Consider the following 226870-nt stretch of genomic DNA (forward strand, 5'->3'; position numbering starts at 1 on the left):
GCCATATCGCACCGGAAGCGACGGACGGTGGTCCGATCGCCCTGGTCCGCGACGGCGACCTGATTCGGGTCGACATCGTCGCACAGACGCTCGACCTGCTGGTAGAACCCGCTGAGCTCGAGGCCCGCAGAGACACCTGGGCCCCGCTACCCCCGCGGTACACACGTGGCGTTCTCGCGAAGTACGCGAAGCTCGTCCGGTCCGCCTCCGAGGGTGCCGTCACCGGCTGATCCTCGCCCGACCGACGAGCGGTTCTCCCGTGCGTCCGCACGCCCGAAGCGAACCGATACCCCCATCGAGCCAAAGAAAGCAAGCAATGACCTCGGAATCGAGTGCAAACCCCTTGAAGAATCCGCCCCAAGGCGAACGGATCACCGGCGCGCAGGCCGTCGTCCGCAGCCTTGAAGCGCTGGGAGTGACCGATGTCTTCGGTCTTCCCGGCGGCGCGGTGCTTCCGCTCTACGACACCCTCATGGGCGATGAGCACCTCCGTCATGTGCTCGTGCGCCACGAGCAGGGCGCCGGCCACGCCGCCGAGGGCTACGCCTCGGCCAGCGGCCGCGTCGGCGTGTGCATCGCCACCTCCGGTCCGGGCGCGACGAACCTCGTCACCGCCATCGCCGACGCCTACATGGACTCGGTGCCGCTGCTCGCGATCACCGGCCAGGTCTTCTCGCACCTCATGGGCACCGATGCCTTCCAGGAGGCAGACATCGTGGGCATCACGATGCCGGTGACGAAGCACTCCTTCCTCGTCAAGCGGCCCGAGGAGATTCCCGGCGCCATCGCGGCCGCCTACCACCTGGCATCGACCGGCCGTCCCGGCCCCGTGCTCGTCGACATCACGAAGGACGCGCAGGAGGGCGAACTCGACTTCGCCTGGGACCCGCGCGTCGAGCTCGTGGGCTACCGTCCGATCACGAAGGCCAACAGCAAGCAGATCCAGGCCGCCGCCGAACTGATCGCCGAAGCGAAGAAGCCCGTCTTCTACGTGGGCGGCGGCGTGATCCGCGCCCGCGCTTCGGAGGAGCTGCTGCAGCTCGCCGAGCTCGTCGGCGCTCCCGTCGTGACCACGCTCATGGGCCGCGGCGCATTCCCCGACTCGCACGAGCAGCACCTCGGCATGCCCGGCATGCACGGCACGGTCCCGGCCGTGCTCGCGCTGCAGGAATCCGACCTGCTCATCACCCTCGGCGCCCGCTTCGACGACCGCGTCACGGGCCGTGCGGCGCTCTTCGCGCCCGAGGCGAAGATCATCCATGCCGATATCGACCCGGCCGAGATCGGCAAGATCCGCGCCGCGGATGTGCCAATCGTGGGCGACGCCGCCGAGGTGATCGCCGACCTGATCGCGGCGGTCTCGACCGCCAAGCTCGCGCGCGACTTCGCCGACCTGACGCCGTGGTGGGAGCGCCTGAGCCAGTTGCGCGAGACCTACCCGCTCGGCTACCAGCCCACGAGCGACGGGCTGCTGTCGCCGCAGCACATCATCCAGCGCATCGGCGAGCTCACCGGCCCCGAAGCCGTCTACGCCGCCGGCGTGGGCCAGCACCAGATGTGGGCCGCGCAGTTCATCAAGTACGACCGGCCGAACTCGTGGCTGAACTCGGGCGGCGCCGGCACCATGGGCTACGGCGTTCCGGCCGCCATGGGCGCCAAGGTCGCCGAGCCCGACCGCGTGGTCTGGGCGATCGACGGCGACGGCTGCTTCCAGATGACGAACCAGGAGCTCGCCACCTGCGTGGTGAACAACATCCCGATCAAGGTCGCGGTCATCAACAACTCCTCGCTCGGCATGGTGCGCCAGTGGCAGACCCTCATCTACGACGGCCGCTACTCGAACACCGACCTGAACACGGGGCACGGCTCGCAGCGCATCCCCGATTTCGTGAAGCTCGGCGACGCGTACGGGTGCCTCGCGATCCGCGTCGAGCGCGAGGAGGAGATCGACGATGCGATCAAGCTCGCGCTCGAGACGAACGATCGCCCCGTCGTCATCGACTTCGTGGTGAGCGCCGACGCCATGGTGTGGCCGATGGTGCGCCAGGGCACGTCGAACAGCGATATCCAGTACGCCCTCGAGAACAGCCCCGAGTGGGGAGAGGAGTAATCATGAGCCGCCACGTACTCAGCCTCCTCGTCGAGGACAAGCCGGGTCTGCTGACCCGAGTCGCCGGGCTCTTCGCCCGCCGTGGATTCAACATCGAGTCGCTCGCCGTCGGCCCGACCGAGATGCGCGGACTCTCGCGCATCACCGTCGTCGTCGACGAGGACGAGGTGCTGCTCGAGCAGGTCACCAAGCAGCTGAACAAGCTCGTCAACGTCATCAAGGTCGTCGAGCTCGACGATTCGAGCTCGGTGCAGCGCGAGCACGTGCTCATCAAGGTGCGCGCCGACAATCAGACCCGTTCGCACGTGCTCGAGGCGGTCACACTGTTCCGCGCTCGGGTCGTCGACGTCGTCCCGGATGCCCTCACGATCGAGGTCACCGGCGACACCGGCAAGATCGACGCCTTCCTCAGGGTGCTCGAGCCGTACGGCATCAAGGAGATCGCGCAGTCCGGACTCATCGCTCTCGGCCGCGGCGCGAAATCGATCAGCGAGCGGGTCTTCAAGAACTGACGCCCGGCCGCGCCGAACGGCCTCTCGGCCCCGGATCGGACCGAGAGCTCCATATTCCACCAGCACCAGCGGGCACTGCGGATTCCCGCAGCATCGCCCGAGAAACCAACACAACACAAGGAGAAACCCAAGTGGCAGAGATGTACTACGACGCTGACGCCGACCTCTCGATCGTCCAGGGCAAGAAGGTAGCCGTCGTCGGCTACGGCTCGCAGGGCCACGCGCACGCGATGAACCTGCGCGATTCGGGCGTCGAGGTCGTCATCGCGCTCAAGGAGGGCTCGAAGTCGATCCAGAAGGCCGAAGAAGCGGGCTTCGAGGTCAAGAACGTCGCCGACGCATCCGAGTGGGCCGACCTCATCATGATCCTGGCGCCCGACCAGCACCAGCGCTCGATCTACAACGATCAGATCAAGGACAAGCTGACCGCGGGCAAGACCCTCGCCTTCGCGCACGGCTTCAACATCCGCTTCGGCTACATCGAGACCCCCGAGGGCGTCGACGTGATCCTTGTCGCCCCGAAGGCTCCCGGCCACACCGTGCGCCGCGAGTTCGAGGCCGGCCGCGGCATCCCCGACATCATCGCCGTCGAGGTTGACGCTTCGGGCACCGCATGGGAGACCGCGAAGTCGTACGCCAAGGCGATCGGCGGCACCCGCGCCGGCGTCATCAAGACGACCTTCACCGAAGAGACCGAGACCGACCTCTTCGGCGAGCAGGCCGTGCTCTGCGGCGGCACCAGCCACCTGGTGCAGGCCGGCTTCGAGGTGCTGACCGAGGCGGGCTACCAGCCCGAGATCGCCTACTTCGAGGTGCTGCACGAGCTGAAGCTCATCGTCGACCTCATGTGGGAGGGCGGCATCGCGAAGCAGCGCTGGTCGATCTCGGACACCGCCGAGTTCGGCGACTACGTGTCGGGCCCGCGCGTCATCGACGCCGGCGTCAAGGAGCGCATGCAGGGCGTGCTCGCCGACATCCAGTCGGGTGCGTTCGCGAAGCGCTTCATCGACGATCAGGATGCTGGTGCGCCCGAGTTCACCGCGCTGCGCGCGCAGGAGGAGCAGCACCCGATCGAGAAGACCGGTGTCGAACTGCGCAAGCTGTTCGCCTGGCAGCAGAGCGATTCGGACTATGTCGACGGCAGCGCCGCGCGCTGACGCGACGGAGTCGCAGACCAGCACTGCTTCGCGCAGGCCGCGTGCGGTATGCGCTCGTCGACGGCAGCGCCGCGCGCTGAGCTGCTGAGTTCGAGCGGAGGGTCCGGGAGCGAATCGCTCCCGGACCCTTTGCGTTCACCGGGCGCTTGCTCTCAGCACTCCGTTTCTCGCTACACTGTGACTCAATCACTGCGAGGAACGAGGATGATCTCATGGGACTGCTGAAGGCTGCGACTGGTGCGATCGGCGGTACTCTCGCCGATCAGTGGAAAGACTTCTATACGGTGCCGACGGGACTCGCGCCGACCGCCGCGCTGTTCGCCGCGGTGCCCCAGGGCACGAATGCCGGCCGCGGTTCGAACACCAGCGGCTCCGACGGCGTCATCACGAACGGCAGCCGGATCGTCGTGCCCGAGGGCTACGGCCTCATCCTGATGCAGGAGGGCGCGATCACCGGCTTCACTTCCGAGGCCGGCGGCTACGAGTGGAACTCGGAGGCGCAGGATTCGCAGTCGATCTTCACCGGCGGCGGCTTCGTGAGCGCGCTCATCAAGACCTCGTGGGAGCGCTTCAAGTTCGGCGGGCGGCCCGGGGCGCAGCAGCGCGCCTACTTCGTCGCGCTCAAGGAGCTGCCGAACAACCGCTTCGGCACGCAGTCCGAGATCTACTGGGATGACGCCTACATGAACGCCCAGGTCGGCGCGATCACTCGGGGCACCTACACGCTCAAGATCTCCGACCCGATCCTCTTCGTCAAGAATTGGCTGCCGGCGAAGTACCTCGAGCCGGGTCAGGTGTTCGACTTCACCGATATCGACAACGATGCGGCGTCGCAGCTCTTCAACGAGGTCGTCGGTTCGCTCGCGCCCGCGTTCTCGATGTATACGAACGACCCGGCCAAGGGCAACCGCATCACCAAGATCCAGCAGGATTCGGTGGGCTTCGCGCAGAGCCTCTCGGCCGCCGTCGAGGCCAACTACCAGTGGAGCACCGGCCGCGGCCTCGAGATCGCGAGTACCGCGATCGTCGCGATCGAGTACGACGAGAACACCCGCGAACTGCTGAAGAACGTGCAGCGCGCGGATGCCCTCGCGGGCGCGCGCGGCAACTCGAATCTGCAGGCATCGGTCGCCGCCGGGTTCGAGTCGGCGGGCGAGAACGCCGGCGCGGGCGGCATCTTCGGTATGGGCATGGCCGCGGGCCAGGCCGGTCTTGGCGGGCTGCAGCAGCCGGTGCCGGGAGTGGGGGCGCAGTCGGCACCGGCACCGGCGCAGGCGCCGGCCGCGGCGGAGCCTGCCGCCGACGACCCGATGGCCAAGCTCACCCAGCTGAAGAGCATGCTCGACGCCGGGCTCATCACCGAGGACGATTACAACGCTGCGAAGGCGAAGGCGCTCGGCCTCTAGCCGCGGCCCCGACCCTCGACTGTTCGGATCAGGTATGAACGAGATTCCCGATCCGGCGCGGGGCGGCGCTGTTCCGGCGCCGGGTGCTCCAGACCCGGTGCCGGCGGCGTCGACCGCGCCGGTCACACCGTCGCCGGCCGATGCGTCCGCTCCATCCGCGCCGCACCCGGCGCCCGATGCGGCGCTGCCCGATGCGCTCGCCCCGCAGGGGCCGACGACCATCGACACCCGGAACGACCGTCTCGGCGACGGCGTGAACCGGTGCCCGCGCTGCGGCTCGACCGAGATCCAGCTGCGCCCGGCCACGGGCATGCTGATCTGCCTCTTCTGCCGCTACGAGTGGACGGAGGCGCAGATCGCCGAGGCGCTCCCGGAGGAGGTGCCGCTGAGCGAGCTCTCGGGCACGACCATCGCGTCGGGCGCCGCCGACATCGACCCCGCGGTCGCGGGGGTGCTGACGCTCAAGTGCGGCGGCTGCGGCGCCGAGGTCGTCGTGAACACGGCAGAGGCCATGTCGTCGCGCTGCCACTGGTGCCGCCATGTGCTGACGGTCAACGAGCAGGTGCCGAACGGCGCGGTGCCCGACGCGGTGCTCCCGTTCCAGCTCACCCACCAGGAGGCGGTCGAGCGCATCCGCGCGTTCGCCGGCAAGCGCCGCACCTTCGCCCATGCGCGCTTCAAGCGCGAGTTCACCCCTGAGAACGTCGTGGGCGTCTACATGCCCTACATGGTCGTCGACGGCAACGCTTCGGCCGATGTCGCGGGCTACGGCGAAGTGCTGACGCGCCGTTACACCCGCGGCAGCGGCGATGACGAGGAGACCTATTACGACGCCGACATCTACCAGGTGCAGCGCCATGTCGACTTCACTGTCGACGACCTCACGATCGAGTCGTCGGCCGAGCGGGCGAACATGGACGCGCTCGTGAACACGAACAACATCATCAACACGATCCTGCCGTTCGACACCAAGAACGCGGTGCAGTGGAACGCGAGCTATCTGACGGGCTTCACCTCGGAGCGCCGTGATCAGGACGTCTCGCAGATCGAGCCGGTGCTCGAGGGCCAGCTGCTCTCGATCGCGCGCTCGGAGGTCTCGCCCACGCTCGCCGGCTACAACCGGGGCGTGCGCTGGGAGACGGAGCGGCTCGACGTGCATGGCACGCGGTGGGTGTCGATGTACTTGCCGGTGTGGCTGTACTCGTACTACCAGGAGAAGGGCGGTCGCGGCATGGTGCACTATATCGCCGTTAACGGCCGCACTGGCGAGACCATGGGTAGCGTGCCGGTCTCGCAGGGGCGTCTGCTCACCGCCGCCATCACCGCGGGTACCGTGGTCGAGGGCCTGGCCATCGCGATTCTGGTGGCGACGGCATGAGCGCGCTCCTCCTCGACCTGGTCGACGCGCTCGGCGCCGTCTCCCCGCAGTCCGCAGCGCTGGTCGCGCTCCTCGCACCGTTCGCCGATGCGGTTCCTGCGGTCGCGGCCGTGCTGGTCGATGCGGGCGTCTCGGTCGGCAACGTGCTCGCCTCCTCTGACGAGGGCAGCCCGGCCTGGCTGCTCGCGGCGGGCCCGGCAGCCGGCGGCGGCATCTACTGGACCCTGTTCCGCTACTACCGCAACACCGACAAGTCGCACCAGTTCGAGCGCGAGACGATCATCGAATCGCAGCCGGTGCAGGGCTCGGATGTGAAGGTCGACGAGGTGCGCGGTACGAAGCGCAGCCGCATCGACGGCGACAACGGCAGCAACTACCGGCAGCGGGTGCAGCGGGTGAGGTAGCCCGCGTCGCGGGTCAGGCCCGTCCGCCGCCCGCGCGAGTGGTGCGGGCGGTGGCCTGCGCCGTCCACGGGTCTTCGGGCCACGGATGCTTCGGATATCTGCCGCGCATCTCCTTGCGCACCTCCTGGTAGGGGCCGTTCCAGAACGATGACAGGTCGCCGGTGACGGCGAGGGGACGCCGCGCCGGCGAGAGCAGGTGGAAGAGCACGGGCACCCGGCCGTCGGCGAGGCGCGGCGTTTCCGCGAGCCCGAACGCCTCCTGCAGCTTCACGGCGACGACCGGCAGCGCTTCGGGGTCGTCGGCCGTCGGGTAGTCGATGCGCACCCGCGATCCCGACGGCACGGCGAGGCGCTCCGGGGCCAGCTCGTCGAAGCGTGCAGCCTCCGGCCACGGCAGCAGGCGTCTGAGCGCGGCCGCGGTGTCGAGCTGCTGCAGCGAAGCCGCAGGGTGCAGCCGTGCGAGGTCGGGGCCGAGCCAGTCGGCGAGGCGCGCGAGCAACGACTCGTCGTCGACTTCGGGCCAGGGATCGCCGAGCGTGCGGCGCAGCAGCGCGAGGCGGCCCCGCAGCGTCTGCGCTTCGGCGGGCCAGGCGAGGGCGCTGAGCCCCGCTTCGCGCAGGTGCCGTGCGAACGCGGGCTCCGTGTCGGCGCTGGTCGGGCTGACGGGGGCCGAGGCGAGCCCGATCGCGCCGAGCCTGCGCTCTTCGCGCACCCGGACGCGTCCGTCGTCGATGCGGGCGATGCGTTCGGCGACGAGGAGGGACCGGCCGATGCGCAGAGCGGCATGCTCGTCGAGCGGTGCGGCGAGGCGGATCACGGCGCCGGTGCCGTCGGCCGCGCGTCCGGCGGCGCGCTGCACCTCGTGGACGGCGAGCCAGTCGACGCCCGCGAGCCCGCTGCCCTCCGGGAGCGCGGCGCGGGTGCCGCTCGCGAGCAGGTAGCCGCGGCCCCGCCGGTCTTCCCCCGGCACGCGGCGCGCGATCCACTCGGGGCGGGCGAGCGCGACGATGGTGCCGGGGCCGTGCTCCCGGTCGGCGATGCCGACCTCCGCTCCGGTTCGGGCTCCGGAGCCGGTCTGCTCCCGGCGCGCGAGATCGAGCAGCCGTCGCGCCTCTCGTCGCCAGCGGTCCGCCCCGGGAGCGCGGCCGGTGCGCAGCTCGCGCATGAGCCGGGTGAGGTCGGCGCCCGCCTCGCGATGGTCATCGCTGATCGCGGCGACGATCTCGGCCGCGACTCGCGCATCACCGAGTTCGTCCGCGCCGGCGATGAGCGCTCGGGCAGTGCGAGCGCCGATCGGGAGCCGGGCGATGCGTGCGCCGGCCGCGGTGACCCGGCCCGACGCATCGACGAGGTCGAGCGACCGCAGCACCGATTCCGCCTGAGCGATCGCTGCCGGCGGGGGAGCGGTCGGCAGCCGCAGGCCCTCGCCCCGCGGGGTGCCCCAAGCGGCGAGCAGCAGCGCCGAGTCGACGAGGTCGGCCGAGGCGATCTCGGGAGCGGAGGCCTGCGGCATGCGGGCGAAGTCGGTCTCGGCGTACGCGCGCACGGCTCGGCCCGGCCCCTGGCGCCCGGCGCGGCCGGCCCGCTGCTCGGCGCTCGCGCGCGAAGCGCTGACGGTCACGAGCCCGGTCATATCCCGTGCGCGGTCGCGCCGGACCTCGCGGGAGAGCCCGGCGTCGACGACCACGCGCACTCCGGGCACCGTGAGCGAGCTCTCGGCGAGAGCGGTGCTCACCACGATGCGCGGCGCGTCCTCCGGGCCGCGGCCCGATACGGCGCGATCCTGATCGCGCGCGGGCAGGCGGCCGTGCAGGGGGAGCACCTCGACCTCGCCGGCCCGCCCGGCGTTCGGCGCCTCGCGCAGGAGCCGCACGACCTCGTCGACCTCGCGCGCTCCGGGTACGAACACGAGGGCGTCGCACGCGTCGGGGTGCTCCGTCGCCGCTCGGGCCTGCGCCTGCCGCGCGGTTCGGGCCACATGGGCGAGGTACCCCCGGGTCACCCCGCGCTCGTCGAGGCGCGCCTCGACGGCGGGCGCGTAGTCGATGCGCAACGGGTGCAGCGGCGATGGCACGTCGATGACAGTCGCTGGTCGCGATCCCTGGCCAGACCCCAGTACCTCGGCGATGCGCCCGGCGTCGAGCGTCGCCGACATCGCGATCACCAGCAGATCGTCGCGCAGCTCGCGCACCTCGGCGAGCATGCCGAGCAGCAGATCGCCGTCGACCGAGCGCTCGTGCACCTCGTCGAGGATGACGGCGCCGACGCCATCGAGCCCGGGGTCGGCGAGGAGCCGGCGCAGCAGCACGCCGGGGGTGAGGGCCTCGATGCGCGAGCGCTCGCCGATCTTGCGTTCGCCGCGCACGGTGAAGCCCACCGGCCCGCCGACCGGGCTGCCGTCGAGCGCGGCGATGCGGTGCGCCGCTGCACGGACCGCAACGCGACGGGGCTGGGTGAGCAGTACGCGGCCGCCGGCCCGCTCCGCGAGGAGGTTCGCGAGGAGCGGCGGCACGAACGTCGTCTTGCCGGTGCCCGGGGGAGCGGTGATGACGAGTGCGCCCGTCGCGGCGGCCTCGATCTCGCTCCGGGCGGAGGCGACCGGCAGCTCCGCGCCGATGCGATCGAGGTCGAAGAGATGCGGCGTCACCCGTCCAGCCTACGGCGCGCCGCGCCGATCAACCGCCCTGCGGTCGCGCTCGCGGATGGCGTCGTGGAGGGGCAGGGCGGCCCGAATCGGCTCGGCAGGCACCGTCGGTGCCGCCTCGACCGGTTCTTGCGCCGGTATCGAAGCCCGGGCCGGACCGGGCCGGGCCCTCCCGAACCGGCCGCCTCCTCTGCGACCCGCTCGCAATCGCAGACATGCTTAGGTATGCTTCATTAACATCAGATGAAGTGCGTTGAAGGGACACCCCTTGGCAGTGAGCAATATCGCGGTCGATCATGCCGATACCGGATTGATGACCGCAGCAGTCGAACGGGCGGAACGCATCTCACCGCATTTCGTGCGCGTCACACTCGGCGGCGAAGCTCTGGAGCACTGGCGCCACCTCGGCTTCGACCAGTGGTTCAGACTGGCGCTGCCGGTTTCGAGCGCCACGACCCTCGATGGCCTCGGCGACCGCTTCGACATGCGCGGCTACCTGCGGTATCTCGCTCTTCCCAAGGCCACGAAGCCGGTGATCCGCAACTACACCGTGCGCGAGTTCCGCCCCGAGGCGCTCGAGCTCGACATCGACTTCGTCGTGCACGGCACCGCCGGCGTCGCAGGCCCCTGGGCCGCGTCCATGCCGGTCGGGGCGACGGTCGGGCTCATCGACCAGGGCTGCGGCTACCGCCCGGTGCCCGGAGCCGGCGAGGTCGTGCTCGCGGGCGACGAGAGCGCGATGCCCGCCTTGCTCGGTATCCTCAGGGATCTCCCGGCCCGCACCACCGGCAGCGCCATCATCGAGATCCCGGACGCCGCCGACCGGCAGCCGACGATCGCCCCCGACGGCGTCGACGTGCACTGGATCGTGCGCAGCGGCAGCCGGCGCCCGGGCGCCGAGGCGCTCGACGCCCTGCGATCCCTGCAGAAGCCCGCGGGCCCCGTGTCGGCCTTCATCGCCGGCGAGCAGCAGCTCGCGACCGGCGGGCGCCGCCACCTCGTGAACGAGCTCGGCGTCGACAAGAGCGCGATCGACTTCTCGGGGTACTGGCGCCAGAAGTAGCGGCGCGAAGCGCCCACAGCGATTCGGGAGCGCGCTGCCGATACGCTGGGGGAATGCGCAAGAAGAGACCCGAGGAGCCGCGGGAGAGCCTGATCGCGAGCGGGTGGACGGTCGAAGCCGAGCCCGTGCAGGAGCCCGCCGCAGCACCGGTCGACGCGCCCCTCGCGGCTTCGGACGACGCCGAGGCGCTCGCCGCAGACCCGCGCCCCCAGTACTCGAACGCCGCGCTCGTCGTGCTCGGTCTGTGCGGCGGTCTCTACCTGCTGTACGCCTGGATCTGGCTGAGCTGGGCCCAGTACTACGCGCCCGTGAACGCGAATCTCGCGGCATCGGCCGGTGCGCTCGGCGGCACCGCCCAGAACATCGTCTACTGGATCGCACCGCTCGCTCCGATCCTCTGGTTCCTCGCCGCGCTGCTCATGAATCGCGGCCGGCTGCGCGCGCTCCTGCTCTGGATCGGTATCGGCGCTGTCGTGCTGGTCCCGCTGCCCGTGTTCGACGGATGGAGCTTCTGATGGGGTCGAAGATCACCGCCTGGGTGCTCGGGGCCCTCATCACCCTGCTCTACGCAGCCACCGTCGCGGCCGCGGTGGGCAATCTCGTGCTGCTGCCGCGCATGGGCGCCGAGATCGGTTACGCGATCAGCGCCTTCGGCTGGTTCTGGCTGTGGTTCGGCATCCTCGTGCCCGTCGTCGTGTTCGGCCTCGCTCTCGTCATCGCGCGTGGGCGGCGCGCGGCCATGCGGCTGCTCGTGCTCGTCGCGGGTCTCGCCATCGTCGGCATGATCCAGCTCGAGGTCATGCACCTCGTGCCCCAGTCGCTGTTCTTCACCGCCTGACGGGTGCGCACGGGGCGTACGCCGCACCCGTCGGCCGCGCTCGATCCCGGCGCCCGGTCCCGGCGCCCTCGGGTCGCACCGCGACACATTCGGGGCTGCGCACGACCGGGAGTCTAGACTGGGACCCGGCCCTTGCGGCCGAATCCCGCAGATCGCCCATTCCCGGAGGAACCATCTGATGCCTGCGCCGGTCGTATTGATCGCCGAACAACTCTCGCCCGCCACGATGGCCGCCCTCGGCCCCGACTTCGAGGTGGTGCACGCCGACGGCACCGACCGCGATGCGCTGCGCGACGCACTCGCGAAGGCCGACGCCGTGCTCGTGCGATCCGCGACCCAGCTCGATGCCGAAGCGATCTCGTGGGCCCCGAACCTCAAGGTCATCGCCCGCGCCGGCGTCGGCCTCGACAACGTCGACATCAAGGCGGCGACCCAGGCCGGCGTGATGGTGGTCAACGCCCCGACCTCGAACATCATCAGCGCCGCGGAGCTCACGGTCACCCACATCCTGAGCCTCGCACGCCACGTGCCCCGTGCGCACGCCTCGCTGTCGGCGGGGGAGTGGAAGCGCTCCGCCTTCACCGGCATCGAGCTCTACGAGAAGACGATCGGCATCATCGGCCTCGGTCGCATCGGCGGCCTCGTCGCCGAGCGCCTGCGCGGCTTCGGCGTCGAGCTCATCGCATTCGACCCCTACGTCACCGCCGCCCGAGCGCAGCAGCTCGGCGTGCAGCTCGTCACGCTCGAAGAGCTCGTCGAGCGCTCCGACTTCCTGACCATCCACATGCCCCGCACCCCCGACACGCTCGGCATGATCGGCGCCGAGCAGCTCGCCGCGATGAAGCCGACCGCCTACGTCGTCAACGTCGCCCGTGGCGGACTCATCGACGAGGCGGCGCTCGCCGAGGCGCTCGCCGACGGGCAGATCGCCGGTGCCGCCCTCGACGTGTTCGTGCAGGAGCCGCCGGCCGACGGCGCGCTCACCTCGCTGCCGAACGTGAACGTCACCCCGCACCTCGGCGCATCGACCGCTGAAGCCCAGGAGAAGGCGGGCGTGGCCGTCGCCAAGTCGGTGCGGCTCGCCCTCGCCGGCGACCTCGTGCCCGACGCCGTGAACCTCGCCGGCGCCAGCATCGACGAGTACGTGCGCCCCGGCCTGCCCCTCACCGAGAAGCTCGGCCAGGTGTTCGCCGGCCTCGCGAACGGCCCCATCGCCTCGCTCGACATCGAGGTGCACGGCGACCTCTCCGAGCACCGCGTCGGCGCACTGCGACTCGCAGCGCTCAAGGGCCTCTTCTCGAAGATCGTCAGCGACCCCGTGTCGTACGTCAACGCTCCGCTCATCGCCGAGCAGCGCGACCTCGAGGTGCGCTTCACGGTCGACGCGGTGTCCGAGAGCTACCGCAACGTCATCACGCTGCGAGGAGCGCTCACTGACGGCCGTCAGATCTCGGTCTCGGGCACGCTGACCGGCCCGAAGCAGATCGAGAAGATCGTCGAGGTCAACGGCTTCGAAGTCGAGCTGCCCGTGCCCGCGCACCTGCTCGTGCTCAGCTACAACGACCGCCCGGGCGTCGTCGCGGCCTACGGCGGGCTGCTCGGCGAGGCCGGTGTGAACATCGCGGGCCTGCAGATCGCGCGCGACGAGAAGGCCGGCACGGCGCTCTCGGTGCTCTCGGTCGACGCTCCGGTCTCGGAAGGCCTCGTCGAGGGGCTGCACGGCGCCGTCGACGCGGAGTACCTCTGCGTCATCGATATCGACGCGTAGTCCTCGATTCCGAGATTTCTCTCGACGCTTTCGGCCGGGTCCGCATCGCGCGAGCCCGGCCGTTGCTCGTCGCGCGTCGCGCTTTGCTCGTCGCGCGCTGGTTGCTGGTTGCTGGTTGCTGGTTGAGTGTTGAGTGTTGAGTGTTGAGCGCCGCCGCTCGCGCTTCGCCGTGTGGAGCCGGATGCACCACCGAGGCCCCTCGAACGGTGCATCCGGCTCCACACCTCGCAGCATGAGCGACAGGGATCGCCTTCCTCCCCAAGGCCGTTCCCGGCCCTTTTCGCGGTGACCTCTCCACAATCGGCGAAACGCACTGGCCCATCGCTGCCGAACCGGCGACGATGCATGCATGTCGCCCGCCCGTTCACCGATTCCCCGAGGTCTTCGAGGGAGCGCGTTCACCGCCGCCGGCGCTGCGAGATTCGGCGTCGGGAGAGCGAAGCTGCGCGGTCAGCAGTATCGACGGCTGCATCGCGGCGTGTATCGCGTCGCGGAAGAGATCGAGACGCCATCCCGTTTCGTGGAGGCGCGCGTGCTCCAGGCCGCGCGAGACTATGCACCGCTGCTGAGGAGCGGTGAGGCGTTCAGCCACACCACGGCGCTGCTGCTCTACGGCGCTCCCATCGACGCGACCGATGCACTGCATACGACGACGCACTGGTCGCAGTCGCCGGCGAGGGGAGCCGCGGTTCGGGGGCACCGTACCCGTATCCCGTTCGGGCCCGGAGCCGCACCGCACGGGCTCATCTGCGTGCCTCCCGAACTCGCCCTGGTGCAATGCGCGAGGCTGCTGCCGTTCAGAGAACTCGTGGTCGCGATCGACGCGCTGATCCTGCCGCAGCGCGGCCCGCGCGGTCGAGCGATCGTCAGTCGGGAAGACCTCGCGATACGGCTGCGCGAGATCTCGGCACTCGGTATCGATCGGGTTCGTGCAGCCCTCGAGGTATCGCGCGTAGGCGCTGAATCCCGGTACGAGACCCTCATGAGGTTCGAAGCGGCTCGTGCCGGCATCGATCACCTCGAGCTCCAAGGCGACCTCTTCGACGAACAGGGCATGTGGATCGGCCGGTTCGATCTCGTGGATCGCGTCACACGCAAGATCGCCGAGTTCGACGGTGAGCAGCACCGACTCGACCGACGCCAGTACCTGAAAGATCTCCGACGGCTGGAGCTCGTTCGCACGGTCGACTTCGACGTGCTGCGCCTGCACGCCGAGAACTTCGCCCCGGGCGAGCTCGCCGCGACGCGGTTGCGACTCTGCTCGTTCTTCGAAGTGCACCCCCGATCCCCGGCACCGCATCTCGCACGGTACTTCGCCGAATCCACCGATCTCCGGTGAGTCGTGGAGCTGAACGAACCATCAAGGCCCCTCGGGCGGTGCATTCGGCTCCACGCTTCGCACGGCAACGGACCGGGGCGAGTCGGAGCGTGCCGGAGCGGGCGTCAGTGGGCGGAAATGCGCGGGAGGTGCGCGGGGGAGGGAGGGAGGGAGGGAGGGAGGGAGGGAGGGGCGAGAGGGAGGGGCGAGAGGGAGAGGGATTCGGGGCGTCGGGCGGTCAGAGCATCTCGGGGTCGGGCAGCGTGATGGGCCCCGTCAGCGGCTGTTCGAAGCGGCCGACGCTGATCGCGAGGCGCCGCAGCAGCGTCGCGAGGCGATCGCGCTCGGAGCGCGGCATGCTGCCGAGCAGACGCTCCTCGGCATCGCTGAGTCGGGTCATCGCGGCGTCGACGAGGGTCTGACCGAGAGGCAGCATCTCGACGAGCACGCCTCGACCGTCGTTCGGGTCGGTGAGCCTGCGCACGAGGCCGCGCTCCGCGAGACGGTCGATGCGGTTCGTCATCGTGCCGCTCGACACCATCGTCTGCTGCACCAGCACCTTCGGGCTCTGCCGATATGGGGCGCCGCCGCGTCGCAGCACCGCCAGCACGTCGAACTCCCACGACATGAGCCCCGAACGCTCGAACGCGTGCGAGCGGGCCCGGTCGAGATGCTTCGCGATGCGCGAGAGCCGCGAGAACACGGCGAGCGGAGCGAGATCGAGGTCAGGCCGAGCGGCTTGCCATTCGGCCAGAATGCGGTCGACCTCGTCCTCGTGCTTCATAGGCTCATCTTATTCGAGCGCCGTGCGCGGCACCTGACACACGGGTGCCGGCGGGCGCCCGCTTCGTCCGACGCGTACGGCGACGGCTCCGAGATCTGGCAGACTATTATGCGTGCCCACGGGCATGTTCCGCCTTGGTGTAATGGCAGCACGACAGCCTTTGGAGCTGTGAGGTCCAGGTTCGAGCCCTGGGGGCGGAGCGGGTGAGCAAGGCGCAGCCTTGATCACTTGCTCCGAAAGCGGCGCCCACAGGCGCCGTGCATTGGGGGAGGCGTAGCCTCTTCGGTGTGTCGGGAGCGGCGCCAATGAAAGGGAAAAGCACATGGCAGAACGTTCACTCGCCGTCGTGATCCTCGCAGCAGGGCAGGGCACGCGCATGAAGTCCCACCTGCCGAAGGTCCTGCACCCGATCGGCGGTCGATCCCTGATCTCGCACGTGCTCGACACCGCATCGGCGCTGTCGCCCGAGATCGTCGTCTCGGTCGTGCGCCACGACCGCGATCGTGTCGCGGCGGCGATCCTCGAGCATGCACCCGATACCCTCATCGTCGACCAGGATGCGGTGCCGGGCACGGGCCGCGCCGTGGAACAGGCGCTCTCGGCCCTCCCCGACTCTTTCGCCGGCTCGGTCGTGGTGCTCTCGGGCGATGTTCCGCTGATCGACTCCGCGACGCTCGAGCGCCTGATCGGCGGGCATCTCGAGCAGAACCGCAGCATGACGATGCTCTCGGCGATCTACGAGAATCCCACGGGGCTCGGCCGTATTCTGCGCGGCGGCGACGGCGCTGTCACGGGCATCGTCGAGGAGAAGGATGCGACCGAGTCGCAGCGCCGCATCACCGAGATCAACGGCGGCATCTACGTGTTCGCGCGCCGCGCGCTCGAGGAGGCCCTTTCGGGCATCGATACGAACAATGCGCAGGGCGAGAAGTATCTGACGGATGCTGCGACGCGCATCCTCTCGACCGGTGGCATCGTCGAGGCGATCGCGACCGACGACCCATGGCTGATCGCCGGCGTCAACGACCGCGCCCAGCTCGCCGAAGCGGGGCGCGAGATGAACGCCCGCATCGTGCGTGCGCACCAGCGCGCGGGCGTGTCGATCCAGGATCCGGCGACGACGTGGATCGAGGCGGACGTCTCGATCGGCATGGACGCCGAGATCCTGCCCGGCACCCATCTGAAGGGCGCGACCTCGATCGCGAGCGGCGCCATCGTCGGCCCCGACACGACGCTCGTCGACTGCGAGGTGGGCGAGGGCGCCCGCATCCGCCGCAGCGAGGCCACTCTCGCGGTGATCGCCGCGGGCTCGGAGGTCGGACCGTTCGCGTACCTGCGCCCGGGCACCGAGCTCGGCGAGAACGGCAAGATCGGTGCGTACGTCGAGACGAAGAATGCGAAGATCGGCGACGGCAGCAAGGTGCCGCACCTCAGCTATGTCGGCGACGCCGAGATCGGCACCGGTTCGAACATCGGCGCCGGCACGATCTTCGCGAACTACGACGGGGTGAACAAGCATCGGGCGGTCGTCGGCGATGCCGTGCGCATCGGCTCGAAGAACGTGCTCATCGCACCGGTTACTATTGAAGACGGAACCTACACGGCGGCGGGAACGCTGGTGCGCAAGAACGTGCCGGCGGGTTCGCTGGCGGTCGGTGTGATGCCGCAGCGCAACATCGAGGGCTGGGTCGCCGAGAACCGGCCCGGCACGTCGACGGACGCGGCGGCGCGAGCGGCCAAGCCCGAGGCGACGCAGACCGATTCCGAATGAACAGCTGAACAACGACAGATTGAGGAACCAGCGTCGATGAGCCAGATCGAGATGGCGGGACAGAAGAAGCTCGTCTTGATTACGGGCCGGGCCTACCCGGAGCTCGCAGAGCAGGTCGCGGAGGAACTCGGCGCGGAACTCGTTCCCACTGATGCGCGCACCTTCGCGAACGGCGAGCTCTACGCCCGCTTCGATGAGAGCGTGCGCGGCTCCGACGCGTTCGTGATCCAGTCGCACACGAACCCGATCAACGAGTGGCTCATGGAGCAGCTCATCATGGTCGACGCGCTCAAGCGCGCTTCGGCGAAGCGCATCACCGTGGTCGCTCCGTTCTACCCGTACTCGCGCCAGGACAAGAAGGGGCGCGGCCGCGAGCCCATCTCGGCGCGGCTCGTCGCCGACCTCTTCAAGGCCGCCGGTGCCGACCGCATCATGTCGGTCGACCTGCACGCCCCGCAGATCCAGGGCTTCTTCGACGGCCCCGTAGACCATCTGTTCGCGATGCCGGTGCTGCTCGAGCACTTCAAGAAGACCATCGGCCGCGACGACATCACCGTCGTCTCGCCCGACATGGGGCGCGTGCGCGTCGCCGACGTGTGGAGCGACAAGCTCGGTGCGCCGCTCGCGATCATCCACAAGCGCCGCGACCCGAAGGTCGCGAACCAGGCTTCGGTGCACGGCATCGTCGGCGACGTCAAGGATCGCTGGTGCATCATGGTCGATGACATGATCGATACCGGCGGCACCATCTCGAAGGCCGCGCAGGCGCTCAAGGACAACGGTGCGAAGGGCGTCACCATCGCCTGCACTCACGCGATCTTCTCGGGCAGCGCGATCGAGCACCTGTCGCAGGAGTTCATCGACCAGGTCGTCGTCACCGACACGCTGCCGCTGCCTCCCGAGAAGCGCTTCGAGAAGCTCACCGTGCTGTCGATCGCTCCGCTGCTCGCGAAAGCGATCCACGAGGTATTCGAAGACGGTTCGGTCACCAGCATGTTCGAGGGTGCGGCGTAGCCGAAATCGCGGACCAGCGATTCTTGCTACGCCGCGCGACGCCACAGCGTCGCCGGAGAACAGCGTCAGCGTTTCGCCAGGCTGCGGTGCCGCACACGGCGGCAGCCCAGTGCGCACGGAGCGCTAGCGACGTACTGGATGGCAGCATAGAGGTGTGACCTCGCACATCGAGCCCCGACCGCTGCTCGCGGCGGGGCTCGTCGTGCTCTCGGCCCCCGCGTTCTTCGTGTTCGGGTGGACGCTCGCGGGGGTCGCGCTGCTCCTCGCCGGCCTCGCCATGGCCTGGTGGGCGGAGCGGCGGCGATCCCTGGCGGGCGATGCGCCTGCGCGTGCCGAACCGTCGCTGCTGCGGGACCTGTCACTCATCGCGGTCGGGCTGGCCATCGTGCGCAGCATCCCGCTCGCGGCGGAGCTCGACGACTGGGCGATGGGGCGCTTCACGCTCGCGCTCGGCGGGGCCGTGCTCGTGCCCTATCTCGTCTCCCGAGCGATCTACAGGGATCGCGCCATCCGTTTTCCGTGGCGCACCGGCCACGACGGGCGGCCGAATCCGCGCTGGGGCTGGCTGCACTGGGGGTGGCTCGCGGCCGTGCTCGTGCTCGGCTGGCTGATCCTGCCGTGGTACTTCATCGGCTCGGGCGTGTATCGGAACTGGCCGGTCGTCGAGACGCCCGACCTCGTCGCGCGTCTGTTCGTCGGGGTCGGTGCCGTCGGCATCTGGGACGAGCTCTTCTTCATCTGCACCGTGTTCGCCGTGCTGCTGCGGCACTTCCCGGCCTGGACCGCGAACGCGCTGCAAGCCGTAGTCTTCGTGTCGTTCCTCTGGGAGCTCGGCTATCGGGCCTGGGGGCCGCTGCTCACCATCCCGTTCGCGCTGGTGCAGGGATTCATCTTCCTGCGCACGCGGTCTCTGTCGTACGTCGTGGCAGTGCATCTGCTCTTCGACGCGGTCGTGTTCGCAGTGCTGGTGCACGCGCACCACCCCGAGCTCTTCGACATCTTCCCGACCGCGCCGTAGCCGGCGGGCGGTTATCCCGCGATGAGCGCGGCGAGACGGCGTACCGCGAACTCGTAGCCCTGCAGGCCGCAGCCGACGATCGCGCAGGAGGCGATGCCCGAGATGTACGAGTGGTGTCGGAACTCCTCGCGTGCATGCACGTTCGAGATGTGCACCTCGGCGACGGGCAGTGCGACCCCGGAGAGCGCGTCGCGCAGCGCGATCGAGGTATGCGTGAGGGCTCCCGGGTTGATGATGATGGCATTGCAGGTGCCGCGCGCCGCATGGATGGCGTCGATGAGCACGCCCTCGTGGTTCGACTGCACCGCGTGCACGCCGAGCCCGAAATCGCCGGCGACCCGCTCGACGAGCGCCTCGACGTCGGCGAGCGTCTCGTTCCCGTAGATCTCGGGTTCGCGAGTGCCCAAGAGATTCAGGTTGGGCCCGTTCACCAGTAGGATCTTCCCGGTCATGATCGTTCTCCTCCGATGGATAGCCGTCCACTCATCGTAGCGTTGCCGGCCATTCGTGCCCGGAGGCGGTGCGCGGGGCGAGTCGGGGTTTTCGCGCCGCATCGGTTACCGTAGACGGGTGACCGAGCAGACCTCCCCCTCGCGCAAGAGCTTCGACCCCACCACCTTTCGGGACAAGCCCGTCTCGTTCGTACGCCGCGGCGGTCGCATGACGGCCTCGCAGGAGTACGCGTGGGAGCACCTGCGCCCCCACTACGTGCTCGACATCGAACACGGGCCGGCCTCGACGAGCGTCGCCGACGGCGCGCACGGCGACCCGGCCGAGATCTTCGGCCGGGAGGCTCCGCTCGTCGTCGAGATCGGTTCGGGGCAGGGCCACGCCATTCTCCACGCCGCCGAGCAGCATCCCGGCACGAACTTCCTCGCCGTCGAGGTGTTCCGCGCAGGTCTCGCCCGTACCATGCTGCGCGCCGAGAGCGCGGAGATCGACAACCTGCGCCTGGCCGAGGTGAACGCCCCCGAGCTGCTCGAGAAGTATCTGCCCGCCGGATCGATCGACGAGCTGTGGGTGTTCTTCCCGGACCCGTGGAAGAAGACGCGACACATCAAGCGCCGCCTCGTGAACGACGACTTCACGCGCATCGTACGCGGTGCCCTGCGCCCCGGGGGCGTGCTGCGCCTGGCGACTGACTGGGAGGACTACGCCGAGCAGATGCGCCGGGTGCTCGACGAGGCCGAAGGGTTCGAGCGGGAGTTCGCGGGGGAGTGGGCCGAGCGCTTCGACGGCCGCGTGCTGACCGCGTTCGAGCGCAAGGGCGCGGAGAAGGGCCGCGAGATCCGCGATCTCGCCTACCGCCGCATCTGATGTCATAATCCGGCGGCGCTCCTCGCCGGAGGAGTACTTTGGGTGGTATGACCGACCATGCCACGCACCGCGTCATCGACCCGAGCGTGCTCTATCTGGGCACGCCCGCATACCTCGTCGCAACGCTGAACCCCGACGGCACCCCGAATCTGGCGCCGGCATCGAGCCATTTCGCGCTCGGCCGCACCATCGTGCTCGGGCTCGAGGAGGGCGGGCAGTCGCTCGACAATGCGCGCCGGCACCCGCAGCTGACGGTGAACTTCCCGTCGGCCGGGCAGTGGCAGCACGTCGAACGGCTCGCGGGCGTGACCGGCAGGGATCCGGTGCCCGACGAGAAGCGTGCGGGCTACGTCTTCGAGCCACGCAAGTTCGAGCGGGCGGGGCTGACCCCGGCGCCGTCCGACCTCGTGGCCCCGCCGCGGGTGGAGGAGGCGCCGATCCAGCTCGAGGCCGAGGTGCGGCGCATCACGCCGAGTCTCGACGGGGCCTTCGGCATCGTCGAGGCCGAGGTCGTGCGCGTGCATGCGGCGAGCGAGGTGGCCGTCGACGGCACGGATCATATCGACCCCGAGGCCTGGCATCCGCTCATCTACGCCTATCGGCACTTCTACGATCGCGGCGCCGAGGTCGGGTGGACGCGCAAGAGCCCCATCGCGCAGCTGCCCGCCGCGGTCGACCGCTGGGATCTCGCCGGCGGCACCTGGCGCGTCGTATCTGCGGACGACGAGTCGGCGGTCGTGGACCTGATGCGCTGCGACGGCGGAGAGGTCATCGAGCAGGTGAGGCTCGACGACCCCCGGGAGGTGCGCTGGGCGCAGGTGCAGCAGGCGGCCGCCGCGCCGACGGCCTCCGCCGAGCCGGGAGCCTCGGCGACTGTGCGGCCTGGCGCTCCGACCTCTACGATGAACTCATGACCTCAACGACGTCGCAGCGGCAGAACTCGATCGCGGAGCGGCTCGATGGGCTCCCGTTCACGCGCAAGCACGGCAAGGTGCTCACCGGCTCGGGCATCGGCTGGGCGCTCGACGCCATGGATGTCGGGCTCATCTCGTTCATCATCGCGGCGCTCGTCGAGCACTGGGGCATCACGAAGGGCGAGAGCGGGCTCATCGCGTCGATCGGCTTCGTCGGCATGGCGATCGGTGCGAGCTTCGGCGGGTTGCTCGCCGACCGCATCGGCCGCCGCCAGGTGTTCGCGCTGACGCTGCTCGTCTACGGCATCGCCACGGGCGCGAGCGCGCTCGTCGGCGGCATCGGCATGCTGCTCGTGCTGCGCTTCTTCGTGGGGCTCGGTCTCGGCGCCGAACTGCCGGTCGCCTCGACCTACGTCAGCGAGCTGGCGCCCGCCCGCATCCGCGGCCGCCTCATCGTCATCCTCGAAGCCTTCTGGGCCGTCGGCTGGACCGCCGCGGCGCTCATCGGCTACTTCGTCGTGCCGAACAGCGCCGCGGGTTGGCGCTGGGCTTTCGCCCTCGGCGCGATTCCCGCGGTCTACGCGCTCATCGTGCGCTGGGGCCTGCCCGAGTCGGCGCGCTGGCTCGCGAGCCGTGGGCGCACGGCCGAAGCCGAGGCCGTGGTCGCCGATTTCGAACGTTCTGCAGGGATCGCGGCCCTGAGCGGCACGGCCGACCCGGAGGCGGCCGATGCCTCGGCTGCATCGGCGAGCGCCTCCGCGGCCGCGGCCGAGACTGCCGTGCCTGCCGCGCCGCAGCGGGCCCGGCCGGGCAACCGCATCGCGGCGCTCTGGGCGCCGGAGTTCCGCACTCGCACCGTGTCGATCTGGCTGACCTGGTTCTGCGTGAACTTCGCCTACTACGGCGCATTCATCTGGATCCCGAGCATCCTCGTCGACGCCGGCTTCAGCCTGGTGCGCTCGTTCGGGTTCACCCTGCTCATCACGCTCGCCCAGCTGCCCGGCTACGCGGTCGCCGCCTGGCTGATCGAGGTGTGGGGCCGCCGGCTCACTCTGTCCGTGTTCCTCATCGGTTCGGCGGCCTCGGCGATCGTGTTCGGCACGGTGCACACGGCGCCGGCGATCATCGCCTCGGGCATGGCGCTGTCGTTCTTCAACCTGGGCGCCTGGGGCGCGCTCTACGCCGTGACGCCCGAGCTGTACCCGACGTCGTTGCGGGGCACGGGTTCGGGCTGGGCGGCCGGCGTCGGCCGCATCGCGTCGATCATCGCGCCGCTCGCGGTGCCCGCGATGCTCGTCGCGGGCGGTGCGGGCCTCACCTTCACCGTGTTCGCGGTGTTCTTCGTGGTCGCGGCCGGGGCGGCGTGGGGGCTCGTCGAGCACAAGGGGCGGCCGCTCGACGACCGCTAGGATCCCTGGCGGCGCGGCGCGGCGTTGGTCTGCCGGCTTGGGGCTTGCCCTGCCCCGTGAGCCCACTCGGAGCTGCGAGCTCGTTCGGACGTTTTTCGCCAGAATCGGTCCGAGCGAGCTCCAGGATCCGAACGAACGCACGCCCGCCGGATCGCATCAGTCAGTCGTCGTCGACGGTGTCCGAGAGGAAGCCGCGCAAGAGCGCCGCAGACCCCTCGATGTGCTCGGCCATCGCCTCTGCGGCGGCCTCGGGGCGCCCCGCCAGAATCGCCGTCACGATCGCCGTGTGCTGCTCGGTCGAGTGCACGATGTTGGGTTCGAGCACCGGGATGGCCTCGAGCAGCGCGTTGACGCGGGTGCGGATGTTCGCGGCGAGCGGCACGAGGCTCGGCGACCCCGAGAGCTCGGCGATGAGCAGGTGCAGGCGCGAGTCGAGCCGGCGGTGGTCGTCGGGCGGGCACGACGTGCAGGCCTCGAGCGCCTGCGTCAGCGAGGAACGCTCGACCGAGGTGAGATCGCGGGCGGCCGCCTCGCGGGCCGCCCCGATCTCGAGCACGCGGCGCAGCACCGACACGTCTTCCACCTCTTCGGCGGTGACGACCGCTGCGGTGCCGGTCAGCGGCCCGTGCGGCAGCTCGTCGACGACGAAGGTGCCCCCGTACCGGCCCCTGCGCGAGATCACGTACCCCGCATCGGCCAGCGTCGAGAGCGCTTCGCGCACCGTGTCGCGGCTGACCTTGAGCATTCCGGCGAGGTCGCGCTCGGCCGGCAGCCGCTGCCCGGGTGGGATCACTCCGAGCCTGATCGACTGCAGCAGGCGCTGCATCGACTCCTCGTACGCATTGGTGGGCCGCACCGCCCTGATGAGCAGTTCGGCTTCATCGCCCGTGCGCTCCATCGGTTCCTCCTTGAAACGAGCACGGGGTTCGCAGGGAGACCTGCGAACCCCGTGAGTACGAGTCTATCCGGGCGCCTGTTCGCGACCGGACGGCTCGGCTCAGAGCGGCGTCGTGTACGCGCTCGACAGGCCGCCGTCGACGAGGAACGTCGACGCGGTGATGAACGAGGCGTCATCGCTCGCGAGGAACGCGACCGAGGCCGCGAGCTCCTCGGGCTTCGCGAAACGGCCGACCGGCACGTGCACGAGACGGCGTGCGGCGCGCTCCGGATCCTTCGCGAACAGCTCCTGCAGCAGCGGGGTGTTCACCGGCCCGGGGCAGAGCGCGTTCACGCGGATGCCCTGGCGGGCGAACTGCACGCCGAGCTCGCGGGTCATGGCCAGCACGCCGCCCTTCGACGCGGTGTACGAGATCTGCGAGGTGGCGGAGCCCATCACTGCGACGAACGAAGCGGTGTTGATGATCGAGCCCGACCCCTGCTGCGTCATGTGGCGCAGCGCGGCGCGCGAGCACAGGTACACGCTCTTGAGGTTGACGTCCTGCACCTTCTGCCACGCGGGCAGCTCGGTAGTCTCGATCGAGTCGTCGTCGTCGGGCGAGATGCCGGCGTTGTTGAAGGCGATGTCGACCGAACCGTACTCGCGGGCGGCCGTGTCGAAGAGATTGTTGACCTGATCCTCGTCGGTGACGTTGACCTGCACGAAGAGGCCGTCGACCTCGGCGGCCGCGGCCTCGCCCGACTCGGGGTTCATGTCGCCGATGACGATCTGGGCGCCCTCGGCGCGCATGCGCTTCGCGGTGGCCAGGCCGATGCCGCTCGCGCCGCCGGTGATGACGGCGACCTTGCCGGCAAGCCGCTGGGTGAGGTCGATGGGGGTGATATCGCTCATAGTCGTTTCCTTGAGTGTGAGGTGGTTCTGGAGAAGAGGGGAAGTGGTTATTCGGAGGCGAAGAAGACGTTCTTCGTCTCGGTGAAGTGCTCGGCGGCATCGGGGCCGAGCTCGCGGCCGAGCCCCGACTGCTTGAAGCCGCCGAAGGGGGTCGAGTAGCGCACCGAGGAGTGCGAGTTGACCGAGAGGTTGCCGCCCTCGACGCCGCGCGCCATGCGGATGCCGCGGGCGAGGTCGTTCGTCCAGATCGAGCCGCTGAGGCCGTACTCGGTGTCGTTGGCGATGCGCAGCGCATCGGCCTCGTCATCGAAAGGGATGACCGAGACGACCGGGCCGAAGATCTCCTCGGTCGACAGGCGGTCGCCGTGGCTACCCTCGACGACGGTCGGCGCGAACCAGGCGCCCGGGCCCTCGGGGGCCGAACCGCGGAAGGCGACCTTCACGTCATCGGTGATGAACGAGGCGACGCTGTCGCGGTGCGCGAGGGTGACGAGCGGGCCGACCTCGGTGTCTTCGAGCGAGGGATCGCCCACCTTGACGCCCTTGACCGCCTGTTCGAAGTGTTCCATGAAGCGGTCGTAGGCGCTGCGCTGCACGAGCAGGCGGCTGCGTGCGCAGCAATCCTGCCCGGCATTGTCGAAGACCGAGTAGGGGGCGGTGGCCGCCGCCTTCTCGATGTCTGCGTCGTCGAACACGATGTTCGCGCTCTTGCCGCCGAGTTCGAGGGTGACGCGCTTGACCTGCTCGGCCGCGCCCGACATGATGCGCTTGCCGACCGCGGTCGAGCCGGTGAAGACGAGCTTGCGCACCGAGGGGTTGGTGACGAAGCGTTCGCCGACGACCGAGCCGCGGCCCGCGAGCACCTGGAAGAGGCCCTCGGGGAGCCCGGCCTCGAGCGCGAGCTCGCCGAGACGGAGGCTCGTGAGCGGGGTCCATTCGGCGGGCTTCAGCACGACCGCGTTGCCGGCCGCGAGGGCGGGGGCGAAGCCCCAGGCCGCGATCGTCATCGGGAAGTTCCACGGGGTGATGACGCCGACGACGCCCAGCGGTTCGTGGAAGGTGACGTCCATGCCGCCGGCGACGGGGATCTGCTGGCCGATGAGGCGCTCGGGCGATGCCGAGTAGTACTCGAGCACGTCGCGCACGTGGCCGGCCTCCCAGCGCGATTGCGAGATCGGGTGGCCCGAGTTCGTCGTCTCGAGCGAGGCGAGGTGCTCGATGTCGGCGTCGACCGAGGCGGCGAAGCGGCGCAGCGCCTTCGCGCGGTCGGCCGGGGCGACCCTGGCCCATTCCCGCTGCGCGGCGACGGCCGCGGCGATGGCGCGATCGGTGCCCTCGATGTCGAGGTGCTCGACCTCGGCGACGACGGATTCGTTCGCCGGGTTGATGACGGTGTAGCTCATGCGTTCTCCTTGCGGACTGCGCCCGATGCTCGGGCGGTGCGGGAAGTGCTGGTGGCGCGGTATTCGCGCGCGGCATCGACGAGGCCCTGGAACAGGCGGCGGTCTTCGACGTTCTCTTCGGGGTGCCACTGGACGGCGACTCCGAAGGGGATCGAGGTGAGCTCGATCGACTCGATGATGCCGTCTTCGGTGCGGCTCGTCACGGTGAGGCCGTCGCCGACCTCGCCGATGGCCTGATGGTGGTAGAGGTGCGCGCCGGCGGTGCGGTCGTCGCCGTAGATCTCGGCGATGCGGGTGCCCGCGTCGACCTCGACCTCGACCTCGTTGAAGACGCCGGCGCCGATCTGGTAGCGGTCGTCGCCGACGACGTCAGGAAGGTGCTGCAGCAGAGTGCCGCCCATCTCGACGTTCAGCATCTGGGCGCCGCGGCAGATGCCGAGCAGGGGCAGCTCGGCCTCGATCGCGGCTTCGATGAGCGCGGCCTCGAACTCGTCGCGGTCGACGCGCGGCGCCCCGGTGCGGTCGTGCGGGGTCTCGCCGTAGCGCGCGGGGTCGACATCGGCGCCGCCCGACAGGATGAGCCCGTCGAGGGTGCCGACGATGGCGCGCGCGGCATCGGCGGTGATCGGTTGGGGCGGCAGCACGAGTACGGTGCCGCCGACGTCGGTGACCGCGTTCATGTAGACCTGGGGCAGGAAGGACGCCTTGACATCCCACACCCCGGTCTGGGCCTGTTCGAGATAGCTGGTGATGCCGATGATCGGCGCGGGCGAGCCGGCGCCGATCGACTCGGCGTCGGTCGACTCAGAGACGCTCAAAGCCGCGGATCCTCTCCCAATCGGTGATGGCGGCGTCGAAGGCCTGGACCTCGACGCGGGCCGCGTGGACGTAGTGGTCGACGACCTCGTCGCCGAAGATCTCGCGCGCGATCGTCGACCGGTCGAAGAGATCGGCTGCCTCGCGAAGCGTCGTCGGTACTCGGTCGACGTCGCTCGTGTAGGCGTTGCCGGTCAGCGCATCCTCGAGCTCGAGCTCGTGCTCGATGCCGTAGAGGCCCGAGGCGAGCAGGCCCGACACGGCGAGGTACTGGTTGACGTCGGCACCGGGCACGCGGTTCTCGACGCGCATGCTGCCTCCTCGGCCGACGACGCGCAGCGCGCAGCTGCGGTTGTCGAAGCCCCATGCGATGGCGGTCGGGGCGAAGCTGCCGTCGACGAAGCGCTTGTACGAGTTGATGTTCGGCGCGTAGAGCAGCGTGAACTCGCGCATCAGCTTGAGCTGGCCGGCGATGAAGTGGCGGAAGGTGTCGGACATGCCGTTCTCGGCCGATTCGTCGGCGAACACCGGGTTGCCGGCGCCGTCGCGCAGACTCGCGTGGATGTGGCAGCTCGATCCCTCGCGCTCGTTGAACTTCGCCATGAAGGTGATCGACTTGCCGTGGGTGTCGGCGATCTCCTTCGACCCGCTCTTGTAGATGGAGTGGTTGTCGCAGGTGGCGAGGGCGTGGGCGTAGCGGAAGGCGATCTCCTGCTGGCCGAGGTTGCACTCGCCCTTGACGCCCTCGTTGTACATGCCCGCGCCGTCCATCGAGTTGCGGATGTCGCGCAGCAGCGGCTCCATGCGGGTCGATGCGTGCAGGGCGTAGTCGATGTTGTAGTCGCTCGAGGTGGCGAGGTCGTTGTAGCGCTTCTTCCACGCGGTGCGGTAGTCGTCGTCGAAGACGATGAACTCGAGCTCGGTGGCGACGTTGGTGTGGAGGTCGCGCTCGGCGAGGCGGTCGATCTGGCGCTGCAGCACCGAACGGGGAGCGACAGGGATCGGCTCGTGCCCGTTGGCGCTGACGAGGTCGGCCATGACGAGCGCCGTACCGGGGATCCACGGGGTGCGGCGGAGGGTGCCGAGGTCGGGGACCATCGCCATGTCGCCGTAGCCGCTCTCCCAACTGGTGAGGGCGTAGCCGTCGACGGTGTTGAGATCGACGTCGACCGCGAGGAGGTAGTTGCAGCACTCGGCGTGGCCGTTCATCGTGTCCTCGAGGAAGAGCCTCGCGGAGATGCGCTTGCCGACGAGACGGCCCTGCATATCGGTGAATGCGACGATCACCGTATCGATCTCGCCCGACGCGACGGCCTCGCGCAGTTCCTGCGGGTTCAGATTTCCGCTCACGGGATTCATGGAATCTCCTTCAAATGTCTCTTCGTTGAGTGCCCGATTGTGCGCCTGATCTGGAGCCGAGCTCGGGCTTTCGGGGAGCTGCTCGCCGGGCGAACCGGAAAGCGTGCCGGGTTTATGGTCTGCTCGTCGACCATTAAAGCATGAAAACTTCCGGTGAGGGGAGACCTGTTCCCGGAATCCTCATTGGATCGCTGGGAATCCATTGCACTGAGGCGGGTCCGCACCGCAGGGGTCGAGCGAAAATTGGCTAAAGGTGGATTAGTAGACCAATAGACACTATAGTTTCGAGTTGCAACCGCAGACACCCTCGGCTCCAGTGCAATGCAGTACCGGCCGGGGTGCCGTCACAGTGAAGTGAAATACAGAGGAAGCAATGACAAAAGACACGCTGAAAGTCTCAGGTGTGACCTACACCACGGCTGATACGGGCTACTTCGAGAAGCGGAGCCTGAAGCGCTCGGCCGGCATCTGGGGCCTCTGGGGGCTCGCCGTCGGCGCCGTCATCTCGGGCAACTTCTCGGGCTGGAACTTCGGCATCGAGGCCGCCGGCTTCGGCGGCATGCTCATCGCCTTCGCCATTCTGGTCGTGATGTACTACGGTCTGGTCTTCGCGATCGGCGAGATGGCCGCGGCGATGCCGCACACGGGCGGCGCCTACTCCTTCGGCCGCGCGGCGATGGGCCCCTGGGGCGGCTTCGTCACGGGCCTCGCCGAGTCGATCGAGTACGTCGCGACGACCGCCGTGATCGTGTTCTTCTCGGCCAACTACGCCAACGGCGTCACCGAGGGCCTCATGGGCTTCACGCTGCCGACCTGGCTGTGGTGGATCATCCTCTACACGATCTTCGTGGGCCTCAATACCGCGGGCACCTCGATCTCCCTGAAGTTCGCCGTCATCGTATCGTTCGTCTCGATCGGCGTCATCGCGCTGTTCGGCGTCATGGCGTTCGTGAGCGGCGCGGTCAACTGGAGCAGCCTCTTCGACATCGTCCCCGACCCCGGTCAGTCGGCGTTCCTGCCCCACGGCGTGCTTCCCATCCTCTTCGCGCTGCCATTCGCGATGTGGCTCTTCCTCGGTATCGAGGAGCTCCCGCTCGCGGCCGAGGAGTCGCACAACCCGGTGCGCGACATCCCCCGCGCGGGCCTCTGGGCGCGCGGCACGCTGATCGCCACCGGCCTCGTCGTGCTGTTCCTCAACACCGCGGTGCTCGGGGCTTCGAAGACCGGTGCCGCCGGCGAGCCGCTGCTCGACGGCTTCCGCGCCATCCTCGGCGACGACCTCGCCTGGGTCGCAGGTCTGCTCGCTCTGTTCGCCCTGTTCGGCCTGCTCGCCTCGCTGCAGGGCATCATGTTCGCGTACGGCCGCAACCTGTACTCGCTCTCGCGCGCGGGCTACTACCCGCGGTTCCTCTCGCTCACCGGCAAGCGCCAGACCCCCTGGGTCGCGCTCATCGCGGGTGCGCTCATCGGCCTCACCGCGCTCATCGTGGTCGAGATCACCGGTGGCGAAGGCGGCGTCGGCGGCGCCGTCGTGCTGAACATCGCCGTGTGGGGCGCGGTGCTCGCGTACTTCATGCAGATGCTCTCCTTCATCATCCTGCGCAAGAAGTACCCGAACGCGAACCGCCCGTACAAGAGCCCGTGGGGCAAGTTCGGCGCGTACGCCGCGGCGTTCATTTCCGCGCTCATCTTCCTCGGCTTCCTGCTGAATGAGTCGTTCCGCCCTGCGATCGTCGCGATCGTGATCGTCTACGTGATCGGCCTCGTCATCTTCGGCGTCTACACGCGCCACCGCCTCATCCTCTCGCCCGAGGAGGAGTACGCGGTCTCGGGCGGCCTGCACGGCGACCCGCAGAAGGAGGGCTACGGCGGCGCCGTCGAGGAGGAGCTCCTCGCGCTGGACGGCGTCGACGAACCCGAAGCGAAGTAGCGTTCTCGGCAGGGATCACCGATCGTTCGACTTGGTGACCCGAGGCCAATAAATAGGCGGGCTGCGCCCGCTCCTTCCGGCATCGCCGGGGGAGCGGCGCAGCCCGCTTTCGCATGCCGCGCGCGGCCGAGAAAGCGGTTGCGAGGGAACGCCGGGATGGTGTTACTATGAGCAGACTTCTGAATATCGGCTATCAAGCCGCAGCGGGAGAGTCCGGGTGAGACCCGGCGCCGTAGGAGCAATATCCCTCCCCGGGAATCTCTCAGGCCCCCGTACCGCTGCAGCATGGCAACTCTGGAAAAAACGACGATCCCTGTCGTTTACCGAAGGTGCAACGGAGCACGGCGCACGCCTCCGCTCCCGAATCTCTCAGGTCCCATAACAGAGCGGGGAGGATCCCATACTCATTCGCGCCCTCAGCGGGCCATACGACGGAGATCCTCTTGAGCATCAGCCCTGAAGTACGCAACTTCTCGGATCGCCACATCGGCGTGACCACACCGGCCGACATCGCAGCCATGCTCGCGCGCACCGGCTACGACAGCATCGACGCGCTCGTCGACACCGCGGTCCCGTCCGTGATTCGCAAGGGCGAGCCCCTCGACCTCCCCGCCGCGCGCAGCGAAGAGGAGATCCTCGCCGACCTCCGCGAGTTCGCGGGCAAGAACACCCTCAAGACCCAGATGATCGGTCAGGGCTTCTACGACACGCACACGCCGCCGGTGATCCGCCGCAACGTGCTCGAGAGCCCCGCCTGGTACACCGCCTACACGCCGTACCAGCCCGAGATCTCGCAGGGCCGCCTCGAGGCGCTCCTCAACTTCCAGACCATGGTCTCGGACCTCACCGGCCTCGAGGTCGCCAACGCCTCCATGCTCGACGAATCCTCGGCCGCCGCCGAGGCCGTGCTGCTCATGCGCCGCGCGAGCAAGGCGAAGCCGACCGCGAAGGCCGTCGTCGACGCGAACGTCTTCCCCCAGACCCTCGCCGTGATCCAGGGCCGCGCCTCGGCGCTCGACTTCGAGGTCGAGGTCGCCGACCTCTCGCAGGGCCTGCCCGAGGGCGACATCTTCGGCATCGTCGTGCAGCAGCCCGCGAGCGACGGCTCGATCGTCGACCAGTCGGCGCTCATCGCCCAGGCGAAGGAGCGCGGCGCGATGGCCACCGTCATCGCCGACCTCCTCGCGCTGACTCTCATCACCTCGCCCGGCGAGCAGGGCGCCGACGTCGCCGTCGGCAACACCCAGCGCTTCGGCGTGCCCCTCTTCTTCGGCGGGCCGCACGCCGCGTTCCTGTCGATCCGCGCGGGCCTCGAGCGCTCGCTCCCGGGCCGCCTGGTCGGCGTCTCGAAGGATGCGAACGGCCGCCAGGCGTACCGCCTCGCGCTGCAGACCCGCGAGCAGCACATCCGCCGCGAGAAGGCCACCAGCAACATCTGCACCGCGCAGGCGCTGCTCGCCATCACCGCATCGATGTACGCCGTGTACCACGGCCCCGCGGGTCTCAAGGCCATCGCCGAACGCACCCACGCGCACGCCCGCACCATCGCCGCCTCGCTCCGCGCCGTCGGCATCGAGCTCGCCTCCACCGCGTTCTTCGACACCGTGGTCGCCACTGTTCCGGGCCGCGCCGACGAGATCATCGCCGCCGCCTCGGACACGGGCATCAACCTGCGCCGCATCGACGAGAACACCGTCGGCGTCTCGACCGACGAGACCACGACGGCAGCGCACGTCGCCGCGGTCGCCGCCGCATTCGGCGCCGAGCCCGCCGAGGCCGTCGCCGCAGGCGACTACGGATTCGACGCCGCATCGGTGCGCACGAGCGACTACCTCACGCACCCGATCTTCAACTCGATGCGATCCGAGACCCAGATGCTGCGCTACCTGCGCCGCCTCGCCGATCGCGACCTCGCGCTCGACCGCACCATGATCCCGCTCGGCTCGTGCACCATGAAGCTCAACTCGACCGCCGAGATGGAGTCCATCTCATGGCCCGAGTTCGCAGGCATCCACCCCTACGTGCCCGAGGAGCAGAGCCGCGGCTGGCGCGAGCTCATCGCCGACCTCGAGGGCCGTCTCGTCGAGATCACCGGCTATGCGGGCGTCTCGATGCAGCCGAACTCGGGCGCCCAGGGCGAGTACGCGGGCCTCAACGCGATCAGCCTCTACCACCGCGCGAACGGTCAGGAGCAGCGCGACGTCTGCCTCATCCCGGCATCGGCGCACGGCACCAACGCCGCATCGGCCGTGCTCGCGGGCATGAAGGTCGTCGTGGTCAAGAACACCGAGGCCGGCACCATCGACATGGACGACCTGCGCGCGAAGGTCGAGGCGAACCGCGAGGTGCTCGCCGCCATCATGATCACCTACCCGTCGACCTACGGCCTCTACGACGCCGATGTGCGCGAGGTCTGCGACCTCGTCCACGAGGCCGGCGGCCAGGTCTACATCGACGGCGCGAACATGAACGCCCTCGTCGGCCTCGCCCAGCCGGGCAAGTTCGGCGGCGACGTCTCGCACCTGAACCTGCACAAGACCTTCGCCATCCCGCACGGCGGCGGCGGCCCCGGCATCGGCCCGATCGGCGTCGCGGAGCACCTGCTCCCGTACCTGCCGAACGACCCGACCGGCACCTACTCGGTCAGCCAGGGCATCCCCGTCGTGGCGACGCTCTTCGGCTCGGCCGGCGTGCTCCCAATTTCGTACGCCTACATCGCGATGATGGGCGCCGATGGCCTCACCCGGGCGACGAAGACCGCGCTGCTCGGCGCGAACTACATCGCCGCGCGCCTCGACGAGTACTTCCCGGTGCTCTTCCGCGGCAACGAGGGCCTCGTCGCCCACGAGTGCATCCTCGACCTGCGCGAGCTCACCGCCCGGTCGGGCGTCACCGCCGAAGACGTCGCGAAGCGCCTCATCGACTACGGCTTCCACGCGCCGACCCTCGCTTTCCCGGTCGCGGGAACGCTGATGGTCGAGCCGACGGAGTCGGAGGACCTCGGCGAGATCGAGCGCTTCATCGAGGCGATGATCACCATCCGCGCCGAAATCGAAGAGGTCATCACGGGAGCGCGCGAACTCGCCGAGTCGCCGCTGCGCCTCGCACCGCACTCGGCGGAGACCGTCATCGCGGGCGAGTGGGATCGCTCCTACTCGCGCGAGCAGGCCGTCTTCCCGGTCGCGCGCCTGCGCAGCGACAAGTACTTCCCGCCCGTGGACCGCATCGACGGCGCCTTCGGCGACCGCAACCTCGTCTGCTCGTGCCCGGCGCCCGAGGCGTTCGAGACGCCCGCCGACTGAGTTCCGCCGCCGATCCGTTCGGCGGCCCCAGGCCCGCCCCCGGTCCGCCGGACCAGGGGCGGGCGCCCAGCGGGCGCAGAGACTCCCGGCACCTCCCACCGGCCCGGCGCACGGGCCCACCCAGCACCTGAAGGACAATGATGACTGACACGAAGCACACCGCCCTGCACGCCGAGCACGAGAAGCTCGGCGCCTCGTTCACCGACTTCGGCGGCTGGGACATGCCGCTGAAGTACGGTTCGGAACTCGCCGAGCACCGCGCCGTACGCGAGGCCGCCGGCCTGTTCGATCTGTCGCACATGGGCGAGATCCGCGTGCAGGGCCCCGACGCCGCCGCCTTCCTCAACACCGCCCTCGCGGGCAACCTCGGCGTCATCGCCGTCGGCCGCGCCAAGTACTCGCTCATCCTGAACGAGGCGGGCGGCATCGTCGACGACCTCATCAGCTACCGCCTCGGCGAGAACGAGTACCTCGTCGTGCCGAACGCCGGCAACGCCCCCGTCGTCGCAGGGCTCTTCGCCGAGCGCGCCGCCGGCTTCGACGTCACGGTCACCGACGAGTCGGGCGAGACCGGCCTCGTCGCCGTGCAGGGCCCCCGGTCCGTCGAGATCCTGCACCGCATCGTGCCCGCCGAGCAGCACGCGATCGTCGAGGATATGAAGTACTACTCGGCCGCCGAGGTCACTGCGGCCGGCATCACGGTGCTGCTCGCACGCACCGGCTACACCGGCGAGGACGGCTTCGAGCTGTACGTGCCGAACGGGCAGGCCGCCGAGCTGTGGAGCGCGCTGCTCGCGGCGGGGGAGCCCTCCGGGCTGATCCCTGCAGGTCTCGCCTCGCGCGACTCGCTGCGCCTCGAAGCCGGCATGCCGCTCTACGGCAACGAGCTGAGCCTCGACGTGAACCCCTTCGAAGCGGGCCTCGGCCCGGTCGTCTCGTTCAAGAAGGAAGAGCGCTTCATCGGCCGCGACGCACTCGAGGCGCTGCGCGAGACCCGGCCCGAGCGCGTGCTCGTCGGCCTCAAGGGCGCGGGGCGCCGTGCGGGCCGCGGCGGCTACGCCGTCGTCGCGGACGGCGAGACGGTCGGCACCGTCACGAGCGGCCAGCCCAGCCCGACCCTCGGCTACCCGGTGGCGCTCGCCTACGTGAAGCCCGAGTTCGCCGAGGTCGGCACGCAGCTCGCGGTCGATCTGCGCGGCAAGGCCGAGCCCTTCGAGGTCGTCGCCCTCCCGTTCTACAAGCGGGCGCAGTAGGTTATTCCGAACACCCGGTTCTTCACGAACACCGCATTCATCACGAACATCAACACCCACACTCCCCGAAAAGGAAGCACATCATGAGCAAGGTACAGTCCGGTCTGCGTTACTCGGCCGAGCACGAGTGGATCAACGACGAGACCCCCGCCGTCATCGGCGTCAGCGAGGTCGCCGCCGACGCGCTCGGCGAGATCGTCTACGTCGAGCTCCCCGAGGTCGGCGCGAGCGTCACCGCCGGCGAGACCATGGGCGAGATCGAGTCGACCAAGTCGGTCTCCGACCTCTACAGCCCCGTCACGGGCGAGGTCGTCGAGGTCAACGAGGCCGTCGTCGACGACCCCACCCTCGTCAACTCCGACACCTACGGCGCCGGCTGGCTGATCAAGGTCGCCGTCTCCGAAGAAGGCCCGCTGCTCTCGGCCGAGCAGTACGCCGCCGACAACGGGGCAGAGCTGTGACCCGTTTCGAGCAGATCGTCGCTCCGTCGCTGAACGAGCCGATCGCCACCCTCGACCCCGAGGTCGCCCAGCGCATCGACGCCGAGCTCGCGCGCCAGCGCCGCGGGCTCGAGATGATCGCCTCCGAGAACCACACCGCCGTCGGCGTGATGCAGGCTCAGGGGTCGGTGCTCACCAACAAGTACGCCGAGGGCTACCCGGGCCGCCGCTACTACGGCGGCTGCGAGGAGGTCGACGTCATCGAGCAGCTCGCGATCGACCGCATCAAGGAGCTCTTCGGCGCCGGTTTCGCCAACGTGCAGCCCCACTCGGGCGCGCAGGCGAATGCGGCGGTCATGCACGCGCTGATCCGCCCCGGCGACACCATCCTCGGCCTGAACCTCGCGCACGGCGGCCACCTCACCCACGGCATGAAGATCAACTTCTCGGGCCGTCTCTACAACGTCGCCGCGTACAGCGTCGACGAGGAGACCCTGACGATCGACATGGACGAGGTCGAGCGCCTCGCCCGCGAGCACGAGCCGAAGCTCATCGTGGCCGGCTGGTCGGCGTACCCGCGGCAGCTCGACTTCGAGCGCTTCCGCGCGATCGCCGACGAGGTGGGCGCCTACCTCATGGTCGACATGGCGCACTTCGCCGGTCTCGTGGCCGCGGGTCTCCACCCCAACCCGGTGCCGCACGCGCACGTGACCACGTCGACGACGCACAAAACCCTCGCCGGCCCGCGCGGCGGCATCATCCTGTCGAACGACGCCGACATCGCGAAGAAGATCAACTCGGCCGTCTTCCCCGGCCAGCAGGGCGGCCCGCTCGAGCACGTCATCGCCGGCAAGGCGGTCGCGTTCAAGGTCGCCGCGAGCGAGGAGTTCAAGGAGCGCCAGCAGCGCACCCTGCGCGGCGCGTCGATCCTCGCCGAGCGCCTCACGCGCGCCGATGTCGCCGAGCGCGGCATCAGCGTGCTCACCGGCGGCACCGACGTGCACCTCGTGCTCGTCGACCTGCGCGAATCGGTGCTCGACGGCCAGGTCGCCGAAGATCTGCTGGCCGCGGTCGAGATCACGGTGAACCGCAACGCGGTGCCGTTCGACCCGCGCCCGCCGATGGTCACCTCGGGTCTGCGCATCGGCACGCCGGCGCTCGCGACCCGCGGCTTCGGCGACGAGGCGTTCGCCGAGGTCGCCGACGTGATCGCGCTGGCGCTCATCGCGGGCACCGCCGAGGGCGGCGCCGACGAGGCGACCCTCGCAGCACTGCGCGACCGCGTCACGGCCCTCGCCGAGGCGCACCCCCTCTACCCGAATCTCGCTCAGCTCTCCTGAGCGACGACCGGAATCCCTGAAGGGCACACCCATGGCAATCAGCGTCTTCGACCTGTTCAAGGTCGGCATCGGCCCGTCGAGTTCTCACACCGTCGGCCCGATGCGCGCCGCGCACCTCTTCGCCGCGCATCTCGAGCGCGCGGGGCAGCTGGATGCCGTCCGGGGGCTGCGAGTGGACCTCTACGGTTCGCTCGCAGCCACCGGCAAGGGCCACGGCACCTTCACCGCCGTGCTCCTCGGTCTCGAGGGCTACGACCCCGAGACCGTGCTCCCCGATGAAGTCGACAGCGCGATCGCGCGCATCGAGGAGAGCGGCATCGTGCGCCTCGGCGAGCAGCTGGGCCGGGAGCCCGTGCTCGTCGAATTCGGCGTGCCCGACATGGTGCTGCACCCGCTCACCGTGCTGCCCCGCCACGCCAACGGCATGCGCCTGGGCGCGGTCGGCGAGGGCGGCGAACTCCTCGACGAGCAGACCTATTTCTCCGTGGGCGGCGGCTTCATCATCCGCGAGGGCGCGGAAGAGGACGTGCAGGATCGTCTCGAGACCATCGTCTCCGAACTGCCCTACCCGTTCACCACGGCGGCCGAACTGCTCGCGCATACCCGGAGCACCGGCCTCACGATCGCCGAGATCATGCTCGAGAACGAGCGGGCGCGCCGAGACGAGTCCGAAGTGCGCGCGGGTCTCGCCCACATCTGGAACGTCATGGAGGCCTGCAAGAACTCGGCGCTCGAGCGCACCGGGCTGCTGCCGGGCGGGCTCAATGTGCGCAGGCGGGCCCCCGAATGGCATCGCCGGCTCTCGGAGCAGGACCCGAACCGCGACGCGCAGTACTGGCAGGAATGGACGAACCTCGTCGCCCTCGCAGTCAATGAGGAGAACGCCTCGGGCGGTCGCGTGGTGACCGCGCCCACGAACGGTGCTGCAGGGATCATCCCGGCCGTGCTCTTCTACGCCACCCATTACGCGCCCGGCGCAGGCGATTGGAGCGACGAGGAGCGCGCACGGCGCATCGTCGACTTCCTGCTCGCCGCCGCCGCCGTCGGCGTGCTCTACAAGGAGCAGGCTTCGATCTCGGGCGCCGAAGTCGGCTGCCAGGGCGAGGTCGGTTCGGCGTCGTCGATGGCCGCGGCCGGCCTCGCTCAGGTGCTCGGCGGCACTCCGGAGCAGGTGGAGAACGCGGCCGAGATCGCGATGGAGCACAACCTCGGACTCACCTGCGATCCCATCGGCGGCCTGGTGCAGATCCCGTGCATCGAACGCAATGCGATCGGCGCCTCGAAGGCCGTGAACGCGGCGAAGATGGCGCTCATGGGCGACGGCCGACATCACGTGAGCCTCGACGAGGTCATCATCACGATGCGCGAGACGGGCCGCGACATGAGCGACAAGTACAAGGAGACCTCGATGGGCGGCCTCGCCGTCAACGTCGTGGAGTGCTGAGCGTACGCGGGCCCCTGCAAGGGCCCGCACCGGACCCGTTCGTCGAAGCTCTGGGCAGCACCGCGACGAAGGTGTATCGTCGGCAGCAGACGCTGAGGGGAGCGCGCCATGCCGCTGGTACGGGCACACAACATCGCCGTCTCGCTCGACGGCTTCGCGACGGGGGAGGGGCAGTCCCTCCGGACGCCGTTCGGCCACGCGGGCGTGCGCCTCATGGAGTGGTTCTTTCCGACCGCCACGTTCCAGAGTCTCTCGGGCGACCGGGAGCGGCGGCCCGTCGATACGTCGGCCGAGCCCGATGACGTCTTCGCGCGTCGTTCGTTCGAGGGCATCGGCGCCGAGATCATGGGGGCGAACAAGTTCGGCCCGCCCGGCTGGCAGGCCGACCCCGACTGGCGGGGCTGGTGGGGCGACGAGCCGCCGTTCCACTCGCCCGTGTTCGTGATGACCCGCGCGACGCGCCCGCCGATCGAAGTCGGCGAGACGACGTTCCGCTTCACCGATGCCGTGCCCGATGCCGTGCTCGCACAGGCGTTCGAGGCCGCCGGCGGGCTCGATGTGCGCATCGGCGGCGGGCCGACCACCGTCCGGGCCTTCATGGCCGCCGGGCTCATCGACCTGCTGCATGTCGTGCAGGTGCCGATTCTGCTGGGCCGGGGCGTTTCGCTCTGGGCCGGCCTCGAAGGCTGGGAGCAGGGCTACGACGTCGAGTCGACGAGCACTCCGAGCGGCGTGACGCACCTCGTATTCGCGCGCCGCTGACCGGGTGGCGGGAGGCGCCCCGCAAGTGCGCTAGGCTGGTCGGGTTGCAATAGCCCGCCTCCGTAGCTCAGGGGATAGAGCATCAGTTTCCGGTACTGAGGGTCGGGGGTTCGAATCCCTCCGGGGGCACCGCAACACGCCCCTCCGGCCGCATGGATATGCGGCGGGAGGGGCTTTTCCATGCGGCCCTACGGGGCGCTCCTATAGCAGCGGACCGGTGTCGCGCGCAAGGCTCTTGCCGGGGCGATCGCGCCGTCGGTACCGTGGCGCCATGACCGAGCAGCAGAACCGCGAACCCGAGACCGACCGAAGCGACGAAGAGACGATCGACGAACCCGTCATGGACGGCGCGACGGATCACAGCGATGACGATGTCGACCCGCGCAAGGGCCAGACCGACCCGGCGCTGATCCGCGACATCGAATCGGGCAAGAAGACCGCGAACCCCTACGGCTGATCGGCAGCGCGAGCACCGGGGCGCCTCTGCGGGCGGGTAGGATTGACCTTCGTGACGCCTCAAGAACTCGCTGCCGCCCTCGCCCGCATCCTCACCGACATCATCGCCGCACGCGGCGCCGAGATCGTCGTCACCGAGCAGGATACGCAGGTGGAGCGTCCGAAGAACCGCGAGCACGGTGATTGGGCCTCGAACGCCGCGATGAAGTTCGCGAAGCGCATCGGAACGAATCCGCGCGAGCTCGCGCAGGAGATCGTCGACCGTGTCGCCGGGATCGACGGCATCGCCCGTGCCGAGATCGCCGGCCCCGGCTTCATCAACATCACGCTCGACGCTGCGAGCGCCGGCGAGACCGCCCGCCGCGTCGTCGAGCAGGGCGAGGCGTACGGCCGCAGCGACGTGCTCGCCGGCCAGAACATCAACATGGAGTTCGTGAGCGCGAACCCGACGGGACCTCTGCACATGGGTCACACCCGCTGGGCGGCGCTCGGCGATTCCATCTCACGGGTGCTCCGCGCAGCCGGGGCGACCGTCACCAACGAGTACTACATCAACGATGCGGGCTCGCAGATGAACAAGTTCGGCCGATCGGTGCTCGCCGCGGCGCTCGGCGAAGACGCCCCCGAGGACGCCTACCCGGGGGAGTACATCCAGGAGCTCGGCCGCACGGTGCTCGCTCAGCACCCGGGGCTCGTCGAGCTGGCCGCGCGCGACCGCGACGCCGCGCTCGCCGTGGTGCAGGAGGCCGCCTACCAGCAGCAGCTCGCCGAGATCAAGGACTCCCTCGAACGCTTCAACGTGCGGTTCGACGTCTACTTTTCGGAGCGCACGCTGCACGCCGCCGGTGAGAACGGGGAGCCCAGCGCCATCGAGGCGGCCGTCGATCGCCTGCGCGAGCAGGGCCACGTCTTCGAGGACGACGGCGCGATCTGGGTGCGCACCACCGATTTCGGCGATGACAAGGATCGCGTCTTCACCCGCGGCAACGGCGTGTACACCTACTTCGCCGCCGACGCCGCCTACTACCTGTCGAAGATGGATCGCGGCTTCGGCGAGAAGATCTACCTGCTCGGCGCCGACCACCACGGCTACATCGGCCGCCTGACCGCGATCGCGGGCGCGGCGGGCGATGACATCGAGACCGACATCACGGTGCTCATCGGCCAGCTCGTCAACCTCAACGGCGCCAAGCTCTCGAAGCGCGCCGGCAACATCATCGAGCTCGACGACCTGCTCGAATGGCTCGGCAGCGATGCTCTGCGCTACTCGCTGGCACGCTTCCCGGCCGACTCGCCGCTCTCGCTCGACGGCGAGCAGGTGCGCAGCCGCACCAACGACAACCCGGTCTTCTACGTGCAGTACGCGCACGCGCGCACCTGCGCGGTCGACCGCAACGCTGCCGCCGCGGGCATCGACCGCAGCGCGTTCGCCCCCGAACTCCTGACGCACGAGACCGAGACCGAACTGCTCGGCAAACTGCAGCAGTACCCCGGTATCGTCGCGGGCGCCGCCGAACTGCGCGAGCCCCACCGCATCGCGCGCTTCCTCGAAGAACTCGCGGCCGCGTACCACCGCTGGTACGACAACTGCCGCGTGATCCCTCTCGGGGAGGAGCCGGTGACCGACCTGCACCGCACCCGCCTCTGGTTGAACGATGCGGCGGGCCAGGTACTGCGCAACGGCCTCGACCTGCTCGGCGTCTCGGCGCCCGAACGGCTGTAGCCCGACGATGCCGAAGTGGGGGAAACGGCTGCTCGCGGTCGTCATCGCCGTCGCGGTGCTCGCCGGCCTCGGCGAGGTCGCGCTGCGATTGATCGTGCCCAGCACGATCGCGACCGCCGTGCGCACGCAGCTGCAGCTCACCCCGGACCACCCCGTCGACGTCTCGCTCGGCGGCTCCGCGCTGCTCCACGCCCTCGGCGGCAGCGTCGGCGATCTGACGGTGTCGGTGCCCGACGCCCCGCTCATCGAGGGCCTCGTGGCCGACGCGCGGCTCGAAGCCGGCTCCGTGCCGTTCAACCCGCTCTCGGGCGAGATACGCGATGGTTCGGTGCAGCTGACCGTCTCGCAGGAACGCCTCGGACCGATGATCGCGACGCTCACCAACGGCGTCGCCGACTCCGGCTCGGTGCGAGACGGCGCCATCACGGTCGGGCGCACCATGGAGATCTTCGGGCAGCAGGTGCCGCTCAGCGCGACCCTGCGGCTCGCCATCGTCGACGGCGGCGATGTCGAGGTGCAGCCTGAGGGGTTGAGCGCCGCCGGGCTCGACCTGAGCGCTGAGCAGCTCGTGCAGATCACGGGCTCGGCCCTCGAACCGCTGCTGCAGCCCCGCACGGTGTGCGTGAAGGATCAGCTGCCGAGGGGCCTCACCCTCACCGATATCACGCTGTCGAGCACCGGATCGGCGATCGTCTCGGCCGATCTCTCGCCGCGCATCCTCTCGGACCCGGGCGAACAGGAGATGGGCGTCTGCGCAGCGGAATGAGCCCTCGATCCGTATAGACTGGTCGGGTTCGACCTGGGGCGCCGGCCCCCGTTCGCGCGGCTTCAGGGGCCAATCCGGGTCCGCTCGCCATCGGCTGCCATGAGCGGCGGACGCGTGCGCGAACACCGACCCGAGACCCGCAGGAGCATACGATGGCCGAAGACGACCCCACAGGAGCTCTCGACGCGATCGACGCCCGGGTCTTCCCCTCGACGGCGCGCCGCGGCAGCAGCTGCGGCCAGCTGAAGTTCGGCGACCTGCGCGCCACCGACCTCACCGCCGAGTACGGTTCGCCGCTGTACGTGGTCGATGAGGACGCCGCCCGGGCGCGGGCGCGCGAGGTGCGCGAGGCGCTGCAGGGGGAGGCCGCGCGCATCGGCACCGAGGCGACCGTCTACTACGCCGGCAAGGCGTTCCTGTGCGTCGAGGTGGCGCGCTGGATGGCGGAGGAGGGGCTCGCGATCGACGTCGCGAGCGGCGGCGAACTCGCCGTGGCGCTCGCTGCCGGCGTCGACCCCGCCCGCATCGGATTCCACGGCAACAACAAGTCCGTATCGGAGATCGAGCGCGCGGTCGCCGCCGGCGTCGGCACCGTCATCATCGACAGCGCGATCGAGATCGATCGGGTCGCCGCCGCGGCCGCCGCGGCCGGGACGCGCCAGCGCGTGCGCCTGCGCGTGAACAGCGGCGTGCACGCCTCCACGCACGACTTCCTCGCCACATCGCACGAGGATCAGAAGTTCGGCCAGCCGCTCTCCGCGGCGCCCGAGATGGTGCGGGCGATCGTCTCGCACGACGCCCTCGACTTCGTCGGGCTCCACTGCCACATCGGTTCGCAGATCTTCGCGACCGACGGCTTCCGCGAATCGGCACGGCGCCTGCTCGGCGTCTACGCCGAACTCGCGGAGATCACGGGCGGGCCGGTCGCCGAGCTGAACCTCGGCGGCGGCTTCGGCATCGCATACACCTCGGCGCAGGCCGAGGAGGCCCCCGACGTCGCGGATGTCGCGCGGCAGCTCGCCGACATCGTCGCCGAGAGCGTCGCCGAGTACGGCATCGACATGCCGAAGCTGGCGTTCGAACCCGGCCGCAGCATCATCGGGCAGTCGGGCGTCACGCTCTACACCGTCGGCACCACCAAAGCCGTCGAGCTCGCCGGCTCCGATGCCGGCGGCGACCCCGCCGACCTCGGATACACCGAACGCCTCTACGTGAGCGTCGACGGCGGCATGAGCGATAACGCGCGCCCCGCGCTCTACGGCGCCGACTACCAGGTGCGGCTCGCGAACCGGCGTTCGACGGCCGCTCCGGCTCTGGTGCGCGTCGTCGGCAAGCACTGCGAGTCGGGCGACATCGTCGTGCAGCGCGATCTGCTGCCGTCGGACGTGCGGCCGGGCGACACGCTCGCGGTGGCCGTGACCGGCGCGTACTGCTGGTCGCTGTCGAGCAACTACAACTACGTGCCCAGGCCGCCGGTGGTGGCGGTCTCGGGCGGCCGGTCGCGACTGATCGTTCGCGGCGAGACCGAAGAAGAACTGCTGGCCAAGAGCGTCTTCTGACGTCGACCGGCCGGTGTAGCACTCACACAATCAAGGAGAACAATTGAACGGGTACCGTGACCTTCGCGTAGCCCTGCTGGGCTCGGGCTCAGTCGGATCGCAGGTGGCCAGGCTCATGCTCGAGAACGGCGACGAGCTCGCCGCTCGAGTGGGCGCGCGCCTGACTCTGGCAGGGATCGCCGTGCGCGATATCGATGCGAAGCGCGATGCGGAGCTGCCGCAGGAGCTCTTCACGACCGACGCCGAGCGTCTCGTGCAGGGGGCCGACATCGTCATCGAGCTCATGGGCGGCATCGAGCCGGCCCGCGAGCTGATCCTGCAGTCGCTCAAGGGCGGCGCCGACGTCGTCACCGCGAACAAGGCGCTGATCGCCGCGCACGGTCCCGAGCTCGCGGAGGCCGCGGAGCAGGTCGGTGCGCAGCTCTCGTACGAGGCCGCCGTCGCCGGCGCGATCCCCATCATCCGCCCCCTCGTGTGGAGCCTCGCGGGCGACCACGTCACCCGCGTCATGGGCATCGTCAACGGATCCACCAACTACATCCTCGACCGCATGGACCGCTTCGGCGACAGCGCGGAGGATGCGATGCGCGTCGCGAGCGAGCTCGGCTTCCTCGAAGCCGACCCGACCCTCGACGTCGAGGGCTACGACGCGGCCCAGAAGGCCACCATCATCGCGAGCATCGCGTTCCACACGAACGTGCCGGTCGAGTCGGTGCATCGCGAGGGCATCACGACGGTCACCGCCGAGCAGATCGAGGCCGCCAAGCAGGCCGGCTACGTCATCAAGCTGCTCGCGATCGCGGAGCGCCTCACCGCCGCGGACGGCACCGAGGGCGTCTCCGCCCGCGTCTACCCGGCGCTGATCAGCCGAGAGCACCCGCTTGCCGCCGTCTACGGCGGCAAGAACGCCATCTTCGTCGAGGCGGAGTCGGCTGGCGAGCTCATGTTCTACGGCGCAGGCGCCGGCGGCGTCGAGACGGCCTCGGCCGTGCTCGGCGACGTCGTCTCGGCCGCCCGCCGCCACGTCGTCGGCGGCCCCGGCATCCCGGGCTCGAAGCACGCCGAACTGCCGATCCTGCCCGTCGGCGAGATCACGACCGCCTACCAGATCATGCTCGAGGTGCGCGACCGGCCCGGCGTGCTCGCGACCATCGCCGGTCTGCTCGCCGATCGCGGCGTCTCGGCCTCGAGTGTGGAGCAGTCGATCTCGCAGCAGGCCGACGGCCACGCGCGTCTCGTCATCGGCACGCACCGCGCTCGTGAGGCGGATCTCGCCGCGGTGGTCGATGCGCTGCGCGGCAGCGAGGTCGTGCAGCAGGTCACCAGCGTACTGCGCCTCGAGGGCGACGCATGAGCGGGTTCGTCCCGCGCGCGTTGCACGTGCATGTTCCGGCGACGAGCGCGAACCTCGGCCCCGGTTTCGACACGCTCGGCATCGCGCTCTCGCACGGCGACGACCTCACCGTGACGACGCGCGAGGCGCCGGGAGCGACCGTGGCCGTGACCGGCGTCGGTGCGGGCGAGGTGCCCACCGATGAGACGAACCTCGTCGTGCGTTCGGCCGCCCACGTGTTCGCTCGGCTCGGCCGCACGATGCCGGGCATCGAAGTCGTCGCAGTGAACCGGATTCCCCACGGCCGCGGAATGGGCTCGTCGGGCTCCGCCATCGTCGCGGGAGTCATGATCGCCGCAGGCCTGCTCGCGAGCGACCCCGTCGACCCGCTGGAGCTCGACGAGGAAGAGCTGCTCTCGTTCGCGACCGAGCTCGAAGGGCACCCCGATAACGTCGCGCCGGCGCTCTTCGGCGGGCTCACCATCGCCTGGACCAACGGCACCGGGCCGCGATCCAAGCGCCTCATGGTGCATCGCGGAGTGTCGCCGCTCGTGCTCGTGCCCTCGTTCACGATGTCGACCGAGCTGGCGCGCAGCCTGCAGCCGAAGAGCGTGCCGCACGAGGACGCCGTGTTCAACGTCTCGCGCTCGACACTGCTCATCGCGGCGCTCACGCAGAGCCCCGAGCTGCTGCTCGAAGCGACCGAGGATCGCCTGCACCAGAGCTACCGCGGAGACGCCATGCCGGCGACGCGCGACCTCGTGGGGGAGCTGCGGGGCGCCGGGTTCCCGGCCGTCGTCTCGGGCGCCGGGCCGTCCGTGCTCGTGCTCGCGAACGGACCGGCCGAGCGCCTCGCGGCGGCCGATTACGTGGCCGAGCATCATGCGGATTGGCAGCGATTGCTGCTCGCGGTCGACACCAGGGGTGCTACAGTGGAGGAGATCCCCGTGTAGTCTTCACGGCTGCGGCACCGATCGGAACGGCAAGCGGTTCTTGTCTCGCTCCGAATCGCGTCGAGTGGATCGTTTCCTCACCGGGCGAGTTCTCCGGTGTTCCCCAACGCACGTGAAGTGCACGACCGCGAGAGGCCGCAGCCGTTCGGGCGCGATCCTCCAACGGTCTTCACAGAGAGAGATTGTGAAGTTGAACGTAGAAGAGATGAATTCGAACGCCGAAGTCCAGGCGGAGTCCGTCGCCGCAGAGAAGCCCGTGCGCCGTCGCGCGCCGCGCCGCGCTTCCGCGGCAGCCGGTGCGCCGGCCGAGGCTGCGGTTCCCGCTGCCGAGGCTCCTGCGGCCGAGGCTCCTGCGGCCGAGGCCGCCGAGGCTCCGGCCGAGGCGCCGAAGAAGCGCGTGTCGCGCAGCCGCAAGAAGGTCGTCGATGAGGCTGCCGAGGCGCCCGCCGCCGATGCCGCCGCTGCTGAGGCCCCCGCTGCTGAGATCGCTGCCGAGGCTCCGGCCGAGGCGCCGAAGAAGCGCGTGTCGCGCAGCCGCAAGAAGGTCGCCGGCGAGGCCGCCGAGGCGCCCGCCGCCGAAACTCCCGAGGCGGCGACCGCGGCTCCCGCGGCCGAAGCTCCGGCGGAGACCGTCGCCGAAGCACCGGCTCCCGCGACGCGCAGCCGCCGCGCCTCGTCGCCCGTGCGCGACGCCTCCGAAGCCGCGAAGGCCGAGCCCGCTGCGGTCGAGAACACCGATGCGCCGGCCGCTGAGAACGGCGGAGCGGTAGCGGACAAGCCCGCCAAGGGCGAGCAGGCCGAGGCCGGCGCGAAGAACGATGGCGCCAAGAACGACGGCGCGAAGAACGATGGCGCCAAGAGCGACGGTGCGAAGAACGACGGCGCAGATGGCGAGCGAGGCGGCCGCACGCGCGGGCGCCGCACGCGCTCGCAGAAGGCCGAGTCGGGCGACGCAGTCGAGAACACCGACGGCCAGGACGCCGCGAAGTCGCAGAGCGACGACGCGGCGAACCAGCAGGATCGCGGTTCGCGCGGCAACGGCGGCGGCGCCGCGGCCGAGAGCCCCCGCTCCAGCCGTACCCGCCAGCGCGACCGCAAGCGCCGCGGCCAGAACGACGACGTCGACCCCGAGATCACCGAGGACGACGTGCTGCTGCCGATCGCGGGCATCCTCGACGTGCTCGACAACTACGCCTTCGTGCGCACGAGCGGCTACCTGCCGGGCACGAGCGACGTCTACGTCTCGCTCGGCCAGGTCAAGAAGTACGGCATGCGCCGCGGCGACGCCGTCGTCGGCGCGATCCGCCAGCCCCGCGAGGGAGAGGGATCCGGCCGTCAGAAGTACAACGCGATCGTGCGCGTCGAGTCGGTCAACGGCCGTGCCATCGATGAGAACGAGAAGCGCGCAGACATCGCCGAGCTCACCCCGATCCACCCGCAGGATCGTCTGAGCCTCGGCCAGGGCAAGGCCGACCTCGGCAGCGACATCGACCGGGTCGCGCCCGTGGCACTCGGCCAGCGCGCCGTGCTGTCGGTGCCCGCGACCATCCCGGCAGAACGCATCCTTGCCGGCCTCGCCGACGCCGTCAGCGCCGCGAAGCCCGACGCGCACTTGATGCTCGTGCTCACCGAGACTCGCCCCGAGGACGTCACCGAGCTCGAGCGCACCGTGCGCGGCGAAGTCATCACCGCGACCTTCGAGCGCACCGCCGAAGATCAGAGCACCATCGCAGAGCTCGCGGTCGACCGTGCGCGCCGTCTCGTCGAGCTCGGCCACGACGTCGTCGTGCTGCTCGACTCGTTGAACGACTTCGCCCACGCGACCGTGCAGGCGCAGCAGGGCGGTCGCACGTCGACCGAGACCGCGCAGGCCCACGCCATCGCCCAGGTGAAGCGACTGGTCGGCGCGGCGCGCAACATCGAGAACGGCGGCTCGCTCACGCTCGTCGCCACCGCCCGCACCAAGACCGGCGATGCCTTCGACAAGGCCCTGCTGAAGGCCGTCGCGCCCGTCGCGAACACCTTCGTGAAGGTCGCCGGCAGCCGTTTCGCGCCCGAGATCGTCGAGGACGCTTCGTACACGCTCGGCTCGCTGAAGTAGATCGTGCAGGCTCGTGCGGGCGGCCGACGGCCCCCGCACGAGCACCCCAGCCGACCCGCGGTACGGCGGGCGATCGAAGACTCACGGAGAGAAGATGTTCGAACAGGTCGCAGGTCTGCTGCGCGAGCACGGCGAGCTGCAGGAGCAGCTCGCGGATCCCGCGCTCCACGCCGATGCCGCGCGCGCGAAGAAGGTCAACCGGCGCTATGCGGAGCTGAGCAAGATCAAAGCCGCGCACGAGCACTGGATGCAGCTCGGCGACGATCTCGAGGCCGCTCGTGAGCTCGCGAAGGAGGACGAGGCGTTCGCCGAGGAGGTCCCGGGCCTCGAGGCCTCGCTGGCGGAGGCGCAGGAGAAGGTGCGGCGTCTGCTGATCCCGCGCGACCCCGACGACGCCCGTGACGTCATCCTCGAGATCAAAGGCGGTGAGGGCGGTGCTGAGTCGGCCCTGTTCGGCGCTGACCTGCTGCGCATGTATATGCACTATGCGGAATCCAAGGGCTGGAAGACCGAGATGCTCGAGAAAGACGAGAGCGACCTCGGCGGTTACAAGAACGTGCAGATCGCGATCAAGTCGAACGCCGCCGACCCGTCGCAGGGCGTCTGGGCGCATCTCAAGTACGAGGGCGGCGTGCACCGCGTGCAGCGCGTCCCCGTCACCGAGTCGCAGGGCCGCATCCACACCTCCACGACCGGCGTGCTCGTCTACCCCGAGGTCGACGAGCCCGAAGAGGTCGAGATCAGCCAGAACGACCTCAAGATCGACGTCTACCGTTCGAGCGGCCCCGGCGGGCAGTCGGTGAACACGACCGACTCGGCCGTGCGCATCACCCACGTGCCGACGGGCATCGTGGTCGCGATGCAGAACGAGAAGTCCCAGCTGCAGAATCGCGAGGCCGGCATGCGCGTGCTGCGCGCGCGCCTGCTCGCACGTCAGCAGGAAGAGGCGGCCGCCGAGGCGAGCGCGCACCGCTCCAGCCAGATCCGCACCATGGATCGTTCGGAGCGCATCCGCACCTACAACTTCCCGGAGAACCGCATCGCCGACCACCGCACGGGGTACAAGGCCTACAACCTCGACCACGTGATGAACGGAGCGCTCGACCCGGTCATCGAGTCGTGCATCCGCATGGACGAAGAGGACCGTCTGAAATCGCTCGGCCAGTAGCCGACGAACCTCCCGGCCGCATCCCGCGCGGCCGGCGGTTCCGGCAGACAATGGGGCGCAGATCGGGGTCCTCGTGCGCGTGAACGCCCAGATCGCGACCCTTTGTCGTTGGAATGCGCGTCTCGCTAGCATGGAGCCATGCGCTCCGTGAAACCGTTCCTCCCCTGGATGGTATGGGGCGTCGCGACGTTCTCCTACGGCATCGCCGTCGTGAACCGCGCATCGCTCGCAGCCCTCGGGCCCGCGGCGCAGGAGCACTTCGGCATCGATGCGACGACGCTGTCGATCTTCGTCATGATCCAGCTCGCCGTATACGCGGGGATGCAGATCCCGGTGGGCATGCTGCTCGACCGCATCGGCTCGAGCCGCATGATCCTCTCGGGCATGCTGCTCATGGTCGTGGGGCAGACGCTGATGGCGACGGTCTCGGACGTGCGCCTCGCGATTCTCGCCCGCGTGCTCGTCGGAGCCGGCGACGCCTGCACCTTCACGAGTCTCATGCGCATGCTCCCGGACTGGTTCTCGGTACGCCAGCTGCCGGTGGTGAGCCAGCTCACGGGCCTCATCGGGCAGGCGGGCCAGCTCGTCTCGATCACGCCGCTCGCGTTCGTGGTGTCGTCGTTCGGCTGGGCGAGCGGGTTCCTCGGCATCGCGGGCATCGGCCTGCTCGTGGGCATCCTCGGAGCCCTCGTGCTGCGCGACCGTCCCGGCGTCGGCACGGTGGCGGAGACGCTGACCGGGCGTCTGGGCCGCATCAGCCGCGAGGCGCGATCCCTGGGCGCCGATGAGCCCACCGGCGCATTCATGCGCCCGCCCGCCACCGAGATGCTGCCGGTCATCGCGGATTCGCGCGTGCCGGGTCTGAGTATCTGGACCCGCGGGCGACGGCTGCTGTCGATTCCCGGGACGCGGCTCGCGTACTGGATGCACTTCACCTCGCCGTTCGCGCTGACGGTGTTCGTGCTGCTGTGGGGCACTCCGTTCCTCACCGGCGGCATCGGGCTCAGCACCGAGCAGGCGAGCGGCCTGCTCAACCTCGTCATCGTCTCGTCGATGGCGGCCGGTCTGCTGCTCGGCCCGCTGAGCTCGCGGTTCGTGGAGCGGCGCGTCACGCTCTACCTGGTGATCACGTTCACGATCATCGCACTCTGGGTCGCCGTCATCGTCTGGCCGACCACGCCGCCGCTGTGGCTGATCATCGTGCTCGTCGTCGCGATGCCGTTCGGCGGGCCGGCCTCGATGATCGCGTTCGAAGTGGCGAGGTCGCATACGCCGCGCAGCTTCTCGGGCTTCAGCACCGGGCTCGTGAACACCGGCGGCTTCACCTCGGCGCTGTGCGTCGTGCTGCTCATCGGCCTCGTGCTCGATCTGCAGGGCGCCGGGTCGCCCGAGCACTACTCGCTGCGGGCGTTCCAGACCGCGTTCGCCGTGCAGATCCCGTTCTGGGCGCTGGGCGTCACCATGATCCTGATCGAACGGGTGCGCACGAAGCGATGGATGGAGCTGCACGGGCGCCGACTGCGCTGAGCACCGCCCGGCAGGGATCGCCTCAGATCACGTAGAAGTCGGCGGTGTCGGGCTTCTCGGCCACCGGGGCGCCGCGCCGGGGACGTGCCTGCGCCGGAATGCCGGTGAGCGTCGTCCACGGGCCCGCCGAGCGCACCACGACGGCGTTCGAGCCGACCGCGCAGTCGTCTCCGAGCTCGATGTCGCCGAGCAGCTTCGCACCGGCACCGACGACCACGCGGTCGCCGATGGTCGGGTGGCGTTTGCCGCGCCCGTGGCCCGTGCCGCCGAGCGTGACCCCGTGATAGATCAGCACGTCGTCGCCGACGACGGCGGTCTCGCCGATGACGACGCCCATGCCGTGGTCGATGAAGAGGCGCCGGCCGATGGTCGCGCCGGGGTGGATCTCGATGCCTGTGAAGAAGCGGATCGCCTGGGAGATCGCGCGGGGCAGGAAGCGGCGGCCGCGCAGCCACAGGGCGTGCGAGAGATGGTGCCACCACACCGCGTGCAGACCCGAATAGATGAAGAAGATCGAGATCGAGCTGCGCGCCGCCGGGTCGGACGCCTTCGCGGCGCCGATGTCTTCACGGATACGGCTGAAGAGGCTCACGGTGCTCCGATTCTCGGTCGATTCTCTGAGGGGGTATCTGCGCCAACGCGGGGCCCGTCCGGAACATTCCGGACGGGCCCCGCGCAGTACGGCGGTGCGGGCGGATCAGACCTCGAGATCCGCGAAGAGCACGGTCGAGAAGTAGCGTTCGCCCGAGTCGGGCAGCACGACGACGATCTTCTTGCCGGCGTTCTCGGGGCGCTTGGCGACTTCGAGCGCCGCCCAGGCGGCGGCACCGCCCGAGATTCCGGCGAGGATGCCCTCTTCGGTGGCGAGCGAACGCGCGACGCGGATCGAATCCTCGACGGTCGCGGTCAGCACCTCGTCGTACACGCCCTGGTCGAGGATCTCGGGGATGAAGTTCGCGCCGAGTCCCTGGATCTTATGGGGGCCGGCCTTGCCCTCGGTGAGCAGCGGGGCGTCGCGCGGCTCGACGGCGACGACCTTGACCTCGGGGTTCTGCGACTTCAGGTAGCTGCCGGCGCCGGTGATGGTGCCGCCGGTGCCGATGCCGGCGACGAAGATGTCGACCGCGCCGTCGGTGTCGTTCCAGATCTCGGGGCCGGTCGTGGCGCGGTGGATCTCGGCGTTCGCCTCGTTGCCGAACTGGTTCGCGAGGATGGCGCCCGGAGTCTCGGCGACGAGCTCCTGGGCCTTCTCGACCGCGAGCTTCATGCCGCCCGCGGGGTCCGTCAGCACGATCTCGGCGCCGTAGGCCTTCAGGAACTTGCGGCGCTCGATGCTCATGCTCTCGGGCATCGTGAGGATGACCCGGTAGCCGCGAGCGGCGCCGACGAATGCGAGGGCGATGCCGGTGTTGCCGCTGGTGCCCTCGATGATGGTGCCGCCGGGCTTCAGCGCCCCGGACTTCTCGGCGGCATCGATGATCGCGATGCCGATGCGATCCTTCACGCTGCCCGCCGGGTTGAAGCTCTCGATCTTCGCGTAGACCTCGGCGCCGGCGCCTTCCGTCACACGATTCAGGCGCACCAGCGGGGTGCCACCGAACGTCTGGGTGATGTTCTCGTAAGTCCGTGCCATTTCCTTCAATCCTTCAATCCAGTTCAGGGCCACTGAAAACTATACCGTCCGCTTATCCCACAATTCACTGCCGATTATGAAATGAGTCGTTGCATGACAGTGCCGGCAGCGCGGAGCACGACGCGCAGGGTCGGTATGGTGGGTGGGTGAGTGACGACAAGAACGCCGCGACGACGGTCGCGGCCGCCCTGCGCGAACTGGCCGCGCGCCTCGCCGAGGCGGGTATCGAGGACCCGATGGTCGACGCCGAACTGCTCATCGGCCACGTGCTCGGGGAGACCCGCGGCCGGGTGCAGGCCCTCGCATTCATGGGCGGCGCGCTCGACTCCGGGCAGTTCGACGCTCTGGGCGAACTCGCCGACGAACGGGCGCGGCGGGTGCCGTTGCAGCACCTGACCGGGCGCGCGCCGTTCCGTGCGATCGACCTCTCGGTCGGGCCCGGCGTCTTCGTGCCGAGGCCCGAGACCGAGACCGTGGTGCAGATCGCCATCGACGCGCTGCGGGCGGTCCCGACGCCCGAGCTGATCGCGATCGATCTCTGCACCGGCAGCGGCGCCATCGCGCTCTCGCTCGCGCACGAGGTGCCCACGGCGCGCGTGTTCGCCGTGGAGAAGAGCGTCGAGGCCCACGCCTGGGCCGAGCGCAACGTCGCCGAGTGGGGTGACGGCCGCGTCGAACTGCTGCTCGGAGACGTCGCCGAGCTCGACACCTCGGCGCGCGCGGTCGCGGCCCGGGGCGCGGCCGGGCGGGGCGGGCTCGCCGCAGCGCTCGAGGGCCTCGAGGGGCGCGTGCAGGTGCTCGTCTCGAACCCCCCGTACGTGCCGAGCGGCATGGTGCCCCGCGACCCCGAGGTGCGCGATCACGACCCGGAACTCGCGCTCTACAGCGGCGAGGACGGCCTCGAGCTCATCCGGACGATCAGCCGCATCGGGCGCCGTTTCCTCGTGCCGGGGGCGCCGATCGTGCTCGAGCACGCCGAGCACCAGGGGGAAGCGATCCGCGGGATCCTCGCGCGCGACGGCTGGAGCGCTCCGGCGACGCACCCCGACCTCACGGGCAGGGATCGCGCGACGACCGCCATCGCGTAGGGGACTCCTCAGCCGACGGCCGAGTAGACTGGTGCGTCATGGCCGATGTCTACGACTGCTCCGATCCCTCGCAGCTCCTGAGCGGCATGCGCACCGCGCGGCACGCGATCGGGCGGGGAGAGCTCGTCGTGCTGCCGACCGACACCGTCTACGGGGTCGGGGGAGACGCATTCGACCCGACCGCCGTGCAGCGGCTGCTCGACGCGAAGGGGCGCACGCGTCAGTCTCCGCCGCCCGTGCTCATCCCGAACATCGCGACGCTGTCGGCGCTCGCCGCCGACGTCCCGACGCCGGTGCGCGCGCTCGCCGAGGCGTGCTGGCCCGGCGGTCTCACGATCGTCGCGCGCGCGAACCCGTCGCTGAGCTGGGACCTCGGCGAGACCGGCGGCACGGTCGCGCTGCGCATCCCCGACCACGGTATCGCGCTCGAGATACTGCAGGAGACCGGGCCGCTCGCCGTGAGCTCGGCCAACCTCACCGGGCAGCCGGCCGCGCGCACCGCGGCCGAGGCCGAGGCGATGCTCCACGACTCCGTCTCGGTGTACCTCGAGGCCGGCCCGGTCTCGGGCGACGGCACGCCGTCGACCATCGTCGATGTCACCCGGGTGACCGAGGACGGGGGAGAGCTGCGGGTCCTCCGCGCGGGCGCCGTGCCCCGCGAGACCATCGCCGCGCTGATGCCGCAGGTGGCGATCGAGGACTGACGTGATCGGCTACCTGGTGCTCGCGGCGGTCGCCGCGGTGGTGACGGCTGCGGCGTCGTACGGCGTGCTGCGGCTGAGCCGGCGCTACCGTCTCGCCCCCGAGGTGCGTGCGCGCGATGTGCACCGCACGCCGACGCCCCGGCTCGGCGGCGTGGCGATGTTCGTCGGCATACTCGCGGCCTTCGGCGCCGCCATGCTGCGCCCGGAGTTCGCGGCCTTCTTCCGGGAGGGGCCGGAGATGTGGGCGCTCATCGGCGCCTGCGCCATCATCGCCCTGATCGGCGTGCTCGACGACCTGCTCGACCTCGACTGGATGATCAAGCTCGCGGCCCAGCTCGCCGCCGCCGGCCTCCTCGCCTGGAACGGTCTGCAGATCGTCTCGCTGCCGATCGGCAACACCCTCATCATCGGCTCGCCCGCAGTGAACTTCGTGATCACCGTGTTCCTCATGACGCTCGTGATGAACGCCGTGAACTTCGTGGACGGGCTCGACGGCCTCGTCGCCGGCGTCGCGATCATCGCCAACGCCGCCTTCTTCGCCTACACGCGCATCCTGAACGACCGCATCGGCCACGTCGACTCCGTCGAGATCGCGAGCCTCATCGCCATCGTCGTCGTCGGCATCTGCGTCGGCTTCATCCCCTTCAACTGGCATCGCGCGAAAATGTTCATGGGCGACACCGGCGCGCTGCTGGTCGGTCTGCTCATGGCCACCTCCACCGTCTCGGTGACCGGTCAGCTGAACCCCGCGGCGCTCGACCAGAAGCTCGTCCTCGCGAGCTACATCCCCATCATTCTGCCGGTCGCGGTGCTCGCCCTGCCCCTCGCCGACTTCATGCTCGCCGTCGTGCGCCGCATCAGGGCCGGGAAGAGCCCGTTCACGGCCGACCGCCAGCATCTGCACCACCGCCTGCTCGATCGGGGCCATTCGCCGCTGCAGGCCGTGCTGATCTTCTACCTCGGTACCGCCGTGCTCTCGCTCGCCGTGCTGCTCGTCTTCACGCTGCAGAGCTTCGTGCTGCCCTCGGTCGTGCTCGTGATCGGCGGGCTGCTGTGCATCCTGCTGCTGCTGTTCCCGATGAGCCGGCTGCGTGCGGCGGCCGCACAGCGCGGCTTGCTACGGTGGGTGCCGCGGGCCGAGCAGAAGCCCGACCAGACCTCCCTCGCCGATGCCGCGGATCGAACCGGCGGCGCGGCGCACGAAAGGACCCCCGAGTGAGCGACTCCGTCACGCCCGAAGCCGAGGGCGCCGCGAAGCCCCAGATGCCGACGTCCCAGCCCGTGCTGCTGCGCGCGATGAAGTGGGGGATCGTCGTCACCGTCGTGATGGTGCTCGCGTTCGCGCTCATCGGCTGGGCGGTCGCGGGTTCGCCCGGACTCGTCGGCGGCGTGATCGGCAGCGCGTTCGGCGGGTTCTTCCTCCTGCTCACCATCGGCAGCATCGCCTTCGCGAACCGCTTCATCGATTCGCCGAACTACCTCGGCCTCTTCTTCGGCATCGTGCTCGGGGGATGGGTGCTGAAGTTCGTCATCTTCATCGTGGTCTCGCTGCTGCTGCGCGATCAGCCCTGGCTCGACCCGGTGATCCTCTTCATCGGAATCGTGGCTTCCGTGCTGGTGTCTTTGGCGATCGATTCGGTGATCGTCGCGAAATCGCGCATTCCGGTGGTCGGGGGAGTCTGATTTTCGCGCTCCACGGTTTCACCCTGGGCTGAATATTTGTTAGGATGATGGTGTTCCCTGCGTGGCCGCGCTATGCGTGTGTGCCGATAAGTGTCGGGGGCACGACCATCGTTCGCCGCTGGCGAGGCCATTCACGTCTCGCCCCGAATCAGGAGAATGGCGCTGTTCGCTAACGCTGTGCAATTCGTGACCCCCAGTCTGTTCGTCGCAGAAGAGGGCGGTTTCCATCCGCCGTCGATCGCAGACTTCTTCCCGGACGTCGTGCTCTTCGCCGACACCCCGTTCGCCATGAACCGCATCATGATCATCCGCGTGATCATGATGGCCGTCCTCCTGCTCCTCTTTTGGCTCGGGACCCGCAACATGAAGGTCGTACCGACCCGCGGCCAGTCGCTGACCGAGATGGCGCTCGACTTCGTGCGCGTCAACATCGCGGAGGATCTGCTCGGCAAGGTCGACGGACGTCGTTTCCTCCCGATCCTGTGCGGCATCTTCTTCACGATCCTCGCGTTCAACATCACGGGCATCATCCCCGGCTTCAACATCGGCGTATCGGCCGTGATCGGCCTGCCGCTCGTGCTCGCCGTCGTCTCGTACGTCACGTTCATCTACGCCGGCATCAAGAAGAGCCCGAAGAACTTCTTCAAGAACTCGCTCTTCCCGGCCGGCGTACCGCTGCCGCTCTACATCATCGTGACGCCGATCGAGTTCTTCTCGACCTTCGTATTGCGCCCGGTGACGCTGACGCTGCGTCTGCTGATGAACCTCCTCGTCGGCCACCTCCTCCTGGTGCTGTTCTTCAGCGCCACCAACTTCTTCCTCCTCGAGGGCGAGGGGCTGTTCAAGCTCTTCGGCGTCGGCACCTTCGTCGTCGGCTTCGCGTTCACCCTCTTCGAGATCCTGGTCGCGTTCCTCCAGGCCTACATCTTCACCATTCTCACCGGCGTCTACATCCAGCTCGCGCTGGCTGAAGAGCACTAAAACCATTACCGGGTTCGGCAACCGCCGCGCTCACCCCACGGAAGGAAACACATACTGTGTCTGTTCTCGCTGAAATCTCGGGCAGCATCTCGACCGTCGGCTACGGCCTCGCAGCGATCGGCCCGGCCATCGGCCTCGGCATCGTCGTCGGCAAGACCATCGAGGGCGTCGCTCGTCAGCCCGAGCTCGCCGGCCGCCTCCAGGTCCTGATGTGGATCGGTATCGCATTCACCGAGGCGCTCGCCCTCATCGGTATCGCCACGCACTTCATCTTCCAGGCCTAAACCGCTCACCTCTCCTAGTCTCGAAAGGGAGGCTCGATGATTAACGCAGTGATTGCAGCTGCTGAGGAAGGCGCGACGAGGAATCCGCTGATCCCCGAGGTCTACGACATCGTCTGGTCCGGGGTCGTCTTCTTCATCATCCTCGTGGCGTTCTGGAAGGTCTTCCTTCCGAAGCTGCAGGCGATGCTCGACGCGCGCGCCGAGGCGATCGAAGGCAACATCGCCAAGGCCGACGAGGCTCAGGCGAAGGCCGAGGCCGCGCTGCAGGAGTACACCGCGCAGCTCGCGAGCGCTCGCGAGGAAGCCGGGGAGATCCGCGAGTCGGCCCGCCTCGATGCCACCAAGATCGTGGCGAAGGCCAAGGACGATGCGGTCGTCGAGGCGAACCGCGTCACGCAGGCCGCTCAGGCTCAGATCGAGGCGGAGCGCCAGAGCGCCGTCGTCTCGCTGCGCAAGGATGTCGGCTCGCTCGCGATCGACCTCGCTTCGGGCGTCGTCGGCGAATCGCTCAGCGACGACCAGCGCGCTTCGGCCCTGGTCGACCGCTTCCTCGCCGACCTCGAAGCCTCCGAGAAGGCGGCCCAGTAATGGGAAGCGCGTCACGCGAAGCGCTGGCGGAGGTGCGCGGTACCCTGCGCGCCGGCCAGTCGGAAGCCACCGGCCCCGAACTGCTGCAGGCCGCCGACCAGATCGGCACCAACGCCGCTCTGGCGTCGGTGCTCGGCGATGCGACCGCAGAGGCTTCGGGCAAGACCCAGGTCGTCTCGCGCCTCTTCGGCGGACTCACCGATGACGCGCGTGCCGTGCTGACCGCCGCCGCTGCCGCTCGTTGGTCGAACTCGGCCGAGTTCGTCGAGGGCGTCGAAGAGCTCGGCATCCGCGCCGCGGCCCTGAGCGAGCCGTCGCTCGCGGACGAGCTGCTCGCCGTCGCCGATCTGATCGATCGCGACCACGAGCTCGAGCTCGGACTGGGCAGCAAGCTGATCGGGGCCGAGGGCAAGCTCTCCCTCGTGAGCGGCCTGCTCTCGGGCAAGGTCTCGGACGTCGCGCTCGCGGTCGTCCGCCAGCTCGTCGCGAACCCCCAGGGTCGTCGTCTCAACACCGCGCTCCGTAGTTCGGCCCGCATCGCGGCCGACCAGGGCGGATCCGAGCTCGCCACCGTGACCGTTGCTACGCCGTTGAACGCGCAGCAGCAGCAGCGTCTGGCGACCGCGCTCGAGCGCACCGTCGGCCGCCCGGTCAAGGTGACCACCATCGTCGACCCCGAGCTGATCGGCGGCATCCGCGTGCAGATCGCGGATGACGTGATCGACGGCAGCGTCCGCGCCCGCTTGGACGACCTCCGCCAGCAGCTCGCTGCATAGGGCACAACTTTTCATTCCCGGGGGCAGGCGCTTTCCGGAAGAGACAGAGGAAACGAAATGGCAGAACTCTCAATCAGCCCGGACGAGATCCGCGCCGCGCTGAAGGATTTCGCAGCGTCGTACGAGCCGTCGCAGTCGGGCAAGACCGAGGTCGGCACCGTGGTCGACGCGGCTGACGGCATCGCGCACGTCGAGGGCCTCCCCGGCGTCATGGCGAACGAGCTCGTCCGCTTCGCGGACGGCACGCTCGGACTCGCGCAGAACCTCGAAGAGGACGAGATCGGCGTCGTCGTGCTCGGTGAATTCACCGGCATCGAGGAGGGCCAGCAGGTCACCCGCACCGGAGAGGTGCTCTCGGTGCCCGTGGGCGAGGGCTACCTCGGCCGCGTGGTCGACCCGCTCGGCAACCCGATCGACGGCCTCGGCGAGATCGCCGGCATCGAGGGCCGACGCGCCCTCGAGCTGCAGGCTCCCGGCGTGATGGCGCGTAAGTCGGTGCACGAGCCGCTGCAGACCGGCATCAAGGCGATCGACGCCATGATCCCTGTCGGCCGCGGTCAGCGCCAGCTCATCATCGGCGATCGCCAGACCGGCAAGACCGCTCTCGCGATCGACACGATCATCAACCAGAAGGCCAACTGGGCCTCGGGCGACAAGTCGAAGCAGGTGCGCTGCATCTACGTCGCGATCGGCCAGAAGGGCTCGACCATCGCTTCGGTGAAGGGCGCGCTCGAAGAGGCCGGCGCGATGGAGTACACCACCATCGTCGCATCGCCCGCATCGGACCCGGCAGGCTTCAAGTACCTCGCCCCCTACACCGGCTCGGCCATCGGCCAGCACTGGATGTACGACGGCAAGCACGTGCTCATCGTGTTCGACGACCTGTCGAAGCAGGCCGAGGCCTACCGCGCCGTGTCGCTGCTGCTGCGCCGTCCGCCGGGGCGCGAGGCGTACCCCGGCGACGTCTTCTACCTGCACTCGCGTCTGCTCGAGCGCTGCGCGAAGCTCTCGGACGAGCTCGGTGCGGGTTCGATGACCGGTCTGCCGATCATCGAGACCAAGGCCAACGACGTCTCGGCGTACATCCCGACCAACGTGATCTCGATCACCGACGGCCAGATCTTCCTCCAGTCCGACCTCTTCAACGCGAACCAGCGCCCCGCGGTCGACGTGGGCATCTCGGTGTCGCGAGTCGGCGGCGACGCGCAGGTCAAGTCGATCAAGAAGGTCTCGGGCACCTTGAAGCTCGAGCTGGCGCAGTACCGCGCGCTCGAGGCGTTCGCGATGTTCGCGTCCGACCTCGACGCCGCGAGCCGCAAGCAGCTCGAGCGCGGCGCCCGTCTCACCGAGCTCCTCAAGCAGCCGCAGTACACCCCGTACCCGGTCGAGGAGCAGACCGTGTCGATCTGGGCCGGCACTCAGGGCTACCTCGACGAGGTCCCGGTCGAGGACATCCTGCGCTTCGAGCGCGAGTTCCTCGACTACGTCGGCCGCAACTCGGAGGCGCTGAACACGCTCCGCGAGACGAACGTGCTCGACGACGACACCGTCGCGTCGCTCACTTCGCAGGTCGAGAAGTTCAAGCTCGAGTTCCGCACTTCCGCGGGCAAGAGCCTGAGCGAGCAGTTCGAGGCCCTCGATGAGGCAGACATCAAGCAGGAGCAGCTGGTCGTCAAGAAGTAGTCGGATCGTGGGCGGGGGCCCGGTCCCCGCCCGCACCGCCACTTCGACCAACTAGCACCGACCAGTACAGGAGAGACATGGGAGCGCAACTTCGGGTCTACCGGCAGAGGATTAAGTCTGCCCAGACGACCAAGAAGATCACCCGTGCGATGGAGCTGATCGCAGCCTCTCGCATTCAGAAGGCGAAAGCGCGCGTCGAAGCCTCGACGCCCTACGCCGATGCGATCACCCGCGCCGTTTCCGCGGTCGCGACGCACTCGAACACCGATCATCCGCTGACGAGCGAGGCCGAAACGGTCGAGCGCGCGGCAGTGGTGATCTTCACCTCCGATCGCGGTCTCGCGGGCGCCTTCAACTCGCAGGTCCTCCGGGAAGCCGAGGAGCTCGCCGAGCTGCTGCGCAGCGAGGGCAAGGAAGTCGTGTACTTCCTCATCGGCCGCAAGGCGCAGGGGTACTTCTCCTTCCGCCGCCGCGCCTCCGAGCGCGTCTGGACTGGCGACACCGAGAACCCCGCGTTCTCGACCGCAGAAGAGGTCGCGCAGGCTCTGCTCGAGATCTTCGCGCGCCCCGCCGCAGAAGGCGGAGCGCAGGAGATCCACCTCGTCTACAACCGTCTCGTGAGCATGGTCAGCCAGGTGCCGCAGGTGCGCCGTCTGCTGCCGCTGCAGATCGTCGACGGCGTCGCCGAGGCCGATTCCGAGGTCTCGCCCCTCTACGAGTTCGAGCCCGACGCTGAGACGGTCCTCGACCAGCTGCTTCCCGCCTACATCGAGTCGCGCGTGTTCAACGCGATGCTCGAGTCGGCCGCGGCCAAGCACGCTGCCACGCAGAAGGCGATGAAGTCGGCGAGCGATAACGCGGATGCACTGATCCGCGATTACACGCGCCTCGCCAACAATGCGCGCCAGGCCGAGATCACCCAGCAGATTTCCGAGATTGTGGGCGGCGCCGACGCGCTGTCCAGCTAATCCAGCACGAAGAGAGAGAAACATGACCGAAACCGCCGCAGTGGCGACCGAGGCCAAGGTTGCCGGGCGTATCGCTCGCGTCACCGGCCCCGTCGTCGACATCGAGTTCCCTCACGACGGCATCCCCGCCGTCTACAACGCTCTGGAGACGACCGTCAACATGGGCGAGGGCGCTGAGCCCTTCACCCTGGTCCTCGAGGTCGCCCAGCACCTCGGCGACAACCTCGTTCGCGCCATTGCTCTGAAGCCCACCGACGGCCTCGTGCGCGGCCAGGAGGTCTCCGACACCGGCGGCCCCATCTCGGTGCCCGTCGGCGACATCACCAAGGGCAAGGTCTTCGACGTCGCAGGCAACGTGCTGAACCTCCCCGAGGGCGAGACCATCGAGGTCACGGAGCGCTGGGGCATCCACCGCACTCCGCCGGCATTCGACCAGCTCGAGTCGAAGACGCAGCTCTTCGAGACCGGCATCAAGTCGATCGACCTCCTCACCCCCTACGTGCAGGGCGGCAAGATCGGCCTCTTCGGCGGTGCGGGCGTCGGCAAGACCGTCCTCATCCAGGAGATGATCCAGCGCGTGGCTCAGGACCACGGCGGCGTCTCGGTGTTCGCCGGCGTGGGCGAGCGCACCCGTGAGGGCAACGACCTCATCCACGAGATGGAAGAGGCGGGCGTCTTCGACAAGACCGCGCTCGTCTTCGGCCAGATGGACGAGCCGCCGGGGACCCGTCTCCGCGTCGCCCTCTCGGCGCTGACCATGGCGGAGTACTTCCGCGATGTGCAGAAGCAGGACGTGCTGCTCTTCATCGATAACATCTTCCGCTTCACGCAGGCCGGTTCCGAGGTCTCGACGCTGCTCGGCCGTATGCCCTCCGCTGTGGGCTACCAGCCGAACCTCGCCGACGAGATGGGCATCCTCCAGGAGCGCATCACCTCGACCCGCGGTCACTCGATCACCTCGCTGCAGGCGATCTACGTCCCCGCGGACGACTACACCGACCCGGCTCCCGCCACCACGTTCGCGCACCTCGACGCGACCACGGAGCTCTCGCGCGAGATCGCGTCGAAGGGCCTCTACCCGGCCATCGACCCGCTGACCTCGTCGTCGCGCATCCTCGACCCCCGCTACTTGGGCGAGGATCACTACCGCGTCGCCATCACGGTCAAGCAGATCCTCCAGAAGAACAAGGAGCTGCAGGAGATCATCGCGATCCTCGGCGTCGACGAGCTCTCCGAAGAGGACAAGATCACTGTGAACCGCGCACGTCGCATCCAGCAGTTCCTCTCGCAGAACACCTACATGGCGAAGAAGTTCACCGGTGTCGAGGGCTCGACCGTTCCCCTCAAGGAGACCATCGAGTCGTTCGATGCGATCTGCAAGGGCGAGTTCGATCACGTCGCAGAGCAGGCCTTCTTCAACGTCGGCGGCATCTCGGACGTCGAGGAGAACTGGGCCAAGATGCAGAAGGAACTCGGTTAAGCCATGGCTTCGCTGAACGTGAGCGTCGTCTCGGCCGACCGCGAGGTCTGGCAGGGCGAGGCGACCCAGATCATCGCGAAGACCATCGAGGGCGAGATCGGCATCCTCGCCGGTCACGAACCGCTGCTCGCGCTGCTGGCGCGCGGCGAGGTCCGCGTGACCGGTGCCGACGGGGCGAAGACCACGGTCGACGCCGAGGGCGGTTTCCTCTCGGTCGACCATGACGTCGTCACCATCGTCGCGAGCAAGGCCGCCATCGCCGCCTGAGTGCTGACATCGCAGAAGCCGGGGTTCATCGAGCCCCGGCTTCTGCTGTCTCTCCAGGGATCGCCGATCTCGTCCGGCTGTCCGCGTGCGGGCCGGGGCTTCCGAATTTCCGACCCGACATTGCGCTCTCTCGATATGCAGAAGTCGCATATCGTTCGATCGCAGAAGGGCCGGAAATTCGGAAGCCCCACCCCGCCCGCTCCTGTATGTCCCGAACGAAAGGAAAGCCGTAGTGCTGGTCTTGCTGCCGCCGTCGGAGACGAAGCGCGTCGGGGGAGCGGGGACGCTCGAGCTCGCGTCGCTGCACGGCCATGACGCGCTCGGCGACGCGCGCGTCCGCGTGCGCGACGCACTCGTCGAGCTCAGCCGCGGCGACGAGGAGGTCGCCGCGAAGGCGCTGAAGCTCGGTGTGAAGAACCGCGGCGAGCTCGCGTACAACCTCGCCCTCGAGTCGGGCGGCGTCATGCCCGCCATCGAGCGCTACACGGGCGTCGTCTACGACGCCCTCGACGTCTCCACGCTCGACGACACCGCACGCGGCTGGATCGATGCGCACGTGCGCGTGCAGTCGGCGCTCTTCGGGCTGGTCTCCGCGCGCGACGCGATCCCTGCATACCGACTGTCGGCCGGGTCGCGACTGCCGGCGCTCGGAGCACCTCTGAAGCGCATCTGGGGCGACGCGCACGCCCGGCTCGAGTGGCCCGAAGACGCCTTCGTGCTCGATCTGCGGTCGAAGGACTACGCCGCGCTCGCACCCGTACCCGCGGAGCTCGGCTGGCACCTGCACGTCGTGCAGCGCAGCGCCGACGGCGCGGTTCGTGCGCTCAACCACTTCAACAAGGCCGCGAAGGGCGATCTCGTGCGACGGCTCGCCGAGAGCTGCGCATCGCCGCGCGACGCCGCGGAGCTCGGTTCGTGGGCAGGACGCGTCGGCCTCGAGATGTCGTTCGCCCCCGGGTCGCGCACCATCACGCTCGTGACCGAGCTCGGCGTCCCGGTGCCCTCCGCCTGAACCCGGCTCTTGCGCGCACGGCGCGGCGCGTGGCTGAATGGGGGCATGGACGCCGATGTCATCATCGTGGGGGCCGGCCTCGCCGGACTCACCGCCGCACGCGAGACCTGCCGAGCAGGCCTGCAGACGCTCATCATCGACCAGGAGGGGCCCCAGGATCTCGGCGGGCAGGCCTGGTGGTCGTTCGGGGGCCTCTTCCTCGTCGACACCCCCGAGCAGCGCCGCTTCGGGGTGCGCGACTCGTTCGAACTCGCCTGGCAGGATTGGCAGGGGAGCGCCGGGTGGGACCGCTTCGCAGGTGACCCGGACGACGATGCGAGCGATAGCGCCGACCCGGGCGGCGAGGATCTGTGGGCGGCGCGCTGGGGCCGCGCCTATGTCGAGTTCGCGGCGGGGGAGAAGCGTGCCTGGATCCGCGAGGCGGGCATCGAACTGACCCCGGTCGTCGGCTGGGCCGAGCGCGGTGACCTCACCGCGGGCGGCCACGGCAATTCGGTGCCGCGGTTCCACGTGCCGTGGGGCACCGGCACCGGCGTTCTCGCGCCCTTCGTCCGCGCCCTTCGCGAAGCGGAGGAGGTCGGCATCGCCCGCGTCCTCCACCGGCACCGCTGCGATGGGATCGTCATGGAGAACGGCCGCGCCGTCGGCGTGCGCGGCGCGACGCTCGCGGACGACGGATCGCCGCGGGGCGCCGCTTCGAACCGCGACGAGATCGGCGCGTTCGAGTTCCGCGCGGGGGCGGTGATCGTGGCGAGTGGCGGAATCGGAGGCGACCACGAGCTGGTCAGACGGTTCTGGCCCGAACGCCTCGGCTCGCCGCCGCGGAGCATGGTGACGGGGGTGCCGGCCTACGTCGACGGGCGCATGCTCGCCGTCGCGGAGCGCGCCGGAGCGCGCCTCGTGAACCGGGACCGGATGTGGCACTACACGGAGGGCGTGCAGAACTGGGACCCCGTGTGGCCCGGGCACGCCATCCGCATACTGCCGGGCCCGTCGCCCCTGTGGCTGGACGCGCTCGGGCGCCGCCTGCCGCCGCCCGGGCTCCCGGGCCACGACACGCTCGGCACGCTGCGCATGCTGCGCACCGACCCCGAGATCGCGGCATACGACCACTCGTGGTTCGTGGTGACCAGCCGCATGGCGGCGAAGGAGTTCGCGTTGTCGGGGTCGGAGCAGAACCCCGATCTCACGAACCGCGATCGGAAGCTGCTGCTCAAGACGCGCCTGGGGCGGGGTGCGCCGGGCCCCGTGCAGGCGTTCATCGACCGCGGCGCGGATTTCGTCGTCGCCGAGACGCTCCCCGAACTCGTCGAACGGATGAACGCGTTGACGGAGCGCCCCCTGCTCGATGCGCGTCGCGTACTCCGAGCGGTCGCCGAGCGCGATGCGGAGGTCGGTAACCCGTTCTCGAAGGACGCGCAGCTCATGAGTATCCGCAACTCCCGGCGCTACCTCGGCGATCGCCTCACCCGCACCACCGCGCCGCATCGCCTGCTCGACCCGGCCGCCGGCCCGCTCATCGGCGTGCAGCTGCACGTGCTCACGCGGAAATCGCTGGGCGGCATCCAGACCGACCTCTCATCGCGGGCGATCGGCCCGGAGGGCGCCCCGGTACCGGGGCTGTACGCGGCGGGCGAGGCCGCCGGCTTCGGCGGAGGCGGCGCCCACGGCTACAACGCCCTCGAAGGCACCTTCCTCGGTGGGTGCCTGTTCAGCGGGCGCGCGGCCGGGCGGGCGGTCGCCGCCGCCTGAACGTGCACGGGCGGGTCAGCGCTGCGGTTCGACGATCGACTTGATGGTGTTCGGATCCGCCGTGGAGTTCAGCGCATCGGCCACCTCTGCGAGCGAGAACGTGCCGGTCACCATCTCGTCGAGCGACACCTGACCCGACGCGGCCAGTGCGATCGCCGCCGGCCAGGTGTTCGCGTACCGGAACACGCCGGTGACGACGAGCTCCTGGTTCTGGATGCGAGTGACCGGCATGACCAGCTCGTTCACGCCCATACCGACGAGCACGGCGTGGCCGCCCGAGCGCAGCGCTTCGAGGCCGCTGAGTATCGCGGGGCCGGCGCCCGAGGCGTCGATGTAGGAGTCGGCCCCGAGCGCCGCGATCTCGGCCGCGTCGCGCACCGGGTCGAGCGTCGCCGTCGCGCCGAATCGGGTGGCGGTCGCCCGGCGCTCCTCGCTGAGATCGGTCACGACGATCTCGCTGGCGCCCGCGGCGCGCGCGACCTGGGAGAGGGCCAGGCCGATCGGGCCGGCGCCGGTGATGAGCACGCGGTCGCCGAGGCCGATGGCGGCCTTGCGGGACGCGGCGATGGCGACGGAGAGCGGTTCGAGGAGCCCTGCGCCCCAATCGCTCAGCGAATCGGGGATGCGGTGGGCGAAGTGGCTCTGGATGGTCGCGTACTGCTGGAAGGCGCCGTCGGTGCCGGGCACGGCGTAGAACTGCATCCCGGGGTCGAGGTGGTAGTCGCCGCGCAGCGTTTCGCGCGAACCGGGGGAGGGATGCTGCGGCTCGATCGAGACCCGCTCGCCGATGCGGGCGGGGTCGACGGCGCTGCCGACCGCGACGATGCGGCCGCCCGACTCGTGACCGAGCACGAGCGGCTCCGTGACGACCCAGTCGCCGAGGCCGCCCTCATGGAAGAAGTGCACATCCGAGCCGCAGACGCCGACGGCGGTGACCTCCACGAGCACCTCGTCGGGCCGCGGCACCGGCACCGGCCGATCCTGCATCTCGAGCCTGCCGGCGGACATGAGCACATTGGCGCGCATGCGCTCCGGAATGTTCGTTGTCATATCGTTATTCCTTCCCTGTGGGCTCCGAAACGGCGGCGTTCCCGGAGTTTTCATTCGACCTGGGGCGCGGGGCGAAGTGATCGCGTCCGCGTCGTGTTGACAAGCAGATGTTACGTTCTTATGATCAAAATCACGTAATCAAACGACAAGATCACGGTAAAGATAACATAACGTCTGCTGGAGCCGGGTGGTGCATTCCGCCGCCCGCCGCCCGGCTGGAAACATGCAATGGAGCTACGAATGCGCGCAGTGGTATTCACCTCTCAGGGCGAGCTGACGCTCGAAGAGCGGCCGACGCCGACGCCCGGGTACAAGGAGATCCTGATCAAGACCGCGGCCGTCGGCATCTGCGGCACGGATACCCATGTGCTCGACGGTGAATTCGAAGGCACCGTGTTCCCGCTCGTGCCCGGCCATGAGGCCACGGGCACCATCGTCGCGCTCGGCGAGGACGTGAACAGCGGCGTGTTCGACTTCAAGGTCGGGGACAAGGTCGCGGTGAACCCCTCGACGACCTGCGGCGAGTGCGAGCTCTGCCTGAACGGCCATCAGAACCTCTGCCCGGCCTGGAACGGTCTCGGCGTCGTCGCCTCCGACGGCGCCTCGCAGGAGTTCTTCGTCGCCCCCTCGCAGAACGTCTACAAGCTCAGCGAGAGCACGGACATCTACGAGGCCGCGCTCATCGAGCCCCTCGCCTGCGCCATCCGCGGTTGGGACGTGCTGCCCCGCCGCATCGGCGACCACGTGCTCGTCTTCGGAGCCGGCACGATGGGCCTGCTCATGGCCCAGCTCGCCACCCGCGCCGGCGCCGCGACCGTCACGATCGTCGACCTCAACGAGACCCGCCTCGCTACCGCAGCCGAGTGCGGCATCGAGCTGCGCTACACCAGCGCCGACGACGCCGACCGCGAGAAGTGGGACGTGGTCATCGACTGCACCGGCAACATCCGCGCGATCGAAGACGCGCTCACCCGTGTGAAGCCCGCCGGCTACTTCCAGGACTTCGGCGTCGCGCCCGCCGACAAGACCGCGCAGTTCTCGCCCTTCCGCGTGTACCGAGACGAGATCTCGATCGTCGGCACGATGGCCGTGCTGAACTCCTTCGGCCGCGCCGTGCAGATGTTCGAGGCGGGAGCGATCAACGCCCGCGCGATGATCAGCCACTCGTTCACGCTCGACGACTACGAGCAGGCGCTCGACATGTTCCGCAAGGGCGAGGGCCGCAAGCTCCAGATCCGCCCGAACGACTCAGAATCGAAGGTACTCCTGTGAACCAGACTTCACCCGAGCCGAAGCGCGCGCCGAAGGGCAAGCGCCTCTCGAAGAACGCGAAGCGCCTCATCGGCATCGCCGTCGCGGTCGTCGTGATCGCCTTCCTGGCGCTCGGCACCAAGGTCGTCTCGAGCGACGACCCGCTCGCGCAGGCGCAGGCCGCCTTCGACCCCGCCACCTTCGGCGCCGAGAAGTTCGACACCGTGAAGGAGGGCGTCGAAGACCGCGCCGTCGACTCCGTCGAGCTCGCGAACGCGATCGCCGCAGACCCGGCCGCTGCCGCCGACGAGTACGCGGTGCAGAGCTCCGGCGGCCCGGTCTTCAGCACGACGTTCACCGGCGTCGTCGGCGAAGGCGCCTCGGGCATCTACAACATCGCCGTCGACGGCATGCCCGCAGACCTCACCCTGCGCGTGCAGTTCGGCCCCGCGATCAACGGCACCGAGCTGCGCGACGCGACCGGCGACATCAAATTCGGCGAGTTCAAGAACCAGATCGAGTTCCAGAACGCCGCCGCCGCGCTGAACGACGAGGTCAAGACCCAGGTCGTCGGCGACGTCGACGTGGCCTCGCTCGCGGGCAAGACCGTCGAGATCACCGGCGCGTTCACCCTGCTGAACCCGAGCGCCTGGCTCGTGACCCCCGTGGCGGTGAATGTCGAATGAGCGCCTCGCAGACCGATGTCGTGCTCGAAGCCCGCGACATCGTGAAGACCTACGGGGGCACCCGTGCGCTGAAGGGCGTGAACTTCGAAGTGCGCAAGGGCGCCGTGACCACCCTCTTCGGCGAGAACGGCGCCGGCAAGTCGACGCTCATGAAGATCCTCTCGGGCGTCGAGCAGCCGACCTCGGGCGAGATCGTGCTCGACGGCGAGCCGGTGCACTTCGCCTCGACGAACGATGCGCGCGACCGCGGCATCTCGATCATCCACCAGGAGCTCAGCCTCGCCCCGAACCTGTCGGTGCGCGACAACATATTCATGGGCCGCGAGATCGCGGGCCCGCTCGGCGTGGACTTCGCCGAGGAGGAGCGGCAGACTCGCGCTCTCCTCGAGGAGATGCAGTTGAAGATCACCCCCGACACGCTCGTCTCCGACCTGCGCGTCGGCCAGCAGCAGATCGTGGAGATCGCGCGCGCCCTCTCGGTGAACTCCCGCATCCTCATCATGGACGAGCCGACATCGGCTCTCGCGGCCGCCGAGGTCGAGGTGCTCTTCGGCATCATCAGGGATCTGCTCGCCCGCGGCGTCGCGATCGTCTACATCTCCCACCACCTCGAAGAGGCGCTCGAGATCACCGACCTCGCCGTGGTGCTGCGCGACGGCAACATGACGGCGCACGGCGACCGCGACGAGATCGATCTCGAGTGGATCGTGAAGAACATGGTCGGTGACAACTTCGACCTCGGCTCGCCCCCCACGGGCTACGAGTTCGGCGAGAGCGTGCTGAGCGTGCAGGGCCTCACGGTGCTCGACCCCGAGAACCCCGAGCGCGCGGTCGTGAACCGGCTCGATCTCGATGTCCGCGAGGGCGAGATTGTCTGCATCTACGGTCTGATGGGCGCCGGCCGCACCGAGCTGCTCGAATCGATCGCGGGCCGCGGTCACGTCGCCGGCGGCGATGTGCTGCTCGGGGGCGCGTCGGTGCTCGGCATGTCGATCGCCGATCGCATCGAAGCCGGCATCGGCCTCGTGCCCGAGGATCGCCAGCGCGACGGTCTCGTGCAGACCTTCGACGTCGGTCGCAACCTCACGCTCGCGAGTCTCGCCGACAGCATGACCCGCGGCATGATCTCGCGCGGTATCGACAAGCTCCGCGCGAAGGACCTGATCAAGGCCGTGACGGTGAAGACCCCGGGGCCCGAACTGCCGATCGGCGCGCTCTCGGGCGGCAACCAGCAGAAGGTCGTCATCGGTAAGATCGTGGCGACCGAGCCGAAGGTGATGCTCCTCGACGAGCCGAGCCGCGGCATCGATGTGGGCGCGAAGGGCGAGGTCTTCCGCCTGCTCGCCGATCGCGCGAAGCAAGGCGTCGCCGTCGTCTACTCCACCTCGGAGGTGGGGGAGTGCCTGAGCATCGCCCACCGCATCATCGTGATGCGACGCGGGGAGATCTCGGCGGAATTCACTCCCGACGCCACCAAGGACATGATCATGGCCGCCTCCGGCGAGGCCGTGGCCGCATAACGCCTCAGAACGGATTGACTCACTATGACGACCACAACAAGCACCGGGATCGTTGAATCCCAGAAGAAGAGCTTCTCCTTCACGAAGCTGCTGATCGAGGGCCGCGCATTCCTCGCGCTGATCCTGATCATCGTCGTGTTCTCGCTGCTCTCGCCGAACTACCTGACGCTCGACAACGTCCTCATCATGGCGTCGCACGTCGCCATCTACGCCATGCTCGGCATGGGCATGCTGCTCGTCATCCTGAACGGCGGCATCGACCTGTCGGTCGGCTCGACGCTCGGGTTCTCGGCGATCATCGCCGGCCACCTGCTGCAGGGCGTGCCGATCAACTTCCTCGGCATCACGCTCTACCCGAACGTGCCCGTCGTGATCGCGCTCTCGTGCGGCATCGGCGCGCTGGTGGGCCTCATCAACGGCGTGCTCGTCGCGCGATTCAAGGTCGCCCCCTTCGTCGCGACGCTGGGCATGCTCTACGTGGTGCGCGGGGCGGCCCTCCTCATGACCAACGGCCTCACCATCAACAACCTCGCGGGTAAGGACGAGCTCGGCAACACGGGCTTCGACTGGGTCGGCTTCAACCGCATCTTCAACATCCCGATCGGCGTCATTATCATGGTCGTCGTCGCGCTCGTGCTCGGCTGGCTGCTCGGCCGTACGCGCTTCGGCCGCTGGCTGTACGCCTCGGGCGGCAACGAACGCGCGGCCGAGCTCTCGGGCGTGCCCGTGCGCAGCGTCAAAGTCTGGGTCTACGTCATCTCGGGCATCTGCGCCGCGGTCGCCGGCCTGATCCTCGCCTCGACCCTCACCAGCGCGAGCCCCACCGCCGGAAACACCTACGAACTGACGGCCATCGCCGCGGTCGTCATCGGCGGCGCCTCGCTGATGGGCGGCAGCGGCAACATCCGCGGCACCCTGCTCGGTGCCCTCGTGATCGGCTTCCTCTCGGACGGCCTCGTCATCGTCGGCGTCTCGGCGTACTGGCAGATGGTCTTCATCGGCGCAGTCATCGTCGTCGCAGTGCTGCTGAACTCGCTCGACTACGGTCGTCGGCGCAAGCCGGCGAAGGCCTCGGCCCCCGCAGCGGCGCCCGCCGCCCCCTGACCCCCACTACCAGTCAGAAGCCCGGCCTCAGCGGGCCGGCTCCAGACTTCCCCGTCGGCGGTCCACCCGCCGCCGACACCCTCAGAAAGGAAACACCACATGAAGAAGAAGGCTATTGCAGCCCTCGCTGCTGCGGGCGCTCTCGTTTTCGGGCTCGGGGCCTGCTCCTCGGGCGGCGCCGATAGCTCGGGCGGCGACGGCGGCGAAGCCGGCGGCCTCATCACGATCATCGTGAACGACCCGGCGAACCCGTACTGGAAGACCGAGGGCGACATCGCCGCGGCCACCGCCAAGGAGCTCGGCTACGAGGCGACCGTCGGCGCCCACAAGGGCGACGCCAATACCGAGAACACGCTGATCGACACCGCGATCTCGAACAAGTCCAAGGCCATCATCCTCGACCCCGCGAACGCCGACGGCTCGGTCGCCGCGGTGAAGAAGGCCGATGCCGCCGGCATCCCCGTCTTCCTCGTGAACGCCGAGATCAACGAGAGCGGCCTCGCGAAGGCGCAGCTCGTCTCGAACAACGCGCAGGGCGCCGCTCTCGGCGCGCAGGAGTGGGTCAAGGCCATGGGCGAGGCCGGCAACTACGTCGAGCTCTTCGGCGCGCCCTCGGACAACAACGCGCAGACCCGTTCGAACGGCTTCACCACCGTCATCAGCCAGTACCCCGAGCTCGTCAAGGTCGGCGAAGAGGTCGCCGATTGGGATCGCACCAAGGGCCACGACAAGATGCAGGCACTGCTGCAGGCGAACCCCGATATCACCGGCGTGATGGCGGGCAACGACGAGATGGCGCTCGGTGCGATCGCCGCACTGAAGGAGGCCGGTCGTCTCGACGGCATGATCGTCGGCGGCTTCGACGGCGCTCCCGACGCGGTCGATGCGATCAAGAACGGCGAGCTCGCGTACACCGTGCTGCAGCCGGTCGCCACGTTCTCGAAGCAGGCCGTCGAGATGGCCGACGACTACATCAAGAACGGCACCGAGCCGGAGACCGAGAAGATCGCCATCGACTGCATCCTCATCACGAAGGACAACGTCGACAAGATGACCGAGCCTTTCGTCTACACCGAATAATCCGGTCGATTCTCGACAGGGATCGACGCCCGGGGCCGAGGCAGCCGCAGCGCTGCCCGTCCCGGGCGTCGGCCCGACCGGCACCACCGAACGACCCCAGGAGAGGGATCATGAGCTACTTGATGAACGACCCCGCGGCATTCGCCGAAGAGTCGGCCGAAGGCTTCGCCGCGGCCCACCCCTCGCTCGTGCGCCTGGTGCCGGGCGGAGCGGCCCGCCGCAGCGCCACCCCCGACGGCCAGGTCGCCGTCGTCATCGGCGGCGGTTCGGGTCATTACCCCGCATTCGCGGGACTCATCGGGCCGGGCCTCGCCCATGCGGCCGCGATGGGCAATATCTTCGCATCGCCGAGCAGCCGTCAGGTCTTCTCGGCGGCGCAGGCCGTCGCGACCCCCGCCGGTGTGCTGCTGAGCTACGGCAACTACGCCGGCGATGCGCTGAACTTCGACCTCGCGCAGGAGCGGCTGCGCGAGAGCGGCATTCCGACGCGCACGGTGCGTGTGACGGACGACATCTTCTCCGCCCCGCAGGGCGAGCAGCACCAGCGTCGCGGCATCGCCGGCGATCTGCCCGTGTTCAAGGTCGCCGCATGGGCGGCGGAGCACGGCCGCGACCTCGACGGAGTCGCCGACCTCGCCGAGCGCGCGAATTCGCGCACCCGGTCGATCGGCGTCGCGTTCTCGGGCTGCACGCTGCCCGGCGCGACCGAACCCCTGTTCACCGTTCCCGCCGGCAAGATGGCCGTGGGCATGGGCATCCACGGCGAGCCCGGCATCGAGATGCGCGACATCCCGACCGCCGATGAGCTCGGCGCCTTCTTCGTCGACTCGTTGCTCGGCGAGCTGCCCGACGGCGTCGGCGAGGCGCGGGGTGCCCGTGTGGCGGCCATCGTCAACGGCCTCGGCTCGATCAAGTCCGAAGAGCTCTTCGTCGTCTGGCGGGCGGTCGCGCAGCAGCTCGAGTCGCACGGCATCGTCGCCGTCGAACCCGAGGTCGGCGAGTACGCCACCAGCTTCGAGATGGCGGGGCTGTCACTGACGCTGATGTGGCTCGATGACGAGCTCGAGCAGGCCTGGCGCGCCCCCGCCTACAGCGCCGCCTACCGCAAGGGCGCCGTCGAGCAGGCCGGCGAGGATGCCGCGGTCGCGCCGGCCGCCGTCTCGGCGGGAGCGGGCTTCGCCGCCGCCGCGACTCCGGAAGCCGAGCGTGCAGGGGAGGTCGCCGCAGCGGCGATCCGCGCCGTGCGCGAGGTCATCGACCGCGAGGTCGACGAGCTCGGGCGCCTCGACGCCATCGCCGGCGACGGCGACCACGGTATCGGCATGCAGCGCGGATCGCACGCGGCCGACGCGGCGGCGGCCGAGGCCTCAGCCGCCGGCGCCGATGCGGGCACCGTGCTCGAGTACGCCGGCGACGAATGGGCCGACAAGGCCGGCGGCACGTCCGGTGCGCTCTGGGGCGCGGGGCTGCGTGCCGCGGGCCGGGTCATCGGCGGGTCGGCGGCCGACGCCGTCACCGTGGCGCGGGCCGTGTCGGCCGCGCGCGACGAAGTGCAGCGCTACGGCAAGGCCGAGGTCGGCGACAAGACGCTCGTCGATGCCCTCGTGCCCTTCGCCGAGGCGCTCGAGAGCGCGGTATCGAACGGGACGTCGCTGCGCCGGAGCTGGCGAGACGCCGTCGAGGCATCGCGATCCGCCGCCGACGCCACCGCAGACCTGCTGCCGCGCATGGGACGTGCGCGGCCGCACATGGAGAAGAGCCTCGGCACGCCCGACCCGGGCGCGGTCTCATTCGTGCACGCCATGCGCGCGATCGCAGAGACGCTCGACAATTCACACACGAAGGAGGAATCATGACCGCCCAGTGGCGCATCGTGATCGGCGCTGATGACGCCGGCTACCAGTACAAGGAAGCGCTCAAGAAGGATCTGGAGAACGATCCGCGCGTGGCATCGGTCACCGATGTCGGAGTCGATTCCGACGGGCACACGCCCTACCCCCGCGTCGCAGTCGCGGCGGCCGAGAAGGTGCGCGACGGCGAAGCCGACCGCGCGCTGCTCGTGTGCGGCACCGGCCTCGGCGTCGCGATCGCTGCGAACAAGGTCACCGGCATCCGCGCGGTCACCGCGCACGACAGCTTCAGCGTCGAGCGCAGCGTGCTGAGCAACAACGCGCAGGTGCTGACCTTCGGCCAGCGCGTGATCGGCCTCGAGCTCGCCCGCCGTCTCGCACGCGAGTGGCTCGGCTACGAGTTCGACGAGACCTCCGCATCGGCCGCGAAGGTCGCCGAGATCGAAGGGTACGAGCAGACGGGGTCCTGTGCCTGAATCCGCTCTGCTCGCCGGCGCGGGGGCCGCACGGCCCCCGGCCCTGCTCGGCGTGAGCTTGAAGCTCTACCTCGATATCGCGCGTACGCGGGCCTGGGCCCGTGACGTCGCCGCGCTCTCGCGGGCCTCCGAGGCCGTGCGCGAGGGGCGGGTGCGCCTCTTCGCGCTGCCCTCCCTTCCCGCGATGACCGCCGTGCAGCAGGAGCTCGCGGGCACCCCGGTCTCGTGGGGGGCGCAGGATCTGCACTGGGAGGATCGCGGGGCGTTCACCGGAGCGGTGAGCGGCAGCGACCTCGCGGATCTCGGCTGCCGGTACGTCGAGGTCGGCCACGCCGAGCGCAAGCGCATCTTCGGAGAGGATGCGGAGACGATCGGGCGCAAGCTCGACGCGGCCTTCCGCAACGGTCTGATCCCGGTCATGTGCGTCGGCGAACCCGAGTCGACGTCGCCCGACGAGGCGGCGGAGGTCTGCATCGCCCAGCTCTCCGATGCGCTCGCGCATGTCACGAGCATCGATGAGCGCAGCGAGGTCGTCGTCGCGTACGAACCGGAATGGGCGATCGGCCGGGCCGAACCGGCGTCGGCCGAGTACGTGCGTTCCGTCGGTACGCGCCTGCGCGCCTGGCTCGATACCGACTTCGCGCACGTGCCGGCCTCGGTCATCTACGGCGGAAGCGCGCAGCGCGGCACGATCGGCGCGCTCGCGGGCGACGTCGACGGGCTCTTCCTCGGCCGATTCGCGCACGATGCCGCGGCCCTCGCCGATATCGTGGATGAGATCGCCGGTTCGCAGAACTGAGCGGCGGCGACGGGAGACGAACGTGAGCAATGAGGAAGCGGGCGGGCAGCGCAACAACCGCCAGGGTCAGCGTCAGCAGGCGATTACCGAGATGGTGGTCGCCGAGGGCGCGGTGCGCATCGAGCAGCTCGCCGAGCGCTTCGAGGTCAGCACGATGACGATCCACCGCGACCTCGACGAGCTCGAACGCCGCGGCCTGCTGCGCAAGAACCGCGGTGTGGCCGCCGCGATGTCGACCTCCCTCGTCGAGTCGAGCGACGTCTTCCGTTCGAGCCGCCAGAACGCCGAGAAGGAGGCCATCGCGCACGCCGCGATGGAGTTCGTCGAACCCGGCCAGGCCATCATGATCGACGATTCGACCACCGTCGTGCGCATGCTGCCGCACCTGCGCACGAAGCGGCCGCTCACGGTCATCACGAACACGCTGACCTCGATGGAGCAGCTGCGCGAGACCAGCGGCATCACGCTGCACGGCGTCGGGGGGCAGTACTACAACTGGTGCAGCTCGTTCATGGGCCGTGTGACGACCTCCGCGATCTCGCGCATGCGGGCCGATGTCTGCTTCCTCTCGACGGCCGCGGTGTGCGACGACATCGCCTTTCATCAGAACCTCGAGACGATCGACGTGAAACAGGCGATGTTCGCCGCCTCGGCGCAGCGCATCCTGCTCGTCGACCACACGAAGTTCGACCGCAGGGCGCTGCACGCGGTCGCTCCGCTCGCCGACTTCGACATCGTCATCGTCGACGCCGCGACCGAGACGCGCCACATCACGCGCATGCGCGAACAGGGCATCACCGTGGTCGTCGCCCGCAAGCCCCACGTGCACGGCGGCTGAACGGCCGCCGTCACCGGGATTACGCAATTGCCCGGTACTCTGGCAGGGTAGGATGTTCTGGTGTATATGGGGTGGAGACTGTGACAGTACGCGGCGCGAACGCAGCACGTAAGCGACTGCGGTATCGCCCCGACAGCGACCTCGAAATCGAACTCTCCTGGTTCGGGCTCACCGATGTCGGCACCCGGCGCGACAACAACCAGGACAGCTACGTGGTGCTGCCGCCGATCTTCGCGGTCGCCGACGGCATGGGCGGTCACTCCGCCGGCGAGGTCGCCTCGGCCGCCGTCGTGCGCCGCCTCGCCGAGCTCGGCGGGCGCGAGAGCGTCGCTCAGGCCGATATCGACGAGATGCTCGGCGACGCCGTCGACGACATCGAGCTCGATGTGGGCGAGACCGAGCTCGGTGCGGGCACGACGGTCACGGGCGTCTGCATCGGCACCGATGAGGAGCCCACGTGGCGGGTCTTCAACATCGGCGACTCGCGCGTTTACCAGTACTTCAAGGGCGCGCTGAGCCAGATCACGGTCGACCACTCGGTCGTGCAGCACCTCATCGACACGGGCTCGATCACGCCCGAAGAGGCCGAGGTGCACCCGCACGCGAACGTCATCACCCGCGCGGTCGGCTTCAACGAGCCGCCGATTCCCGACTACACGTCGCTCGCCCTGATCCCGGGCCAGCGCCTGCTGCTGTGCTCAGACGGGCTCACCAAGGAGCTCACCGAGGTCGGCATCCAGCACTTCCTCGCCTCCGAGCCGACGGCCGAGGCCGCAGCGCGCACGCTCGTGCGCGAGGCCGTCGAGAACATGGGCCGCGACAACGTCACGGTCGTCGTGATCGACGTGCACGCGGTCGGCGACGTCATCGACACCGGCAGCCTCGAGTCAGCTGGCATCACCCTCGACGACGCCTGAGCGCCGGCGCCTCCGCCCTGATCGTCGGCGATCCACGCCCGCAGCTGGCCGATCCTTGGCGACCGCCGAAGCGCAGCGGCGCCGAATGCACGAACTTGTGCGGAATCCGCCCCGAATTCCGCACTTTTTCCCGCACGCCGCGCCAGAGCAGCAGTGCAGCGGTGCGTACGCACGCGGGGACAGCGCAGCAGGCATGAGTGAGCCCGCGACCGAAGACTCGGCCGCGGGCTCATTCGCGAGAGGGATCAGGCGGCGTTGATGGCCTCGTCGATGACGCTCACGACATCCTCGATCAGCGCGTCGGTCATCTTGAGCGACGGCAGGAAGCGGATGGCCTGGTTGTAGACGCCGCTCGAGAGCAGCAGCACGCCGCGCTTGCCCGCGTAATCGATGATGTGCGCGACCATCTCGGTGTCGGGCTCGAGGGTGCCGGGCTTCACGAACTCGGCCGCCAGCATGGCGCCCTTGCCGCGCACCTCGGCGATGCACGCGTGCTTCTCCTGCAGACGGCGCAGCGCCGACCCGAAGGTCATCTCGATGCGCTTGGCCTCGGCGAGCAGGTTCAGCTCTTCGATCTGCTCGAACACGGCGACCGCCGCGGCGCAGGCGACGGGGTTGCCGCCGAAGGTGCCGCCGAGACCGCCGGGCTGCGACTTGTCCATGATCTCGGCGCGGCCGGTGATGCCCGAGAGGGGGAGGCCGCCCGCGATGCCCTTCGCCGAGAGCACGATGTCGGGCTCGACGCCGAACTGCTCGATCGAGAAGACGGTGCCGGTGCGCGCCATGCCGGCCTGCACCTCGTCGGCGATGAAGACGATGCCGTTCTCGCGGCACCAGGCGGCGAGCGCCGGCAGGTAGCCGTCGGCCGGGACGATGAACCCGCCCTCGCCCTGGATGGGCTCGACCACGAGGCAGGCGAGGTCTTCTGCGCCCGCGACTTTCTCGAGGTGGGCGATGGTGCGCTTCGCCGCTTCCTCGCCGGTCAGGCCGTCGTGCAGCGGGTACGAGTTCGGCGCCTTGTAGATGTTGCCGGCGCGCGGGCCGTAGCCGAGCGCGTACGGCGCGGCCTTGTGGTTCATGCTGCTGGTGAGCATGGTGCGGCCGTGGTAGGCGTGCTCGAGCACCGCGACGCCCGGGCGGCCGGTGTGCTTGCGGGCGATCTTGACGCCGTTCTCGACGGCCTCGGCGCCCGAGTTCATCAGCAGCGTCTTGTACGGGTTCTCGGGGGTCGAGCCGGGCACGTGCTTCGCGAGGTGCTCGGCGACCTGCACGTAGGGCTCGTAGGGGGTCATGGTGAACAGCGTGTGGGTGACCTTGCCCAGCTGCTCGCGGGCCGCCGCGACGACCGCGTCGTCGGTGTGGCCGATCGTGGTGACGCCGATGCCGCCGCAGACGTCGATGATGCGGTTGCCATCGACGTCGACGAGGATCGAGTCGTGCGCGCTCTCGATGTAGACCGGCATGACGCTGTGCACTCCCGGGGGGATGACGGCCTGGCGCCTGGCGTGGATCTCTCGTGAGCGCGGCCCGGGGATCTCGGTGACGACGAGACGCTCCTGGGGGATAGTGGATTCGGTAACGGTCGCTTCGCTCATACGCTCGATCTTACTCCCGGCAGGGCGCTTCTGCAGAGCGGCGCCCTGCGCGCCGACGGCGACGGACAGGCTCCGAGCGTCCGGCCGACGCGCAACGAGCGTCCGGCTGGCGCGCAACGAGCGTCCGGCTGACGCGCGGAGCACGGAGGACTACGCTGAAGGGCATGCGCGATGAGCACGTCTTCGAGGCCACCGTCGAGTGGCGGGGCAACCGCGGCACCGGCACGAGCGGGTTCCGCGACTACGGCCGCGAGCTCGAGCTCTCGGGGGCGCTGCGGCAGACGATCGAGGCGTCGGCGGCCCGGGTGTTCCACGGCGACAGGGATCGCTGGAACCCGGAGGAGCTGCTCATCGGCGCGCTCGCGCAGTGCCACATGCTCTCGTACCTGCACATGGCGGTGCGGGCGGGCGTCGTCGTGACCGCGTATACCGACGATGCGGCCGGCACGATCATGCAGGAGGGGCTCGGGGGCCGCTTCACCGAGGTCGTGCTGCGCCCCCGGGTGACCGTGGCCGATCCCTCGATGATCGATGCGGCCCTCTCGGCCCACGATGCCGCGCACCAGCACTGCTTCATCGCGAACTCCGTGAACTTCCCGGTGCGCATCGAAGCCGAGATCACCGCCGCGTAATGCGGTCCCGGCCGCCCGGCGGTTCGCAATAGAATGGAATCCATGGCTTCGGATTCGTTCTTCCTCACGACCCCCATCTTCTACGTGAACGACGCGCCCCACATCGGGCATGCGTACACGGAGGTGGCCGCGGACGTGCTCGCCCGATGGCACCGCCAGGCGGGCGACGACACCTGGTTCCTCACCGGCACCGATGAGCACGGGCAGAAGATCCTGCGGACCGCGACCGCGAACGGCGTGGCGCCGAAGGAGTGGGCCGACCGTCTCGTGGAGAGCGCCTGGAAGCCGCTGCTCGACACGATCGACATCTCGAACGACGACTTCATCCGCACCACGGACGCCCGGCACGAGGAGGGCGTCGCGAAGTTCCTGCAGAAGCTGCACGACGACGGCCACGTGTACGCGGGCGAATTCGAGGCGCTCTACTGCGTCGGCTGCGAGGAGTTCAAGCCGAAGAACGAGATCGTCGACGGCGAGGGCGCGTTCGCGGGCGAGAAGGTCTGCGCGATCCACTCCAAGCCGCTCGAGCTGCTGCAGGAGAAGAACTACTTCTTCAAGATGAGCGCGTTCCAGGAGCGCCTGCTCGCGCTCTACGAGGAGCGCCCCGACTTCGTGCAGCCAGCGAGCGCGCGCAACGAGGTCATCGCCTTCGTGCAGCAGGGGCTCGAGGATCTCTCGATCTCGCGCACCTCGTTCGACTGGGGCATTCCGATCCCGTGGGACGCATCGCACGTCACCTACGTCTGGTTCGACGCCCTGCTGAACTACGTCACCGCGACCGGGTACGGCTCGGACGCCGAGGAGTTCGCGCGCCGCTGGCCCGCGAACCACATCGTCGGCAAGGACATCCTGCGCTTCCACGCCGTGATCTGGCCCGCCATGCTCATGGCCGCGGGGCTCGAAGTGCCGAAGCACGTCTTCGCGCACGGCTGGCTGCTCGTCGGCGGCGAGAAGATGTCGAAGTCGAAGCTCACGGGCATCGCCCCCAACGAGATCACCGACACCTTCGGCTCGGACGCCTTCCGCTACTACTTTATGCGCGCGATCGCCTTCGGGCATGACGGCTCCTTCAGCTGGGAGGATCTGTCGGCCCGCTACCAGGCCGAGCTCGCCAACGGCTTCGGCAACCTCGCCAGCCGCGTGCTCGCGATGAACGCGAAGTACTTCGGCGGCAGCGTGCCCGAGGCCGGCCCCGAGCAGCCGTCCGATGCGGCGATCCGCGAGCTCGCCGCGAGCGTCGCCGGTCGCGCCGACGCGAAGATCGAGGAGTTCGCCATCCACGAGGCGATCGCCGCGATCTGGGAGCTCGTCGACGCGCTCAACGGCTACGTGCAGGAGCAGCAGCCGTGGGCGCTCGCGAAGGACGAGGCGAACGCCGCCCGGCTCGGCACCGTGCTCTACACCGCGACCGAGGGCCTGCGCGTGCTCGCCGAGCTGCTCTCGCCGGTGCTGCCCGTCGCGACCGCGAAGCTCTGGACCGCGCTCGGTGCGGAGGCGACGCTCGGCGCGCTCGCCGACCGGCCGCTGCGCGATTCCGGTACCTGGGGCCGCCTCGCAGCCGGCACGTCGCAGCAGGCGCTCGACGTGCTCTTCCCGCGCATCGACACGGCGACCGAGGGCAAGTGAGCATGGCGACGACCGGGCAGGGCGGAGCCGCCCCGGCCCCGCCCGCGGGCGGGCTGCGCAAGCGGCAGACCGGCTCCGAGAGGAGCGGCGCGCGCGACCTGACGCGGCCGGCGAACCCCGAACCGCTCGCCGTGCCGCTCTACGACAACCACACCCATCTCGAGTTCGAGGACGGACTCGACGTGCTGGACCCCGTCGAATCGCTCGATCGAGCGGCCGCCGTCGGCGTGCGCGGCGTCGTGCAGGTGGGCACCGACCTCGAGACCAGCCGCTGGAGCGCGGCGCTCGCTGCGGCCGACCCGCGCGTGCTCGCCGCGGTCGCGCTGCATCCGAACGAGGCGCCGAAGCTCTTCGACCAGGGGCTGCTCTCGGCGCAGCTCTCGGAGATCGCGAGGCTCGCAGCGCAGCCGCGCGTGCGCGCCGTCGGCGAGACCGGGCTCGACTTCTTCCGCACGGGCGAAGACGGCCGCGAGGCGCAGATCGAATCGTTCGAGGCGCACATCGACATCGCGAAGGCGAACGGCATCGCCATGCAGATCCACGACCGGGACGCCCATGACGAGGTCGTCGCGACGCTGAAGCGCATCGGTTCGCCCGCGCGCACCGTGTTCCACTGCTTCTCGGGCGATGCCGAGCTCGCGCGCATCTGCAACGATCACGGCTGGTACATGTCGTTCGCGGGCACCATGACGTTCAAGAACGCCCCGGCCCTGCGCGAGGCGCTCTCGGTCGCGAAGCCCGAGCTCGTGCTCGTCGAGACCGATGCCCCGTTCCTGACGCCCGAGCCGTTCCGCGGCCGGCCCAATGCGCCCTATCTGCTGCCCCACACGGTGCGCCGCATGGCGGAGACCCTCGATACCGACGTCGACGAGCTCTGCGCGCAGCTCGCGAAGAACACCGAGAAGGTCTACGGCTCGTGGGACGAAGGCCTCGAGGAGTCGGCGGCATGAGCGACGGCGACGGGTCGGGCCTGCTCGGCCCCTCGGAGGTGCGGGAGCTCGCCGAGCGCCTCGACGTCTCGCCGACGAAGAAGCTCGGCCAGAACTTCGTGATCGATCCGAACACCGTGCGCAAGATCGTGCGTCTCGCGGGGGTCGAAGCGGGCTCCGGCGTGATCGAGATCGGCCCCGGGCTCGGATCGCTGACCCTCGGCATCCTCGAAACGGGCGCGGATGTCACCGCGGTCGAGATCGACCACCGCCTCGCCGCCGAACTGCCGGCCACCGTGCGGGCGATGCAGCCCGGGGCCGAAGCGCGATTCCGGGTGATCCGCAGCGACGCGCTCGACGTCTCGAGCACCGATCTCGCCGGGCTGCCGGTGCCGCCGACCGCACTCGTCGCGAACCTGCCCTACAACGTGTCAGTGCCGATCCTCATGCACCTGCTCGAGCTCATCCCCGACCTCGATCGCGGCCTCGTCATGGTGCAGGCCGAGGTCGGCCACCGCATCGCGGCACGGCCCGGGTCGAAGGAGTACGGCGCCCCGAGCGCGAAGGCCGCCTGGTACGGCGACTGGCGCATCGCGGGCAGCGTGAGCCGGCGCATCTTCTGGCCCGTGCCGGGGGTCGACTCGGTGCTCGTGGGCTACGAGCGCGCGCCGCAGCCGCTCGGCACGGAAGCGGAGCGCGTGGTCGTGTTCGAGCTCGTGGGCGCGGCGTTCGCCCAGCGCCGCAAGATGCTGCGGCAGTCGCTGCAGGCGGTGCTCGGGCCCATCGGCGCCGTGGTGGCGACGCTCGAAGCGGCGGGCATCGACCCCACGCTGCGCGCCGAACAGCTCGGCGTGCTCGACTTCCTCGCGATCGCGAGAGCCGCGGCCGCGCGCGCCTGAACGCGCATGTCATCTTCGCGAGTGCCGTTGCGCTAGCGTGGACCCATGGGGACGAAGCAGCGACGATCGGTCACCGTTCGCGCACCTGGGAAGATCAACGTGTTCTTCCGCGTCGGCGCGCTGCAGCGCGACGGGTACCACGATGTCGCGTCGCTCTACCAGGCCGTCTCGCTCTGCGAAGAGGTGACCGCCGAGCCGGCCGACGATTTCTCGTTGCGCTTCGTGGGCCCCATCGATTCGACCGGGCTGCCGACCGACGAGACCAATCTCGCGATGCGCGCCGCGCTGCTGCTCGCCGAACGCACGGGCTATCCGGGCGGCGTATCGCTGACCGTGCTCAAGCGGGTGCCGATCGCCGGCGGCATGGGCGGCGGCTCGGCCGACGCGGCCGCCACTCTGCTCGCCTGCGATGAGCTCTGGGGCACCGGGCTCGGCCGCGCGGGCCTGCTGCCGCTCGCGGCCGAACTGGGGGCCGATGTGCCGTTCGCCTTCGAGGGCGGTACCGCGGTGGGTACCGGCCGGGGCGATGAACTCAGCCCGGCGCTCGCGAAGGGCGCTTTCCACTGGGTGCTGGCGCTCTCGGACGCGGGGCTCAGCACACCCGTCGTCTACAGCGCCCTCGACCAGCACCGCGATGCGAACCGCGGCGCGCTCGGCCCGCAGCCCGAGACCGTGAAGGTGGATACGGCGGTGCTGCAGGCAGTGCGCATCGGCGACGCCGAATCGCTCGCGGATTCCATGCACAACGATCTCCAGGCCGCGGCGCTCAAACTCGCCCCCGGTCTGCTCGAACTCCTCGAACTCGGGGAATCGCTCGGCGCGCTCGCGGGCATCGTCTCGGGGTCGGGCCCGACCGTGGCGTTCCTCGTCGACGACGCGCAGTCCGCCGCCGAGCTCCGCAGCGTGTTCACGCGCCGGGGGGTGCGGGCGCTCACCGCGACCGGCCCGGTGCCCGGTGCGAGGATCATCGAGGCATGATCTCCCGGCGCATGCGCTCGATGCTCTGCGGTTCCGTGCTCGCGGCGGCGCTCGCGCTGAGCGGCTGCGCCACGGTCAACGCCGGCAGCGCCGGGGCCGACGCGTTCCGCGCCGAGTTCGCCTCCGACCCGGCCATCGCAACGATGGATCTCGGCGAGCACAATACGCTGCCCTGGTCGGGATACTTCAGCGGCACCGTCGTGACGGTCGCGGGGCTCGACGAAGCCGAGCTGCGCGATCTCGTCGATCGCATGGGCGCCTACCAGGCCTCCCACTCGGTCGTCTCGTGGCTCGGCATCGAGTCGGACGGCATCGACTTCCCGGTCTCGTCCGATGCCGCGGCCAACGAGCGCATGCTCGGCGTCGTCGGTCGCATGAAGACCGACGATCGCATCGTCGAGGCCGATCTGGCGTGGCTCTGGTTCACCGTCGAGACGGGGCGCGACGTCTTCGCGCTCGCCGCCGAACTCCCCGGTCTCGCCGCAGAACTCGCCTCCGCGGAGACGGGAGCGGAGACGGATGCGAGCGCCTCCGGCCCCACGGCCGATCGCGGCGTCGATTTCGAGATCGTCTCGAAGACCGAAGACGTGCGGTTGAAGGGGGAGTACGGGGCCTGGGTACGCGCGGCGGAGGCCGTCAGCGCTGCCGTCGGCCGCGAAGCAGAGCTGCTCTGGCTCTCGGCGACCCCGGACACCCTGGAACTGCGCGTGCGCGACGAGAGCGCGGTCGCCGACGCCCAGGCCGTCGCCGAACGCCTGGCCGGGGGTGTCGGCATGGAAGTCACGGTGAGCAGCGATGCGCTGCGCATCGACCCCGGCACCGACGGCGAACGGGCCAGGGACCTGCTCGCGAGGCTCGATGACGGGACTGCCGCACGCATCGCACGCACCGAAGCGGTCGCCAGCACGCTGCGCGTCGCGGTGCGCTCGCTCGACGACGCGCTCCCCGTCGCGGAGAAGCTCGACGCGATGCCCGAGGCACAGGTCTTCTCCACCATCGCCGTGCAGGTGCTCGGCCCGGAGGGGCAGGCCGGCCGCACCGCGGGCAGTCTCGAGGTGTTCGCCGCCCCCGGCTCCTTGGGCGATCGTGTGGGATCCGCCGTCGAGCTCAAGCGGGCGAACGGCGTCGACGCCGTCTCCATCGTCGCCGGCCGGGTGGAGATGACCGCGGCCGACGACGTCGCCGGAAGCGACTTCGGTCGCTTCGCGCCGGCGCTCGAGGCCGCGGCGGACGACGAGGACTGGGTCTGCATCTTCTCGTACTCCGCCAGCACGCTCTGCGTCACCGCGGCGTCGCAGCTGCGGCCGGCGGCTGATGACGCCTACGCCGACCATCCGGGGTATCGCGCGTTCGTCGAAGCCTGGAACCGCGCGGCCTGACGCGCGCGGCGGAATGCCGGCTCGGGCCGCGGCGTTGCACCCGCGAACGCCGAGCGCTTCGCGGAGGCTTTCGAAGCGGCGCTCGAGCGCGACTTCGGGGAACCGATGTGCATCCGGATCCCAGCGCACGGGAATAGCGGCGCGCCCCCGTGCGCTGCACCGAGTGTGAATGACAAGATCCGCGTCGATATCTGGTCCGACATCGCCTGCCCCTGGTGCTACATCGGCAAGCACCGCTTCGAGGCCGGCGTCGCCGCCTTCCGAGAGCAGCACCCCGACGTCGAGATCGAGGTCGAGAGCCACAGCTACGAGCTCGCCCCCGACACGCCCCTCGATTTCAGCGGCAGCGAGATCGACTTCCTGGTGCGGCACAAGGGCATGCCCGCCGACCGGGTCGAGCAGATGCTCGGCGAGATGACGCAGATGGCCGCGGCCGAGGGCATCGTGTTCGACTTCGCGCGGGTGAAGCACGCGAACACGCAGCGCGCCCACCGCATGCTGCACCTCGCCAAGCGCGAGGGCGTGCAGGCGGCCGTGCTCGAGCGGCTCTTCCGCGCCTATTTCGCCGAGGGCGAGGACATGTCGAGCGCCGATGCGCTCGCCCGCCTCGGTGCGGAGGCGGGTCTCGACGCCGACGAGGTGCGCAGCGCCCTCGACGACGAGGCCTTCGGCGAGGCCGTGCAGCGGGACATCGCCCGCGCCCGCGGCCTCGGCATCACGGGTGTACCATTCTTCCTACTCGATCAGAAGTACGGCGTTTCGGGCGCGCAGCCGGCCGAAGCCTTCGCCGGAGTGCTCGAGCAGGTGCTCGGCATCGCGCGCGGCGACGTCCCCGACCCGGCCCGGGCCTCCTGAACGCACCGGCCCCGACCGCTCCATTCGAAAGGACACCCCATGAGCGACACCACGAACGCGCCCCGCACCGAGGCGCCGATGGCATCGGCGGCGATGCAGTCCGAACACCACGAGGCCGAGACGCCGTTCTTCTCGGAGGGCGCGGCGTCGTTCGCCGACGCCGAGACCCGCGAGATCCTCAACCTGCTCGGCGAGAGCGATGCGGCGGGCGGTTGCTGCGGCGGCGGCTGCTGCAGCGTCTGAGCGCGGGTCGATAGGCGGCGGGCCGCTCAGTCGGCGACCGAGTTCGGCAGATCGGAGCAGTCGGGCGTCGCGGGCTCGCCGCCCCAGCGGTCGAGCGTCCACTGCACGATCTCGGGCGTCAGCGGCGAATCGGCCGCTACGAGCGTATTGTGGCTGAGCCCCGGGTAGGTGCGGTAGTCGATCTGCTCGCCCGCCGTGCAGCGCGCCTGCACCCAGTCGAGCTGCATCTCGGGCTTGACGAGAGGATCGGCGAGCCCCTGCGCTACCAGCACGGGAGCGGGCCACGGCCCGACCGGCTCCTGCGCCTTGAGCTCGTCGCCGAACGGGCCGTCGAGCAGGCGATCGGGGAACACCTGGTTCGGGATCTGCGTGCCCGAGACGACGGCACCGAGCACGTCGCGCCCGTTGAAGCAGAGGCCCTGGATGCGGTCGACGCCGCCGGCCGAGCCCGGCGTCAGGTGCTGCTCGAGCTCGAGCTCGGGGTAGAGCTTGTTCCAGGTCGACGCGATGTACGCCGACACCGTCTTGCCCGCAGCGTCGTCCTTATCGGCTTCGGCGAGCCCGTACAGGTCGGCTGCCGGGGCGAACGCCGCGACCCCCTTGATCGTGAGCTCGGGCGCGTAGTCGGCGGCGATCTGGCCCGTCCAGAGCGCGCCCTGGCCGCCCTGGGAATGGCCCCACACCACCGTCTCGGTCGTCGTGCTGATTCGATCGAACTGCTGCACGGCGCGCGAGGCGTCGAGCACATTGCGCGCCTCGGCGTCGCCGACGAGGTACGGATGGGGGCCCGAGGTGCCGAGACCGATGTAATCGGAGGTGACCGCGACCCAGCCGTGCTCCGTGACCATCTCGGCGAGGGCGGTGCCCGCGCCGTCGGCGAACGGCGCGGCGCTCAGCGACGGCGCGCACTTCGGCACGACGCCGGTGGTGCCGTGCGCGACGGTGAGCAGCGGCAGCGGCGCTGCGCCGGGGGAGGCGGGAGCGATGACGGTGCCGCTCGACACCGCGGGCGATCCGTCGGGGTGCGTCGTCGTGTAGAGGATGCGCCAGGCCTGCGCCCCCGACGGCACCCCAGTCGTGAGCGGCTCGGAGCGGATGAGCATGCCCGGCTCCTCGGGCACCTCCGCCGGCGCGGTGTAGAACGCGTCGGGTTCGGGGAGGCGGGCGCCTCCGAGCAGCACCGCGCTGCCCGCGGCGAGCAGCAGGGCGGTGGCGAGCGCGACCCCGGCGCCGATCCCGCGGGCCCAGCGGCGGGGTGCCGAGGGAACAGCCCGCCCATCGGCGTTCGAGCCGGCACGGGTACGGGATGATCCCTGTCGAACGAGTAGTTCGAAGAGCAGACGCAGACCGACGAACACGAACCAGGCGCCCACGGCGAAGCGGAACATCGTGAGCGTCAGCACCGGCCAGGTGAACGCCAGTAGGCCGAAGACGATGCCGGCGGCGGCCGTGATGATCTCGGCGGCGCGGTACGGCGAATCGCCGCGCAGCGCGCGCAGGGCCGAGAGCAGTCCGTGCACGACGACGGACGCCGCGATGAGGAACGCCACCCAGGTCGCGCCGAGGGCGGGCACGACCGCGACGACCGCGCCGGCCGCGATCATGACCGCGCCCACGATGCGCGCTGTGAACAGCGCAGCCCGCGTGATCTCGCGGTCTCGGTGCGCGCGCAGCAGCAGCGCGACGCCGACGATCGCGAAGCCGACCCCCGCGATCACCGCAGTCTCGTGCGGCGCGAGCGGTGCGAGGATGAGCGCGGCGCCGGTCGCGACCGCGATGACGGCGAGCACGATGCGCAGGGGGAGGGACGCGGATGCCATAGTCGACACTCTGGCACAGTTCGGGGGCGCATAGGGAGCCCATGACCCGAACTTCCGCGATGCGGCAGCCGCAGCGCTCGGTGAAGCCTCGCCCGAGCCCGGCATAGACTGGAGAGGTTATGGCACATCTTCTGGGGGCCGAGGGCCTGTATCTCGAGGTTCCGACCAAAGTCGTCTTCGATTCCGTGACGCTCGGCGTCGCCGAGGGCGACCGCATCGGCATCGTCGGCCGCAACGGCGACGGCAAGTCGTCGCTGCTCATGATGCTCGCGGGCCGCCGCGAGCCCGACGGCGGGCGCGTGACCAAGCGCTCGGGCACGACGATCGGCGTGCTCGACCAGGCCGACGTGTTCGACGCGGGCGAGACCGTCGGGCACGCGATCGTCGGCGACCGGCCCGAGTACGAGTGGGCGGGCGACGCGCGCACCCGCGACGTGCTCGAGGGGCTCGTCTCGGATCTGCCATGGGACGCACCGGTCGACGCGCTCTCGGGCGGGCAGCGCCGCCGCGTCGCCCTGGCCCGGCTACTCGTCGGCGACTCCGAGATGCTCTTCCTCGACGAGCCGACCAACCACCTCGACGTCGAGGGCATCGCCTGGCTCGCCGCGCACCTGAAGCGCCGCTGGCCCGCGGGGCAGGGCGCGTTGCTCGTCGTGACCCACGACCGCTGGTTCCTCGACGAGGTCTGCACCGCCACCTGGGAGGTGCACGACCGCATCGTCGAGCCCTTCGAGGGCGGATACGCGGCCTACATACTGCAGCGGGTCGAGCGCGACCGCCAGGCCGCCGTCATCGAGCAGAAGCGCCAGAACCTCGCGCGCAAGGAGCTGGCCTGGCTGCGCCGCGGCGCCCCCGCGCGCACCGCGAAGCCCAAGTTCCGCATCGACGCCGCGAACGCGCTCATCGCCGATGTGCCCGAGATCCGAGACGCCGTCTCGCTGCAGTCGATGGCGGTCGCCCGCCTCGGCAAGGAGGTCGTCAACCTCGTCGACGCCGGCGTGGCGTACACCGATGCCGCGACCGGCGCCGAACGCGTCGTGCTCGAAGACGTCGAGTGGCGCCTCGCGCCGGGCGAGCGCACCGGCATCCTCGGCGTCAACGGCGCCGGCAAATCGACGCTGCTCGGCCTCGTCTCGGGCGACGTGCAGCCGACCGCAGGCCGCGTGAAGCACGGCAAGACCGTGAAGATCGCCACGCTCACCCAGCGCCTCGACGAGCTCGAGGAGCACCTGAACGAGCCGGTGCGCGTCGTCATCGGCCGGCTGCGCACGAGCTTCACGGTCGGCAGCGGGTCGAAGGCCCAGGAGCTCACCCCGGGCCAGCTGCTCGAGCGCATGGGGTTCACGAGCGCCCAGCTCTCGACTCCGGTGAAGGACCTGTCGGGAGGGCAGAAGCGGCGCCTGCAGCTGCTGCTCATCCTGCTCGATCAGCCCAACGTGCTCATCCTCGACGAGCCGACGAACGACCTCGACACCGACATGCTCGCCGCGATGGAGGATCTGCTCGACTCGTGGCCCGGCACCCTCATCGTGGTGTCGCACGACCGGTACTTCCTCGAACGCGTCACCGACCAGCAGTACGCGATCCTGGGTCGCCGCCTGCGGCACCTGCCCGGCGGGGTCGATCAGTATCTCGAGCTGCGGGCGGCCGAGGAGCGGGCCGCGGCCGATGCCCCCGCGCGCGCCGGAGCGACCGAGGCCGCCGCATCGTCCCCGTCGGCGTCGGCGACTCGGTCGGGCCCCGCGCTCGGCGGCGCCCAGCTGCGCGCCGCCGAGAAGGAGCTCTCTGCCGTGGAGCGCAAGATGGAGCGCCTGCAGGCCGACATCGCGAAGTCGCGCGACGGCCTCGCTGCCCTGGACCAGACCGACTACCAGCTGCTCAACCTCGAGATGGCCAAGATCACGGCCCTCGAAGACGAGGTCGCGAGCCTCGAGGAGCGCTGGCTCGAACTCTCGGAGACCATCGGCTAGAACGGAGCGACGAGATCCCGCGGCCCGGTGGAGTGCCGCGGTCTGACGCGGGCCGGCCCCAGGATGCGCGGTGCGAACGGGTCGCCGATCCCGCCCGCGCGACCCGTTGCGGGGAAGCAGGCGCGCGGGTACCGTCGAACCCGTCGGGCGATGCCGTACGGCCCCGCCCGGGGAGGGAGGGGCATGGCCGACTCGGATCCCTCTTCCCTGTCATGGATCGGGCTGTGGCTCACCCGCGGTGCGCCGTGGGTGCCGCTCGCAGTGCTCTCGTACGCCGCGACCGTCACGGTCGGCACCTTGAGCATGCGGGGCCGCCGCATTCGGCGCAGCTGGCACGCGCGCCTGTTCATCGTCACCTGCGCGTTGACTGCGGCCGCGGCCGTGTTCTCGTTCCCGCAGGCCTGGGTGCGGGGCATGCTGCTGCTGGCGGCGCTCGTGCCGCTCGCGCTGCTGCCGTTCGTCACCGCCCCTGTGGCGCGGCACCCGCGCCGGCACGTCGCGCTCGGACTGCTCGCAGCCCCCTGCTACATCGCCGCCCTCGCGCTCTGGTCGGCGCGCCCGGGATAGGCCGGCGCCCGCGCAGATCCCCGAATCCCGACCCCTGGAGCCCCGTATGCAATTCCTCGACGTTCTCTTCGGCCGTCGCACCACGAACGGGCCGTTCCTGCCCGAATCCGTGACGCAGGAGCATCAGCGGCTCCTCATCAGGGCCGCCGCTGCGGCACCCTCCCAGTTCAACAGCCAGCCGTGGCGGTTCCTGATCATCGAGGATCGCTCCACTATCGACACGATCGCCCGTATCAGCGGGGAATCGATGACGGCCGTCATCTCCGAGGGGTCGTTCTTCGAGCGGTACAAGCGGCACTTCCGCTTCAGCGCGGAGGAGATGGCGGAGCACCGCTCGGGCATGTACTTCGACAAGCTGCCCTCGGCGCTGCGGCCGTTCACACGCGCGGTATTCACGAAATCGGGGGTCGGGATGATGCGCATGCTGCGCGTGCCGCAGACGCTCGGCGAGGAGAACCGCAGGCTCGTCGCGGGTTCGCCGCTGATCCTCGGTGCGATGCTCGACCGCAGGGAGCGCACGGCGCATCACCTGGCCGACTTCTACTGCCAGTTCAGCCTGGGGGCGGCCATGGAGAACGTCTGGCTCACGACAGTGGAACTCGGCATGGGGATCCAGTTCATCTCGTTCCCGATGGAGGTCCCGGAACAGTGGGCGCGGCTGACCGAGATGCTCGAGATCCCGGACGATCTCGAGCTCATGGCGCTGTACCGCATCGGCTACGTCCCCGATACCTCGCAGCGGCCCGTGATCGACTGGTCGAGCCGCGAGCGCAGGCCGCCGTCGCAGTTCGTGTTCCGCGAGCGGGGCAGCGCGCCGCAACTGGGGTGGGACGAGGACTGAGAGGAGTCGTCTCCGGGAGCCGTCCGCTACCGGCCCTCCTGCCGTTCTTCCGAAGCGCCGCGATGCACGGCGAGCAGCCGGAAGGGGCCCGGGCTCTCCGCACGCCACTCCGCAGGGAGCCGCTGCTCCAGCTCCGGCAGCGTATAGCTGCGCCGAATGCTCCGCAGCCCGTCGACGCGCAGGAAGCTGCCCGGTGCGATCGGGGTGACGGCCGCGGCGAAGGCGAGATACGCCGTGCGACTGCGGGCGATGTCCGAGTGCACGACGAGCCGCGTCGCGAGCACGGCCGAATCGCTCAGCAGCTCCCGGAAGGCGTCGTCGTCCAGATGATGCAGCAGATGATTCGAGATCACGATGTCGAAGCGGGCCCCGTGCTCCACCAGCGTCCGGCTGCGGGTCTCGCGGAACGAGAGCCCCGCCACGGGTCGCCCCGCACGCGCCGCTCCGAGCGCGCGGGGGTCGGGGTCGATCCCGAGCGCCTCGATACGGAAGCCGTCGCGCAGAGCGAGGCGCGAGATGCGGCGCAGGACGTCACCGCCGCCGCTGCCGATGTCGAGCATGCGGGCGGGGCCGTCGAGCGCCGCGAGCACCGGGCGCAGATGCGAGCGGTAGACCGACCCCCAACTGGAGACCGCGCGGTTCACGACCCCGAAGCGCCGTAGGGTGCGACGCAGCCGCTCGGGATCGCAGGCCGGGTCGTCCATCAGCTCAGCGAGCCGGGCGTCGCGCTCGGCCAGGTTCATGCAGCGCCCGCATCGGCGGGTGCGATACGGCGCCCGCCGCCCTCGGCGCGACGCGTGAACAGCGCCGTTTCGATCGTGAGCCCGGGCCCGAAGCAGAGGCCCGCGACGCGGCTGCCGTCCGCGAGAGCATCGTCGTGCAGGAAGCGCCGGAGGATGAAGAGGATCGTGGCGCTCGACATATTGCCGTGATCGCGCAGCACCGCCCGGGAATGGTCCAGTGCGGAGCGGTCGAGGCCGAGCCCCGACTCGACCCGGTCCAGCACGCTGCGGCCGCCGGGGTGCACCGCCCAGCCGTCCACGAGGGCTCCCGCATCCGCTCCGATCATGGCGCCGACCGCCTCCGCGATCTCCCGGCCGATGATGCGCGGCACCTCGGCGGTCAGCCGCATCTCGAAGCCCTGATCCCCGATCGTCCAGTCCATGTCCTGCTCGCCCTCGGAGGTGATCCCTGTCGCGAACGCGCCGACCTCGAGAAGCGGAGCCTCGGCCCTCGGGGCGCCCGATGTCAGCACGGCGGCAGCGGCCCCGTCGCCGAACACGGCGGAGGCGACGATCTGCTCGGGATCCGAGGAAGAACGGATGTGGATCGAGCAGAGCTCGGCGCACACCACCAGCACGACGGCGCCCTCCGCGGCCTCGCAGGCACGAGCGGCGGTCCGCAGAGCGGGGAAGGCGGCGGCGCAGCCCATGAAACCGATGTGGGTGCGCTCGGCCGAGGGAGGGATCCCGAGCTCTCTCACCAGGAGGTAATCCGGGCCGGGGGCGAAGCAGCCGGTGCACGAAGCCGTGATCACATGGGTGATATCGGCGGCTTCGACGCCCGCCTCGGAGACCGCGGCCCGCGCCGCCGCCGCGAACAGGGCAGGCGCTTCGCGGCGATACAGCGCATTGCGCGCGCCGGTGGAGGGCGTGAGCAGCGTGTCGTCGGCGTCGGCGAAGAGGGGCTCCCGCGCGCCGGCGCCGCCGATGACCGAGTATCTGCCGTCGATGGCCGAATGGTCGAACACCGTGCCGATCAACCGCGCCGTCAGACGGTCGACGCCGGGCTGCGAGACGAAGAAGCCGCGCGTCTCAGCCTGGTCGAGCCTCGCCGAGGGTACGGCGGTGCCGATGGAGAGGAGTCGGGTGGGCATACCTCAGGAGTACTCGCGACCGTCGAGGCTGTCAACGGGGTCGCCCACCAGCCTGCCCTTCGGCAGGTCCTTCCCACACGGGCGGCGCCGAGTATCCGGAGCCGCGGGCCGATAGTGTGGAGGGAGTCCAGCGCCGTACGGCGCGAACCGCTTTCGGAAGGAGCCGTGAATGGTCTATCGAGTGCAGGGCGTCGTCGTGCGCGAACAGGGCGCACCCGCGACGATCGAGACGATCGTCGTGCCCGAGCCCGGCCCGGGGGAGGTCGTCGTCGACGTGCTCACCTGCGGCGTCTGCCACACGGACTACCACTATCAGCAGGGCGGCATCGGCGACGAGTTCCCGTATCTGCTCGGCCACGAATCGACCGCGCGGGTCGCGGTCGTCGGCGAGGGGGTGACCGAGGTCGCGGTGGGCGATCGCGTGATCCTGAACTGGCGCGCCGTCTGCGGCCAGTGCCGGGCCTGCCGCAAGGGGCAGCCGCAGTACTGCTTCGCCACTCATAACGCGTCGCAGAAGATGACGCTCGAGGACGGCACGGAGCTCTCGGCGGCGCTCGGCATCGGATCGTTCGCCGAGAAGACGCTCGTCGCTGCGGGGCAGTGCACGAAGATCGACGAGGATTCGGACGCGGCCGCGGTGGGGCTCCTCGGCTGCGGCATCATGGCGGGCATCGGCGCCGCCATCAACACCGGCGAGGTGCAGCGCGGCGAGTCGGTCGCGGTCATCGGGTGCGGCGGTGTCGGTACGGCGGCGATCGCGGGGGCGCAGCTCGCCGGCGCGACGACCATCGTCGCCGTCGATATCGACGATGCCAAGCTCGAGCAGGCGAAGCGCTTCGGCGCGACGCACACGGTGAACTCGCGGGGCGAAGACCCGGTCGCCGCCATCCAGGCGTTCACCGGCGGCTTCGGCGCCGATGTCGTCATCGACGCGGTGGGCCGCCCCGAGACCTACACGCAGGCGTTCACCGCCCGCGACCTCGCGGGCCGCGTGGTGCTCGTCGGTGTGCCGACGCCCGACATGAAGCTCGAACTGCCGCTGCTCGACGTGTTCGGCCGCGGCGGGTCGCTGAAGTCGTCGTGGTACGGCGACTGCCTGCCGAGCCGCGACTTCCAGATGCTCATCGACCAGTACAAGCTCGGCAGACTCGACCTCGGAGGCTTCGTCACCGAGCGCATCGGCCTCGGCGACGTCGAGGAGGCCTTCGGCAAGATGGCCGGCGGCACGGTGCTGCGATCGGTGGTGGTGCTGTAATGGTCGCGCGCATCGAACGGCTGGTCACGAGCGGCACCTTCTCGCTCGACGGCGGCACCTGGGACGTCGACAACAATGTATGGATCGTCGGCGACGACTCCGAGGTCATCGTGATCGACCCGGCGCACGACCCCGCCGCAGTGCAGGCCGCCGTGGGCGATCGCCGGACGGTCGCCATTCTGCTCACCCACGGGCACGACGACCACATCCGCGCCGCCCGCGAGACGGCGGAACTGCTCGGGGCTCCACTCCATCTGAACCCCGCCGACCGCATGCTCTGGGACGCGATCCACCCCGACGCTGCGCCCGATCACGAGATCGTCGACGGCGCGGGCTTCGAGATCGCGGGCGTCGGCCTGCGCGCGCGCCACACGCCGGGGCATTCGCCCGGGTCGACGTGCTTCGTCTCGCCCGAACTCGGCGTAGTGTTCACCGGGGACACGCTGTTCAACGGCGGCCCCGGGGCGACCGGGCGCTCGTACAGCGACTTCCCGACCATCATCGAGTCGATCCGCGACGAACTGCTCACCCTGCCCGATGAGACTGTCGTGCATACCGGCCACGGCGACAGCACGACGATCGGCGCCGAGAAGCCGCACCTGGACGAATGGATTAGCAGGGGCCACTGAACGGAGACGCATCGCGTCGGAGTTCCGTGGCCCGTGGCGCACACTGCGCCAGCCCACGGAGCGAAGCGAGGGGTGGGCCATTGAGCGAAGACGCATCGCGTCGGAGTTCCGTGGCCCGTGGTGCACACTGCGCCGGCCCACGGAGCGAAGCGAGGGGCGGGCCACTGAACGGAGACGCATCGCGTCGGAGCTCCGTGGCCCGCGGCGCACACGGCGCCAGCCCACGGAGCGAAGCGAGGGGTGGGCCATTAGGTCGCTACGGCCGTTGAGGCTCGTCGGCTCGTCAGCAGATGTTCGAGAAACGCCGAGGCGGAGCATCTCCTGACGAGCTGATGCCGTTCTCGGCCGGCTACGCGTCGAGCCTGCGCGCGACGGCGTCGAGCACGGACTCCGGCGACCCCTGCGCCTCGTACACCGCGACGAGCACGCGGCGCTTCGCCGTGTCGGCGCCGGGGGAGAGCCAGCGGTCGTAGAGCGAGATCATGCGCGCGAGGTCGGCCTCGATCGTGCGCGCCGCATCGGGTACGTCGCCGGTGAGCCAGGCGCGCAGCGTCGTGTTGTGCACGGCGACGACGCCCGCGGCGAGCGACGCGGGAACCCATGCCGGTGTTTCCGAGGGGAGCGCTCGCCGGAGGTACGCGGCGAAGACCCGCTCGTAGCGGTGCGTGATGACGAGCTCGCGGTCGCGCAGCGCCGGGGTGTCGCGCATGAGCTCGAAGCGCAGGCGCGCGGCCTCGGGGTCGCGCGCGAGCAGGCGCAGTACTGCCGCGGCCGACTCGGCGAGGGTGCTCGCGATCTCGTCGTCGGCGGTGCCGAGGCGGGACTCGAGCTGCGCGAGCGCGATGTCGTGGTCCGCGAAGACGACGTCGTCCTTGCTCCCGAAACGGCGGAAGAAGGTGCTGCGGCTGACACCGATCGCGTTCGCGAGGTCCTCGGCGGTCGTCGCCTCGTACCCCTGTTCGGCGAGGCAGCGGATCGCAGCCGCGGAGCTGTCGCCGGGGGAGCTCGAGGTGAGGGGGGACATGGCCAGAAAGGTACCACAGAATCAGGGATTGATACTCAGTTCCGTCCGATTCCCTGCCGAGAATAGTGCGTTGGGGTGCTGTAGCGCGCGATTTCATGACTTGACCTGAGACGGAGTGCCAGGCATGCTCGTGGAAGACGGATTCGCAGTCGGACCGACAGATTGGAACTGCCATGTCGAAGATGAACCCCGCGGCGCAGGGCACGCAGGCGCCCGAGTACGAGCTGTGGGAGCCGCTCGACCCGGATGTCGCGGGCGTGTTCCGCGATGTCTCGGCCGACGACCTCGCCTACCGCGATCGCGCCCGCCGCTTCGTGAACGAGGAGGTGCGCCCGGTCATCGCCGGCATCTGGGACCGCGCCGAGTACCCGCTCGATCTCGCGAAGCGCCTCGGCGACCTCGACCTGCTGCGCGACGGCCTCGACGTGCCGGGCTTCCCCGAGCAGAGCCTGCTCGCGGCGAGCCTCACGACGATGGAGCTCGCACGCGGCGACGGCTCGATCGCGACCATCGTCGGCGTGCAGGGCGGCCTCGCCATGCGTTCGATCGCGTACTGCGGCTCGGAGGAGCAGCGGAACCGGTGGCTGGAGCCCCTCGCCCGCGGCACCGAGTTCGGCGCGTTCGCCCTCACCGAGCCCACGCACGGCTCGGACTCCGTGAGCCTCGAGACCCGCGCCGAGAGCGTCGACGGCGGGTACCTCATCAACGGCCACAAGAAGTGGATCGGCTCGGGCAACATCGGCTCGGTCTCGGTCGTGTGGGCGCGCGGCGACGACGGCCAGGTGCAGGGATTCCTCGTACCCCAGGACACCCCGGGGTACCGGGCCTCGACCATCGAGGGGAAGGTGTCGCTGCGCGCCATCTGGCAGACCGACATCGAGTTCGACGATGTGCGGCTGCCCGAGAGCGCGAGGATGCCCGGCGCCCGCTCGTTCAAGGACACCGGCCGCGTGCTGCAGGCGACGCGCCTCGGCGTGGCGTGGGCGGCGCTCGGCCAGGCGACCGCCGTCTACGAGACCGCGGTGCACTACGCGAAGCAGCGCATCCAATTCGGCCGCCCTCTCGCGGCGTCGCAGATCGTGCAGGCCCGTCTCTCGGAGATGCTCTCGCAGCTGACCTCGCTGCAGACACTGCTCATGCAGCTCACGCGCGCGGAGGAGCGGGGCGAGCTCACGGGCCCGGGCGCCTCGCTCGGCAAGTACACGGCGACCCGCACGGCGCGCGACATGGCCCGCAACGCCCGCGATCTGCTCGGCGGCAACGGCATCCTGCTCGAGAACCGGGTCGCCCGCCATTTCGCCGATATCGAGGCGCTGCACACCTACGAGGGCACCGAGACCGTGCAGGCACTCATCATCGGCCGCGAGATCACGGGCATGTCGGCCTTCGTGTGACGCGGTGAACGCGCCGGGAGCTCCGGCGCACGGCGATCCCTGGTCGCAAGAGCAAGGCCGGGGCAGGCGCTCTCCGTTGCGGAAGCGCCCGCCCCGGCCTTGCTCATGCCGGCTCGAGGAGCGCGTCGCCTACTGGTGCAGCGCGTCCTCGCCCGTGCCGGGAAGCTCGATCGCGGCCGTGAGCGGCCGGCCTTCGCGGGTTAGGCGGCGCTTCGTGAACTGCCACATGATCGCGATCACGACGAACCAGATCGGCGTGAAGAGCAGCGGCAGGCGCGTGTCCTCGGCGAGGCCGAGCGTCACGAGGATGAACGCGAAGAAGGCGAGGATCAGCCAGGGGAACACCTTCGGCAGCGGCATCTTGAACTTCGACGCCTCGTGGCGGTCGGGGTGCTTGCGCTGGTACTGGATGTAGCTGATGACGATCATGCTCCAGATGAAGAGGATGAAGGTCGAAGCGACCGAGGTCACGAAGGTGAACGCCTCGATGACGCTGTCGCCGAGCAGCAGGATCGGCACCGCCGAGAACAGGAACACGGCCGAGAAGAAGACCGCGCGCTTCGGCACGCCGCGGCTATCGGTGAGCGCGAAGCCGCCGGGGGCGTGCCCGTCGTGGGCGAGCGCGTGCATCATGCGGGTGCCCGAGTAGAAGCCCGAGTTCGCGCTCGAGGCCGCCGAGGTGAGCACGACGAGGTTGATCGCGAACGCGGCGGCGCCGAAGCCGGCGAGGGCGAGGGTCGTCACGAAGGGGCTGTCGGCCGGGTCGAGATCCTTCCACGGCGTGATCGCCATGATGACCGTGAGCGCGCCGATGTAGAAGATGAGCACGCGCACGACGATCGAGTTGATCGCGCGGGGCAGGTTGCGGTGCGGGTCGGCGGTCTCGGCCGCGGCGGTGCCGACGAGCTCGACGCCGATGAAGGAGAAGATGCCGAGCTGGAAGCCGAGCAGGAAGCCGCTCGCGCCGAACGGGAACATGCCGCCGTCGTCCCAGAGGTGGGCGAGCGAGGCCTGGGTACCGGTGTCGGGGTTCTCGAAGCCGATCACGAGCAGCACGACGCCGGTCGCGATGAGCGCGAGGATCGCGACGATCTTGATGATCGCGAACCAGAACTCGAACTCGCCGAAGAACTTCACCGGCTGCAGGTTCAGGATCGTGAGCACGACCGCCGTGATGAGTGCGGGCAACCACGGCGGGATCGACGCGTTGATGTACGAGACGTAGCTCGTGATCGCGATGATGTCGGCGATGCAGATGACGACCCAGGTGATCCAGTACGTCCAGGAGACGACGTACCCGGCCCACGGGCCGATGAGATCCTTCGCGATGTCGCCGAAGGTCTTGTAGTTGAGGTTCGAGAGCAGCAGCTCGCCGAGCGCCCGCATGAGGAAGAACATCATGCAGCCGATGACCGCGTAGATGAAGAGGACGGACGGGCCGGTCAGGCTGATGACCTTGCCCGAGCCGAGGAAGAGGCCGGTGCCGATCGCGCCGCCGATGGCGATCAGCTGCAGGTGGCGGTTCGAGAGGCCGCGGACGAGGGCCTCGCCCTGACCGGTGCTCGATGCGGTCGTGGTTTCCGACAAGATGCGGACACTCCTTTGTGGGAATAGGAATAGATGCGTCGAGACGGGTGGGCTCGACATGCGCTTCGCGCCACGCGTGAGTGGCGAAGGTTCGGGTTGATTGTAGGTGCTCTTTCGTGATATCGCGAGTCCGGAGCAAGAATTTCCGTAGATAATTCGTGGAAACCGGTCTCTCGCCTGCGACCGGTCGCAGCCGAAGTAGGCTCGGCGCATGAATAGCGAATCGACTTCGGTGCAGCTTCAGACGCCCCTCGAGCAGCTCGAGTTCACCGTGTTCGGCTTCATGGCGAAGCCGCCGGCCGAGGTGTACGAGGCGGTCGCCGCACCCGAGGCGCTGAGCAGCTACTTCACGACGGGCGGTGCGGTCGGCCGCATCGAGGCCGGGGCGACGGTGCAGTGGGACTTCGCGGATTTCCCCGGCGCCTTCCCGGTCGAGGTGCTCGAAGCGCGGGCCCCCGAGCGCGTCCTGCTGCGCTGGGGCGGCGATCCGCAGGCGACGGTCGATGCGCGCGGCACCGAGGTCGAGTTCGTGTTCCGGGCGGTCGACGACGGGGCCCGCACCGAGGTGCGCATCACCGAGCGGGCGTGGCGGCCCACCGTCGAGGGCGCCCAGAGCGCATTCGGCAACTGCATGGGGTGGACCGGCATGCTCGCGGCGATGAAGGCCCGTCTCGAATACGGCATCGACCTGCGCGACGGCTTCTACCGCTAGAGGGTCCGAGAACGCTCGCGGCGGCGGTCCCTCAGCAGATAGGCGATGGCCGCGACTGCGGCGACGGCGAGCATGGATACCGCGAGCGCGCCGTCGCTGAACTCCAAGAACGCCGTCAGCGCGGGGTGCGCGTCTCGTGTCGCGGCGTCGAACGCCCACCAGCCGTCCTGGCTCTTCGCCGTGGTCATCGATTGCCGGCGCTCGCCTCCGAGCCGCTCTGCCAGAGCCGGCCGTACGAGCGCGTTCATGAGGATCGCGATCGACAGCGGGGCCGCGATGCAGAGCACGAACGACAGCGGACGGGTCGAAGGGCTGCGGCTCACACCGGGAGTGTAGTCCTCACCGCGCAGTTCCTGGAAGAAGTCGTCGATCAGCGGCGGGACCGCGCCAATGCTCGGGCGGAAATCGCGGGTGCGGTGGTAGGCTGGCCCTGCGGGCATCTGTCCGCATCAACGATGAACCGAGTACGTCGGTCGGCGGGCTGGTCTTCGGTGGTGGGTTCCTCTTCGCAAGATGGTCGGCGCAGAGTGGCCGAACTACTGAACATCAGCGTCCGGGTCGCACGCAGCACCCTACGGGGCTCGGAGCTGCCGCCGCACGTGCTCACTGCTACCAGAAGGAGATCCCGTGGAGGGTCCTGAGATCAAGTCAGCCGAAGCCGTTCTCGATAACGGCCGTTTCGGCAAGCGCACCGTTCGTTTCGAGACCGGCCGCCTCGCGCAGCAGGCCCAGGGCGCAGTCGCCGCCTACCTCGACGAAGACACCATGCTGCTCTCGGCGACGAGCGCGTCGAAGCATCCGAAGGATCACTTCGACTTCTTCCCGCTGACCGTCGACGTCGAGGAGCGCTCGTACGCCGCCGGCAAGATCCCCGGCTCGTTCTTCCGCCGCGAGGGTCGCCCCTCGACCGAGGCCATCCTCGTGTGCCGCCTGATCGACCGTCCGCTGCGCCCGTCGTTCGTCGACGGCCTCCGCAACGAGGTGCAGATCGTCATCACCGTGCTGTCGATCGCCCCGGGCGAATACTACGACGCCCTCGCGATCAACGCCGCGTCGGCTTCGACCCAGATCTCGGGCCTGCCCTTCTCGGGCCCCATCGCCGGTGTGCGCCTCGCGCTCATCCCGGGCCACGGCGAGCACGCCGACCAGTGGGTCGCGTTCCCGACCGCCGAGCAGGTCTCCGAGGCCGTCTTCGACCTCATGGTCGCCGGTCGCGTCGTGACCCAGGCGGACGGCACGGAGGACGTCGCCATCATGATGGTCGAGGCGGAAGCGACCGAGGGTTCGTGGAACCTCATCAAGGCAGGTGCCGTCAAGCCCGACGAGGCGATCGTCGCGCAGGGTCTCGAGGCCGCGAAGCCGTTCCTCGCGCAGCTCGTGAAGGCGCAGGAGCAGATGGCGTCGCAGTCGGCCAAGGAGGTGCAGGACTACCCCGTATTCCTGCCGTTCACCGACGAGACCTACGCGGCCGTCGCCGCTCTCGCCGAGAGCGAGCTCGCCGGCATCTACCAGATCGCCGACAAGCAGGAGCGTCAGGACGCCGACGATGCGCTGAAGGCGCGCGTCAAGGAGGCCGTCGCCGCCAAGATCGAGGCGGGCGAGCTCGACGCTTCGGCCGAGGGCCAGGTCTCGGCCGCCTACAAGGCCGTCACCAAGAAGATCGTACGCGGCCGTATCCTCTCGGAGGGCGCCCGCATCGACGGCCGCGGCCTGCGCGACGTGCGTGCGCTCGAAGCCGAGGTCGAGGTCATCCCTCGCGTCCACGGCTCCGCCATCTTCCAGCGCGGCGAGACCCAGATCATGGGCGTCTCCACGCTGAACATGCTGAAGATGGAGCAGCAGATCGATTCGCTGTCGCCCACGACGTCGAAGCGCTACATGCACCACTACAACTTCCCGCCGTACTCGACCGGTGAGACCGGTCGCGTGGGCAGCCCGAAGCGCCGCGAGATCGGCCACGGCTTCCTCGCCGAGCGCGCGCTCGTTCCGGTCCTCCCTGCCCGCGACGAGTTCCCCTACGCCATCCGCCAGGTCTCCGAGGCGCTCGGTTCGAACGGCTCGACCTCGATGGGTTCGGTCTGCGCGTCGACGCTGTCCCTGCTCAACGCCGGTGTGCCGCTGCGCGCACCCGTCGCGGGCATCGCGATGGGCCTCGTCTCCGACCAGATCGACGGCGAGACCCGCTACGCGACCCTCACCGACATCCTCGGTGCGGAGGACGCGCTCGGCGACATGGACTTCAAGGTCGCAGGCACCTCGGAGTTCGTGACCGCGCTGCAGCTCGACACCAAGCTCGACGGCATCCCCTCCGACGTGCTCGCGGGCGCGCTCTCGCAGGCGAAGGAGGCGCGCACCATGATCCTCGGCGTCATGAACGACGCCATCGACGCGCCCGACGAGATGGCCGCGACCGCGCCGCGCGTCATCACCGTGCAGATCCCGGTCTCGAAGATCGGCGAGCTCATCGGCCCCAAGGGCAAGACGATCAACGGCATCCAGGACGAGACCGGTGCCGACATCTCGATCGACGACGACGGCACCGTGTACATCGGCGCGGTCGACGGCCCCTCGGCCGAGGCCGCTCGTGCCCAGGTCAACGCGATCGCGAACCCGCAGAACCCCGAGGTCGGCGAGCAGTACCTCGGCACCGTCGTGAAGAACGCCGCCTTCGGCGCCTTCGTGTCGCTGCTGCCGGGCAAGGACGGCCTGCTGCACATCTCCGAGGTGCGCAAGCTCGTCGGCGGCAAGCGCATCGAGTCGGTCGACGAGGTGCTCTCGATCGGCCAGAAGGTTCTCGTGAAGATCACGAAGGTCGACGATCGCGGCAAGCTCTCGCTCGAGCCCGTGCTCGAGGAGCAGGCCGAAGAGGCGGCGGAAGAGGCTCCCGCCGAGGCGGCCGAGTAACCCTCACCCGCTGAGCAGAACGCCCGGCACCCTCCGGTGCGGCGGGCGTTCTGCATTCTCGCCGGCCCGCTGAACGGCGACCTCCCGCGCGGCTCTCCTCGCGTTCGGTGTCGCGTGCCCGATCTGGTGCGTTATCCGCGACTGATACTGCACTATTTCGCGCATTCGCGGCCCCGGGGCGGGGCGGGGCGCGGTGGAGCGGGGCGTGGCGGGGCAGGTGGGGCGCAGGGGGAGGCGCCGTGCGGGCACGAGAAAGGCCCTGTCCCGGAAACGGGGCAGGGCCTTTCTCAGAGTGCGATGGGAGCGGGATCAGCGCTCGCGGTTCGGCAGCCAGTTGAAGGCGAGCCAGAAGCCGATCACGTCGGCGGCGAGGCCGCCCGCGAAGAGCCAGATGCCGGGGCCGTCGCCGTAGCTGAAGGCGGAGCCCATCAGGTAGAAACCGCCGAAGACGAGAATCACCGAGGCCAGCAGGGCGAACACGGTGGAAGCCGCCATGCGCGGGCGGGGGGAGGGAGCGAACACGGCGTCGGGCTGGGCCTGACCGGCGGGTGCGGACTCGGAATTCGACATGCAGATGGCCTCGCAAATCACGAACGGATCAAATACCCCTCCAGTATAGGCGAAAGGGCGGTGCTCGGAGAGAACTCGGGGCGGTCGGAGGATAGGCTGGGACGATGCGCGACCCGATTCTGCTGCCCCTCGACCGCCCCGAGATCTCGGCCGATCTGGGCGGCGGGTGCATGCGCCGCACCGTTCATCCGAGCGGTCTGCGCGTGCTGACCGAGCGGATGCCCTCGGCCCGCAGCGCCTCGATCGGCTTCTGGGTCGGCGTCGGCTCGCGCGACGAGCAGGGCGAGCGGGGAGACGCGCCGGGCAGCCTCGGGTCGACCCACTTCCTCGAGCATCTGCTGTTCAAGGGCACGCCGTCGCGCGACGCCTACAGCATCGCGACCAGCTTCGATCGTCTGGGCGCCGAGCACAACGCGCTCACCGCCAAGGAGTACACCTGCTACTACGCGAAGGTGCGCGACGAAGATCTCGATGTCGCAGTGACCGTGCTCACCGACATGGTGACGAACTCGCTGCTCGACGCCGGCGAGTTCGAGACCGAGCGGGGCGTGATCCTCGAAGAGCTCGCGATGGCGGCCGACGATCTCGCCGACGTCGCGAGCGAGCAGTTCTTCGAGGAGGTGCTGCTGGACCACCCGCTCGGGCGCCCGATCGGCGGCCACCCCGAGACGATCCGCGGGGCGCGGCGCGACGACGTCGAGCGGCACTACCGGGACCGCTACGATCCCTCGACCCTCGTGATCACGGCAGCGGGGGCCGTCGACCACGACCGCCTCGTCGAGCAGGTCGTCGCGGCGCTCGATCTGTCGCCCGAGGAGCGCTGGCACACCGGGCGCGCCGCAGCTCCGGTGCGCCGCGATCAGCTCGGGGCCTCGGCTCTGATCGCGGAACCGGCGATGCGGCCCGCAGACGGCCTCGGCGCGGTCAGGGTCACCGAGCGGCCATCCGAACAGCTCAACCTCCTGATGGGCACCGAGGGGTTCACCTCGACCGATCCGCGCAGATTCGCGTTCGGTCTCATGAACTCGGTGCTCGGCGGCGGCATGTCGAGCCGGCTCTTCCAGGAGATCCGCGAGAAGCGGGGCCTCGCCTACACCGCCTACTCGTTCGGCGCGAGCTACTCGGATGCGGGGGTCTTCGGCATGTATGCGGGCAGCGCGCCCGAGAAGGCGGCCGACGTCATCGAGCTCAGCCGCGCCGAGCTGCAGCGCATCGCCGACGCGGGCATCGAGGAGGAGGAGCGCGAGCGGGCGCTCGGTCAGATCGCCGGCTCTTCGGCGCTCGCGCTCGAGGATTCGGATACGCGCATGGGGCGCCTGGGGCGCGCCGAGCTGGGCAGCGGCGAGCTCTACGACCTCGACGCCACGCTCGAACGCTTCGCCGAGGTGACGATCGAGCAGGTGCGCGCGGTCGCGGCCGAGCTCGTGTCGCGCCCGTTCACGACGGTCGCCGTCGGCGATGTGTCGCGCTCGACGCTGCGAGTATCCTGAAGCCATGACTGCAACCATCGCCGTTTCGGGCGCAACCGGCCGTCTGGGAAGGCTCATCTGCGAGGTGGTCGACTCCCACCCCGAGTTCGAGCTCGCGGCCCGGCTCGACAGCCGCTCCGGGTCAGAGGAGGGCGCGCAGGCCGACGTGCTCATCGATGTCACCCGGCCCGACGTCTCGCCGGCCATCGTCGAGCGCGCGCTGTCGCGCGGCCAGCGCGTCATCGTCGGCACGAGCGGCTACTCCGCCGAACAGCTGGAGGCGCTGCGCGAGCGGATCGGCGCGCTGCCCGGCGCAGCCGCCGTCGTGGTGCCGAACTTCTCGCTCGGGTCGGTGCTCGGCACGGCCCTCGCCCGTATCGCCGCGCCCTATTTCGACGCCGTCGAGATCGTCGAGGCGCATCACCCGCAGAAGATCGATTCGCCGTCGGGCACCGCGGTGCGCACGGCCGAGATCATCGCCGAGGCGCGAGGCGGCCGTGCCGTCGACGCGCCGTTCGCCGAGCAGCCCGCCCGCGGCGAGCTCATCGCCGGCGTGCCCGTGCACAGCCTGCGCCTCGCGGGCGTCGTCGCGAAGCAGGAGGTGCGCTTCGGCGGCCCCGGCGAAGTGCTCACGGTGACGCACGACACGCATTCGAACGAGGCGTACCGCGCCGGCATCGTCGTCGCGCTCGAGGCGATCATGGGGCTGGAGGGGCTGACGGTCGGGCTCGATCGGCTGCTCGGCATCGGCTCGGGCTCCGAGGCCGCCGGAGGCGCCGCTTGACCCCGCGCACCCGCTCCCAGATCGGCGTGCTGATCATGAGCGCCATGCTCGTGCTCTACTTCGCGTTCGCGGGGCTGCGCGGCATCGCGCTGCTCGCCTCGGGGACGCCGGTCGCGGTCGCCATGGGAGCCGCCATGCTCGTGCTGCCCCTCATCGGCGCCTGGGCGCTGCTGCGCGAACTGCGCTTCGGACGCGACGCGACGCGGCTCGCGGATCGGCTCGACGAGCTCGGGCAGCTGCCCGACGACGCGTTCGAGACGCTGCCGTCGGGTCGACCGACGCGCGACGCCGCCGACGCCGTCTTCCCGAAGTACCGCGCAGAGGTCGAGGCCGCGCCGAAGTCGTGGGCGGCCTGGATGCGGCTCGGCATGGTCTACGACGCGGCCGGTGATCGGAAGCGCGCGCGGGAGGCGGTGCGGAAAGCCATCGGTCTCGAACGTGATGGAATCCGTCGTTGAAGCTGCATAAATTGCGGATTTCGTCGCTATCCGCTTAGAATCGTGCGAGATCCCGAAGGCCTACCCGGCCTGTCGGAGTGGAACAGCGGGCGCACGCGCCGCGCGAAGAAGCGAGTGAAGGACGACCCGATGTCCAAGTACGACATGAACGCCGCCGCACCCGAGACGCGAACCCTCGACTCGGTGTCCGGCATCAGCAAGAAGGGGCTCGAATCGGGGACCGTCGGCGTGCTCGGCGCGCTCGTCATCGGCCTCTCGGTGTGCGCCCCGGCCTACACCCTGACCTCGGCTGTCGGCCCCGCCGCGAGCGAGGTCGGCTATCAGACCCCCGCCATCTTCCTCGTGGGCTTCCTGCCCATGCTGCTCGTCGCGATCGGCTACCGCGCCCTGAACAGCGCGATGCCCGACTCGGGCACCTCGTTCACCTGGGCATCGCGCGCCTTCGGCCCCTGGATCGGCTGGATGGCCGGCTGGGGCCTCATCGCGGCCACCGTGCTCGTGCTGTCGAACCTCGCGGGCATCGCGGTCGAGTTCCTGTTCCAGTCGATCGCCATCGTCGCGGACGATCCGTCGATCGCGGATATCGCGGGCAATCGCTTCATCAATATCCTCGTCTGCCTCGGATTCATGGCGATGGCGACGGTCATCTCGTACCGCGGCATGACTTCGACGAAGATCTTCCAGTACATCACCGTCGTCTTCCAGGTGGCCGTGCTCGTCTGGTTCATCATCGCGATGTTCATCGGCGCCGCCGACCCCGCGAACGCCGAGGGCCGTATGCCCGAGCTGTCGTGGTTCAACCCGCTCGAGGTGTCGAGCTTCAGCGCCTTCGCCGCCGGCATCGCCGTGTCGATCTTCGTCTACTGGGGCTGGGACACCGTGCTCACCATGGGCGAGGAGACCAAGAAGTCCAAGGGCCGCATGTCGACCGAGAGCAAGGCCGCGATGATCCTCGTGGTCATCCTCGTCGTCATGTACGTCGGCACCGCCGCCGCCACGGTCGCCTACGCCGGCATCGGCGACGGCCCGACCGGCCTCGGCAACTCCGCGATCGCCGAGAACGTCTTCGCAGCGCTCGCGCACCCCGTCATGGGCCCCGCCGCGATCCTGCTCTCCCTCGCGATCCTGGTCTCGGCGATGGCCTCGATCAACTCGACCGCGATCTCGCCTGCGCGCACTCTGCTCGCGATGTCGCACTACGGCGCCCTGCCGCAGTCGATCAAGCGCATCCATCCGAAGTACAAGTCGCCCTACGTCGCCCTGCTGTGGTCGTCGATCGTCGCGTCCGTGTTCTACGCGATCATGCGCTTCCTCAGCGAGGACGTGCTCTGGGACACCATCACCGCGCTCGGCATGATGGTCTGCTTCTACTACGGCATCACGGCCCTCGCGAGCACCTGGTACTTCCGCAAGTCGGCCGTGCGCGAGGGTGCGGGCGCGCTCTTCTCGAAGGTCGTGCTGCCCGGCCTCGGCGGCGTGCTGCTGCTCGTCGTGTTCGTCCAGACCACCATCGACAGCATGGATCCGGAGTTCGGCTCCGGCAGCAGCATCGCGGGCGTCGGCCTCGTCGGCATCATCGGCGTCGTCGTACTGGGCCTCGGTGTCGTGCTCATGCTCATCCAGGCGCGCGTCGCCCCCGACTTCTTCCAGGGGCGCATCCTCGGCAAGGCCGACGCCACGAGCGACACGTCGGTGATGGACGTCTTCGACGATGGGCTCAGCGGCTAAGGACGAAGCATCGCCGCGCGCCGCTCGACCCGCCGAGCGCGCCCTCGCGCTCGGCGGGTCGGGCATTCGGCCATCAGCGGCCGGGAGCGAACAGCGGATCCGCGTCGCGCCTCCCGCGGTAGTCTGGTACCCATGACTGCTCAGGCGATCCCGACCCCGTACGAAGACCTGCTGCGAGAGATCCACGAGCACGGCACGCCGAAGAGCGACCGCACCGGTACGGGCACCCGCAGCCTGTTCGGCAAGCAGATCCGCTTCGATCTCGCGGAGTCGTTCCCGCTGATCACCACGAAGCGCGTGCACTTCAAGTCGGTCGCGATCGAGCTGCTGTGGTTCCTGCGCGGCGAGAGCAACACGGCGTTCCTGAAGGAGCACGACGTCACTATCTGGGACGAGTGGGCCGATGAGAACGGCGATCTCGGCCCGGTGTACGGCGTGCAGTGGCGGTCGTGGCCGGCTCCGGGCGGCGAGCACATCGATCAGATCGCCCAGGTGATCGAGCAGCTGCGGCAGAACCCCGATTCGCGCCGCATCATCGTCTCCGCCTGGAACGTCGCGGAGCTGGACGAGATGGCGCTCATGCCGTGCCACGCGTTCTTCCAGTTCTACGTCGCCGACGGCAAGCTGTCGTGCCAGCTCTACCAGCGCTCGGCCGATATGTTCCTCGGCGTGCCGTTCAACATCGCGAGCTACGCGCTGCTGACGCTGATGGTCGCGCAGCAGACCGGTCTCGAGCCGGGCGAGTTCATCTGGACCGGCGGCGACTGCCACATCTACGACAACCACGTCGAGCAGGTCGAGAAGCAGCTCGCCAGGGATCCGTACCCCTACCCGCGCATCGCCGTGCGCAAGGCGGATTCGATCTTCGACTACACGCTCGAGGACTTCGAGCTCATCGACTACGTGCACCACCCGGGCATCAAGGCCCCCGTCGCGGTCTGAGAGCGGCCCCGCCTCGGGTAGCGTGGAAGCCGATCGGAGGAATCCATGCGACTGGGAATGATCTGGGCCGAGGCCCGCGACGGCGCGATCGGTCGTGACGGCGATATGCCGTGGCATCTTCCCGAGGACCTCGCGCACTTCAAGCGCGTCACGAACGGCGCGCCCGTGATCATGGGGCGCCGCACCTGGGAATCGCTGCCCGAGCGGTTCCGGCCGCTGCCGGGGCGCGAGAACATCGTCGTCACGCGCGATGCCGGCTACGCTGCCGACGGGGCGAGCATCGCGGCATCGGTGGACGACGCGCTGGCGCTCGCGGCCGATGCGCCGACGGCCTGGATCATGGGCGGCGGGCAGCTGTACCGCGCCGCCGAACCGGTCGCCGACGAGCTCGTGGTGACGCGCATCGACCTCGACGTGCGGGAGGCCGACACGTTCGCGCCCGAGATCGGGCCCGCGTGGCGCCTGGTCGAGCCGGGGGAGCGCCTCGTCGCGCAGAACGGGCTGGGCTACCGGTTCGAACGCTGGCAGCGCCGCGCCTGACCGGTTCCGGGCGCCCGCTTCGCCCGATCGAAGCCTCGAATACGACGGGAAGTCGAGAGACGACGCGCACGTCGATCCGGGGTCGGCGCTCGCTTGCGGGCGCGAACCGGGGGAGATGCGTGTTCGTGAAGCGGGTGCGCGCGGCGACCCCCGGCGTGGGGCTCGGGCCGGTGATCCCCCGCGCGATCGTGCCGGCGCACGGGGGATCCCTGCCGTTCGAGAGCGAGCCGGGGGTCGGAACCGAGTTCGGCGTCGTCGTGCCCGGCGGCGACCCGAATGCCGTCCCCAGCGCACTTCCGGTACCCTAGACGAGTGGCACAGGTAGAGAATCCCTTCGGTCAAGTACTCGTCGCGCTCGTCACGCCTTTCCAGGCGGACGGCGAAGTCGATTGGAATGCCGTCGAGAAGCACGTCGACGATTGCATCGTCAGCGGCGCGGACGGCATTGTGGTCACCGGCACGACCGGTGAGACCTCGACCCTCACCGACCCCGAGAAGCTGAAGCTCGTCGAGGTCGCGAAGTCGGTGTCGTCCGGCCGCGCGAAGATCATCACCGGCGGCGGCTCGAACGAGACCGCGCACGCCATCGAGCTCTACCGGGCGAGCGAGAAGGCGGGCGCCGACGGCGTCATGATCGTCACCCCGTACTACAACAAGCCGACCCAGGCGGGCTTGCTCACGCACTTCCGCATGGTCGCCGACGCGACCGACCTGCCGGTCATCCTGTACGACATCCCCGGCCGCACCGGCGTGCCGATCACGTACGAGACCATCCTGCGCCTCGCCAAGCACCCGAACGTGCTCGCCATCAAGGACGCGAAGGGCGACCTCAGCGAAGTCAGCCGCGTGCTCAACCAGACCGACCTCATGTACTTCTGCGGCGACGACGCCGCGGTGCTCCCGGAGCTCGCCATCGGCGCCACCGGGCTCATCGGCGTCACCGCGAACATCGCGGCCGCCCCGTACCGCGCCATGATCGATGCGGTCAACGCGGGCGACCTCGCCACGGCGCGCGCCGCTCACCAGAACCTCGAGCCGCTCGTGCGCGCCGTGATGACGCACGTGCCCGGCACCGTCTCGACCAAGTACATCCTCCACGGCCTCGGCCGCATCGGCAGCCCGCGCGTGCGCCTGCCGCTCGTCGGCCCCGAGGAGTGGGAGGCCGCCATCATCGAAGACGAGCTCGCTCTCGTCACCGACGTCCCCGGCGTCGACTTCTCGAACTTCAGGCCGGACCGTAACGCGGCTGCCGGCGGTGCACTGCCGAAGATCGCAGGCACCACCCGCTAATCCAGCGGCCCCTGAGCCTGACGCAGGGGAGCCCGAATAACGATCCCCTCGACAGGCCCGGGGCTCGGACAAGGAACACATGACGAACCCCCCATACGCCCCGCCCGCGCTCGAAGCCGGAACGCTTCGCATCACCCCGCTCGGCGGGCTCGGCGAGGTCGGCCGCAACATGACGGTCTACGAGATCGACGGCAAGCTGCTGATCGTCGACTGCGGCGTCCTCTTCCCGGAGGTGCAGCACCCCGGCATCGACCTGATCCTGCCCGATATCTCGAAGATCGAGGATCGCCTGGGCGACATCGTCGCGGTCGTGCTCACGCACGGGCACGAGGACCACATCGGCGGCGTGCCGTACCTCCTGAAGATGCGCGAGGACATCCCGCTCATCGGTTCGAAGCTGACCCTCGCGTTCGTGACGGCCAAGCTCAAGGAGCACCGGATCCGCCCCGTGACCCGCGTGGTGGCCGAGGACGAGCGCGTCCAGTACGGCCCGTTCGACCTCGAGTTCGTCGCCGTCAACCACTCGATCCCCGATGCGCTCGCGGTCGCCATCCGCACCGATGCGGGCATGGTCATCGGCACCGGCGACTTCAAGATGGACCAGCTGCCCCTCGACGGCCGCATCACCGACCTGCGCGCGTTCGCGAGGCTGGGCGAGGAGGGCGTGGACCTCTTCATGACCGACTCGACGAACGCCGACGTGCCGGGCTTCACTCCGCTCGAGAAGAACATCGGGCCGGTCATCGAGCAGGTCATCTCGCGCACGACCGGCAAGGTCGTCGTGGCCAGCTTCTCGAGCCATGTGCACCGTGTGCAGCAGGTGCTCGACGCCGCCCAGAAGAACGGCCGCCGCGTCGTGCTGCTCGGCCGCTCGATGGTGCGCAACATGAAGATCGCCGCCGACCTCGGCTACCTCGACGTGCCCGAGGGCGTGCTCGTGGACCTCAAGAAGAGCGGCGACATCCCCGACCACCGCGTCGTCTACATGTCGACCGGTTCGCAGGGCGAGCCGATGGCCGTGCTCAGCCGCATGGTCAATCGCGAGCACCAGATCGAGGTCGGCGAGAACGACACCGTGATCCTGGCCTCGAGCCTCATCCCGGGCAACGAGACCTCGGTCTACCGCGTCATCGACGGGCTCATCAAGCTCGGCGCGAACGTCGTGCACAAGGGCAATGCGAAGGTGCACGTCTCGGGCCACGCCGCCGCCGGCGAACTGCTCTACTGCTACAACATCGTGCGCCCGAAGAACGTCATGCCGATCCACGGCGAGTACCGCATGCTCGTCGCTAACGCCGCACTCGCGATCGAGACCGGCGTGCCGCAGAACCGCACCGTCATCGCCGAGAACGGCACCGTCGTCGACCTCGTCGACGGCGTCGCGCGCCCGGTCGGCCAGCTCGACACGGAGTTCATCTACGTCGACGGCAAGAGCGTCGGCCGCGTCACGGACGACGACCTGCGCGACCGCCGTACGCTCGCCGAAGAGGGCTTCATCTCGGTCATCACCGTCGTCGAGCCCACGACCGCGCACATCGTGTCGGGCCCCGACATCCACGCCAAGGGCGTCGCCGAAGATCGCCAGGTCTACGAGAAGATCAAGCCGCAGATCGCGGACGCCCTCGAAGCGGCGATGCGCGACGGCGTCACCGATCACAAGCAGCTGCAGCAGATCGTGCGACGCACGATCGGACGCTGGGTGGGCACGAAGCTGCGCCGCAAGGCCATGATCGTCCCCGTCGTGGTGGTGGTGTAGGGCGTGAGCTCCACTCGCCCGCTCGCCAGGTTCGCGACCTCGGACGAGCGCTCCCGCTGGGATGCGCTCGTCGCCGCGAACCCGGGCGGCGGTGAAGTCTGGATGGGCGATGCCTACCTCGGCGTGAAGCGGGAGGAAGGCCGCTACCGCGACCTCCGCGTGATCGTCGAACGGGAGGGAGCGCCACCGGTGGCGGTCGGCGTGCTCGCGAAACGCGTGCCGCTGCTCGGAGAATGGTGGCATCTGCCCGCAGGCCCCGCGGGCCGGGGCGTCGCCGAGGTCATCGAGCACGCTGCCGCGGTCGCGGATCTCGCGCGCTCGCGCGGGGCGTTCCTGCTGAAGATCGAACCCCGCCTCGGCCCCGACAGCCGCGCGGCCTTCTCCGGCGCGGGCTATCTCGACACCGTGCGCATCATCCCGAACCCGTCGACAGTGCTCGTCGACGTCGCGACCGCCGCACCGGCGGGCAGCCCCGAGGCCGCCGCCGAACTGCGCGCGCGCATCGGCAAGAAGGCGCGCAACTCGATCGCGCGCGCGGGCCGCGACGGCATCGTCGTGCGCCGGGTGCCCGCGACCGACGAGAACTGCGCCGAACTCTCGGGCCTGCTGCGCGAAACCGCCGAGGGGCGCTTCGTGCTGCGCTCGGATCGCTACTACCGCGAATTCTGGCAGCGATTCGGCCGTGCCGGGTCGGGCCAGCTGTTCTTCGCGTACCGGCCGGGCGACGACGGCGAGGATGTGCTGCTCGCCGGCGCCTTCGCGATGGCGCTCGGCGCGAAGACCACCTACAAGGACGGCGCGTCGATGCGCGCGAAGATCGCGTACGGCGCCTCGCACGCGCTGCAGTGGGACGTGCTGCTCTGGGCGAACGAGCGCGGAGCGCAGGTGCACGACCTGTGCGGCGCCCCGCCCTCCGATCGCGCCGACGACCGCGAGCACCCCCTCTTCGGCGTCGGGCAGTTCAAGCGCTCCTTCTCGCCCGAGATCACCGACTACGCGGGGGCCTTCGACCTGCCGCTGAAGCGCCGGGCCTACGCGCTCTGGGTGAAGCTCGGGGACCGTCTCGCCCGCCGGGCGTCCCTCGCCCTCAAGAAGGATCCGTACTACTGATGGCCGCTGGAATCATGCGCGCGAGCGCCGTGATGGCGTCGGGCACGATGGTCTCGCGAGTGCTCGGTCTGGTGAAGGCCATGCTGCTCGCGTACGCGATCGGCTCGGTGCAGTCGCCGTCGGCCGATGCCTTCCAGAACGGCAATCTGCTGCCGAACATCATCTACATGATCCTGCTCGGCGGCATGCTCAACGCGGTGCTCGTGCCGCAGATCGTGAAGGCGGCGCACGGCCCCGACGGCGGCGCCGGCTACATCAACAAGATCCTCACGCTCATCTCGACGTCGCTGTTCGCGATCACGGTCGTCGCGATGCTGATCGCGCCCTGGATCGTGTGGGCGACGGCCGTGCACTGGCCCCCGGAGCAGCTCGCGCTCGCGACGGCGTTCGCGTACTGGTGCCTGCCGCAGATCGTGTTCTACGGCCTCTACACGGTGCTCGGCGAGGTGCTCAACGCCCGCAGCGTCTTCGGGCCGTTCACCTGGGCGCCGGTGCTCAACAACGTGATCGCCATCGGCGGCATCGTCGTGTTCATGCTGATGTTCGGCTCCGACCCGCACGGCGCCCGTACCGTGACGGAGTGGACGGGGGCATCGATCGCCGTTCTCGCGGGCAGTGCGACCCTCGGCGTCGTCGCCCAGGCGCTGATCCTCTTCGTATCGTGGCGGAAGGCCGGCATCAGGTATCGGCCCGATTTCCAGTGGCGGGGCGTCGGCCTCGGCCGCACGGCGAAGATCGCGATGTGGAGCCTCGCGACGATCACCGTGATGAACCTCGGCGGCGTGATCACCAACAACATCGTCGCGATCGGTTCGGGCGCGGGCCCGTCGACGAGCGCGATGGGCAATGTCTGGCTGATCTTCATGATGCCGCACTCGGTGATCGCGGTCTCGCTCGCGACCGCATACTTCACCCGGCTCTCCGAGTGGGGGCAGACCGGCCGCATGGCGGAGTTCGTCGAGGACTTCTCGGCATCGGCACGCCAGATCTCCCTGGTCATGGTGCTCGCGGCGGCGGCGCTGTTCGCCGCAGCTCCCTTCGTCTCGCGCGTCGTCAACTTCGGCGCGACGACGGTGCAGGTCGACCAGTTCTCGACCGCCCTGCAGGCATACGTCGTCAGCCTGGCCGCATACAGCTTCCTGTTCGTCACCCAGCGGGCCTTCTACGCGCTCTCCGACACGCGCACGCCCTTCGTCTTCACCACGATCCAGATGCTCATCGTGATCGCGCTGTCGCTGCTGCTGCCGCCCTTCCTCCCCGCGGAGTGGATCGGCTTCGGCTACGCCTGCGTATGGTCGTTCGCGACGATCGTGCAGGCCGTGCTGGCGACGGCGCTCCTGCGGCGCAAGATCGGATCGATCGACGGCCGCCGCATCCTGCAGAGCCTGGTGAAGTTCGTGATCGCGGCCGTTCCGAGCCTGGCCCTGGGGCTCGTCACCACCCGGGTGCTGCGGGCGTTCTCGCCCGACTTCAACGCGGTCGAAGCCGTGCTCTTCGCAGTCATCGTCGGGGCGGTGGTGCTCGTCGTCTACGGCATCGTCCTGCGCCTGCTGCGCTCGCCCGAGGTCGCCGGCATCGCCTCCACCCTGTCCCGCAAACTCGGAAGGAACCGTTCGTGACCTCCCTCACCGTGACCCCGTGCACCGACCGCGCGCTCTGGGATCGGACCGTCCGCGAGGCGGGCGGCCACCCGCTGCAGCTGTGGGGCTGGGGCGATCTGAAATCGGCGCACCGATGGAGCGCCGAGCGCGTGCTGGTGCGCCAGGGATCGGCTCCCGACGCTCCCGTCGTCGGCGCCTGCCAGCTGCTCACCCGCGCCCTGCCCGGGCCGCTCGGCGGCTTCGTCTACGCGCCGCGCGGCCCCGTCGTCATGCGGTCGGCGGCCGACTCCGCGAAGCCCGCCGCCGACCCCTCGCCCGGAGACATCGCGAACGCGGTGGCCGAATTCGTGCGCTCGACCCGCCGTGCGGTCGCCGTCTCGATCGAGCCCGATGAGGATGCGGGGGAGTTCGCCCTCGACGGCTCGTGGCGCGAGGCGAAGACCCCGGTGCTGCCGGCGCGCACGCTGATCCTCGATCTGCGGCGCTCGGAGGACGAGCTCATGGCCGATATGGTCAAGAAGCACCGCCAGTACGTGCGCAAATCGGGCCGCGAGGAGTCGCTGTCGATCAGGCCGGTCGAGACGGTCGCCGAACTCGACCGCTGCCTCGAGGTGTACCGCAAGACGAGCGAACGCGCCGACTTCGGCCTGCACGAGGATTCGTACTACCACGACGCCTTCACCATGCTGGGCGACGATTCGCCGGTATGGGCGGCGTACGTCGACGATCGTCCCGTCGCGTTCCTGTTCATGGCGAAGTCGGACCGCACGGCGTTCGAGCTCTACGGCGGCATGGACGAGACCGGTCAGCGGCTGCGCGCGAACTACGCGCTGAAATGGCACGTGATCCGCCACATGCAGTCGATCGGCATCGAGCGCTACGACTTCGGCGGCCTCATCAACGACGGCGTGACGACGTTCAAGAAGGGCTGGGCCTCGCACGAGAACCTGCTCGCCGGCTCCTGGGACCGCCCCGGCCCGGGGTACAGGATCTGGACCGAGGGCCTGCCCCTCGTGAAGAGCGCCGTGCGCCGGATGCGGCGGCGCTGACGGGCCGGATCTCGGCCCGGGCGGAGCGTCATTCGGCCGTTGTCGGCTGCCCCGCGTACCCTCGGTGATATGGCAAGCAAAGCTTCGACGCGCGGAAAGACCGGGAAGACCCCGGCACGGGGCTCCCGGAGCGCGCAGTCGACCGCGAAAACCCGCGTGCTCGTCGACCCGGAGCCCCGCGAGGGCATCGCCCGGCGCGCCTGGAACGGGCTCGCCCACGGCGTCGGCGGCGCCGCGCGCATGTTCCGCACGGAGCCGCTCGAGCCGGCCGACCGCCGCGACGGCGTGCCGCTGCTGCTCGTGCTGCTCGCGATCATCGGCGCGGTCGTCGAGTGGTTCCTGATCGGCAACCCGATCGCGGTGCAGCTCGACGCCTGGACCTTCGGGGGCCTCTTCGGCCGCGTCGCCTTCGGCTTCCCGATCATCATGGCCGGGTTCGCGATGTGGCTCTTCAACCACCCGTCGAGCGTGAACGACAACCGGCGCATCGCCATCGGACTCTTCCTGGCGATCACCAGCATCGCCGGGCTCAGCCACGTGTTCGGCGGCCAACCGCATCCCAACGCGGGCATGCCGGCCCTCGCCGAAGCGGGCGGACTGCTCGGATGGATGGTCGGCGCACCCCTGCTCGCGCTGACGGTGTGGACCGCGGTGCCGGTGCTCTCGGTGCTGCTCGTCTTCTCGGTGCTGATCATCACGAAGACGCCGCCGGGCCGCATCGTCGACCGGCTGCGTGAGGCCTACGAGTTCCTGTTCGATGTCGCCGACGGCGCACCCGCCCAGGCCGCGGAGCGCCCGGCGCGCCCCGCGAAGCGCGATGATTCGAGCACGGCGCTCTTCGATCTCGAGCAGCAGGAGCCCGAGCCCGGGGCCATGCCCTGGTGGCGGCGCAACGCCTCGGGGCGCGAGGAGGAGGCCGGGTACCGGGTCGACGAGCAGGCCATCGACACCGTGCTCGGCGGTGCCGACGAGCCGGCGCAGAGCGACGGCGCCTTCGAATCGGCGCTCGCCGACGACAGCCGCACCGGTGCGTTCCCCGCCGACCTCTTCGACAGCCTCGACCAGGCCGAGACCGTGGTCCGCGCTGCCGGGGCGACGCCCGCCTCGGGGCTGGGCGACGATTCGTGGACGGGCCCGGCCGCCGCACCGGTGGTCGAGACGCCGATGGTCGACGAAGCCGCCGAGGCGGCCGGCGACGCCGCAGCGGGCGCAGCCTTCGAAGTCGCCCCGCCGCACACGCCGGCGCAGGCGGCCGCCTACCGCCTGCCCGATCAGGCCGCGCTCGCCATGGGCGATGCTCCGAAGACGCACACCGAGGCGAACGACCAGATCATGGCCGCCATCGCCCGGGTCTTCGAGGAGTTCAAGGTCAATGCGCGCGTGACGGGCTTCTCGCGCGGTCCGACCGTGACGCAGTACGAGGTCGAGCTCGGCCCGGGCGTCAAGGTCGAGAAGGTCACCGCGCTCTCGCGCAACCTGTCGTACGCGGTCGCGTCGAACGAGGTGCGCATCCTGTCGCCGATCCCCGGCAAGAGCGCCATCGGCATCGAGATCCCGAACCAGGACCGCGAGAACGTCGCCCTGGGCGATGTGCTGCGCTCGAACAAGGCCCGGGGCAGCAAGCATCCGATGACCATCGGCGTCGGCAAGGACGTGAAGGGCGGATTCGTCGTCGCGAACCTCGCGAAGATGCCCCACCTGCTCGTCGCGGGCGCCACCGGTTCGGGCAAGTCGAGCTTCATCAACTCGATGATCACGAGCCTCCTGATGCGCGCCACGCCGTCAGAGGTGCGCATGGTGCTCGTCGACCCGAAGCGCGTCGAACTCACCGTCTACCAGGGCGTACCCCACCTCATCACCCCCATCATCACGAACCCGAAGAAGGCCGCCGAGGCGCTGCAGTGGGTCGTGAAAGAGATGGACATGCGCTACGACGATCTGGCGAGCTTCGGCTTCCGCCACATCGACGATTTCAACGAGGCCGTGCGCTCGGGCTCGATCGTGCTGCCCGAGGGCAGCCAGCGCGTGCTCAAGCCGTATCCGTACCTGCTCGTCGTCGTCGACGAGCTCGCCGACCTCATGCTCGTCGCGCCCCGCGACGTCGAGGATTCCATCCAGCGCATCACCCAGCTCGCGCGCGCCGCCGGCATCCACCTCGTGCTCGCCACGCAGCGGCCCTCGGTCAACGTCGTCACCGGCGTGATCAAATCGAACGTGCCGAGCCGGTACGCCTTCGCGGTCGCCTCGGGCACGGACTCCCGCGTCATCCTCGACGAGGTCGGCGCCGAGCGCTTGATCGGTCAGGGCGACGGTCTGCTGCTGCTCAACGGCGAATCGTCGCCGATGCGCGTGCAGGGCGCATGGGTCGGCGAATCCGAGATCGCCCAGGTGGTCGCCCACGTGAAGGGCCAGGCCCAGCCCGAGTACCGCGCCGATGTCGCGCAGGTCGCCGAGAAGAAGGAGATCGACGAGGACATCGGCGACGACCTCGAAGTGCTGCTCGCCGCCGTCGACCTCGTCGTCACCTCCCAGTTCGGCTCGACCTCGATGCTGCAGCGCAAGCTGCGCGTCGGCTTCGCGAAGGCCGGCAGGCTCATGGACCTGATGGAGTCGCGCGACATCGTCGGGCCCTCGGAAGGGTCGAAGGCGCGCGACGTGCTCGTGTCGCCCGAGCAGCTGCCCGAGGTGATCGCCCGCATCAAGGGCGGGCCCGCGGCCCCGCAGCGGCCCTTCGAACAGGCGCCCGCCACGGCAGCTGCGCCGGCGGCGTCCGCCGCAGCGGCTCAGACCGAGGCCCCGCAGCCGGAACCGCACGCGCCCGAGGGCGCTACCGACGTGATCGAGCCGCTCGCCGATTCGGGGTACGGCGACGACCGCTACGACGATCCCGTCGCGAAGTACCAGGCGACGCTCGAAGAGGTCGACGGCGATGACGGCGACGAAGACGCCTGGCAGTTGACCGGACGGGACTGATCGTGGGAGGCGCGGCCGCATGAGCGAGATACGTATTGAGGCCGGTGCGCAGCCGCCGGCGCCGCAGAGCGCACCGGCCGGCGGTTCGCGCGTGCCGACCCGGGTCTGGTGGCTCACCGCGGTCGTCGCCCTCTGCGTACTCGGCAGCGCCGGGGCGGTCATCTGGGCGAATGCGAGCTCCGAGGACACGGTGCAGGCACGGGCGGTCGCCCAGGAGTACGTCGACGCGATCGCCGCGGGCGATGCCGAGACCGCGAACGCGCATGCCCGCACCGCCGAACGGCAGCCGGAGAGCGAGCTGCTGCACTCGGATGCGCTGAGTAGGGCCGAGCGCATCAACGGCGCGGCGATCGACCGGCTCCGAGTGGACCCGGATCGGGGTACGGCGACGGGCTCGGTCGAGTACGAGCTCGATCACCGTCGTTTCATCGACCGCATCGAGCTCGCGCGCGATGCCGATGGCTGGTACGTGCTCGACGGGCTGACCGTCGAGCTATCGATCGGCTGGTACGGCGATGAGCCGCCGTTCTCGATCGCGGGCTTCGACGGCGTGCTGACCGGGCCGAGTTCGATCGAAGTCTATCCCGCGGTGTACGAGATCGAGGCGCCCAACGAATACTTCGAGGTCGAGGGCGATGGGCGGATGGTCGCCGCAGCGGCTTCGAGGGGTCTGTTCGGCGACGAGGGCCGGAGCAGGTCTTACGTCTGGACCGTGCCGACCGAGGCGTACTGGGACGAACTGCAGCGTCAGGCCGATGCCTGGTACGACGAGTGCGCGAAGCGCGAGACAGTGCCCGAGCTGCAGGAGTGCGGAATCGAGCTCGATGCGCCGGCGCAGCTCGAGGACGCCGAGGTGGAGGTCGAGATCGTGGCCTATCCCGTGGTCATGGAGGATTACGGCTGGAAGTACCCGGATCTCGCGGACGGCGGCGACTTCCGGGTCCGCGCGGCCTCCCGGGCCGCGGAGGAGCCCCGAGCCGAGGGCGCTTCGAACGGTTTCGCGGGCCCGGCCGATGTCCTCGTCGAATTCGATGCGGACGGTGCGCCGCAGCTGCAGATCGTTCCCTACACCTAGAGCGGGCGTGGTGCGCGGGGCGCCCGCGCTAGGCTGGCGGCATGACCGACACGGAGCCGACGCCCGCCCGCCCGAGCAACTGGAACGCGCCGAACATCATCACCGGCGCGCGCATCGTAGCGACGCCGTTCTTCCTGTGGATGCTGCTCGCCGACGCCGGCGCGAACGGCCCGTGGCGGTGGGGCGCCGCGGCGTTCTTCGTGATCGCCATCGCGACCGACGCCTGGGACGGGCACCTGGCGCGTTCGCGCGGTCTGATCACCGATCTCGGCAAACTGCTCGACCCGATCGCCGACAAGGTGCTCACGGGGGCGGCGCTCGTCGGGCTCTCGATCCTCGGCGAACTGCCGTGGTGGGTCACGGTCGTCGTGCTGGTGCGCGAACTCGGCGTCACCGTGCATCGGCTCATGATCGTGAACGCGGTCGTCGTCGCCGCCGACTGGATGGGCAAGCTCAAGACCGTCGCGCAGTCGGTCGCGATCACGCTCGCGCTGCTGCCGCTCGCGAGCGTCATGGGGGCCGCAGCACCCGTCGCGACCTGGCTCAATATCGTGACGATGACGATAGCGGTCGTGCTCACGATCCTGAGCGGCATCGACTACGTGGTCTCGTTCCTGCGCGCGAAGCGTTCGGGCCGGTGAACGGATCGCGCGCTTCGGCGGAGGTCGCCGAGGCCGTCATCGCGCGCGCCGTGTCGCGGGGGCTGCGGCTCGCCGTCGCCGAATCCCTGACCGGCGGGCTGCTGGCGTCGACCCTCGTCTCGGTGCCGGGCGCGTCCCGCGCGCTCTCCGGGGGAGTGGTCGCCTACGACACCGCGCTGAAGCGCTCGCTGCTCGGCGTCGACGGGGCACTGCTCGCCGAGCGCGGGCCGGTCGATCGCGCGGTCGCGGAGCAGATGGCGCGGGGCGCGCGCGAGGCCTGCGCGGTGCCCGGCGTCTCGGGAGCCGTGCACCGCGCCGACATCGGCATCTCGACGACCGGGGTCGCAGGCCCCGACCCCGATCCGCAGACCGGGCAGCCCGCCGGCACGGTGTGGGTCTGCGTGAGCGGCCCCGGCGAGGCGGAGCGCACCCTGCTGCTTCCCGGCCTCGCGGGCCTCGACCGCCGCGGCATCCGCGAGGCCGCGGTGCGGGCGGCGCTCGAGCTCGCGGAGGCGGCGCTCGAGCCGTGACCGCGGAGCGATCCCTGTCGAAACCTGAGGTTCGCCCGTAAGATTCCGAAACTTGAGTCCATTGCGCTCAGGTTCAGAGAAGTTTCAGGAATGAATCGACTAGTCTCGTGGTTGTTGCCAGTGATGCCAGACCGACCGGATCTGGTGGCCCGAACCCGGCGCGAGAGCCGTCGGGGCGGGTATGGTGGATGCACGCGATGTGCAAGTTGGTGAAGGAGGCTCCTATGGTGCTGATGCGTCAGGAGATCGGCGACGTGCTGCGCGACTTCCGTCTGCAGAAGGGGCGCACGCTGCGTCAGGTCGCAGGCGATGCGAGCGTGGCGCTCGGGTACCTCAGCGAGGTCGAACGCGGCCAGAAAGAAGCCTCGAGCGAGATCCTCTCGGCCGTGGCCGATGCCCTCGATACGCCGCTCTCGGTGATCATGGGCGAGGTCAGCGAGCGGCTCGCGGTGATCGAAGGCCTGTCGATGCCGGTGCCCGACACGGTGCCGGCCGATCTGGTCAAGGGTTTCTCGGCCGAGCTGGTGTCCTAGCTGGCGAGGGGTCTGCGCCCATTCAGTCTTCCAGCGGGGCGTTCGAGCTGCGTGCTCGAGCGCCCCGCTTCGCCGTTCATGAGGAGGGGCCGTGCGCCTGAGCGAGTTCCAGCGGGCCTGCGCCGAGGAGTTCGGCGCCGATTACGCGCGCGTGCTGGTCAGGGATCACTGGCTGAACGAGCTCTCGGGCACCCCCCAGGAAGCCCTCGATCGCGGTGTCGCGGCGCGCGACGTGTGGCGCGCGCTCTGCAACGACCTGGACGTGCCGCTCGAGCGCCGGCACGGCCGCGGCCTGCGCGACCCCCGCGAGAGGTAGCGCCCGCCCGGTCGCTGCGGCCGGGCGCGTTGCAGTTTCGCGGCGTGCGGCGGCGTGTCGTTTTCGAACATGTGTTCGAGCGATGTATCTTCGTCCACAGGTGCGATTGACGTGTTTCATCCACAGATTCGCTCTTCCCGGCCCGAATGTCGGTGGTGCGACCTAGTGTGTGAGCCATCAGCCGCCCATGCCTTGTTCGCCCTCGCGGGTCAGAACAGTCGGTAGGCAGCAATCCAGCGGCTCGGCCGCGTGAACGAAGGAGCAGAAGATGGCAATCGCAAAGGATCGCGAGAAGGCGCTCGACGCTGCGCTCGCGCAGATAGACAAGAACTTCGGCAAGGGCGCGATCATGCGCATGGGCAGCCAGGAGCGCGCGCCCGTCGAGGTCATCCCGACCGGTTCGGTCGCACTGGATGTCGCGCTCGGCATCGGCGGCCTGCCCCGTGGCCGCATCATCGAGATCTACGGCCCCGAATCCTCGGGCAAGACCACGCTGACGCTGCACGCGATCGCGAACGCGCAGCGCGCCGGCGGCATCGCGGCCTTCATCGACGCGGAGCACGCGCTCGACCCCGAGTACGCGAAGAAGCTCGGCGTCGACATCGATGCGCTGCTCGTCGCCCAGCCCGATACGGGCGAGCAGGCCCTCGAGATCGCCGACATGCTGATCCGCTCGGGCTCGGTCGACCTCGTCGTCATCGACTCCGTCGCGGCGCTCGTGCCGAAGGCCGAGATCGACGGCGACATGGGCGACAGCCACGTCGGTCTGCAGGCCCGCCTCATGTCGCAGGCGCTGCGCAAGATCACCGGCAGCCTGAACGCGACGAAGACCACCTGCATCTTCATCAACCAGCTGCGCGAGAAGGTCGGCGTCTTCTTCGGCAGCCCCGAGACCACCTCCGGCGGCAAGGCGCTGAAGTTCTACGCCTCGGTGCGCCTCGACATCCGACGCATCCAGACGCTGAAGGACGGCACCGATGCGGTCGGCAACCGCACCCGCGTGAAGGTCGTCAAGAACAAGATGGCCCCGCCCTTCAAGCAGGCCGAGTTCGACATCCTCTACGGCATCGGCATCTCGCGCGAGGGCTCGCTCATCGACTACGGCGTGGAGCACGGCTTCATCAAGAAGAGCGGCGCCTGGTTCACCTACGAAGGCGACCAGCTCGGGCAGGGCATGGAGAACGCCCGCCGCTTCCTGATCAACAACCCCGATATCGCCGCCGAGATCGAGGAGAAGATCCTCACCAAGCTCGGCGTGAACGGCCGCAGCGAGGAGAGCGCTGCCGAGACGCCGGCGCTCGCACCCGCGGGAGCGAACGGCGCGCCGGCCGCGGCCGAGAAACCCGTCGCTGCGACGAAGCGCGCGAGCGCCTAGCGCCATGGCCGTCAGGTTCCTTCCGGGGCCGGAGGAGCGCCGGGCAGCGCACCGTGAGGATCGGACCGATCTCGCGGAGGTGATCGAGCTGCGCTCGCGCCTGCCGCGGCCGGGATGGGGCGATGCGCCGCACCGTTCAGGCGGGGTCGAGACCGCGGCGGCCGATGCACCGGAGCCCGTGGCCGCGGTATTCGGCGCTCCGGATGCGGAGGAGACCGATGGAGCCCCGGCCCCGGCCGTCGATGCCGAGACGGTGTACGCCGATGCCGAGGGAGCGTACGCCGATGCCGTGGAGCGGTGCCGCGAGGACGGCGTGCGGATGCTGGCGCGGCAGGCGCGATCGAGCGGCGAACTGCGCGATGCGCTGCTGCGCGTCGACCACGGCCGGGACGTCGTCGAGGACGTCATCGACGAGTTCGAACGCAGCCTCTACCTCGACGATACGGGCCTCGCCCGCGCGATGACCGAGAAGCTCCGAGAGGCGAAGCGGGCGAGCCGCGGTCAGATCCGCACGAAGCTGCGCGAACGGCAGATCCGCGACGACGTCGCGGAGGCCGTGCTCGGGGAGCTCGACGACGACCAGGAATTCGAGATGCTGCGCGAGGCCGCGGCCGACCGGGCGCGCAAGCTCGGCGGCCTCGATCGCCAGACCGCCGAACGCCGCCTCATGGGCTTCCTCGCCCGGCGCGGCTGGTCGGGCGAACCGGTCTCGCGCGCGGTGCGCGAAGCGCTCGACGACGCCGGGATATCGTACGGGCCGGGCGGCTCCTCCGGCAGCGGACGGGGCGGCCCCGGCAGGCCCCGTACGGGGGCTCGCGCGCGGGAGAGCGGCGTCAGATTCCAGTGACCGCTCGCCGGTAGAATCGAGGCCATGACTCTCCAGGCGAACCCACTGCAGGCCGAGGCACCGACCGAGATCGCACCGTCGCCCGCGTCGATCGGAGCCGACGGCGCGCCCCGCAGCTACACCGTGCGCACGCTCGGCTGCCAGATGAACGTGCACGACTCGGAGCGTCTCGCGGGCTCCCTCGAGGCCGCGGGCTATGTCGCCTCGGAGACTCCGGATGCGGCCGACGTCGTCGTCATCAACACCTGCGCCGTGCGCGAGAACGCCGCCCAGAAGCTCTACGGCCGTCTCGGCGAGCTCGCAGGCGTCAAACGCGGGCGCGAGGGCATGCAGATCGCCGTCGGCGGCTGCCTCGCGCAGAAGGACCAGAGCGAGATCGTCGCGAAGGCGCCCTGGGTCGACGTCGTCTTCGGCACCCACAATCTCGGCTCGCTGCCGACGCTGCTCGAACGCGCACGCCATAATGCCGAAGCCCAGGTCGAGATCCTCGAATCGCTCGAGGTGTTCCCCTCGACGCTGCCCACGAAGCGCGACTCGGCGTCGAGCGGATGGGTCTCCATCTCGGTCGGCTGCAACAATACCTGCACCTTCTGCATCGTCCCGTCGCTGCGCGGCAAGGAGAAGGATCGCCGCCCCGGCGAGATCCTCGCCGAGGTGCAGGCGCTCGTCGACGACGGCGCGATCGAGGTCACCCTGCTCGGTCAGAACGTGAACTCGTACGGCGTCGAGTTCGGCGACCGGCAGGCGTTCGGCAAGCTGCTGCGCGCCATGGGCGACATCGAGGGGCTCGAGCGCGTGCGCTTCACGAGCCCGCACCCCGCCGCGTTCACCGAGGACGTCATCGAGGCGATGGCCGAGACGCCGAACGTCATGCCGTCGCTGCACATGCCGCTGCAATCGGGCTCGGACGCCGTGCTGAAGGCGATGCGCCGCTCGTACCGTTCGCAGAAGTTCCTCGGCATCCTCGACCGGGTGCGCGAACTGATTCCGAACGCCGCCATCACGACCGACATCATCGTCGGCTTCCCCGGCGAGACCGAAGAGGACTTCGAAGACACCATGCGCGTCGTCGAGGCATCGCGATTCTCGAGCGCGTTCACCTTCCAGTACTCCATCAGACCGGGCACCCCGGCCGCCGAGATGGAGGGTCAGCTGCCGAAGGAGGTCGTGCAGCGGCGCTACGAGCGCCTCACCTCGCTGCAGGAGCGCATCTCGTTGGAGGAGAACGAAGCGCAGATCGGCCGCAGCGTCGAGGTGCTCGTCTCCGCCGCAGAGGGGCGCAAGGGCGCCGAGACGCGGCGCCTATCGGGCCGCACCGCAGACAACCGCCTGGTCCACTTCGCGGTGCCCCTGCATGCGGACGAACCCCGCCCCGGCGACGTCGTCACCGTCCGGGTGACGGCGGCGGCGCCGCACTTCGTGATCGCCGATGAGACCGGTGTCTACGCCGTGCGCCGCACCCGCGCGGGCGATGCCTGGGACCGTCGTCAGGCCGAGAGCTGCGGCGTGCCGACGCTGACGAGCGGCGGCGCGCGCGCCGTGAACCTCGGGCTGCCGACGCTGCGCATCGGCAGCTGATGCCCCGGCTGTGGGCGATCGTCGGCGCCACCGGCACCGGCAAATCGGCGCTGTCGCTCGACCTCGCCGAACATCTCGCAGCGAACGGTCCGGGCGCCGAGGTCGTGAACGCCGACGCCATGCAGCTCTACCGCGGCATGGACATCGGCACGGCGAAGCTGCCGGTCGCCGAACGGCGGGGCATCGACCATCATCTCTTCGATGTGCTCGCCCCGGACGAAGAGGCGGCGGTGGCCGGCTACCAGCCGGCGGCGCGCACCGCGATCCAGGCGATCTTCGCCCGCGGGCGCGACGCGATCATCGTCGGCGGGTCCGGTCTCTATGTGTCGAGCGTCGTCTTCGACTTCCGCTTCCCGCCCCGCGATGACGCGGTTCGCGCCGGGCTCGAACGCGAACTCGCGGCCGGGGGAGTCGCCCCGCTCCTCGAGCGGCTCCGCGGCCTCGCGCCCGAGGTCGCCGATGCCGTCGACGCCCGCAACCCCCGTCGGGTCGTGCGCGCGCTCGAGGTCGCCCTGCTCGGCGGCGACGCGCAGGTGACGCTGCCCTCGGAGCCCGAGCTGTGGCATCCCGGCACCCGCATCGTCGGCGTCGGCTGCGAGCGCGCGGCGCTCGTCGAACGGCTCGATCGCCGTGTCGAAGGCATGTGGGCCGCCGGGCTCCTCGACGAGGCGCGCGGGCTGATCCCTGCAGGCATCGAGCGCGGCAAGACCGCGAGCCGGGCCATCGGGTACGCGCAGGCGCTCGCGCAGCTCGGCGGTCGGCAGAGCGAGGCCGAAGCGATCGCCGAGACCCAGGCGCTCACCCGGCGCTATGCGCGCCGTCAGGTCAGCTGGTTCAAGCGCTATCCGGGCATCCGCTGGGTCGATGGGCCGAACCTCTCCGACGTCATTACACTCGAAGCATGATCTCCCTCGCATTCACCAAGGGTCAGGGAACCGGCAACGATTTCGTGCTCTTCACCGACCCCGACGGCGAGATCGATCTCTCGCCCGCGCAGATCCGCGCGCTCTGCGACCGCCGGTTCGGGGTCGGCGCAGACGGCGTCATCCGCGCGGTGCGCTCGCGCGCACTCCCGGAAGGGGCGGCCGCCCTCGCCGAGGAGCCCGAGGCCGAATGGTTCATGGACTACTGGAACGCCGACGGCACCCCGGCCGAGATGTGCGGCAACGGCGTGCGCGTCTACGCCCACTACCTCATCTCGGAAGGGCTCGTGCCGGCCGAGCGGAGCGACACGCTGCCCATCGGCACCCGTGCCGGGGTGAAGGACGTCCTGCAGACCTCCAGCGGCTACACCGTCGACCTCGGCCCGTGGCGGCTCGCGCCCGAGCGGCTCGTCGCAGCGCGCGGGCTCGACGTCGCGCGGCCCGGGCTCGGTATCGACCTCGGCAACCCGCACCTCGTCGTCGCGCTCGCCGACCCGGGCGAGCTGGATGCGCTGGAACTGCACCGCGCACCGGCTATGGACCCGGCCCCCGAGCGCGGCGCGAACGCCGAATTCGTCGTCGCCGAAGAGCCGCTCCTGCAGCACGGCGCCGCCTGCATCCGCATGCGGGTGCACGAGCGCGGCGTCGGCGAGACGCAGTCGTGCGGCACGGGGGCCGCGGCCGCCGCGCTCGCCTTCCGCCACTGGGGCGGCGAGGGCATGCCGACCAGCTGGCGCGTCGAAGTGCCCGGCGGGCAGCTGCAGGTGCGCATGTTCCCGACCGCCACGGGCGAGCACGTCTCGCTCGGCGGGCCGGCGGAGCTCGTCTACTCGGGCACCATCGAGCTCGACTGACCGCGACCCTGCGCGCGATCGTACGCCGGGGAGCTTCGGCGATCGCCGGGCGTCAGGCGCGGCGCGCCTCGATGACGTGGAAGCCCTTGTCGCGGCCGACGCGGTCGACGGCGAGATCGTCGAACTCCGCGGCGATCCACCGCTGCAGCGAATCGGCCCCGAGGTGCTTCGCGACCACGAGACTCGCGAAACCGCCGGGTGCGATGCGGGGGAGCCACAGGCGCAGCATGCCGTGCAGCGCCTCCTTGCCGACGCGGATCGGAGGGTTCGAACGGATCTCGCCGAACACGATGCCGGCGGGTACCTCGTCGGGCGCCGCGACCCGCACGTTCTCGAGACCCAGGCGCGCGGCGTTCTCCGCCGTGAGGGCGCGCGAGCGCTCGTTCACATCGACGGCCCACACCTCGCGGTCGGGGCGCTCGAGCGCCGCCGACAGGGCGATCGGTCCCCACCCGCAGCCGAGATCGAGCACCGGGCCCTCGGCCTCGTCGTCGAGCTTCGCGAGCGTGCTCAGCAGCACCGCGGTGCCCCGGTCGAGCTGCTCGGGGCTGAAGACGCCGCCCGCCGTCACGACCGCGCGCGGGGCGCCGGCGAGTTCGACCTCGATTTCGCGGGGGCGGAGGTCGCCCGCGGGGGACTCCGAGAAGTAGTGCTGGTTCACGCTTCCAGTATTCCAGCCCGTGAGGCCACGCCCCCGCGGGGGCACGCGCGCCCACCCGAACTTCGGCGCACACCCGAACTTCGGACCGAAACCGCCGATTCGATCCGAACGACGGGTGAGGGCCGAACGACGGGTGAGCGCCGCAGGGCGGAAGGGGGCGCACGACCGCCCGGAGCGAACAGGCCGAGCGGCGGCCCGCGCCCCGACGTAGACTGGGGCCCAGATGAATGAGTCGATGAACGAACAGACCGACCCGCTCGAGCGCATCCTGCAGCGCGCCGAGGGCACGGGCGCCGGTGCCACCGTGATCCGCGATCTGCGCAGCGGCGCCCAGGCGCTCGGCGACGCCGCCCATGACGAGCTCGACGACGAGTCGCATGCGATCCATATGGAGCGCGAGGACCGCGCCTCGCTGAAGCGCGTCGCCGGCCTCTCGACCGAGCTCGAAGACGTCACCGAGGTCGAGTACCGCCAGCTGCGGCTCGAGAACGTCGTGCTCATCGGCATCTACACCGGCTACGGCGACGGCAACAGTGCGGAGGACGCCGAGAACTCGCTGCGCGAGCTCGCGGCGCTCGCCGAGACCGCGGGTGCCGCAGTGCTCGACGGGCTGCTGCAGCGCCGCGCCAACCCCGACCCGGCGACCTACCTCGGCAAGGGCAAGGCGCAGGAGCTCGCGGAGCTCGTCGCCGCGGTCGGCGCCGACACGGTCGTGGCCGACACCGAGCTCGCACCGAGCCAGCGCCGCGCGCTCGAGGACGTCGTGAAGGTGAAGGTCATCGACCGCACCGCCGTCATCCTCGACATCTTCAGCCAGCACGCGAAGAGCCGCGAGGGCAAGGCGCAGGTCGAGCTGGCGCAGCTCGAGTACCTGCTGCCGCGCCTGCGCGGCTGGGGCGAGTCGATGTCGCGCCAGGCCGGCGGCCAGGTCGGTGCGGGCGGCGCCGGCGGCGCGGGCATGGGGTCGCGCGGCCCGGGCGAGACGAAGATCGAGCTCGACCGCCGCAAGATCCACACCCGCATGGCGCGACTGCGGAAGCAGATCGCGGGCTTCGCACCCGCACGTGAGACGAAGCGCGCCAACCGCAAGCGCGGAGAGGTGCCCTCGGTAGCGATCGCGGGCTACACGAACGCCGGCAAGTCGAGCCTGCTGAACCGATTGACCGGTACGCAGGAGCTCGTACAGAACCAGCTCTTCGCGACCCTTGACACGGCCGTGCGCCATGCCGAGACCGATGACGGCCGCAGCTTCACCTACGCCGATACCGTCGGCTTCGTGCGCAACCTGCCGCATCAGCTCGTCGAGGCGTTCCGCTCCACCTTCGAGGAGGTGGCGGCCGCCGACGTGATCCTGCACGTCGTCGACGGTTCGCACCCCGACCCCGAGGCGCAGCTGCGCACCGTGCGCGAGGTGGTCGCCGAGGTCGACGCGCAGGGCATCCCCGAACTCGTGGCGTTCAACAAATCCGACCTCATCGACGACTCCCAGCGGCTCGTGCTGCACGGGCTCGTGCCCGACGCCGTCTTCGTCTCCGCGCGCACCGGCGAGGGCATCGACGAGCTCATGCGCCGCATCGACGCGGCGCTCCCCGTGCCCGACCGCGAGGTGGCCGTCGTGATCCCGTACGACCGCGGGGAGCTCGTCGCCGAGCTGCACGAGCGCAACCGGGTGATCGACACCGAGTATCTCGAATCGGGCACGCTCGTGCGCGCGTTCGTGACCGCTGAGATGTATGCGAAGGTCGAACCCTTTCTCGAATGAGCCGATGCGCGCCCGCGGCAGGGCGGCGTAACACTTCGTAGTTCATGCGGCGAAACATAGGGGCCGCAGGGCCGGTGAGCCGGTTACGTTGGGCGTGGCTCCGGCACGGGATCGGGGCCGAGCCCCTCGCACACCGACCCCGGAGGACCGCATGTCCGCAACGACGCCCCTGCCCCACGCCACGATCCTCGGCTACCCCCGTATCGGGCGACGCCGCGAGCTCAAGCGCGCCGTCGAATCGTTCTGGAAGGGCAGCATCTCGGAAGCCGAGCTCGGCGAGACCGCCCGGCAACTGCGCTCAGCGACCCGCGCCCGCCTGGTCGAGCTCGGCCTCCCCGTCACGGGGGGAGCCGTGCCCGAGAGCTTCAGCTTCTACGACCAGGTGCTCGACGCCACCCTCGCCCTCGGCGCCGTACCCGGCCGCTTCGCCGATGTGGCCGAGCGCGACGGCGCGACCGATCTCGACGTCTACTTCGCCCTGGCACGAGGCGACAAGGATCACCAGCCGCTCGAGATGACCAAGTGGTTCGACACCAACTACCACTACAGCGTGCCCGAGATCGACGAGCGCACCCCCTTCATCGCGAACGCGCAGTCGCTCGTCGCGCAGGTCGCGGAAGCGGCGGCGCAGGGCATCCAGTCGCGCCCCGTGCTCGTCGGCCCCGTCACGTACCTGCTGCTGGCCAAGGCCTCCGACGAGGCGGCCGCGGGCTTCTCGCCGATCGACCGCCTCGACGACGCGGTCGCCGCGTACGCCGAGCTGCTGCAGGCGCTTGCCGCGGCCGGCGCGACGTGGGTGCAGCTCGACGAACCGGCGCTCGTCTCGGATTCGCTGCCCGCGACCCGCGACGAGACGCTGGCGTTCGTGGAGCGCGCCTACGCGCGGCTCGGCGGCGCGGCAGCAGGTGCTGCGCGCCCGCATATCCTCCTCACCGCGCCCTACGGCGACTCGTCGCAGGCGCTCGAGCGCCTCGGCGCGCTCCCGGTCGAGGCCGTGCAGGTCGACCTCGTGCGCGGTGCGCTGCCCGAGGCGGCGCTCGCGAGCGGCGCGCTCGCCGCAGCGTTCGCCGGCACGCAGCTCGTCGCGGGCGTCGTCGACGGCCGCAACATCTGGCGCACCGACCTGCGCGCCGCATTCGCCCGGCTCGAGACGCTGCGGGCCGCAGGCCTCGATGTGGTCGTCGGCACCTCGAACTCCCTGCAGCACGTGCCGCACGACGTGAACGACGAGACGAAGCTCGACGCGCGCCTGGCGTCGTGGCTCGCCTTCGCCGAGCAGAAGGTCGCGCAGGTCGCGGTGCTCGCACGCGGGCTCGACGACGGCGCCGCCTCGATCGAGACCGAGCTCGCCGAGACCGAGCGGGTGCTCGCCGACCGGGCGAGCGCCGCAGGCGTGCGCATCGACGGCATCCGCGATCGCGTCGCCCGGGCGGCGGATTCGGGCGGCCGCGTCTCCGAGGAGGAGCGCCGCGAGGCGCAGCGATCCCTGCGGATACCGCAGCTCGCGACCACGACGATCGGGTCGTTCCCGCAGACCGGCGAGATCCGTCGTGCGCGCGCCTCGTACGGCCGCGGCGAGATCGACCAGGCCGCCTACGACGGCTTCCTGCGTGAGGAGATCGAGCGCGTCATCCGGCTGCAGGAGGAGATCGGCCTCGATATCCTCGTGCACGGCGAAGCCGAGCGCAACGACATGGTGCAGTACTTCGCCGAGCACCTCGACGGCTTCGCGGTGACCGAGCACGGCTGGGTGCAGTCGTACGGCACGCGCGCCACCCGCCCGTCGATCCTGTGGGGCGACGTCTCGCGCCCGGAGGCCATCACGGTCGCCTGGTCGGCGTACGCGCAGTCGTTGACCTCCCATCTCGTGAAGGGCATGCTCACCGGCCCCGTCACGATTCTCGCGTGGTCGTTCGTGCGCGACGACCAGCCGCTCGCCGACACGGCCGCGCAGGTCGCGCTGGCGCTGCGGGATGAGATCGACGACCTCGCTGCGGCAGGGATCCGCATCGTGCAGGTCGACGAGCCCGCTCTGCGCGAGCTGCTGCCGCTCGATCGCGATCGGCAGGCCGCCTACCTCGACTGGTCGGTCGGCGCCTTCCGGCTCGCGACCGGCGGCGCCGCGGCGGATGTGCAGATCCACACCCACCTCTGCTACTCCGAGTTCGGCGAGATCATCGACGCGGTCGACGGGCTCGACGCCGACGTCACCTCGATCGAGGCGGCCCGCAGCCGCATGGACGTCGTCGATCCCCTCGGTGCGCACGGCTACTCGCGCGGCATCGGCCCCGGCGTCTACGACATCCACTCGCCCCGCGTGCCGAGCGTCGAGGAGCAGGAGGAGCTGATCCGCATCGCCGCAGCGCGCATTCCCGGCGAGCAGCTGTGGGTGAACCCCGATTGCGGCCTCAAGACCCGCGGATACGAGGAGACCGTGGCGAGCCTCACCCACCTCGTGCAGGCGGCGCGGGCCGTGCGTGCGGCGCTGCCGGCGGCTGCATCGGTCGAGGGGCGCGCGGCGGAGCTCGACGACGCACTTGCGGGGGCGAACGCGTCATGACGGTCTGGCCGGCCGACGGGCTCCCCACCGAGCCCGTCGGCTCCCTGCCGCGGCCCACGCGACTGCAGCGCGTCGTGATCGACGCGTCGACGGGGCTCGCGACGCAGGCCGAGCTGCGTACGGAGCAGGAGCGCGCCGTGCGCGATACGCTCGAGCGCTTCGCCGCGACCGGATCGCCGATCGTGAGCGACGGCGAGCAGCGGCGGCAGAGCTTCGCGAGCTACCCGCTCGGCAGTTCGGACGCCGCCGTCGCGGAGGCCGGCCCGGTGTTCGCGGTGTTCGCCGACGGGCATCACCGGGTGATCCCGAGTCTCGCGCGGGCACCGTTCGTGTTCCGCGACTGGGCGGCGGAGGATGTCGCGGCCGCCCGCGTGCTCACCGACCGCCCCCTGAAGCAGGCCGTGATCTCGCCGTCGATGCTCTCGCTCATGGTGCCCGAGGCCGGGCTCGGCGACTATTCGCGCGAGGAGTTCCTGGACGACGTGGTCGCCGGCTGCGCCGAGGACATCAGGCGCTGCTTCGCCGCCGGCGCGACCCGGGTGACGATGGATTTCACGGAGGGGCGCCTCGCGCTGCGCCGCGACCTGCGCGCCCCGTGGGCGGGGCCGCAGGCGCTCGCCGGGTTCATCTCGCTGATCAATCGCGTGCTCGACCGTCTCGCACCGTACGAGCGCGACGCCGTCGGCGTGCACACCTGCCCCGGCAACGACAACGACTCCGTGCACAGCGCCGACGTCGACTACTCCGGGCTCATTCCGGAACTGTTCCAGATCGAGGCCGGCTACTTCCTCGTGCAGGCCGCCGGCGAGCACGACCCCGACCGCGTCGCCCGCCTCGTCGGGCGGCAGCTGCGGCAGCGCGCGCGCTCGGGCGGCCGTGCACCGAAGGTGCTGCTCGGTGTGACGCAGCCGACCCGGCCGAAGCTCGAGACGGCGGAGGAGATCGCCGATCAGCTGGTGAAGGCCGCGAGATTCATTCCCGCCGAGCTGCTCGGCTCGACCGACGACTGCGGCTTCTCGCCGTACAACATCGATGAGAAACCCCGGCACGGGTCGCCCGACTTCGCCCGCGATGTCGCCTTCGCGAAGATCGCGGCCCGCGTGCGCGGTACGGCGATCGCGAGCGGCACCCTCGGCGGGGGAGCCCCGGCTGTGCCGCTGTCGTACGCCGGGTACGGCGCGACCGGCGTCGGCATCCCGAAGGAGAAGGTCTCGTGAACGCCCTGCTGCTCACCGGGAGCGCGCCCACGCGGGCCCGCTTCTCGTTCGAGGTCTTCCCGGCGCGCACCGGAGCCGCAGCGCTCGCGCTCGGGCACGCGGTGCAGCACCTGTCGGCCGCGGGGCCCGATTTCATCTCGGTCACCTACGGTGCGAACGGCTCGAACCGAGACGCCTCGCTCGACCTGGTGAAGTATCTCAGGGATCACACCGACGCGCTGCCGCTCGCGCACCTCACGACGGTGGGGGAGCCGCGCGATCGGGTACGCGCTGCGATCCACGGCATCATGGATGCCGGCGTGCACGACTTCCTCGCGCTGCGCGGGGACCCGCCTCGCGGGGCGACCGAGGAGTCGCCGGAGGTCGCCGGTTCGCTCTCGTCACTCGAACTCGTCGAGCTGATCACCGAGGCGCGCGCGGAGCGGCCCGCCTTCACGAGCGTGGGCCGCACCGTCGTCGCGGCGTACCCGAACGGGCATCCGCTCTCGCGGTCGCGAGCAGCGGACATCGACTGGCTCATCGCGAAGCAGGAGGCGGGAGCGCAGTTCGCGATCACGCAGCTCTTCTTCCGAGCCGAGGAGTATCTGGCGTTCGTGCACGACGCACGGGCGGCGGGGCTCACGATGCCCGTCGTGCCGGGTCTCATGCCCGCGTCGACGAGCGCGCAGCTGCGCAAGGTCGCCGCCCTCGCAGGCAGGCCCGCGCCCGCGGAGCTTGAACGGGAGATGGACGAGTCGGGCGGGTTCGCGCCCGAGCTCGGGGTCGAGCACATCGTGGAGCTGTCGCGCGAGCTGCTCGCGGGCGGCGCGCCGTCGATCCATCTCTATACTTTCAACCGGCACGAGCAGGTGCTCGCGGTGCTGCGCGAACTCGAGCTCCTGACGCCCGACCCGGTTCGCGCGCTCGTCGGCTGACGTCGCCGGAGCCCGGCGCGGGCCCGCCCTATCGGCCGGCGGCGGGGTGCGGAGCCGGGCTGTCGTCCTCGCTCGGCGCGTACCCGGCGTCGATGAGCGAGGTCGCGCGCTCCGTCTGAGGCGAGAAGTCGAGCATGTCGGTGCGCAGCCCGAGGTCGCGGTCGACGTGCAGCGCCATGGAGTGCGCCGCGCTGCGCACATCCTTCGCCTCGATCGCGGCGAGCACGGCCTCGTGATCGCGGTGCATGGTCTCGACGGTCGTGCCGAGGATGATGCGCCCCTCGAGGCTCGCGCGCTGCAGCACGGAGAGCACGCCGAGATACAGGTCGTGCAACAGCGTGCTGCCGCTGGCCTCGACGACACGCATGTGGAACGAGTCGGGGTCGACGCTCCGGTCGCAGGTGTCGGTCGTCCGATCGCCGGCCGCGAGCGAGCGCTCGAGCGCCTCGCGGAGCCCGCGCAGCTGCTCGTCGGTGCGGGTGACGGCGGCGTGCTGGGCGGCCTCGATCTCGAGCGAGCGCCGGTAGACGAGCACCTCTTCGAGGTCGTGCTCGGCGAGGAACTCGGTGAGGATCGTGCTGACCGGCGTACGCGAACGCACGAACGTGCCGACGCCGGGCACGGTCTCGAGCATGCCGAACGCGGCGAGCGAGCGCACGGCCTCGCGCACGGTCGACTTGCCGACGCCGATGAGCGTCATGAGCTCGACCTCCTTCGGGATCAGCGATCCCACGGCCCAATCGCCGCTGGAAATCCTCCCGCGCAGGAAGTCGAGGGTGTCGCGGGCCTTCTGCGATCCGCGAGTGGAGCTGGTCATGGTGCACTCCTGAATGGTTCAGAACATCCATAACTATATCGAGCGCGCACCCGCGGGCCGTCCGCAGCAGCACCGATCCTCAGATCTGATCTTATACATCAGATCTACAGGTACTCCGGTGCTAGCGTCGAGATCATGACGGATCTTGCCCAGCCCTACGATGCGCTCCTCCTCTGCTCCTTCGGCGGCCCGAACGGCCCCGACGATGTCATCCCCTTCCTCAAGAACGTGACGCGGGGCAAGGGGATCCCCGAAGCGCGCCTCGCGGAAGTCGGGGAGCACTACACCCGCTTCGACGGCCGCAGCCCCATCAACGAGCAGAACCTCGAGCTCGTCGACGCGCTCCGCGCCGAGCTCGATGTGCGCGGTTCGCGCCTGCCCGTGATCTGGGGCAATCGCAACTGGCACCCGTACACCGTGGACGCCCTGCGCGATGCGCACGCGTTCGGCGTGCGCCGCGTGCTCGCGATCGTGACCAGCGCCTACGCCTCGTACTCGGGCAGTCGACAGTACCGCGAACATCTCGCGGCGGCGGTCCGCGAGCTCGGCGAGCATGCTCCCGAGATCGATATCGTGCGGCCGTTCTTCAACGATCCCGGCTTCGTCCAGGCGAATCTCGAGGCGATCGAGGAGGCCGCCTCAGGGCTTCCGGGCGGCCTCGACGGCGCGCATATCGTGTACGTCACCCACTCCATCCCCGACACGATGCAGGAGGCATCGGCCGTCACCGGACCCGGGTACCGGGAGCAGCACGAGGACGTGCGGAGCGCGATCGACGGGCTGCTCATCGAACGGAACCGAGTCGGCGTGACCTCTTCGCTCGCCTACTGCTCTCGCTCGGGCAGTCCCTCGACTCCCTGGCTCGAGCCCGACATCAACGACCACCTCGCCGATCTCGCCGCGAACGGCACCACGCGAGTGGTGATCGCGCCGATCGGCTTCATCTCGGACCACATGGAGGTGGCGTTCGACCTCGATGTCGAGGCGATGGAGACCGCCGTCGGGCTCGGCCTCGCCGCTGTGCGCGCCGGGACGGTCGGGGTGCGGCAGGCCTTCGTCGGCGGCCTCGTCGACCTCGTGCTCGAGCGCAGCGCCCGCGAGCGGGGCGAGCCGCGCGAATCGCATGTCGTCGGGGCGCTCGAAGCGCTGCCCGATGAGGCACCGCCCGGCAGCTGCCGCATGCGCCACGGCGAGGCGACCGGCATCCCCGTGATCGCGGGCGACGTCGATTGACGGCCGCGGCGCTCCCGGCTCCCGCAACCCTGTACTCCATCCGCAGAAAGGCACTGACATGACCGAACCCGCACACGCATCGGCATTGCACGACATCTCTCCCCAGGTCGCCGAGCAGATCAACGCGGCGGTGAACTTCACCATGTACTCCGTATTCCGTATCGCGGGCCCCGACCGCGGCATCGGCGTATCGCCGGCCCGGCATGAGATCGTGCGCGGTCTGGTGCGCGAACTCGATGCGATCGAGGGGCTCACGACCCGCGGGTGGTACGACGTCGCCGGATTCCGCGCCGACGCCGACATCCTGATCTGGTGGCACGCGCCGACCACCGAGGCGCTGCAGGCCGCCTATCGAACGGTGCTCGAATGGAGCTGCGGGCGCCTCGAATCGGTCTGGTCGAACATCGGCGCGCATCGCGCGGGGGAGTTCAACCGGTCGCACATCCCCGCCTTCCTCGTGGGCACCGACCCCAAGGACTACATCTGCGTGTATCCCTTCGTGCGCGGGCGCGAATGGTATCTGCTGCCCGAGTCCGAACGCGGCGCCATGCTGCGGGAGCACGGCGCCGCAGCACGCGATTTCGGTGACGTGCAGGCGAATACGGTCGCCGCCTTCGCTCTCGGCGACTACGAGTGGCTGCTCGCGTTCGAGGCGGACGATCTCATCCGCATCGTCGATCTCATGCGCGAGCTGCGCGCGGTCGATGCGCGGCGCCACGTGATCGAGGAGACGCCGTTCTTCACCGGGCCGCGGTGCTCGCCCGAAGAGCTGCTCGCGCGCGTCGTGGGCTGATCCTGCGCCCGCTCCGTTCGGATCGCGGGAGCGCGGCGGAACATCTGATGATATGTGATAACTTCTTCTTGTAAGGCAAGCCTTACTGTCATCATATGAATCGGAGAGGCTGGTCGGCAGCATGATCGGAACCCTCATGATCGGTGTGCGCGAGGGTCTCGAGGCAGCGCTGGTCGTGAGCGTGCTGCTCGCATACACCACGCGGATCAACCGTCCGGATGCGGCGCGCAAGATCTGGATCGGCGTCGCGGCGGCGGTGCTGCTGTCGCTCGTCACCGGGGCCGTACTGACTTACGGCGCCTACGGGCTCTCGTTCCGGGCGCAGGAGGCGATCGGCGGAATCCTCTCGATCGCCGCCGTCGCGATGGTCACCTGGATGGTGTTCTGGATGCTGCGCGCGGCCGGCGGGCTGAGCCGCGAGCTGCGCGACAGCGTCGACCGGGCCCTTCTCGGCAGCGGCTGGGGCGTGGCCGCAATCGGCTTCATCTCGGTCGGGCGAGAGGGCATCGAGACCGCGCTCTTCATCTGGGCGACGACCCGGGCGAGCGACGTCTCGCCGCTCATCGGCTTCCTGAGCGCGGTCTCGGGCATCGTCGTCGCCGTTCTCCTCGGCTGGGCCCTCTTCCGCGGCATGCTGCGCATCGACCTCACCCGTTTCTTCCGATGGACGGGCGTGCTGCTGATCGTCTTCGCGGCAGGCGTGCTCGCGTACGGCGTCCACGACCTGCAGGAGGCCGCCTTCCTCCCCGGTCCCTTCGCCGAAGCGCCCGCGACCGCGGGCCCCGCGCTCGCGTCGTGGTTCGGCGAGGCGGCGTGGGCGTTCCGCATCCCGCACATCATCGCCCCCGACGGAGCGCTCGGCGCGCTGCTGAAGGGTGCGATCGGGTTCTCGCCCGAGATGACGAAACTCGAACTGATCGTATGGGCCGCGTACATCGTGCCGACCCTGACCCTCTTCCTGCGACGCTCGTACGCGCAGGAGAGCCGCGCATCCCGCCGCCGGACGAAGGCCTCGGCCGCACCGGCGATCCCTGGCGCTCCCGCCCCTGCGAAAGGACACCCGTGACCCGTCGAACCCCCCGCGCCGCCGCAAGCGCACTCTGCATCACGGCAGCCGGTGCGCTGCTGCTCACCGGCTGCGTGCCGAACGCGACCGCCACGGAGTCGCAGAGCATCGCGGTCTCGGCCGCAGACGACTCGTGCGCGCCCGAGACCGCGGAAGCGTCGAGCGGCACCATCACCTTCTCCGTGACGAACGACGGCGCGAAAGTCACGGAGTTCTACGTGCTCGGCGAGAACGGGCTCACCATCGTCGGCGAGGTCGAGAATATCGCTCCGGGGGCCAGCCGCGACCTCACGGTGCAGCTCGGCCCGGGCGACTACTTCACGAGCTGCAAGCCCGGCATGATCGGCGCCGGCGTCGGCACCGCCGGCTTCACGGTGACCGGCGACGCGCTCGAGACCTCGCCCGAGGTCGATGCCGTCGTGGCGCAGTACGTCGCCTACGTCAAGGGGCAGTCGGAGGAGCTCGTGCCGCAGGTGCAGGCCTTCGTCGACGCCTACCAGGCCGGCGACGACGCTACCGCGAAGGAGCTCTTCCCGGTCGCCCGCATCAGCTACGAGCGCATCGAACCGACTGCCGAGCAGTTCGGCGACCTCGACCCGAAGATCGACTACCGCAAGCCCGGCGCCGACGAAGAAGGGCTGCCGTTCACGGGCTTCCACCGTATCGAGATGGACCTCTGGCACGATGCCGCGGTCGCGAACGGCGACTACGCGGGCGACCCCGACCTGACGCCGCTCACCCCCGAGCAGCGCGCCGAGGTCGGCGACCGGCTCGTCGCCGACGTGACCGAGTTGAAAGAGAAGGTCGCGGACCCCCAGTTCTCCCTGACCCTCGCCGACATCTCGGAGGGTGCGAAGGGGCTGCTCGACGAGATCGCCGCCCCCGACGGCAAGCTGCCGGGCGAGGAGAACGAGTTCGCCCATACCGACCTCTGGGATTTCACCGCGAACGTCGAAGGCGCCTACGTCGCATTCGACACGGTGCGCCCGCTCGCCGAAGCGAACGGGGAGGAAGAGCTCGTCGCCGCGATCGACCGGTCGTTCGACGACATGTTCGCCCTGCTCGAGACCTACGGATCGTACGATGCCGGCTTCGTCGCGTACGACACGGTCGACGAGCAGGCCCGCTCCGGGCTCGCCGCGAAACTGAATGCCCTGAGCGAGCCGATGTCGAAGCTGACTGCGGCCGTCGTCGGGAACGACTCGGCATGACCGATCGGGAGGTCGAGCCCGGGGGTCGGAGGACCGCCGCGACCGGCCCTGCGGAGGAGGCGACCGGAGCGGCCGCGCCCGCCGAGAGCGCCGGCGCCTTCCGCCCCTCGCGCCGCGGTCTGCTCGGGCTGCTCGGCGCAGGCGTCGCTGGGCTCGCCCTGGGCGGTGCCGGCGGCGCGGCGATCGCCTCCGGCCTCGCCGCGCAGAGCGCCGGGGGCGGTTCGGGCGTCGTGCCGTTCCACGGCGCCCACCAGGCGGGCATCACCACCCCCGCCCAGGACCGTCTGCACTTCGCGGCCTTCACCCTGGTCGAAGGGGCGACCCGCGACGACCTCATCGGGCTGCTGCGCGACTGGACGGCCGCGGCGGAGAAGCTCACGCGCGGTGAGGCGATCGGGAGCGGAATCGAGCCGGAGAACGGGCTGCTGCCGCCCGAGGACACGGGGGAGGCGGCGGGCCTGCACGCCGGGCACCTCACGCTCACCTTCGGCCTCGGCCGTTCGATCTTCGTCGGAGCCGACGGCGAGGGCGATCCCTTCGGCATCCGCGACCGCATGCCCGCGGAGTTCGAGCCGCTGCCGTCATTCGCATTCGACCTGCTCGAAGACGCCATCAGCGGCGGCGATCTCTGCGTGCAGGCCTGTGCCGACGACCCGCAGGTCGCCGTCCATGCGATCCGCAACCTCGCGCGTATGGCGTTTGGGCGCGCGCACCTCTCCTGGAGCCAGCTCGGCTTCGGGCGCACGGCCTCGACCTCGCGCGATCAGGATACGCCGCGCAATCTCTTCGGGTTCAAGGACGGCACGATGAACGTGATGTCCGACGAACAGGCGGCGCTCGACGAGCACGTCTGGGTCGGCGACGATGCTCCGGCATGGATGCGGGGCGGCAGCTACCTCGTGGCGCGCAAGATTCTCATGACCATCGAGACGTGGGATCGGGCGTCGCTCGATGAGCAGGAGCGCATCTTCGGGCGCACCAAGATGCTCGGCGCGCCTCTCACCGGCAATGCCGAATTCGAGGAGCCGGACTTCGAGGCGCACGCCGATGGCACACCGGTCATCGATATGGCGGCGCACGTGCGGCTCGCGCACGCGAGCAACAACGGCGGCGTGCGCATTCTGCGCCGCGGCTACAACTACGTCGACGGGTCGAACGGGCTCGGGCAGATCGGCGCCGGGCTCTTCTTCATCTCGTTCCAGCGCGACCCCGCTGCGTTCGTACGTCTGCAGCGTTCGTTGAAGTCTGACCTGCTGAACGAGTACATCCGCCATATCGGCTCGGGCCTGTGGGCCGTGCCGGGCGGCGTGCGTTCGGGCGAGGTCATCGCGCAGGCCCTCTTCGAGTGATCGGCCGGCTACTGCGGCCCGAACAGGGTCTCGGCCGCTCTCCGCGCTTCGGCGCTGCGACCGGCGCGACCGAGTGCTCGGATGCGCTCGCTCGGCTCGTGCAGCAGCCGGCCGGTGAAGCGCCGCAGCGCGAGCTCGACCGCGGAGGCTTCGGCGTCGCCGGGCGTGCGCGGCCCGCGGGCCCGGCACAGCTCGTCCTCCAATACGTCGAGCACGTGGCCGCGCAGAGCGACGAGGGCGGGCAGTGCCTCGCGCTCGGCTCGGTCCGAGCTGAACTCGATCGCGGCATCGTGCACGATGCGCCGCGCTTCGGCGGCGGCCCCCAGCTCGGGTACCGGGGCGTGCTTCGCGATCGCCTCGAGGTCGAGCAGCTCGACGCCCGCGACGCTCGTGACATCGGCGTCGATATTGCGCGGCATGCCGAGGTCGAGCACGAGGGGCGGGGGAGTCTCGACGTCGCCGAGGTCGCGGGCGTGCAGCAGCGGATCGTGCACGCTGCTGCAGGCGATCAGCAGATCGGCCGATGCGAGCGCGTCCGCGAAGCCGTGCTCGGGCACGGCGCGGATCCCGCGTGCGCGAGCGAACTCGGCGGCACGGCCCGAGGGGGAGTGCACCGCGATGCGCTCGGCCCCGCGGCCGCGCAGTGCCGCGACCGTGGCGCCGGCGTACGCCCCGGTGCCGACCAGCAGCACCCGGGCTCGTTCCCAGCTGCCGATGCGCCGCTCGGCGAGCGCCAGAGCGAGGCGCACGAGCGAGCGGCCCTCGTCCTGCAGTCCCGTACGGTGCTTGACGTCGCGCGCAACGCGATGCGCCCGCTGGAACAGCCGTTCGAGCAGGTCGGTGACCGATTGCTGCTCGTGCGCCCGCGCGTGCGCGCGCCGCACCTGTCCCGCGATCTCGCCCTCGCCGAGCGCGGCCGATTCGAGCCCGCACGCGACGGCGAAGAGGTGCTCCGCGGCGGCCTCGTCGGTGCTGCAGGCGGCGATGCGCCGTATCGCGGCGGTCTCGAGGCCTGCCGCATCGGCGATGCTCGACAGCACCGCTTCGGAGGTCGCGCTCGGGATGTCGGCATAGGCTTCGAATCGGTTGCAGGTCGCGAGGACGATCGAACCGGCCACCGCTTCGTGTGCGCGCAGCGCCGCGGCGATCGCGTCGCCGCGGCGCTCGAACCTCTCGAGTTCTGGGGTCGGCGTCGTACGGTGATCAGCGGAAAAGCACAGGAGCATATCGGAAATCTCGTCAGTCGCGGGCCGGGGCATGTCGGCCGATTCGGGCCACTGAGAAAACATACCCCATAGATCTGATCTATCTCATCAGATCTATGGGTTACTATTTCGTCCGATGAATAGCCCCACCGTGAATCCCGGCCCGAACGGCACTGCCCCGCTCCCGGCGCGCCACCCGCTCAGCGACGGCCGCACCTCGACCGCACCGCTCGTGCGCGCCCTACGCGGCGAGCGCCCGGAGCAGCAGCCCGTATGGTTTATGCGGCAGGCCGGTCGTTCGCTGCCCGAGTACCGTGCGCTGCGCGCTCAGACCCCGATGCTCGAGGCCTGCTTGACTCCGGAGCTCGCCGCCGAGATCACTCTGCAGCCGGTGCGCCGGCACGGCGTCGACGCCGCAGTATTCTTCAGCGACATCGTCGTGCCGCTGCTGCTCGCCGGCGTCGACGTCGAGCTCGTCGCCGGGCGGGGGCCGGTCTTCGCGCACCCAGTGCGCACCGCCGCCGACGTCGCGCGCATGCGGGCCGAGCACCCGGCCGAACGACTCCGGCAGTCCCTGGCGCCGATCGCCCGGGCGGTCTCGCTCGCGGTCGCCGAACTCGGCGCGACTCCGCTGCTCGGCTTCGCAGGAGCACCGTTCACCCTCGCCGCCTACCTCGTGGAGGGCGGCCCCTCGCGCGACCATCTGCGAGCGCGCTCGCTCATGCACGCCGACCCCGAGACCTGGCGCGCGCTGCTCGAGTGGACCGCGGAGCTCAGCGGCGCGTTCCTGCGCGCCCAGGTCGACGCGGGCGCGAGCGCGGTGCAGCTCTTCGACTCGTGGGCCGGGTCGCTCAGCGCCGCCGACTACCGCGAGCGCGTGGCTCCCGCGTCGCGCACGGCGCTGGCACCCGTCGCCGGTACCGTGCCGATCGTGCACTTCGCCGTCGGCTCGGGCCACCTGCTCGAAGAGCTCGCGCGCGTCGGCGGCGAGCCGGGCGACGTGGCCCTCGGCGTCGATTGGCGCACCCCGCTCGACGATGCGAGCGCGCGGCTCGGCGACGCCGTGCCCCTGCAGGGCAATATCGACCCGGCGACCCTCGACGCCCCGGCCGCGGTGCTCGAAGCGCATGTGCGCGACGTGCTGCGGCGCGGCCGCCGAGCACCCGGTCACGTGCTGAATCTCGGGCACGGCGTGCCGCCGACGGCAGACCCCGACGCCCTGACCCGCATCGTCGAGCTCGCCCATGCCGGGTGACCTGCGCGTCGCCGTCATCGGCGGCGGCGTCGCCGGACTCGTCGCGGCCCGCGAGCTCGCGAGGTGCGGCGCCGCGGTCGACGTGTTCGAATCCGAGCCGCGCCCGGGCGGGAAGATCGCTCGGGCCCGGCTCGACGGGCGGCGCTTCGACATCGGCGCCGAGGCCTTCGCGACCCGCGGGGGAGTCGTAGCCGAGCTGATCGGGGAGCTGGGACTCGCCGATGCGATCGTCGCCCCGGCGCCCCTCGGCAGCTGGAGCGTGCAGGGATCGCGCGCCGTGAGGTTCCCCGAGGCCGGCGCGCTCGGCCTGCCCGCGGCGCCGCTCTCGCGCGAGAGCGTACGGGCTCTCGGTGTGGTCGGCGCTCTGCGGGCCGCGTGCGAGCCGGTGCTGCCGCGGCGCATCGGCGGCCGGGCGCGGAGCGTCGCCGAGCTCGTGCGTCTGCGGGCCGGCCGCCGCGTGCTCGACCGCCTGGTGCGCCCCATCGCCCTCGGCGTCTACTCGACCCCGCCCGAGCAGCTGCCCGTGTCGGCGGTGCCGGGCCTCGCCGAGGCGCACTCCGGCGGCCGATCCCTACTCCGGGCATCGCGCGCGCTGCGCGACCGTTCGCGGGCGGCGGGCAGCGCCGTCGGCGCGCTTCCGGGCGGCATGGGCCCGCTCGTCGACGCGCTCGAGGCCGATCTGCGCGGGCTCGGCGCCGAGCTGCATCTCGGTACGACCGTCTCGGGGGTCGCGCATCAGGGCGACGACTGGCGTATCACCGCGACCGGCCCCGCCGCGTCCGGCATCGCAGAGATCGCTCCGCGCGGCTACGACTCCGTCGTGATGGCGGCCCCCGAATCCGTGGCGCGCCGCCTGCTCGCACTGCCCGGAGCCGGTGCGCCCGCCGGCTCCACGGTCGAGATCGTGATGCTGCTCGTCGACGCCCCCGCGCTCGACGGCGCCCCGCGCGGCACCGGGGCGCTCGTCGCACCGGCCGGCGACGGCGCAGCGGCGGGAGGCACCCGTGCCAAGGCGCTGACGCACGTCACCGCGAAGTGGCCCGACCGCGGGGCAGGCCTTCCGGCGGGCCGGCATGCCGTGCGGCTGTCGTACGGCCGCGCCGGCGAGCCCCCGTGCACGCTCGGCCTTGACGACGAGCAGCTGATCGACCTCGCCGCCCGCGACGCGGGCCGCATCCTCGGCACGCCGATCGCTCGAGACCGCGTCGTCGCGTGGGCGCGGCGCCGCTGGATCATGGCCTCGCCCGCGCCGGCCGACGCGCCCGAGCCCCCCGCGGGCGTCGTGCTCGTCGGCGACTGGGTCGCCGGGACCGGTCTCGCCGCGACCATCGCCCACTCACGCGCCGCGACCCGCGGCCTCGCAGATGAGGCGGCGACCCGCCGCCGGAAGGAGCCGATCCGATGACCTCCACCGCACCGGACGCCGTCAACGAGGGCGCCGGGCTCGTCTTCCGCTCCGACGGCCCGCTGCCCGCCGCACCGGGGCTCCTCCGCGTCGGTACGCGGGGCAGCCGTCTCGCCGTATCGCAGACGACGACGGTCGCCCGCACCATCGCCGCGGCCACCGGCCTCGACGTCGCCCTCGTCATCATCACGACGAAGGGCGACATCTCGCGCGCCCCGCTCGCGCAGCTCGGCGGCACCGGGGTGTTCGTGAGCGCGCTCCGCGACGCGCTGCTCGCCGGGGCCTGCGACTTCGCGGTGCACTCGCTCAAGGATCTGCCGACGGGCCCGTGCCCCGGCATCGCGCTCGGCGCGATCCCGTCGCGCGCCGATGCGCGCGACGCGCTCTGCGCCGGGCCGGGCGGCACGCTCGCCGCGCTGCCCCCGGGAGCGCGGGTCGGCACGGGATCGCCGCGGCGCGCGGCCCAGGTGCTCGCGCGACGCCCCGACCTCGCAGTGCTCGATCTGCGCGGCAACGTCGACACCCGGCTCGGGCGCGTCGGCGTCGACCTCGACGCGGTCATCCTGGCGGCAGCGGGTCTCGATCGCATCGACCGGTCCGACGCGATCTCCGAGCGCTTCCCGCTCGACGAGGCGCCCACCGCCGCCGGCCAGGGCGCGCTCGCCGTCGAGGTGCGGGATGAGGACGCGGGCGCGCCCGCGATCGCCCGCGCGCTCTCCGCCCTCGACGACGCCGAGTCGCGCGCGACCGCCATCGCCGAGCGCACCATGCTCGCCGCGCTCGAGGCAGGCTGCGCGGCCCCTGTCGGCGCGACCGCGAAGGTCGACGCGGGCGCGCTGACCCTCAGCGCCGCGGTGTACCGCCTCGACGGCGCGTCGTCGCTGACGGCCTCGGCGCAGGCCCCGTGGTCGCCCACAGACGCGCAGGCTCCTGCCGAGCTCGGCCGATCGGTCGCGGCCGAGCTGCTGCAGCGCGGTGCCGCGGCCCTCGCCCCGCTCGGAGGCGCGAGATGACGCTCGCCGGCAGGGGGGTCCTGGTGCCGCGCGGCGGCGAGGCCGGCGAACGCTGGTCGGCAGCGATACGGCAGCGCGGCGGATGGCCGTACGTGGTGCCGCTCATCGAGACGGCGCCGCCCCTCGACCCCATCCCGTTCGAAGACGCCGTCGCCGCCTGGAACCGCGGAGGCTACGACTGGGTCGTCGTCACGAGCCCGCGCGGCGCCGAGGCCCTCGCGCGGGCGGGCGCGCAGGCGGCCGACGACCGCCCCATCGCAGCCGTCGGGCCGGCCACGGCCGCAGAGCTCCGTCGCCACGGCCTCACCGCGGCGCTCGTCCCGGCGGAGGAGTTCTCCGCCGCCGGGCTCGCGGAGCTTCTCCGCTCGGCGATCCCTGTCCCGGCGAAGCTGCTGCTGCCGCTCTCCGAGATCGCCGGCACCGAGCTCGAGACCGCGCTGCGCGACGCCGGCCACGACGTCGACCGCGTCGACGCCTACCGCACCCTGCCGACCGCCGACGACCCGGTCGCCGCCCATGCCGTCGCGGCGGGCAGCCCGGAGATCCTGCTCGCGAGCAGCGCCTCCGTCGCCCGGGAGATCGCGCGCCGATTCGCGCCCCTGCCCCCGGCCTCGTTCGTCGTCGCGATGGGGGAGCCGACCGCACGCGCCCTGCAGCGGTCGGGCATCGCCCCCGACGTCGTCGCCGCGCACCACACCATCGCCGCCATGCTCGACGCCGCGGAGCAGCTGCTCGCCGCGCGCATCACGGGCCCGGGCGCACCGCACCCCTCCGCCGAACCCACCACCGCGAACAGGAACACCGCACCATGACCCACGCACCCACCATCAGGCCGAGACGCATGCGGCGCACCCCCGCCCTGCGCAGGCTCGTGGCCGAGACCCGCCTGCACCCCGCCGAGCTGATCCTGCCGGCGTTCGTGCGCGAGGGCATCGCGAGCCCGCGCGAGATCCCGTCGATGCCCGGCACCTCGCAGCACACGCTCGATTCGCTGCGCCGGGCCGCAACGGAAGCGGCCGAGGCCGGTATCGGCGGCATCATGCTCTTCGGCATCCCCGAGAAGCGGGACGCCCTCGGTCGAGCCGCCGATGACCCCCAGGGCATCCTCAACGCGGCCGCCCGCGCCGTGACGGCCGAGGTCGGCGACGCGCTCGTCGTGCAGACCGACCTGTGCCTCGACGAGTTCACCGACCACGGGCACTGCGGCGTGCTCGACCCCGACGGCGGAGTCGACAACGACGCCACGCTCGAACGCTACCGCTCGATCGCCGTCGCGCAGGCCGACGCGGGCTCCGCGGTGCTCGGGCTCTCGGGCATGATGGACGGCCAGGTCGCCGCGGTGCGCGAGGCGCTCGACGGCGCGGGCCACGAGGAGACGGCCCTGCTCGCGTACTCCGCGAAGTACGCCTCGGCGTTCTACGGGCCGTTCCGCGATGCCGTCGAATCCCAGCTCGTCGGCGACCGCCGCGGCTACCAGCAGGATCCGGCGAATCGGCGCGAGGGTCTGCGCGAAGCGCGCCTCGATCTCGACGAGGGCGCGGATTTCGTGATGGTGAAGCCCGCGATGTCGTACCTCGACGTGCTCGCGGAGGTCGCCGCCGAGAGCCCGGTGCCCGTCTGGGCCTACCAGGTGTCGGGGGAGGCCGCGATGATCGAAGCGGCCGCCGCGAACGGCTGGCTCGATCGTCGCCGCGCGATCGAGGAATCGGTGCTGAGCATCAAACGCGCGGGGGCCGACGCCGTCCTCAGCTACTTCGCCGTCGAACTCGCGGGGTGGCTGCGATGAGCCGGGACGTCGCGTCGAGCGCCCGATTCGCCGAGCGGGCCGCGCGGGTCATCCCGGGCGGCGTGAACTCGCCCGTACGCGCCTTCGGCTCCGTCGGCGGCACTCCGCGCTTCCTCGTCTCGGGGGCCGGGCCGCTGGTCGTCGATGCAGACGGCAACGAGTACGTCGACCTGGTCGCGTCGTGGGGGCCGGCACTCCTCGGGCACGCCCACCCCGATGTGGTGGCCGCGGTGCAGCGCGCGGCGGCGCGCGGGCTCGGCTTCGGCGCATCGGCCCCCGAGGAGGCCGAACTCGCCGAGGAGATCGTGCGACGCGTTCCCGAAGTGGAGCGGGTGCGCCTCGTCTCGACCGGCACCGAGGCCACGATGACGGCGATCCGCCTCGCCCGCGGCGCGACGGGCAGGCCCCTGATCATCAAATTCGCCGGGCACTACCACGGGCACTCGGACGGGCTGCTGGCGGAAGCCGGGTCGGGGCTCGCGACGCTCGCGCTGCCGGGCTCCGCGGGCGTGACTGCCCAGACGGCCGCGCAGACGCTGGTGCTGCCCTACAACGACGTCGCCGTGCTCGAGGCCGCCTTCGCCGAGCACGGCGACCGCATCGCCGCGGTGATCTCGGAGGCCGCGGCGGCGAACATGGGTATCGTGCCGCCCGCCCCCGGCTTCACCGAGGCCATGATCCGCCTCGCGCACGCGCACGGCGCGCTCGTCATCCTCGACGAGGTGCTCACCGGTTTCCGCTCGGGCCCATCGGGGTACTGGGGCATCGAATCGGCGACGGTGGCGCCAGGGATCGCGCCCGACCTGTTCACCTTCGGCAAGGTGGTCGGCGGCGGCCTCCCGCTCGCGGCCCTCGGCGGTCGGGCCGAGCTCATGGATCTGCTCGCGCCCCTCGGGCCCGTCTACCAGGCCGGCACGCTGTCGGGCAACCCGGTGGCCGTCGCGGCGGGCCTCGCGACGCTGCGCCTCGCCGACGACGACGCCTACGCGCGTCTCGGCCGTGCCGCGGACGCGATCGCCGCGGGTCTGGCGAGCGCGCTCGATGCGGCCGGAGTGCCGCACCGGGTGCAGCGCGCGGGCACGCTGCTCGCGCCGGTGTTCGGCGACTTCCCGAGCGCCCCGCGCGACTACGCCCAGATGCGGTCTCAGGAGGCGTGGCGCTATCCGGCCTTCTTCCACGCCATGCTCGACCGCGGCGTGAATCTGCCGCCGAGCGCGTTCGAGGCGTGGTTCGCGACCGCTGCGCACGACGACGCGGCGATCGGGCGCATCCTCGACGCGCTCGCGCCCGCGGCCCGCGCCGCTGCGGAAGCGCAGCCGGAGGGCGGGGAGTAGGGTCACCGACCCCGGCCTTCCCGTCGGGCGAGGCCCCGGGTCGCGCGGCCGGAGACATCGCCCGACGCGCCGTGCAGGGGCCGAGGAGCGATCAGACCGAGCGGAATACCGCGACGACCTTGCCGAGCACCTCGGCGTAGTCGCCGAGGATCGGCTCGAACGCGCTATTGCGGGGGAGCAGCCAGGTATGGCCGTCCCGGCGGCGGAACACCTTCACCGTCGCCTCGCCGTCGAGCATCGCCGCGACGATGTCGCCGTTCTCGGCCTCGCGCTGCTGCCGGACGACCACGAAGTCGCCGTCGCAGATCGCGGCGTCGATCATGGAATCGCCGACCACCTTCAGCATGAACAGCTGCCCGTCGCCGACGAGCGACCGGGGCAGCGGTACGAGCTCTTCGACCTGCTGCTCGGCGGTGATCGGCACACCGGCGGCGATCTGACCGACGAGGGGCACGTACGCCGCCTCCTCCGCCTGCTGCGACGGCGCATCGGCGATGGCCGAGCTCGTGCTCGCGAGTTCGATGAGGATCTCGAGCGCGCGGGGCCGGTTCGGGTCGCGGCGGATATACCCCGCGAGCTCGAGGCGGCTCAACTGATGGGTCACGCTCGACAGCGACGAGAGGCCGACGGCGTCGCCGATCTCGCGCATGCTCGGCGGGTAGCCCTGGGACTCGACGGTGCGGCAGATGTACTCCAGGATCGCCTGCTGCTTCTCGCTCAGCCTGCGACCCTGCGGCGGCGTATCCGAGGTGCTCATCGCGATCCTTCCGTTGCGGGAATGCCTGCGCCGATCGACGGGACTGGCGGCGGGACCGTGAATGTCAGTGGGTGCTGTTTCAGTGATCCCGTTGCTTCGAAACCCTAGCGGCCCCGCTCGATCACTGGCAAACATATGTTCGAGTGTCGCGAAAGGCGATCGGAACACGTATTCGAAGAATCGTTGCGTTTTCGATCGTTCGAAGATATATTCGAAACAGATGTTCGCGTAGGCGGATGCACCAGGAAGGAACCCAGACATGAGCGCAGTGATCTCGCACGAGGCCCCCAAGCTCCGCCTGACCCGGCGCGGCCGGGTCGTGTTCGGTTCGTTCGCGACGGTGCTGGTGGCGGCGCTGCTGGCCTTCGTCGCGGCATTCGCGGCCCCCGAGGCGCAGGCGTCGAACGCCGCCGGCGATGCGGAGTTCCAGTACGTCGTGGTGCAGCCGGGCGCAACCCTCTGGTCGCTCGCGACCGAACTCGACCCGACGCAGGATCCGCGCGATCTCGTCGCCGAGATCGTGCAGCTCAACCAGCTCCAGGGGTCCGGCGTCCAGGCCGGCGAGGCGATCGCCGTGCCGCTGCGCTACGCGCACTCCGCCTCGGTCGTCTCCGGCGCCGAGCTCGGCTTCCCCGTGGACTCGGCGGAGTGAGCGCGGGTCGACCCTAGAATGGTGAGGGTGACCAGTCTCAGTGACCTCCCGCTCCGCAGCACGCTCGTCGGCAAGGCGCCGTACGGCGCCCCCCAGGATCCGGTGCCGATCAGCCTGAACGTCAATGAGAACACCCATCCGCTGCCGGAGGCCGTGGTCGCCGACATCGCCGAATCGCTCGCTCGAGCGGTCCGCTCGGTGAACCGCTACCCCGACCGCGAGTTCACCGAACTCCGCGATGCGCTCGCCGGGTACCTCGGTCACGGGCTGGCCTCGGAGCAGCTCTGGGCCGCGAACGGCTCGAACGAGGTGCTGCAGCAGATCCTCCAGGCCTTCGGCGGCCCGGGCCGGTCGCTGCTGAGCTTCACCCCGACCTATTCCATGTACCCCCTGCTCGCGTCGGGCACCGACACCGCCTGGGTGCCGATCGAGCGCCCCGAGGGGTATGCGCTGACGCCCGAGTTCGTGGCCGAGACTCTGCGCGAGCAACGGCCCGACATCGCGATCATCTGCGGCCCGAACAACCCGACCGGAACCCGCCTCGATATCGACACCGTGCGCGCCGCCTACGACGCCTTCGACGGCATGCTCATCGTCGACGAGGCGTACCGCGAGTTCGACGACCGCGGCGAGAGCGCCATCACGCTGCTGCCGGGGCGTCACCGACTGCTGGTGTCGCGCACCATGAGCAAGGCGTTCGCGTTCGCTGGGGTGCGGCTCGGCTACCTCGCCGCGGATCCTGCGGTGATCGACGCGCTGCGCCTCGTGCGTCTGCCCTACCACCTCTCGGCCCTGACGCAGGCGGCCGCCACCGCGGCGATCCGCCATTCGGGCGAGATGCTCGCCACGGTCGCCGACATCCGCGAGCAGCGCGAACGCCTCGCCGCGGCCCTCACCGAGTTCGGCTACCGCGTGCACCCGTCGGGCGCGAACTTCCTCCTCGTGGGCGGCTTCGACGACCCCGACGCGGTGTTCGAGACGCTGTTCTCCCAAGGCATCCTGATCCGCAACCTCGGCATCGACGGGCACCTGCGGCTCACGGTCGGCACCGAGACCGAGACGAGCGCGCTGATCGACGCGATCTCGCGGCTCGAACGGTAGTGCAGCCCTCCGGCGTTTCGATCCGGGTCCCGCGCTGCCGCTCCGAGGCATCGTCGCGCCCCGTCGCACTAGACTGTTGCCCATGACATCAGCTGCACGCACCGTCTCGATCGAGCGCTCGACCAGCGAGTCGCAGATCTCCCTCAGCATCGATCTCGACGGCACCGGAGTCTCGGATATCGACACCGGCGTCCCGTTCTTCGACCACATGCTGACGGCGTTCGCCAAGCATTCGCGCACCGACCTCGCGGTGCGCGCGCAGGGAGACGTGCATATCGACGTCCATCACACCGTCGAGGACACGGGCATCCTGCTCGGCCAGGCGATCCTCGAGGCGCTCGGCGACAAGCGCGGCATCATGCGGTACGGCGATGCGGCGGTGCCGCTCGACGAGTCGCTCGCGCAGGCCGTCGTCGATATCTCGGGCCGGCCGTACCTCGTGCACTCGGGCGAGCCCGCGGGCTTCGAATTCCACCTCATCGGCGGCCACTTCACCGGTTCGATGGTGCGCCACTTCTTCGAGGCCCTCGTGCTGAACGCGCGTCTCACGGTACACCTGAAGCTCGTCGAGGGGCGCGACCCGCACCACATCGCCGAGGCGGAGTTCAAGGCGTTCGCGCGCGCGTTCCGCACTGCGAAGTCCGTCGACCCCCTCGAGAGCGGCATTCCCTCCACGAAGGGCGCTCTGTGACCGGAGCACGCGTCGCCGTGCTCGATTACGGTTCGGGCAACGTCCACTCGGTGCTGAAGGCCCTCGCGAAGGCCGGTGCCGAGCCGCTCCTCACACGCGACCCGAAGGCCGTCGCCGAGGCGGACGGGCTGCTCGTTCCCGGCGTCGGCGCCTTCGACGCCGTGATCCGGCAGCTCCGCGAGGTGCGCGGCGACGAGCTCATCGACCGGCGGCTCGCCGGCGGGCGGCCGGTGCTCGGGATCTGCGTCGGGGAGCAGGTGATGTTCGAGCGCGGTATCGAGCGCGGGCGCGAATCGGACGGCCTCGGCCAGTGGCCCGGAACCGTGCGCGAACTCCGCGCCGAAGTGCTGCCCCACATGGGCTGGAGCACGGTGCAGGCCCCTGCGGGGTCGCGGCTCTTCGACGGCATCGCCGACGAGCGCTTCTACTTCGTGCACAGCAATGCGGCGACGGAGTGGACGATCGAGGGCCGCGGCGCGTCCGTGCGGCCGCTCGTCACCTGGGCCGAGCACGGCGAGAAGTTCATCGCCGCCGTCGAGAACGGCCCCCTCACCGCCACCCAGTTCCACCCCGAGAAATCAGGCGAAGCCGGTATCCGGCTGCTGCGCAACTGGATCTCGGGATTTCCGAATCGACGCGACTCGCTAAGGAGCGAACACACATCATGACTGAACTGGCCGAAGGCCCGAAGCTGCAGCTGCTGCCGGCCATCGATATGGTCGACGGCAAGGCCGTTCGCCTCACGCAGGGCGAGGCCGGCACCGAGAAGAACTACGGCAGCCCCGTCGACGCCGCTCTCGACTGGGTCGAGCAGGGCGCCGAGTGGATCCACCTCGTCGACCTCGACGCGGCGTTCGGCCGTGGGAGCAACGTGGCCGTCGCACGCAAGATCATCAAGCGCACGGGCGGCCGGGTGAACATCGAATTCTCGGGCGGCATCCGCGACGACGCGAGCCTCGAAGCCGCGCTCGAAATGGGGGCGCGGCGCGTGAACCTCGGTACGGCCGCTCTCGAGAACCCCGAATGGACGCATGCGGTGATCGCCCGCTACGGCGAGCAGATCGCGGTCGGACTCGACGTTCGCGGCGAGACCCTCGCCGCCCGCGGATGGACCGAGGACGGCGGCAACCTCTGGGACGTGCTCGCACGGCTCGAAGAAGCCGCGTGCCCGCGCTACGTCGTCACCGACGTCACGAAGGACGGCATGATGCGCGGCCCGAACGTCGAGCTGCTGCGCCAGGTGTGCAGCCGCACGTCGCGCCCGGTCATCGCCTCCGGCGGCATCTCGAGCCTCGATGACCTGGCAGCGCTGCGAGAGGTCGTTCCGCTCGGCATCGAAGGCGCGATCATCGGCAAGGCGCTCTACGACGGCGCCTTCTCCCTCCCGGCCGCGCTGGACGTCGCGGGGCGCTAGCGCCTTGGCGATCAAGAAGCTCCCCTCCACCGGCGACGCCCCGCGCTCGACCGGAGTTCCGACGAGCCTCGTCCCGGGCGGTTCGGCGGATTCGGCGGGCTTCCCCTGGGAAGGGCGCACGTTCGACCATCATGGTTCGGCCTTTGCCGACGATGACGGCTCGACGCCCGCAGCGTACGCCGAAGCCGTCGCGGCCCTGCGCCGGACCGCGCAGGCTTTCGTGCAGGCCGGGCCGGGGGAGCAGGCCGGCGCTCTGCACGCGCTCGGCGAGGCGCACGCGACCGCGCTGCAGGAGATCTCGAAGGTCAGGCTGCTGGTGCCGCTGCTCGCCGAGGCCGGGGACACCGGCATCACTCCCGAGGGGCGCGTCGTCGAGAAATCGCAGGAGCTCTCCATCGTCACCGTCGCGGGCCCCGACGGGCGCACGGTGATGCCGGCGTTCAGCTCCACCGATGCCATGCGCCGCTGGAACCCGGAGGCCCGGCCGATCCCGGTGCCCGCTCCGCAGCTCGCGGTCGCCGCGGCGCAGGAGGAGACCGACCTCGTCATCGTCGATCCGGGCTCCGCCGATCAGGAGTTCGGGGTGCGCCGGCCCTCCCTGCGCGCGATGGCGCTCGGCGAGCGGAGGCTCCCGGCCTGGGCCGACCCCGCGGTGCGGGCGGCGTTCGTCTCGGTATCGAGCGACCCCGGGCTCGACGCGCTCGCGCTGCTCCCGGGCGACCCCGAGGCGCGGTTGCTGCAGGCAGAGGTCGATGTGCATCTGCTGCTCGCGCCGGGCACGGACGGCGCTGGCATGCAGGCACTCCTCGTGCGGCTGCAGCAGCGCTGGGCCGCATCGGAGACGATTGCGGAGCATGTCGATTCCATGCGCGTGCGTCCATCGAACGCCCAGTAGATCTCGTATCATTTTCAGCTGATCCGTACAAAGTCAAGGATGAGTGCTGGGAATTTGCTGCACGGTGCTACGCTCTTCCGAGTACGAATTTTGCGATAGGAGCGAAACAGCGTGAGCCAGAACACTGTTGTTCAGAGTGCGCCACCGCGTGCTGAGTGGACAGGCCAAATCGGATTCATCATCTCGGCGATCGGATCCGCAGTCGGCCTCGGAAATATTTGGAGATTCCCCGGAGTCGCGTACGAGAACGGCGGCGGGGCCTTCCTGATCCCGTACATCGTCGCACTGCTCACCGCGGGCATCCCGATCCTCTTCCTCGACTACGCGATCGGCCACCGCTTCCGCGGTTCGGCCCCGCTCGCGATGCGCCGCCTCGCGGGCAAGCTCGGCGAGGGCCTCGGCTGGTTCCAAGTGCTGATCTGCGTCTTCATCGCGATCTACTACACCGCGGTGCTCGCATGGGCCGCCAGCTACTTCGTCTTCTCGTTCGATCTGAAGTGGGGCGACGACGCGACCGGCTTCTTCGTCGGCGAATACCTCAAGCTTTCGGATGCGCCCTTCACGATGGAGTTCGTGCCGGGCGTGCTGATCCCGCTGATCCTCATGTGGATCATCACCCTCTTCGTGCTCGGCGCCGGCGTGGTCAAGGGCGTGCAGCGCATCAACCTGATCGCGATGCCGCTGCTCGTCATCGGCTTCGTCGCCCTCGTCGTGCGCGCCCTCTTCCTGCCCGGCGCCGCCGATGGCCTGAACGCGCTGTTCACCCCCGACTTCGCCGCGCTCGCCGACCCGGCCGTGTGGGTGGCCGCGTACAGCCAGATCTTCTTCTCGCTGTCGGTCGCGTTCGGCATCATGATGACCTACGCGTCGTACCGCAAGCGCAAGTCGAACATGACGACCCCGGGCCTCGTGGTCGCCTTCGCGAACTCCTCGTTCGAGATCCTCGCCGGCATCGGCGTGTTCGCGACCCTCGGCTTCTTCGCCTACCAGCAGGGCATCGCGATCGACCAGCTCGAAGGCCTCACGGGCGTCGGACTGGCGTTCATGACCTTCCCGGCGATCGCGGCCGAGATGCCGGGCGGCCCGTTCTTCGGCCTCCTGTTCTTCGGCTCGTTGACCCTCGCCGCGCTCACTTCGCTGATCTCGATCCTCGAGGTCGTCTTCGCCGGCGTCATCGATAAGTTCGGCATCAGCCGCAAGAAGGCCGCTTACGGCCTCGGCGGCATCCTCGCGATCATCTCGATCATCCTGTTCGGTACGACCTCCGGCCTGATCGCGCTCGACACCATCGACAACTGGGCGAACAACATCGGCATCGTGGGCTCCGCGGTCGCCATGACCGTCATCGTGCTCTGGGTGCGCCGCGCGGGCGGCGAGCTCAGCGGCCACCTCAGCTCGCTGTCGACCTTCAAGGTCGGCCGCACCTGGATGTTCTTCGTCTCGGTGCTCGGCCCGGTCGTGCTCGGCTACATGCTGATCGTGACCATCGTGAGTCTCATCCAGAACCCCTACGAGGGCTACGATCCGATCTACCTGCTCATCGTGGGCTGGGGCTCCGTGTTCCTCATGATCGTCGGCTCCATCGTGCTGACGGCGCTGCCGTGGAAGAGCGACCCCGACGCCTTCACGCCGTGGCCGGCGCTCGACGCGAAGGGCAAGTCGTTCAGCGCTGCAGCAGCGAAATCTGACCACCAGGGAGGTGCGCGATGACTCCGATCGCGATCGTATTCCTCGTCCTCGCGGCGATCATCGTGTGGGGCGGCCTCATCGCCAGCGGCATCTATCTCGGCCGCCGAGCCGAAATCGATGTCTACCCCGAAGGCGGCGACCTCGACGGCGACGCAGGCTAACAGGCCCCGAGGCGTCCCAGAACAGCGGTGCCCCGTTCCCTTCCGGAGCGGGGCACCGCTGTCGTTCCCGCCAGTGCGCGTTTCGGGCCGTCCGCCGATGCCGGGCGCACACCCGCCTACAGCAGGTTGATGAGCGCGATGTAGCTCGCAGTGCCGGCGGCGATGCTGAGCAGCGCACGGCGCTTGCAGAGCAGATGCACGGCCACGGTGACGGCGGTGGCGACGACGACCGCCCAGACCCGATCGTGCTGCGCGAGCATCTGGTCGCGCAGCACGACGACCGAGAGGATCAGCAGGATGCCCGCCGGCATCCAGCGGCCGAGCGCCTGCACGAACCGCGACTTGCGCAGCGGCTTCAGCACCGCGAACGGGAGCGCCCGCAGCGCGAGCGTGATGATCCCCGATATCGCGACCGCCGCGATGAGATACACGTGCTCAGGCATCGGGGCCTCCTGCTGGCCCGCCGGGGGCTTCCGAAGCCGGCCGACGGCCGCGACGCCCCAGCGCGTAGCGCACGGCGAGCAGCGCGGTGAAGACGACGAGCGCGACGAGCAGCGCCTGACCGGGGGCGGCGAGCACGGCGATGCCGACCGCGAGGCCTGCGAGCAGCACCGACGGGATCTCGCGCCGGCTGCGCACCGCGTCGAGGGTCATGACGACGAACAGCGCGACGAGCGCGAACTCGAAGCCCTCGATCGGCGCCGGAAGGGCGCCCGCGATGGCCACGCCGACGAGGCCGCCGGCGACCCAGTACGCCTGCATCACGAGCTGACCGGTCACGATACGGGTCGAGCCGAGCCGCTCGGGCGGCATGAGCACGTAGGTCGCGTACGCCTCGTCGATCAGCGCATACGTCGAATAGGCACGGGGCAATCCGGGCCGCACCCGTGCGATCGGGAACGAGAGCGCATAGAAGACGTGCCGGAAGTTGACGGCGAAGACCGTCGCGGCGATCGTGAGGAGCGGTGTGGCGGCGGCGAGCAGGCTGACGAGCAGCAGCTCGACGGAGCCCGCGAAGATGCCGATCGACAGGGCCGGGGCGAGCCACCACGGCAGCCCCGCCTGCACGACGAGCACGCCGAGCGCCACACCGAGCGGGAAGATGCCGATGCCGACGCCCAGGGAGTCCCCGAACCCGGCCGAGATCTGCGCGAGACGCCCGTCTCGCGGGGCGTCGGAGTGTGCAGGCATACCCGCCATTCTCGCACGGTGCACGGGGCCCCGAGGGCGCGCCGCGGCGGCCGTGTCGCCCGGGCCGGGCGGCACCCGGGCCGCTAGGATCGGGGATCATGAGCCTCAATGATGATGACCGTACTCCACTCCGTCGCGTCGGCCGCAGCGGCCTGCATCTGCCGATGCTCTCGCTGGGCCTCTGGCAGAACTTCGGCGACGACCGCTCGCACGAGTCTCAGCGCGAGACCGTGCTCGGCGCCTACGAGCGCGGCATCTTCCACTTCGACCTCGCGAACAACTACGGCCCGCCCTATGGCCAGGCCGAAAGCAATTTCGGGCGCATCCTGCGCGAGGATCTCGCCGCGCACCGCGACGAGCTCGTCGTCTCGACGAAGGCAGGCTGGGACATGTGGCCCGGCCCGCACGGTGCGGGCGGCAGCCGCAAGCACCTCATCGCAAGCGCCGACGCGTCGCTGAAGCGGCTCGGCCTCGACAACGTCGACATCTTCTACACGCACCGACCCGATCCGCGCACCCCGCTCGACGAGACCGCACGAGCGCTCGATCACATCGTTCGCTCGGGTCGCGCCCACTACATCGGCATGTCGTCGTACTCGGCGGCCGCGAGCCGCGAGCTGTGCGCGCTGATGCGCGACCTCGGCACCCCGGTCACCATCCATCAGCCCTCGTACAGCATGCTCAACCGCTGGATCGAGACCGAGGGCCTGCTCGATGCCGCCGCGGCCGAGGGCTTCGGCGTGATCGGCTTCACGGCGCTCGCGCAGGGACTGCTCACGAACAAGTACATCGATGCCGTGCCCGAGGGGTCGCGCGGCGCTTCCGACGGCACCTTCACCTCGGACGCGCTGACCGATGATCTGCGCGTCCGTCTGCGCGGCCTCGCCGACATCGCTGCGGCACGCGGGCAGAGCCTGGCCCAGATGGCGCTCGTGTGGGCGCTGCGCGACGATCGCGTCACGAGCCTCGTGATCGGTGCGAGTCGCGTCGGCCAGCTCGACGAGAACTGGCGGGCGCTCGAGAACCGCTCGTTCGACGACGCCGAGCTCACCGCCATCGACGAGCTGCTCGTCGACGGGGGAGTCGACCTGTGGCGCGAGCCGCGCGAGGGCGGCCCGATCCGGCTGCTGCCGCGCGACGCGCAGGCCTGAGCGACCGCGAAACGAGAACGGCCGGCGGCCCCTCCGATCGAGGGGGTCGCCGGCCGTCGCCGTGCGGGGAGAAACGTCAGATCGCCGACCCGGTGTACTTCTCGCCGGCACTTCGGCGCTCGGGGCGAAGCATCGCTTCGCGCGCCGCGTGTGCCGATTCCGTCTCGGGATCGGTTTTCAGATCACCGACCCGGTGTATTTTTCACCGGGTCCCTTCCCCGGCTCGTCGGGGATCGCCGAGGCCTCGCGGAACGCGAGCTGCACCGAACGCAGGCCGTCGCGCAGCGGGCGCGCGTGCGAATCGCTGATCTCCGGAGCCGCCGCGGTGATGAGGCCCGCGAGCGCGTTGATGAGCTTGCGCGCCTCGGCGAGATCGGTCTCGTTCTCGGGATCGTCCGAGAGGCCGCACTTGATGGCGGCCGCGCTGAGCAGGTTGACCGACGCGGCGGTGATGATCTCGACCGCCGGCACCTCGGCGATGTCGCGTGCGGCCTGGGCCGCCTCGGAATCGAGGGTCGGCTGCTCGGCGATGTGCTCGTTCATGTTGTCCTGACTGTTGCGACGAAAACTGTGCTAATATCGTTTCGGTTCTCGGCGATCTGCCGAGATGCGGAAGAGGAGATTCTCCCACCCGGTTCCAGCTTCAAGGTTACCGGGTAGTTGGCACCCCGCCGGTCACGGCAGCTTCAGGGTGCGGGTGCAGCGCGTGCGCGGCCCTGATCTCCGTCCGTCGTTCCCACCGGAACGCCCGAACCATGAGAACAGAGGAGCCGGCGATCAGCGATCCCCGTACGAATGACAGAATCCGCGTCCCCGAGGTGCGACTGGTTGGTCCCAGTGGCGAGCAGGTCGGGGTCGTCCCGATCGATACCGCCCTGCGCCTGGCAGCGGATGCAGATCTCGATCTCGTCGAGGTAGCCCCGAACTCGAAGCCTCCCGTCGCGAAGATCATGGACTTCGGGAAGTACAAGTACGAGGCCGCCCAGAAGCAGAAGGAAGCCCGCCGCAACCAGGCGAACACGGTCCTGAAAGAGGTCCGCTTCCGTCTGAAGATCGACAAGCACGACTACGAGACCAAGACGAAGCGCGCCATCGGCTTCCTGTCGCAGGGCGACAAGGTGAAGGCGATGATCCTGTTCCGCGGTCGCGAGCAGTCGCGCCCCGAGATGGGCGTCCGCCTGCTGCAGCAGTTCGCCGAGGACATCGTCGAGTACGGCACCGTCGAGTCGAACCCGCGCATCGACGGCCGCAACATGGTCATGGTCATCGCCCCGGTGAAGAACAAGTCGGAGGCGAAGGCCGAGCAGAACGCTCGCCGCGCCGAAGAGAAGGCGAACCGCCGCGCGGACAAGTCGCAGGACGCCTGAGCCACACAGATCTGCGACGGTCGCCCCGTCGCGCAAGACGCAGTCGCCCCGTGCGGCGCGCACCACAACAAGGAGAAATCGATGCCCAAGCAGAAGACCCACTCGGGGGCCAAGAAGCGCTTCAAGCTGACCGGCTCCGGCAAGCTCATGAAGCAGCAGGCCGGTATGCGCCACAACCTCGAGGTCAAGTCCTCGAAGCGCAAGCGTGCACTGAACGCCGAGCAGGTGCTCGCCAAGGGCGACGCCAAGCAGGCGATGAAGCTCCTCGGCCACTGAGCACGGCCCCACAACGAACTCTTAAGGAAGAACTGAAATGGCAAGAGTAAAGCGGGCCGTCAACGCCCACAAGAAGCGTCGCGTCATCCTCGAGCGTGCCGAGGGCTACCGCGGCCAGCGTTCGCGCCTCTACCGCAAGGCGAAGGAGCAGGTCACCCACTCGCTCGTCTACTCGTACAACGACCGCCGCAAGAAGAAGGGCGACTTCCGTCGTCTGTGGATCCAGCGCATCAACGCGGGCGCCCGCGCCAACGGCCTGACCTACAACCGCTTCATCCAGGGCCTCGCGCTCGCCGGTGTCGAGGTCGACCGTCGCATGCTCTCGGAGCTCGCCACCAACGAGCCCACCGCATTCGCAGCGCTCGTCGAGGTCGCGAAGAACGCTCTCCCCGCCGACACCTCGGCGCCGAAGGCCGCGTAAGCGTCTTCCCTCTTTTCGAGAACCCCGCGGGCCTTCGGGTCCACGGGGTTCTCGCGTTTCGGCCGACGCGATCCCGCCCCGCGGGGCGTCAGGCTACCCTTGAGGGGTGAACGACACGATTCTCGAGAACCCCCGGGCCCCGCGAGTGAAGCGGGCGGCGGCGCTGGCACGCAAGAAGGATCGCCGGGAGCAGCAGCGCTTCCTCGTCGAAGGGCCGCAGGCGGTGCGCGAACTGCTCGCGCACCGGCCCGAGCTCGCCGAGGTCGTGTACGCGACCATGGGAACCGAGCCGTGGCAGCACGAGATCGACCGCCTCGCCTCCGACGCCGGGGTGCGCATCGACCGCGCCACCGACGAGGTGCTCGCGGCGATGGCCGACACGGTGCACCCGCAGGGCGTCGTCGCGGTGGCACGCATGCCCGAGACGGCGCTGTCAGGTGCACTGGCGGGTGCACGCCTCGTGGCGATCCTGCACGAGATCCGAGACCCAGGCAACGCCGGTACCGTGCTGCGCGCGGCCGACGCGGCTGGGGCCGACGCCGTCGTGTTCGCGGGGGAGAGCATCGATCCCTTCCACCCGAAGGTCGTGCGCTCGACCACGGGGTCGCTGTTCCATCTGCCGGTCGCCCTGGCGGATTCGCTCGCCGCCGCACTCGACATCGCCCGCACTGCGGGGCTCACGAGCTATGCCGCCGATGTGCACGGCGATGATCTGGTCGAGTCGCGCGCCGAACTCGCGCGCCCCGTCGCCTGGGTGTTCGGCAACGAGGCGCACGGCCTCACTGAGGCCGATCGCGCGCTCACCGATCGCGCGCTGAAGCTTCCCATCTACGGGGCGGCCGAGTCGCTGAACCTCGCGACGGCCGCCAGCGTGCTGCTCTACGAGACGGCATTCGCCCAGCGCGCCTAGCCTCGTCCGCCGCCGCCCCACCGCATGCGATCCGCCGGTGATGCGCCGCCCGATGAGTGCGCGGCATATCACCGGCGGATCGCATATGGAACGCCGGACGGTTCAGCCTGCGAAGAGCGAATCGCCCAGACGCTCGCCCCGATGGAAGCCCGGCAGGATCGCGAAGACCGCCGAACCCGTGTGCGTCACCCACTCGTTCATCAGGTCGGCCTCGTCCAGCCGCTGCTGGATCGGCACGAACTGCGTCAGCGGATCGCGCTGGTAGCACCCGAACAGCAGACCCGATTCGCCCCCGTCGTCGTAGTTCATCGCCTGGCGGAATATGCGCTCGACCGGGTCGGTCGAGTGCGCTCGGCGAATATGCGACGCGAGCGGGATGGCGCTCAACCCGAGGGAGTTCTTCGCATCGAAGTCGACCGGCGTGCGCTCGGTCGCGGTCTCCGCGGGCGCGCTGAGCGGAGACCCGTCGGCGAGGCGCCGACCCATCGACTGCTCCCGGCCCGGCCGATCGACCCGGTCCCAGGCATCGAGCTCCATGCGGATGCGCCGCAGTACGAAGGCGCTGCCTCCCTCGAACGGCCCGGCCTCGGACCCGAGCCAGACGAGCCCGTCGAAGTCGTCCTCGCCCGGAGCCGGGTTCACCGTGCCGTCGATCTGACCCATCAGGTTGCGCATGGTCGCGCCATCGCCCTCGGCACCCCGCGCCTGGCGGAAGCCGCGCTGGGTCCAGACCGGTCGGGCGAAGCCCGCCAGATCGCGGCCCAGCATGCGCAGAGCGTGCGAGACCGGCAGCAGGTCGTCGGCCTGAACGATGAGCAGCAGATCGCCGCCGTCGTACGCTCCGCTCAGCCGGTCGCGCGAGAACGCGGGCAGGGGAGCGAGCCAAGCGGGTACGTCGGCGCCAGCACGGGCGACGAACTCGGACCCGACGCCCACCGTCACCGTGAGGCGGGCGGGTCGTGCCGCGAGCTCGGGTTCCGGGTCGGCGAGCGGCCCCGCGCCCGAGGTCAGCCCCTCGATGTCATCGGTGAGTACGCGGAGCAAGCGCCCCAGAGCCGCCGCGTCGGTCTCGGGCAGCAGTGCGAACGCTGCGTAGACCGCATGAGCGGCGGGCCGGGTGGTGACCCCGGCCTGGTGCTCGCCGTGGCAATCGAGGGCCTCGCCGCCGAAACCGGCGAGGTCGCCGCCGGCCCCCGTGGAGGCCACCGTATCCGCCGTCGCCGCACCGCCGGGCGCCGGGGGAGCCGCGGCGTCGCGCAGTGCGCGCGAGCCGACGGCCCCTCCGGCTCCGAGCAGGGCCCCGGCACCGGCTGCGCCGATGCCGAGTGCCCCGCGTTTCAGCAGCGTGCGGCGGTCGACCTCAGTGCCCGCCATCGCCGGCGTCGGCGCTGTGCCCGCCGGCGGCCTCGTCGTAGCTCTCGTTCGCGCCAGCGTAGTCCTTCACCGGCACGGTGACGTCGATGCCGGCGCCATCACTGAAGACGATCGTGATTCTGACGTCGTCACCGGCGAGCAGCGGCTTCGTGAGTCCCATGAGCATGATGTGGTTCGCGCCGGGAGCCAGCTCGAAGCTCTGCCCGGCAGGGATCACGACGTCGCCCTCGATGCGCTGCATACGGCCGTCGGTGGTGACCTCGTGCAGCTCCGCGCTCTCGGAGGCCGAGGTCTCGACGCTGCTGATCGTCAGGTCCCGGTCGCTGTCGTTGTGCAGCGTGCCGAAGAGCCCCGTCATACTGCCGGTGTCTGCAGCTTTCGCCCAGCCGTCGGCCATGAACACCGAGGCGAGACGCAGCGACCCATCGCTCGCCTCGGACGGCATCGACGCCGCAGGGCTCTGCGCATCGTTCGTTCCGCCGCAGGCCGAGAGCAGCAGCGCGGCGGCGAGCGCGGCGCCGGTCAGTACGAGACGGCCCGCGCTCATGCTCGGCCGCCCTGCTCGTCGCCCGCGCCGGCCTGCGCATCGGCGGCCATGCCCCGGGCGCGGCGCCTGCGCCCCGCCGTCGCTGCGGCGATGCCGCCCGCGATGACGGCGGCGCCGCCTATGGCGACGGCGATGAGTGCTCCGACGGGTACGCTCGAAGGCTCCTCGGCATCGGCGGTCTCGCCGTCGTGGCCGTGCTCCTCGGAGCTCTCCGTCGCGGGAGCGCTCTCGGAGAGGGAGGCGGTGCCATCGGCGGCGACGACGAGGCCGAATGCGCCGTCGATCGGGTGGCCGTCGCTCGAGACGACGCGCCATGCGGCGCGGTACTCGCCCGGCGCGAGGTCTGCCGCGAGCGGCTGGGTCACCGCCGGGCCGGCGACCTGCGCGGGCCCGTCGGTCGCGTCGGCGCCGTCGGGCGACTCCACGATGAACTCGGTGCCGACCTCGACGATGCTGTTGTTGAAGCGGAGCTCGATGGCCTCCGGGGCGCCCTCGGCGTCGGCCACGAGGTCGGTCGCGATGAGCTCGTCGTGAGCGAGCGCGGGGGAGGCGGCGCCGAGGACCGCGGCGAGGCCGAGCGCGGCCGCGCCCGCGGCGCGCGCAAGACGATGCGATGCGGAGTGGCCGGTCGCGGGATGGGGCGAACGGCGGGGGGTCTGGATGGAAGTCATGCGTGTCCTGAGTTTCTCCGGGCGTGCCCGGGTCGATGCCGCCCGGGGCGCGCGCGATAGCGCGGCCGGGTCGGCTCGGAAGAGAGGGGATCGTGAATCAGAGCGCGATGCTCTGGGCGGCGGAGGGCGGGCCGCGGTGCGTGATGGCGGCGATGCCGAGCAGACGGTCGCGCAGCGCCGAGGGCGGCGCCGGCGAGAGCCGGGGCCGGGAGCATCGGGGAGCCGTCGGGGCGCCGAAGTCGAAGCGGGGAACCGCTGCGCGGCGCACGAGCCGCAGCAGGGCGAGCGCCGCGCGTTCCCCGCGATGCACGAGCGCGATGGTCAGCGCGGCGGCGACGGCGTGCCAGACCCACATGGCGGTGCCGGCCGCCGCGGGGGTCGCGGTCGGCGCGAACGATTGCAGCGCCTCGAGGTGCGCGGCGTGGAGCGGGATCGGAGTGCCGCCCGCAGGGGCGCCGGCACCGGCGCCGAGGCCCGCGAAGACCCAGTGGTAGAGGAACTGGGAGCCGCCGACCGCGACCGCGAGGCGCCAGAGCGAGGCGACCCGGCCCGCGAGCAGCACGCACAAGGGCAGCGAGAGCGTCGCGGTCACGAGCACGGCCAGCCCGGTGATCTCGCCGCCCGCGGCCGCGTGCGAGGTCGCGGCGAACAGCGTAGCGATCATCGAACCTGCGATGCCGCGCAGGGTGCGTACGGAACGGTCGGGGCCTGCGACCCGCGCCCGGCCCGTCAGGGAACCGCGCGGGCGCACGACAGCACGCGACCCGTTCATGCGGCCATCCTATCGATCGGGTCGGTGAGGATAGTGTGGAGACGCAGGCTCCCGGTCGCCCGTAGCGGGCGGGCGGGCATCGAAATGAGGGTCGTGCGGTTCGGGGCCGGGGGTCTCGGCTGCACCGAAGAATTGCGAGGGCGGAACATGGGCGGGGGATCGAACGTCGCCACCATCGACCTGAACGCCGATCTCGGCGAATCGTTCGGGCACTACTCCGTCGGCGACGATGCCGCCGTGCTCGAAGCCGTGTCGAGCGCGAACATCGCCTGCGGATTCCATGCGGGCGACCCGCACGGAATCCGCACGGTCTGCCGCCTGGCCGCCGGCCGCGGCGTCTCGATCGGCGCGCACCCCGGCTATCGGGACCTCGTCGGGTTCGGCCGCCGCCGCATCGAGTACGACCTGCACGAGCTCACCGACGAGGTGATCTACCAGGTCGCCGCACTGCAGGGCATCGCGGCGAGCGTGGGCGACCGCGTGCGCTACGTGAAGCCGCACGGCGCCCTCTACAACGCGATCGCGGTGCGAGAGGACGAGGCGCGGGCCGTGGTGCGCGCGATCATGGAGCTCGACGACGGGCTGCCGCTCATGGTGTTGCACGGCTCGGTCGCCGAACGGGTCGCGCGCGCGAGCGGACTGCGCACCGTCTCCGAAGCCTTCGCCGATCGCGGATACACGGCGCACGGCACGCTCGCCCCGCGTGGCGCGCCGGGCGCGATCCTGCCCGCCGACGCAGCCATCGCCCAGGCGGTGCGCATCGCGATCGAGGGGCGCATCGCCGCGATCGACGGCACCGAGATCGAAGTCGCTGCAGACAGCATCTGCCTGCACGGGGACAACCCGCAGGCGGTGCAGCTGGCGCACCGCATCCGCGCAGGGATCGAAGCCGCCGGCGTGCGCATCGCCGGCGTCGGCATCAGGGCATCGGGCTGACATGAGCACCTGTACCGCGGCGCAGCACCGGGCCGTCGGTGACCGTGCCGTCATCTACGACCTGCCCGGCCTCGACCGGGTGCTCGAGTTCGCGGCCGTCGTGCGGGAGCTGGGAGTCTCGGGAGTGATCGACATCGTGCCGGCGAGCCGCACGGTGCTCGTCGTCTGCGAGAGCCGCGCAGCGGTGCGGGCGGTCGTTGCGGCGGTCGCCGGCGCGGGCGCGGAGGCCGGCGTGCGGGAAGCGGGCCGCATCGCCGAACGCCCGGGCGATGGCGCGGGCGGGCCGATCATGCACGACATCGCTGTGCGCTACGACGGCGAAGACCTCGATGAAGTCGCCCGCCTCACCGGGCTCGGCCGCGAGGCCGTCGTCGACGCGCACACGCGCACCCTTTGGCAGGCGGCCTTCGGCGGCTACGCACCGGGCTTCGCCTATCTCGTCGGCGGCGACCCACGTTTGCGCGTGCCGCGCCTCGATTCGCCGCGCACCGCCGTGCCGGCGGGCTCCGTCGCGCTCGCCGGCGAGTACTCGGCCGTGTACCCGGCCGAGGCGCCCGGCGGCTGGCGGTTGATCGGTCGCACGGACGCCCCGGTCTGGGACGCGTCGAGACCGCGCCCCGCCCTCATCGCGCCGGGCGACACCGTCCGGTTCACGGCCGTGCGCGAGCGCGTCGATCTGCCTGCTCGCGACGGGCGGATCGCGCCCGAGGCGCCGCCGCCCGCCGGGCCCGCCGAGCACGCCGCTGCTCCGAAGCCGGACGAGCACCTGCACGCCCCCGCCGCCTGCACCGTGCAGTGCACCGGCATGCTCGCGCTGCTGCAGGATCTCGGCCGGCCCGGCAACGCCGCGATCGGCGTCGTCGCCTCGGGCGCGCTCGACCGCGATGCCCTGCGTCGGGCGAACCGAGCGGTCGGCAACGCCGAGAGCGCGACCGCGATCGAGTTTCTGAACGGCGGCCTCGCGATCACGGCGGAGCGGCCGCTCGTCATCGCCCTCGACGGCGCCGAATCCGCCGCGCTCATCGACGGCGCCCGTCACGCGCCCTGGGGCGCAGCGTTCGCGCTCGGAACCGGGGAGACCCTGCGCATCGCCGCGCCCGAGCACGGCCTGCGCGGCGTGCTCGCGATCGCCGGAGGCATCGCGGCGCGGCGAGTGCTCGGCAGCGCCGCGCACGACAGCCTGTCGCGACTCGGGCCGCCGCCCCTCGCGTCGGGCGACCGCTTCGAACTCGCGGAGGACCCGGCCCCGGCGCTCCCTGGTGAAACGACCGCAGCTCGGCCCGCGGCCACCGTCCCGGGCCGAGCTGCCCCTGCCGCCCCGCGGCGACCCGACCCGCGCCCCGTGCTGCGCTTCGTGCCGGGCCCGCGCGACGATTGGTTCACGCCCGAGGCCCTCGCCTCGTTCGCCGCGCAGCGCTGGCAGGTCGATTCGCGCTCGAACCGCATCGGGCTCAGGCTCGCGGGCGCCCCGCTCGAGCGCGCGAAACCGGGCGAACTGCCGAGCGAGGGCATGGTGCACGGTTCGATCCAGGTGCCGCCGAACGGGCAGCCGCTCGTCTTCCTCGCCGACCACCCCACGACCGGGGGCTACCCGGTCATCGGCACCGTCGTCGACGCCGACCTCGACCGCGCGGCCCAGTTGCGGCCCGGCACCGAGGTGCGCTTCGCCGCGGTGGACCCCGACGGCATCGGAGATCCGCTCGACGACGGCGCCCCGCCCGGGCCGGAGGCGCCCGAGCGCGTCGAGGCGGTGCTCGAGGTCGATGGGCGCAGACGCGCCGTCGTGATACCCGGTGCACTCGCCGCAGCCCTCGACGCCGCCGCGAGCGCGGGTGATCGGCGGCCCCTCGAGCTGATCGTGCGCCAGATCGTGCGCGCGCTCGAACGGGTAAGATAGAGCCTCGTGTCAGACACTCCCAGCACCCATCCGATCACTCAGGAAGCCGTCGAGGCCGCCGTCGAGGCCGCGCTCGCCGCATTCGCCTCCGCAGCGACCGTCGCCGAGCTGAAGGCCGCGCGCACCGAGCACTCGGGCGACGCCTCCGCCATCGCGCAGCTCAACGCGCAGATGCGGCAGGTTCCGAAGGACGAGAAGGCCGCGACCGGCAAGCTCATGGGCCAGGCCCGCGGCCGCATCGAGGGCGCCTACAAGGGGCGCGAGGCCGAGCTCATCGCGAAGGAGGCGGCCGAGCGGCTCGTCGCCGAGACCGTCGACGTCACCCGGGCGCCCGTGCGCGCCCGCATCGGCAGCCGGCACCCGCTCGCGCAGCTGCAGGACGAGGCCGCCGACATCTTCATCGGCATGGGCTGGGAGATCGCGGAGGGCCCCGAGCTCGAGCACGAGTGGTTCAACTTCGACGCCCTCGGATTCGACCCCGACCATCCGGCGCGCGCGATGCAGGACACCTTCTTCGTGGAGCCCGCCGACCGGCACCTCATTCTGCGCACCCACACCTCGCCGGTGCAGATCCGCTCGCTGCTGAGCCGCGAGCTGCCGGTCTACGTGGTGTGCCCGGGCCGGGTCTACCGCACCGACGAGCTCGACGCGACGCACACCCCGGTGTTCCAGCAGATCGAGGGCCTCGCGATCGACAAGGGGCTCACCATGGCCCACCTGCGCGGCACGCTCGAGCACTTCGCCCGCCAGATGTTCGGCGAAGCGGCGAAGATCCGCCTGCGCCCGAACTTCTTCCCGTTCACCGAGCCGTCGGCCGAGATGGACGTGTGGCAGCCGAACGCCAAGGGCGGCGCGCGCTGGGTCGAGTGGGGCGGCTGCGGCATGGTCGACCCGCGGGTGCTCGCCGCTGCAGGGATCGACGCCGACGAGTACCAGGGGTTCGCCTTCGGCATGGGTATCGAGCGCACCCTGCAGTTCCGCCACGACCTCAACGACATGCGCGACATGGTCGAAGGCGACGTCCGTTTCAATCGTCAGTTCGGAGGGCTGGTCTGATGCGTATTCCGCTGAGCTGGTTGAATGAGTTCGTCGCGCTGCCCGAAGGGACGACGCCCGAGTCGGTGCACGCCGATCTCGTGCGCGTCGGCTTCGAGGAGGAGGACATCCGCCGTTTCGATCTGAGCGGGCCCCTCGTGGTCGGCCAGGTGCTGTCGCGCGAGCCCGAGCCGCAGTCGAACGGCAAGACGATCAACTGGTGCCAGGTGCGCGTCGCGCCCGAGGGCCGGCAGGCCGCCGACGGGGGAGCCGACGTGCGCGGCATCGTCTGCGGCGCGCACAACTTCGAGGTCGGCGACAAGGTCGTGGTGACGCTGCCCGGCTCGGTGCTGCCCGGCGGCTTCGAGATCGCGGCGCGCAAGACCTACGGCCACGTCTCGGACGGCATGATGGCCTCGGCGCGCGAGCTCTCGCTCGGCGAGGATCACGACGGCATCATCGTGCTCTCGCGCCTCGGCCTCGACCCCGAGGTCGGCGCGCTCGCGCTCCCGCTGCTCGGCATGGACGACAGCGCGGTCGAGATCAACGTCACGCCCGATCGCGGCTACGCCTTCTCGATCCGCGGCGTCGCGCGCGAGTACGGCCACTCGACCGGCCGCGACTTCACCGACCCCGCCGGGCTCGTGACCCCGGCGACGCCCGAGGGCTTCCCGGTCGCGCTCGAGGACGCGCAGCCGATCCGCGGCCGCGTCGGCGCGACCGGCTTCGTCGCCCGCGTCGTCACCGGCATCGACCCGTCGCGACCGACCCCGCCGTGGATGGTCGCGCGGCTGCAGCTCGCGGGCATCCGCTCGCTCTCCTTGGCGGTCGACATCTCGAACTACGTGATGCTCGAACTCGGCCAGCCGCTGCACGCCTACGATCTCGCGAAGCTCGACGGCGGCATCACGGTGCGCCGTGCGCAGAGCGGCGAGACGCTCGTCACGCTCGACGGCAAGGAGCGGGCGCTCGACCCCGAGGATCTGCTGATCGTCGACGAGTCCGGCCCGATCGGCCTCGCCGGCGTCATGGGCGGGGCGTCGACCGAAGTCGGCGAGAGCACCGTCGACGTGCTCATCGAGGCCGCCGCCTTCGACCCCGTGTCGATCGCGCGCACCTCGCGCCGGCACAAGCTGCCGAGCGAGGCGTCGAAGCGCTTCGAGCGCGGCGTCGACCCGCTCGTCGCGCGCGCCGCGGCGCAGCGCATGGTCGATCTGCTCGTGGAGCTCGCCGGCGGCACCGAGAGCGCGCTCGGCGCCGAGATCGTCGCGCCGCGCGAGCCGCAGCAGGTTTCGCTGCCGATCGCCCGCGTGAACGGACTCACCGGTGCCGACTACACCGAGGCCGAGATCCGCTCCGCCATCGCGATGATCGGCTGCGAGGTCGCCGACGGCGCCGACGGCGAACTGCTCGTCGCGCCGCCGAGCTGGCGCTCGGACCTGTCGCGCGCCGCCGACCTCGTCGAAGAGGTCGCCCGCATCGTCGGCTACGACCGCATCCCGACAGTGCTGCCGGTCGCGCCCGCCGGTCGCGGTCTGACCCGCGAGCAGCGCCTGCGCCGCCGCGCGGCGAACTCGATCGCGGCCGCCGGTCTCGACGAGGTGCAGAGCTACCCGTTCGTGTCGCGCGCGCAGCTCGACGCCTTCGGCGCCGGGGCCGAGGAGGGCGAGCCGGGCGAGCAGATCGCCGCGATCCGCCTCGCGAACGCGCTCGACAGCGAGCACTCGTTCATGCGCCGTTCACTGCTGCCGGGCCTCGTCGGCGCCGCCCAGCGCAATGTGTCGCGCGGAGTTACCGATCTCGCGCTCGTCGAGTTCGGTTCGGTGTTCGTGCCGGCGGAATCCCGGCTCGGCACCGACTTCGTGCCGCCGCTCGCGGAGCTGCCGAACGACGAGGTGCTCGCCGAACTGAACGAGTCGATCCCCGACCAGCCGCGCCGCGCCGCCGGCCTGCTGCTCGGCGACGCCGTCGCGAAGCAGCCGGGCACACCGGAACGCGAAGCTGACTGGGCCGACGCGCTCGATGCGGTGCGCGCGATCGCTGCCGCCGTTTCGGCCGAGATCGTGGTCGCGCAGGGATCGCATCGCGCCTTCCACCCCGGCCGAACCGCGGAGATCTCGGTGCGCGTCGCGAACGACGTCGAGGGCGATGAGGGCGGCCTCGAAGTCATCGGCGTCGCCGGCGAGCTGCTGCCCGAGCTCGTACAGGGGCACCACCTGCCGGGCCGCGTCGCGGCGTTCGAGCTCGACCTCGAGCGTCTGATCGAGCTCGCCCCGCGCGAGCCGCAGCCGGCACCGCTGTCGAGCTACCCCGCGGCGACACAGGATCTGACGCTCGTCGTCTCGGCCGACATTCCCGCCGGAGACGTGCTCGCCGTCGTGGTGGCGGGTGCGGGCGAGCTGCTCGAGAGCGCCCGCATCGTCGACGACTACCGGGGGCAGGGCATCGTCGAGGGCGAGAAGGCGTTGACCTTCGCCCTGCGCTTCCGCGCCGCCGACCGCACGCTGAAGGCCGAAGAGGCGAGCGAGGCGAAGCTCGCGGGCGTCGCCGCCGCCGAGACCGCGTTCGACGCGCACCTGCGCGAGTAGCCCGCCGACCCGATGCGCTGCCAGGGGCGCCGGTCGGGGGAGCCGGGATTCCCGGCGCCCCGACCGGCGTTCTGCACGAGCGCCTCGTGGCCTGCAGCTCCCTTCGGTGCCGGTGCCGGAACCTGCGACGGCGCCGGACCCGTTGCCTGAACGGCCGCTCCGAGCGCCGGCGATGGCTCTGCCGTTTCGGGCGATTCCGTGCCACTCTGGAGGGAGGGCCGGACGAAGGGCAACGATCATGGGGCAGCAGCGCATCACACCGCACATCTGGTGTCACGGGAACGCCGAAGAGGTCGGGGCGTTCTACGCCTCCGTACTGCCGAGCACCCGGTCGAGGATCGAATCGCGATATCCCGAGACGGGGCTCCTCGACTTCCAGCGACCGCTCGCCGGCGAGCCGCTCACGGTGGGCGTCGACATCGACGGCTACCGTCTCGTACTCATCAACGCCGGCGACGAATTCACCCCCGGGCCGTCGCTGTCGTTCGTGCTGAACTTCGATCCGCTCATGTTCGGCGGTGACGAGGCCGCGGCCCGTGCCGGCCTCGGCAACATCTGGCGCGAGCTCGCGGAGGGCGGCAAGGAGCTCATGCCGCTCGGCGAATACCCGTTCAGCAAGCGCTACGGCTGGGTGCAGGATCGATTCGGCGTGAACTGGCAGCTCATGCTGACCGACCCGGCCGGCGACCCGCGCCCCTTCGTCATCCCGGCGCTCATGTTCGACGGCGCGGCGCAGGGGAGCGCGGCGCAGGCGGCCGACGCCTATGTCGCGCTGTTCGCGGGCACCCCGGGCGGCTCCGAGATCGGCCACCGTATGCCGTACGGCGAACCCACGGGCAAGGCGAGCGGCGAAGCTCTGGCATTCGGCGAGTTCCGCATCGGCGAGCAGTGGTTCATGGCGTCGGACAACGGTTCGGGGGTCGACTTCGGCTTCGACTGCGGCGTTTCGCTCGAGGCGACATGCGACGACCAGGCCGAGATCGATCGGCTCTGGGAGGCGCTCTCGTCGGAGCCGCGCGCCGAGCAGTGCGGCTGGGCGCAGGATCGCTTCGGGGTGAGCTGGCAGATCGTGCCCGCGCACCTGGACCGGCTCCTCGAGCGGCCCGGCGCCTACGACAGGCTCATGCGGATGAAGAAGATCGTCATCGACGAGCTGTGATCCTGGCGCGGAGCACTCCCGCGTCGGCTCCCACTGATGGGCTTTTGTGTACGCAATTTCCTGATTCACGCCAAAAGTGTTGAGAAGCCTCCCTTTTATGTATACGCTAAGGGTGTCCGAGGGAGGTGCACCATGCGAGCGAGCGATCGAGCCTACGCCACGCTGCTGGAGGAGATCCAGAGCGGCGCGCTGGTGCCCGGGGCCGTCATCGCCGAGTCGGAGCAGGCCGAGCGCCTGGGCGTGAGCCGTACTCCCATGCGCGAGGCGATCGGCCGTCTCGAAGCCGACGGACTCGTGCTGCAGCAGTCGCCGCGCGTCACGGTCGTGTCGGGCTTCGACACCGACGTCATCCGCGATCTCTTCGAGACCCGTCGCGTGCTCGAGGAGGCCGTCGCCCGCCTGGCAGCGAAGCGCGGCGACCGCGCGGTCTTCCTCGAACTCGCCGCAGCTTTCCGCGCCGCCCACCCCGAAGCGGGCGAGGTCGCCGCCGACGACTACTACGCGCTCATCTCGCGCTTCGATGCCGCCGTCGATGCGGCAGTGGGCAACCCGTACCTCACGCAGGCGCTGCGCACCATCCGCACCCACCTCGTCAGGGCACGACGGCTGGCCCGGGACAACGCAGAACGTCTGCGCGCCTCGGTCGCCGAGCACGAACTCATCGCCGAGGCCATCGCGGCCGGCGATACCGAACTCGCGGCACATGCGACGCATCTGCACCTGCATCATGCGCTCACCGCGATTCTCACCTCAGTGAAGGAAGGACAGCAATGACCGTCAACCACCACGTTCGCGTCTACAAGAGCGAAGAGAACCTGGCACGCGAAGACCAGCTCGCCTGGAAGATCGCCGAGGTCGCGACCGATGCGGTAGAGGTCGAGGCCGACGTCGTCGACATGATCATCAACCGCATCATCGATAACGCCTCGGTCGCAGCGGCATCGCTGAACCGCGGCCCGATCATCGCGGCGCGCGCGCAGGCGCTCTCGCACCCCGTCTCGACCGGCGGCCAGGGGTCGTCGATCTTCGGTCTCGCCGCTGAGCAGAGCAGCCCCGAATGGGCCGCCTGGGCGAACGGCGTCGCCGTGCGCGAGCTCGACTACCACGACACCTTCCTCGCGGCCGAGTACTCGCACCCCGGCGACAATATCCCGCCGATCCTCGCCGTCGCCCAGCACGTCGGAGCCGACGGCCGCGCGCTCGTGCGCGGCATCGCGACCGGCTACGAGATCCAGATGGACCTCGTGCGCTCGATCTGCCTGCACAAGCACAAGATCGACCACGTCGCCCACATCGGTCCGTCGGCCGCCGCCGGCATCGGCACCCTGCTCGGTCTCGACACCGAAACCATCTACCAGGCCGTCGCCCAGGGGCTCCACACCACCACCGCCACCCGCCAGAGCCGCAAGGGCGAGATCTCGACCTGGAAGGCGCACGCCCCCGCCTTCGCGGGCAAGATGGCCGTCGAGGCCGTCGATCGCGCCATGCGCGGCCAGACCTCGCCGTCGCCGATCTACGAGGGCGAAGACGGCGTCATCGCCTGGATGCTCGACGGCCCCGACGCATCGTACGAGGTGCCGCTGCCCGCGCCCGGCGAGGCCAAGCGCGCCATTCTCGACAGCTACACCAAGGAGCACTCGGCCGAGTACCAGGCGCAGGCCTGGATCGATCTCGCGCGCAAGCTCCACGGCGAGCGCCCCGAGCTCGCGGACCCGGCGAACATCACGGCGATCGTGCTGCATACGAGCCACCACACGCACTACGTGATCGGCTCGGGCGCGAACGACCCGCAGAAGTACGACCCGCAGGCCTCGCGCGAGACGCTCGACCATTCGATCCCGTACATCTTCGCCGTCGCGCTGCAGGACGGCGGCTGGCACCACGTCGACTCGTACGCACCCGAGCGCGCCGCCCGCCCCGACACCGTCGAGCTGTGGCACAAGATCACGACCGCAGAAGACGCGGAGTGGACCCGCCGCTACCACTCGGAGGACCCGGACGAGAAGTCGTTCGGCGGCCGCGTCGAGATCGAGCTCGCCGACGGCACCCGGCTCGTCGACGAGATCGCCGTCGCAGACGCGCACCCGCTCGGCGCGCGCCCCTTCGCCCGCGAGCAGTACATCGCCAAGTTCCGTCTGCTCGCCGATCCCGTGCTCGAGCCCGCCGAGATCGAGCGCTTCCTCGAGCTCGTGCAGCGCCTGCCCGAGCTCACGGCCGACGAGGTGCGCGAGCTCAACATCATCGCGAAGCCGGGCCTGCTCGACCTCGCGGCGGCACCGAAGGGCCTGTTCTGATCATGCTGTACAGCAAGACGAACCCGGCCGAGAAGCGCAGGCTGTTCCGCGAGCGGCTCGCGAGCGGCGAACTCCTGCGCTTCCCCGGGGCCTTCAACCCGCTCTCGGCGAAGCTCATCGAACGCAAGGGCTTCGAAGGCGTCTACATCTCGGGCGCCGTGCTCGCCGCCGACCTGGGCCTGCCCGACATCGGTCTGACCACGCTCACCGAGATCGCGACCCGCGGCGAGCAGATCGCCCGCATGACCGAGCTCCCCGCAATCATCGACGCCGACACCGGTTTCGGCGAGCCGATGAACGTGGCGCGCACCATTCAGACCCTCGAGAACGCCGGCATCGCCGGCTGCCACATCGAAGACCAGGTCAACCCGAAGCGCTGCGGCCACCTCGACGGCAAGGCGACCGTCGACGAGAGCACGGCGATCAAGCGCATTCGCGCCGCCGTCGATGCCCGCCGCGACGAGAACTTCCTCATCATGGCGCGCACCGACATCCGCGCCGCCGAAGGGCTCGACGCCGCGGTCGACCGGGCGAAAGCCCTGGTCGACGCCGGCGCCGACGCGATCTTCCCCGAGGCGATGCGCTCGCTCGAGGAGTTCGAGGCGATGCGGAAGGCCGTCGACGTGCCGCTGCTCGCCAACATCACCGAGTTCGGCAAGAGCGAACTGTTCTCGGCGCAGCAGCTCGCCGATGTCGGCATGAACATCGTCATCTGGCCGGTCTCGATGCTGCGCATCTCGATGGGGGCGACGGGCCGCGCGCTCGACACCCTGAACGAGGAGGGGCACCTGACCTCGAAGCTCGATGAGATGCAGCATCGCGCCGACCTGTACGACCTCATCGACTACCAGGACTACAACCACTTCGACACCAGCGTCTTCAACTTCTCCGTGGACCGCTAGCGGTCCGCGCCGAATTTCCCAGTCGCCAAACAAGGAGTCAGAACATGACTGAGACCGAGATCAAGAAGGGCCTCGCGGGGGTCGTCGTCGACTACACCGCGATCTCGAAGGTCAACCCCGAATCGAACAGCCTGCTGTACCGGGGCTACCCGGTGCAGGAGCTGGCCGCGACGCAGCCGTTCGAGGCGGTGGCCTACCTGCTGTGGAACGGCGAGCTGCCGACCGCGGAGCAGCTCGCCGAGCTGCGCCGCGAGGAGCGCAGCCACCGCGTGCTCGCCGACAACGTGAAGGCCGCGATCGATCTGCTGCCGCTCGACGCCCATCCGATGGACGAGGTGCGCACGGCGGTCAGCGTCATCGGCGCCTCCGACGCCACGGGCTCGGGATCGGTGCTCGATGCCTCGGGCAGCCCGGAGGAGAACCTGGCCCGCAGCGTGCGGCTCTACGCCGCGCTGCCGAGCATCGTCGCGTACGGCCAGCGCCGCCGCCGCGCCCTCGACATCGTGGAGCCGCGCGACGACCTCGACTACTCCGCGAACTTCCTCTGGATGACCTTCGGCGAGGAGCCCGAAGAAGTCGTGGTCGACGCGTTCAACCGCTCGATGATCCTCTACGCCGAGCACTCGTTCAACGCTTCGACGTTCACCGCTCGCGTGATCACCTCGACGATGTCCGACCTCTACTCGGCGGTGACCGGCGCGATCGGCGCGCTCAAGGGACCGCTGCACGGCGGCGCGAACGAGGCCGTGCTGCACATCATGAGCGAGATCGGCTCGGCGGACCGGGTGGAGGCGTGGCTCGACCAGGCGCTCGCCGAGAAGCGCAAGATCATGGGCTTCGGCCACCGCGTCTACAAGAAGGGCGATTCGCGCGTGCCGACGATGAAGGCCGCGCTCGACACGCTCATCGAGCACTACGGCCGTCAGGACGTCGCCGAGCTCTACACGAAGCTCGAGAGCGAGTTCGTCTCGCGCAAGGGCATCTACCCGAATCTCGACTACCCGTCGGGCCCGGCCTACAACCTCATCGGTTTCGACACGCTGACGTTCACGCCGCTGTTCATCGCGTCGCGCATCACCGGCTGGACGGCGCACATCATGGAGCAGGCCGCCTCGAACGCGCTGATCCGCCCGCTGTCGGCGTACAACGGGGTCGACGAGCGCCACATCGACGGCTACGTCGCCGATGCCGCGGCGATCGACGCCGCGAACCGCGAACCCGAGCAGGCCTGATCAGGTCGTCGCACCGCGGCGAAACGCCCGGCCGGAACGATCCGGCCGGGCGTTTCAGCGCGCCCCTGAGCAAGATGCCCGGGCGCATCGGGGCACGGGCTGACTAGAATCAGTCGCACAGGGGGTCGGCCGCAGCGGCCGGGAGTTGAGGATGGCAGAGTGGCAGTGAATTCGGAGCAGCTATCCGTGCCACTCGATCGAGCGATGACGGCCGTGGAGGTCTCCGAGGCGATCTGGGACCAGGCGAATGCCGACGGACTCGGCCCGGGCGACCGGATCGGCGCCGAGCGGGAGCTCTCGGCACGGTACGGCGTCAGCCGCTGGGTGGTCAGGAAAGCGCTCGAGCAGCTCGAGAACCAGGAGCGCGTGCTGCGCACGAACGGACGCAACGGCGGAGTCTTCCTCGCCCGCAGCAAGGTCATGCGCGATCTCGGCGGGCCGACCGCGCTCCCGGAGTACGTGCAGCCGCACGGCCTCGCGGTCGGCGTCACCGTGCTCGGAACCGCGACCATCATCGCCGATGTGCGGCTCGCCGCGCTGATGGAGGTGCGCGAGGGAATCTGGCTGCTGCAGGTCGACCGCATCAGGCTCGTCGGAGACCAGCCTCTGAGCCTCGAGACGACGTGGCTGCGGGCAGACCTCTTCCCGAACCTGCTCAACCGTTCGCTCCAGGGGTCGCTCGTCGAGCTCCTCGAGACCGAGTACGGCCTGGTGCGCGGCGAGGCCGTGGAGACGATCAGCGCTCGACCGGCGGCGCGCGAGCACCTCGCTCCGCTCCAGGTGAGCGCCGGCACGCCGATCCTCGAAGTGACGCGCGCCGCCCGCATGTCGAACGGCGAGATCTACGAGTACAGCGAAGAGCGCTTCCGCGCCGATCGCACCGAGATGGTGCTGCGCTCGCCGGCGGGCGGGGGCACGGTGCGCCGTTTCATCGGGCGCGAATAGTCACGCAGTCGCGACCGCATCGGCGAAGACGGTAGCGTGGGGCTCAGCCCATCGGCACGATCACCCGAACGAGGAGCGCGCATGACCGAGTACACCGCCATTTCGACCGAGACCGCCGGCCGCGTCGCGACCATCACCCTCAATCGGCCGGAGGCGCTGAACGCGCTGAACTCGACGCTCGTGCGCGAACTCATCGATGCGGCGCTCGGCTTCGACGCCGACCCGGGAGTCGGAGCCATCGTCATCACCGGGTCAGAGAAGGCATTCGCCGCCGGAGCCGACATTAAGGAGATGGCCGACGCCGGCTACTCCGACATGCTGCTCGGCGGCCCGTTCCCGAGCTGGGGCGGATTCGAGCGCATGCGCACGCCCGTCATCGCCGCGGTCGCCGGCTACGCGCTCGGCGGCGGCTGCGAGCTCGCCATGATGTGCGACATCATCATCGCCGCCGACACCGCCAAGTTCGGCCAGCCCGAGATCAATCTCGGCATCCTGCCCGGGTTCGGCGGCTCGCAGCGTCTGCCGCGCGCCATCGGCAAGTACAAGGCCGCCGAGATGGTGCTGACCGGCCGCCAGATGGGGGCCGAGGAAGCGGAGCGCAGCGGGCTCGTCTCGCGCGTCGTGCCGGCCGCCGAGCTGCTCGCGGAGGCGGCGAAGACCGCACAGGCGATCGCGTCGAAGTCGCTCGTCGCCGTGTACGCGGCGAAGGATGCGCTGCAGGCCGCGCAGGAGATGCCGCTCGCGGAAGGCCTGCGATTCGAACGCCAGGCGTTCGCGGCGGCCTTCGCGACCGCCGACCAGAAGGAGGGGATGGCGGCCTTCGCCGAGAAACGCGCAGCCGACTTCACCCACCGCTGAGCGCACCGCTGGGCCGACCGCCGACCGGGTGCCGTGGGAAGTGCCAGAATAGGGAGCGTGCGGGCTCGCGGGAGCCGGGTGAGTGAAGGAGCGTCGATGAGCTATTCGGTTGCGGTCGCTGGAGCGAGCGGATACGCCGGGGGAGAGCTGCTGCGCCTGCTCGCGCAGCACCCCGAATTCGAGATCCGTACGGTCACGGGGCACTCCTCCGCCGGGCGCCCGCTCGCGGAGTCTCAGCCGCATCTGCGATCACTGGCCCACCTCGTGCTGCAGCCCACCGACCCCGCGGTGCTCGACGGCCACGATATCGTCTTCTTCGCGCTGCCCCACGGGGCTTCGGGCGAACTCACCGCGCAGCTGAACGACGTGCGGCTCGTCGTCGACTGCGGCGCCGACCACCGCCTCACGAGCGCCGACGACTGGGCGCAGTTCTACGGCGGCGACTACTACGAGTCCTGGAGCTACGGCGTGCCCGAGCTCATCGTCGCCGAGCGCGCCCCAGACGGCGCCGTGGTGCACCGCCGGCAGCGCGAGCACCTCGTCGGTGCGACCCGCATCGCGGCTCCCGGCTGCAACGCCTCGACCGTCTCGATGTCGCTGGCCCCCGGCATCGCCGCGGGCGTCATCGAAGCGGGCGATATCGTCTCCGTGCTCGCCGTCGGCCCGTCGGGCGCCGGCAAAGCCGCGAAGACGCACCTGCTCGGCGCCGAACTCATGGGCACCGCCAACCCCTACGCCGTCGGCGGTTCGCACCGCCACATCCCCGAGATCAAGCAGGCGCTGCGCGGCGCCGGCGCCGCGCACGAACCGAGCATCAGCTTCACCCCGGTGCTCGTGCCGATGAGCCGCGGCATCCTCGCCACCTCGACGGCGCGCATCGCGCCCGGCACGACCGCGGCAGAGGTGCGCGCCGCCTGGGAGACCGCCTACGCCGACGAGCCGTTCGTGCACCTGCTGCCCGAAGGGTCGTTCCCGCGCACGGCCGATGCGCTCGGCGCGAACACCTGCCTCATCGGGCTCGCCGTCGACGAAGCGGCCGGCCGCGTCGTCGTCGTCGCGGCGCTCGACAACCTCGCGAAGGGCACCGCCGGGGCCGCGATCCAATCGGCGAACATCGCGCTCGGCCTCCCCGAACCCGCGGGGCTGCCGGTCGACGGAGTCGCGCCGTGAGCCGCGCGACCCGGCTGACTGCCGCCGATCCCTGCCGATGCCCCAGGGGCACCGTCGAAGGGCGAGAAACCGGGCTGAATCGTCGCGATCAGCGGAGTTTCTCGCCCCTCGGCAGGATTGCCCCCAGAACCATGACCACGACGGAGGAACTGCAAGCATGAGCGTCACCGCACCGAAGGGGTTCCGTTCCGCGGGCCTCGCAGTCGGCCTGAAGTCGACCGGCAGACCCGACCTCGCCCTCGTCGTCAACGACGGCCCCGCCCCGTCGAGCGCCGTCGTGTTCACGAGCAATCGCGCGCAGGCGAACCCCATCATCTGGAGCCGGAAGGTCGCGCAGAACGGCGCGGCGCGCGCGGTCATCCTGAACTCGGGCGGGGCGAACTGCTTCACCGGCGACTTTGGCTACGAGACCACCCGGTTGACCGCCGAGGCCGTCGCCGCAGCGCTCGACGAAGCCGACGCATCGCGCATCCTCGTCTGCTCCACCGGCCTCATCGGCACCGGCGATCAGACCTTCCGCGACAAGATCGTGACCAACGTGCCCGCGCTCGCAGCGGCGCTGGCCGACAACGACACGACCGCGCCCGCCGCGATCCTCACCACCGACTCCGTCGAGAAGACCGCCGTGCACACGGGCGACGGCTGGTCGATCGGCGCGATGGCGAAGGGCGCGGGCATGCTCGCCCCGGGTCTCGCCACCATGCTCGTCGTCATCACGACCGATGCCGTCGTCGAAGCAGCGGTGCTGGACCGCGCGCTGCGCCGCGCGACCGCGGTGAGCTTCGACCGGCTCGACAGCGACGGCTGCATGTCGACGAACGACCAGGTGACGCTGCTCTCGAGCGGCGCATCGGGGATCGCTCCGGGCGAGGACGAGTTCGCCGAGGCGCTCGTCGCGGTGTGCGACAGCCTCGCCGGCCAGCTGCAGGGCGACGCCGAGGGCGCGAGCCACGATATCGACATCGAAGTGCGCGGTGCCGCGAGCGCCGCCGACGCAGTGGAGGTCGGTCGTTCGGTCGCCCGCAACAACCTCTTCAAGGCCGCGATCTTCGGCAACGACCCGAACTGGGGCCGCGTGCTCGCCGCGATCGGCACCACGAGCGCGGCTTTCGACCCCTACGCCGTCGACGTGAGCATCAACGGCGTGCGCCTGTGCCATGCCGGCGCCCCCGACCGCCCCGTCGACGAGTGCGACCTCGCGCCGCGCCGCACGCATGTCGAGATCGACCTGTTCGCGGGCGAGCACGCCGCGACCATTCGCACCAACGACCTCACCCACGACTACGTCCACGAGAACAGCGCCTATTCGAGCTGACGGCGCCGCGGCCGGGGCCCGTCGATCGCACGGAGGTGCGACGTGCCCGGCGCGCAGCACCGAAGCCCGCGCTGCACCCATGTTCAAGGAGCCGAGATGACCAGTACGACCACCGCACTCGATCGGAAGCAGGCAGCCGCGAAGGCGGGCGTGCTCATCGAGTCGCTGCCGTGGCTGAAGAAGTTCCGCGGCAAGATCATGGTGATCAAGTTCGGCGGCAACGCGATGGTCGACGACGCGCTGCTGCGGGCTTTCGCGGAGGACGTCGTCTACCTGCGCCACACCGGCATCATGCCGGTCGTCGTGCACGGCGGCGGCCCGCAGATCAACCGGATGCTCGAGCGCCTGGGCATCGAGAGCGAGTTCAAAGGAGGCTACCGCGTCACCACTCCGGAGACGATGGAGGTCGTGCGCATGGTGCTCACCGGCAAGGTGAACCCCGAACTCATCGACGAGATCAACGCGCACGGTCCGCTCGCGGCCGGCACGACGGGCGAGGACGCCGGCCTCTTCGTGGGCCGCCGCCGCCCGCCCTTCGAGGTCGACGGCGAGACCGTAGACCTCGGGCTCGTCGGCGACGTGGTCGACGTACGGCCCGGGCCCGTCCACGCGCTGCTCGAGGCGGGGCTGATCCCTGTCGTGTCATCGATCGCCCCCGACATCGACCGCCCCGGCGACTCGCTCAACGTGAACGCCGATGCGGCGGCGTCGGCGCTCGCGACGGCGCTCGGGGCCGAGAAGCTCGTCATCCTGACCGATGTCGCCGGGCTCTACGCGAACTGGCCCGACACCGACTCGCTCGTGTCGTCGATCTCGGCCGACGAGCTCGAAGCGATGCTGCCCGCGCTCGAATCGGGCATGATCCCGAAGATGCGCGCCTGCCTCGACGCCGTGCAGGGCGGGGTGCCGAAGGCCGCGATCATCGACGGGCGCGAGGCCCATTCGGTGCTGCTCGAGATCTTCACCGAACACGGGATCGGCACGGAAGTCACGCCGTGAACCCGGCCCTGGGCGCCGCCGTCTCGACGGTGCTCTGGGGTGCGGGCGTGGTCGCCTTCCTCGTGAGCACGGTCTGGCTGAGCGTCGTCGACCTTGCGACGCAGCGCCTGCCGAACCGGCTCGTGCTCGGCACGACCGTCGTCACTCTCGGGCTGCTCGCGGCCGCGGAACTCGTGATGCTGCCGACTCTTCTGGCAGCGGGGCGCTCGGGCGGGCTGCGCGCCTGGCAGGGGCTCCTCATGCTGGCGCTCGGAGCGCTGCTGCTCCTCGGCCTCTTCGCCCTGCTGTGGCGAGTCGCGCCCGGCGGCATCGGCGGCGGCGACGTGAAGATCGCGCCGCTCATCGGCGGGACGCTCGGTCTGATGGGCGGGCTCTGGGCGGTGCTCGGGGCGGTGCTCATCGCAGCCCTGTGCGCCGCGATCTGGAGCGCGATGCGCGGTGCCGCGCTGAGACGACGACGCTCGACGCGTGCGTCGGTGGCACCCGGATCCGCGCTATCGGACGCGCCTCCCGCGCCGGTCGAACCGGTCGGCATCCCATTCGCACCGTGCCTGTTCGCCGGCGCCTGGATCGCGATCGCGATCGGACCGCTCGCCGCTCGCCTCTTCTGAACGCACCGCGCCGAGGCTAGCCTGGAACGGTGACTGCAGCACTCGGACCGGAACTCGCGGGCTTCGACGCCTTCCTCTTCGACCTCGACGGGGTGATCACCCCGACGGTCGATCTGCACATGCGCGCCTGGGCGGAGACGTTCGACGCGTTCTTCCGCAGCCGAAGTCTGCCGCCGTACCGGCAAGAGGAGTACTACCTCGCGCTCGACGGCCGCCCGAGGTTCGAGGGCGTCGTCGCGCTGCTGGAGGCCCGGGGGATCCTCCTGCCGATGGGCGCCCCGGGCGAAGAGGGGCTCGACTCGGTGATCGGCATCGGCAACCTCAAGAACCGCACCTTCACCGAAGTCCTCGAGCGCGACGGCATCGAGCCGTATCCCGGATCGCTGCGCCTGCTCGACGCCCTGCGCGAGGCGGGGGCCGCGTGCGCGGTCGTGTCGAGCTCGCGCAATGCCGAGCCGGTGCTGCGGGCGTCCGGGCTGCGCGACCGATTCCTCGCCGTCGTCGACGGAGTGGTGGCCGCGCGGGAGGGGCTGCGGGGCAAACCGGCCCCCGACACCTTCGAGCGGGCGGCCGAGCTGCTCGGCACCGCCCCGACGCGCGCCGTTGTGTTCGAGGACGCGGCCTCGGGCGTCGTGGCGGGCAGGGTGGGCGGCTTCGGCCTCGTGGTCGGCGTCGACCGGGGCGCCGGGCGTGCGGCGCTCCAGGCGGCCGGTGCGGAGACGGTGGTCGACGATCTCGATAGGCTGGTGCGATGAATCCCGAGCACTTCGACTCGCCCGTGCGCGAGCTCTCGCGCGACTTCGGGGCCGACCCGTGGCGGCTCGTCGTGCACGGCGTCGACCCCGCGCTCGCGGGGCAGGATGAAACGCTGTTCGCGCTCGCCAACGGCTATCTCGGCCTGCGCGGCAACTATGAGGAGGGCCTGCCGCTCGGCGCCCACGGCACCTTCATCAACGGGCTGCACGAGACCTGGCGCATTCAGCACGCCGAGAACGCGTACGGCTTCGCCGAGCAGGGGCAGACGATCGTCAACGCCCCCGACGCGAAGACGATCCGCATCTACGTCGACGACGAGCGATTGAACCTCGAGACCTCCGACATCATCGACGTGCACCGCGCGCTCGACCTGCGCGACGGCACCCTCACGCGCACGCTCGTGTGGCTCACGCCGACGGGCAAGCGCGTGCGCGTCGAGACGCGGCGCATGGTCTCGTTCACCGACCGGCACATGGCGACCCTCGAGATGCGCGTGACGGTGCTCGACGACGACGCCGATCTCACCGTCAGCAGCCTCATCATCAATCGTCAGGATCTCAAACGGGTGACGAGTGAGACGCCGGGCGACGAGGGCGGCATGGCCGACCCGCGCAAGAGCGAGCAGCTCGGCGACCGGGTGCTCGATCTCGGACCCGTGCTGCACGATGAGCGCCGCAGCGTGCTCAGCTACCGGGTGCGCGACTCGCAGATGGCGCTCGGCGTCGGCGTCGATCACGAGTTCGATCCGGGCGTCGACGGCGCCGCGCTCGTCTTCGACGGCGTTGCCGACACCGCCGAGGCCGACACCCTCGTCGACGAATCGTCGCCCGGAGCCTGGCGCGCCCGCGTCGAGGTCTCGCCCGACCGCGTGCGCCACGCCTTCCAGGGCGTCGCCCGCCGGGGACGCACCGTGCGCCTCGTGAAGACGCTCGCCTACCACGCCTCGGCGACGGCCGGCCTGCCCGAGATGCTCGACCGCTGCGTGCACACGCTCGAGAAGACCGCCGCCGAGCCCGCGGAGGAGCGGTGGGCGAAGCAGCGCCGGTTCCTCGCCGACTTCTGGGAGCGCAGCGATGTCCGCGTCGACGCCGACCCCGGCGTGCAGCAGGCGATCCGGTGGAACCTCTTCCAGCTCGCCCAGGCGTCGGCGCGCGCCGACGGCCGCGGCATCTCCGCCAAGGGGCTGACCGGCTCGGGCTACAGCGGCCACTACTTCTGGGACACCGAGATCTACGTGCAGCCGTTCCTGTCGTACACCTCGCCGCAGTGGGCGCGCAATGCGCTGCGCTCGCGCGAGGCGATGCTCGACCAGGCGCGTGCGCGGGCCCGCACGCTCAGCGAAGACGGCGCGCTCTTCCCGTGGCGCACCATCAACGGCGAGGAGGCGAGCGCCTACTACGCCGCGGGCACGGCGGCGTACCACATCAACGCCGACATCTCGTACGCCCTCGCCCGCTATGTCGCGGCGACGGGCGATCTGGAGTTCATGCTGACGGGGGCGAGCGCGATCCCTGTCGAGACCGCGCGGCTCTGGGCGAGCCTCGGGTTCTGGCGGCACGAGCCGAACGGCGAGCGGCGCTTCCACATCCACGGCGTGACCGGCCCCGACGAGTACACCACTGTCGTGAACGACAACCTCTACACGAACGTCATGGCGCGCCTCAACCTGCGCTTCGCCGTCGAAGTGGTGCGCCGCATCGCCGCCGAAGCGCCCGACTACTCCGCACGGCTCGTCGAGCAGCTCGACCTCGACCCTGCCGAGGTCGACGAGTGGGAGCGCATCGCCGACGGCATGCACGTGCCCTACTCGGAGACCATGCGCATCCATCCGCAGGACGAGCACTTCCTCGAGCACGAGGTGTGGGACCTGGCGGCCACGCCGCCCGAGCAGAAGCCGCTGCTGCTGCATTTCCACCCGCTCGTGATCTACCGGTTCCAGGTGATCAAGCAGGCCGATGTCGTGCTCGCCCTGCTGCTCGCCAGCGACGAGTTCACCCGCGAGCAGAAGCTGCGCGACTTCGAGTACTACGACGCGCTCACCACCGGCGATTCGACGCTGTCGGCGGTCGTGCAGTCGATCATCGCGTCCGAGGTCGGGTACCGCGAACTCGCCTACCGCTACTTCGATCATGCCCTCCGCGTCGATCTCGACGACCTGCACCAGAACTCGGCCGACGGCGTGCACGTCGCGTCGGCCGGCGGCGTCTGGATGATGCTCGTGCAGGGCTTCGCCGGGATGCGCGACGCCGGGCGCACGCTGCGATTCGACCCCCGCATGCCGGCCCACTGGGGCGCCATGGACTTCTCGCTCACGTGGCGCGGATCGCGCTTCGCGGTGCGGCTCGAGCGCGAGCGCATCCGCTTCGAGATCGTCGACGGCGCCGCCCCCGTTCCGCTCGAGGTGCGGGGGAGCGGCTTCGTGCTGCGGCCGGGGGAGCCGCTCGAGGTGCCGCTCATCGACCAGGGCCCCGACCTCGGGCAGTTCCACGGACTCTCCGCCGGCATCCTGCCTCGCGAGGGCGAGACGGGCACGGCCCCGATCATCGCGCCCGGGGTGCCGTTCGTGACGACGGTCATCCCGACCCGCGAGGAGTTCTGAGCGCGGGCGCGGGCGCCGGTGCGCGCCGCGGGCAGCGGGCGGTTCGGGCGACGGGCCGCGACAGGGATCGTTCGGCCCGTGTCGTCGCGCTGCGGTCGGAGCGCCGCGAGTAGACTGGGACCACCCCGAGTGAAAGGCTGGCCTCGTGACCTATGTGATCGCACTGCCGTGCGTGGACGTGAAGGATCGCGCATGCGTCGACGAATGCCCGGTCGACTGCATCTACGAGGGTGAGCGCTCGCTCTACATCCACCCGGACGAGTGCGTCGACTGCGGCGCCTGCGAGCCCGTCTGCCCCGTCGAGGCGATCTACTACGAGGACGACCTGCCCGAGGAATGGGCCGACTACTACAAGGCGAACGTCGAGTTCTTCGACGAGATCGGTTCGCCGGGCGGAGCGGCGAAGGTCGGCGTGTACGACTTCGACCACCCGATCATCGCGGCCCTGCCGCCCCAGGCAGGCTGACCCGTGCGCGCACCGCTGCCCGAGTATCCGTGGGACGCGATGGCGCCCTACCTGGCCACCGCCGCAGAGCATCCCGAGGGGGCGCTGAACCTCTCGATCGGTTCGCCCATCGATCCGAGCCCGCAGGCGGTGCGCGACGCGCTCGCCGCAGCGACCGACGCGCACGCGTACCCCGCGACCTCGGGAGAGCCCGCGTTGCGCGAGGCGATCGCCGGATGGTTCGCGCGGCGGCGCGGGGTGGCGCTCGACGCGAACGCCGTGCTGCCGACGATCGGCTCGAAAGAGCTCGTCGCGCTCATGCCGCTGCTGCTCGGACTCGGCGCCGGCGAGGCGGTCGTGTTCCCGCGCATCGCCTACCCGAGCTATGCGATGGGGGCCGCGCTCGTCGGAGCCGACGCCGTCGCCGCCGACGACCCGACCGAATGGCCCGAGCACACCCGCCTCGTATGGGTGAACTCGCCGTCGAACCCCGACGGGCGGGTCATGGACGTCGGAGCGCTGCGCGCGGCGGTCGAACGCGCGCGCGAACTCGGAGCCGTCATCGCAGGCGACGAGTGCTACGCCGAGTTCGGCTGGGATGCGCCGTGGGACGCCGCGCCGATCCCGTCGATCCTCGATCCGAGAGTCGTCGGTGACGACCACACCGGGGTACTGAGCGTCTACTCGCTGAGCAAGCAGTCGAACCTCGCCGGCTATCGCGCGGCCTTCGTGGGCGGCGATCCCTCGCTCATCGACACACTGCTCACGGTGCGCAAGCACGCCGGGCTCATGCAGCCCGCCCCCGTTCAGGCCGCGATGATCGCCGCGCTCGGCGACGAGGCGCACGTGGCCGAGCAGCGCGCCCGCTACCGCGCCCGCCGCGACGTGCTGCTCCCGGCCCTCGAGGCCGCGGGTTATCGCGTCGAGGGCAGCGAAGCGGGCCTCTATCTCTGGGCGACGCGCGGCGTCGATGCGTGGGAGAGCGTAGCGGAGTTCGCGAATATCGGCATCGTGGTGGGCCCCGGTCATTTCTACGGCGATGCCTCGCCGCAGCATGTGCGCCTGGCGCTCACCGCGAGCGACGCCGACATCGCAGCGGCCGCCGGGCGCCTGGAGCAGAGCGCACCCTGACGCTCCCGCACAGCGTGAGCGAACACGGCGGGGCGAGAGCACACGCCGGGGACCCTCCCCGGGGTGTTCGTTCGTACCGGAGTGTTCGTTCGCAGCGATGGCCGGGCCGGGCGATGTGGCCCGGCCCCTTCGAGGACTTCGGCCCGTTCCGCATGGGACGGGCGCGCTCCTAACCTCGGTGGCGATGCGACGGATCCGTCGCACGACCGACCGCCGACTCCCGTCGGCGCGCTGCCGCAGAGGAGCTCTCATGACCGCACACCCGGATTCCGAGTCCGCGCCCGAACACGGGCGCCCGCTCCGCAGGCGCCGCCCGCGCTGCGGCATGCGCACGGCCACGACGGTGACGACGGTGCTGGCCGCCGCCCTCGCGCTGCTCACCGGTTGCGGCATGCTGCCAGGCGCCGCGGGCCAGGGCGGGGCCGAAAGCGGCGGCGGGGGAGTCGACTTCGACGGGGTGCAATCGGCGACGCTGCAGATCGAGGCGCAGGGCACCTTCGTGCACCCGGAGGTGGGCGCCTACGAGGCCGCGGGCGCCGGATCCGGCTTCCTCGTCTCGCACGACGGGCTCGCCCTCACCAACAATCACGTCGTGGTCGGAGCGGGCACGCTGAAGGTGTGGCGCGACGCCGACCGGTCGAAGGCGATGAACGCGAAGGTGCTCGGGTCGTCGGAGTGCCTCGACCTCGCCGCGATCCAGCTCGAGGAGGGCGACTACCCCTACTTCGAGTGGAAGAAGGGCGACATCTCGACGGCGGAGGAGGTCTACGCGGCCGGCTACCCGCACGGCGATCCGGATTTCACCATGACGAAGGGCATCATCTCCACCGCCCAGACCTCGTACGACAGCCCGTGGGCCTCGGTCGACGGCGTGATCGAGCACGACGCGAAGATCCGCGGCGGCAACTCCGGCGGTCCGCTCGTGACGCCGGAGGGCGAGCTCGTCGGCGTGAACTACGCGGGCAGCGACCTCACCGACGAGAACCTCGCCATCCACCGCGACGAGGTGACCGCCGTGGTGGAGCGCCTCGCCGCGGGCGAGGACGTGCTGAGCCTCGGCGTGAACGGCATGGGTCTCGTCGACGAGGAAGGCGCGGGACTGGGCATCTGGGTGTCCTCGCTCGAGTCAGGCGGCATCGCGGACAAGGCCGGGCTGAAGCCGGGAGACCTCATCACACGCATGCAAGGCGTGCCGGTGGGCGCCGACGGCACCATGGCGGCGTACTGCGACGTGCTGCGCACGCACGGGACGGACTCCTCGATCGATGTCGACGTGCTGCGGCCGTCGGAGGGCGTGTTCTACCGCGGCAAGTTCAACGGCGACGAGAAGCTCGAGCCGGTCTCCGTGCTGGGCGACGCCGGAGGTGAGAACCAGGCGACCGGCGAGTACGTGACCGTGACTGACGACAGCGGTCGGGTGAGCGTCGAGGTGCCGGCATCGTGGACCCAGGTCGACGGCACCGCGATCGTCGACGGGAGCACCGAGGTGCAGTCGATCATCGCCAGCCCCGACCTGCAGGCCTACCGCAGCGGCTGGGCCGTGCCGGGCGTCAACGTGCTCGCGTCGCAGCAGGACGTCTCCGAGGCGACGGCGCGCGATTTCGTGGAGCTCATGGCGGGCGACCTGCCCGGCCACGGCTGCACCTCGGCGGCGAGCGAGGACTACGCCGACGGCCTGCACACCGGCGTCTACGAGCTGTGGGAGAACTGCGGGCCCGAGAAGGCGAAGTTCCTCGTCGTGGGAGCGGTGGCCGACAGCGGCGAATACGTCGTGCTCGTCGCGGTGCAGGCCGTGCGGGAGTCGGACCTGGACGCCATCGACCGCGTGATCGGCAGCTTCGTCGCCGACTACAGCTGACCGGAGCGGGGTCGGCATGGGCGCGCAGGTGAGGGATCGACGCCTCGCAGTCGCCGCACTCGTGCTGGCATCGCTCACGGCGCTCGGGTGGTGGGTGCCGTTCGTGCCCGTAGCGACGGGGACGGCCGCGCTCGTGCTGGCGGTCCTGACGCTCGCGCGGCGGGGGTCCCGGCCGCTCGCGATCAGCGCGCTCGTGCTCGGCACCCCCGCGCTCCTCGCCTCGGCCTGGTGGAGTCTGTTCCTGGTCGGAGCGCTGCTCGCCGAGGCGGGACGGTGAGGGATCCCTCAACGATGCGAAGGGTCGGTCCCGCGGCGCGGCCGCGACCGATCCCTCGCCGAACGGGGCGCGGCCTCCTCCCCTCCGAACGCGAAGTCGGCTCGGTCGTGGAGCACGCCGTTGATCTGCAGCGCGAGGCCGTGGCGGCCCGGGTAGTACCTCCGGGTCGAGATCTCGCGGAAGACGTGCCTGCCCTCCACGAGTGCGCGTTCGCCCGGCGCGAGCGTGCGCTGCGCGAGCTTGAACACCTTGCGGCGCTCGTCGCCGCGTGCGCCGGGGAAGAAGAGCACGTAGTCGATCACGAGCCTGGCCTCGCTCGCTCCCCGGTTCTCGACGGCGGCGGCGAAGGCGGCCGCCCCACCGAGGGCGACCGCCTCGGGGGTGACGCGCAGCGGGGCGACCGAGAGCTCGGCCGGAGGGAAGCCGAGCAGCTCGAGCGCGCCGGAGTCGCCGCGCTTCACGAGGGTGCGCATGGCATGCCGCGCCGTGCGTTCGGCGCCGTTTCCGCCTCGGACGAGCCAGCCGCGCGCCGCCGCGACGGCGAAGGCCGAGTGCGCGCGGCTGTGGTCGTTGAGGTGGTTGGCGACCGAGCGCCGCACCGACTCCTCGGGGTCGTCGAAGAGGGCGTCGAGGATCGGCAGGGTCGGCGAGGGGTCGGTGACGAGGCGAGGGATCCGCTCGGCCCACGGCAGCAGCGGCCGACTGCCCTCGGACGCGAGCCTGCGCACGTTCCAGTCCTGATCGGCAGTCCACGAGAGCAGGTGCTCGAGCCCGCGATCGAGGTCGTGCCGCAGCAGCGGGCGGATCGCGAACTCCGAGGTCATGCGGGGCGTGAGCTCGCGCAGCACCTCCAGCGCCCCGTCGAAGCTCTCCGCCGATCCCTCATCGACTCCGCGCAGCGCGACGGCGAGCCCGACCGGCCACAGCAGCCAGCCGTCGAAGTCCGGCCGATCGAACGCGCGCCGCACCGCTGCGGCGATGACCGCGTGGTCGCCGCCGACATCGGCGAGCAGCCCCGCCGCGAGCGCCCGCGCCCTCCCGCTGAGGGAGAGGCCGTCGAGGCCCCGCGCGGTCTCGGCTGTGGCCGCGAGCGGCCGACCGGCCGCATCGCCCATGATCGACACGAGCGCCTCGGCCTGCTGCGCTCCGAGCATCTCGTCGGCGAACGGCATCCGGGCTCCCTCCGTCGTCTCCGTCTCCGTCGAAGCTAGCATGAGGAAGACATCGGTCGGCCGCCGCGCGACAACCGGGACATCTGCCCCTGCCGTCGGGCGCGCGGGCGGGGGAGGATTGAGTCGGGCGCGGCGTCGGCCGCGCGGATCGGGAGACGGTGTGGGCGAGCCGGATCGGACGCGGGCCGCGCGGCTCGGGGCAGGGGTGATCGTCGCGCTCGCCTGGCTGCCCGCGCTCTCCGCGTGCGCCGTCGGCAGCCTGTGCGGGGTCGGGTGGGAGCACGTGCTCCGCATGGTCGTGACCGCGCTCGTCTACGCCCCGGCGGCGGGCATCCTGCTCGCGATCCGGCAGCGCACTGTCGCGTCCGTCCTGACAGGGCTGGCCGTGAGCTCGAGTCTGTCTGCGCTGATGATGGTGCTCGGGCGGCTTCCCGGCACCGGGGCCCTGATCGAGGCGGCGAGCGCCGTCACCGCCTATGCCATGCATCTCTCGGAGCTGGCGGCGCTCGGCATCCTCATCTGGCTGCTCGGCGATTCGCCCCTCAGGAGGAGCGGGCTCCGGCTCGGCGCCCTCGCCATCGCGCTCGACCTCGGCATCGTCGGTGCCGGCGGGCTGTGGCAGACGGACGCCCCGCTCCCGCTCCAACTGCTGCCGCTCGGCGTCGCGCTGCTCGGCTTCCTGCTCGGGGTGTGCACCACGGTGCGGCGGTGGTGGCGCGGGCGCGGCATCGAACGGGTCGTGCTGATCTGGTTCGCGCTCGGCGCCGCCCTCCTGATCGTGAGCTATCTCACCCTGCTGCCGGGCACCGAAGCCGCGTCGAGCATCGGGACGGGTCTCTTCATCGTCGCCCAGGGCCTGCTGCCGACGGCGATCCTCGCCGCCGTGTTCGGCGGTTCGGGAACGGTGATCGACCGCCGCCTGCTCGCCGGGATCGTGTGGGCGCAGGCGCTCGCGAGCGCGATCGGCCTCTACGTGCTGCTCCACGCCGTCGCGCGCGGCCTCGGGGCGGGCGAGACGCTGGCCGGCGGTCTCGCCGCCGCGATCCTCGCGCTCGGCTTCAGCGTGATGCTCGGGGTGCTCCGCGAACTCACCGGACTCATCTTCTTCGGACCGGGGAGCAGCGTGCGGCGGATCCTCGCCCGACTCGGCGAACCCGTCTCGGCGAGCGGCGACCGCGGCGGGCTCGCCGGGCTCGCCGAGGCGCTCCGCGAGATCTGGCACCTGCGATCGGTGTCGCTGCTGGTCGGCGCCGACTCCGTCGAGATCGCGCGGGCGGGCGCCGACGGCCCGGCGGTGCTCTCGCATCGCCTCGACGCTGCGGGGGCGGCGGAAGGCGAGGGATCTGCGGCTCCGCTCTGCACCGTCGTGTGCACCGCCGACGACCCCGCGCTGCTGAGCAACCTGGTCGAGCCCATGCTGGCGAAGACCGCGGGGCTCGTGGCGGTGGCCGTGCAACTCGCGCAGGCGAATCAGGATCTGGCGGCGCTGCGGGATCGTACCCGCGGCGTGAGCCGGGAGGAGCGCCGCATGCTGCACCGCGAACTGCACGACGAGCTCGCTCCCGCCCTCGCCGGGATCGGCTTCGCGATGGCGGGCACGCGGCGGCTCATCGCCTCGGGCGTCCCCGGCGCGCCCGTGGCGCTCGAGGAGCTCCGCGCCGAACTCGCGGAGACCACCGAGGGGGTGCGCCGCCTCGCCAGGGCGCTGCTGCCAGCCGCGCTCGACGCCGGGGATCTGGACGGAGCGCTGCGCGAGCTGTCGCGTCGATTCAGTGGGGCGACGTGCGCGGTGAACGCCTCCGCTCCGGGCACCGATGAGCTCGAGGGCGAGCAGCAGGTCGCCGTCTACCTGGTCATCGCCGACACCGTCGAGATCCTCCTGCGCGAGTGCCGCCCCGCCCGGATCGGCATCGTCGCCGGAGTCGCGGGAGCGTCCGTGCGGGTGCGCCTCGACACCGATGCCGTCGGCGGCGACGCCGCCAAACGATCCCGATCGGCGATCGCGGAGCGCTGCGCGCAGGCGGCAGGCACCCTCACGGGCGACCTCGCATCCGGTCGTGCGACGGTGGTGATCCCCGTATGACCGCGTCGGGCGCTCCTCAGACGGGCGGTGTCGATCGCCGCCGGGTCGCGCTCGCCGCTGCGGTCTGGACGCTCTCCTGGGCGTTCGCGCTCGCCGCCGTCTGGATTGCGCTGGCGCACGAGCTGCCGGCACGTCCCCTGCCCGGGCTGGTGCTCGCCCGTCCGCCCGCGGAGGTGCTGGGTCTCTTCCCGGCGATCGGCCTCACGGTTGCCCTCGTCTACGGGCCGGTGTCTGCGCTGCTCCTCTCCAGGCGCGTCGGCGCGGTCGGGGCGATCCTCGCCGTGCACGCGCTCGGCTCGGGCCTCGCGGTGCTCGGCGGGCAGTGGGGGCTGCTCGGCGAGGAGCTGCCTGGGCTGCCGCTCTGGGGCCTGCTGGCCCACGCATCGGGCTGGGGCTACATCCCCGGCACATTCATGACGGCTGTTCTCCCGGTGCTCGTCACGCGCGCGCGGCTGCCGCGCTGGCAGCGCTGCCTCGTTGCGATCGGCGCGGCGAACGCCTGTGTCGCGACGGCTGCGGCGCTCGTGCACCAGTCAGCCTCGAATCCCCGCAACCCGCTCGCCCCCGGCGATGGCGCGCTCCAGTCGTCGCTGCCCGGCATCTATCTGGTGAGCTCCTTCGTCGCGGTCGGCCTGGCCCTCGTCACGGGAGGGATCCTGGCGACGCGCTGGGCGCGGGCGAGGGGCGCCGGGCGCACGGGGCTCGCCTGGCTGACGCTCGGGCACCTCTTCCTGAGCGGCAGCTACGCCGTGCTCGTGCTCCCCGCCCCGCTGCGGCTCCCGGGCGCGTTGGCGGGGGTCGCGCTGCTGGCACCGGTGCTCGGGCAGGTGATCTACCCGGCGGGCATTCTCGTCGTGGTGCTCGGGCAGGGGCTCTGGGGACAGCGCGTGGTCGTCAGCCGCATCCTCCTGTGGACCCTGCTGACGATCAGCGGCGCCGCGCTCTACCTCGCGATCGTGCTCGCCGCGCCGCGCTTCGTGCCGTGGCCCGAGGGCCTTGAGATCGCCGTTCCGATCCTCATCGCGTTGGCCATCCAGCCCCTGCGCGGGTGGATCCAGAGCCGTATCGACCGGCTCGTCTACGGCGAGGGCGCCGAGCCGGCCGCCATGCTCGCGAGGCTCGGGGCGGGGATCGGTGAGCTCGAGGCCGGGCCCGCCGGTCTCAGGGAGCTGTGCGAAGCGCTGCGCCGCGTGCTGCGCCTCGCCTCCGTCGAGGTGCGATCCGGTGTCTCGCGCACCGTCGCCATCGCAGGCGACCCCGGGGGCGCGGCCGTACGGATCCCTCTCCCCGGATCAGCCGGTGAACTGGTGGCGACGGCTCCCGTCGGGCAGCGGCTCGACCGGCGCTCGATCTCCGCGCTGCGCGATCTTGCCGGGCTCGTGGCCGCCGCCGTGCACCTGATCGACTCGAACCGGCACCTCGATGTCGCGCGCGAAGACTTCTTCGCGAGACGCGCGGGGGAGCGGAGAGCCGTGCAGCAGGAGCTGCACGACGGCCTCGGACCGGCGCTCGCGGGCATCGGATTCGGGCTCGCGGCGGTCGCGAACCTCGTCGAGACGAACCCGGGCCGGGCGGTGGAGCTGCTCGCGGAGCTCGAGCAGGACGTCGCACGGCGCACCCGCGCCGTGCGACAGCTCGCGGGAGAGGTATCCCCCTCGCCGCTCGACGGATCGTCGCTTCCCGAAGCGCTCGCCGAGCTCGCCGCCCGCTTCCGCACCGAGCGGATGGCGGTAGCCGTCGAGATCCGCCCGGAACCGCTCGCGGCAGAACTCTCCCAGGGCGTGCAAGACGCGGTCTACCTCATTGCCGCGGAGGCGCTGACGAACGCGGCGCGCCACTCCGGTGCGAAAGCGGTGCGGATCGTGCTCGAGACGCAGCCCGGCGCGCTCCGGCTCGAGGTGAGCGACGACGGACGGGGGCTGCCCGAGGCGCACGCACCCGGTGTCGGGCTGCTCTCGCTGCGGAGGCGGGCCGAGGCGTTCGGCGGGTCCATGTCGCTGACCTCGGGGCCGGAGGGCACGAGCGTGGCCGTGACGCTGCCGCTCGCGGGTGATGGGGACTCCGCGTCCTCGCCCGAGCCGGGACATCCGCCCGTGGCCGGAAGCGCGGCGCAGGGGCACAATTGAGACGACAGCAGCTGTGCGAGGAGGGCCGATGGCATCGGGCGGAACGATCGGTGTGATGGTGGTCGACGACCACCCGCTCTTCCGCCGCGGCATCATCTCCCTGCTCGACACGCTCGAGGGCGTCGAAGTCGCGGGATCGGCCGCCAATACGGAGGAGGCGATGCGCATCCTTGATGCGGTGCAGCCCGACGTCGTGCTCATGGACCTCGATCTCGGCGACGAGTCGGGCATCGATGCGACGCGGGCCATCCTGGGGCGGAAGCCCGAGACCGCGGTGCTCGTGCTCACCATGCTCGGCGATGACCGCTCCCTGCTCTCGGCGCTCGCCGCGGGCGCGCGCGGCTACCTACTCAAGGTGGCCTCGCCGACCGAGGTCGAACGGGCGATCCACGCGGTCGCCGACGGAGAGGTGCTCTTCGGTGCGGACGTGGCCGCGCGCGCCGTCTCGTTCTTCGGCAGCGGAGCCGATCGCGCAGAGGCTAGGCCCTTCCCCGAGCTCACCGACCGCGAAGTCGAGGTGCTCGACCTGGTCGCGCGCGGCCTCGACAACGGCTCCATCGCGCGCACGCTCGTGCTCACGAGCAAGACGGTGCGCAACTACGTCTACGCGATCATCACGAAGCTCGGCGCGCCCGACCGCAGCGCGCTCATCGTGATGGCGCGCGAGGCCGGCTTCGGCTCGGGCAGGCTCGCGCGCCCGTAGCGCCGCGGCGCCCACCGCTGCTCGAGCGAGGCGGAGCCGAGTCGAAATCGAGGCCCGCCGTTCGGGTTCCGACTCGCCTCGCTGCGCTCGTTCCACCGCCGGTCCGACGTCTCCGCGTCCCGGCCGCGCGTCCCCGCCGGCGTCCCGGTCCGAACGAGGACATCGGAATCTGCCGGCCCGGGACGCCCCGGCGGGATCGTGGTCATCGCAACCATCCGATCCGGGGCCCCGCGCCCCAGGCACGAAAGAGAACGAACATGACCGCACTCCCAGGTCAATCGAGCGTCGCCGCCTCCGCGCAGGCGACGCCGCCAGCCCCCGCCGCAGCCGCCAGACCGGCGAAGCAGGGCTTCACCGCGTGGCCCCTCTGGGCCTCGGCAGCCGGGGCTCTCGGCTTCGCGGGCACGATCGTCTTCGACGTGCGTCCCGATGCCGAGACGGAGGCCTGGCTCTCGGGCGAGGACTACTCGGTTACGAGCGCCGACATGCTCGGCCTGGCGGTGCTGCCCGGCCGCCTCGGCTGGACGGCGGGCCTCCTCGCGATGGCGCTGCTGCTGGTCTTCGCGGCCGTGTGGTGGAGGCGCACGCAGCGCTTCGAGCGCTCCGTCGGGGCGAAGGTCGTCGCCTTCGGCGCCATCGCCACGGCCGCTACGGGTCTGCTCGGCTACGGCTGGAAGGGCGCGCTCGCGAACTACCTCGGTCCGGAGGCCGGGCTCTACGACGAGCAGGGGCTCTTCGTCTACTACATGCTCACCGACTTCGGCGCCTACTTCCCGTGGTTCGGCGTGCTCGTCTCGGCCCTCGCGATGGCCTGGATGGCCTTCGCCGAGCGCCTCGTGTCGCGCGTGCTGGGCGTGGTCAGCGCTCTGTTCGGGCTCGGCCTGCTGGCACTCATGCTCGTCTCGGGCGTGCCGGGCATCCCTGGCACCCTCATCCAAGGCTGGCTGGTCATCGCCGGTCTCTGGCTCGCCGTCGGACGCAGCCGTATCACCGAAAGGGATCCTGCATGAGCGCCGCAGAACGGCACCGGGCCCGCGGCCCGGTGAGGGACTACGGCTCAGCCGATCCCTCGCCCCGCCTTCGACTGGGAGCCCTGATCGGATGCCTCGCCGCGGCCGGACTCCTTGCGCTCACCGGCTGCTCGGGCGGTCCGGACGCCGAGGAGAAGGCTCCGGCCGACGCGGTGGAGGAAGCGACGCTGCCCGCGGAGCCTGCGCCCGGCGTACCGGAGGAGTGCGTGGAGATCTACCCCTGGGCCACGGGTCCGGCGAGTCTCGACGACCTGGAGCTCGTGCCCGAGGGGTGGCCGGCAGCACCGGAGGGCGCGACCATCTGCACGACGCAGTCGGGCGGCGCCGTGGAGACCGCGAGCTACGTCACCGAGGTGCCGAGCGACGAGGTCTTCAGCCACTTCGAGGAGGCGCTCGCGCAGTACGCGCCGGTGCGCATCTCGGGGGACGAAAACGGCACGGGCTACGCCTCGCTCGACAGCTCCGACGGCGGAGCGTTCGGCTTCCAGATCCGCGAGGCCGAGGGCGGCTTCGTGATCGCCTTCGTCGATAACGAAGCCCCGCTCGAGTAGGGGCACGGAAAGGGATACACGATGAGGAAACGAAGAGAACCACAGGACGGGACGGGCCCCTTCGGCGCCGTGCGCGCCGAAGGAGCGTTGCAGCGCAGGGGGTTGGGAACGGGCGCCGTGCTGCTGAGCGCGGCGCTGCTGCTCGGGGGTTCTGTCCCGGCGAGCGCGAATGAGACGCCGGGCGCGGGGTCAGACGCGCAGGCCGAAGCTCAGGCGGCCGCTGAGGCTCAGGTCGCCGCTGAGGCTCAGGCCGCCGCTGAGGCTCAGGCCGAGGCCGAACGGCTGGAGCGCGAGCGGCTGACCGCCGAGCAGACGGAGGCCGAACGCCTCCGCCTCGAGGCGGAGCGCGCCGATGCCGAACAAGCCGAGGCCGAGTGGGCCGCTGCTGAGCAGGCAGCTGCTGAGCAGGCCGCCGCTGAGCAGGCCGCTGCGGAACAGACTGTCGCGTTGCAGCGGAGCGCGCCGGAAGGCGGCGCCGAACAGGAGGGAACGGGCGAGCAGACGTCGGAGGATCCCTCGCAGAACCACGACACCGACCCAGAGACTTCCGAGCCGACCGACACCGAGGGGGAGAGCGCGGAGAAACCCGCGGACGCCGAGAGCGCGGAGAAAACCGCGCAGGATGCCGGGGACTCCAAAGCCGACTTCACCGTGACCGGCATCGCTCCGGGCGAGACGCGGGTGTACCCCGAGGGCGTGCTGAACGCCGAGAAGTACAACGCGAGCGTCGCAGGGCCGGCGGGCATCGAGTTCAGGCTCGTCGCGGTGGGGCGTGAGAGCACCGACTGGTACGGGCCGGGCCAGTTCGCCCAGCTGCGCTTCATCGAGGGCTATGGGGGTCGCTTCACCGGCCTCGTGAACCTCGAAGTGCGCAACAGCGGCATCGAGGCGGCGAACGTGTTCATCGATCGCGGCTGGGAGTCCTCGGGCACGACACAGATGCGCGTCTTCGCCTCGAGCAACAGCCCCGAGCTGAAGATCTGGGGCGACCTCATGCCGATCTCCGATGGCAGGCCCATCGCCGTCACCGTCACGGTCACGGATCAGAACGGCCAGAGTCGCGTCGAAACCGTGCGCACGGAGGGCAACCAGGGGCGCTACAGCCTGGTGATGCGCGGTCTCGCCCCGGGCAGCTACACCGTGCACGCCGCTGCGCGCGTGAGCGGCGTCGCCTCATTCGACATCACCGGCGGGGGTGTGATCGCGGTCTCGGAGGCGCCGCGGCTGTTCCTCACCATGGAGCCCGAAACAGGTGCCTACGGGGGCTACTACCAGCAGCCCATGAGTGTTAGGGTCGAGGCCACCGACCCCGACGGCATCGCGACGATCCAGGGCAGGCGAGACGGTGAGCACGGCTCGTTCGCGATCCAGAACGGTTCGCGGCTGCAGTACTTCGAGGACGGTCGCCACACGCTCGAGGTGTGGGCGCGTGACACCCTCGGCAACGAGACTGCGCCCAGGCTGCTCGAGTTCGGCATCGATCAGACGAAGCCCACGATCGAGCTGGCGGGGGTGCTCGCCGATGGACGGGTCGATCAGCACGAGACCGCGGCTGCGGAGTTCAGCTGCGCCGACGCAACCGCCGGTGTCGAGAGGTGCGTCATCTCGATCGCCGGAAGACCGGCGCAAGAAATCGGCGCGGCGATCGATACCTCGGTGGCCGGGACCGTACCGTACGCGATTCTGGCCCAGGACCGGGCGGGTAACGAGCTGCGGCAGAACGGTGTGCTGGAGGTCCACGCGGGCGACGTCACCCCGCCCACCGTGGACCACGAGGTGACGCCCGAACCCAACTCGCAGGGCTGGCACCGCGGCGAGGCCGAGGTCATCCTCGACGCCCGCGACGACGACAGCGGGCTCGCCTCGCTGCAGTACCGCGTCGACGACGGCCCCTGGACCGACCCGCCCGTGCTCGGGGAGCCCGTGCGCGTGCTCGTGACGGGCGACGGCCACCACCGGGTGTGGTGGCGCGCGAGCGACGCCGCCGGCAACTCGACCGGCGAGCAGTCGGTGCCCGTGAACATCGACGCGACGCGGCCGGCGATCGACATCGATCCGACCCTCGAGGATCGCCAGGTGCCGCTCGGCGCGTCGGTGAACGCGAGCTTCGGCTGCTCCGACGCGACATCGGGCGTCGAGAGCTGCGTCGGATCGACGCCGCACGGCCACCCGCTGCCGAGCGACACGCTGGGGTGGCACAGCCTGCGCATCACGGCGAGCGACGTCGCGGGCAACACGAACGTGCGCATCGTGAACTACCAGGTCGTACCCGCCGACGCCGTGCTCGACGCGATGGCGACTCCCGACCCGGAGCGGCCCGGCGGCTGGTGGAACGGGCCGGTGGACGTGATGCTCGACCCGATCCCGCAGACCGGTGCCTCGGGCGTCGAGTGGCGGCTGACGGGCGAGCAGACCGGCAGCGGCATCACCGACGGCAGCGAGTCGATCTCGGTCGACGCGACCGGGCACACCGTGCTCAGCTACCAGGCCGTCGATGAGTACGGCCGCCGCGGTCCGGTGAAGCGGCTCGACATCCGGATCGACCGGACCGCGCCCACGGCGTCGTCGGTGCTCGACCCCGTGCCGAACGCGCGCGGCTGGCTGCGCCGTGACGCGAACATGCGGATCGAGTCGACCGATCAGGACTCGGGCGTGCAGCGGCTCGACTTCCGAGTGGGGGACGGTCCGTGGCAGGTCGCCTACCCCGGTTTCGCCGACGTGCCGCTGAGCGAAGAGGGCATCTACGCCGTCGAGTACCGCGCCACGGATCGCGCCGGTAACGAGACCGCGCTGCGCAGCCACGGTGTGCGGATCGACAAGACCGACCCGGTCGTGACGGTCGACCCCTCGATCGCGGGTGCGCGCGTCGCGCTCGGCGCCTCGTTGCCCGCAGCGTTCACCTGCGACGACGCGCTCTCGGGCGTGCTCACCTGCCAGGGGTCCGTGCCGCTCGGCCAGCCGCTGCCGACCGATACCGAAGGCGTCTTCGAGTTCACCGCGTCCGCGATCGACAACGCCGGCAACATCACGCGCGAGACCGTGCAGTACACGGTCGTCGCAGAGGAGCCGGGCGGAGATCCCGGCGGGGACCCGAACGGCGGTGCCGAAGGCGATCCGAACGGCGATCCGAACGGCGATCCGAACGGTGACCCGAACGGCGATCCGAATGGCGGTGCCGAAGGCGATCCGCACGGGGGTGCGAGCGGTGACCCCGACGGCGGTACCGGAAGCGAAGCGGGCACCTCGGCATCGGGCGCCGGTGCGAACGCCGCGGCTCGGGGAGGCGATCCCTCGCCCAAGGCCGACGGCGGGCTGGCGCGCACCGGATCCGAATCGGCGGGCCGGTTCGCGGGCGCCGCGCTCGCGCTCGCGGGGCTCGGTGCAGCGGTGATGCTGATGCTCCGCCGCCGCGACTCGCGCGCGGAGTGACCGAAGGGATCGGGGCGTCGCAGCACCGCCATCGTGCGGTCGCGGCGCCCCGATCCCTCTCCCGTCATATCGGTTCCCGAGTCCCGATCCCTCGCCCGTCGCGGCGGATCGAGGGGCCCGATCGCCTGCCCTGCGACCGTCGCACGAATCGCATTTTGCTCGACATCGAGATAATCTGGAGATGATACGCGGCATATCCGCCGTGATTCACCTGTGCTCGAACGAGCCGATAGGGTGGAAGACGGGCAGTGTTTACCGAGACGTCTGCCAGTAAGCGAACTCACGAGGAGACGACGTGACCGATTCGACTCAGGCACCGAGCACGGCGAAGCTGACCTACCCGGGCGGCGCCGCCGAGTTCCCGATCTTGGAGTCGGTGGACGGTCGGTCATCGATCGACATCAGCACGCTGACCAAGCAGAGCGGCTACACGGCGCTCGACTACGGTTTCGTGAACACGGCGTCGACGCGCTCCGAGATCACCTACATCGACGGCGACCAGGGCATCCTGCGCTACCGCGGCTACCCGATCGAAGAGCTCGCGGCCGGTTCGAGCTTCCTCGAAGTCGCCTACCTGCTCATCTACGGCGAGCGCCCGACCGCGGATCAGCTCGCGGCCTTCGACGGCGAAATCCGTCGCCACACGCTGCTCCACGAGGACATGCGGTACTACTTCGAGGCCGTGCCCCACACCGCGCACCCGATGGCGATGCTCTCGGGCGGCCTGCAGACCATGTCGACCTACTACGAGAGCTCGCTCGACACCGCGCGCCCCGAGTTCGTCGAGGTCAACACCATCCGTCTGCTCGCGAAGCTGCCCGTGCTCGCCGCGTACGCGCACAAGAAGTCGATCGGCCAGGCCTTCCTGTACCCGAAGAACGAGCTGAGCTTCGTCGAGAACTTCCTGCGTCTCAACTTCGGCAACAAGGCCGAGACCTACGAGATGAACCCGGTGCTCGTCGAGGCGCTCGACAAGCTCCTCATCCTGCACGCCGACCACGAGCAGAACGCGTCGACCTCGACCGTGCGCCTCGTCGGCTCGACCGGGGCGAACATGTTCTCGTCGATCTCTGCCGGCATCAACGCGCTCTCGGGCCCGTTGCACGGCGGTGCGAACGAGGCCGTGCTCAGCATGCTCGCGCAGATCCGCGACTCGGGACAGAGCGTCGAGACCTTCGTCGAGAAGGTCAAGCGCAAGGAGGACGGCGTGAAGCTCATGGGCTTCGGCCACCGCGTCTACAAGAACTACGACCCGCGTGCGCGCATCGTGAAGCAGAGCGCCGATAAGATCCTCGCCGAGCTCGGCATCAACGACCCGCTGCTCGGCCTCGCGCAGGAGCTCGAGCAGATCGCCCTCGAAGACGACTACTTCAAGGAGCGCAAGCTCTACCCGAACGTCGACTTCTACACCGGCGTGATCTACAAGGCGATGGGCTTCCCGACCCGCATGTTCACCGTGCTGTTCGCGATCGGCCGGCTGCCGGGCTGGATCGCGCAGTGGCGCGAGGCGCACTCGGACCGCTTCACGAAGATCGGCCGCCCGCAGCAGCTCTACATCGGCTCGCCCGAGCGCCACATCTAGGCCGTTCGCGCGGGGCGCGGCGCCCCGCCCCGCCGCCCCGCCCGGCCCCGCCCGGCCCCGCCCCGCCCCGCGACAAAGGGTCGCGAACCGGGGTCGAGCCGTGCTCGATCGCCCAATTCGCGACCCTTTGTTCGTTTTCTGAGTAGGCCGCGGCCTCGATCACGACGGAGCCCAACCCCGGCTCCTGAGCGCTCTCTCGATGCGTCGCGCCGTGTGCGTCGATTCGGAACCTCCCGCCTTCGTCACTTCGATGATGATCCACCCGTCGTCGCGCAGCGCCTCCACGCGCATGACGTCCTGGGCGTAGGTGGCGGCGTGCATGAGGCCGTGGTATTCGGCCCCGACCTTCAAACTCCGGTAGGCGAGATCCAGACAGGCGAGGAAGCGACCGCCGTCATCGTGCACGTCGACATTGAGCTCGGGCTCCGGGAGCCCGGCCTCACGGAGATTCAGACGGAGCAGGCTCTCCTGCGGCGACCACGAATCTTCGCGCACCAGTTCGAGGGCCCGGGCCAGACGGGAGATTCCGCTCCATCGGCCGAGTTCGAGCACGGCTCTCAGCTCATCGATCGACGCGTGCGGCGGTCGGCCGACCTCCCGACGGCCGTGCCCGGCGCGGTATCGCCGTGCGAAGTAATCGCCGGCGACCACGAGGTCGGAGACAGTCGCACCGAGACCGCCGAGCATCGCCCAAGTCGTCGCCGGTGCGCTGAGCGGGACCCCGTCGATGCGGTCGACCGCGCAGCGGCCCGGGTGGATGCGGTGGCCGACGGTGCCGGCGACTCTGGGCGCACGCGCGGGGGAGAGCGCGCTCAGATGGAGCACCTGCCCGAGTCGATGAGGAATCGGTGCGCCCCAGAGGAGCGCCGCGCTGCTGTGGCTCATGAACTGCCCGGGGACGAGACGCCGGGCGAGCGCATGGATGAGCTGCACCGTGCGGCGACGCTGCAGTTCGAACGGGTGCATCGGCTCGGCGGCGGCCGGAGGCCTCACGATGCGGGTCGCATGGAACGGTGCCTCGAAGCGTCGACTGCGCAACGATTCGTAGCTCAGGCCGGCGGCTCGCGCCTCCGCCACCGAGAAGGCGGTTCCGAACGATGCGAGGGCGGGCGACTGCGACATGACTCTACGATGCACGAGATCGCGGAAGTCCGTCGGAGTTCTCCACAGGTAGGACGCCAAGAACCGCTCGAACCCGTGACGAAGAGCTCGACGATGGGGCTGTGGAGGAAGATGCTCGGCGACCGGCCCTCCGGTCGAAGTGCGCGCCGGCTCGATCTCTCAGCGGCGTGCGCCCCACGGTAAAGGGTCGCGAATTGGGGTTCTGCCGACGGTGGCACCCCAGATCGCGACCCTTTGTCGAGGCAGGCCAGGGATCGCCGGGCGTTCGGCGGGCTGCGGTGAGCGCCTACGCGCGGCGGGCTGCGGAGAGCGCCTACGCGTGGAGGGCTGCGGTGAGGGTGATCCCTGCACCGTCGCGCGGCAACGCCTCGACGGCGCCCGTGCGCGAGTTGCGGCGGAACAGCAGCTTCGGCAGGCCCGAGAGCTCGACCGCCTTCACTTCGACGGGCTTGCCGCCCGACGCCGCAGTGCCCTTCGGCAGCAGCACCTTGGTGCCGGCGGTCACGTACAGGCCGGCCTCGACGACGCTGTCGTCGCCGATCGAGATGCCGATGCCCGAGTTCGCGCCGAGCAGGGCGCGTGCGCCGATCGTGACGCGCTGCGTGCCGCCGCCCGAGAGGGTGCCCATGACCGATGCGCCGCCGCCGATATCGGAGCCGTCGCCCACGACGACGCCCTGCGAGATGCGGCCCTCGATCATCGAAGCGCCGAGCGTGCCTGCGTTGAAGTTCACGAAGCCCTCGTGCATGACGGTCGTGCCCGGGGCGAGGTGAGCGCCGAGGCGGATGCGCGAGGCATCGGCGATGCGCACGCCGGCCGGGACGACGTAGTCGGTGAGCCTGGGGAACTTGTCGATGCCGTTCGCCGTCAGGCCCGCGCGGCGCAGGAGCGGCAGGCGGGCGGCGTACACCTCGGGCAGCATCGGGCCGGCGCTCGTCCACACGACGTTCGGGAGCCGACCGAAGATGCCGTCGAGGTTGATCGTGTTCGGCTGCACGAGGCAGTGCGAGAGCAGGTGCAGACGCAGATAGGCGTCGTCGGCGCTCTCGGGGGCCGCATCGAGGTCGATCTGGATCGTGATCGGCTGCAGCTCGACATCGCGGAGTTCGTCGCGACCCGCCAGCGCTTCGAGCTCGGCGGGTGCCACCCAGCGATCGATGGCGGCGGGGAGGCCGCCGAGTGCGGGTTCGGGGAACCAGGCGTCGAGCGCGGATCCGTCGGTCGCGATCGTGGCGAGGCCTGCAGCCCAGGCGAAGCGGGAGTCGGTCATGCTTCTAGGGTACCGCCCGAGCGCGCATCGACCGGCGGCGGCGGCGCGCGATCCCGTATCGTTGCAGACGTGAACCACGCAGAACGCCCGTCGCTCCCGATCCGCCTCGACCTCGGGGACGGTGCGGTCGGGCTGACCCGGCAGCTGTGCGACATCCCCTCGGTCTCGGGGGATGAAGCGGCGGTCGCCGACGCGATCGAGGCCCTGCTGCTCGAGCGGGCGCCGCACCTCGCGGTCGTGCGTGACGGCGACACGCTCGTCGCGCGCACGGAGCTCGGCCGCGACCGGCGGGCGGTGATCGCGGGCCATCTCGACACGGTGCCGATCAACGGCAACCTGCCGGTGCGCGATACGACCGAGCCGGGGTCGGGGGAGGCGATGCTGTGGGGCCGCGGCACGGTCGACATGAAGGCGGGAGTCGCGGTGCAGCTCGCGCTCGCCGTGGAGCTCGCCGAGCCGGGCATCGACATCACGTGGGTCTGGTACGACCACGAGGAGGTCTCGGCCGATCTCAGCGGGCTGGGCAGAGCCGTGCGCAACAGCCCCGAGCTGTTCGGGGCCGACTTCGCCATTCTCGGCGAGCCGTCGAACGGCACGATCGAGGGCGGCTGCAACGGCACGCTGCGCGCGCGGGTCGTGCTGCGCGGTCGTCGGGCGCATTCGGCGCGCGGCTGGATGGGCGTGAATGCGATCCATCGCGCGGGCGCACTGCTCGAGAAGCTCGACGCGTACGAGGCCGCGACGGTCGAGGTCGACGGTCTCGCGTACCGCGAGGGGCTGAACGCCGTGAAGATCGAGGGCGGAGTCGCCGGCAACGTCATCCCCGACGAGTGCGTCTTCGAGGTGAACTACCGCTTCGCACCGAGCAAGACCATCGCGGATGCCACCGCGTTCGTCGAGGCGTTCTTCGCCGACGCCGATGAGGTGCGCGTCGTCGACGCGGCCCCCGGGGCGCGGCCCGGCCTCGATTCGCCGATCGCCCGCGCATTCGTCGCAGCGGTCGGCGGTACGCCCACCGCGAAACTCGGATGGACTGACGTGTCGCGCTTCTCGGCGCTCGGCATGCCCGCGGTCAACTTCGGCCCCGGCGACCCGCTGCTCGCCCATGCCGACGACGAACGGGTGCCCGTGGCGCAGATCGTCGACACCGAACGGGCCTTGCGCGACTGGCTCACCGCAATGTGAAGCCGCATGTCGCAGCACCACGCCGCGAATTACTCGATTGGCTCGAATCGCGGGATAATAGACGCGGTATCACCAAATCTGCTGAGGAGGCGCCATGGCTGCAATGAAACCGAGAACTGGGGACGGACCCATGGAGGCGGTGCGCGAAAGCCGGGCGATCGTAGTGTACGTGCCCGTCGAAGGCGGCGGACGCATCGTTGTCTCGGTGACCGACCAGGAGGCGGCTGAGCTCCGCGACGTCCTGGCCGGCGTGCTCGACGCCTAATCGACACTGCGGCATCGACGCCGAACACGAAGGCCTGGCGATTCCCTCAGGGATCGCCAGGCCTTCGTCGTACCCGGTGCCGCTGACCGGCAGCGCCGTGCTACTCCTGGTCGGGGAGACGCACGAGGGTGAGGATGCCGTCGCCCGCGGGTGAGAGGATCGGAGCGATCGCGGAGGAGTCGGAGACGAGCGCGAGCAGGTCGCGCATGTTCTGGGCGGCGGTGTCGCGCGCGGCGGGATCGGGTACGCGACCGTGCACGAATGCGCCGGGAACGACGATGCTGCCGCCGGGGCGCACGATGCCGAGGGCGTGCTCGAAATGCTCGAGCAGATCGTTCGGGTCGGCGTCGAGCAGCACGACATCGTAGGCCGACGTGTTCAGGCGCGGCATGACGTGGCGGGCGTCGCCCTCGATGAGGCGCAGCCGCGATGACGCGATGCCCGCCCCCGCGAACACCGTCCGCGCCTCGCGCAGATGCTCGGGCTCGATCTCGATGGAGGTGAGCGTCGCCTCGGGGGCGTAGCGCAGCAGCGAGAGGCCGCTGACGCCGACGCCGGTGCCGATCTCGCAGATCGCCTGGGCACCGCTCTGCGCGACGATGCCCGAGAGGTGGGCGGCCGTCGAACGGCTCACCGGTTCGATGCCGAGCTCGAGCGCGAGCCGCCGTGCGCGCACGAGCGCTTCGGTCTCGCCCGGGTACTGCTCGGCGTACTGCCAATTGCGTTCGAGCTTGCTCACGTTCTCCTCCGGGGGTCGTCGGTGCCGACCCCCCTAGCGTAGGGCTTCGGCGTGCCGATCGCGGCCGCACACGCTCGCACCCGAGCGAATCTTCGGATTCCGGATCGGTAGACTGAACGGGATGGGCCTCAATATGGAAAAGATGCTGGTGATCCTCGTGATCGCCGTCTTCGTCATCGGTCCGGAGCGCCTGCCCGCCTACGCGAAGAAGTTCAGCGACTTCGTGAAGACCGTGAAGCAGATGGCGAACGGTGCGAAGGATCGTCTGCGCGATGAGATGGGCCCCGAGTTCGACGAGGTCGATTGGAAGCAGCTCGACCCGCGCCAGTACGACCCGCGGCGCATCATCCGCGACGCGCTGCTCGAGGACGAGCAGCAGGCGACGCGGACGCCGGCCGCGGCGGCGGCCCAGCTTCCGCAGAAGCCCGACACGGGCGAGTTCCACTTCGACGACGAGGCGACGTAGGGCCGGGCGACCGTTGAAGCCCTGTCCGCTCAGCGCGGGCTGATGCCGAGTGGCTTCCCCGCGAGCCCGCGGCCCTGCACGGCGATGCGGTCGGCGATGCGCAGCACCTCGGCCGCGGCCGGATCCTCCGGATGCGCGAGCACCGCCGGTTCGCCCGCGTCGCCGCCCTCCCGGAACGCCGGCGACAGCGGTACGCTGCCGAGGAGCGGGACTTCGCCGTGCTCCGTGTCGCTCAGACGGTCGGCCACGAGCGCGCCGCCGCCCGACCCGAAGACGTCGATCACGCTGCCGTCGGGCTGCGGCATGCCGGCCATGTTCTCGACGACGCCGACGACCTTCTGCCCGGTCTGTCGGGCGACGAGCGCACTGCGCACGGCGACGTCGGCGGCGGCCTCCTGCGGTGTGGTGACGACGAGCACTTCGGCCTGCGGCAGCAGCTGCCCGATGGTGATCGCGATGTCGCCCGTGCCGGGCGGCAGATCGAGCAGCAGCACGTCGAGCTCGCCGAACCACACGTCGCGCAGGAACTGCTCGATCGTGCGGTGCAGCATGGGGCCGCGCCACGAGACGGCGGTCGTGCGCGGGTCGGCGTCGCCCAGGAACATGCCGATCGAGATGACCTTCACGCCGTAGGCGACGGGCGGCAGCATCATGTCGTCGACGCGGCTCGGCTGCTCGGTGATGCCATCGCGGCTGAGCCCGAGCAGCCCCGGGATGGAGAAGCCGAAGACGTCCGCGTCGACGAGACCGACCGAGAGCCCGCGCGCCGCGAGGGCGACCGCGAGCCCGGCGGTGAGCGATGACTTGCCGACGCCGCCCTTGCCGCTCGTGATCGCGATGACGCGCGTGAGCGAGTCGGGGCCGAACTGCTGCGGTCGTGCACCGCGCCCACCGCGCACCCGCTCCGTGAACGCCTTGCGCTCGGTCGGGGTCATCACCCCGACCTCGACCCGGGCCTCGACCACCCCCGATGCGCCGGCGGTCGCCTCGTGCACGTCGGATTCGATGCGCCGCGCAGCCGGGCAGCCGGCGATGGTCAGGAGGATGGACACATCGGCGCGGCCGGCATCGTCGACCGCGACCGAGCGCACCATGCCGAGATCGGTGATGGGGAGCAGCAGCTCCGGATCCTGCACTCGCGACAGCGCCGCCCAGACCGCATCCTCAATCGGCTTCGGCACGCCCCGCCTCTTCCTCGGACGGGGCCGCCGCTGACGGGGCCGCCTCGGTCGCGTCCGCACCGGCTGCGATCTCCTCCTGATCCTCCTGGAGCTCGGCGAGCAGCGCGCGCAGCTCGGAGCGCACGAAGTCGCGATCGGGCAGATCCTTCATCGCGATTCGGAGCGCGACCACCTCGCGCGCGAGATACTCCGTGTCGGCGAGATTGCGCTCGGCGCGCTGCCGATCCTGCTCGATCTGCACGCGGTCGCGGTCGTCCTGCCGATTCTGCGCGAGCAGGATCATCGGAGCCGCGTACGAGGCCTGCAGCGAGAGGATCAGCGTGAGCGCCGTGAAGCCGAGGGCCGCGGAGTCGAAGCGCCACTCCTCGAGGCCGTACGTGTTCCATGCGAGCCAGGCGATGCAGAAGATGGTGAGCATCAGCAGGAACCAGGGGGTGCCCATGCCGCGGGCGATGCCCTCCGTCCATCGCCCGAACCGCTCGTTGCCGATGCCGCGCGGGGTCTTCGCGGCGCGCGAGCCCGCGGCGAGCGGCGCATCGAGACCGGGGTCGCGCCCGAACAGCCTCATGATGCGGCCCCTGCGCTGCGCGCGGCGCGGCCGGCGGGCTCGATCTCGGCATCGTCGTCGGCGTGCCGCCAGTCGTCGGGCAGCAGATGGTCGAGCACATCGTCGACGGTGACGACGCCGACGAGGCGGTTCTGATCGTCGACGACCGGCATCGCGACCATGTCGTAGCTCGCGAGGCGGCGCGATACCTCGGCAGCGCTCGCGTCGACCGGCACCGGCTCGAGCTCCTCGTCGACGAGCGACGAGAGCCGCTCGTGCGGGGGGAAGCGGAGCATGCGCTGGAAGTGCGCCATGCCCAGATACTCGCCGGTCGGCGTCTCGAACGGCGGGTGCGTGACGTAGACGGCCGAGGCCATGGCGGGAGGGATCTCGGCGCGGCGGATCATCGCGAGCCCCTCGGCGACCGTGGATTCGCCCGAGAGCACGATCGGCGACGGGCTCATGAGGCCGCCCGCCGTATCGGCGTCGTACTCGAGCAGGCGGCGCACCGCCTGCTCCTCCTCATCCTCCATGAGGTCGAGCAGCTCCTCGCCGCGCGCGGCGGGCAGCGCGGAGATCAGGTCGGCCGCGTCATCGGGCTCCATCTGGTCGAGCACATCCGCCGTGCGATCGGAAGGGAGCAGCGCGAGCAGCGCGAGCTGGTCGGGCTCGCTCATCTCCTCGACCGCGTCGGCCACGCGGGAGTCGGGCAGCTCGGCGATGACTTCGAGCATGCGCGGCTGCGGCAGTTCGAGCAGCGCCTCCGCGAGGTCGGCGGGTTTCAGATCGACGAGCGTCTGCAGGAGCAGCTCGGCCGACTGCACGCCGGGCTTCAGGCTCGGCAGGCGCACCTCCGACCAGCGCACGATCCGCGATTCTGCCCGCGCGAACGGGGCCGACGGCCGCGGTAGTCTGACGAAGAGCTCGGAGACGTGCCACTCGCCGGTGCGCGCCCGTTCGATCGCCGCGTCCTCGATCGTCGCCCCGACCGGGTCGCCGCCGGGCTGCGCCGGGGTCAGGAGCACGTGGCGGCCGATGAGCTCTGCGATCATGCGGGTCTCGCCGCCGCGCTGCTCGAAGCGGCGCACGTTGATGAGGCCGGTGGCGATGACCTGGCCCGCACCGATCGATGTGACCCGGCTGATCGGCACGAAGACGCGGCGCTTGCCCGGGATCTCGACGATGAGGCCGACCACGCGGGGGGCGCCCGCCGCACGGTAGACGACCAGCACGTCGCGCACCTTGCCGATCCGATCGCCGACCGGGTCGAAGACGCTGCGCCCGGCCAGACGACCTACGAAGACCCTCGATGTACTCACAGCTCTACGCTACCGCGTGACCCGCCTCGCGGGCCGAGCGTCGGCGAAATCCATCGAACGGTTGAGGCGGAGACGCCACCCGCTGCGGGAGACTGAGCGCATGCTCGACAGGATCGTTCCTCTCACTCGCCGCCGGATGCTCGGCGCGGCCGCGCTCATCGGCATGATCTCGCTGCTCGCCGGGTGCGCTGCCGAGCCGGCATCGTCGCCGCGAGCGCCTGCGCCCGCCACGCGCGCGCCGGCGCCGACGGTGGCCTCCGAGCCGGTCGATGACGCGGTTGCAGGGCCCGAGCTGCTGCTCGCATCGCTGATGCACGGCGACGCGGTCGCCGTGATCGACCCGTCTCGGCCCGATGCCGATGCCGTGACGACCATCCCGGTCGGGGCGGCGCCCTGGGGCGTCGGCGTGTCGCCCGACGGGCGCACCGGGTACGCCGCCACCGCCGAAGGGCTCGCGGTCGTCGACCTCGTCGCGGGAGAGCGGACCGCGCTCGTGCCGTACCTGCACCCCGCGAGCCGGATCTCGTCGGGGGAGTACCGCGCCGGCGGCCTCGGCCTCGCGGTCGCACCCGACGGGTCGCGCGTCTACGTCGCGGTGATGACCGAGGCGGGCGAATCGCTGCTCGAGGTGTTCGAGACGGCGAACGGCGGATTCACGGCCTCGGTGCCGGTCGGCGCACGGCCCTTCGACGTGCTCGTCGCGCCCGACGGGGCGTGGGCCGCGACCGTCGACCACGACGGCTTCTCCGTCACCGTCGTTGATGCGGCGACGCTCGCCCCGACGACGCACGAGATCGCGCCCTTCGGCACGATCGGCGGGCTCGCCTCGTGGGAGAAGCCGCACTACGGCGCGGTCGATGCAGACGGCACGATCCTGCTGCCGGTGCAGGGCCTCGTCGTGGAACGGCTCGACCCCGTCACCGGGACGGCCTCGACGATCCCGAGCGCCGCGAACTCCCATTCGCACGGAGCCGCGCTCGCGCCCGCGTCGGCCGAGCGAGGCACGAACGCCCGGCTGCTCACCGTCGGCACCGGATCGTTCGGCAACGCGAGCGGGGACTCCAACCTGTCGATTCTCGACCTCGTGAGCGGAGAGGAGCGTCTCGTACCGCTGCGCGTACCGCACGAGACGGTCGCGTTCTGGCAGAACGACGACGGCGCCGAGTTCGCGGTCGTCGCAGGGGGCAATACCCGGGAACTGGGGTGGGACGGGGTGACCGTCGTCGCCCTCGACAGTCTCGCGACCCGGGATCTGCCGGTTTCCGGCTACCCGCAGGCGATCATCGGATTCCGGCAGCCCTGAGACGCCGCGGCGCCCGATCGGTCCGTTCACCGCACTTCTTCCGGCGAGCGATGAGAAGATAGAGGCATGAGCATTCCAGGCCCCATGTCTTCGTCGCGAGCCGCCGTGGTACCCGAGATCCCTCAGGGGGAGATCATCTCGACCTACGACCGCTACGAGGATGCGAAGCACGCCGTCGACCTGCTCGCCCGCTCCGGCTTCCCGGTGCGGCAGGTCAGCATCGTCGGCAACGACGTGCGCAGCGTCGAGCGCGTGACCGGCCGGTTGACCTACGGCCGGGTCGCTCTCATGGGGGCGCTGTCGGGCGCATACCTCGGCCTGTTCCTCGGGCTGCTCCTCTTCATCTTCCAGCCCGACAACGAGGCGATCCTCGGCGTGTTCGCCGCCGCCGTCGTGATCGGCGCCGGCTTCGGCATGCTGTTCGGCGTGCTCTCGTACGCCATGAACCGCAACCGGCGCGACTTCTCGTCGGTGATGCAGATGATCGCCACGCGCTATGACCTCATCGTCGACGCGGAGCTGCTGCACGAGGCGCGGCGCGTGCTGGTCGAGTCGGCTCAGCAGTAGTTCGCGAGCTGACGGTGAGTCGAAGCCGTCGGGGTTCCGACGCGCGCGACCGGGCGGCGAGCGGTTCGACCGAAGCACGTCGTGTGCTGAAGGCCTGGGGAGCGGTGCTCATCGTCGTGCTCGCGCTGGGCGCGCTCTTCGGCGTCGGCTCCCTCGCGCGATATCTGCAGGCACCGCCGATCTCCGAGAGCTTCGGGGCCGAGGACGCCGTCGTCGCACTGCGGCTCGAGGCGCGGGGCACGTCGTATCTGGTGCTCGTGAACGAAGCCGGCACCGCGCGCTCGGTGCAGCTCGCCGAGCGGGGATTCATCGGCACGCAGATCGCTTGGTCCGATGCAGGGATCAGCACCGGCGACCCGACGCACGAGTACCTGATCGGCGAGAACGGCCTCGTGAAGCTCGCCGTGCCGGGCCCGACGGAGGGCGTCCACGATCGCGCACGTCTCGCGTCGGGACCGGGGTTCGCAGTGTTCACCGGTTCGGCCGATGGGCAGCGAGCGCTGTTCGTCGATGCAGCCGGCCCGGGCGCATCGCTCACCGGAACGGACATCGGGCGCGAGATCCCGGAGCTCGCGAGCTGCGGCGACGGGATCGTGATGGCGACCGCGAACGGTATCGCACCGGTGACGCCGCGGACGAGCGATTTCGCGGGGCTCGGTCTGTTCGACGATGTCGTCGCCCTGGCCTGCGATGCGGATCGCGTCTACGGTCTCGGCGCGATCCCCGATGGGCCCGAGCCGCGCGAGAGACTGCGCGTGTGGGACCGTTCGGGCGGCGCCCCGCTCGAGTTCTCGGTGCGGTACCCGGGGGAGCTGATCGAGAAGTCGCCGCACTCCCCGTTCGTGCACGACGGCCGCCTGTACTGGACCGCGGAGTGGAACCTGTGGTCGGTCGCGCTGCCGGACGGGACCGGACACTCCTCCGGCACCGGCGAGATCCCGGTGCTTGACGCGGTCGTATCGGGCGATCTAGCCGGATTCCTCGAGTCCGACGGCGCATCCGAATACGAGATCGCGGCGGGCACGCCCGAGGGAATGCTCGCCGCGGTGGAAGGCCGCGTGTTCGGCGTCGCCACCGACGAGGAGTTCGACGACGGCGGCCGGGGGCCGTCGTTCACGAGGCTCGACGGCCTCGAGATCTTCAGCGTCGACGCCGCGACGGGGGAGCGGCGCATCGAGATCGAGGTCGACGGCATCGACTTCCCCCGCCGCGACCTGCACGTCACCGCGATCGCGGTCGACCCCGAGTGGGCCGCGGGGCGCTGAACCCGCCCGGCAGCCGTGCCCGAGCGGTGCCGGGCATCGCTACCGGTCCTGCAGCACCTTCTGGATGCGCTGCACCGATACCGGCTCCGCGGTGCGCAGCTGCTGGGCGAACTGGCTCACCCGCAGCTCCTCGATGAGCCACCGCGCGTGCACGAGATGCCCGGGGGCATCGATGGGGGTCGGGATCGCCCCGCCCGCCTCCGCGTACAGCGCGGCGACGCGATCGATCTCGTTCTGGCGGGCCCGATCGCGGCCGGGGTTCTCGACGAGCCCCTGCATGCGCAGCCGGACGGCTTCGAGGTAGACCGGGAGGCGCGCGAGCTGCGCGAGCCCGGTGCGCGAGACGAAGCCGTCGGCGCCCGAACCGGCCCAGACGAGCCCGTCGATCTGCTGCGCGGCATCGGCGACCTGGCCGAGTACCTGGATCGATTTCGCCTGGTCGACCGCCTTGCGGGCGAGCCGCGCGCCGTCGAGCACACGGGCGGTGAGCGCGATCGCCCCGTAGATCTCATCGATCAGGGATCTGGCGTACTCGTCGGCGATCGCCGAGAACACGTCGGCCCGCCACACGAGACCATCGGGCGCGTGCCGGCGGATCGCGCGGTCCGCGACCGCGAGCGAGACGTCGGCGATCGCGAGGTCGAGCGAGCGGTAGGGGCCGCCGCCGAGCAGCAGCTTCTCCTGGTTCGACAGATGCTCGCGCACGTAGCTCGCGGGCGACGGAGAGCTCAGCGCGAGCAGTCGGCGGATGCCGCGCCGCGACAGACGGGCCTGCTCCGCCTCGTCCGCGACCAGCACGAGGTCGACGCCGGTGCGGCGGTCGACGATCGCCGGGTACGCGCGTACGACGCCGGCCCCTGCACCGCGGCCCTTCGCGTACTCGGTGTCGACGTGGCGCGGCAGATCGCCGAAATCCCAGGCGGTCGCACCCGTGCGTTCGAGGTCGCTCTTCGGCAGCGCGGCCGCCGCGACCTTCGCGACGCCCTGCGTCGCACGATCCTTATGGGCTGCCTGCAGCTGCCGCAGATCCTTGCCCGAGCCGATGGTGCGCCCGCGGCCGTCGACCACGCGGAACGTCGGAGTCAGGTGCGACGGCAGACGGTCGGGGGCGAAGTCGTCGGGGGACACCGGCACGCTCGTGCGTCGACGGATCTCATCGGCGAGCAGCCGCAGGAGCGAAGCATCGTCGTGCTCGACCTTCGGGCTGACCGCGACGAGCAGCTGCCTCGCCCAATCGGCGGCGGGCACCACGTGCTTGCGGATCGCCTTCGGCAGCGTCTTGATGAGCGCCGTCACGAGCTCCTGGCGCAGCCCGGGCACCAGCTTCTCGAAGTCGGCGCTGTCGAGACGCGGGAGCAGGGGCAGCGGCACGTTCACGGTCACGCCGTCGTCCGCCGCCGTCGGGTCGAAACGGTACCTGAGCCGCAGCGTCTGGTCGCCGTGCTTCCACTGGCGGGGGAACTCGTGCTCGTCGACGGCCTCCGCCTCGTCCTCCATGAGGTCGTCGCGGCGCAGGTGCAGGAAGTTCGGGGCGGTGCGGCGCTTCTCCTTCCACCAGCCCTCGAAGCTCCGCGTCGACACGACGTCGGCGGGCACCCGCGCGTCGTAGAACTCGAAGATCGCCTCGTCGTCGGAGACGATGTCGCGCCGTCTCGTGCGCTCCTCGAGCTGCTCGAGTTCGCGCCGCAGCTGCCGGTTGGCCCGGTCGAACGCCTGCGGCGACTCCCAGTCGCCGTCGACGAGGGCGTGCCTGATGAAGAGCTCGCGGGCGTGCGCCTGGTCGAACCGTGCGAGCTGCACGCGGCGCCGGTCGACGATCGGCACGCCGAAGAGGGTGACGCGCTCATAGGCGACGGCCGCGCCCTGCTTCTTCTCCCAGTGCGGCTCGGAATAGCTGCGCTTCGCGAGCGGGCCCGCGAGCTCCTCGGCCCAGGCCGGGTCGACGACGGCCACCTCGCGGCCGAAGAGCCGTGAGGTCTCGACGAGCTCGACGCTCATCACGATCTCGGGAGGCTTCTTCGCGAGCACCGAACCGGGGAAGAGCACGAAGCGGGTGCCGCGGGAGCCGATGTACTCCTGCGCGGGCTTGCGCTTCACCGCCCCCGGAGCGCCCCGGCCGCGGCCCGGCGCACTGCGATCCTGCCGGTCGTCGCGCACGCCGAGCTGCGAGAGCAGGCCGGCGAGGATGGACCGGTGGATCGGCTCGAACGCGCTGTTCGCGCTCGAATCCCCGTCGGCACCGGCCCCGACGGTCTGCGATGCCGTGCCCGGCCGGGAGCGATTCGCCCCCGCGATGCGGCTGATCTGCCGATTGAGATCCATCCACTCGCGCACGCGCAGGAAGTTCAGGAACTCGGCCTTGCAGAGCCGTCGGAAGGCGCTCGACGACAGTTCGCGCTGCTGCTTCTGCAGGTAGTTCCAGAGGTTCAGCAGCGTCATGAGATCGCCCTGCGGGTCGGCGAAGCGCGCGTGCAGCTGGTCGGCCTGCGCGCGCTTCTCGAGCGGGCGCTCCCGCACATCCTGCACCGTCAGGCCCGCGACGATCGCGAGCACCTCGGGCACGACCTCGTGGCGCCTGGCCTCGACGACCATGCGGGCGAAGCGCGGTTCGATGGGCAGGCGCGACAGCTCGCGGCCGATCTTCGTGATGCGCGCCTGCGCACGCGATCCCTTGCCCTCCATGCGCACGGCGCCCAGCTCGGCGAGCAGCCCCAGACCGTCGGCGATGCCGCGCTGATCGGGCGGCGTGAGGAACGGGAAGTGGGAGATATCGCCGAGCCCGAGCGCGAGCATCTGCAGGATGACCGAGGCGAGGCCCGTGCGGCGGATCTCGGGCTCGGTGAACTCGGGACGGTTCTCGTAGTCGTCCTCGGCGTAGAGCCTGATGGCGATGCCGGGGCTCGTGCGCCCCGAACGGCCCGAACGCTGGTTCGCGCTCGCCTGCGACACCGCCTCGATGGGCAGCCGCTGCACCTTGCTGCGCGCCGAATAGCGCGAGATGCGCGCCGTGCCGCCGTCGACGACGTAGCGGATGCCGGGCACCGTGAGCGAGGTCTCCGCGACGTTCGTGGCGAGCACGACGCGGCGCGCCCCCGCCATCGACGAGCGCTCGAACACCCGGTGCTGCTCGGCGGCCGAGAGCCGGCCGTAGAGCGGCAGGATCTCGAGCGGTCTGGCGCGATCCCTGGAGAACCGCCCGCCGAGCGCGTCTGCCGCATCCCTGATCTCGGCCTCGCCCGAGAGGAACACGAGCACGTCGCCGGGCTCCTCGCGGCCGAGCTCCTGCACCGCATCGCCGATGGCGTCGAAGAGGTCGCGCTCGGCCCTGCGCACCCGATCGGGGCCGCCCTTCTTATCGGGCACGACGGTCTCCTCGACCAGCGGCCGATACCTGATCTCGACCGGGAAGGTGCGACCCGACACCTCGATGACCGGCGCGGGCCGCTGCGTCCTCGCGTCGGCGAAGTGCTGCGCGAACGACTCGGGGTCGATCGTCGCCGAGGTGATGATGACCTTCAGGTCGGGGCGGCGCGGCAGCAGCGTCTTCAGGTACCCGAGCAGGAAATCGATGTTCAGGGATCGCTCGTGGGCCTCGTCGATGATGATCGTGTCGTACGCCGAGAGGTCGCGATCGCGATGGATCGCGTTCAGCAGGATGCCGTCGGTCATGAGCCGGATGCGCGTGTCGGCCGACACCTTGTCGGTGAAGCGCACCTGGTAGCCGACGAGCCCGCCGAGATCGGAGCCCAGCTCATCGGCGATGCGCTCGGCGATGGTGCGGGCGGCGAGACGGCGCGGCTGCGTGTGCGCGATGCGTTCGCGGCCGAGCGCGAGGGCGATCTTGGGCAGCTGCGTGGTCTTGCCCGAGCCCGTCTCGCCGGCGACGATGACGACCTGATGGTCGCGGATCGCGTCGGAGATCTCGCCCCGCATCTGCGACACCGGGAGGTCGGCCGGGAACTCGATTCGTGTGGCGGGATTCGTCATGACCCCCCTATTATCCCGTGTTCGGCCGCCCTAGACTGGCCGCATGAGTGCGCTTGCGATTCCGAACATCAGTCTGAACAACGGTCGGCAGATCCCGCAACTGGGTCTGGGGGTGTACAAGGTCGCGCAGGGCGAGACCGAGCGCACCGTGCTCGACGCGCTCGAGGCGGGCTACCGCCACATCGATACCGCGAGCTTCTACCGCAACGAGGCCGAGGTCGGCAGCGCCGTGCGCGCGAGCGGGACCCCGCGCGACGAGATCTTCGTGACGACCAAGCTCTGGAACACCGACCAGCCGCGCCCGCTCGAGGCCTTCGAGGAGAGCCTCGAGCGCCTCGGACTCGATCGGGTCGACCTCTACCTCATCCACTGGCCGCAGCCCGAGCACGGCCAGGCCGTCGATGTCTGGCGCGCTCTCATCGACATCGCCGCGTCGGGCCGCGCGACCTCGATCGGCGTCTCGAACTTCGAGATCGAGCACCTCGAGCAGCTGATCGCCGAGACGGGCGTCGTGCCCGCGGTGAACCAGATCGAGGTGCACCCGCTGCACCAGCGTCGCGAGCTCTCGCAGTTCTGCAGCGACCACGGCATCGCCGTCGAGGCCTGGGGGCCGCTGTCGCAGGGCAAATCTGACCTGCTCGAACGCCCCGAGATTCTGGCCGCCGCCGAAGCGCACGGCAAGAGCCCGGCTCAGGTCGTGCTGCACTGGCACGTGCAGCAGGGGCGCATCATCTTCCCGAAGACCTCGCGCCGCGAGCGCCTGTTCGAGAACGCCGACATCTTCGACTTCGAACTGAGCGACGCCGAGATGACCGCGATCGCATCGCTCGACAAGCAGCGCAACTTCGGGCCCGACCCGCGCGCCTTCAACGACCGCTGAGGTGCGCGGGGCCCGCACGGAGCCGTTGCGATCCGTCAGGACCCGTTGACCCGTAGATGATTCCGACACCCGCCGCAGAGGAGACCCCGCGATGACGAAGCCGCCGATCACCATCACACTCACGGGCGCCGGAGGCCAGATCGGCTACGCGGCGCTGTTCCGCATCGCAGCGGGCGACATGCTCGGCGCCGACCAGCCCGTGATCCTGCGCCTGCTCGAGATTCCGCAGGGCATGCGCTCGGCCGAGGGAGCGGCGATGGAGCTCACCGATTGCGCCTTCCCGCTGCTCGACGGCGTCGAGCTGAGCGATGACGCGAACGCCGCATTCGACGGCACGAACCTCGCGCTGCTGATCGGCTCCCGGCCCCGCACCGCCGGTATGGAGCGCGGCGACCTGCTCGCCGCGAACGGCGCCATCTTCGGCCCGCAGGGGCGCGCGATCGGCGAGCACGCCGCCGCCGACATCCGAGTGGTCGTCGTCGGCAATCCCGCGAACACGAATGCGCTCATCGCGCAGCAGCACGCCCCTGCAGTGCCGCCGGAGCGCTTCACCGCACTCACGCGGCTCGACCACAACCGCGCGGCGGGGCTGCTCGCCGAGCAGGTCGGCGCCGCGGTCTCCGACATCGACGGCATCACCATCTGGGGCAACCACTCGGCGACCCAGTACCCCGACCTCAGCCACGCCACCATCGCGGGCGACCCCGCGCTCGCCGCCGTGGGCGAGGAGTGGGGGCGCGGCGACTACATCGAGCGCGTCGCGAAGCGGGGCGCCGAGATCATCGACGTGCGCGGCGGCTCCTCGGTGGCATCCGCCGCCAACGCCGCGATCGAGCACATGCGCGACTGGGTGCGCGGCACGGGGGAGGCCGGCGGCCGCACGAGCGCCGCAGTCGTCTCGCGCGGGGAGTACGGAGTGCCCGAGGGGCTCATCTCGTCGTTCCCGGTGCGATCCGAGGGCGGCGAATGGCGCATCGTCGAGGGGCTCCCGGTCGATGGCTTCTCGCGCGCCCGCATCGACGCCTCGGTGGCCGAGCTCGTCGCCGAGCGCGAGGCGGTGCGCGAGCTCGGCCTCATCTGAGCCGACCCGCCGAGGCGCGTGCCGCCCAGCGCGTGCCGCCTCGGCCCGCAGAACGAGAACAATGGGTCGCATATTGGGGTCTCCGTGAAGAGCAAACCCCAATATGCGACCCATTGTCGTGCGCTGGTAGCGCGTTTCGGTCAGTCCTGCGTCAGCAGGGCCATGTAGTCGAAGACCAGGGTGGCCGCGGCGAGCGCGGTCGTGTCGGCGTGATCGTAGGCCGGTGCGACCTCGACGACGTCGGCGCCGACGATGTTCAGGCCGTTCAGGCCGCGCAGGAGGCGCAGCAGTTCGCGCGAGTGCAGGCCGCCCATCTCGGGGGTGCCGGTGCCCGGGGCGTAGGCCGGGTCGAGCACGTCGATGTCGATCGAGACGTAGACGGGGGTATCGCCGATGCGATCCTTCACGCGTTGGATCGCGGCCGGGACGCCGATCTCGTCGATGTCCGTGCATCGGATGATCTGGAAGCCGAACTCGTGATCGCGCACGAAGTCGTCCTGATCGTACACGGGGCCGCGGATGCCGATGTGCATCGACTTGTCCTCGATCAGCAGGCCCTCCTCGAACGCGCGGCGGAACATGGTGCCGTGCGTGATCGGCTCGCCGAAGTAGGTGTCCCAGGTGTCGAGGTGCGCGTCGAAGTGCAGCAGGGCCACGGGGCCTTGCACCTTCGCGGTCGCGCGCAGCATCGGCAGGGCGATGGTGTGGTCGCCGCCGAGCGCGATCACGACCTTGTCCGTGCCGACGAACTTCGAGGCCGCGGCCTCGATCTGCTCGACGGCCTTGCCGATGTTGTAGGGCGTGCAGGCGACGTCGCCGGCGTCGACGAACTGCTTCTTCTCGACGGGCGTGGTGTCGAGTTCGACGTGGAATCCGGGGCGCAAGAGGCGCGAGGCCTCGCGGATCGCGGCGGGCGCGAAGCGCGCACCGGGACGGAACGAGACGCCGCCGTCGTACGGCACGCCGAGGATGGCGACGTCGTAGTCGGGTACCTCGTGCACCTGGGGGAGCCGGGCGAAGGTGCCGAGACCGGCGTAGCGGGGGACCTCGGTCGCTTCGACCGGGCCGACGGGCTTGTGTGCCACCATGATGTGAATCCTTTCTTCGGCGCCGCGGGGCGCCCGTACGAGTTGGGGTGCTCGTGGCACCCGGTCCTATGCGTCGATCGTGACCCAGACGGTCTTGGTCTCGGTCACGAAGTCGAGCTGCTCGGCGCCGAGGTCGCGGCCGAAGCCCGAGGCCTTGTATCCGCCGAACGGCATCGCCGGGTCGATGGTGCTCTGCGCGTTGACGTACACGCTGCCGGCCTTCAGCTGCGGTGCGACGCGCAGCACGTTGTTGATGCTCTCGGAGTAGATGGTCGCGGCGAGACCGTAGTCGCTGTCGTTCGCGAGCTTCACGACCTCCTCCTCGGTCGAGAACTTCTGGCAGACGAGCACCGGGCCGAAGATCTCCTCGCGCACGATGCGCATGTCGTTGTCGCAGTCGGCGAAGACGGTCGGCTGCACGAAGAACCCCGTCTCGGAGGTCTCGGGCCCGCCGGTGACGAGCCGCGCGCCCTCGGCGATGCCGATCTCGATGTAGTCGACGACCTGGCGCATCTGGTTCTCGGAGACGAGCGGCCCCATGAAGCAGTCGGGGTCGAGGCCCGGCTTCACGGCGAGAGACGAGACGTGGGCCCCGAGCCTCTCGATGAACTCGTCGTAGATCGACTCGTGGATGTACGCCCGCGATCCCGCGTCGCACACCTGGCCGCTGTTCGCGAAGATGCCGAGCGCGACCCGCTCGACCGTCTGCTCGATGTCGACGTCCGAGTAGACGATGACGGGCGACTTGCCGCCGAGCTCGAGGGTCATGCGGGTCCAGTTCTCGAGCGCCGCGTGACCGACGGCGAGGCCGGTCTTGGTCGAACCGGTGAAGGTGATCTTGTCGATGTCCTTGTGCGCGGCGAGCGCCGAGCCCACGACCGAGCCGCGGCCGGTGACGATGTTGATGACGCCGTCGGGGATCCCGACCTCCTGCGCGAGCTCGGCGAAGCGCAGGGCGCTCAGCGAGGTGAGCTCGGCGGGCTTCACGACCACCGTGCAGCCGACGGCGAGGGCCGCGCCCAGCTTCCAGGCGAGCGTCTGCAGCGGGAAGTTCCAGGGCACGATGACGCCGATGACGCCGACCGGCTCCTTGCGGGTGTACGCGAGGTACTCGCCCGGCATGCTCGACGCCTCGGCGCTGCGGCCGCCGATCTTCGAAGCCCAGCCCGCGAAGTAGCGCAGGGTGTCGACCGTGCCCTGGATATCGATGTCCTTCGCATCCTGCAGCGACTTGCCGACGTCGACCGACTCGATCTCGGCGAACTCGTCGAGGTTCGCCTCGAGCGCATCGGCGAGCTTCAGCAGCAGCTGCTCGCGGGCGAGCGGCTTCATGCGGGGCCACTCGCCCTCGTCGAACTGCCGGCGTGCGGCGGCGACGGCGCGGTCGAGGTCGTCGACGGTGCCGGTGGTGAGCGTGGTCAGCACCTCGCCCGTCGACGGCTCGATGACATCGGTGCGCTCGGGGCCCACCGACCACTCGCCGCCGATGAAGAGGCCGTGCTCCTTCGCGATGAAGGCGCGGGTCTTGGGCGACAGGCCGTACTGGTCGAAGTAGCGTTCGATGTTCTCAGACATGTTCGTTCTCACTCTGCTGTGCTGGTTCGGGTGGGAATGCGGTGACGCCGGTCAGAGCGTGACGACATAGCGGCCCGGGGCGCGGCCCTCGTCGAGCTCGATGATCGACTCGTTGATGTCGGCGAAGGGGATGGGGAGCACCTTCGACTGCACGCGGCCCTCGGCGGCGAGGCGGATCACGGTGTCACGCTCGAGGCGCGTTCCGTCGGCGCTGCCGACGATCCTGAGGCCCTTGTTGATGATCTCCCAGGCGTAGAACGAGAGCTCCTGCGGCGGCAGTGCGACCTGCACGATCGTGGCGCGGGGAGCTGCGACCTCGATCTCGTTCTTCAGCACCTTCGGGCTGGGGGCGAAGCTGAGGCAGGCATCGGCGCCGCCGAGGGCGAGGATCTCGGCCGTCGCCTCGTCGCCCGGCTTCAGCGCGAGCGCGGCGCCGTACTCGCGCGCCTGTTCGAGCTTCGCCTCGTCGAAGTCGAGGGCGATGACCTTCGCGCCGGTGAGCACGGCGAACTGCAGGGCGTACATGCCGACGCCGCCGAGGCCGAAGACCACCCCGATCTTGCCCGGGCCGAGCCCGGTCTTGCTGACGGCGCTGAACGCGGTCACACCGGCGCACAGCAGCGGCGCGGCCTCTGCCGAGTCGAGGCGTTCGTCGATGGGCGTCACCCAGTTGTCGGCCGACACGATGTACTCGGCGAAGCAGCCGTCGACGTGCACGCCGGTCGCCTGCGAGTTCTGGCAGTAGGTCTCGCCGCCGGTGCGGCACTCGCGGCATTCGCCGCAGGTTTCGTACACGAAGCCGATGCCGACGCGGTCGCCGATCTCGCCGCGGGCGCCTTCGCCGAGCTCGACGATGGTGCCGACGCCTTCGTGGCCGAGCACGGGCTGCGGGCGGCCCTCGGGGAGCTCGTCCTCGCCGTTCCAGTAGTGCACGTCGGAGTGGCAGACGCCGCACGCCTCGATCTTGACGAGCACCTGGCCGGGGCCGGGCTGGGGGCGCTCGATGTCGAGGAACTCGAGGGGAGCGCTGGTCTGGGTGAGCACTGCGGCCTTCATCGTGGGCATATCGTGCGTCCTTTCGGGAGGTGGTGGTGAATGGGTGCCGGTGCGGTTCAGGCGGCCGCGTGGGCGATGGGCCGCCGGTCGTACGCGCCCCAGCCGAGCTTCTTCACGAAGAGCGGGTTGACGAGGGCGTAGACGAGGCCCGCGATGACGAGGGAGAAGACCGATGCGGTCGTCGTCTCGAAGAAGAGCCCGTGTGCGAGCGTCTGCGGGTTGAACGTGGCGATCGAGGCGATGGCGCCGACGACGAGCGCGATGATCGCGGCCGGGTTGAAGCCCTTCCAGTAGTAGTAGCTGGAGTTCGGCGTCGTGTCGAAGAGGTCGGCGAGCGGCACGTGGCTCTTACGCAGCCAGAAGTAGTCGACGATCATGATGCCCGAGAGCGCCGAGTAGAGCGCCGCCGTCCACACCATGAAGGTGATGAACCCGTCGTACAGGCCCGGAAGCGCGAACATCGCGACCACCGGAATGACGCAGAACATGTAGGTGAGCTTCTCCCAGCCGAAGCGCTCGAGGTGTCGCAGGAAGGCCTGGCGCAGGCCTGCGATCGCGGTGTAGAGGATGTTCGCCATGCTGGTCACGTTCGCGAAGGCGATGAAGAGCAGCACGATGACGCTCAGCCAGACTCCGCCGAGCTTCGTCATCCAGTGGGTCGGATCGGCATTGCCGTAGACGATCGCGCCGACGAGGCCGACGACCTCGCCCACGCACGCGGCGAAGCAGATGCCGATGAGGTTCGGCCAGAACGCGATGCGCTCGGTCTTCGTGATGCGCGACAGATTGCCGATGTAGGGCCACCACGAGAAGCCGGCGGCGATGTTGATCTCGACGGCGATCATGAAGTTGAGCGACTGCGACGGCGTGAGCTGCTCGAGCGCGGGCAGCTCCCACAGCTCGAGCGCCGAGTAGTCGCGCAGGTAGAGGTAGACCATGACGCCCATGACGATGAAGAGCGCGGGGGCGACGACGGTGTTGAACACCTTGATCGAGGTCGGGCCCTTGGCCACGATGAACGCGGTCAGGGCGATCGCTGCGATCGTGATGAGCGGGATGTACCAGGCGCCGGGCTCTGGGGCGCGGTCGCCGATGACGGCGACGGCGGAGTCGACCGAGCGGCCGAACATGGTGCCGAGCACGACGAGCCAGCCGACGGTGAGCAGCACGATCGCGAGGATGTAGATGACGCGGCTGCCGTTCGGGCCGAAGATGCTGCGCAGGAACGTGTACTGCTCGACGCCGTACTTGCCCGACGAGATGCAGACGGCGAGGCTCGTGAGCAGCACGCCGACGACGTTGCCGAGCACGATGGCGAGGATGCCGTCTTTCACGCCGACGATGCCGGCGAGCGAGCCGCCGATGAGGAAGCCCCAGGTGGCGATGGCGAGGGCGGAGTTGGCCCAGGTGTATTCCCAGAAGCCCCAGAGTCTCAGACGTGCGGGGAGCGGAGCGCGCCCGCGTTCGGCTTCGAGTGCGAAGTCCATGGTTCCTCCTTTGGAACGGAACTGATGAGTCGGTGGGCCTTAACGGCAGATGAGGATGCCGATGAACGCGGCGACGATCGCGGCGACGGCGATGACGTATTCGATCTTGGTGAGCTGGCCGGGGATGCGCGTCCCCTCGCCCCGGGCGAAGTCGGCGCAGACCTCGTCGCGCAGCACGCGGAAGGCTTCTTCTTCGCTGTCGAAGGCGATGTTGATGCTGCCCGAAGGGGCGTAGTCGCCGGAATTCGGAAGGGTCATTGCGGGGTCCAAACTTCGTTGTGCGGGAGTACTCGCACCAGTATCGGCCCGGCCCGAAACGGGCGACAAGAAGCGCCGTGTATCGAACCGTAAGCGGCAGCGTTACACTGTGTAAATGCATGCGACGGTCTCCGACATCCTCGCCATCCCTGCCGTGCGGGCGACGAGCCCGGTGCTGCTCGGGGGCAGCAAGTATCTCGACGGCGCCGTGCGGTGGATGCACACGACCGACGGCACCGACCTCGCAGGGCTGCTGAAGGGCGGCGAGATGATCCTCACTGCCGGCGAGGCCATCACCGGGTCTCCCGAAGCCGCCGCGGAGTATTTCGCGGGGCTCGTGCGCAACGGGGCCTCGGGAGTGATGGTCTCGCTGCTGCACGGCGACGAGCACGCCAAGCTGGTGCTGCGCGCGGCATCGGGGTCGGCGGGCCTCCCGGTGATCCTGCTCAGGGATCGCGTTCCTTTCGTCGACCTGACGGAGGCCGTGCACCGGGTGCTGCTCTCGATCGATCGGGGCGACGGCCCCGAGACCGATCTCGTGCGGCTGATCGACCGGTTGAGCGTCGAGAGCGCGAGCCCGACGGAGATTCTGCGGCGCACCTCGGAGCTGCTGCTCGCCCCGGTCGTCTACGAGGATCTGCACCACGGCGTGGTGGCGTATGCGACCGCCGGGCTGCAGACGGAGCGGCTGCTCGAGAACTGGGCGAATCGGTCGCGGAGCGTGTCGAGCGCCGCCGGCATCACAACGGGCGACTGGCTCCAGGTGAACTATCGGGAGCGCGAGGAGACCGTCGGACGTCTCGTCGTGCCCATGCGCCTCCCCGGGCCGCAGCCGCAGGCGATCCTCGAACGCGCGGCCCAGGTGCTCGAACTCTGCTACGCCAATCTCGGCCGGTCGTACGACGTGCGCTTCCGCGCGCCGGTCGGCGCCTTCGAGGAGCTGCGGGTGAGCGGGTTCATGTCGGAGGCGTCGGCGCGCTTGCGGGCGGAGGCGAGTGGCATCGCCGCCGCGGCCGAGTATGTTCCGCTCGCCGTCGTACGGGCCGCCGCGCCCGCGCACGCGGCGGACGCGGCGGCGGGCTCCGGCCCGGTGCTCGACGCGCTGTACCGCGCGGCAGCAGAGCGCGGCGTGCCGCTGCTCGCATGCGAGCTCTCGGCCGACGCGATCGGGGTCGTCGTCGGGGTGCCGGCCGGGAAGGAGGCGCGGGATGTGCTGCAGTCGCTCGCGCGCGCGGCGGATCTCGGCGCCGACGGCGCACTCAGCGCGGGGGAGTGGTCGGTCGGCATCGGACCGAGCGCTGCCGAGCTGCAGGCGTCGATCGATGCAGGGGTCGATGAGGCACGGGCGGTGGCGGAGGCCGCGATCGGCGTCGAACCGAGGCTCGTGCCGTACGCCACGGTGGGCGACGTGCGCCTGCGGCGCCTGCTGCGATCGATGAGCGACGAGGCGCGCATCCGATCGTTCGTCGACGAGAGCCTCGCGGAGCTGAAGGCAGAGGGCAATGACACCCTGCGCATCCTGCGCGCCTACATCGAACTGAACGGCAA

205 protein-coding genes, 2 tRNA genes and 2 riboswitches (2 of these 209 running past the window's edge) are annotated in these 226870 nt (G+C 70.3%); of the genes, 164 read left to right on the plus strand and 43 right to left on the minus strand.

Going from position 1 to position 226870, the window contains the following annotated elements; genetic code table 11:
- The 7 genes from ilvD to ACUYTF_RS09010 all read left to right on the plus strand — a co-directional run.
- On the plus strand, positions 1–230 hold the final stretch of the coding sequence (ilvD, locus tag ACUYTF_RS08980) for a dihydroxy-acid dehydratase (protein WP_434142458.1). The gene continues 1462 nt to the left of window position 1, outside the view; only the last 230 of its 1692 coding nucleotides appear in the window; its start codon lies off the left edge, out of view; it ends in the stop codon at positions 228–230.
- Positions 231–286: 56 nt separating this feature from the next.
- On the plus strand, positions 287–2110 hold the full coding sequence (locus tag ACUYTF_RS08985) for an acetolactate synthase large subunit (RefSeq protein ID WP_434142773.1): 1824 nt from the start codon (positions 287–289) through the stop codon (positions 2108–2110).
- Positions 2111–2112: 2 nt separating this feature from the next.
- Entirely contained in the window at positions 2113–2622 is a 510-nt protein-coding gene (gene ilvN, locus ACUYTF_RS08990) for an acetolactate synthase small subunit (RefSeq protein ID WP_434142459.1), read from the plus strand.
- 92 nt (positions 2623–2714) lie between these two features.
- Positions 2715–3779: a ketol-acid reductoisomerase gene (gene ilvC, locus ACUYTF_RS08995; RefSeq protein WP_434142774.1), complete on the plus strand. Its 1065-nt coding sequence runs from the start codon at positions 2715–2717 to the stop codon at positions 3777–3779.
- 212 nt (positions 3780–3991) lie between these two features.
- Complete coding sequence (locus tag ACUYTF_RS09000; protein WP_434142461.1) at positions 3992–5185, plus strand: SHOCT domain-containing protein; 1194 nt, start codon at positions 3992–3994, stop codon at positions 5183–5185.
- A gap of 34 nt (positions 5186–5219) precedes the next feature.
- On the plus strand, positions 5220–6563 hold the full coding sequence (locus tag ACUYTF_RS09005; protein WP_434142462.1) for a TFIIB-type zinc ribbon-containing protein: 1344 nt from the start codon (positions 5220–5222) through the stop codon (positions 6561–6563).
- Positions 6560–6967: a hypothetical protein gene (locus tag ACUYTF_RS09010; protein ID WP_434142463.1), complete on the plus strand. Its 408-nt coding sequence runs from the start codon at positions 6560–6562 to the stop codon at positions 6965–6967. Before ACUYTF_RS09005 ends, ACUYTF_RS09010 begins: the two co-directional genes overlap by 4 nt.
- A 13-nt stretch (positions 6968–6980) precedes the next feature.
- Here ACUYTF_RS09010 and hrpB read toward each other — a convergent pair whose 3' ends face one another.
- Positions 6981–9614, minus strand: a complete 2634-nt coding sequence (gene hrpB / locus ACUYTF_RS09015) for an ATP-dependent helicase HrpB (protein WP_434142464.1) — start codon at positions 9612–9614, stop codon at positions 6981–6983.
- A 271-nt stretch (positions 9615–9885) separates the two neighbouring features.
- On the opposite strand from hrpB, the gene ACUYTF_RS09020 reads away from it, so the two are divergent.
- The 5 genes from ACUYTF_RS09020 (at position 9886) to ACUYTF_RS09040 (ending at position 14619) form a co-directional block, all read left to right on the plus strand.
- Positions 9886–10674, plus strand: coding sequence for an SIP domain-containing protein (locus tag ACUYTF_RS09020; RefSeq protein WP_434142775.1), 789 nt, complete (start codon positions 9886–9888; stop codon positions 10672–10674).
- A gap of 53 nt (positions 10675–10727) precedes the next feature.
- Positions 10728–11189 (plus strand): hypothetical protein, encoded by a 462-nt coding sequence (locus ACUYTF_RS09025; protein WP_434142465.1) that lies wholly within the window; start codon positions 10728–10730, stop codon positions 11187–11189.
- A complete protein-coding gene (locus tag ACUYTF_RS09030) occupies positions 11189–11512 on the plus strand; it encodes a hypothetical protein (RefSeq protein WP_434142466.1) in 324 nt (107 codons plus the stop codon). The genes ACUYTF_RS09025 and ACUYTF_RS09030 overlap by 1 nt, the downstream gene beginning before the upstream one ends.
- 178 nt (positions 11513–11690) lie before the next feature.
- Positions 11691–13280, plus strand: coding sequence for a phosphoglycerate dehydrogenase (serA, locus tag ACUYTF_RS09035; RefSeq protein WP_434142467.1), 1590 nt, complete (start codon positions 11691–11693; stop codon positions 13278–13280).
- A gap of 478 nt (positions 13281–13758) precedes the next feature.
- Positions 13759–14619 (plus strand): hypothetical protein, encoded by an 861-nt coding sequence (locus ACUYTF_RS09040; RefSeq protein ID WP_449279638.1) that lies wholly within the window; start codon positions 13759–13761, stop codon positions 14617–14619.
- A 217-nt stretch (positions 14620–14836) separates the two neighbouring features.
- On the opposite strand, the gene ACUYTF_RS09045 is transcribed toward ACUYTF_RS09040, so the two are convergent.
- Positions 14837–15382, minus strand: coding sequence for a MarR family transcriptional regulator (locus ACUYTF_RS09045; protein WP_434142469.1), 546 nt, complete (start codon positions 15380–15382; stop codon positions 14837–14839).
- 128 nt (positions 15383–15510) lie between these two features.
- Between ACUYTF_RS09045 and ACUYTF_RS09050 the strand changes: the two genes are divergently transcribed.
- The 4 genes from ACUYTF_RS09050 (at position 15511) to ACUYTF_RS09065 (ending at position 19185) form a co-directional block, all read left to right on the plus strand.
- Positions 15511–15582 (plus strand) — tRNA-Gln (locus ACUYTF_RS09050).
- 122 nt (positions 15583–15704) lie between these two features.
- Positions 15705–17153, plus strand: coding sequence for a bifunctional UDP-N-acetylglucosamine diphosphorylase/glucosamine-1-phosphate N-acetyltransferase GlmU (gene glmU / locus ACUYTF_RS09055; protein WP_434142470.1), 1449 nt, complete (start codon positions 15705–15707; stop codon positions 17151–17153).
- 36 nt (positions 17154–17189) lie between these two features.
- Complete coding sequence (locus tag ACUYTF_RS09060; protein ID WP_434142471.1) at positions 17190–18167, plus strand: ribose-phosphate diphosphokinase; 978 nt, start codon at positions 17190–17192, stop codon at positions 18165–18167.
- 154 nt (positions 18168–18321) lie between these two features.
- Entirely contained in the window at positions 18322–19185 is an 864-nt protein-coding gene (locus ACUYTF_RS09065; protein WP_434142472.1) for a CPBP family glutamic-type intramembrane protease, read from the plus strand.
- 11 nt (positions 19186–19196) lie between these two features.
- Here the strand turns inward: ACUYTF_RS09065 and aroQ are convergent, their stop codons facing one another.
- Positions 19197–19637 carry a type II 3-dehydroquinate dehydratase gene (gene aroQ, locus ACUYTF_RS09070; RefSeq protein ID WP_434142473.1) on the minus strand — a complete coding sequence of 147 codons (441 nt, stop codon included), beginning with the start codon at positions 19635–19637 and terminating at the stop codon, positions 19197–19199.
- 118 nt (positions 19638–19755) lie between these two features.
- Here aroQ and trmB point away from each other — a divergent pair, with 118 nt between their 5' ends.
- The 3 genes from trmB to ACUYTF_RS09085 are packed head-to-tail and all read left to right on the plus strand — an operon-like array spanning position 19756 to position 22825.
- Entirely contained in the window at positions 19756–20502 is a 747-nt protein-coding gene (trmB, locus tag ACUYTF_RS09075; protein WP_449279639.1) for a tRNA (guanosine(46)-N7)-methyltransferase TrmB, read from the plus strand.
- 47 nt (positions 20503–20549) lie between these two features.
- Positions 20550–21416: a flavin reductase gene (locus tag ACUYTF_RS09080; RefSeq protein WP_434142476.1), complete on the plus strand. Its 867-nt coding sequence runs from the start codon at positions 20550–20552 to the stop codon at positions 21414–21416.
- Positions 21413–22825 carry an MFS transporter gene (locus ACUYTF_RS09085; RefSeq protein WP_434142477.1) on the plus strand — a complete coding sequence of 471 codons (1413 nt, stop codon included), beginning with the start codon at positions 21413–21415 and terminating at the stop codon, positions 22823–22825. Before ACUYTF_RS09080 ends, ACUYTF_RS09085 begins: the two co-directional genes overlap by 4 nt.
- A gap of 160 nt (positions 22826–22985) precedes the next feature.
- On the opposite strand, the gene ACUYTF_RS09090 is transcribed toward ACUYTF_RS09085, so the two are convergent.
- The 5 genes from ACUYTF_RS09090 to ACUYTF_RS09110 form a co-directional block, all read right to left on the minus strand.
- Entirely contained in the window at positions 22986–23723 is a 738-nt protein-coding gene (locus ACUYTF_RS09090) for an FCD domain-containing protein (protein WP_434142478.1), read from the minus strand.
- Between the two features lie 99 nt (positions 23724–23822).
- Positions 23823–24614, minus strand: a complete 792-nt coding sequence (locus tag ACUYTF_RS09095; RefSeq protein WP_434142479.1) for a 3-oxoacyl-ACP reductase — start codon at positions 24612–24614, stop codon at positions 23823–23825.
- A 47-nt stretch (positions 24615–24661) separates the two neighbouring features.
- Positions 24662–26017, minus strand: coding sequence for an aldehyde dehydrogenase family protein (locus tag ACUYTF_RS09100; protein ID WP_434142480.1), 1356 nt, complete (start codon positions 26015–26017; stop codon positions 24662–24664).
- Positions 26014–26835 carry a gamma-glutamyl-gamma-aminobutyrate hydrolase family protein gene (locus ACUYTF_RS09105; protein WP_434142481.1) on the minus strand — a complete coding sequence of 274 codons (822 nt, stop codon included), beginning with the start codon at positions 26833–26835 and terminating at the stop codon, positions 26014–26016. Before ACUYTF_RS09105 ends, ACUYTF_RS09100 begins: the two co-directional genes overlap by 4 nt.
- The gene (locus tag ACUYTF_RS09110; protein ID WP_434142483.1) at positions 26822–28192 is read right to left on the minus strand and encodes a glutamine synthetase family protein; all 1371 of its coding nucleotides are present in this window, start codon (positions 28190–28192) and stop codon (positions 26822–26824) included. The genes ACUYTF_RS09105 and ACUYTF_RS09110 overlap by 14 nt, the downstream gene beginning before the upstream one ends.
- A gap of 373 nt (positions 28193–28565) precedes the next feature.
- Between ACUYTF_RS09110 and ACUYTF_RS09115 the strand changes: the two genes are divergently transcribed.
- The 17 genes from ACUYTF_RS09115 to ACUYTF_RS09195 all read left to right on the plus strand — a co-directional run bounded on the left by ACUYTF_RS09115 (position 28566) and on the right by ACUYTF_RS09195 (position 50249).
- Complete coding sequence (locus tag ACUYTF_RS09115) at positions 28566–30122, plus strand: amino acid permease (protein WP_434142484.1); 1557 nt, start codon at positions 28566–28568, stop codon at positions 30120–30122.
- 194 nt (positions 30123–30316) lie between these two features.
- A riboswitch (glycine riboswitch) is annotated at positions 30317–30410 on the plus strand.
- A gap of 1 nt (position 30411) precedes the next feature.
- A riboswitch (glycine riboswitch) is annotated at positions 30412–30517 on the plus strand.
- A 48-nt stretch (positions 30518–30565) separates the two neighbouring features.
- Positions 30566–33424 carry an aminomethyl-transferring glycine dehydrogenase gene (gene gcvP / locus ACUYTF_RS09120; protein WP_434142485.1) on the plus strand — a complete coding sequence of 953 codons (2859 nt, stop codon included), beginning with the start codon at positions 30566–30568 and terminating at the stop codon, positions 33422–33424.
- Between the two features lie 140 nt (positions 33425–33564).
- Positions 33565–34677 carry a glycine cleavage system aminomethyltransferase GcvT gene (gcvT, locus tag ACUYTF_RS09125; protein ID WP_449279640.1) on the plus strand — a complete coding sequence of 371 codons (1113 nt, stop codon included), beginning with the start codon at positions 33565–33567 and terminating at the stop codon, positions 34675–34677.
- Between the two features lie 83 nt (positions 34678–34760).
- Complete coding sequence (gcvH, locus tag ACUYTF_RS09130) at positions 34761–35138, plus strand: glycine cleavage system protein GcvH (RefSeq protein ID WP_449279641.1); 378 nt, start codon at positions 34761–34763, stop codon at positions 35136–35138.
- On the plus strand, positions 35135–36457 hold the full coding sequence (gene glyA, locus ACUYTF_RS09135; protein ID WP_449279642.1) for a serine hydroxymethyltransferase: 1323 nt from the start codon (positions 35135–35137) through the stop codon (positions 36455–36457). Before gcvH ends, glyA begins: the two co-directional genes overlap by 4 nt.
- 31 nt (positions 36458–36488) lie before the next feature.
- Complete coding sequence (locus ACUYTF_RS09140; protein ID WP_449279643.1) at positions 36489–37901, plus strand: L-serine ammonia-lyase; 1413 nt, start codon at positions 36489–36491, stop codon at positions 37899–37901.
- Positions 37902–38009: 108 nt separating this feature from the next.
- Complete coding sequence (locus ACUYTF_RS09145) at positions 38010–38663, plus strand: dihydrofolate reductase family protein (protein ID WP_449279644.1); 654 nt, start codon at positions 38010–38012, stop codon at positions 38661–38663.
- Between the two features lie 56 nt (positions 38664–38719).
- Positions 38720–38792 (plus strand) — tRNA-Arg (locus tag ACUYTF_RS09150).
- A 142-nt stretch (positions 38793–38934) separates the two neighbouring features.
- Positions 38935–39120 (plus strand): hypothetical protein, encoded by a 186-nt coding sequence (locus ACUYTF_RS09155; protein WP_449279645.1) that lies wholly within the window; start codon positions 38935–38937, stop codon positions 39118–39120.
- A gap of 51 nt (positions 39121–39171) precedes the next feature.
- Positions 39172–40842, plus strand: a complete 1671-nt coding sequence (gene argS, locus ACUYTF_RS09160) for an arginine--tRNA ligase (protein ID WP_434142492.1) — start codon at positions 39172–39174, stop codon at positions 40840–40842.
- 7 nt (positions 40843–40849) lie between these two features.
- Positions 40850–41608, plus strand: a complete 759-nt coding sequence (locus ACUYTF_RS09165) for an LmeA family phospholipid-binding protein (protein ID WP_449279646.1) — start codon at positions 40850–40852, stop codon at positions 41606–41608.
- 152 nt (positions 41609–41760) lie between these two features.
- Entirely contained in the window at positions 41761–43167 is a 1407-nt protein-coding gene (gene lysA, locus ACUYTF_RS09170; protein WP_434142494.1) for a diaminopimelate decarboxylase, read from the plus strand.
- A 43-nt stretch (positions 43168–43210) separates the two neighbouring features.
- A complete protein-coding gene (locus ACUYTF_RS09175; RefSeq protein WP_449279647.1) occupies positions 43211–44521 on the plus strand; it encodes a homoserine dehydrogenase in 1311 nt (436 codons plus the stop codon).
- A complete protein-coding gene (thrB, locus tag ACUYTF_RS09180; protein ID WP_434142496.1) occupies positions 44518–45453 on the plus strand; it encodes a homoserine kinase in 936 nt (311 codons plus the stop codon). Before ACUYTF_RS09175 ends, thrB begins: the two co-directional genes overlap by 4 nt.
- A gap of 184 nt (positions 45454–45637) precedes the next feature.
- Positions 45638–47554 (plus strand): hypothetical protein, encoded by a 1917-nt coding sequence (locus ACUYTF_RS09185; protein WP_449279648.1) that lies wholly within the window; start codon positions 45638–45640, stop codon positions 47552–47554.
- Between the two features lie 94 nt (positions 47555–47648).
- On the plus strand, positions 47649–48722 hold the full coding sequence (gene prfA / locus ACUYTF_RS09190; RefSeq protein ID WP_434142498.1) for a peptide chain release factor 1: 1074 nt from the start codon (positions 47649–47651) through the stop codon (positions 48720–48722).
- 138 nt (positions 48723–48860) lie between these two features.
- Entirely contained in the window at positions 48861–50249 is a 1389-nt protein-coding gene (locus ACUYTF_RS09195) for an MFS transporter (RefSeq protein WP_434142500.1), read from the plus strand.
- A 22-nt stretch (positions 50250–50271) separates the two neighbouring features.
- Here ACUYTF_RS09195 and cysE read toward each other — a convergent pair whose 3' ends face one another.
- Both cysE and cysK read right to left on the minus strand, forming a co-directional pair.
- A complete protein-coding gene (gene cysE, locus ACUYTF_RS09200) occupies positions 50272–50841 on the minus strand; it encodes a serine O-acetyltransferase (RefSeq protein WP_434142501.1) in 570 nt (189 codons plus the stop codon).
- A gap of 105 nt (positions 50842–50946) precedes the next feature.
- Positions 50947–51882 carry a cysteine synthase A gene (gene cysK, locus ACUYTF_RS09205; protein ID WP_434142502.1) on the minus strand — a complete coding sequence of 312 codons (936 nt, stop codon included), beginning with the start codon at positions 51880–51882 and terminating at the stop codon, positions 50947–50949.
- Positions 51883–52028: 146 nt separating this feature from the next.
- Here cysK and prmC point away from each other — a divergent pair, with 146 nt between their 5' ends.
- From prmC to ACUYTF_RS09275, 14 genes are all read left to right on the plus strand, one after another.
- Positions 52029–52970 (plus strand): peptide chain release factor N(5)-glutamine methyltransferase, encoded by a 942-nt coding sequence (gene prmC, locus ACUYTF_RS09210; protein WP_434142504.1) that lies wholly within the window; start codon positions 52029–52031, stop codon positions 52968–52970.
- Between the two features lie 38 nt (positions 52971–53008).
- Positions 53009–53674, plus strand: a complete 666-nt coding sequence (locus tag ACUYTF_RS09215) for an L-threonylcarbamoyladenylate synthase (protein ID WP_434142505.1) — start codon at positions 53009–53011, stop codon at positions 53672–53674.
- 1 nt (position 53675) lies between these two features.
- Entirely contained in the window at positions 53676–54893 is a 1218-nt protein-coding gene (locus ACUYTF_RS09220; RefSeq protein ID WP_434142506.1) for an MraY family glycosyltransferase, read from the plus strand.
- Positions 54890–55357, plus strand: coding sequence for a 3-oxoacyl-ACP reductase (locus ACUYTF_RS09225; protein ID WP_434142508.1), 468 nt, complete (start codon positions 54890–54892; stop codon positions 55355–55357). Before ACUYTF_RS09220 ends, ACUYTF_RS09225 begins: the two co-directional genes overlap by 4 nt.
- A gap of 156 nt (positions 55358–55513) precedes the next feature.
- Positions 55514–56338, plus strand: a complete 825-nt coding sequence (gene atpB / locus ACUYTF_RS09230; protein WP_434142509.1) for a F0F1 ATP synthase subunit A — start codon at positions 55514–55516, stop codon at positions 56336–56338.
- A 56-nt stretch (positions 56339–56394) separates the two neighbouring features.
- A complete protein-coding gene (gene atpE / locus ACUYTF_RS09235; RefSeq protein ID WP_434142511.1) occupies positions 56395–56622 on the plus strand; it encodes an ATP synthase F0 subunit C in 228 nt (75 codons plus the stop codon).
- Positions 56623–56658: 36 nt separating this feature from the next.
- On the plus strand, positions 56659–57210 hold the full coding sequence (locus ACUYTF_RS09240; RefSeq protein WP_434142512.1) for a F0F1 ATP synthase subunit B: 552 nt from the start codon (positions 56659–56661) through the stop codon (positions 57208–57210).
- On the plus strand, positions 57210–57986 hold the full coding sequence (locus tag ACUYTF_RS09245; RefSeq protein WP_434142513.1) for a F0F1 ATP synthase subunit delta: 777 nt from the start codon (positions 57210–57212) through the stop codon (positions 57984–57986). Before ACUYTF_RS09240 ends, ACUYTF_RS09245 begins: the two co-directional genes overlap by 1 nt.
- Before the next feature lie 57 nt (positions 57987–58043).
- Positions 58044–59669: a F0F1 ATP synthase subunit alpha gene (gene atpA, locus ACUYTF_RS09250; RefSeq protein ID WP_434142515.1), complete on the plus strand. Its 1626-nt coding sequence runs from the start codon at positions 58044–58046 to the stop codon at positions 59667–59669.
- Positions 59670–59746: 77 nt separating this feature from the next.
- A complete protein-coding gene (locus tag ACUYTF_RS09255; RefSeq protein WP_434142516.1) occupies positions 59747–60637 on the plus strand; it encodes a F0F1 ATP synthase subunit gamma in 891 nt (296 codons plus the stop codon).
- Positions 60638–60659: 22 nt separating this feature from the next.
- Positions 60660–62117 (plus strand): F0F1 ATP synthase subunit beta, encoded by a 1458-nt coding sequence (gene atpD / locus ACUYTF_RS09260; protein ID WP_434142518.1) that lies wholly within the window; start codon positions 60660–60662, stop codon positions 62115–62117.
- 3 nt (positions 62118–62120) lie between these two features.
- Positions 62121–62384: a F0F1 ATP synthase subunit epsilon gene (locus tag ACUYTF_RS09265; protein WP_434142520.1), complete on the plus strand. Its 264-nt coding sequence runs from the start codon at positions 62121–62123 to the stop codon at positions 62382–62384.
- Between the two features lie 232 nt (positions 62385–62616).
- Positions 62617–63396, plus strand: a complete 780-nt coding sequence (locus ACUYTF_RS09270) for a peroxide stress protein YaaA (protein WP_434142522.1) — start codon at positions 62617–62619, stop codon at positions 63394–63396.
- 45 nt (positions 63397–63441) lie between these two features.
- Positions 63442–65148 (plus strand): FAD-binding dehydrogenase, encoded by a 1707-nt coding sequence (locus ACUYTF_RS09275; protein WP_434142524.1) that lies wholly within the window; start codon positions 63442–63444, stop codon positions 65146–65148.
- Positions 65149–65163: 15 nt separating this feature from the next.
- Here the strand turns inward: ACUYTF_RS09275 and ACUYTF_RS09280 are convergent, their stop codons facing one another.
- Positions 65164–66198 (minus strand): NAD(P)-dependent alcohol dehydrogenase, encoded by a 1035-nt coding sequence (locus ACUYTF_RS09280; protein ID WP_434142526.1) that lies wholly within the window; start codon positions 66196–66198, stop codon positions 65164–65166.
- Between the two features lie 240 nt (positions 66199–66438).
- Between ACUYTF_RS09280 and ACUYTF_RS09285 the strand changes: the two genes are divergently transcribed.
- The 10 genes from ACUYTF_RS09285 (at position 66439) to ACUYTF_RS09330 (ending at position 76719) form a co-directional block, all read left to right on the plus strand.
- Positions 66439–67470, plus strand: coding sequence for a zinc-dependent alcohol dehydrogenase family protein (locus ACUYTF_RS09285; RefSeq protein WP_434142527.1), 1032 nt, complete (start codon positions 66439–66441; stop codon positions 67468–67470).
- Entirely contained in the window at positions 67467–68135 is a 669-nt protein-coding gene (locus ACUYTF_RS09290) for a DUF2291 family protein (protein WP_434142528.1), read from the plus strand. The genes ACUYTF_RS09285 and ACUYTF_RS09290 overlap by 4 nt, the downstream gene beginning before the upstream one ends.
- The gene (locus ACUYTF_RS09295) at positions 68132–69655 is read left to right on the plus strand and encodes an ATP-binding cassette domain-containing protein (protein WP_434142530.1); all 1524 of its coding nucleotides are present in this window, start codon (positions 68132–68134) and stop codon (positions 69653–69655) included. The genes ACUYTF_RS09290 and ACUYTF_RS09295 overlap by 4 nt, the downstream gene beginning before the upstream one ends.
- A 24-nt stretch (positions 69656–69679) precedes the next feature.
- Positions 69680–70759, plus strand: coding sequence for an ABC transporter permease subunit (locus ACUYTF_RS09300; RefSeq protein WP_434142531.1), 1080 nt, complete (start codon positions 69680–69682; stop codon positions 70757–70759).
- A 99-nt stretch (positions 70760–70858) separates the two neighbouring features.
- Positions 70859–71839, plus strand: a complete 981-nt coding sequence (locus tag ACUYTF_RS09305; RefSeq protein WP_434142532.1) for a D-ribose ABC transporter substrate-binding protein — start codon at positions 70859–70861, stop codon at positions 71837–71839.
- Between the two features lie 110 nt (positions 71840–71949).
- Complete coding sequence (locus ACUYTF_RS09310; protein ID WP_434142533.1) at positions 71950–73695, plus strand: dihydroxyacetone kinase family protein; 1746 nt, start codon at positions 71950–71952, stop codon at positions 73693–73695.
- Entirely contained in the window at positions 73692–74165 is a 474-nt protein-coding gene (locus ACUYTF_RS09315) for a ribose-5-phosphate isomerase (protein WP_434142534.1), read from the plus strand. Before ACUYTF_RS09310 ends, ACUYTF_RS09315 begins: the two co-directional genes overlap by 4 nt.
- Positions 74158–74964, plus strand: a complete 807-nt coding sequence (locus ACUYTF_RS09320) for a triose-phosphate isomerase (RefSeq protein ID WP_434142535.1) — start codon at positions 74158–74160, stop codon at positions 74962–74964. Before ACUYTF_RS09315 ends, ACUYTF_RS09320 begins: the two co-directional genes overlap by 8 nt.
- A gap of 22 nt (positions 74965–74986) precedes the next feature.
- Positions 74987–75802 carry a DeoR family transcriptional regulator gene (locus ACUYTF_RS09325; protein WP_434142537.1) on the plus strand — a complete coding sequence of 272 codons (816 nt, stop codon included), beginning with the start codon at positions 74987–74989 and terminating at the stop codon, positions 75800–75802.
- An 80-nt stretch (positions 75803–75882) separates the two neighbouring features.
- Positions 75883–76719 carry a protein phosphatase 2C domain-containing protein gene (locus tag ACUYTF_RS09330; RefSeq protein WP_434142539.1) on the plus strand — a complete coding sequence of 279 codons (837 nt, stop codon included), beginning with the start codon at positions 75883–75885 and terminating at the stop codon, positions 76717–76719.
- A gap of 245 nt (positions 76720–76964) precedes the next feature.
- Here ACUYTF_RS09330 and ACUYTF_RS09335 read toward each other — a convergent pair whose 3' ends face one another.
- Positions 76965–78314: an aminotransferase class III-fold pyridoxal phosphate-dependent enzyme gene (locus ACUYTF_RS09335; protein ID WP_434142540.1), complete on the minus strand. Its 1350-nt coding sequence runs from the start codon at positions 78312–78314 to the stop codon at positions 76965–76967.
- Positions 78315–78478: 164 nt separating this feature from the next.
- Here ACUYTF_RS09335 and ACUYTF_RS09340 point away from each other — a divergent pair, with 164 nt between their 5' ends.
- The 8 genes from ACUYTF_RS09340 to ACUYTF_RS09375 all read left to right on the plus strand — a co-directional run bounded on the left by ACUYTF_RS09340 (position 78479) and on the right by ACUYTF_RS09375 (position 85855).
- Positions 78479–78946 (plus strand): OsmC family protein, encoded by a 468-nt coding sequence (locus ACUYTF_RS09340; protein ID WP_434142541.1) that lies wholly within the window; start codon positions 78479–78481, stop codon positions 78944–78946.
- A gap of 42 nt (positions 78947–78988) precedes the next feature.
- Positions 78989–80572, plus strand: coding sequence for a methionine--tRNA ligase (gene metG, locus ACUYTF_RS09345; RefSeq protein ID WP_434142543.1), 1584 nt, complete (start codon positions 78989–78991; stop codon positions 80570–80572).
- 2 nt (positions 80573–80574) lie between these two features.
- Complete coding sequence (locus tag ACUYTF_RS09350) at positions 80575–81522, plus strand: TatD family hydrolase (protein ID WP_434142544.1); 948 nt, start codon at positions 80575–80577, stop codon at positions 81520–81522.
- Positions 81519–82400: a 16S rRNA (adenine(1518)-N(6)/adenine(1519)-N(6))-dimethyltransferase RsmA gene (gene rsmA, locus ACUYTF_RS09355; protein ID WP_434142546.1), complete on the plus strand. Its 882-nt coding sequence runs from the start codon at positions 81519–81521 to the stop codon at positions 82398–82400. Before ACUYTF_RS09350 ends, rsmA begins: the two co-directional genes overlap by 4 nt.
- A 45-nt stretch (positions 82401–82445) precedes the next feature.
- Positions 82446–83378 carry a 4-(cytidine 5'-diphospho)-2-C-methyl-D-erythritol kinase gene (locus ACUYTF_RS09360; protein ID WP_434142548.1) on the plus strand — a complete coding sequence of 311 codons (933 nt, stop codon included), beginning with the start codon at positions 82446–82448 and terminating at the stop codon, positions 83376–83378.
- The gene (locus ACUYTF_RS09365; protein WP_434142549.1) at positions 83375–84757 is read left to right on the plus strand and encodes a hypothetical protein; all 1383 of its coding nucleotides are present in this window, start codon (positions 83375–83377) and stop codon (positions 84755–84757) included. Before ACUYTF_RS09360 ends, ACUYTF_RS09365 begins: the two co-directional genes overlap by 4 nt.
- Before the next feature lie 165 nt (positions 84758–84922).
- Positions 84923–85612: a DsbA family protein gene (locus ACUYTF_RS09370; protein WP_434142551.1), complete on the plus strand. Its 690-nt coding sequence runs from the start codon at positions 84923–84925 to the stop codon at positions 85610–85612.
- A 39-nt stretch (positions 85613–85651) separates the two neighbouring features.
- Positions 85652–85855 (plus strand): hypothetical protein, encoded by a 204-nt coding sequence (locus ACUYTF_RS09375; protein ID WP_434142552.1) that lies wholly within the window; start codon positions 85652–85654, stop codon positions 85853–85855.
- 26 nt (positions 85856–85881) lie between these two features.
- On the opposite strand, the gene ACUYTF_RS09380 is transcribed toward ACUYTF_RS09375, so the two are convergent.
- On the minus strand, positions 85882–87675 hold the full coding sequence (locus tag ACUYTF_RS09380; RefSeq protein WP_434142553.1) for a lipase family protein: 1794 nt from the start codon (positions 87673–87675) through the stop codon (positions 85882–85884).
- 119 nt (positions 87676–87794) lie between these two features.
- Between ACUYTF_RS09380 and ACUYTF_RS09385 the strand changes: the two genes are divergently transcribed.
- From ACUYTF_RS09385 to ACUYTF_RS09395, 3 genes are all read left to right on the plus strand, one after another.
- Positions 87795–89645: an ABC-F family ATP-binding cassette domain-containing protein gene (locus ACUYTF_RS09385; protein WP_449279649.1), complete on the plus strand. Its 1851-nt coding sequence runs from the start codon at positions 87795–87797 to the stop codon at positions 89643–89645.
- 183 nt (positions 89646–89828) lie between these two features.
- Entirely contained in the window at positions 89829–90212 is a 384-nt protein-coding gene (locus tag ACUYTF_RS09390; RefSeq protein WP_434142555.1) for a hypothetical protein, read from the plus strand.
- A gap of 46 nt (positions 90213–90258) precedes the next feature.
- Positions 90259–91053: a nitroreductase family protein gene (locus ACUYTF_RS09395; RefSeq protein ID WP_434142557.1), complete on the plus strand. Its 795-nt coding sequence runs from the start codon at positions 90259–90261 to the stop codon at positions 91051–91053.
- A 26-nt stretch (positions 91054–91079) separates the two neighbouring features.
- Here ACUYTF_RS09395 and ACUYTF_RS09400 read toward each other — a convergent pair whose 3' ends face one another.
- Both ACUYTF_RS09400 and ACUYTF_RS09405 read right to left on the minus strand, forming a co-directional pair.
- The gene (locus ACUYTF_RS09400) at positions 91080–91796 is read right to left on the minus strand and encodes a methyltransferase domain-containing protein (protein WP_434142559.1); all 717 of its coding nucleotides are present in this window, start codon (positions 91794–91796) and stop codon (positions 91080–91082) included.
- Positions 91793–92929: a 3-oxoacyl-[acyl-carrier-protein] synthase III C-terminal domain-containing protein gene (locus ACUYTF_RS09405; protein WP_434142561.1), complete on the minus strand. Its 1137-nt coding sequence runs from the start codon at positions 92927–92929 to the stop codon at positions 91793–91795. The genes ACUYTF_RS09400 and ACUYTF_RS09405 overlap by 4 nt, the downstream gene beginning before the upstream one ends.
- Before the next feature lie 169 nt (positions 92930–93098).
- Here ACUYTF_RS09405 and ACUYTF_RS09410 point away from each other — a divergent pair, with 169 nt between their 5' ends.
- Positions 93099–94184 carry an S-(hydroxymethyl)mycothiol dehydrogenase gene (locus ACUYTF_RS09410; protein WP_434142563.1) on the plus strand — a complete coding sequence of 362 codons (1086 nt, stop codon included), beginning with the start codon at positions 93099–93101 and terminating at the stop codon, positions 94182–94184.
- On the plus strand, positions 94184–94813 hold the full coding sequence (locus ACUYTF_RS09415; protein WP_434142565.1) for an MBL fold metallo-hydrolase: 630 nt from the start codon (positions 94184–94186) through the stop codon (positions 94811–94813). Before ACUYTF_RS09410 ends, ACUYTF_RS09415 begins: the two co-directional genes overlap by 1 nt.
- Before the next feature lie 349 nt (positions 94814–95162).
- Here the strand turns inward: ACUYTF_RS09415 and ACUYTF_RS09420 are convergent, their stop codons facing one another.
- The gene (locus ACUYTF_RS09420; RefSeq protein WP_434142567.1) at positions 95163–95837 is read right to left on the minus strand and encodes a TetR family transcriptional regulator; all 675 of its coding nucleotides are present in this window, start codon (positions 95835–95837) and stop codon (positions 95163–95165) included.
- A 173-nt stretch (positions 95838–96010) separates the two neighbouring features.
- Between ACUYTF_RS09420 and ACUYTF_RS09425 the strand changes: the two genes are divergently transcribed.
- Entirely contained in the window at positions 96011–97231 is a 1221-nt protein-coding gene (locus ACUYTF_RS09425; protein WP_434142569.1) for an acyl-CoA dehydrogenase family protein, read from the plus strand.
- A 129-nt stretch (positions 97232–97360) separates the two neighbouring features.
- Here the strand turns inward: ACUYTF_RS09425 and ACUYTF_RS09430 are convergent, their stop codons facing one another.
- The gene (locus tag ACUYTF_RS09430) at positions 97361–98821 is read right to left on the minus strand and encodes an amino acid permease (protein ID WP_434142779.1); all 1461 of its coding nucleotides are present in this window, start codon (positions 98819–98821) and stop codon (positions 97361–97363) included.
- Positions 98822–99029: 208 nt separating this feature from the next.
- On the opposite strand from ACUYTF_RS09430, the gene ACUYTF_RS09435 reads away from it, so the two are divergent.
- A complete protein-coding gene (locus tag ACUYTF_RS09435; protein ID WP_434142570.1) occupies positions 99030–99530 on the plus strand; it encodes an SRPBCC domain-containing protein in 501 nt (166 codons plus the stop codon).
- Here ACUYTF_RS09435 and ACUYTF_RS09440 read toward each other — a convergent pair.
- On the minus strand, positions 99527–99970 hold the full coding sequence (locus tag ACUYTF_RS09440) for a hypothetical protein (protein ID WP_434142572.1): 444 nt from the start codon (positions 99968–99970) through the stop codon (positions 99527–99529). The genes ACUYTF_RS09435 and ACUYTF_RS09440 overlap by 4 nt on opposite strands.
- A 187-nt stretch (positions 99971–100157) precedes the next feature.
- Here ACUYTF_RS09440 and ACUYTF_RS09445 point away from each other — a divergent pair, with 187 nt between their 5' ends.
- Positions 100158–102434, plus strand: a complete 2277-nt coding sequence (locus ACUYTF_RS09445; RefSeq protein ID WP_449279650.1) for a polyribonucleotide nucleotidyltransferase — start codon at positions 100158–100160, stop codon at positions 102432–102434.
- Positions 102435–102743: 309 nt separating this feature from the next.
- On the opposite strand, the gene ACUYTF_RS09450 is transcribed toward ACUYTF_RS09445, so the two are convergent.
- Positions 102744–103004 carry a hypothetical protein gene (locus ACUYTF_RS09450; protein ID WP_434142576.1) on the minus strand — a complete coding sequence of 87 codons (261 nt, stop codon included), beginning with the start codon at positions 103002–103004 and terminating at the stop codon, positions 102744–102746.
- A gap of 104 nt (positions 103005–103108) precedes the next feature.
- Between ACUYTF_RS09450 and ACUYTF_RS09455 the strand changes: the two genes are divergently transcribed.
- The 23 genes from ACUYTF_RS09455 (at position 103109) to dapF (ending at position 127376) form a co-directional block, all read left to right on the plus strand.
- Positions 103109–104494, plus strand: a complete 1386-nt coding sequence (locus ACUYTF_RS09455) for an insulinase family protein (protein WP_434142578.1) — start codon at positions 103109–103111, stop codon at positions 104492–104494.
- Between the two features lie 4 nt (positions 104495–104498).
- A complete protein-coding gene (gene dapB / locus ACUYTF_RS09460) occupies positions 104499–105257 on the plus strand; it encodes a 4-hydroxy-tetrahydrodipicolinate reductase (protein WP_434142580.1) in 759 nt (252 codons plus the stop codon).
- The gene (locus ACUYTF_RS09465) at positions 105254–105715 is read left to right on the plus strand and encodes a hypothetical protein (RefSeq protein ID WP_449279651.1); all 462 of its coding nucleotides are present in this window, start codon (positions 105254–105256) and stop codon (positions 105713–105715) included. The genes dapB and ACUYTF_RS09465 overlap by 4 nt, the downstream gene beginning before the upstream one ends.
- A gap of 129 nt (positions 105716–105844) precedes the next feature.
- Positions 105845–107443: an amino acid permease gene (locus ACUYTF_RS09470; protein WP_434142584.1), complete on the plus strand. Its 1599-nt coding sequence runs from the start codon at positions 105845–105847 to the stop codon at positions 107441–107443.
- Positions 107444–107575: 132 nt separating this feature from the next.
- A complete protein-coding gene (locus ACUYTF_RS09475) occupies positions 107576–108385 on the plus strand; it encodes a thymidylate synthase (protein WP_434142586.1) in 810 nt (269 codons plus the stop codon).
- A 45-nt stretch (positions 108386–108430) separates the two neighbouring features.
- Positions 108431–108925, plus strand: a complete 495-nt coding sequence (locus tag ACUYTF_RS09480; protein ID WP_434142588.1) for a dihydrofolate reductase — start codon at positions 108431–108433, stop codon at positions 108923–108925.
- Positions 108926–109050: 125 nt separating this feature from the next.
- On the plus strand, positions 109051–109233 hold the full coding sequence (locus tag ACUYTF_RS09485) for a hypothetical protein (protein ID WP_449279652.1): 183 nt from the start codon (positions 109051–109053) through the stop codon (positions 109231–109233).
- Positions 109202–110215 (plus strand): 4-hydroxy-tetrahydrodipicolinate synthase, encoded by a 1014-nt coding sequence (gene dapA, locus ACUYTF_RS09490; RefSeq protein ID WP_434142592.1) that lies wholly within the window; start codon positions 109202–109204, stop codon positions 110213–110215. Before ACUYTF_RS09485 ends, dapA begins: the two co-directional genes overlap by 32 nt.
- Positions 110216–110294: 79 nt before the next feature.
- Complete coding sequence (locus ACUYTF_RS09495) at positions 110295–111971, plus strand: RNase J family beta-CASP ribonuclease (protein WP_434142594.1); 1677 nt, start codon at positions 110295–110297, stop codon at positions 111969–111971.
- A gap of 3 nt (positions 111972–111974) precedes the next feature.
- Positions 111975–113081, plus strand: coding sequence for a lipid II:glycine glycyltransferase FemX (locus tag ACUYTF_RS09500; protein WP_434142596.1), 1107 nt, complete (start codon positions 111975–111977; stop codon positions 113079–113081).
- A complete protein-coding gene (murJ, locus tag ACUYTF_RS09505) occupies positions 113081–114700 on the plus strand; it encodes a murein biosynthesis integral membrane protein MurJ (RefSeq protein ID WP_434142598.1) in 1620 nt (539 codons plus the stop codon). The genes ACUYTF_RS09500 and murJ overlap by 1 nt, the downstream gene beginning before the upstream one ends.
- A complete protein-coding gene (locus ACUYTF_RS09510) occupies positions 114697–115731 on the plus strand; it encodes a lipid II:glycine glycyltransferase FemX (protein ID WP_434142600.1) in 1035 nt (344 codons plus the stop codon). The genes murJ and ACUYTF_RS09510 overlap by 4 nt, the downstream gene beginning before the upstream one ends.
- 69 nt (positions 115732–115800) lie before the next feature.
- Complete coding sequence (locus tag ACUYTF_RS09515; RefSeq protein WP_434142602.1) at positions 115801–118704, plus strand: DNA translocase FtsK; 2904 nt, start codon at positions 115801–115803, stop codon at positions 118702–118704.
- 19 nt (positions 118705–118723) lie between these two features.
- A complete protein-coding gene (locus ACUYTF_RS09520; protein WP_434142604.1) occupies positions 118724–119779 on the plus strand; it encodes an Rv0361 family membrane protein in 1056 nt (351 codons plus the stop codon).
- 41 nt (positions 119780–119820) lie between these two features.
- On the plus strand, positions 119821–120420 hold the full coding sequence (gene pgsA / locus ACUYTF_RS09525; RefSeq protein ID WP_449279653.1) for a CDP-diacylglycerol--glycerol-3-phosphate 3-phosphatidyltransferase: 600 nt from the start codon (positions 119821–119823) through the stop codon (positions 120418–120420).
- Entirely contained in the window at positions 120417–120950 is a 534-nt protein-coding gene (locus ACUYTF_RS09530; protein WP_449279654.1) for a CinA family protein, read from the plus strand. Before pgsA ends, ACUYTF_RS09530 begins: the two co-directional genes overlap by 4 nt.
- Before the next feature lie 224 nt (positions 120951–121174).
- Positions 121175–121483 (plus strand): helix-turn-helix domain-containing protein, encoded by a 309-nt coding sequence (locus tag ACUYTF_RS09535; RefSeq protein ID WP_434142608.1) that lies wholly within the window; start codon positions 121175–121177, stop codon positions 121481–121483.
- 91 nt (positions 121484–121574) lie between these two features.
- Positions 121575–121799, plus strand: a complete 225-nt coding sequence (locus ACUYTF_RS09540; RefSeq protein WP_449279655.1) for a DUF3046 domain-containing protein — start codon at positions 121575–121577, stop codon at positions 121797–121799.
- A 268-nt stretch (positions 121800–122067) separates the two neighbouring features.
- Positions 122068–123174 carry a recombinase RecA gene (gene recA, locus ACUYTF_RS09545; protein ID WP_449279656.1) on the plus strand — a complete coding sequence of 369 codons (1107 nt, stop codon included), beginning with the start codon at positions 122068–122070 and terminating at the stop codon, positions 123172–123174.
- A gap of 4 nt (positions 123175–123178) precedes the next feature.
- Positions 123179–124021, plus strand: coding sequence for a regulatory protein RecX (locus ACUYTF_RS09550; protein WP_449279657.1), 843 nt, complete (start codon positions 123179–123181; stop codon positions 124019–124021).
- 24 nt (positions 124022–124045) lie between these two features.
- The gene (gene miaB / locus ACUYTF_RS09555; RefSeq protein WP_449279658.1) at positions 124046–125599 is read left to right on the plus strand and encodes a tRNA (N6-isopentenyl adenosine(37)-C2)-methylthiotransferase MiaB; all 1554 of its coding nucleotides are present in this window, start codon (positions 124046–124048) and stop codon (positions 125597–125599) included.
- The gene (gene miaA, locus ACUYTF_RS09560) at positions 125599–126504 is read left to right on the plus strand and encodes a tRNA (adenosine(37)-N6)-dimethylallyltransferase MiaA (protein ID WP_449279659.1); all 906 of its coding nucleotides are present in this window, start codon (positions 125599–125601) and stop codon (positions 126502–126504) included. The genes miaB and miaA overlap by 1 nt, the downstream gene beginning before the upstream one ends.
- The gene (dapF, locus tag ACUYTF_RS09565) at positions 126501–127376 is read left to right on the plus strand and encodes a diaminopimelate epimerase (protein WP_449279660.1); all 876 of its coding nucleotides are present in this window, start codon (positions 126501–126503) and stop codon (positions 127374–127376) included. The genes miaA and dapF overlap by 4 nt, the downstream gene beginning before the upstream one ends.
- Positions 127377–127428: 52 nt before the next feature.
- Here the strand turns inward: dapF and ACUYTF_RS09570 are convergent, their stop codons facing one another.
- Positions 127429–128037 (minus strand): methyltransferase, encoded by a 609-nt coding sequence (locus ACUYTF_RS09570; protein WP_434142618.1) that lies wholly within the window; start codon positions 128035–128037, stop codon positions 127429–127431.
- Between the two features lie 235 nt (positions 128038–128272).
- Here ACUYTF_RS09570 and hflX point away from each other — a divergent pair, with 235 nt between their 5' ends.
- The 4 genes from hflX to ACUYTF_RS09590 all read left to right on the plus strand — a co-directional run bounded on the left by hflX (position 128273) and on the right by ACUYTF_RS09590 (position 134490).
- Entirely contained in the window at positions 128273–129799 is a 1527-nt protein-coding gene (hflX, locus tag ACUYTF_RS09575; RefSeq protein WP_434142620.1) for a GTPase HflX, read from the plus strand.
- 151 nt (positions 129800–129950) lie between these two features.
- A complete protein-coding gene (gene metE / locus ACUYTF_RS09580; RefSeq protein ID WP_434142621.1) occupies positions 129951–132359 on the plus strand; it encodes a 5-methyltetrahydropteroyltriglutamate--homocysteine S-methyltransferase in 2409 nt (802 codons plus the stop codon).
- Positions 132356–133576 (plus strand): hypothetical protein, encoded by a 1221-nt coding sequence (locus ACUYTF_RS09585; protein WP_449279661.1) that lies wholly within the window; start codon positions 132356–132358, stop codon positions 133574–133576. The genes metE and ACUYTF_RS09585 overlap by 4 nt, the downstream gene beginning before the upstream one ends.
- Positions 133573–134490, plus strand: a complete 918-nt coding sequence (locus tag ACUYTF_RS09590; protein WP_434142623.1) for a methylenetetrahydrofolate reductase — start codon at positions 133573–133575, stop codon at positions 134488–134490. The genes ACUYTF_RS09585 and ACUYTF_RS09590 overlap by 4 nt, the downstream gene beginning before the upstream one ends.
- A gap of 28 nt (positions 134491–134518) precedes the next feature.
- Here ACUYTF_RS09590 and ACUYTF_RS09595 read toward each other — a convergent pair whose 3' ends face one another.
- On the minus strand, positions 134519–135307 hold the full coding sequence (locus ACUYTF_RS09595) for an FCD domain-containing protein (protein ID WP_434142624.1): 789 nt from the start codon (positions 135305–135307) through the stop codon (positions 134519–134521).
- 135 nt (positions 135308–135442) lie between these two features.
- On the opposite strand from ACUYTF_RS09595, the gene ACUYTF_RS09600 reads away from it, so the two are divergent.
- The 5 genes from ACUYTF_RS09600 (at position 135443) to efeB (ending at position 140959) form a co-directional block, all read left to right on the plus strand.
- Positions 135443–136540, plus strand: a complete 1098-nt coding sequence (locus ACUYTF_RS09600; RefSeq protein WP_449279662.1) for a ferrochelatase — start codon at positions 135443–135445, stop codon at positions 136538–136540.
- A gap of 58 nt (positions 136541–136598) precedes the next feature.
- Entirely contained in the window at positions 136599–137333 is a 735-nt protein-coding gene (gene hemQ / locus ACUYTF_RS09605; protein ID WP_434142626.1) for a hydrogen peroxide-dependent heme synthase, read from the plus strand.
- 121 nt (positions 137334–137454) lie between these two features.
- Positions 137455–138399 (plus strand): iron uptake transporter permease EfeU, encoded by a 945-nt coding sequence (gene efeU / locus ACUYTF_RS09610; RefSeq protein WP_434142627.1) that lies wholly within the window; start codon positions 137455–137457, stop codon positions 138397–138399.
- Entirely contained in the window at positions 138396–139610 is a 1215-nt protein-coding gene (gene efeO / locus ACUYTF_RS09615; protein ID WP_434142628.1) for an iron uptake system protein EfeO, read from the plus strand. The genes efeU and efeO overlap by 4 nt, the downstream gene beginning before the upstream one ends.
- Positions 139607–140959, plus strand: a complete 1353-nt coding sequence (efeB, locus tag ACUYTF_RS09620; protein ID WP_434142629.1) for an iron uptake transporter deferrochelatase/peroxidase subunit — start codon at positions 139607–139609, stop codon at positions 140957–140959. The genes efeO and efeB overlap by 4 nt, the downstream gene beginning before the upstream one ends.
- Before the next feature lie 8 nt (positions 140960–140967).
- On the opposite strand, the gene ACUYTF_RS09625 is transcribed toward efeB, so the two are convergent.
- Complete coding sequence (locus ACUYTF_RS09625) at positions 140968–142185, minus strand: glutamyl-tRNA reductase (RefSeq protein ID WP_434142631.1); 1218 nt, start codon at positions 142183–142185, stop codon at positions 140968–140970.
- A gap of 115 nt (positions 142186–142300) precedes the next feature.
- Between ACUYTF_RS09625 and hemE the strand changes: the two genes are divergently transcribed.
- The 6 genes from hemE to ACUYTF_RS09655 are packed head-to-tail and all read left to right on the plus strand — an operon-like array spanning position 142301 to position 148957.
- Positions 142301–143419, plus strand: coding sequence for a uroporphyrinogen decarboxylase (hemE, locus tag ACUYTF_RS09630; protein ID WP_434142632.1), 1119 nt, complete (start codon positions 142301–142303; stop codon positions 143417–143419).
- Positions 143409–144824, plus strand: a complete 1416-nt coding sequence (locus ACUYTF_RS09635) for an FAD-dependent oxidoreductase (RefSeq protein ID WP_434142633.1) — start codon at positions 143409–143411, stop codon at positions 144822–144824. The genes hemE and ACUYTF_RS09635 overlap by 11 nt, the downstream gene beginning before the upstream one ends.
- Entirely contained in the window at positions 144821–145837 is a 1017-nt protein-coding gene (gene hemC, locus ACUYTF_RS09640) for a hydroxymethylbilane synthase (RefSeq protein WP_434142634.1), read from the plus strand. The genes ACUYTF_RS09635 and hemC overlap by 4 nt, the downstream gene beginning before the upstream one ends.
- On the plus strand, positions 145834–146649 hold the full coding sequence (locus tag ACUYTF_RS09645; protein WP_434142635.1) for a uroporphyrinogen-III synthase: 816 nt from the start codon (positions 145834–145836) through the stop codon (positions 146647–146649). Before hemC ends, ACUYTF_RS09645 begins: the two co-directional genes overlap by 4 nt.
- Positions 146646–147623, plus strand: a complete 978-nt coding sequence (hemB, locus tag ACUYTF_RS09650) for a porphobilinogen synthase (protein WP_434142636.1) — start codon at positions 146646–146648, stop codon at positions 147621–147623. The genes ACUYTF_RS09645 and hemB overlap by 4 nt, the downstream gene beginning before the upstream one ends.
- Complete coding sequence (locus tag ACUYTF_RS09655) at positions 147620–148957, plus strand: glutamate-1-semialdehyde 2,1-aminomutase (RefSeq protein ID WP_434142638.1); 1338 nt, start codon at positions 147620–147622, stop codon at positions 148955–148957. Before hemB ends, ACUYTF_RS09655 begins: the two co-directional genes overlap by 4 nt.
- Positions 148958–149048: 91 nt before the next feature.
- On the opposite strand, the gene lexA is transcribed toward ACUYTF_RS09655, so the two are convergent.
- A complete protein-coding gene (lexA, locus tag ACUYTF_RS09660; RefSeq protein WP_434142639.1) occupies positions 149049–149714 on the minus strand; it encodes a transcriptional repressor LexA in 666 nt (221 codons plus the stop codon).
- 259 nt (positions 149715–149973) lie between these two features.
- Here lexA and ACUYTF_RS09665 point away from each other — a divergent pair, with 259 nt between their 5' ends.
- The 8 genes from ACUYTF_RS09665 to ACUYTF_RS09700 all read left to right on the plus strand — a co-directional run bounded on the left by ACUYTF_RS09665 (position 149974) and on the right by ACUYTF_RS09700 (position 156317).
- Positions 149974–150366, plus strand: a complete 393-nt coding sequence (locus tag ACUYTF_RS09665) for a hypothetical protein (protein ID WP_434142640.1) — start codon at positions 149974–149976, stop codon at positions 150364–150366.
- An 18-nt stretch (positions 150367–150384) separates the two neighbouring features.
- Positions 150385–151467 (plus strand): histidinol-phosphate transaminase, encoded by a 1083-nt coding sequence (locus ACUYTF_RS09670; RefSeq protein WP_434142641.1) that lies wholly within the window; start codon positions 150385–150387, stop codon positions 151465–151467.
- Positions 151468–151549: 82 nt separating this feature from the next.
- The gene (gene hisB, locus ACUYTF_RS09675) at positions 151550–152158 is read left to right on the plus strand and encodes an imidazoleglycerol-phosphate dehydratase HisB (RefSeq protein WP_434142642.1); all 609 of its coding nucleotides are present in this window, start codon (positions 151550–151552) and stop codon (positions 152156–152158) included.
- Positions 152155–152826: an imidazole glycerol phosphate synthase subunit HisH gene (gene hisH / locus ACUYTF_RS09680; RefSeq protein ID WP_434142644.1), complete on the plus strand. Its 672-nt coding sequence runs from the start codon at positions 152155–152157 to the stop codon at positions 152824–152826. The genes hisB and hisH overlap by 4 nt, the downstream gene beginning before the upstream one ends.
- The gene (gene priA, locus ACUYTF_RS09685) at positions 152823–153572 is read left to right on the plus strand and encodes a bifunctional 1-(5-phosphoribosyl)-5-((5-phosphoribosylamino)methylideneamino)imidazole-4-carboxamide isomerase/phosphoribosylanthranilate isomerase PriA (protein ID WP_434142645.1); all 750 of its coding nucleotides are present in this window, start codon (positions 152823–152825) and stop codon (positions 153570–153572) included. The genes hisH and priA overlap by 4 nt, the downstream gene beginning before the upstream one ends.
- Before the next feature lie 4 nt (positions 153573–153576).
- Entirely contained in the window at positions 153577–154467 is an 891-nt protein-coding gene (locus ACUYTF_RS09690) for an SseB family protein (protein WP_434142646.1), read from the plus strand.
- A 111-nt stretch (positions 154468–154578) separates the two neighbouring features.
- Entirely contained in the window at positions 154579–156177 is a 1599-nt protein-coding gene (locus tag ACUYTF_RS09695) for a sodium-dependent transporter (protein WP_434142647.1), read from the plus strand.
- On the plus strand, positions 156174–156317 hold the full coding sequence (locus ACUYTF_RS09700; RefSeq protein ID WP_434142648.1) for a MetS family NSS transporter small subunit: 144 nt from the start codon (positions 156174–156176) through the stop codon (positions 156315–156317). Before ACUYTF_RS09695 ends, ACUYTF_RS09700 begins: the two co-directional genes overlap by 4 nt.
- A gap of 116 nt (positions 156318–156433) precedes the next feature.
- On the opposite strand, the gene ACUYTF_RS09705 is transcribed toward ACUYTF_RS09700, so the two are convergent.
- On the minus strand, positions 156434–156760 hold the full coding sequence (locus ACUYTF_RS09705) for a branched-chain amino acid transporter permease (protein ID WP_434142650.1): 327 nt from the start codon (positions 156758–156760) through the stop codon (positions 156434–156436).
- Entirely contained in the window at positions 156753–157508 is a 756-nt protein-coding gene (locus ACUYTF_RS09710) for an AzlC family ABC transporter permease (RefSeq protein ID WP_434142651.1), read from the minus strand. Before ACUYTF_RS09710 ends, ACUYTF_RS09705 begins: the two co-directional genes overlap by 8 nt.
- Positions 157509–157606: 98 nt before the next feature.
- Here ACUYTF_RS09710 and ACUYTF_RS09715 point away from each other — a divergent pair, with 98 nt between their 5' ends.
- Positions 157607–158659 carry an aldo/keto reductase gene (locus ACUYTF_RS09715; RefSeq protein WP_434142652.1) on the plus strand — a complete coding sequence of 351 codons (1053 nt, stop codon included), beginning with the start codon at positions 157607–157609 and terminating at the stop codon, positions 158657–158659.
- 177 nt (positions 158660–158836) lie between these two features.
- Here the strand turns inward: ACUYTF_RS09715 and ACUYTF_RS09720 are convergent, their stop codons facing one another.
- Positions 158837–159202 carry a DUF1844 domain-containing protein gene (locus tag ACUYTF_RS09720; protein WP_434142653.1) on the minus strand — a complete coding sequence of 122 codons (366 nt, stop codon included), beginning with the start codon at positions 159200–159202 and terminating at the stop codon, positions 158837–158839.
- A gap of 212 nt (positions 159203–159414) precedes the next feature.
- Here ACUYTF_RS09720 and infC point away from each other — a divergent pair, with 212 nt between their 5' ends.
- The 4 genes from infC to ACUYTF_RS09740 all read left to right on the plus strand — a co-directional run bounded on the left by infC (position 159415) and on the right by ACUYTF_RS09740 (position 161633).
- Positions 159415–160026 (plus strand): translation initiation factor IF-3, encoded by a 612-nt coding sequence (gene infC / locus ACUYTF_RS09725; RefSeq protein WP_434142655.1) that lies wholly within the window; start codon positions 159415–159417, stop codon positions 160024–160026.
- Positions 160027–160107: 81 nt separating this feature from the next.
- The gene (gene rpmI, locus ACUYTF_RS09730) at positions 160108–160302 is read left to right on the plus strand and encodes a 50S ribosomal protein L35 (protein WP_434142657.1); all 195 of its coding nucleotides are present in this window, start codon (positions 160108–160110) and stop codon (positions 160300–160302) included.
- A gap of 37 nt (positions 160303–160339) precedes the next feature.
- Entirely contained in the window at positions 160340–160723 is a 384-nt protein-coding gene (gene rplT / locus ACUYTF_RS09735; RefSeq protein ID WP_434142658.1) for a 50S ribosomal protein L20, read from the plus strand.
- A 106-nt stretch (positions 160724–160829) separates the two neighbouring features.
- Positions 160830–161633 (plus strand): TrmH family RNA methyltransferase, encoded by an 804-nt coding sequence (locus ACUYTF_RS09740; protein ID WP_434142659.1) that lies wholly within the window; start codon positions 160830–160832, stop codon positions 161631–161633.
- 102 nt (positions 161634–161735) lie between these two features.
- Here ACUYTF_RS09740 and ACUYTF_RS09745 read toward each other — a convergent pair whose 3' ends face one another.
- The 4 genes from ACUYTF_RS09745 to ACUYTF_RS09760 form a co-directional block, all read right to left on the minus strand.
- On the minus strand, positions 161736–163007 hold the full coding sequence (locus tag ACUYTF_RS09745) for a Dyp-type peroxidase (RefSeq protein ID WP_434142661.1): 1272 nt from the start codon (positions 163005–163007) through the stop codon (positions 161736–161738).
- Positions 162994–163554, minus strand: a complete 561-nt coding sequence (locus ACUYTF_RS09750) for a copper chaperone PCu(A)C (protein WP_434142662.1) — start codon at positions 163552–163554, stop codon at positions 162994–162996. Before ACUYTF_RS09750 ends, ACUYTF_RS09745 begins: the two co-directional genes overlap by 14 nt.
- Positions 163551–164225: a copper resistance protein CopC gene (locus ACUYTF_RS09755; protein ID WP_434142663.1), complete on the minus strand. Its 675-nt coding sequence runs from the start codon at positions 164223–164225 to the stop codon at positions 163551–163553. The genes ACUYTF_RS09750 and ACUYTF_RS09755 overlap by 4 nt, the downstream gene beginning before the upstream one ends.
- Positions 164226–164322: 97 nt before the next feature.
- On the minus strand, positions 164323–164997 hold the full coding sequence (locus tag ACUYTF_RS09760; RefSeq protein ID WP_434142664.1) for a hypothetical protein: 675 nt from the start codon (positions 164995–164997) through the stop codon (positions 164323–164325).
- 147 nt (positions 164998–165144) lie between these two features.
- Between ACUYTF_RS09760 and ACUYTF_RS09765 the strand changes: the two genes are divergently transcribed.
- From ACUYTF_RS09765 to ACUYTF_RS09865, 21 genes are all read left to right on the plus strand, one after another.
- The gene (locus tag ACUYTF_RS09765; RefSeq protein WP_449279663.1) at positions 165145–165933 is read left to right on the plus strand and encodes a LamB/YcsF family protein; all 789 of its coding nucleotides are present in this window, start codon (positions 165145–165147) and stop codon (positions 165931–165933) included.
- A gap of 1 nt (position 165934) precedes the next feature.
- The gene (locus tag ACUYTF_RS09770; RefSeq protein WP_449279664.1) at positions 165935–167830 is read left to right on the plus strand and encodes a 5-oxoprolinase subunit B/C family protein; all 1896 of its coding nucleotides are present in this window, start codon (positions 165935–165937) and stop codon (positions 167828–167830) included.
- A 6-nt stretch (positions 167831–167836) separates the two neighbouring features.
- Entirely contained in the window at positions 167837–168886 is a 1050-nt protein-coding gene (gene pheS, locus ACUYTF_RS09775; RefSeq protein ID WP_449279665.1) for a phenylalanine--tRNA ligase subunit alpha, read from the plus strand.
- Complete coding sequence (pheT, locus tag ACUYTF_RS09780; protein ID WP_449279666.1) at positions 168886–171453, plus strand: phenylalanine--tRNA ligase subunit beta; 2568 nt, start codon at positions 168886–168888, stop codon at positions 171451–171453. The genes pheS and pheT overlap by 1 nt, the downstream gene beginning before the upstream one ends.
- 238 nt (positions 171454–171691) lie before the next feature.
- Entirely contained in the window at positions 171692–172612 is a 921-nt protein-coding gene (locus ACUYTF_RS09785) for a VOC family protein (RefSeq protein WP_449279667.1), read from the plus strand.
- A 132-nt stretch (positions 172613–172744) separates the two neighbouring features.
- A complete protein-coding gene (locus ACUYTF_RS09790; protein ID WP_434142670.1) occupies positions 172745–173386 on the plus strand; it encodes an FCD domain-containing protein in 642 nt (213 codons plus the stop codon).
- On the plus strand, positions 173383–174906 hold the full coding sequence (locus tag ACUYTF_RS09795; protein ID WP_434142671.1) for an MmgE/PrpD family protein: 1524 nt from the start codon (positions 173383–173385) through the stop codon (positions 174904–174906). Before ACUYTF_RS09790 ends, ACUYTF_RS09795 begins: the two co-directional genes overlap by 4 nt.
- A 2-nt stretch (positions 174907–174908) precedes the next feature.
- A complete protein-coding gene (prpB, locus tag ACUYTF_RS09800; RefSeq protein WP_434142672.1) occupies positions 174909–175808 on the plus strand; it encodes a methylisocitrate lyase in 900 nt (299 codons plus the stop codon).
- Positions 175809–175852: 44 nt separating this feature from the next.
- Complete coding sequence (locus ACUYTF_RS09805; protein ID WP_449279668.1) at positions 175853–177040, plus strand: bifunctional 2-methylcitrate synthase/citrate synthase; 1188 nt, start codon at positions 175853–175855, stop codon at positions 177038–177040.
- 186 nt (positions 177041–177226) lie between these two features.
- Entirely contained in the window at positions 177227–177985 is a 759-nt protein-coding gene (locus ACUYTF_RS09810) for a GntR family transcriptional regulator (protein WP_449279669.1), read from the plus strand.
- An 81-nt stretch (positions 177986–178066) separates the two neighbouring features.
- The gene (locus ACUYTF_RS09815; RefSeq protein WP_434142675.1) at positions 178067–178843 is read left to right on the plus strand and encodes an enoyl-CoA hydratase-related protein; all 777 of its coding nucleotides are present in this window, start codon (positions 178067–178069) and stop codon (positions 178841–178843) included.
- Between the two features lie 96 nt (positions 178844–178939).
- Positions 178940–180013 (plus strand): N-acetyl-gamma-glutamyl-phosphate reductase, encoded by a 1074-nt coding sequence (gene argC, locus ACUYTF_RS09820; protein WP_449279670.1) that lies wholly within the window; start codon positions 178940–178942, stop codon positions 180011–180013.
- 157 nt (positions 180014–180170) lie between these two features.
- Complete coding sequence (argJ, locus tag ACUYTF_RS09825) at positions 180171–181328, plus strand: bifunctional glutamate N-acetyltransferase/amino-acid acetyltransferase ArgJ (protein ID WP_449279671.1); 1158 nt, start codon at positions 180171–180173, stop codon at positions 181326–181328.
- A 96-nt stretch (positions 181329–181424) separates the two neighbouring features.
- On the plus strand, positions 181425–182327 hold the full coding sequence (gene argB / locus ACUYTF_RS09830; protein WP_434142679.1) for an acetylglutamate kinase: 903 nt from the start codon (positions 181425–181427) through the stop codon (positions 182325–182327).
- Positions 182324–182938: a prepilin peptidase gene (locus ACUYTF_RS09835; protein ID WP_449279672.1), complete on the plus strand. Its 615-nt coding sequence runs from the start codon at positions 182324–182326 to the stop codon at positions 182936–182938. Before argB ends, ACUYTF_RS09835 begins: the two co-directional genes overlap by 4 nt.
- 29 nt (positions 182939–182967) lie before the next feature.
- Positions 182968–183693, plus strand: a complete 726-nt coding sequence (locus tag ACUYTF_RS09840) for an HAD-IA family hydrolase (RefSeq protein ID WP_434142681.1) — start codon at positions 182968–182970, stop codon at positions 183691–183693.
- Positions 183690–186293, plus strand: coding sequence for a glycosyl hydrolase family 65 protein (locus ACUYTF_RS09845; protein ID WP_434142682.1), 2604 nt, complete (start codon positions 183690–183692; stop codon positions 186291–186293). Before ACUYTF_RS09840 ends, ACUYTF_RS09845 begins: the two co-directional genes overlap by 4 nt.
- A 145-nt stretch (positions 186294–186438) precedes the next feature.
- Positions 186439–186759: a ferredoxin gene (fdxA, locus tag ACUYTF_RS09850; protein WP_434142683.1), complete on the plus strand. Its 321-nt coding sequence runs from the start codon at positions 186439–186441 to the stop codon at positions 186757–186759.
- Between the two features lie 3 nt (positions 186760–186762).
- The gene (gene dapC, locus ACUYTF_RS09855) at positions 186763–187869 is read left to right on the plus strand and encodes a succinyldiaminopimelate transaminase (protein ID WP_449279673.1); all 1107 of its coding nucleotides are present in this window, start codon (positions 186763–186765) and stop codon (positions 187867–187869) included.
- A gap of 250 nt (positions 187870–188119) precedes the next feature.
- A complete protein-coding gene (locus ACUYTF_RS09860) occupies positions 188120–189727 on the plus strand; it encodes a trypsin-like peptidase domain-containing protein (protein WP_434142685.1) in 1608 nt (535 codons plus the stop codon).
- A gap of 16 nt (positions 189728–189743) precedes the next feature.
- Positions 189744–190004: a hypothetical protein gene (locus ACUYTF_RS09865; protein WP_434142686.1), complete on the plus strand. Its 261-nt coding sequence runs from the start codon at positions 189744–189746 to the stop codon at positions 190002–190004.
- Between the two features lie 8 nt (positions 190005–190012).
- On the opposite strand, the gene ACUYTF_RS09870 is transcribed toward ACUYTF_RS09865, so the two are convergent.
- Positions 190013–191176, minus strand: a complete 1164-nt coding sequence (locus ACUYTF_RS09870) for a DNA alkylation repair protein (protein WP_449279674.1) — start codon at positions 191174–191176, stop codon at positions 190013–190015.
- 160 nt (positions 191177–191336) lie between these two features.
- On the opposite strand from ACUYTF_RS09870, the gene ACUYTF_RS09875 reads away from it, so the two are divergent.
- The 7 genes from ACUYTF_RS09875 (at position 191337) to ACUYTF_RS09905 (ending at position 202681) form a co-directional block, all read left to right on the plus strand.
- The gene (locus tag ACUYTF_RS09875) at positions 191337–193259 is read left to right on the plus strand and encodes a histidine kinase (RefSeq protein ID WP_449279675.1); all 1923 of its coding nucleotides are present in this window, start codon (positions 191337–191339) and stop codon (positions 193257–193259) included.
- Positions 193256–195385 (plus strand): ATP-binding protein, encoded by a 2130-nt coding sequence (locus ACUYTF_RS09880; protein WP_449279676.1) that lies wholly within the window; start codon positions 193256–193258, stop codon positions 195383–195385. Before ACUYTF_RS09875 ends, ACUYTF_RS09880 begins: the two co-directional genes overlap by 4 nt.
- Before the next feature lie 28 nt (positions 195386–195413).
- On the plus strand, positions 195414–196088 hold the full coding sequence (locus tag ACUYTF_RS09885) for a response regulator (protein WP_434142690.1): 675 nt from the start codon (positions 195414–195416) through the stop codon (positions 196086–196088).
- Positions 196089–196345: 257 nt separating this feature from the next.
- Positions 196346–197098, plus strand: a complete 753-nt coding sequence (locus tag ACUYTF_RS09890; RefSeq protein ID WP_449279677.1) for a hypothetical protein — start codon at positions 196346–196348, stop codon at positions 197096–197098.
- Positions 197095–197670, plus strand: a complete 576-nt coding sequence (locus tag ACUYTF_RS09895) for a hypothetical protein (protein WP_449279678.1) — start codon at positions 197095–197097, stop codon at positions 197668–197670. Before ACUYTF_RS09890 ends, ACUYTF_RS09895 begins: the two co-directional genes overlap by 4 nt.
- Before the next feature lie 21 nt (positions 197671–197691).
- Complete coding sequence (locus ACUYTF_RS09900) at positions 197692–201099, plus strand: carboxypeptidase-like regulatory domain-containing protein (protein WP_449279679.1); 3408 nt, start codon at positions 197692–197694, stop codon at positions 201097–201099.
- 295 nt (positions 201100–201394) lie between these two features.
- Complete coding sequence (locus ACUYTF_RS09905; protein WP_434142694.1) at positions 201395–202681, plus strand: citrate synthase; 1287 nt, start codon at positions 201395–201397, stop codon at positions 202679–202681.
- Between the two features lie 159 nt (positions 202682–202840).
- On the opposite strand, the gene ACUYTF_RS09910 is transcribed toward ACUYTF_RS09905, so the two are convergent.
- Together ACUYTF_RS09910 and dapD are read right to left on the minus strand one after the other, a co-directional pair.
- Positions 202841–203803, minus strand: coding sequence for a hypothetical protein (locus tag ACUYTF_RS09910; RefSeq protein WP_449279680.1), 963 nt, complete (start codon positions 203801–203803; stop codon positions 202841–202843).
- 313 nt (positions 203804–204116) lie between these two features.
- The gene (dapD, locus tag ACUYTF_RS09915) at positions 204117–205073 is read right to left on the minus strand and encodes a 2,3,4,5-tetrahydropyridine-2,6-dicarboxylate N-succinyltransferase (protein WP_449279681.1); all 957 of its coding nucleotides are present in this window, start codon (positions 205071–205073) and stop codon (positions 204117–204119) included.
- Positions 205074–205142: 69 nt separating this feature from the next.
- Here dapD and dapE point away from each other — a divergent pair, with 69 nt between their 5' ends.
- The gene (dapE, locus tag ACUYTF_RS09920; protein WP_449279682.1) at positions 205143–206258 is read left to right on the plus strand and encodes a succinyl-diaminopimelate desuccinylase; all 1116 of its coding nucleotides are present in this window, start codon (positions 205143–205145) and stop codon (positions 206256–206258) included.
- 94 nt (positions 206259–206352) lie between these two features.
- Entirely contained in the window at positions 206353–206523 is a 171-nt protein-coding gene (locus ACUYTF_RS09925; protein WP_434142698.1) for a DUF3117 domain-containing protein, read from the plus strand.
- Between the two features lie 100 nt (positions 206524–206623).
- Here the strand turns inward: ACUYTF_RS09925 and ACUYTF_RS09930 are convergent, their stop codons facing one another.
- Positions 206624–207262: an O-methyltransferase gene (locus ACUYTF_RS09930; RefSeq protein ID WP_449279683.1), complete on the minus strand. Its 639-nt coding sequence runs from the start codon at positions 207260–207262 to the stop codon at positions 206624–206626.
- Between the two features lie 121 nt (positions 207263–207383).
- Between ACUYTF_RS09930 and ACUYTF_RS09935 the strand changes: the two genes are divergently transcribed.
- Entirely contained in the window at positions 207384–207728 is a 345-nt protein-coding gene (locus ACUYTF_RS09935; RefSeq protein WP_449279684.1) for a twin-arginine translocase TatA/TatE family subunit, read from the plus strand.
- A 29-nt stretch (positions 207729–207757) separates the two neighbouring features.
- On the opposite strand, the gene ACUYTF_RS09940 is transcribed toward ACUYTF_RS09935, so the two are convergent.
- Genes ACUYTF_RS09940 through ACUYTF_RS09950 form a run of 3 tightly spaced genes read right to left on the minus strand, consistent with a single transcriptional unit; the run spans position 207758 to position 210775 of the window.
- Complete coding sequence (locus ACUYTF_RS09940; protein ID WP_434142702.1) at positions 207758–208909, minus strand: P-loop NTPase; 1152 nt, start codon at positions 208907–208909, stop codon at positions 207758–207760.
- Positions 208893–209477, minus strand: coding sequence for a DUF1003 domain-containing protein (locus ACUYTF_RS09945; RefSeq protein WP_434142703.1), 585 nt, complete (start codon positions 209475–209477; stop codon positions 208893–208895). Before ACUYTF_RS09945 ends, ACUYTF_RS09940 begins: the two co-directional genes overlap by 17 nt.
- Positions 209474–210775 carry a magnesium transporter MgtE N-terminal domain-containing protein gene (locus ACUYTF_RS09950; RefSeq protein WP_449279685.1) on the minus strand — a complete coding sequence of 434 codons (1302 nt, stop codon included), beginning with the start codon at positions 210773–210775 and terminating at the stop codon, positions 209474–209476. Before ACUYTF_RS09950 ends, ACUYTF_RS09945 begins: the two co-directional genes overlap by 4 nt.
- Positions 210776–210875: 100 nt before the next feature.
- Here ACUYTF_RS09950 and ACUYTF_RS09955 point away from each other — a divergent pair, with 100 nt between their 5' ends.
- The 3 genes from ACUYTF_RS09955 (at position 210876) to ACUYTF_RS09965 (ending at position 213910) form a co-directional block, all read left to right on the plus strand.
- Entirely contained in the window at positions 210876–212078 is a 1203-nt protein-coding gene (locus ACUYTF_RS09955; RefSeq protein ID WP_449279686.1) for a YncE family protein, read from the plus strand.
- A 66-nt stretch (positions 212079–212144) separates the two neighbouring features.
- Complete coding sequence (locus tag ACUYTF_RS09960; RefSeq protein WP_434142706.1) at positions 212145–212645, plus strand: general stress protein; 501 nt, start codon at positions 212145–212147, stop codon at positions 212643–212645.
- A gap of 14 nt (positions 212646–212659) precedes the next feature.
- Positions 212660–213910, plus strand: coding sequence for a hypothetical protein (locus ACUYTF_RS09965; protein WP_449279687.1), 1251 nt, complete (start codon positions 212660–212662; stop codon positions 213908–213910).
- A gap of 39 nt (positions 213911–213949) precedes the next feature.
- On the opposite strand, the gene hrpA is transcribed toward ACUYTF_RS09965, so the two are convergent.
- Positions 213950–217897 (minus strand): ATP-dependent RNA helicase HrpA, encoded by a 3948-nt coding sequence (hrpA, locus tag ACUYTF_RS09970; RefSeq protein ID WP_449279688.1) that lies wholly within the window; start codon positions 217895–217897, stop codon positions 213950–213952.
- A gap of 43 nt (positions 217898–217940) precedes the next feature.
- On the opposite strand from hrpA, the gene ACUYTF_RS09975 reads away from it, so the two are divergent.
- Positions 217941–218777: an aldo/keto reductase gene (locus ACUYTF_RS09975; protein WP_449279689.1), complete on the plus strand. Its 837-nt coding sequence runs from the start codon at positions 217941–217943 to the stop codon at positions 218775–218777.
- A gap of 91 nt (positions 218778–218868) precedes the next feature.
- Complete coding sequence (locus ACUYTF_RS09980) at positions 218869–219858, plus strand: malate dehydrogenase (RefSeq protein ID WP_449279690.1); 990 nt, start codon at positions 218869–218871, stop codon at positions 219856–219858.
- Positions 219859–219998: 140 nt separating this feature from the next.
- Here the strand turns inward: ACUYTF_RS09980 and speB are convergent, their stop codons facing one another.
- From speB to ACUYTF_RS10005, 5 genes are all read right to left on the minus strand, one after another.
- Positions 219999–220946 carry an agmatinase gene (speB, locus tag ACUYTF_RS09985; RefSeq protein WP_449279691.1) on the minus strand — a complete coding sequence of 316 codons (948 nt, stop codon included), beginning with the start codon at positions 220944–220946 and terminating at the stop codon, positions 219999–220001.
- Between the two features lie 66 nt (positions 220947–221012).
- Positions 221013–222521, minus strand: a complete 1509-nt coding sequence (locus ACUYTF_RS09990) for an aldehyde dehydrogenase family protein (RefSeq protein ID WP_449279692.1) — start codon at positions 222519–222521, stop codon at positions 221013–221015.
- Between the two features lie 51 nt (positions 222522–222572).
- Entirely contained in the window at positions 222573–223586 is a 1014-nt protein-coding gene (locus tag ACUYTF_RS09995; RefSeq protein ID WP_449279693.1) for an alcohol dehydrogenase catalytic domain-containing protein, read from the minus strand.
- A 47-nt stretch (positions 223587–223633) separates the two neighbouring features.
- On the minus strand, positions 223634–225064 hold the full coding sequence (locus tag ACUYTF_RS10000; RefSeq protein WP_434142717.1) for a cytosine permease: 1431 nt from the start codon (positions 225062–225064) through the stop codon (positions 223634–223636).
- Positions 225065–225103: 39 nt separating this feature from the next.
- Positions 225104–225322 carry a hypothetical protein gene (locus ACUYTF_RS10005; protein WP_434142718.1) on the minus strand — a complete coding sequence of 73 codons (219 nt, stop codon included), beginning with the start codon at positions 225320–225322 and terminating at the stop codon, positions 225104–225106.
- Positions 225323–225437: 115 nt separating this feature from the next.
- On the opposite strand from ACUYTF_RS10005, the gene ACUYTF_RS10010 reads away from it, so the two are divergent.
- A protein-coding gene (locus ACUYTF_RS10010; protein WP_449279694.1) for a PucR family transcriptional regulator crosses the window boundary here: on the plus strand, positions 225438–226870 show its 5' portion. It continues 175 nt past the right edge of the window; the window shows 1433 of its 1608 coding nt (coding positions 1–1433); its start codon is at positions 225438–225440; the stop codon falls past the right edge of the window.

The organism is Leucobacter sp. GX0328 (assembly GCF_053567315.1).

What these genes read in the sequence shown, in the direction of transcription:
- ACUYTF_RS09700 (WP_434142648.1), top strand. Translation starts at nt 156,174, where the DNA reads ATGACTCCGATCGCGATCGTATTCCTCGTCCTCGCGGCGATCATCGTG.
- ACUYTF_RS09095 (WP_434142479.1), bottom strand. Translation starts at nt 24,614, where the DNA reads ATGAGCGATATCACCCCCATCGACCTCACCCAGCGGCTTGCCGGCAAG.
- ACUYTF_RS09625 (WP_434142631.1), bottom strand. Translation starts at nt 142,185, where the DNA reads ATGCTCCTGTGCTTTTCCGCTGATCACCGTACGACGCCGACCCCAGAA.
- ACUYTF_RS09100 (WP_434142480.1), bottom strand. Translation starts at nt 26,017, where the DNA reads ATGAGCTACACCGTCATCAACCCGGCGAACGAATCCGTCGTCGCCGAG.
- ACUYTF_RS09280 (WP_434142526.1), bottom strand. Translation starts at nt 66,198, where the DNA reads ATGACAACGAACATTCCGGAGCGCATGCGCGCCAATGTGCTCATGTCC.
- rsmA (WP_434142546.1), top strand. Translation starts at nt 81,519, where the DNA reads ATGAGCGACGGCGACGGGTCGGGCCTGCTCGGCCCCTCGGAGGTGCGG.
- ACUYTF_RS09885 (WP_434142690.1), top strand. Translation starts at nt 195,414, where the DNA reads ATGGCATCGGGCGGAACGATCGGTGTGATGGTGGTCGACGACCACCCG.
- ACUYTF_RS09895 (WP_449279678.1), top strand. Translation starts at nt 197,095, where the DNA reads ATGAGCGCCGCAGAACGGCACCGGGCCCGCGGCCCGGTGAGGGACTAC.
- ACUYTF_RS09550 (WP_449279657.1), top strand. Translation starts at nt 123,179, where the DNA reads ATGGCCGTCAGGTTCCTTCCGGGGCCGGAGGAGCGCCGGGCAGCGCAC.
- ACUYTF_RS09455 (WP_434142578.1), top strand. Translation starts at nt 103,109, where the DNA reads ATGCGCGACCCGATTCTGCTGCCCCTCGACCGCCCCGAGATCTCGGCC.
- ACUYTF_RS09745 (WP_434142661.1), bottom strand. Translation starts at nt 163,007, where the DNA reads ATGGCGGGCACTGAGGTCGACCGCCGCACGCTGCTGAAACGCGGGGCA.
- ACUYTF_RS09030 (WP_434142466.1), top strand. Translation starts at nt 11,189, where the DNA reads ATGGGGTCGAAGATCACCGCCTGGGTGCTCGGGGCCCTCATCACCCTG.
- ACUYTF_RS09815 (WP_434142675.1), top strand. Translation starts at nt 178,067, where the DNA reads ATGACCGAGTACACCGCCATTTCGACCGAGACCGCCGGCCGCGTCGCG.
- efeB (WP_434142629.1), top strand. Translation starts at nt 139,607, where the DNA reads ATGACCGATCGGGAGGTCGAGCCCGGGGGTCGGAGGACCGCCGCGACC.
- ACUYTF_RS09860 (WP_434142685.1), top strand. Translation starts at nt 188,120, where the DNA reads ATGACCGCACACCCGGATTCCGAGTCCGCGCCCGAACACGGGCGCCCG.
- hflX (WP_434142620.1), top strand. Translation starts at nt 128,273, where the DNA reads ATGAACGAACAGACCGACCCGCTCGAGCGCATCCTGCAGCGCGCCGAG.
- ACUYTF_RS09520 (WP_434142604.1), top strand. Translation starts at nt 118,724, where the DNA reads ATGAGCGAGATACGTATTGAGGCCGGTGCGCAGCCGCCGGCGCCGCAG.
- ACUYTF_RS09870 (WP_449279674.1), bottom strand. Translation starts at nt 191,176, where the DNA reads ATGCCGTTCGCCGACGAGATGCTCGGAGCGCAGCAGGCCGAGGCGCTC.
- ACUYTF_RS09900 (WP_449279679.1), top strand. Translation starts at nt 197,692, where the DNA reads ATGAGGAAACGAAGAGAACCACAGGACGGGACGGGCCCCTTCGGCGCC.
- hrpA (WP_449279688.1), bottom strand. Translation starts at nt 217,897, where the DNA reads ATGACGAATCCCGCCACACGAATCGAGTTCCCGGCCGACCTCCCGGTG.
- recA (WP_449279656.1), top strand. Translation starts at nt 122,068, where the DNA reads ATGGCAATCGCAAAGGATCGCGAGAAGGCGCTCGACGCTGCGCTCGCG.
- ACUYTF_RS09845 (WP_434142682.1), top strand. Translation starts at nt 183,690, where the DNA reads ATGAATCCCGAGCACTTCGACTCGCCCGTGCGCGAGCTCTCGCGCGAC.
- ACUYTF_RS09495 (WP_434142594.1), top strand. Translation starts at nt 110,295, where the DNA reads ATGACGAACCCCCCATACGCCCCGCCCGCGCTCGAAGCCGGAACGCTT.
- ACUYTF_RS09380 (WP_434142553.1), bottom strand. Translation starts at nt 87,675, where the DNA reads ATGGCATCCGCGTCCCTCCCCCTGCGCATCGTGCTCGCCGTCATCGCG.
- argC (WP_449279670.1), top strand. Translation starts at nt 178,940, where the DNA reads ATGAGCTATTCGGTTGCGGTCGCTGGAGCGAGCGGATACGCCGGGGGA.
- ACUYTF_RS09425 (WP_434142569.1), top strand. Translation starts at nt 96,011, where the DNA reads ATGTCGAAGATGAACCCCGCGGCGCAGGGCACGCAGGCGCCCGAGTAC.
- ACUYTF_RS09805 (WP_449279668.1), top strand. Translation starts at nt 175,853, where the DNA reads ATGACTGAGACCGAGATCAAGAAGGGCCTCGCGGGGGTCGTCGTCGAC.
- glmU (WP_434142470.1), top strand. Translation starts at nt 15,705, where the DNA reads ATGGCAGAACGTTCACTCGCCGTCGTGATCCTCGCAGCAGGGCAGGGC.
- ACUYTF_RS09415 (WP_434142565.1), top strand. Translation starts at nt 94,184, where the DNA reads ATGGTCGCGCGCATCGAACGGCTGGTCACGAGCGGCACCTTCTCGCTC.
- ACUYTF_RS09955 (WP_449279686.1), top strand. Translation starts at nt 210,876, where the DNA reads ATGCTCGACAGGATCGTTCCTCTCACTCGCCGCCGGATGCTCGGCGCG.
- ACUYTF_RS09340 (WP_434142541.1), top strand. Translation starts at nt 78,479, where the DNA reads ATGCGCGATGAGCACGTCTTCGAGGCCACCGTCGAGTGGCGGGGCAAC.
- ACUYTF_RS09945 (WP_434142703.1), bottom strand. Translation starts at nt 209,477, where the DNA reads ATGAGGCTGTTCGGGCGCGACCCCGGTCTCGATGCGCCGCTCGCCGCG.
- ACUYTF_RS09980 (WP_449279690.1), top strand. Translation starts at nt 218,869, where the DNA reads ATGACGAAGCCGCCGATCACCATCACACTCACGGGCGCCGGAGGCCAG.
- ACUYTF_RS09405 (WP_434142561.1), bottom strand. Translation starts at nt 92,929, where the DNA reads ATGCCCACCCGACTCCTCTCCATCGGCACCGCCGTACCCTCGGCGAGG.
- ACUYTF_RS09670 (WP_434142641.1), top strand. Translation starts at nt 150,385, where the DNA reads ATGGTGAGGGTGACCAGTCTCAGTGACCTCCCGCTCCGCAGCACGCTC.
- murJ (WP_434142598.1), top strand. Translation starts at nt 113,081, where the DNA reads ATGGCCGCTGGAATCATGCGCGCGAGCGCCGTGATGGCGTCGGGCACG.
- ACUYTF_RS09750 (WP_434142662.1), bottom strand. Translation starts at nt 163,554, where the DNA reads ATGAGCGCGGGCCGTCTCGTACTGACCGGCGCCGCGCTCGCCGCCGCG.
- ACUYTF_RS09390 (WP_434142555.1), top strand. Translation starts at nt 89,829, where the DNA reads ATGGCCGACTCGGATCCCTCTTCCCTGTCATGGATCGGGCTGTGGCTC.
- ACUYTF_RS09755 (WP_434142663.1), bottom strand. Translation starts at nt 164,225, where the DNA reads ATGACTTCCATCCAGACCCCCCGCCGTTCGCCCCATCCCGCGACCGGC.
- pgsA (WP_449279653.1), top strand. Translation starts at nt 119,821, where the DNA reads ATGACCGACACGGAGCCGACGCCCGCCCGCCCGAGCAACTGGAACGCG.
- atpB (WP_434142509.1), top strand. Translation starts at nt 55,514, where the DNA reads ATGGCGCTGTTCGCTAACGCTGTGCAATTCGTGACCCCCAGTCTGTTC.
- ACUYTF_RS09890 (WP_449279677.1), top strand. Translation starts at nt 196,346, where the DNA reads ATGACCGCACTCCCAGGTCAATCGAGCGTCGCCGCCTCCGCGCAGGCG.
- ACUYTF_RS09865 (WP_434142686.1), top strand. Translation starts at nt 189,744, where the DNA reads ATGGGCGCGCAGGTGAGGGATCGACGCCTCGCAGTCGCCGCACTCGTG.
- ACUYTF_RS09140 (WP_449279643.1), top strand. Translation starts at nt 36,489, where the DNA reads ATGGCAATCAGCGTCTTCGACCTGTTCAAGGTCGGCATCGGCCCGTCG.
- ACUYTF_RS09535 (WP_434142608.1), top strand. Translation starts at nt 121,175, where the DNA reads ATGGTGCTGATGCGTCAGGAGATCGGCGACGTGCTGCGCGACTTCCGT.
- ACUYTF_RS09115 (WP_434142484.1), top strand. Translation starts at nt 28,566, where the DNA reads ATGACAAAAGACACGCTGAAAGTCTCAGGTGTGACCTACACCACGGCT.
- ACUYTF_RS09255 (WP_434142516.1), top strand. Translation starts at nt 59,747, where the DNA reads ATGGGAGCGCAACTTCGGGTCTACCGGCAGAGGATTAAGTCTGCCCAG.
- argJ (WP_449279671.1), top strand. Translation starts at nt 180,171, where the DNA reads ATGAGCGTCACCGCACCGAAGGGGTTCCGTTCCGCGGGCCTCGCAGTC.
- ACUYTF_RS09350 (WP_434142544.1), top strand. Translation starts at nt 80,575, where the DNA reads ATGGCGACGACCGGGCAGGGCGGAGCCGCCCCGGCCCCGCCCGCGGGC.
- ACUYTF_RS09060 (WP_434142471.1), top strand. Translation starts at nt 17,190, where the DNA reads ATGAGCCAGATCGAGATGGCGGGACAGAAGAAGCTCGTCTTGATTACG.
- ACUYTF_RS09080 (WP_434142476.1), top strand. Translation starts at nt 20,550, where the DNA reads ATGACCGACCATGCCACGCACCGCGTCATCGACCCGAGCGTGCTCTAT.
- ACUYTF_RS09475 (WP_434142586.1), top strand. Translation starts at nt 107,576, where the DNA reads ATGACTGCTCAGGCGATCCCGACCCCGTACGAAGACCTGCTGCGAGAG.
- serA (WP_434142467.1), top strand. Translation starts at nt 11,691, where the DNA reads ATGCCTGCGCCGGTCGTATTGATCGCCGAACAACTCTCGCCCGCCACG.
- ACUYTF_RS09655 (WP_434142638.1), top strand. Translation starts at nt 147,620, where the DNA reads ATGAGCCGGGACGTCGCGTCGAGCGCCCGATTCGCCGAGCGGGCCGCG.
- lysA (WP_434142494.1), top strand. Translation starts at nt 41,761, where the DNA reads ATGGCCGAAGACGACCCCACAGGAGCTCTCGACGCGATCGACGCCCGG.
- ACUYTF_RS09440 (WP_434142572.1), bottom strand. Translation starts at nt 99,970, where the DNA reads ATGCCCGCAGGGCCAGCCTACCACCGCACCCGCGATTTCCGCCCGAGC.
- miaA (WP_449279659.1), top strand. Translation starts at nt 125,599, where the DNA reads ATGCCCCGGCTGTGGGCGATCGTCGGCGCCACCGGCACCGGCAAATCG.
- ACUYTF_RS09165 (WP_449279646.1), top strand. Translation starts at nt 40,850, where the DNA reads ATGCCGAAGTGGGGGAAACGGCTGCTCGCGGTCGTCATCGCCGTCGCG.
- ACUYTF_RS09005 (WP_434142462.1), top strand. Translation starts at nt 5,220, where the DNA reads ATGAACGAGATTCCCGATCCGGCGCGGGGCGGCGCTGTTCCGGCGCCG.
- ACUYTF_RS09795 (WP_434142671.1), top strand. Translation starts at nt 173,383, where the DNA reads ATGACCGTCAACCACCACGTTCGCGTCTACAAGAGCGAAGAGAACCTG.
- ACUYTF_RS09595 (WP_434142624.1), bottom strand. Translation starts at nt 135,307, where the DNA reads ATGACCAGCTCCACTCGCGGATCGCAGAAGGCCCGCGACACCCTCGAC.
- hisB (WP_434142642.1), top strand. Translation starts at nt 151,550, where the DNA reads ATGACATCAGCTGCACGCACCGTCTCGATCGAGCGCTCGACCAGCGAG.
- ACUYTF_RS09760 (WP_434142664.1), bottom strand. Translation starts at nt 164,997, where the DNA reads ATGAACGGGTCGCGTGCTGTCGTGCGCCCGCGCGGTTCCCTGACGGGC.
- prfA (WP_434142498.1), top strand. Translation starts at nt 47,649, where the DNA reads ATGTTCGAACAGGTCGCAGGTCTGCTGCGCGAGCACGGCGAGCTGCAG.
- atpA (WP_434142515.1), top strand. Translation starts at nt 58,044, where the DNA reads ATGGCAGAACTCTCAATCAGCCCGGACGAGATCCGCGCCGCGCTGAAG.
- ACUYTF_RS09710 (WP_434142651.1), bottom strand. Translation starts at nt 157,508, where the DNA reads ATGCCTGCACACTCCGACGCCCCGCGAGACGGGCGTCTCGCGCAGATC.
- ACUYTF_RS09715 (WP_434142652.1), top strand. Translation starts at nt 157,607, where the DNA reads ATGAGCCTCAATGATGATGACCGTACTCCACTCCGTCGCGTCGGCCGC.
- ACUYTF_RS09785 (WP_449279667.1), top strand. Translation starts at nt 171,692, where the DNA reads ATGGGGCAGCAGCGCATCACACCGCACATCTGGTGTCACGGGAACGCC.
- ACUYTF_RS09085 (WP_434142477.1), top strand. Translation starts at nt 21,413, where the DNA reads ATGACCTCAACGACGTCGCAGCGGCAGAACTCGATCGCGGAGCGGCTC.
- ACUYTF_RS09360 (WP_434142548.1), top strand. Translation starts at nt 82,446, where the DNA reads ATGGGGACGAAGCAGCGACGATCGGTCACCGTTCGCGCACCTGGGAAG.
- ACUYTF_RS09025 (WP_434142465.1), top strand. Translation starts at nt 10,728, where the DNA reads ATGCGCAAGAAGAGACCCGAGGAGCCGCGGGAGAGCCTGATCGCGAGC.
- ilvN (WP_434142459.1), top strand. Translation starts at nt 2,113, where the DNA reads ATGAGCCGCCACGTACTCAGCCTCCTCGTCGAGGACAAGCCGGGTCTG.
- dapF (WP_449279660.1), top strand. Translation starts at nt 126,501, where the DNA reads ATGATCTCCCTCGCATTCACCAAGGGTCAGGGAACCGGCAACGATTTC.
- ACUYTF_RS09435 (WP_434142570.1), top strand. Translation starts at nt 99,030, where the DNA reads ATGAATAGCGAATCGACTTCGGTGCAGCTTCAGACGCCCCTCGAGCAG.
- ACUYTF_RS09240 (WP_434142512.1), top strand. Translation starts at nt 56,659, where the DNA reads ATGATTAACGCAGTGATTGCAGCTGCTGAGGAAGGCGCGACGAGGAAT.
- ACUYTF_RS09790 (WP_434142670.1), top strand. Translation starts at nt 172,745, where the DNA reads ATGCGAGCGAGCGATCGAGCCTACGCCACGCTGCTGGAGGAGATCCAG.
- ACUYTF_RS09515 (WP_434142602.1), top strand. Translation starts at nt 115,801, where the DNA reads ATGGCAAGCAAAGCTTCGACGCGCGGAAAGACCGGGAAGACCCCGGCA.
- ACUYTF_RS09600 (WP_449279662.1), top strand. Translation starts at nt 135,443, where the DNA reads ATGACGGATCTTGCCCAGCCCTACGATGCGCTCCTCCTCTGCTCCTTC.
- metG (WP_434142543.1), top strand. Translation starts at nt 78,989, where the DNA reads ATGGCTTCGGATTCGTTCTTCCTCACGACCCCCATCTTCTACGTGAAC.
- priA (WP_434142645.1), top strand. Translation starts at nt 152,823, where the DNA reads ATGACTGAACTGGCCGAAGGCCCGAAGCTGCAGCTGCTGCCGGCCATC.
- dapB (WP_434142580.1), top strand. Translation starts at nt 104,499, where the DNA reads ATGACTGCAACCATCGCCGTTTCGGGCGCAACCGGCCGTCTGGGAAGG.
- speB (WP_449279691.1), bottom strand. Translation starts at nt 220,946, where the DNA reads ATGGTGGCACACAAGCCCGTCGGCCCGGTCGAAGCGACCGAGGTCCCC.
- ACUYTF_RS09385 (WP_449279649.1), top strand. Translation starts at nt 87,795, where the DNA reads ATGGCACATCTTCTGGGGGCCGAGGGCCTGTATCTCGAGGTTCCGACC.
- ACUYTF_RS09585 (WP_449279661.1), top strand. Translation starts at nt 132,356, where the DNA reads ATGACGGTCTGGCCGGCCGACGGGCTCCCCACCGAGCCCGTCGGCTCC.
- ACUYTF_RS10005 (WP_434142718.1), bottom strand. Translation starts at nt 225,322, where the DNA reads ATGACCCTTCCGAATTCCGGCGACTACGCCCCTTCGGGCAGCATCAAC.
- ACUYTF_RS09975 (WP_449279689.1), top strand. Translation starts at nt 217,941, where the DNA reads ATGAGTGCGCTTGCGATTCCGAACATCAGTCTGAACAACGGTCGGCAG.
- ACUYTF_RS09450 (WP_434142576.1), bottom strand. Translation starts at nt 103,004, where the DNA reads ATGTCGAATTCCGAGTCCGCACCCGCCGGTCAGGCCCAGCCCGACGCC.
- ACUYTF_RS09880 (WP_449279676.1), top strand. Translation starts at nt 193,256, where the DNA reads ATGACCGCGTCGGGCGCTCCTCAGACGGGCGGTGTCGATCGCCGCCGG.
- ACUYTF_RS09935 (WP_449279684.1), top strand. Translation starts at nt 207,384, where the DNA reads ATGGGCCTCAATATGGAAAAGATGCTGGTGATCCTCGTGATCGCCGTC.
- ACUYTF_RS09265 (WP_434142520.1), top strand. Translation starts at nt 62,121, where the DNA reads ATGGCTTCGCTGAACGTGAGCGTCGTCTCGGCCGACCGCGAGGTCTGG.
- miaB (WP_449279658.1), top strand. Translation starts at nt 124,046, where the DNA reads ATGACTCTCCAGGCGAACCCACTGCAGGCCGAGGCACCGACCGAGATC.
- ACUYTF_RS09375 (WP_434142552.1), top strand. Translation starts at nt 85,652, where the DNA reads ATGAGCGACACCACGAACGCGCCCCGCACCGAGGCGCCGATGGCATCG.
- ACUYTF_RS09765 (WP_449279663.1), top strand. Translation starts at nt 165,145, where the DNA reads ATGGGCGGGGGATCGAACGTCGCCACCATCGACCTGAACGCCGATCTC.
- hemC (WP_434142634.1), top strand. Translation starts at nt 144,821, where the DNA reads ATGACCTCCACCGCACCGGACGCCGTCAACGAGGGCGCCGGGCTCGTC.
- ACUYTF_RS09925 (WP_434142698.1), top strand. Translation starts at nt 206,353, where the DNA reads ATGGCTGCAATGAAACCGAGAACTGGGGACGGACCCATGGAGGCGGTG.
- ACUYTF_RS09400 (WP_434142559.1), bottom strand. Translation starts at nt 91,796, where the DNA reads ATGAACCTGGCCGAGCGCGACGCCCGGCTCGCTGAGCTGATGGACGAC.
- ACUYTF_RS09335 (WP_434142540.1), bottom strand. Translation starts at nt 78,314, where the DNA reads ATGAGCGAAGCGACCGTTACCGAATCCACTATCCCCCAGGAGCGTCTC.
- ACUYTF_RS09045 (WP_434142469.1), bottom strand. Translation starts at nt 15,382, where the DNA reads ATGAAGCACGAGGACGAGGTCGACCGCATTCTGGCCGAATGGCAAGCC.
- hemE (WP_434142632.1), top strand. Translation starts at nt 142,301, where the DNA reads ATGAATAGCCCCACCGTGAATCCCGGCCCGAACGGCACTGCCCCGCTC.
- hemQ (WP_434142626.1), top strand. Translation starts at nt 136,599, where the DNA reads ATGACCGAACCCGCACACGCATCGGCATTGCACGACATCTCTCCCCAG.
- ACUYTF_RS09285 (WP_434142527.1), top strand. Translation starts at nt 66,439, where the DNA reads ATGCGCGCAGTGGTATTCACCTCTCAGGGCGAGCTGACGCTCGAAGAG.
- pheT (WP_449279666.1), top strand. Translation starts at nt 168,886, where the DNA reads ATGCGTATTCCGCTGAGCTGGTTGAATGAGTTCGTCGCGCTGCCCGAA.
- ACUYTF_RS09155 (WP_449279645.1), top strand. Translation starts at nt 38,935, where the DNA reads ATGACCGAGCAGCAGAACCGCGAACCCGAGACCGACCGAAGCGACGAA.
- ACUYTF_RS09010 (WP_434142463.1), top strand. Translation starts at nt 6,560, where the DNA reads ATGAGCGCGCTCCTCCTCGACCTGGTCGACGCGCTCGGCGCCGTCTCC.
- ACUYTF_RS09665 (WP_434142640.1), top strand. Translation starts at nt 149,974, where the DNA reads ATGAGCGCAGTGATCTCGCACGAGGCCCCCAAGCTCCGCCTGACCCGG.
- argB (WP_434142679.1), top strand. Translation starts at nt 181,425, where the DNA reads ATGACCAGTACGACCACCGCACTCGATCGGAAGCAGGCAGCCGCGAAG.
- cysK (WP_434142502.1), bottom strand. Translation starts at nt 51,882, where the DNA reads ATGGCACGGACTTACGAGAACATCACCCAGACGTTCGGTGGCACCCCG.
- ACUYTF_RS09635 (WP_434142633.1), top strand. Translation starts at nt 143,409, where the DNA reads ATGCCGGGTGACCTGCGCGTCGCCGTCATCGGCGGCGGCGTCGCCGGA.
- ACUYTF_RS10000 (WP_434142717.1), bottom strand. Translation starts at nt 225,064, where the DNA reads ATGGACTTCGCACTCGAAGCCGAACGCGGGCGCGCTCCGCTCCCCGCA.
- aroQ (WP_434142473.1), bottom strand. Translation starts at nt 19,637, where the DNA reads ATGACCGGGAAGATCCTACTGGTGAACGGGCCCAACCTGAATCTCTTG.
- ACUYTF_RS09245 (WP_434142513.1), top strand. Translation starts at nt 57,210, where the DNA reads ATGGGAAGCGCGTCACGCGAAGCGCTGGCGGAGGTGCGCGGTACCCTG.
- ACUYTF_RS09990 (WP_449279692.1), bottom strand. Translation starts at nt 222,521, where the DNA reads ATGTCTGAGAACATCGAACGCTACTTCGACCAGTACGGCCTGTCGCCC.
- ACUYTF_RS09645 (WP_434142635.1), top strand. Translation starts at nt 145,834, where the DNA reads ATGACGCTCGCCGGCAGGGGGGTCCTGGTGCCGCGCGGCGGCGAGGCC.
- infC (WP_434142655.1), top strand. Translation starts at nt 159,415, where the DNA reads ATGAGAACAGAGGAGCCGGCGATCAGCGATCCCCGTACGAATGACAGA.
- ACUYTF_RS09365 (WP_434142549.1), top strand. Translation starts at nt 83,375, where the DNA reads ATGATCTCCCGGCGCATGCGCTCGATGCTCTGCGGTTCCGTGCTCGCG.
- ACUYTF_RS09480 (WP_434142588.1), top strand. Translation starts at nt 108,431, where the DNA reads ATGCGACTGGGAATGATCTGGGCCGAGGCCCGCGACGGCGCGATCGGT.
- ACUYTF_RS09310 (WP_434142533.1), top strand. Translation starts at nt 71,950, where the DNA reads ATGAGCTACTTGATGAACGACCCCGCGGCATTCGCCGAAGAGTCGGCC.
- ACUYTF_RS09215 (WP_434142505.1), top strand. Translation starts at nt 53,009, where the DNA reads ATGGCCGATGTCTACGACTGCTCCGATCCCTCGCAGCTCCTGAGCGGC.
- rpmI (WP_434142657.1), top strand. Translation starts at nt 160,108, where the DNA reads ATGCCCAAGCAGAAGACCCACTCGGGGGCCAAGAAGCGCTTCAAGCTG.
- ACUYTF_RS09420 (WP_434142567.1), bottom strand. Translation starts at nt 95,837, where the DNA reads ATGTCCCCCCTCACCTCGAGCTCCCCCGGCGACAGCTCCGCGGCTGCG.
- ACUYTF_RS09705 (WP_434142650.1), bottom strand. Translation starts at nt 156,760, where the DNA reads ATGCCTGAGCACGTGTATCTCATCGCGGCGGTCGCGATATCGGGGATC.
- gcvH (WP_449279641.1), top strand. Translation starts at nt 34,761, where the DNA reads ATGAGCAAGGTACAGTCCGGTCTGCGTTACTCGGCCGAGCACGAGTGG.
- ACUYTF_RS09720 (WP_434142653.1), bottom strand. Translation starts at nt 159,202, where the DNA reads ATGAACGAGCACATCGCCGAGCAGCCGACCCTCGATTCCGAGGCGGCC.
- ACUYTF_RS09295 (WP_434142530.1), top strand. Translation starts at nt 68,132, where the DNA reads ATGAGCGCCTCGCAGACCGATGTCGTGCTCGAAGCCCGCGACATCGTG.
- ACUYTF_RS09110 (WP_434142483.1), bottom strand. Translation starts at nt 28,192, where the DNA reads ATGAATCCCGTGAGCGGAAATCTGAACCCGCAGGAACTGCGCGAGGCC.
- ACUYTF_RS09995 (WP_449279693.1), bottom strand. Translation starts at nt 223,586, where the DNA reads ATGCCCACGATGAAGGCCGCAGTGCTCACCCAGACCAGCGCTCCCCTC.
- dapD (WP_449279681.1), bottom strand. Translation starts at nt 205,073, where the DNA reads ATGACCGACTCCCGCTTCGCCTGGGCTGCAGGCCTCGCCACGATCGCG.
- ACUYTF_RS09315 (WP_434142534.1), top strand. Translation starts at nt 73,692, where the DNA reads ATGACCGCCCAGTGGCGCATCGTGATCGGCGCTGATGACGCCGGCTAC.
- rplT (WP_434142658.1), top strand. Translation starts at nt 160,340, where the DNA reads ATGGCAAGAGTAAAGCGGGCCGTCAACGCCCACAAGAAGCGTCGCGTC.
- atpD (WP_434142518.1), top strand. Translation starts at nt 60,660, where the DNA reads ATGACCGAAACCGCCGCAGTGGCGACCGAGGCCAAGGTTGCCGGGCGT.
- ACUYTF_RS09770 (WP_449279664.1), top strand. Translation starts at nt 165,935, where the DNA reads ATGAGCACCTGTACCGCGGCGCAGCACCGGGCCGTCGGTGACCGTGCC.
- gcvT (WP_449279640.1), top strand. Translation starts at nt 33,565, where the DNA reads ATGACTGACACGAAGCACACCGCCCTGCACGCCGAGCACGAGAAGCTC.
- lexA (WP_434142639.1), bottom strand. Translation starts at nt 149,714, where the DNA reads ATGAGCACCTCGGATACGCCGCCGCAGGGTCGCAGGCTGAGCGAGAAG.
- hemB (WP_434142636.1), top strand. Translation starts at nt 146,646, where the DNA reads ATGACCCACGCACCCACCATCAGGCCGAGACGCATGCGGCGCACCCCC.
- ACUYTF_RS09470 (WP_434142584.1), top strand. Translation starts at nt 105,845, where the DNA reads ATGTCCAAGTACGACATGAACGCCGCCGCACCCGAGACGCGAACCCTC.
- ACUYTF_RS09300 (WP_434142531.1), top strand. Translation starts at nt 69,680, where the DNA reads ATGACGACCACAACAAGCACCGGGATCGTTGAATCCCAGAAGAAGAGC.
- ACUYTF_RS09000 (WP_434142461.1), top strand. Translation starts at nt 3,992, where the DNA reads ATGGGACTGCTGAAGGCTGCGACTGGTGCGATCGGCGGTACTCTCGCC.
- ACUYTF_RS09910 (WP_449279680.1), bottom strand. Translation starts at nt 203,803, where the DNA reads ATGTCGCAGTCGCCCGCCCTCGCATCGTTCGGAACCGCCTTCTCGGTG.
- efeU (WP_434142627.1), top strand. Translation starts at nt 137,455, where the DNA reads ATGATCGGAACCCTCATGATCGGTGTGCGCGAGGGTCTCGAGGCAGCG.
- thrB (WP_434142496.1), top strand. Translation starts at nt 44,518, where the DNA reads ATGAGCGGGTTCGTCCCGCGCGCGTTGCACGTGCATGTTCCGGCGACG.
- ACUYTF_RS09090 (WP_434142478.1), bottom strand. Translation starts at nt 23,723, where the DNA reads ATGGAGCGCACGGGCGATGAAGCCGAACTGCTCATCAGGGCGGTGCGG.
- ACUYTF_RS09395 (WP_434142557.1), top strand. Translation starts at nt 90,259, where the DNA reads ATGCAATTCCTCGACGTTCTCTTCGGCCGTCGCACCACGAACGGGCCG.
- dapA (WP_434142592.1), top strand. Translation starts at nt 109,202, where the DNA reads ATGCCGTCCCCAGCGCACTTCCGGTACCCTAGACGAGTGGCACAGGTA.
- ACUYTF_RS09960 (WP_434142706.1), top strand. Translation starts at nt 212,145, where the DNA reads ATGAGCATTCCAGGCCCCATGTCTTCGTCGCGAGCCGCCGTGGTACCC.
- ACUYTF_RS09195 (WP_434142500.1), top strand. Translation starts at nt 48,861, where the DNA reads ATGCGCTCCGTGAAACCGTTCCTCCCCTGGATGGTATGGGGCGTCGCG.
- prpB (WP_434142672.1), top strand. Translation starts at nt 174,909, where the DNA reads ATGCTGTACAGCAAGACGAACCCGGCCGAGAAGCGCAGGCTGTTCCGC.
- ACUYTF_RS09145 (WP_449279644.1), top strand. Translation starts at nt 38,010, where the DNA reads ATGCCGCTGGTACGGGCACACAACATCGCCGTCTCGCTCGACGGCTTC.
- metE (WP_434142621.1), top strand. Translation starts at nt 129,951, where the DNA reads ATGTCCGCAACGACGCCCCTGCCCCACGCCACGATCCTCGGCTACCCC.
- ACUYTF_RS09410 (WP_434142563.1), top strand. Translation starts at nt 93,099, where the DNA reads ATGGTCTATCGAGTGCAGGGCGTCGTCGTGCGCGAACAGGGCGCACCC.
- ACUYTF_RS09275 (WP_434142524.1), top strand. Translation starts at nt 63,442, where the DNA reads ATGGACGCCGATGTCATCATCGTGGGGGCCGGCCTCGCCGGACTCACC.
- ACUYTF_RS09305 (WP_434142532.1), top strand. Translation starts at nt 70,859, where the DNA reads ATGAAGAAGAAGGCTATTGCAGCCCTCGCTGCTGCGGGCGCTCTCGTT.